210 protein-coding genes and 6 tRNA genes (2 of these 216 running past the window's edge) are annotated in these 225543 nt (G+C 66.0%); 101 read left to right on the top strand and 115 right to left on the bottom strand.

Translation table 11 applies throughout. The annotated features are described in order from the left end of the window. From ACZ1JS_RS06200 to cysS, 6 genes are all read right to left on the bottom strand, one after another. A protein-coding gene (locus tag ACZ1JS_RS06200; protein WP_465168185.1) for an Nramp family divalent metal transporter crosses the window boundary here: on the bottom strand, nt 1-870 show its 5' portion. It extends 465 nt beyond the left edge of the window; the window shows 870 of its 1335 coding nt (coding positions 1-870); it begins with the start codon at nt 868-870; its stop codon lies beyond the left edge, outside the window. A gap of 26 nt (nt 871-896) precedes the next feature. Further along, nucleotides 897-1898, bottom strand: coding sequence for a ferritin-like domain-containing protein (locus tag ACZ1JS_RS06195; RefSeq protein ID WP_465168184.1), 1002 nt, complete (start codon nt 1896-1898; stop codon nt 897-899). A 20-nt stretch (nt 1899-1918) separates the two neighbouring features. After that, nucleotides 1919-2947 (bottom strand): ferritin-like domain-containing protein, encoded by a 1029-nt coding sequence (locus ACZ1JS_RS06190; RefSeq protein ID WP_465168183.1) that lies wholly within the window; start codon nt 2945-2947, stop codon nt 1919-1921. A 289-nt stretch (nt 2948-3236) separates the two neighbouring features. Then, the gene (locus ACZ1JS_RS06185) at nt 3237-4610 is read right to left on the bottom strand and encodes a class II 3-deoxy-7-phosphoheptulonate synthase (RefSeq protein WP_465168182.1); all 1374 of its coding nucleotides are present in this window, start codon (nt 4608-4610) and stop codon (nt 3237-3239) included. Between the two features lie 98 nt (nt 4611-4708). After that, nucleotides 4709-5149 (bottom strand): TM2 domain-containing protein, encoded by a 441-nt coding sequence (locus tag ACZ1JS_RS06180; protein WP_465168181.1) that lies wholly within the window; start codon nt 5147-5149, stop codon nt 4709-4711. A 71-nt stretch (nt 5150-5220) separates the two neighbouring features. After that, nucleotides 5221-6660, bottom strand: a complete 1440-nt coding sequence (gene cysS, locus ACZ1JS_RS06175; RefSeq protein WP_465168180.1) for a cysteine--tRNA ligase — start codon at nt 6658-6660, stop codon at nt 5221-5223. Between the two features lie 190 nt (nt 6661-6850). Between cysS and ACZ1JS_RS06170 the strand changes: the two genes are divergently transcribed. The 3 genes from ACZ1JS_RS06170 to ACZ1JS_RS06160 are packed head-to-tail and all read left to right on the top strand — an operon-like array spanning nt 6851 to nt 9409. After that, on the top strand, nt 6851-7423 hold the full coding sequence (locus ACZ1JS_RS06170) for an SRPBCC family protein (protein ID WP_465168179.1): 573 nt from the start codon (nt 6851-6853) through the stop codon (nt 7421-7423). 13 nt (nt 7424-7436) lie between these two features. After that, on the top strand, nt 7437-8639 hold the full coding sequence (locus ACZ1JS_RS06165) for a zinc-dependent alcohol dehydrogenase (RefSeq protein ID WP_465168178.1): 1203 nt from the start codon (nt 7437-7439) through the stop codon (nt 8637-8639). Next, complete coding sequence (locus ACZ1JS_RS06160; protein ID WP_465168177.1) at nt 8639-9409, top strand: SDR family NAD(P)-dependent oxidoreductase; 771 nt, start codon at nt 8639-8641, stop codon at nt 9407-9409. The genes ACZ1JS_RS06165 and ACZ1JS_RS06160 overlap by 1 nt, the downstream gene beginning before the upstream one ends. 206 nt (nt 9410-9615) lie before the next feature. On the opposite strand, the gene purU is transcribed toward ACZ1JS_RS06160, so the two are convergent. From purU to ACZ1JS_RS06125, 7 genes are all read right to left on the bottom strand, one after another. Next, nucleotides 9616-10497, bottom strand: a complete 882-nt coding sequence (purU, locus tag ACZ1JS_RS06155) for a formyltetrahydrofolate deformylase (protein WP_465168176.1) — start codon at nt 10495-10497, stop codon at nt 9616-9618. Nucleotides 10498-10545: 48 nt separating this feature from the next. Continuing rightward, nucleotides 10546-11454 carry a copper resistance protein B gene (locus tag ACZ1JS_RS06150; protein ID WP_465168175.1) on the bottom strand — a complete coding sequence of 303 codons (909 nt, stop codon included), beginning with the start codon at nt 11452-11454 and terminating at the stop codon, nt 10546-10548. Then, nucleotides 11451-13265 carry a copper resistance system multicopper oxidase gene (locus ACZ1JS_RS06145; protein WP_465168174.1) on the bottom strand — a complete coding sequence of 605 codons (1815 nt, stop codon included), beginning with the start codon at nt 13263-13265 and terminating at the stop codon, nt 11451-11453. Before ACZ1JS_RS06145 ends, ACZ1JS_RS06150 begins: the two co-directional genes overlap by 4 nt. 45 nt (nt 13266-13310) lie before the next feature. Next, nucleotides 13311-13877, bottom strand: a complete 567-nt coding sequence (locus ACZ1JS_RS06140) for an RNA polymerase sigma factor (protein WP_465168173.1) — start codon at nt 13875-13877, stop codon at nt 13311-13313. Further along, complete coding sequence (locus ACZ1JS_RS06135; protein WP_465168172.1) at nt 13874-14317, bottom strand: periplasmic heavy metal sensor; 444 nt, start codon at nt 14315-14317, stop codon at nt 13874-13876. The genes ACZ1JS_RS06140 and ACZ1JS_RS06135 overlap by 4 nt, the downstream gene beginning before the upstream one ends. Continuing rightward, nucleotides 14314-14580 carry a hypothetical protein gene (locus tag ACZ1JS_RS06130; protein WP_465168171.1) on the bottom strand — a complete coding sequence of 89 codons (267 nt, stop codon included), beginning with the start codon at nt 14578-14580 and terminating at the stop codon, nt 14314-14316. Before ACZ1JS_RS06130 ends, ACZ1JS_RS06135 begins: the two co-directional genes overlap by 4 nt. Before the next feature lie 119 nt (nt 14581-14699). Further along, a tRNA-Cys gene (locus ACZ1JS_RS06125) sits at nt 14700-14773 on the bottom strand. A gap of 175 nt (nt 14774-14948) precedes the next feature. Between ACZ1JS_RS06125 and ACZ1JS_RS06120 the strand changes: the two genes are divergently transcribed. The 5 genes from ACZ1JS_RS06120 to ACZ1JS_RS06100 all read left to right on the top strand — a co-directional run bounded on the left by ACZ1JS_RS06120 (nt 14949) and on the right by ACZ1JS_RS06100 (nt 20943). Beyond that, on the top strand, nt 14949-15263 hold the full coding sequence (locus ACZ1JS_RS06120; protein ID WP_465168170.1) for a hypothetical protein: 315 nt from the start codon (nt 14949-14951) through the stop codon (nt 15261-15263). Between the two features lie 142 nt (nt 15264-15405). Then, nucleotides 15406-16077: a protein-L-isoaspartate O-methyltransferase family protein gene (locus ACZ1JS_RS06115; RefSeq protein ID WP_465168169.1), complete on the top strand. Its 672-nt coding sequence runs from the start codon at nt 15406-15408 to the stop codon at nt 16075-16077. Nucleotides 16078-16084: 7 nt separating this feature from the next. Further along, nucleotides 16085-17656 (top strand): TolC family outer membrane protein, encoded by a 1572-nt coding sequence (locus ACZ1JS_RS06110; protein WP_465168168.1) that lies wholly within the window; start codon nt 16085-16087, stop codon nt 17654-17656. Between the two features lie 20 nt (nt 17657-17676). Next, nucleotides 17677-18225, top strand: a complete 549-nt coding sequence (locus ACZ1JS_RS06105) for a DUF2497 domain-containing protein (RefSeq protein ID WP_465168167.1) — start codon at nt 17677-17679, stop codon at nt 18223-18225. 42 nt (nt 18226-18267) lie between these two features. Further along, the gene (locus ACZ1JS_RS06100) at nt 18268-20943 is read left to right on the top strand and encodes a valine--tRNA ligase (protein ID WP_465168166.1); all 2676 of its coding nucleotides are present in this window, start codon (nt 18268-18270) and stop codon (nt 20941-20943) included. A gap of 82 nt (nt 20944-21025) precedes the next feature. Here ACZ1JS_RS06100 and ACZ1JS_RS06095 read toward each other — a convergent pair whose 3' ends face one another. Continuing rightward, entirely contained in the window at nt 21026-21910 is an 885-nt protein-coding gene (locus ACZ1JS_RS06095) for a diacylglycerol/lipid kinase family protein (RefSeq protein WP_465168165.1), read from the bottom strand. A gap of 83 nt (nt 21911-21993) precedes the next feature. Here ACZ1JS_RS06095 and hemB point away from each other — a divergent pair, with 83 nt between their 5' ends. Genes hemB through ACZ1JS_RS06080 form a run of 3 tightly spaced genes read left to right on the top strand, consistent with a single transcriptional unit; the run spans nt 21994 to nt 25699 of the window. Next, nucleotides 21994-22980: a porphobilinogen synthase gene (gene hemB / locus ACZ1JS_RS06090; RefSeq protein WP_465168164.1), complete on the top strand. Its 987-nt coding sequence runs from the start codon at nt 21994-21996 to the stop codon at nt 22978-22980. Further along, a complete protein-coding gene (locus ACZ1JS_RS06085) occupies nt 22977-23507 on the top strand; it encodes a GNAT family N-acetyltransferase (protein WP_465168163.1) in 531 nt (176 codons plus the stop codon). The genes hemB and ACZ1JS_RS06085 overlap by 4 nt, the downstream gene beginning before the upstream one ends. Then, nucleotides 23504-25699, top strand: a complete 2196-nt coding sequence (locus ACZ1JS_RS06080; RefSeq protein WP_465168162.1) for a spermidine synthase — start codon at nt 23504-23506, stop codon at nt 25697-25699. Before ACZ1JS_RS06085 ends, ACZ1JS_RS06080 begins: the two co-directional genes overlap by 4 nt. A gap of 182 nt (nt 25700-25881) precedes the next feature. Here the strand turns inward: ACZ1JS_RS06080 and ACZ1JS_RS06075 are convergent, their stop codons facing one another. Next, complete coding sequence (locus tag ACZ1JS_RS06075) at nt 25882-26376, bottom strand: hypothetical protein (protein ID WP_465168161.1); 495 nt, start codon at nt 26374-26376, stop codon at nt 25882-25884. 83 nt (nt 26377-26459) lie between these two features. Between ACZ1JS_RS06075 and ACZ1JS_RS06070 the strand changes: the two genes are divergently transcribed. Then, a tRNA-Arg gene (locus ACZ1JS_RS06070) sits at nt 26460-26536 on the top strand. 158 nt (nt 26537-26694) lie between these two features. Further along, nucleotides 26695-26771, top strand: a tRNA-Arg gene (locus tag ACZ1JS_RS06065). Nucleotides 26772-26880: 109 nt separating this feature from the next. On the opposite strand, the gene ACZ1JS_RS06060 is transcribed toward ACZ1JS_RS06065, so the two are convergent. From ACZ1JS_RS06060 to ACZ1JS_RS06045, 4 genes are read right to left on the bottom strand one after another with little or no spacing between them, the layout of a single operon-like run. Beyond that, nucleotides 26881-28521, bottom strand: a complete 1641-nt coding sequence (locus tag ACZ1JS_RS06060) for a glycoside hydrolase family 43 protein (RefSeq protein ID WP_465168160.1) — start codon at nt 28519-28521, stop codon at nt 26881-26883. A gap of 28 nt (nt 28522-28549) precedes the next feature. Then, nucleotides 28550-29893 (bottom strand): glycoside hydrolase family 27 protein, encoded by a 1344-nt coding sequence (locus ACZ1JS_RS06055; RefSeq protein WP_465168159.1) that lies wholly within the window; start codon nt 29891-29893, stop codon nt 28550-28552. A 15-nt stretch (nt 29894-29908) separates the two neighbouring features. After that, on the bottom strand, nt 29909-31795 hold the full coding sequence (locus ACZ1JS_RS06050) for an NPCBM/NEW2 domain-containing protein (protein WP_465168158.1): 1887 nt from the start codon (nt 31793-31795) through the stop codon (nt 29909-29911). Further along, nucleotides 31792-33351, bottom strand: a complete 1560-nt coding sequence (locus ACZ1JS_RS06045; protein ID WP_465168157.1) for a glycoside hydrolase family 43 protein — start codon at nt 33349-33351, stop codon at nt 31792-31794. Before ACZ1JS_RS06045 ends, ACZ1JS_RS06050 begins: the two co-directional genes overlap by 4 nt. 299 nt (nt 33352-33650) lie before the next feature. Here ACZ1JS_RS06045 and ACZ1JS_RS06040 point away from each other — a divergent pair, with 299 nt between their 5' ends. Both ACZ1JS_RS06040 and ACZ1JS_RS06035 read left to right on the top strand, forming a co-directional pair. Next, nucleotides 33651-34406, top strand: coding sequence for a FadR/GntR family transcriptional regulator (locus ACZ1JS_RS06040; RefSeq protein ID WP_242115910.1), 756 nt, complete (start codon nt 33651-33653; stop codon nt 34404-34406). Nucleotides 34407-34487: 81 nt separating this feature from the next. Continuing rightward, nucleotides 34488-36443, top strand: coding sequence for a sialate O-acetylesterase (locus ACZ1JS_RS06035; RefSeq protein ID WP_465168156.1), 1956 nt, complete (start codon nt 34488-34490; stop codon nt 36441-36443). A gap of 41 nt (nt 36444-36484) precedes the next feature. Here ACZ1JS_RS06035 and ACZ1JS_RS06030 read toward each other — a convergent pair whose 3' ends face one another. Further along, nucleotides 36485-37111, bottom strand: a complete 627-nt coding sequence (locus ACZ1JS_RS06030) for a DUF4198 domain-containing protein (protein ID WP_465168155.1) — start codon at nt 37109-37111, stop codon at nt 36485-36487. Nucleotides 37112-37251: 140 nt separating this feature from the next. Here ACZ1JS_RS06030 and ACZ1JS_RS06025 point away from each other — a divergent pair, with 140 nt between their 5' ends. Genes ACZ1JS_RS06025 through ACZ1JS_RS06010 form a run of 4 tightly spaced genes read left to right on the top strand, consistent with a single transcriptional unit; the run spans nt 37252 to nt 41622 of the window. Then, nucleotides 37252-39486, top strand: coding sequence for a TonB-dependent siderophore receptor (locus ACZ1JS_RS06025; protein ID WP_465168154.1), 2235 nt, complete (start codon nt 37252-37254; stop codon nt 39484-39486). Further along, nucleotides 39483-39791, top strand: coding sequence for a hypothetical protein (locus ACZ1JS_RS06020; RefSeq protein WP_465168153.1), 309 nt, complete (start codon nt 39483-39485; stop codon nt 39789-39791). The genes ACZ1JS_RS06025 and ACZ1JS_RS06020 overlap by 4 nt, the downstream gene beginning before the upstream one ends. Then, the gene (locus ACZ1JS_RS06015; RefSeq protein WP_465168152.1) at nt 39788-41374 is read left to right on the top strand and encodes a PepSY-associated TM helix domain-containing protein; all 1587 of its coding nucleotides are present in this window, start codon (nt 39788-39790) and stop codon (nt 41372-41374) included. The genes ACZ1JS_RS06020 and ACZ1JS_RS06015 overlap by 4 nt, the downstream gene beginning before the upstream one ends. After that, nucleotides 41371-41622, top strand: coding sequence for a DUF3325 family protein (locus tag ACZ1JS_RS06010; protein ID WP_465168151.1), 252 nt, complete (start codon nt 41371-41373; stop codon nt 41620-41622). Before ACZ1JS_RS06015 ends, ACZ1JS_RS06010 begins: the two co-directional genes overlap by 4 nt. Here ACZ1JS_RS06010 and trmFO read toward each other — a convergent pair. Beyond that, a complete protein-coding gene (gene trmFO, locus ACZ1JS_RS06005; RefSeq protein WP_465168150.1) occupies nt 41609-42934 on the bottom strand; it encodes a methylenetetrahydrofolate--tRNA-(uracil(54)-C(5))-methyltransferase (FADH(2)-oxidizing) TrmFO in 1326 nt (441 codons plus the stop codon). The genes ACZ1JS_RS06010 and trmFO overlap by 14 nt on opposite strands. Nucleotides 42935-43038: 104 nt before the next feature. Here trmFO and ACZ1JS_RS06000 point away from each other — a divergent pair, with 104 nt between their 5' ends. Continuing rightward, a complete protein-coding gene (locus ACZ1JS_RS06000) occupies nt 43039-43470 on the top strand; it encodes a DUF488 domain-containing protein (protein WP_465168149.1) in 432 nt (143 codons plus the stop codon). A gap of 103 nt (nt 43471-43573) precedes the next feature. Here ACZ1JS_RS06000 and ACZ1JS_RS05995 read toward each other — a convergent pair whose 3' ends face one another. After that, nucleotides 43574-43918 carry a DUF952 domain-containing protein gene (locus tag ACZ1JS_RS05995; protein WP_465168148.1) on the bottom strand — a complete coding sequence of 115 codons (345 nt, stop codon included), beginning with the start codon at nt 43916-43918 and terminating at the stop codon, nt 43574-43576. Beyond that, a complete protein-coding gene (gene gyrA, locus ACZ1JS_RS05990) occupies nt 43915-46698 on the bottom strand; it encodes a DNA gyrase subunit A (RefSeq protein ID WP_465168147.1) in 2784 nt (927 codons plus the stop codon). The genes ACZ1JS_RS05995 and gyrA overlap by 4 nt, the downstream gene beginning before the upstream one ends. A gap of 128 nt (nt 46699-46826) precedes the next feature. Between gyrA and ACZ1JS_RS05985 the strand changes: the two genes are divergently transcribed. Continuing rightward, nucleotides 46827-47915 carry a mechanosensitive ion channel family protein gene (locus ACZ1JS_RS05985; protein ID WP_465168146.1) on the top strand — a complete coding sequence of 363 codons (1089 nt, stop codon included), beginning with the start codon at nt 46827-46829 and terminating at the stop codon, nt 47913-47915. A 297-nt stretch (nt 47916-48212) separates the two neighbouring features. On the opposite strand, the gene ACZ1JS_RS05980 is transcribed toward ACZ1JS_RS05985, so the two are convergent. From ACZ1JS_RS05980 to ACZ1JS_RS05970, 3 genes are read right to left on the bottom strand one after another with little or no spacing between them, the layout of a single operon-like run. Next, on the bottom strand, nt 48213-50048 hold the full coding sequence (locus ACZ1JS_RS05980) for a DUF885 domain-containing protein (RefSeq protein WP_465168145.1): 1836 nt from the start codon (nt 50046-50048) through the stop codon (nt 48213-48215). A gap of 55 nt (nt 50049-50103) precedes the next feature. Further along, the gene (locus tag ACZ1JS_RS05975) at nt 50104-50538 is read right to left on the bottom strand and encodes an NfeD family protein (protein WP_465168144.1); all 435 of its coding nucleotides are present in this window, start codon (nt 50536-50538) and stop codon (nt 50104-50106) included. After that, the gene (locus ACZ1JS_RS05970; RefSeq protein WP_465168143.1) at nt 50535-51524 is read right to left on the bottom strand and encodes an SPFH domain-containing protein; all 990 of its coding nucleotides are present in this window, start codon (nt 51522-51524) and stop codon (nt 50535-50537) included. The genes ACZ1JS_RS05975 and ACZ1JS_RS05970 overlap by 4 nt, the downstream gene beginning before the upstream one ends. 49 nt (nt 51525-51573) lie before the next feature. Between ACZ1JS_RS05970 and ACZ1JS_RS05965 the strand changes: the two genes are divergently transcribed. The 5 genes from ACZ1JS_RS05965 (at nt 51574) to ACZ1JS_RS05945 (ending at nt 57192) form a co-directional block, all read left to right on the top strand. Beyond that, a complete protein-coding gene (locus ACZ1JS_RS05965; RefSeq protein ID WP_465168142.1) occupies nt 51574-52365 on the top strand; it encodes an HpcH/HpaI aldolase/citrate lyase family protein in 792 nt (263 codons plus the stop codon). Between the two features lie 37 nt (nt 52366-52402). Continuing rightward, on the top strand, nt 52403-53827 hold the full coding sequence (locus tag ACZ1JS_RS05960; protein WP_465168141.1) for a M20/M25/M40 family metallo-hydrolase: 1425 nt from the start codon (nt 52403-52405) through the stop codon (nt 53825-53827). A gap of 18 nt (nt 53828-53845) precedes the next feature. Then, nucleotides 53846-55303 carry an IMP dehydrogenase gene (gene guaB, locus ACZ1JS_RS05955; protein WP_465168140.1) on the top strand — a complete coding sequence of 486 codons (1458 nt, stop codon included), beginning with the start codon at nt 53846-53848 and terminating at the stop codon, nt 55301-55303. A 166-nt stretch (nt 55304-55469) separates the two neighbouring features. Beyond that, nucleotides 55470-56648, top strand: a complete 1179-nt coding sequence (locus tag ACZ1JS_RS05950) for an RsmB/NOP family class I SAM-dependent RNA methyltransferase (protein WP_465168139.1) — start codon at nt 55470-55472, stop codon at nt 56646-56648. A 25-nt stretch (nt 56649-56673) separates the two neighbouring features. After that, nucleotides 56674-57192, top strand: a complete 519-nt coding sequence (locus ACZ1JS_RS05945; RefSeq protein WP_465168138.1) for a tetratricopeptide repeat protein — start codon at nt 56674-56676, stop codon at nt 57190-57192. Between the two features lie 6 nt (nt 57193-57198). Here ACZ1JS_RS05945 and rsmA read toward each other — a convergent pair whose 3' ends face one another. The 4 genes from rsmA to ACZ1JS_RS05925 form a co-directional block, all read right to left on the bottom strand. Further along, nucleotides 57199-58035: a 16S rRNA (adenine(1518)-N(6)/adenine(1519)-N(6))-dimethyltransferase RsmA gene (gene rsmA / locus ACZ1JS_RS05940; RefSeq protein ID WP_465168137.1), complete on the bottom strand. Its 837-nt coding sequence runs from the start codon at nt 58033-58035 to the stop codon at nt 57199-57201. After that, nucleotides 58032-59027 carry a 4-hydroxythreonine-4-phosphate dehydrogenase PdxA gene (gene pdxA / locus ACZ1JS_RS05935; protein ID WP_465168136.1) on the bottom strand — a complete coding sequence of 332 codons (996 nt, stop codon included), beginning with the start codon at nt 59025-59027 and terminating at the stop codon, nt 58032-58034. The genes rsmA and pdxA overlap by 4 nt, the downstream gene beginning before the upstream one ends. Nucleotides 59028-59040: 13 nt before the next feature. Beyond that, nucleotides 59041-60402 (bottom strand): peptidylprolyl isomerase, encoded by a 1362-nt coding sequence (locus tag ACZ1JS_RS05930; RefSeq protein ID WP_465168135.1) that lies wholly within the window; start codon nt 60400-60402, stop codon nt 59041-59043. A gap of 86 nt (nt 60403-60488) precedes the next feature. Then, the gene (locus tag ACZ1JS_RS05925; RefSeq protein ID WP_465168639.1) at nt 60489-62723 is read right to left on the bottom strand and encodes an LPS-assembly protein LptD; all 2235 of its coding nucleotides are present in this window, start codon (nt 62721-62723) and stop codon (nt 60489-60491) included. A gap of 168 nt (nt 62724-62891) precedes the next feature. Here ACZ1JS_RS05925 and ACZ1JS_RS05920 point away from each other — a divergent pair, with 168 nt between their 5' ends. The 3 genes from ACZ1JS_RS05920 to ndk all read left to right on the top strand — a co-directional run bounded on the left by ACZ1JS_RS05920 (nt 62892) and on the right by ndk (nt 65424). Continuing rightward, the gene (locus ACZ1JS_RS05920; protein WP_465168638.1) at nt 62892-64361 is read left to right on the top strand and encodes a leucyl aminopeptidase; all 1470 of its coding nucleotides are present in this window, start codon (nt 62892-62894) and stop codon (nt 64359-64361) included. A gap of 128 nt (nt 64362-64489) precedes the next feature. Next, nucleotides 64490-64927 (top strand): DNA polymerase III subunit chi, encoded by a 438-nt coding sequence (locus tag ACZ1JS_RS05915; RefSeq protein ID WP_465168134.1) that lies wholly within the window; start codon nt 64490-64492, stop codon nt 64925-64927. A gap of 74 nt (nt 64928-65001) precedes the next feature. Further along, on the top strand, nt 65002-65424 hold the full coding sequence (gene ndk / locus ACZ1JS_RS05910) for a nucleoside-diphosphate kinase (protein ID WP_242115458.1): 423 nt from the start codon (nt 65002-65004) through the stop codon (nt 65422-65424). Nucleotides 65425-65805: 381 nt separating this feature from the next. Here ndk and ACZ1JS_RS05905 read toward each other — a convergent pair whose 3' ends face one another. The 4 genes from ACZ1JS_RS05905 to purM all read right to left on the bottom strand — a co-directional run bounded on the left by ACZ1JS_RS05905 (nt 65806) and on the right by purM (nt 68441). Continuing rightward, a complete protein-coding gene (locus tag ACZ1JS_RS05905) occupies nt 65806-66369 on the bottom strand; it encodes a hypothetical protein (RefSeq protein WP_465168133.1) in 564 nt (187 codons plus the stop codon). Between the two features lie 152 nt (nt 66370-66521). Next, a complete protein-coding gene (locus ACZ1JS_RS05900; protein WP_465168132.1) occupies nt 66522-66776 on the bottom strand; it encodes a hypothetical protein in 255 nt (84 codons plus the stop codon). Next, the gene (gene purN, locus ACZ1JS_RS05895) at nt 66773-67294 is read right to left on the bottom strand and encodes a phosphoribosylglycinamide formyltransferase (protein ID WP_465168637.1); all 522 of its coding nucleotides are present in this window, start codon (nt 67292-67294) and stop codon (nt 66773-66775) included. The genes ACZ1JS_RS05900 and purN overlap by 4 nt, the downstream gene beginning before the upstream one ends. 40 nt (nt 67295-67334) lie before the next feature. After that, on the bottom strand, nt 67335-68441 hold the full coding sequence (gene purM, locus ACZ1JS_RS05890) for a phosphoribosylformylglycinamidine cyclo-ligase (protein WP_465168131.1): 1107 nt from the start codon (nt 68439-68441) through the stop codon (nt 67335-67337). Between the two features lie 59 nt (nt 68442-68500). Here purM and ACZ1JS_RS05885 point away from each other — a divergent pair, with 59 nt between their 5' ends. The 4 genes from ACZ1JS_RS05885 to ACZ1JS_RS05870 are packed head-to-tail and all read left to right on the top strand — an operon-like array spanning nt 68501 to nt 74035. Then, nucleotides 68501-69742 (top strand): heavy-metal-associated domain-containing protein, encoded by a 1242-nt coding sequence (locus ACZ1JS_RS05885; RefSeq protein WP_465168130.1) that lies wholly within the window; start codon nt 68501-68503, stop codon nt 69740-69742. Further along, complete coding sequence (locus ACZ1JS_RS05880) at nt 69739-70377, top strand: P-loop NTPase family protein (protein ID WP_242115463.1); 639 nt, start codon at nt 69739-69741, stop codon at nt 70375-70377. The genes ACZ1JS_RS05885 and ACZ1JS_RS05880 overlap by 4 nt, the downstream gene beginning before the upstream one ends. Next, nucleotides 70374-72548 carry an RNA degradosome polyphosphate kinase gene (locus ACZ1JS_RS05875; protein ID WP_465168129.1) on the top strand — a complete coding sequence of 725 codons (2175 nt, stop codon included), beginning with the start codon at nt 70374-70376 and terminating at the stop codon, nt 72546-72548. Before ACZ1JS_RS05880 ends, ACZ1JS_RS05875 begins: the two co-directional genes overlap by 4 nt. Then, nucleotides 72545-74035, top strand: a complete 1491-nt coding sequence (locus ACZ1JS_RS05870) for a Ppx/GppA phosphatase family protein (RefSeq protein ID WP_465168128.1) — start codon at nt 72545-72547, stop codon at nt 74033-74035. Before ACZ1JS_RS05875 ends, ACZ1JS_RS05870 begins: the two co-directional genes overlap by 4 nt. 201 nt (nt 74036-74236) lie before the next feature. Here ACZ1JS_RS05870 and ACZ1JS_RS05865 read toward each other — a convergent pair whose 3' ends face one another. After that, the gene (locus tag ACZ1JS_RS05865; protein WP_465168127.1) at nt 74237-74569 is read right to left on the bottom strand and encodes an I78 family peptidase inhibitor; all 333 of its coding nucleotides are present in this window, start codon (nt 74567-74569) and stop codon (nt 74237-74239) included. Next, the gene (gene rnd, locus ACZ1JS_RS05860; protein WP_465168126.1) at nt 74566-75741 is read right to left on the bottom strand and encodes a ribonuclease D; all 1176 of its coding nucleotides are present in this window, start codon (nt 75739-75741) and stop codon (nt 74566-74568) included. The genes ACZ1JS_RS05865 and rnd overlap by 4 nt, the downstream gene beginning before the upstream one ends. 108 nt (nt 75742-75849) lie before the next feature. Between rnd and aspS the strand changes: the two genes are divergently transcribed. Continuing rightward, the gene (aspS, locus tag ACZ1JS_RS05855; protein WP_465168125.1) at nt 75850-77646 is read left to right on the top strand and encodes an aspartate--tRNA ligase; all 1797 of its coding nucleotides are present in this window, start codon (nt 75850-75852) and stop codon (nt 77644-77646) included. A gap of 42 nt (nt 77647-77688) precedes the next feature. Here aspS and ACZ1JS_RS05850 read toward each other — a convergent pair whose 3' ends face one another. Then, nucleotides 77689-78315: a carbonic anhydrase gene (locus ACZ1JS_RS05850; RefSeq protein ID WP_345875796.1), complete on the bottom strand. Its 627-nt coding sequence runs from the start codon at nt 78313-78315 to the stop codon at nt 77689-77691. 107 nt (nt 78316-78422) lie between these two features. Between ACZ1JS_RS05850 and lipA the strand changes: the two genes are divergently transcribed. Then, on the top strand, nt 78423-79349 hold the full coding sequence (gene lipA / locus ACZ1JS_RS05845) for a lipoyl synthase (RefSeq protein WP_440491797.1): 927 nt from the start codon (nt 78423-78425) through the stop codon (nt 79347-79349). Next, complete coding sequence (locus ACZ1JS_RS05840; RefSeq protein WP_465168124.1) at nt 79349-79849, top strand: type II toxin-antitoxin system RatA family toxin; 501 nt, start codon at nt 79349-79351, stop codon at nt 79847-79849. Before lipA ends, ACZ1JS_RS05840 begins: the two co-directional genes overlap by 1 nt. On the opposite strand, the gene ACZ1JS_RS05835 is transcribed toward ACZ1JS_RS05840, so the two are convergent. Genes ACZ1JS_RS05835 through ACZ1JS_RS05825 form a run of 3 tightly spaced genes read right to left on the bottom strand, consistent with a single transcriptional unit; the run spans nt 79771 to nt 81969 of the window. Further along, entirely contained in the window at nt 79771-80310 is a 540-nt protein-coding gene (locus ACZ1JS_RS05835) for a CinA family protein (RefSeq protein ID WP_242115472.1), read from the bottom strand. The genes ACZ1JS_RS05840 and ACZ1JS_RS05835 overlap by 79 nt on opposite strands. Before the next feature lie 4 nt (nt 80311-80314). Further along, nucleotides 80315-80830, bottom strand: coding sequence for a hypothetical protein (locus ACZ1JS_RS05830; RefSeq protein WP_465168123.1), 516 nt, complete (start codon nt 80828-80830; stop codon nt 80315-80317). Continuing rightward, complete coding sequence (locus ACZ1JS_RS05825; protein ID WP_465168122.1) at nt 80827-81969, bottom strand: bifunctional 2-C-methyl-D-erythritol 4-phosphate cytidylyltransferase/2-C-methyl-D-erythritol 2,4-cyclodiphosphate synthase; 1143 nt, start codon at nt 81967-81969, stop codon at nt 80827-80829. The genes ACZ1JS_RS05830 and ACZ1JS_RS05825 overlap by 4 nt, the downstream gene beginning before the upstream one ends. Before the next feature lie 92 nt (nt 81970-82061). On the opposite strand from ACZ1JS_RS05825, the gene dusB reads away from it, so the two are divergent. From dusB to hflX, 7 genes are all read left to right on the top strand, one after another. Then, on the top strand, nt 82062-83057 hold the full coding sequence (gene dusB, locus ACZ1JS_RS05820) for a tRNA dihydrouridine synthase DusB (protein WP_465168121.1): 996 nt from the start codon (nt 82062-82064) through the stop codon (nt 83055-83057). Beyond that, on the top strand, nt 83033-84100 hold the full coding sequence (locus tag ACZ1JS_RS05815) for a two-component system sensor histidine kinase NtrB (protein WP_465168120.1): 1068 nt from the start codon (nt 83033-83035) through the stop codon (nt 84098-84100). The genes dusB and ACZ1JS_RS05815 overlap by 25 nt, the downstream gene beginning before the upstream one ends. Continuing rightward, nucleotides 84097-85551, top strand: a complete 1455-nt coding sequence (ntrC, locus tag ACZ1JS_RS05810; protein WP_465168119.1) for a nitrogen regulation protein NR(I) — start codon at nt 84097-84099, stop codon at nt 85549-85551. Before ACZ1JS_RS05815 ends, ntrC begins: the two co-directional genes overlap by 4 nt. Before the next feature lie 79 nt (nt 85552-85630). Next, entirely contained in the window at nt 85631-87886 is a 2256-nt protein-coding gene (locus ACZ1JS_RS05805) for a sensor histidine kinase NtrY-like (protein WP_465168118.1), read from the top strand. Then, entirely contained in the window at nt 87883-89265 is a 1383-nt protein-coding gene (gene ntrX, locus ACZ1JS_RS05800) for a nitrogen assimilation response regulator NtrX (RefSeq protein ID WP_465168117.1), read from the top strand. The genes ACZ1JS_RS05805 and ntrX overlap by 4 nt, the downstream gene beginning before the upstream one ends. Nucleotides 89266-89367: 102 nt before the next feature. Then, nucleotides 89368-89889: an RNA chaperone Hfq gene (hfq, locus tag ACZ1JS_RS05795; protein ID WP_345876323.1), complete on the top strand. Its 522-nt coding sequence runs from the start codon at nt 89368-89370 to the stop codon at nt 89887-89889. Continuing rightward, complete coding sequence (hflX, locus tag ACZ1JS_RS05790; protein ID WP_465168116.1) at nt 89886-91172, top strand: GTPase HflX; 1287 nt, start codon at nt 89886-89888, stop codon at nt 91170-91172. The genes hfq and hflX overlap by 4 nt, the downstream gene beginning before the upstream one ends. A 53-nt stretch (nt 91173-91225) precedes the next feature. On the opposite strand, the gene mazG is transcribed toward hflX, so the two are convergent. The 10 genes from mazG to ACZ1JS_RS05740 all read right to left on the bottom strand — a co-directional run bounded on the left by mazG (nt 91226) and on the right by ACZ1JS_RS05740 (nt 100329). Then, nucleotides 91226-91972: a nucleoside triphosphate pyrophosphohydrolase gene (gene mazG, locus ACZ1JS_RS05785; protein ID WP_465168636.1), complete on the bottom strand. Its 747-nt coding sequence runs from the start codon at nt 91970-91972 to the stop codon at nt 91226-91228. A gap of 73 nt (nt 91973-92045) precedes the next feature. Further along, nucleotides 92046-92651, bottom strand: a complete 606-nt coding sequence (locus tag ACZ1JS_RS05780) for a retropepsin-like aspartic protease family protein (protein WP_465168115.1) — start codon at nt 92649-92651, stop codon at nt 92046-92048. After that, a complete protein-coding gene (locus ACZ1JS_RS05775) occupies nt 92648-93412 on the bottom strand; it encodes an MBL fold metallo-hydrolase (protein ID WP_465168114.1) in 765 nt (254 codons plus the stop codon). Before ACZ1JS_RS05775 ends, ACZ1JS_RS05780 begins: the two co-directional genes overlap by 4 nt. After that, on the bottom strand, nt 93409-94188 hold the full coding sequence (locus ACZ1JS_RS05770; RefSeq protein ID WP_465168113.1) for a TatD family hydrolase: 780 nt from the start codon (nt 94186-94188) through the stop codon (nt 93409-93411). Before ACZ1JS_RS05770 ends, ACZ1JS_RS05775 begins: the two co-directional genes overlap by 4 nt. Continuing rightward, nucleotides 94185-95732 (bottom strand): methionine--tRNA ligase, encoded by a 1548-nt coding sequence (gene metG, locus ACZ1JS_RS05765; RefSeq protein WP_465168112.1) that lies wholly within the window; start codon nt 95730-95732, stop codon nt 94185-94187. The genes ACZ1JS_RS05770 and metG overlap by 4 nt, the downstream gene beginning before the upstream one ends. A gap of 11 nt (nt 95733-95743) precedes the next feature. Beyond that, nucleotides 95744-96730 (bottom strand): DNA polymerase III subunit delta', encoded by a 987-nt coding sequence (locus tag ACZ1JS_RS05760; protein WP_465168111.1) that lies wholly within the window; start codon nt 96728-96730, stop codon nt 95744-95746. Further along, nucleotides 96727-97353 carry a dTMP kinase gene (gene tmk, locus ACZ1JS_RS05755; RefSeq protein WP_465168110.1) on the bottom strand — a complete coding sequence of 209 codons (627 nt, stop codon included), beginning with the start codon at nt 97351-97353 and terminating at the stop codon, nt 96727-96729. The genes ACZ1JS_RS05760 and tmk overlap by 4 nt, the downstream gene beginning before the upstream one ends. After that, nucleotides 97350-98516, bottom strand: a complete 1167-nt coding sequence (locus ACZ1JS_RS05750) for a D-alanyl-D-alanine carboxypeptidase family protein (protein WP_465168109.1) — start codon at nt 98514-98516, stop codon at nt 97350-97352. The genes tmk and ACZ1JS_RS05750 overlap by 4 nt, the downstream gene beginning before the upstream one ends. Nucleotides 98517-98533: 17 nt before the next feature. Next, a complete protein-coding gene (locus ACZ1JS_RS05745) occupies nt 98534-99310 on the bottom strand; it encodes an SPOR domain-containing protein (RefSeq protein ID WP_465168108.1) in 777 nt (258 codons plus the stop codon). Then, nucleotides 99307-100329 carry a lytic murein transglycosylase gene (locus ACZ1JS_RS05740; RefSeq protein WP_465168107.1) on the bottom strand — a complete coding sequence of 341 codons (1023 nt, stop codon included), beginning with the start codon at nt 100327-100329 and terminating at the stop codon, nt 99307-99309. The genes ACZ1JS_RS05745 and ACZ1JS_RS05740 overlap by 4 nt, the downstream gene beginning before the upstream one ends. A gap of 113 nt (nt 100330-100442) precedes the next feature. Between ACZ1JS_RS05740 and ACZ1JS_RS05735 the strand changes: the two genes are divergently transcribed. Together ACZ1JS_RS05735 and ACZ1JS_RS05730 are read left to right on the top strand one after the other, a co-directional pair. Further along, nucleotides 100443-100532, top strand: a tRNA-Ser gene (locus ACZ1JS_RS05735). After that, a complete protein-coding gene (locus ACZ1JS_RS05730; RefSeq protein ID WP_465168106.1) occupies nt 100505-101158 on the top strand; it encodes a hypothetical protein in 654 nt (217 codons plus the stop codon). Before ACZ1JS_RS05735 ends, ACZ1JS_RS05730 begins: the two co-directional genes overlap by 28 nt. Nucleotides 101159-101176: 18 nt before the next feature. On the opposite strand, the gene ACZ1JS_RS05725 is transcribed toward ACZ1JS_RS05730, so the two are convergent. From ACZ1JS_RS05725 to ACZ1JS_RS05695, 7 genes are all read right to left on the bottom strand, one after another. Further along, the gene (locus ACZ1JS_RS05725) at nt 101177-103525 is read right to left on the bottom strand and encodes a glycoside hydrolase family 3 N-terminal domain-containing protein (RefSeq protein WP_465168105.1); all 2349 of its coding nucleotides are present in this window, start codon (nt 103523-103525) and stop codon (nt 101177-101179) included. 25 nt (nt 103526-103550) lie between these two features. After that, on the bottom strand, nt 103551-105215 hold the full coding sequence (locus ACZ1JS_RS05720) for a carboxylesterase/lipase family protein (protein WP_465168104.1): 1665 nt from the start codon (nt 105213-105215) through the stop codon (nt 103551-103553). Nucleotides 105216-105779: 564 nt separating this feature from the next. Beyond that, complete coding sequence (locus tag ACZ1JS_RS05715) at nt 105780-110786, bottom strand: multicopper oxidase domain-containing protein (RefSeq protein WP_465168103.1); 5007 nt, start codon at nt 110784-110786, stop codon at nt 105780-105782. Nucleotides 110787-110805: 19 nt separating this feature from the next. Then, nucleotides 110806-111627 (bottom strand): DUF2182 domain-containing protein, encoded by an 822-nt coding sequence (locus tag ACZ1JS_RS05710; RefSeq protein ID WP_465168102.1) that lies wholly within the window; start codon nt 111625-111627, stop codon nt 110806-110808. 2 nt (nt 111628-111629) lie between these two features. Next, complete coding sequence (locus ACZ1JS_RS05705; protein WP_465168101.1) at nt 111630-112286, bottom strand: DUF1326 domain-containing protein; 657 nt, start codon at nt 112284-112286, stop codon at nt 111630-111632. 12 nt (nt 112287-112298) lie between these two features. Continuing rightward, nucleotides 112299-113351, bottom strand: a complete 1053-nt coding sequence (locus tag ACZ1JS_RS05700) for a hypothetical protein (RefSeq protein WP_465168100.1) — start codon at nt 113349-113351, stop codon at nt 112299-112301. Between the two features lie 330 nt (nt 113352-113681). Continuing rightward, nucleotides 113682-114242, bottom strand: coding sequence for a YkgJ family cysteine cluster protein (locus tag ACZ1JS_RS05695; RefSeq protein ID WP_465168099.1), 561 nt, complete (start codon nt 114240-114242; stop codon nt 113682-113684). 146 nt (nt 114243-114388) lie between these two features. On the opposite strand from ACZ1JS_RS05695, the gene ACZ1JS_RS05690 reads away from it, so the two are divergent. From ACZ1JS_RS05690 to ACZ1JS_RS05680, 3 genes are read left to right on the top strand one after another with little or no spacing between them, the layout of a single operon-like run. Further along, nucleotides 114389-115963 carry a DUF4153 domain-containing protein gene (locus ACZ1JS_RS05690; protein WP_465168098.1) on the top strand — a complete coding sequence of 525 codons (1575 nt, stop codon included), beginning with the start codon at nt 114389-114391 and terminating at the stop codon, nt 115961-115963. Beyond that, a complete protein-coding gene (locus ACZ1JS_RS05685) occupies nt 115960-116685 on the top strand; it encodes a response regulator transcription factor (protein WP_465168097.1) in 726 nt (241 codons plus the stop codon). The genes ACZ1JS_RS05690 and ACZ1JS_RS05685 overlap by 4 nt, the downstream gene beginning before the upstream one ends. After that, nucleotides 116658-118313, top strand: coding sequence for a sensor histidine kinase (locus ACZ1JS_RS05680; RefSeq protein WP_465168096.1), 1656 nt, complete (start codon nt 116658-116660; stop codon nt 118311-118313). Before ACZ1JS_RS05685 ends, ACZ1JS_RS05680 begins: the two co-directional genes overlap by 28 nt. A 96-nt stretch (nt 118314-118409) precedes the next feature. On the opposite strand, the gene ACZ1JS_RS05675 is transcribed toward ACZ1JS_RS05680, so the two are convergent. The 3 genes from ACZ1JS_RS05675 to mutL form a co-directional block, all read right to left on the bottom strand. Further along, nucleotides 118410-119123, bottom strand: a complete 714-nt coding sequence (locus tag ACZ1JS_RS05675; RefSeq protein WP_465168095.1) for a hypothetical protein — start codon at nt 119121-119123, stop codon at nt 118410-118412. 327 nt (nt 119124-119450) lie between these two features. Then, nucleotides 119451-121619: a molybdopterin cofactor-binding domain-containing protein gene (locus ACZ1JS_RS05670; RefSeq protein WP_465168094.1), complete on the bottom strand. Its 2169-nt coding sequence runs from the start codon at nt 121617-121619 to the stop codon at nt 119451-119453. Between the two features lie 10 nt (nt 121620-121629). Continuing rightward, the gene (gene mutL, locus ACZ1JS_RS05665; protein ID WP_465168093.1) at nt 121630-123405 is read right to left on the bottom strand and encodes a DNA mismatch repair endonuclease MutL; all 1776 of its coding nucleotides are present in this window, start codon (nt 123403-123405) and stop codon (nt 121630-121632) included. A gap of 155 nt (nt 123406-123560) precedes the next feature. On the opposite strand from mutL, the gene ACZ1JS_RS05660 reads away from it, so the two are divergent. The 7 genes from ACZ1JS_RS05660 (at nt 123561) to ACZ1JS_RS05630 (ending at nt 129458) form a co-directional block, all read left to right on the top strand. Beyond that, on the top strand, nt 123561-124601 hold the full coding sequence (locus ACZ1JS_RS05660; protein ID WP_056451917.1) for a rod shape-determining protein: 1041 nt from the start codon (nt 123561-123563) through the stop codon (nt 124599-124601). 17 nt (nt 124602-124618) lie between these two features. Then, a complete protein-coding gene (gene mreC, locus ACZ1JS_RS05655) occupies nt 124619-125518 on the top strand; it encodes a rod shape-determining protein MreC (RefSeq protein ID WP_465168092.1) in 900 nt (299 codons plus the stop codon). Next, a complete protein-coding gene (gene mreD / locus ACZ1JS_RS05650) occupies nt 125515-126015 on the top strand; it encodes a rod shape-determining protein MreD (protein WP_465168091.1) in 501 nt (166 codons plus the stop codon). Before mreC ends, mreD begins: the two co-directional genes overlap by 4 nt. Beyond that, a complete protein-coding gene (mrdA, locus tag ACZ1JS_RS05645; RefSeq protein WP_465168090.1) occupies nt 126012-128048 on the top strand; it encodes a penicillin-binding protein 2 in 2037 nt (678 codons plus the stop codon). Before mreD ends, mrdA begins: the two co-directional genes overlap by 4 nt. Beyond that, the gene (gene rodA, locus ACZ1JS_RS05640) at nt 128045-129181 is read left to right on the top strand and encodes a rod shape-determining protein RodA (RefSeq protein ID WP_465168089.1); all 1137 of its coding nucleotides are present in this window, start codon (nt 128045-128047) and stop codon (nt 129179-129181) included. Before mrdA ends, rodA begins: the two co-directional genes overlap by 4 nt. 114 nt (nt 129182-129295) lie before the next feature. Beyond that, nucleotides 129296-129371, top strand: a tRNA-Lys gene (locus ACZ1JS_RS05635). 11 nt (nt 129372-129382) lie between these two features. Beyond that, nucleotides 129383-129458: transfer RNA gene (locus ACZ1JS_RS05630), tRNA-Lys, on the top strand. Nucleotides 129459-129591: 133 nt separating this feature from the next. Here ACZ1JS_RS05630 and ACZ1JS_RS05625 read toward each other — a convergent pair. Continuing rightward, nucleotides 129592-129783 carry a hypothetical protein gene (locus ACZ1JS_RS05625; protein ID WP_465168088.1) on the bottom strand — a complete coding sequence of 64 codons (192 nt, stop codon included), beginning with the start codon at nt 129781-129783 and terminating at the stop codon, nt 129592-129594. Between the two features lie 90 nt (nt 129784-129873). Then, nucleotides 129874-130995: an HNH endonuclease gene (locus ACZ1JS_RS05620; protein ID WP_465168087.1), complete on the bottom strand. Its 1122-nt coding sequence runs from the start codon at nt 130993-130995 to the stop codon at nt 129874-129876. Nucleotides 130996-131143: 148 nt separating this feature from the next. Between ACZ1JS_RS05620 and ACZ1JS_RS05615 the strand changes: the two genes are divergently transcribed. The 4 genes from ACZ1JS_RS05615 to ACZ1JS_RS05600 all read left to right on the top strand — a co-directional run bounded on the left by ACZ1JS_RS05615 (nt 131144) and on the right by ACZ1JS_RS05600 (nt 134128). Then, entirely contained in the window at nt 131144-132106 is a 963-nt protein-coding gene (locus ACZ1JS_RS05615) for a DNA cytosine methyltransferase (protein WP_465168086.1), read from the top strand. Between the two features lie 81 nt (nt 132107-132187). Continuing rightward, nucleotides 132188-132769, top strand: coding sequence for a hypothetical protein (locus tag ACZ1JS_RS05610; RefSeq protein ID WP_465168085.1), 582 nt, complete (start codon nt 132188-132190; stop codon nt 132767-132769). A 70-nt stretch (nt 132770-132839) separates the two neighbouring features. After that, nucleotides 132840-133466 carry a MucR family transcriptional regulator gene (locus ACZ1JS_RS05605; protein WP_465168084.1) on the top strand — a complete coding sequence of 209 codons (627 nt, stop codon included), beginning with the start codon at nt 132840-132842 and terminating at the stop codon, nt 133464-133466. A gap of 35 nt (nt 133467-133501) precedes the next feature. Next, nucleotides 133502-134128, top strand: coding sequence for a hypothetical protein (locus ACZ1JS_RS05600; protein WP_465168083.1), 627 nt, complete (start codon nt 133502-133504; stop codon nt 134126-134128). 27 nt (nt 134129-134155) lie between these two features. Here ACZ1JS_RS05600 and ACZ1JS_RS05595 read toward each other — a convergent pair whose 3' ends face one another. The 6 genes from ACZ1JS_RS05595 to ACZ1JS_RS05570 form a co-directional block, all read right to left on the bottom strand. Continuing rightward, nucleotides 134156-135400, bottom strand: a complete 1245-nt coding sequence (locus ACZ1JS_RS05595) for a plasmid recombination protein (RefSeq protein ID WP_465168082.1) — start codon at nt 135398-135400, stop codon at nt 134156-134158. 82 nt (nt 135401-135482) lie between these two features. Beyond that, on the bottom strand, nt 135483-135944 hold the full coding sequence (locus ACZ1JS_RS05590) for a RusA family crossover junction endodeoxyribonuclease (RefSeq protein ID WP_465168081.1): 462 nt from the start codon (nt 135942-135944) through the stop codon (nt 135483-135485). Between the two features lie 97 nt (nt 135945-136041). Continuing rightward, complete coding sequence (locus ACZ1JS_RS05585; protein ID WP_465168080.1) at nt 136042-136215, bottom strand: hypothetical protein; 174 nt, start codon at nt 136213-136215, stop codon at nt 136042-136044. Between the two features lie 11 nt (nt 136216-136226). Then, nucleotides 136227-136451, bottom strand: a complete 225-nt coding sequence (locus ACZ1JS_RS05580) for a hypothetical protein (protein ID WP_465168079.1) — start codon at nt 136449-136451, stop codon at nt 136227-136229. Between the two features lie 27 nt (nt 136452-136478). Continuing rightward, the gene (locus ACZ1JS_RS05575; protein WP_465168078.1) at nt 136479-136877 is read right to left on the bottom strand and encodes a hypothetical protein; all 399 of its coding nucleotides are present in this window, start codon (nt 136875-136877) and stop codon (nt 136479-136481) included. Between the two features lie 55 nt (nt 136878-136932). Continuing rightward, nucleotides 136933-137340: a hypothetical protein gene (locus tag ACZ1JS_RS05570; RefSeq protein WP_465168077.1), complete on the bottom strand. Its 408-nt coding sequence runs from the start codon at nt 137338-137340 to the stop codon at nt 136933-136935. A gap of 239 nt (nt 137341-137579) precedes the next feature. Between ACZ1JS_RS05570 and ACZ1JS_RS05565 the strand changes: the two genes are divergently transcribed. From ACZ1JS_RS05565 to ACZ1JS_RS05550, 4 genes are all read left to right on the top strand, one after another. Continuing rightward, entirely contained in the window at nt 137580-138056 is a 477-nt protein-coding gene (locus tag ACZ1JS_RS05565; protein WP_465168076.1) for a hypothetical protein, read from the top strand. Then, nucleotides 138053-138598 carry a DUF3780 domain-containing protein gene (locus ACZ1JS_RS05560; protein WP_261268005.1) on the top strand — a complete coding sequence of 182 codons (546 nt, stop codon included), beginning with the start codon at nt 138053-138055 and terminating at the stop codon, nt 138596-138598. The genes ACZ1JS_RS05565 and ACZ1JS_RS05560 overlap by 4 nt, the downstream gene beginning before the upstream one ends. A 199-nt stretch (nt 138599-138797) precedes the next feature. Continuing rightward, nucleotides 138798-139073 carry a hypothetical protein gene (locus tag ACZ1JS_RS05555; protein WP_465168075.1) on the top strand — a complete coding sequence of 92 codons (276 nt, stop codon included), beginning with the start codon at nt 138798-138800 and terminating at the stop codon, nt 139071-139073. Beyond that, the gene (locus ACZ1JS_RS05550) at nt 139073-139300 is read left to right on the top strand and encodes a hypothetical protein (RefSeq protein ID WP_465168074.1); all 228 of its coding nucleotides are present in this window, start codon (nt 139073-139075) and stop codon (nt 139298-139300) included. Before ACZ1JS_RS05555 ends, ACZ1JS_RS05550 begins: the two co-directional genes overlap by 1 nt. On the opposite strand, the gene ACZ1JS_RS05545 is transcribed toward ACZ1JS_RS05550, so the two are convergent. The 7 genes from ACZ1JS_RS05545 to ACZ1JS_RS05515 all read right to left on the bottom strand — a co-directional run bounded on the left by ACZ1JS_RS05545 (nt 139297) and on the right by ACZ1JS_RS05515 (nt 141892). Beyond that, nucleotides 139297-139449 (bottom strand): hypothetical protein, encoded by a 153-nt coding sequence (locus tag ACZ1JS_RS05545; RefSeq protein WP_465168073.1) that lies wholly within the window; start codon nt 139447-139449, stop codon nt 139297-139299. The genes ACZ1JS_RS05550 and ACZ1JS_RS05545 overlap by 4 nt on opposite strands. Nucleotides 139450-139501: 52 nt before the next feature. Beyond that, nucleotides 139502-139897: a hypothetical protein gene (locus ACZ1JS_RS05540; protein ID WP_465168072.1), complete on the bottom strand. Its 396-nt coding sequence runs from the start codon at nt 139895-139897 to the stop codon at nt 139502-139504. Nucleotides 139898-139991: 94 nt separating this feature from the next. Beyond that, on the bottom strand, nt 139992-140234 hold the full coding sequence (locus tag ACZ1JS_RS05535; protein WP_465168071.1) for a hypothetical protein: 243 nt from the start codon (nt 140232-140234) through the stop codon (nt 139992-139994). Continuing rightward, nucleotides 140231-140767 (bottom strand): TIGR02594 family protein, encoded by a 537-nt coding sequence (locus ACZ1JS_RS05530; RefSeq protein WP_465168070.1) that lies wholly within the window; start codon nt 140765-140767, stop codon nt 140231-140233. Before ACZ1JS_RS05530 ends, ACZ1JS_RS05535 begins: the two co-directional genes overlap by 4 nt. Before the next feature lie 42 nt (nt 140768-140809). Continuing rightward, nucleotides 140810-141475 (bottom strand): ERF family protein, encoded by a 666-nt coding sequence (locus ACZ1JS_RS05525; protein ID WP_465168069.1) that lies wholly within the window; start codon nt 141473-141475, stop codon nt 140810-140812. 13 nt (nt 141476-141488) lie between these two features. After that, nucleotides 141489-141689 (bottom strand): hypothetical protein, encoded by a 201-nt coding sequence (locus tag ACZ1JS_RS05520; RefSeq protein WP_465168068.1) that lies wholly within the window; start codon nt 141687-141689, stop codon nt 141489-141491. Beyond that, nucleotides 141689-141892, bottom strand: a complete 204-nt coding sequence (locus ACZ1JS_RS05515; protein ID WP_465168067.1) for a hypothetical protein — start codon at nt 141890-141892, stop codon at nt 141689-141691. Before ACZ1JS_RS05515 ends, ACZ1JS_RS05520 begins: the two co-directional genes overlap by 1 nt. A 65-nt stretch (nt 141893-141957) precedes the next feature. Between ACZ1JS_RS05515 and ACZ1JS_RS05510 the strand changes: the two genes are divergently transcribed. Beyond that, nucleotides 141958-142260 carry a hypothetical protein gene (locus tag ACZ1JS_RS05510; protein WP_465168066.1) on the top strand — a complete coding sequence of 101 codons (303 nt, stop codon included), beginning with the start codon at nt 141958-141960 and terminating at the stop codon, nt 142258-142260. Beyond that, the gene (locus ACZ1JS_RS05505; RefSeq protein WP_465168065.1) at nt 142260-142559 is read left to right on the top strand and encodes a hypothetical protein; all 300 of its coding nucleotides are present in this window, start codon (nt 142260-142262) and stop codon (nt 142557-142559) included. Before ACZ1JS_RS05510 ends, ACZ1JS_RS05505 begins: the two co-directional genes overlap by 1 nt. On the opposite strand, the gene ACZ1JS_RS05500 is transcribed toward ACZ1JS_RS05505, so the two are convergent. The 20 genes from ACZ1JS_RS05500 to ACZ1JS_RS05405 form a co-directional block, all read right to left on the bottom strand. Next, on the bottom strand, nt 142560-142811 hold the full coding sequence (locus ACZ1JS_RS05500; protein ID WP_465168064.1) for a hypothetical protein: 252 nt from the start codon (nt 142809-142811) through the stop codon (nt 142560-142562). 39 nt (nt 142812-142850) lie between these two features. Beyond that, nucleotides 142851-143444, bottom strand: coding sequence for a hypothetical protein (locus ACZ1JS_RS05495; RefSeq protein ID WP_465168063.1), 594 nt, complete (start codon nt 143442-143444; stop codon nt 142851-142853). Continuing rightward, nucleotides 143441-145390, bottom strand: a complete 1950-nt coding sequence (locus ACZ1JS_RS05490; protein ID WP_465168062.1) for a hypothetical protein — start codon at nt 145388-145390, stop codon at nt 143441-143443. Before ACZ1JS_RS05490 ends, ACZ1JS_RS05495 begins: the two co-directional genes overlap by 4 nt. Continuing rightward, the gene (locus tag ACZ1JS_RS05485; protein WP_465168061.1) at nt 145390-145989 is read right to left on the bottom strand and encodes a hypothetical protein; all 600 of its coding nucleotides are present in this window, start codon (nt 145987-145989) and stop codon (nt 145390-145392) included. The genes ACZ1JS_RS05490 and ACZ1JS_RS05485 overlap by 1 nt, the downstream gene beginning before the upstream one ends. Beyond that, nucleotides 145986-147842, bottom strand: a complete 1857-nt coding sequence (locus tag ACZ1JS_RS05480; RefSeq protein ID WP_465168060.1) for a hypothetical protein — start codon at nt 147840-147842, stop codon at nt 145986-145988. The genes ACZ1JS_RS05485 and ACZ1JS_RS05480 overlap by 4 nt, the downstream gene beginning before the upstream one ends. Beyond that, complete coding sequence (locus ACZ1JS_RS05475) at nt 147839-148345, bottom strand: hypothetical protein (RefSeq protein ID WP_465168059.1); 507 nt, start codon at nt 148343-148345, stop codon at nt 147839-147841. The genes ACZ1JS_RS05480 and ACZ1JS_RS05475 overlap by 4 nt, the downstream gene beginning before the upstream one ends. Beyond that, nucleotides 148342-150675, bottom strand: a complete 2334-nt coding sequence (locus ACZ1JS_RS05470) for a tape measure protein (protein WP_465168058.1) — start codon at nt 150673-150675, stop codon at nt 148342-148344. The genes ACZ1JS_RS05475 and ACZ1JS_RS05470 overlap by 4 nt, the downstream gene beginning before the upstream one ends. 67 nt (nt 150676-150742) lie before the next feature. Beyond that, nucleotides 150743-150922 (bottom strand): hypothetical protein, encoded by a 180-nt coding sequence (locus tag ACZ1JS_RS05465; RefSeq protein WP_465168057.1) that lies wholly within the window; start codon nt 150920-150922, stop codon nt 150743-150745. A 95-nt stretch (nt 150923-151017) separates the two neighbouring features. Beyond that, nucleotides 151018-151422 carry a hypothetical protein gene (locus ACZ1JS_RS05460; protein ID WP_465168056.1) on the bottom strand — a complete coding sequence of 135 codons (405 nt, stop codon included), beginning with the start codon at nt 151420-151422 and terminating at the stop codon, nt 151018-151020. 68 nt (nt 151423-151490) lie between these two features. After that, complete coding sequence (locus ACZ1JS_RS05455) at nt 151491-152252, bottom strand: hypothetical protein (RefSeq protein WP_465168055.1); 762 nt, start codon at nt 152250-152252, stop codon at nt 151491-151493. Between the two features lie 14 nt (nt 152253-152266). Beyond that, nucleotides 152267-152725 carry a hypothetical protein gene (locus ACZ1JS_RS05450; protein ID WP_465168054.1) on the bottom strand — a complete coding sequence of 153 codons (459 nt, stop codon included), beginning with the start codon at nt 152723-152725 and terminating at the stop codon, nt 152267-152269. Nucleotides 152726-152781: 56 nt separating this feature from the next. After that, nucleotides 152782-153117 (bottom strand): hypothetical protein, encoded by a 336-nt coding sequence (locus ACZ1JS_RS05445; RefSeq protein WP_261268027.1) that lies wholly within the window; start codon nt 153115-153117, stop codon nt 152782-152784. 2 nt (nt 153118-153119) lie between these two features. Then, the gene (locus tag ACZ1JS_RS05440; protein ID WP_261268028.1) at nt 153120-153344 is read right to left on the bottom strand and encodes a hypothetical protein; all 225 of its coding nucleotides are present in this window, start codon (nt 153342-153344) and stop codon (nt 153120-153122) included. Then, nucleotides 153344-154477 (bottom strand): DUF2190 family protein, encoded by a 1134-nt coding sequence (locus ACZ1JS_RS05435; protein ID WP_465168053.1) that lies wholly within the window; start codon nt 154475-154477, stop codon nt 153344-153346. The genes ACZ1JS_RS05440 and ACZ1JS_RS05435 overlap by 1 nt, the downstream gene beginning before the upstream one ends. Nucleotides 154478-154531: 54 nt before the next feature. After that, entirely contained in the window at nt 154532-154876 is a 345-nt protein-coding gene (locus ACZ1JS_RS05430; protein ID WP_261268030.1) for a DUF2190 family protein, read from the bottom strand. Between the two features lie 85 nt (nt 154877-154961). Continuing rightward, on the bottom strand, nt 154962-157199 hold the full coding sequence (locus tag ACZ1JS_RS05425; RefSeq protein WP_465168052.1) for a phage major capsid protein: 2238 nt from the start codon (nt 157197-157199) through the stop codon (nt 154962-154964). After that, on the bottom strand, nt 157196-158740 hold the full coding sequence (locus tag ACZ1JS_RS05420) for a phage portal protein (protein ID WP_465168051.1): 1545 nt from the start codon (nt 158738-158740) through the stop codon (nt 157196-157198). The genes ACZ1JS_RS05425 and ACZ1JS_RS05420 overlap by 4 nt, the downstream gene beginning before the upstream one ends. A 122-nt stretch (nt 158741-158862) precedes the next feature. Then, a complete protein-coding gene (locus tag ACZ1JS_RS05415) occupies nt 158863-159075 on the bottom strand; it encodes a phage head-tail joining protein (RefSeq protein ID WP_261268033.1) in 213 nt (70 codons plus the stop codon). A gap of 5 nt (nt 159076-159080) precedes the next feature. Further along, complete coding sequence (locus ACZ1JS_RS05410) at nt 159081-161456, bottom strand: terminase gpA endonuclease subunit (RefSeq protein WP_465168050.1); 2376 nt, start codon at nt 161454-161456, stop codon at nt 159081-159083. A 68-nt stretch (nt 161457-161524) separates the two neighbouring features. Continuing rightward, nucleotides 161525-162166, bottom strand: a complete 642-nt coding sequence (locus tag ACZ1JS_RS05405) for a hypothetical protein (RefSeq protein ID WP_261268035.1) — start codon at nt 162164-162166, stop codon at nt 161525-161527. Nucleotides 162167-162626: 460 nt separating this feature from the next. Between ACZ1JS_RS05405 and ACZ1JS_RS05400 the strand changes: the two genes are divergently transcribed. From ACZ1JS_RS05400 to ACZ1JS_RS05390, 3 genes are all read left to right on the top strand, one after another. After that, on the top strand, nt 162627-163259 hold the full coding sequence (locus tag ACZ1JS_RS05400) for a hypothetical protein (RefSeq protein WP_465168049.1): 633 nt from the start codon (nt 162627-162629) through the stop codon (nt 163257-163259). A gap of 70 nt (nt 163260-163329) precedes the next feature. Beyond that, nucleotides 163330-163947: a ribosomal protein L7/L12 gene (locus ACZ1JS_RS05395; protein ID WP_465168048.1), complete on the top strand. Its 618-nt coding sequence runs from the start codon at nt 163330-163332 to the stop codon at nt 163945-163947. 3 nt (nt 163948-163950) lie between these two features. Then, nucleotides 163951-164760, top strand: a complete 810-nt coding sequence (locus ACZ1JS_RS05390) for an abortive infection family protein (RefSeq protein WP_465168047.1) — start codon at nt 163951-163953, stop codon at nt 164758-164760. A 263-nt stretch (nt 164761-165023) separates the two neighbouring features. Here ACZ1JS_RS05390 and ACZ1JS_RS05385 read toward each other — a convergent pair whose 3' ends face one another. The 5 genes from ACZ1JS_RS05385 to ACZ1JS_RS05365 are packed head-to-tail and all read right to left on the bottom strand — an operon-like array spanning nt 165024 to nt 167128. Continuing rightward, nucleotides 165024-165557, bottom strand: a complete 534-nt coding sequence (locus ACZ1JS_RS05385; RefSeq protein WP_465168046.1) for a hypothetical protein — start codon at nt 165555-165557, stop codon at nt 165024-165026. Continuing rightward, on the bottom strand, nt 165554-165823 hold the full coding sequence (locus ACZ1JS_RS05380) for a hypothetical protein (protein WP_465168045.1): 270 nt from the start codon (nt 165821-165823) through the stop codon (nt 165554-165556). Before ACZ1JS_RS05380 ends, ACZ1JS_RS05385 begins: the two co-directional genes overlap by 4 nt. After that, entirely contained in the window at nt 165820-166077 is a 258-nt protein-coding gene (locus ACZ1JS_RS05375; protein WP_465168044.1) for a hypothetical protein, read from the bottom strand. The genes ACZ1JS_RS05380 and ACZ1JS_RS05375 overlap by 4 nt, the downstream gene beginning before the upstream one ends. Continuing rightward, on the bottom strand, nt 166074-166508 hold the full coding sequence (locus tag ACZ1JS_RS05370; RefSeq protein WP_465168043.1) for a hypothetical protein: 435 nt from the start codon (nt 166506-166508) through the stop codon (nt 166074-166076). The genes ACZ1JS_RS05375 and ACZ1JS_RS05370 overlap by 4 nt, the downstream gene beginning before the upstream one ends. Continuing rightward, the gene (locus ACZ1JS_RS05365; RefSeq protein ID WP_465168042.1) at nt 166505-167128 is read right to left on the bottom strand and encodes a hypothetical protein; all 624 of its coding nucleotides are present in this window, start codon (nt 167126-167128) and stop codon (nt 166505-166507) included. Before ACZ1JS_RS05365 ends, ACZ1JS_RS05370 begins: the two co-directional genes overlap by 4 nt. Before the next feature lie 819 nt (nt 167129-167947). Between ACZ1JS_RS05365 and ACZ1JS_RS05360 the strand changes: the two genes are divergently transcribed. The 9 genes from ACZ1JS_RS05360 (at nt 167948) to ACZ1JS_RS05320 (ending at nt 174680) form a co-directional block, all read left to right on the top strand. Beyond that, complete coding sequence (locus ACZ1JS_RS05360) at nt 167948-168808, top strand: hypothetical protein (RefSeq protein WP_465168041.1); 861 nt, start codon at nt 167948-167950, stop codon at nt 168806-168808. Next, nucleotides 168727-170394, top strand: coding sequence for an AAA family ATPase (locus ACZ1JS_RS05355; RefSeq protein WP_465168040.1), 1668 nt, complete (start codon nt 168727-168729; stop codon nt 170392-170394). Before ACZ1JS_RS05360 ends, ACZ1JS_RS05355 begins: the two co-directional genes overlap by 82 nt. Next, nucleotides 170391-170633, top strand: coding sequence for a helix-turn-helix domain-containing protein (locus tag ACZ1JS_RS05350; RefSeq protein ID WP_465168039.1), 243 nt, complete (start codon nt 170391-170393; stop codon nt 170631-170633). The genes ACZ1JS_RS05355 and ACZ1JS_RS05350 overlap by 4 nt, the downstream gene beginning before the upstream one ends. 78 nt (nt 170634-170711) lie before the next feature. Continuing rightward, the gene (locus ACZ1JS_RS05345) at nt 170712-170957 is read left to right on the top strand and encodes a hypothetical protein (protein WP_465168038.1); all 246 of its coding nucleotides are present in this window, start codon (nt 170712-170714) and stop codon (nt 170955-170957) included. 342 nt (nt 170958-171299) lie between these two features. Continuing rightward, nucleotides 171300-171563 carry a helix-turn-helix transcriptional regulator gene (locus ACZ1JS_RS05340; protein ID WP_261268047.1) on the top strand — a complete coding sequence of 88 codons (264 nt, stop codon included), beginning with the start codon at nt 171300-171302 and terminating at the stop codon, nt 171561-171563. A 1-nt stretch (nt 171564) separates the two neighbouring features. Beyond that, entirely contained in the window at nt 171565-172806 is a 1242-nt protein-coding gene (locus ACZ1JS_RS05335) for a tyrosine-type recombinase/integrase (RefSeq protein ID WP_465168037.1), read from the top strand. Further along, nucleotides 172803-173150, top strand: a complete 348-nt coding sequence (locus ACZ1JS_RS05330) for a hypothetical protein (RefSeq protein ID WP_465168036.1) — start codon at nt 172803-172805, stop codon at nt 173148-173150. The genes ACZ1JS_RS05335 and ACZ1JS_RS05330 overlap by 4 nt, the downstream gene beginning before the upstream one ends. Continuing rightward, nucleotides 173147-173509, top strand: a complete 363-nt coding sequence (locus ACZ1JS_RS05325; protein ID WP_465168035.1) for a hypothetical protein — start codon at nt 173147-173149, stop codon at nt 173507-173509. The genes ACZ1JS_RS05330 and ACZ1JS_RS05325 overlap by 4 nt, the downstream gene beginning before the upstream one ends. Nucleotides 173510-173693: 184 nt before the next feature. Next, entirely contained in the window at nt 173694-174680 is a 987-nt protein-coding gene (locus tag ACZ1JS_RS05320) for a 2-hydroxyacid dehydrogenase (RefSeq protein WP_465168034.1), read from the top strand. Here the strand turns inward: ACZ1JS_RS05320 and asd are convergent. Then, entirely contained in the window at nt 174648-175499 is an 852-nt protein-coding gene (gene asd / locus ACZ1JS_RS05315; protein ID WP_465168033.1) for an archaetidylserine decarboxylase, read from the bottom strand. The genes ACZ1JS_RS05320 and asd overlap by 33 nt on opposite strands. A 139-nt stretch (nt 175500-175638) precedes the next feature. On the opposite strand from asd, the gene ACZ1JS_RS05310 reads away from it, so the two are divergent. Next, nucleotides 175639-176193, top strand: coding sequence for an FKBP-type peptidyl-prolyl cis-trans isomerase (locus tag ACZ1JS_RS05310; protein WP_465168032.1), 555 nt, complete (start codon nt 175639-175641; stop codon nt 176191-176193). 148 nt (nt 176194-176341) lie between these two features. Here ACZ1JS_RS05310 and ACZ1JS_RS05305 read toward each other — a convergent pair whose 3' ends face one another. Beyond that, nucleotides 176342-177304: a family 43 glycosylhydrolase gene (locus tag ACZ1JS_RS05305; protein WP_465168031.1), complete on the bottom strand. Its 963-nt coding sequence runs from the start codon at nt 177302-177304 to the stop codon at nt 176342-176344. Between the two features lie 298 nt (nt 177305-177602). Continuing rightward, nucleotides 177603-180440 carry a TonB-dependent receptor gene (locus ACZ1JS_RS05300; protein ID WP_465168030.1) on the bottom strand — a complete coding sequence of 946 codons (2838 nt, stop codon included), beginning with the start codon at nt 180438-180440 and terminating at the stop codon, nt 177603-177605. Nucleotides 180441-180621: 181 nt separating this feature from the next. On the opposite strand from ACZ1JS_RS05300, the gene ACZ1JS_RS05295 reads away from it, so the two are divergent. The 6 genes from ACZ1JS_RS05295 to paoC all read left to right on the top strand — a co-directional run bounded on the left by ACZ1JS_RS05295 (nt 180622) and on the right by paoC (nt 188385). Beyond that, on the top strand, nt 180622-181782 hold the full coding sequence (locus ACZ1JS_RS05295) for a glycoside hydrolase 5 family protein (RefSeq protein WP_465168029.1): 1161 nt from the start codon (nt 180622-180624) through the stop codon (nt 181780-181782). 104 nt (nt 181783-181886) lie between these two features. Further along, nucleotides 181887-183971, top strand: a complete 2085-nt coding sequence (locus tag ACZ1JS_RS05290) for a putative bifunctional diguanylate cyclase/phosphodiesterase (RefSeq protein WP_465168028.1) — start codon at nt 181887-181889, stop codon at nt 183969-183971. A 46-nt stretch (nt 183972-184017) separates the two neighbouring features. Continuing rightward, nucleotides 184018-184470, top strand: a complete 453-nt coding sequence (locus tag ACZ1JS_RS05285) for a tRNA (cytidine(34)-2'-O)-methyltransferase (RefSeq protein WP_465168027.1) — start codon at nt 184018-184020, stop codon at nt 184468-184470. A 109-nt stretch (nt 184471-184579) separates the two neighbouring features. Beyond that, entirely contained in the window at nt 184580-185218 is a 639-nt protein-coding gene (paoA, locus tag ACZ1JS_RS05280) for an aldehyde dehydrogenase iron-sulfur subunit PaoA (protein WP_465168026.1), read from the top strand. Next, entirely contained in the window at nt 185215-186165 is a 951-nt protein-coding gene (locus ACZ1JS_RS05275) for an FAD binding domain-containing protein (protein WP_465168025.1), read from the top strand. Before paoA ends, ACZ1JS_RS05275 begins: the two co-directional genes overlap by 4 nt. 3 nt (nt 186166-186168) lie before the next feature. Next, on the top strand, nt 186169-188385 hold the full coding sequence (gene paoC / locus ACZ1JS_RS05270; protein ID WP_465168024.1) for an aldehyde oxidoreductase molybdenum-binding subunit PaoC: 2217 nt from the start codon (nt 186169-186171) through the stop codon (nt 188383-188385). A 7-nt stretch (nt 188386-188392) separates the two neighbouring features. Here paoC and ACZ1JS_RS05265 read toward each other — a convergent pair whose 3' ends face one another. Beyond that, the gene (locus ACZ1JS_RS05265) at nt 188393-189721 is read right to left on the bottom strand and encodes an oligogalacturonate lyase family protein (RefSeq protein WP_465168023.1); all 1329 of its coding nucleotides are present in this window, start codon (nt 189719-189721) and stop codon (nt 188393-188395) included. Nucleotides 189722-189833: 112 nt separating this feature from the next. Between ACZ1JS_RS05265 and ACZ1JS_RS05260 the strand changes: the two genes are divergently transcribed. Next, nucleotides 189834-191339: an MFS transporter gene (locus ACZ1JS_RS05260; protein ID WP_465168022.1), complete on the top strand. Its 1506-nt coding sequence runs from the start codon at nt 189834-189836 to the stop codon at nt 191337-191339. Next, nucleotides 191336-192289: a glycoside hydrolase family 43 gene (locus ACZ1JS_RS05255; RefSeq protein ID WP_465168021.1), complete on the top strand. Its 954-nt coding sequence runs from the start codon at nt 191336-191338 to the stop codon at nt 192287-192289. Before ACZ1JS_RS05260 ends, ACZ1JS_RS05255 begins: the two co-directional genes overlap by 4 nt. A 1-nt stretch (nt 192290) precedes the next feature. On the opposite strand, the gene ACZ1JS_RS05250 is transcribed toward ACZ1JS_RS05255, so the two are convergent. The 4 genes from ACZ1JS_RS05250 to rhmD form a co-directional block, all read right to left on the bottom strand. After that, nucleotides 192291-193190: an amidohydrolase family protein gene (locus tag ACZ1JS_RS05250; protein WP_465168020.1), complete on the bottom strand. Its 900-nt coding sequence runs from the start codon at nt 193188-193190 to the stop codon at nt 192291-192293. 185 nt (nt 193191-193375) lie between these two features. Continuing rightward, entirely contained in the window at nt 193376-194119 is a 744-nt protein-coding gene (locus tag ACZ1JS_RS05245) for an SDR family NAD(P)-dependent oxidoreductase (protein WP_465168019.1), read from the bottom strand. After that, nucleotides 194116-194970, bottom strand: coding sequence for a 2,4-didehydro-3-deoxy-L-rhamnonate hydrolase (locus tag ACZ1JS_RS05240; protein WP_465168018.1), 855 nt, complete (start codon nt 194968-194970; stop codon nt 194116-194118). The genes ACZ1JS_RS05245 and ACZ1JS_RS05240 overlap by 4 nt, the downstream gene beginning before the upstream one ends. 11 nt (nt 194971-194981) lie before the next feature. Further along, the gene (gene rhmD / locus ACZ1JS_RS05235; protein WP_465168017.1) at nt 194982-196172 is read right to left on the bottom strand and encodes an L-rhamnonate dehydratase; all 1191 of its coding nucleotides are present in this window, start codon (nt 196170-196172) and stop codon (nt 194982-194984) included. 200 nt (nt 196173-196372) lie between these two features. Here rhmD and ACZ1JS_RS05230 point away from each other — a divergent pair, with 200 nt between their 5' ends. From ACZ1JS_RS05230 to glgX, 13 genes are all read left to right on the top strand, one after another. Continuing rightward, nucleotides 196373-197221, top strand: coding sequence for an IclR family transcriptional regulator (locus tag ACZ1JS_RS05230; RefSeq protein WP_465168016.1), 849 nt, complete (start codon nt 196373-196375; stop codon nt 197219-197221). A gap of 10 nt (nt 197222-197231) precedes the next feature. Beyond that, nucleotides 197232-197996, top strand: coding sequence for an SDR family NAD(P)-dependent oxidoreductase (locus ACZ1JS_RS05225; protein WP_465168015.1), 765 nt, complete (start codon nt 197232-197234; stop codon nt 197994-197996). Then, nucleotides 197993-198772, top strand: a complete 780-nt coding sequence (locus ACZ1JS_RS05220; protein WP_465168014.1) for a rhamnogalacturonan acetylesterase — start codon at nt 197993-197995, stop codon at nt 198770-198772. Before ACZ1JS_RS05225 ends, ACZ1JS_RS05220 begins: the two co-directional genes overlap by 4 nt. A gap of 113 nt (nt 198773-198885) precedes the next feature. Further along, nucleotides 198886-199665 (top strand): alpha/beta hydrolase, encoded by a 780-nt coding sequence (locus ACZ1JS_RS05215; RefSeq protein WP_465168013.1) that lies wholly within the window; start codon nt 198886-198888, stop codon nt 199663-199665. Then, on the top strand, nt 199662-199832 hold the full coding sequence (locus ACZ1JS_RS05210) for a hypothetical protein (protein ID WP_465168012.1): 171 nt from the start codon (nt 199662-199664) through the stop codon (nt 199830-199832). The genes ACZ1JS_RS05215 and ACZ1JS_RS05210 overlap by 4 nt, the downstream gene beginning before the upstream one ends. Continuing rightward, a complete protein-coding gene (locus tag ACZ1JS_RS05205; RefSeq protein ID WP_465168011.1) occupies nt 199829-200584 on the top strand; it encodes a (Fe-S)-binding protein in 756 nt (251 codons plus the stop codon). Before ACZ1JS_RS05210 ends, ACZ1JS_RS05205 begins: the two co-directional genes overlap by 4 nt. Then, entirely contained in the window at nt 200581-201975 is a 1395-nt protein-coding gene (locus ACZ1JS_RS05200; protein ID WP_465168010.1) for a lactate utilization protein B, read from the top strand. Before ACZ1JS_RS05205 ends, ACZ1JS_RS05200 begins: the two co-directional genes overlap by 4 nt. Beyond that, a complete protein-coding gene (locus ACZ1JS_RS05195) occupies nt 201972-202583 on the top strand; it encodes a LutC/YkgG family protein (RefSeq protein ID WP_465168009.1) in 612 nt (203 codons plus the stop codon). The genes ACZ1JS_RS05200 and ACZ1JS_RS05195 overlap by 4 nt, the downstream gene beginning before the upstream one ends. A gap of 184 nt (nt 202584-202767) precedes the next feature. After that, nucleotides 202768-205197 carry a glycogen/starch/alpha-glucan phosphorylase gene (locus ACZ1JS_RS05190; protein WP_465168008.1) on the top strand — a complete coding sequence of 810 codons (2430 nt, stop codon included), beginning with the start codon at nt 202768-202770 and terminating at the stop codon, nt 205195-205197. Next, nucleotides 205194-207344, top strand: coding sequence for a 1,4-alpha-glucan branching protein GlgB (gene glgB / locus ACZ1JS_RS05185; protein ID WP_465168007.1), 2151 nt, complete (start codon nt 205194-205196; stop codon nt 207342-207344). The genes ACZ1JS_RS05190 and glgB overlap by 4 nt, the downstream gene beginning before the upstream one ends. A 15-nt stretch (nt 207345-207359) precedes the next feature. After that, nucleotides 207360-208619, top strand: coding sequence for a glucose-1-phosphate adenylyltransferase (gene glgC, locus ACZ1JS_RS05180; RefSeq protein ID WP_465168006.1), 1260 nt, complete (start codon nt 207360-207362; stop codon nt 208617-208619). Nucleotides 208620-208773: 154 nt separating this feature from the next. Beyond that, the gene (gene glgA, locus ACZ1JS_RS05175; protein ID WP_465168005.1) at nt 208774-210189 is read left to right on the top strand and encodes a glycogen synthase GlgA; all 1416 of its coding nucleotides are present in this window, start codon (nt 208774-208776) and stop codon (nt 210187-210189) included. Further along, nucleotides 210186-211955, top strand: coding sequence for a glycogen debranching protein GlgX (glgX, locus tag ACZ1JS_RS05170; RefSeq protein WP_465168004.1), 1770 nt, complete (start codon nt 210186-210188; stop codon nt 211953-211955). The genes glgA and glgX overlap by 4 nt, the downstream gene beginning before the upstream one ends. On the opposite strand, the gene ACZ1JS_RS05165 is transcribed toward glgX, so the two are convergent. The 6 genes from ACZ1JS_RS05165 to ACZ1JS_RS05140 all read right to left on the bottom strand — a co-directional run bounded on the left by ACZ1JS_RS05165 (nt 211942) and on the right by ACZ1JS_RS05140 (nt 223372). Continuing rightward, complete coding sequence (locus ACZ1JS_RS05165) at nt 211942-213441, bottom strand: MFS transporter (RefSeq protein WP_465168003.1); 1500 nt, start codon at nt 213439-213441, stop codon at nt 211942-211944. The two genes, glgX and ACZ1JS_RS05165, sit on opposite strands and share 14 nt — an antisense overlap. A gap of 145 nt (nt 213442-213586) precedes the next feature. Continuing rightward, a complete protein-coding gene (locus ACZ1JS_RS05160) occupies nt 213587-215629 on the bottom strand; it encodes a glycoside hydrolase family 97 protein (protein WP_465168635.1) in 2043 nt (680 codons plus the stop codon). A 17-nt stretch (nt 215630-215646) separates the two neighbouring features. Beyond that, the gene (locus tag ACZ1JS_RS05155) at nt 215647-217251 is read right to left on the bottom strand and encodes an alpha-glucosidase family protein (protein ID WP_465168002.1); all 1605 of its coding nucleotides are present in this window, start codon (nt 217249-217251) and stop codon (nt 215647-215649) included. Continuing rightward, nucleotides 217251-219035 (bottom strand): alpha-amylase family glycosyl hydrolase, encoded by a 1785-nt coding sequence (locus ACZ1JS_RS05150; protein ID WP_465168001.1) that lies wholly within the window; start codon nt 219033-219035, stop codon nt 217251-217253. Before ACZ1JS_RS05150 ends, ACZ1JS_RS05155 begins: the two co-directional genes overlap by 1 nt. Further along, nucleotides 219032-220546 (bottom strand): tryptophan halogenase family protein, encoded by a 1515-nt coding sequence (locus ACZ1JS_RS05145; RefSeq protein ID WP_465168000.1) that lies wholly within the window; start codon nt 220544-220546, stop codon nt 219032-219034. The genes ACZ1JS_RS05150 and ACZ1JS_RS05145 overlap by 4 nt, the downstream gene beginning before the upstream one ends. A gap of 54 nt (nt 220547-220600) precedes the next feature. Further along, entirely contained in the window at nt 220601-223372 is a 2772-nt protein-coding gene (locus ACZ1JS_RS05140; RefSeq protein ID WP_465167999.1) for a TonB-dependent receptor, read from the bottom strand. A 200-nt stretch (nt 223373-223572) separates the two neighbouring features. Between ACZ1JS_RS05140 and ACZ1JS_RS05135 the strand changes: the two genes are divergently transcribed. Together ACZ1JS_RS05135 and ACZ1JS_RS05130 are read left to right on the top strand one after the other, a co-directional pair. After that, entirely contained in the window at nt 223573-224595 is a 1023-nt protein-coding gene (locus ACZ1JS_RS05135; protein ID WP_345875986.1) for a LacI family DNA-binding transcriptional regulator, read from the top strand. 41 nt (nt 224596-224636) lie between these two features. After that, on the top strand, nt 224637-225008 hold the full coding sequence (locus ACZ1JS_RS05130) for a MerC domain-containing protein (RefSeq protein ID WP_465167998.1): 372 nt from the start codon (nt 224637-224639) through the stop codon (nt 225006-225008). Between the two features lie 5 nt (nt 225009-225013). On the opposite strand, the gene ACZ1JS_RS05125 is transcribed toward ACZ1JS_RS05130, so the two are convergent. Continuing rightward, nucleotides 225014-225543, bottom strand: partial view of an SMP-30/gluconolactonase/LRE family protein gene (locus ACZ1JS_RS05125; protein WP_465167997.1) — the 3' portion only. It continues 361 nt past the right edge of the window; only the last 530 of its 891 coding nucleotides appear in the window; the start codon falls outside the window, past its right edge; the stop codon is at nt 225014-225016.

The raw sequence follows: 225543 nt of genomic DNA, 5'->3' as shown, positions 1-225543 counted from the left end.
GGCGGTGTGGAAGGTGGCGGCGGCAAGGATCAGGATCGATCCGTTGATGAACAGCGCGAGCATCAGCGCGATCGAACTGTCGATCGTGGCAAGCTTGACCGCCTCGCGCCGACCCTCGGGCGACCGGTCGAAGCTGCGCGTCTGCACGATCGAACTGTGGAGATAGAGGTTGTGCGGCATGACGGTCGCGCCGAGGATGCCGATCGCGATGTAGAGCATCGCCGGGTTGGTGACGATCTCCGCCCGCGGGATCAGGCCGCTTGCGATCGCGGCGATCGAGGGTTGCGCGAGGAACAGCTCGACCGCGAAACAGCCGGCGATCACGATCAGCAGCGCGACGATGAACGCTTCGAGCTTGCGGAAGCCATATTGCTGGAGCAGCAGGATCAGCATGACGTCGACGGCGGTGATGCACACGCCCCAGACCAGCGGGATGCCGAACAGCAATTGCAGCGCGATGGCGGTGCCGATCACCTCCGCCAGATCGCAGGCGATGATCGCCAGTTCGCACAGGCCCCACAGCACCCACCGGACCGGCGCGGGATAATATTCGCGGCACGCCTGCGCGAGATCAAGGCCGGTGACGATGCCGAGCTTTGCCGACAGCGATTGCAGCACCATCGCCATGACGTTCGACAACAGGATGACCGACAACAGCGTATAGCCGAACGCCGATCCGCCGGCGATGTCGGTCGCCCAGTTGCCGGGATCCATATAGCCGACCGCGACCATATAGCCGGGTCCGGCAAAGGCGCCGAGCTTGCGCCAGAACTGTCCCGCACCGGCCGGAACGGGCACGGTGCGGAACGATCCGGGAAGGCTCGGGCGACGGTCCGGGGACAGGTCGGCGGCAGACGGTGGTGGTACCATGGTCGGTCGCTATCCCCGGAGAAAGGTCAGATCGCGGCGCTGGTCTTCAGCAACCCGTTGACACCTGCCGGAAAGAACCCGCCGAGCGCAACCGAACTGCGCGTCTGGTACGCGACGTTCAGAACCTGCGCGGGCGCGCGGGCATAGGTGATGCCGCTGCCGTCGGTCGGCACGATGTTCGATGCGTTGTTGGCCGGCCGCACGCCCTGATCGATATCGGCCGCGCCGTCGAAATTGTCGCGCGCGGTCGACAATGCCTCGGTCGCGTCGATCAGCGTCGGGGTGGCGATGCCGCGCCGATAGAGCGCCTGGCGGATCAGGCCGGCATGATAGGCCTTGGCCCCCTGCATCCCCGCGGCAGCATCGAGGAACGCGGCCCCCGCCAGCGAGGCGATGATCCCGCGCCATGCGGTGACGACGACATCCTCGAACACGAACGCGCCGAGCAGGAAGCGGTCGTCGCTGTCATAGACATCGAACGTCGCCGATGCAGTGGTGATGAGCGCCGCGGTACGGGCAAGGGTCGAAAAGGCGCTGGTGGCGGTGACGCCGAGGTCGATGGCGGGCTGCGCGATCACCGTCGAACCGATCACGCCGCGCAGATAGGCGACGTGGGCACGCGTGTCGGCGGCGAGTTCGCGGGCATAGCGTCCGATCGTCGCGTCCTCGAACGTGCGCTGGCGCGCGCCGGTCGCGGCGCCGGGGGTGCCGCTGCCGCCCAACAGGCTGGCGTCGAGGCCCGCACCGGTCGTGGCATAGCTGTAATATTGCGCCTGGAGATAGGCGAAGTTCAACGTGAAGTTGAGGATGTCGGCGTCGGTTGCCGGGCTAGGCACGGGGGTCGGCGTGCCCGATGCGGTCGGCGTGGGGGTCGGCGTCGGCGTGGGGGCGGGGTTGGCGTTGTTGCCACCGCAGGCGGCGAGCAGTCCGGCCCCGGCGACGGCGGCGGACACGCCACCGGCAGCGCGCAGGAAGTCGCGGCGGCTGTCATTCTTGTCCAGCACGGGCAGCATCGATTCGTTGGTCATGTGTCTCGCTCCCGAAAGGCTCAGTTCGCCGCGCTGGTCTTGATGTTGCCGTTGACGCCGGCGGGGAAGAACCCGCCCGTGGCGACGGAATTGCGGTTCAGATAGGCGATGTTGAGCACCTGTCCGGTGGTGCGGCCATAGGGTAAGCCGGTATTCGGATCGAACGGGGTGATGTTCGACTGGTCGCCGATCGGGCGGACGCCCTGATCGAGATCGCTGCCGCCATCGAGGCTGTCGCGCGCGGCCGAGATCGATTCGGTCGCGTCGATCAGCGACGGGGTCGACAGGCCGCGGACATAGAGTGCCGAGCGGATCATCGAGGCATGATAGGCTTCGGCGGCAAGGATGCCGGCCGCCGCCTGTCGGATCAGCGTGTTGGCGATGCCGGGCAGCGCGCCGCGATAGGCGGTGACGCCGATATCCTCGAACAGATAGGCGGCGAGGAGGAAGTTGTCGTCGTTCGCGTACGGATCGAAGGTGTCGTTGGCACCAATCAGGCCGGCGGCGCGGGCAGCGACCGAAAAGGCACTGGTCGCGGTGGCGCTGATGTCGAGCGCGGGCATGGCGATGGCCGAACTGCCCAGCGCATTGCGGATGAATTCGACGTGCGCGACCTCGTCCTGCGCGATTTCGCGGGCGAAGTTGGCGACGACCGGATCGTTGAGCGTCGCCTTGCGCCCGCCGGTCACCGCGCCGGGGGTGGTGCCGCTGGGGCCGGTCAGCAGCGCTGCGGCGAGGCCGGTGCCGTTGGCGGCGAAGGCATAGAATTGCGCTTCGAGATATTCGAGGTTGAGCGCGAAGTTCAGCACGTCGACGTCGGACGTCCCGGTGGTGCCCGATGCGGTGGGGGTCGGGGTCGGCGTGGGGGTCGCGGTGCCGGTGCCGGTAGGGGTCGGAGTCGGCGAGGAATTGCCGTCGCCGCACGAGGTGAGCGCGAGACCGCCGCCGATCGCCGCTGCCGCACCGAAGGCGCGGAAAAAGTCGCGGCGTTCTTCGCGCCGACGCGCCCGTGCGTCCAGCGCCTCAACCATCTGTGTCTCGTCGGTCATCTACCGGTTCCCTTAACGCGTTCGGCCCCGCCCCGCGCATGGCGGAACGACCCGGGCCAGTCGTCTGACGTACGCGCCGTGGTAGCGCGCGTGCCCGATGTCGGTGTGCTGTATTGCGTGTGAGGGCAAGAGGCTAGGGGGTGGTTGTTGCGTAGAGGAGACTTCGTGTTCGGCTTCCGGATGTGCGTACCCCCGCGCAGGCGGGGGTCCAGAGCCGAGGAAAGCAGCGGTCGCGCCCTGGGCCCTGGACCCCCGCCTGCGCGGGGGTACGGTATTGGGAAAGCCAGCCTTACGCCGCGACGGCGCGGCGTTCGGCCATTTCCTCGTTGAGCATCTCGGCCAGCAGGAATGCCAGTTCGAGGCTCTGCCCCGCGTTGAGGCGCGGGTCGCAATGGGTGTGGTAGCGATCGGCAAGGCTCTGTTCGGTGACCGCGATCGCGCCGCCGGTGCATTCGGTGACGTTCTGCCCGGTCATTTCCGCATGGATGCCGCCGGCATGGCTGCCCTCCGCCCGGTGGACGGCGAAGAAGCCGCGCACTTCGGCGAGGATGCGGTCGAACGGCCGCGTCTTGTAGCCGGTGGTCGCCTTGACGGTGTTGCCGTGCATGGGGTCGCACGACCACACTACCGGATGGCCTTCGCGCTGGACGGCACGGATCAGCTTGGGCAGGCCCGCTTCGATCTTGTCATGGCCGTAGCGGGTAATCAGGGTCATCCGCCCCGCGATACGGTTCGGGTTCAGCGTGTCGAGCATGCGCAGCAGCGCGTCCGGCTCGAGCGTCGGGCCGCACTTGATGCCGATCGGGTTGCCGATGCCGCGCAGGAATTCGACATGCGCCGATCCGTCGAAGCGGGTGCGATCGCCGATCCACAGGAAATGCGCCGAGGTGTCGTACCAGTCGCCGGTCAGCGAATCTTGCCGGGTCAGCGCCTGCTCATAGGGGAGCAGCAATGCTTCGTGGCTGGTGTAGAAGCTGGTCGCCTTCAACTGCGGTACGCTGTCGGCGTCGATGCCGCAGGCGGCCATGAAGTCGAGCGCCTCGCCGATGCGGTCGGCGACGTCGGCATATTTCTTGGCCCAGGGGCTGCGGCCCATGAAGTCGTGCGTCCAGCGATGGACCTGATGCAGGTTCGCATAGCCGCCCGTCGCGAAGGCGCGCAGCAGGTTGAGCGTCGCCGCCGCCTGCGAATAGGCGCGGATCATCCGCTGCGGATCGGGGATGCGGCCTTCGGCGGTGAAGGCGATGTCGTTGATATTGTCGCCGCGATAGCTGGGCAGTTCGACGCCATCCACGGTTTCGGTATCGGCCGAGCGCGGTTTGGCGAATTGCCCGGCCATGCGACCGACCTTCACCGTCGGCAGCTTCGACGCGAAGGTCAGCACCACCGCCATCTGCAGGATGACGCGGAAGGTGTCGCGGATATAGTTGGGATGGAACTCGGCAAAGCTTTCCGCGCAATCGCCGCCCTGGAGCAGGAACGCGCGCCCCTCGGCCACTTCGGCCAGTTCGGCGGTCAGGCTGCGGGCTTCGCCGGCGAAGACCAGCGGCGGATAGCTGGCAAGCTGTGCCGTGGTCGCGTCGAGCGCGGCGCGATCGGGATAGGTGGGGAGCTGGCGCGCTTCGGCGGTGGTCCAGCTATCGGGGGCCCAGTTGGCGGCCATGGGAGAATTCCATCCAGTCGGTTCGGGCAATTCCCATGCGCGAAACCGGCTCGTGGCGCAATGAAGGAAAGGTTGGTCGTTCCGATCGACTGCTTCGATCAGCCGTAGCGGTGATGGAATTCGTCATTGTCCATGACGAGGTAGCGGATCGCGTCGATCAGCGCCCAGATGCCGGTCACCAGCAGGCCGATAACGGTGCAGGTCAGCAGCAGCATGACGATGCCCGATCCGGTCTTGCCGAGATAGAAACGATGGATGCCGAGCGTGCCGAGAAAGAAGGCGAACAGCACGGCGGCGATCTTGTCCTTGCGCCCGCGCGGGCGGCGGTCGTCGTTGGCGGGGCGGGGGGCAACGGTGCCGGGGACGTGGTAGATGCGCAACGCGCGACCGTTCGATACCTCGAAATCGACCTGCGCTCCGACCGACGGGCCGATACGGTCGCTCCAGTCGTCGGGCTGGAACCAGTAACGCTGGCCGTCGTCGCCGGCGATCCGCCCCTCGCGTCCATCCCGATCGACGCCCAGTACCTGTCCCCGCATATCGTCCCCCGATGATTCGCGGGGAAGGGTATGACGGGGAAGGCGGGCCGGGAGCAAGGGGTTAGCGTCACCTATCCCAGCGTAGGGCGCCAGTCCCAGCCGAGCGGATCGCCGTCCATGACCTCGACACCGGCGGCGGTCAGTTCGTCGCGGATCGCATCGCTCGCGGCGAAATCCTTGGCGGCGCGCGCTTCCTTGCGATCGGCCAGACGGGTTTCGATCGCTGCCGCATTGATCGTCGCATTGGCGGGGCGAACGCGCAGGTCGGCGCGTTCGATCGTGGCGAGGCCGAGGCCCAGCACCGCGTCGAAATCGGCGAGCGCGGCGAGGCGGTCGGCGGGCGTCAGCTTCTTGTCGGCCAGCAGTTCGTCGAGCACCGGCAGCGCGCGCGGTGTGTTCAGGTCGTCGGACACCGCCGCATCAAGGCGTTCGCGGTAGGTCGCCGCCTTGCCCGCGTCACCCTCGCCCGACGCACGGGCACGCAGGGCGACGACGGTCATCGCCAGCCGCTTCAGCCGGGTCAGCGCCGCGATCAGGTTCTCGGCCGAAAATTCCAGTTCGGAGCGATACTGGGCCGACAGGCACATCAGCCGGTAGGCGAGCGGATGCACGCCGCCGTCGATGAGCGTCTGGAGCGTGGTGAACACCCCCTTCGACTTCGACATCTTGCCCGAACGCTCGACGAGGAAGTTGTTGTGCATCCAGAAGGCGGCACCGCTGTCGGCGCACCCGCAATAGGCCTGATTCTGCGCGATCTCGTTCGGATGGTGGATCTCGCGGTGGTCGATGCCGCCGGTATGGATGTCGAACGGGGCGCCCAGATATTTCAGGCTCATCACCGAGCATTCGAGATGCCAACCCGGCGCGCCCTTTCCCCAGGGCGAGTCCCATTCCATCTGCCGCGTCTCGCCCGGCGGGGTCTTGCGCCAGATGGCGAAGTCCTGCGGATGGCGCTTGCCCGCGACCGGGTCGATACGGCCTTCGCCGGCATCATCCTGTCCGCCGGCCAGCGCACCATAGTTCGGCACGGAGCTGCTGTCGAAATAGAGGCCGCTGTCGAGTTCATAGCAATGGTCGGGGGCGATCTTCTCCGCAAAGGCGATCATTTCGGCGATGTGATCGGTCGCGACCGACCAGCGGGTCGGGTCGTCGATGTTGAGGTCGCGCAGATTGCCCTTGAACGCCGCGGTATAATGGGCGGCGATATCCCAGATCGACTGGGCGCGCGCCTTTGCCGCCGCCTCCATCTTGTCGTCGCCGGCATCGGCGTCGGAAGTGAGATGACCGACATCGGTGATGTTGATGACGTGGGTCAGCGTATAGCCCTTCCACCGCAGCACGCGGCTCAAGGTATCGGTGAAGACATAGGCGCGCAGATTGCCGATATGCGCGTAGTTGTAGACGGTCGGGCCGCAGGAATAGACGCGGACCCCCTTGGCCGGGTCGAGCGGTTCGAAACGCTGAAGGTTGCGGGTCAGCGAATTGTGAAGCGTGAGCGGGGCACCGTGCATGGTCGAGCGCATAGCGCGGCGCGACCCGTCTGCAAATCCGTACCGTTTACCGGCAAAAGCGTGCGGCCACCGGAACAGGCCGCGACGACGGCGGTTAGGGTTGGCGTGATCGAAAAACACCATTCGATCAATATCTTAATATGGATCAATCGGCCGAACCCCTTGGTTCGGCGGACGGGAGAGCATGGCCATGGCCGAAAGCGGACACCCCGGCGACATCACGCGCGACGACGCGCCAGCCTTTACGTCGAAGGACAGCAGTGAACGCGGCGAGGCCGCCCCGAACGGCGAATCATCGGTATCGGGCGTCGCGGTGACGATCAACCGGCCGGCCCACGAACTCTACGCCTATTGGCGCGATTTCGGAAACCTGGCGACCTTCATGCTGAATGTCGAGGCTATCGAGGTGCGCGATCGGGAGCGCTCGCACTGGCGCGTCAGCGGCCCGAACGGCAGCTATGAATGGGACGCGATCGTCACCGAAGATGTCGATGGCGAACGCATCGGCTGGCGCGCCGAGAATAGCGACGTGCCGAACAGCGGCTGGGTATCGTTCCACGAAGCGGCACCGGGGCGCGGCACGGTGGTGACCGCGATGATCGCCTATTCCCCGCCCGCCGGAATCCTCGGCAAGCTGGTCGCGAAGGTGACGCAGCAGGAGCCGGCGATCCAGGCGCGGCGCGACCTGCGCCGCTTCAAGCAACTGATGGAAACCGGCGAGATCGCAACGACCACGCCGCCCAACCGCGAACCCAAGTCTTAAGAAGGAGCCGGCGATGCGCGCACTTACCTGGCACGGCAAGCACGACGTCCGCGTCGATAGCGTTCCCGATCCCGAGATCATCAACCCGCGCGATGCGATCATCAAGATCACGTCGACCGCGATCTGCGGGTCCGACCTGCATCTCTATGACGGCTATATCCCGACGATGCAGGCGGGCGATATCCTCGGCCATGAATTCATGGGCGAAGTCGTGGAGACCGGCCCCAAATCGACGTTGCAGAAGGGGCAGCGCGTCGTCGTGCCCTTCGTCATCGCCTGTGGCAGCTGCTATCATTGTTCGAAGCAGCAATATTCGGGGTGCGACAATGGCAACCCCGCCGACAATCAGGACATCGCACAGGAATTATGGGGGCAGGTCGCCCCCGGGCTGTTCGGGTACAGCCATATGACCGGCGGCTATCCCGGCGGTCAGGCCGAATATGTTCGCGTGCCGTTCAGTGATGTCGGGCCGATCGTCATTCCCGACGGGATCGATGACGACAAGGTGCTGTTCCTGTCGGACATTCTGCCGACCGGATGGATGGCGGCGGAGAACGCCGATATCGAGGAAGGCGATATCGTCGCCGTCTGGGGCTGTGGCCCGGTCGGGCTGTTCGCGATCCAGTCGGCGTTGCTGATGGGCGCACACCGGGTGATCGCGATCGACCATTTCCCGCACCGGCTGGCGCTGGCGAAGGGACTGGGCGCGGAGGTGCTGAATTTCGAGGAAACCGACACCTATAACGCGCTGATGACGATGACCGGCGGGATCGGCCCCGATGCGGTGATCGACAGCGTCGGCCTCGAAAGCCATGGGCTGTTCGTCGACAATATCGTCGATCAGATCAAGGCATCGACCTTTCTCGGCACCGACCGGCCGCATGCGCTGCGGCAGGCGATCGTGGCATGTCGCAAGGGCGGCCGCGTGTCGGTGCCCGGCGTCTATGGCGGAATGATCGACAAATTCCCGTTCGGTGCGCTGATGGAGAAGGGGCTGACGCTCAAGACCGGACAGACCCATGTCCAGCGCTACCTGCCCGGGCTGTTGGCGGCGATCATGGAGGACAAGATCGATACGACCTTCCTGATTTCCGACCGGATGGCGCTGGAGGATGCGCCCAAGGGTTACAAGAAATTCCACGATGAACAGAATGTCTGTACCAAGGTCGTGCTGAAGCCCGATTGGGCGAAGGCCGCCGCGACGGGAGAAGCGTGATGGCGAACAAGCTGGCGGTGATTACCGGGGCGTCGACCGGGATCGGCTATGAACTGGCGAAGATTGCGGGAGCGGAAGGCTATGACCTGATCGTCGTCGCCGACGAGCCGCAGATCGCGGTGGCGGCGAACGACTTCGGCGCAGGTGCGGTCCGCGCAGTCGAAGCCGATCTGGCGACCTTCGAGGGCAATGACCGGTTGCTCGACGAGGTTGCCGGGCGGCCGATCGACCTGCTGATCGCCAATGCCGGGCGTGGGCTGGGGCATGCGTTCATCGAACAGGAGGTGTCGGCGTGGCGGCGGGTGATCGACACCAACGTCACCGGCACGACGTACCTGTTGCAGAAGGTCGCGCGCGACATGGCGGCACGGGGTGAGGGGCGCATTCTCATTACCGGATCGATCGCCGGACTGATCCCCGGCAGCTACCAGGCGGTGTACAACGCGACCAAGGCGTATCTCGACAGCTTCGCCTATGCGCTGCGCGAGGAGCTGAAGGACAGTGGCGTCATGATCACCGTCCTGATGCCGGGGCCGACCGACACCCCGTTCTTCGAACGCGCCGGCATGCTGGATACGCCGGTCGGCAAGGATGATTCGAAGGAGGATCCGGCGAAGACCGCGCGCAATGGCTGGGACGCGGTGATGGCTGGCTCCGCGCATGTCGTGTCGGGCGCGAAGAACAAGCTGCAGGCGGCGATAAGCCATGTCACGCCCGACAGCGTGCTGGCGAAGATGCATACCAATATGGCGAAGCCGGAAGGGGAGTGAGGCTGGCCCCTTCCCTCGGGGCAGCCTCTTCGAGGATCGCTACCGTCGACCCTTTTTCCGTACCCCCGCGTAGGCGGGGCCCAGAGTTGCAGTCATAAGTCTTTGCTTTGCTTGGCTCTGGACCCCCGCCTGCGCGGGGGTACGGCAAGTACCCGCCAGGGCACGCGGACTTTCGCGGGTGTTTCCTTCGACGGAAGGGGAGCAGGTCAGCGAAACACCACCGTCCGGTGCCCGTTTAGGAACACCCGCCGTTCCGCTGCCCAGCGGACGGCGCGGGCGAGGACTTGTGCCTCGATATCGCGGCCGATACGGATCAGGTCGGCTTCGGTGTCGCGGTGGTCGACGCGTTCGACCGCCTGTTCGATGATGGGGCCTTCGTCGAGATCGCCGGTGACGTAGTGGGCGGTCGCGCCGATCAGCTTGACGCCGCGATCATGGGCGCGGGCATAGGGGCGGGCGCCCTTGAAGCTTGGCAGGAAGCTGTGGTGGATGTTGATGCAGCGCCCGGCCAGCCGTTGCGACAGGTCGTTGCCGAGCACCTGCATGTAGCGCGCGAGCACCAGCAATTCCGCATCGGATTGTTCGAAGACGCGCAGCATCGCGGCTTCCTGCCCCAACCGGTCGCCATCGACGATCGGCAGATAGTGGAACGGCACGCCATGCCATTCGGTCAGCGCGCGCAACGATTGGTGGTTGGACACGACGCCGACGATTTCGACGGGCAGGTCGCCGGTCTTCCACCGGTGGAGCAGGTCGTTGAGGCAATGGCTGCCCTTCGACACCGCGATCAGCACCCGCATCCGTTCGGCGCGCGGCGCGATCGACCAGTCGAGGGCGAAGGCGTCGCCGATCGGGGCGAAACCCGCTTGCAAGCTGTTGTCATCGATGGGGAAGGCGGGACCGGCGCCGGCGAACTCGACGCGCATGAAGAAGCGCCCGGCCTCCAGATCGGCATATTGCTGGCTGTCGAGGATGAAGCCGTCGATCCGCGCCAGATGCCCGCTGACCGCCGCGACGATCCCGACGCGATCGGCGCAGGACAGCGTCAGCACATAAGCGGGCGACCCGGCGGCATCGGTAATCGGCATCGACTTTTCCCCTGTTGACGGGGCGGCCTTAGCGGCAAGCGCGCGCGTTTAGAACCATGCGCGAATACCCGCGACCAGACCGATGCCGCCGCTATCCTCGCCCGCCGCCCGGCCGAAGCGGCGCGTATCCCCGAAACGCCGTTCCCAGTTGACGCCGACATAGGGTGCGAATTCGCGCGCGATCTCATAGCGTAGCCGCAGGCCCATTTCGGCATTGGTCAGCCCCGATCCCGTGCCGGTCTCGCGGATATCCTGTGCCGACAGGTTCAGCTCGGCGCGCGGTTGCAGGATCAGGCGCTGGGTGATGCGCTGGTCGTAATAGCCCTCGATCCGGCCGAGCAATTCGCCCCCGGTCGACAGGAAGGCGGCGGCGTTGAGTTCGAACCAATAGGGGGCGAGGCCCTCGACGCCGACCGTCAGATAGGTCCGCGCCGGGGTCGGGCGGATATCCTGTCGGATGCCGGCCTGCAGGTTGAAGTAGGGGTCGATCGCCCGCGAATAGAGTGCCTGGACCTCGGCGGCCTCGACGCGGTCGCCGCCTTCGCCCTCGCTCTTGACGACGAGGCGGTGGATGTCGCCGCCAATCCAGCCTTCGCCTTCCCACGCATAGCCGCCGTCCTTCCACTCGACACGGTCGAGCAGGAGCTGGGCAAAGCGCTGGCCGCCGCCTTCCTCCGCCATCATCGCGTCGCGCGACCGGGCCATGACGTCGCCGCCCCAGACACGGTCGGCATAATGCGGCATCGGGACCGGTGGCGGCGGGGCGCTGCCGGGCGACTGGTCGGTGCCGGTCGGCTCGGCCGGTTCCGGGGCGGCGGCGGGTGCGGACGCGGCCGGGGCGGCGGACTGCGCCGGCGGTGCATGGCCCATTTGCGTATGGTCCATATGGCTATGGTCCTGCGCGACGGCGGGCGCGGCAATCGACAGCGCGAGCAGCGTGGCGAGGGTGCGGGTCATGCGGCGCCTCCCTGCGGACGGACCGAGACGACGCGCATCATCCCCGACAGCATATGGTAGAGCATGTGGCAGTGGAACGCCCAGTCGCCGACGGCATCGGCGGTCAGGTCGAGGCTGACGATGCCGCCCGGCTGCACCAGCACGGTGTGCTTGCGGGGGCTATGGTCGCCATGCCCGGTGACCAGTTCGAAGAAATGGCCGTGCAGATGGATCGGATGCGCCATCATCGTGTCGTTGATCAGGTTGATACGCACCCGCTCCCCTTCGGCAAAGGCGAAGGGTTCGTGGGTATCGACCATCCGCTTCCCGTCGAAGCCCCACATGAAGCGTTCCATGTTGCCGGTCAGGTGAATGTCGATCTGTCGTCCCGGTGCGCGGACATCGGGGTTGCGGTCGAGCGCGCGTAGCTGGCGATAGGTCAGCACGCGGTGACCGACATTCTCCAGCCCTTGACCGGGATAGTCGGTGCGATCGGCGGCCATCGGGGAAATGGTCTGGACGCCGGGCGTCCTCGCGACGCCGGGCGCGTTGGCGAAGTCGCGCATGCCGTGCTGCATCTCGCCCATGCCCTCCATGCCGCCCATCGCATCGCCATGGCCCATCGCCGCGTGATCCATCGTCGGTTGCGGCGGGGTAGCTGCGGTCGTGGCGAGCTTGCGCGATCCATTCTGTTCGGCGGTCGGATCGGGGCCGCCGGGTTGGCTTTCATGGCCCATGCCACCCATGCCCATGTCGGTCATCGTCGCCAGCGGACGCGGGCGAAGCGGCGGGACTGGGGCTATCAGGCCGGGGCGCGGTGACAGCGTCGCACGTGCCATGCCCGACCGGTCGACGCTCTCGCCGACCAGCGTATAGGCGGTGTCGGCAGGGGTGACGATCGCGTCATAGGTTTCGGCGACCCCGATCTGGAACTCGTCGACCGTTACCGGCTCTACGTTCAGCCCGTCGGCTTGTACGATCGTCAGCGGCAGTCCGGGGATACGCACGTTGAACGTCGTCATCGCCGACGCATTGACGATCCGCAGCCGCACCCGTTCGCCCGGCGTGAACGCGCCGGTCCAGTTGTCGACCGGGCCATGCCCGTTCACCAGATATGTGTAGGTCGCGCCCGTCGCGTCGGCGATGTCGGCGGGGTCCATCCGCATCTTGCCCCATTCGGCGCGGTCCTTCGCCTTCTGGTCGCGACCGGACAACAGGCCGACCAGCGTCTGCCGCTGGAAATTATAATAGCCCGGCTGCAGCTTCATCTTGCGGAAGATCGTCGCGGGACTGGAGCGGCTGTGATCGGACAGGACGATCACATGTTCCCGATCGAACGCGACGGGGTCCGGCACGGCGGGATCGATCACGATCGGGCCGTACAGCCCCTCCTGCTCCTGCCCGCCCGAATGGCTGTGATACCAATAGGTGCCGTTCTGCCGCACGGGGAAATCGTAGAGAAAGCTCTGCCCCGCCGGAATGCCGGGAAAGGAGATGCCGGGTACGCCGTCATATTGGAACGGCACCAGCAGCCCGTGCCAGTGCAGCGAGGTTTCGACGTCGAGGTCGTTGACGACGCGGATGCGCGCGCGCTGTCCTTCGCGCAGGCGGATGAGCGGGGCGGGCGACATGCCGTTGATGCCGATGCTGCGCGACGGCCGGCCGTCGACCATGCGGTTGATCCGGCCGATGCGCAACTCGATCAGCTCGCCCGACACCACCGGACCGTTCGTCGCCTGTCGCGCAGAGATCGGGGTCCACGCGCCGAGCGCCACGCCCCCCAGCGCCGCGCCCTGAAGCAACCGGCGGCGATCGATCGTCGTCATGCACATATCCTTGTCATCCGTCCGGTCATACGCAGCGCATCGCGCCTCCCCTCAACCGCCTAGCAATTCGGCGAGTTTGGCGCGGGCACGACGGATGCGGGTCTCGACCGCCTTGGTCGAGATGCCGAGCAACGCGGCGGCTTCGGACTGGCGCATCTCCTCGACCGTGCAGAGCAACAGCGGCTCGCGTAGCGTCGCCGGCAGCAGCGCAAGCGCGGCCCGCAGCCGGGCGGCCTCCTGCCTGTGCTCCGCCGTCCGCGCCTGATCCGGATCGCCGGCGGCGAGCGTATCGGCGACATCGTCGATCGTCCGCGCCCCGAAAAAGAAGCGCCGCAACGCCCGCCGCCGCGCATGATCGCGGCATTTGTTAAGCGCGATTGTCGCCAGCCACGCCGACATCGGCCGCGTCCCGTCATAGCGGCCGAGCGCGCGATAGGCCGACAGGAACGTCTCCTGCACCAGATCGAGCGCTTCGTCGGGATCGGCGACGCTGTTGAGGATCAGGCGATAGACCCGACTGCGGTGCCGCTGCATCAGCGTGGCAAAGGCGGCTTCGCTCCCGGCAAGCGCTTGTGCCGCCAGCGCGCCATCGTCGAAGCCGGGATCGGCGGGGGTCACTGGGCAGGGTGGGTGAGCGCGCGTGCCACCGCCCGGTCGAAGGCCGGGGTCTGATCGGGCCGAAGCAGCCGCCGCATCGCGAAGACATGCGCCAGCGTCGCCTTCTGCAAGTCGCCCATCGTGCGGTGCGAGGCATCGACGGCGGCGGCGACGCGCGGGCCGTCATCCTGCTCCGCCGCGATCGCCTGCGCCAGTCGGGCATTGTCGGCGCGCATCCGTGCCTGCAAAGCAGCGCGCCGCGTGGCATAGCCCGCCTCCAGCGCGTCGAGGCCGCGCATCTGTTCGGGGGTCAACTGCATGCGATCGTGCAGCAGCGCGTGGAGTTCGCTGCCATGCCCGGCGCTGTGGCCGCCGCCGATCGCCCGCCCGGCCAGCACCCCGGCGAATGCCGCGACGAAGGCGACGATGGCGACGAGGATCGTCCACCGGGTCCGGCTCATCGACCGACCAGCAGCGTCGAGGGGGCAAGCGCCAGATCGTCGGTAAAGGTCGCTGCCGGCTGTGGACGCGGGATCGGATCGGCGGCGATTAGCCCCATAGTGACCGCACCGACCGCAGCGAGGCCCGCCAGCCGGACTCCGGCGGCACGCGCGGCACCATCCGCCCGCACCCGCGCGAAGACCGCCGGCGCCAGCTCGTCAAGCCGGGGATCGTCGGTGACGTCGGACAGCAGGCGCAGCGATTGGTCGAGATCGTCGGTCATGGCATCCATTCCATGGTTACACTGGAATGCTACGCAGCATGTTTGGCTAACCCTCGACCGGGCGACGGATTATGCCGAATTTCGGGGCGAAACCGATTCGGGCGGCATATGCCGCCCCCTGGAGGCGCGACCGGGAATCGAACCCGGGTGCAAGGATTTGCAGTCCTCTGCGTCACCACTCCGCCATCGCGCCTCGATACGGTGGGAGGCGGGCATTTGCGTGCGTTTGCGCGCGGCGTCAAGCTGGCTTCGCAAAAAGTACGCAGTCGCTGGTCCCGAGTACGCAGTGTTCTTCATTGGGTCATGGTCATGCTGACGCCTCCAATTGGCGGTTGCGGCCATCTCGCGCAGGCGCTCCGACGCTGGCGGTGACCGTCATTGGCCCGACCGTCGAGTACAAGGCTGACATGCCGCGAATTCTGGCGCGCGTGATGTTGCGCGGCGATACGGAGGTCTTGGCCGGGCAATTGGCGTCGCAACGCATCGCCATTGACGGCAAGTTGCGGCCGCTGATCGAGCAGGCGGGCGGCAGATATGTGTCCGAGGTCGAAGTGGAATGCCCCGCGGGCAGGTGTCGGCTGTTCGACAGCGATCACGGACCCTATCATTTCGACTATGGGCATCTGACGTTCGCAGCCTCGCGCGAGGTCGTACAGCATTTGCCAGACGTCGCTAAGCAGTGATGCGAGGCATAGGCGGTGTTCAGGTAGCGTTCGAAATTATACACCGCCCCATCCTTGGCGCGGACCGCGCAGCGCGATAGACAGCGCGTCGCGATGCTATGTGTATTGCGTGGCTAAAACAGTTGTGCGACAGGATTGCACCATGACCGATTCGAACCAGACCCGACCCGATTTCGAAGCGATGCGCCACGCGATGGTCGTCAGCCAGCTTCGCACCAGCGCCGTCAGCGATCCGCGCGTCGTCGACGCGATGGGCGATGTGCCGCGCGAGGCGTTCGTGCCTTCGACTCAGGCAGCTTTGGCCTATCGCGACGCGCCGTTGCCGCTGGGGGGCGGCCGGGCGATAAATCCGCCGCTGATCACCGGCCGGCTGCTGGTCGCCGCCGACATCCGCCCGACCGACCGCGTGCTGCTGATCGGTGCGGCGATGGGCTATGCCGCGGCGGTGGCGGCGCGGCTGGCGGGGTCGGTCGTTGCGCTGGAGGAAGACGCCGAACTGGCCGGCGCGGCGCGCGATGCGATTGCCGATACGAAGGTGACGGTGGTCGAAGGGCCGCTGAAGGCCGGCTGGGCCGAGGGCGCGCCCTATGACGTCATCATCATCGACGGCGCGATCGAGGAAGTGCCCGACGCAGTCGCCGAGCAGCTCGCCCCCGGCGGGCGGCTGGCGACCGGACTGGTCGATCGCGGCGTGACCCGCCTGGCGCTCGGCCGCCGCAGCGAAGGCGGGTTCGGGGTGGTGGATTTCGCCGATCTCGAATGTGTCGTTCTACCGGGCTTCGCACGGCCCAAGACGTTTCAGTTCGCAAGGTAAGGAACATATGCGGGGGGGGAAGTTCATCGGTGGGGTCGCGGCGCTGGCGTTGCTGGCCTCTCCCGCGAATGCGGAGACGTTGCGCGAGGCTCTGGCACGCGCCTATGCGACCAATCCGCAGCTGACGCAGGCGCGCGCCAACCAGCGCGCCACCGACGAAACGGTGCCGATCGCGCGGTCGCAGGGGCTGCCTCAGATCACGACTCAGGGACAAGTGATCGAGAACGTCCTGACCCCGGCCAGTCGCGGTTTCACCCAGGCACCCCGCACCGGCAGCGCGCAGCTGAATCTCAGCCAGTCGCTCTATGCCGGCGGGGCGGTGCGTAACGGGGTCCACGCCGCCGATGCACGGGTCGATGCCGGTCGCGCCAATCTGCGCAGTACCGAGGCGAACGTCTTCACGCTGGTGGTCGCCGCCTATAACGACGTGATCCGCGACGAGGCGATCGTGCGGCTGAACCAGCAGAATGTCCGCGTGCTTGAGGTCAATCTGCAGGCATCGCAGGACCGGTTCCAGGTCGGCGACCTGACCCGCACCGACGTCGCCCAGTCGGAGGCGCGGCTGGCATCGGCGCAGGCACAGCTGCGCAACGCCGAAGCATCGCTGATCCGCAGCCGCGAAAATTACGTCGCGACGACGGGCGCGCCCGCGGGAACGCTCGACGCGCCGCCGGCGCTGCCGAACCTGCCCGCCGATCCCAATGGCGCAGTGGGCGTGGCGGTTTCGAACAATCCAGCGCTGATCGCGGCACGGCGCAGCAGCGATGCGGCCGGATTCGATGTGCGCGTCGCCCGCTCCAACCGGCTCCCGCAGGTCAGCGCGGTGGTGGGCGGCGGCTATACCAGCTTCCTCGGGTCGGCGCAGTCGGTGAACGGCATCGTGCTGCAACAGGATGGCGGGCAGGCGCAGGCCGGGTTCCAGTTCAGCCTGCCGCTGTTCCAGAGCGGTCGTCCTAGCGCGCAGATCCGTCGGGCGCAGGCTTTGGAAGGCGCCGCGATCGAGCAGGTGACCCAGGTCGAACGATCGGTGGTGTCGGACGCGCGTTCGGCGTTCGCCGCGTGGCAATCGGCATTGCGCGTGATCGAATCGTCGGAAGTGCAGGTGCAGGCAAACCGCCTGTCGCTGGAAGGGGTACGTGCCGAGAATAGCGTCGGCACGCGCACGATCCTCGACATCCTGAACGCCGAACAGGAATTGCTCAATTCGCAGGTGCAGTTGGTGTCGGCACGGCGCGACGCCTATGTCGCCGGGTTCGCCCTGCTCGCGGCGATGGGCCGGGCGGAGGCGCGCGACCTGGGGCTGGACGGCGGGGCGCTGTACGATCCGGTCGCGAATTACGAACGGGTGCGCAACCGCATCTGGGACTGGAGCGACGATCCCGCACCGGTGCCGGTCGCACCGAGCACGGTGAATACCCCGGCGCAGACGCCCGTGGTGACGCGGGAACTCGATCCCGCTTTGCAGCGGACCCCCAATCCCTATACCCCGACACAGGGGATCGACGCGCCAAATCGACAGGGCGGGGCACCGCGCGCGACGCAAGGCGTTGACACGCCGCGGACGAACCCCGAAGGCTAAGCGTTCAAGGGGCGGAAGAGATGAGGGTTGCGATGGGCGATATCAGCAACGAAACGTCGATGGAGGACATTCTGTCCTCGATCAAGCGGATCATCGCCGAAGAGGGCGAAGGATCGGCCCAGGCGTTGCGCGGGCGCAAGTCGATACGGACGGCGCAGCCACGTGACGTCGATGATCGCGACGAGGTCCTCGAGCTGAATCAGAGCGTTGCAGCGCCACCGCCACCGCCCCGCATGGAACAGCCCCGCGTCGAGGCGCCGCGGGTCGAGCGTCCGCGGCCGCCCGAGCCGCGGATGGACAACGAACCGGAGCCGATGCCGGCGGCCCCCGCACCGGGCAAGATCGATGCGTCGATCGTGTCGGACCGCGCCGCCGAGGCGAGTCGCGGTGCGCTGGACCAGTTGTCGCGGATGCTGGTGAAGCCCGAGACGCCGGGCGCCGATTCGCTCGAAGGGCTGGTCCGCGAAATGCTCCGTCCGATGCTGCGCGAATGGCTCGATGCGAAACTGCCGGGCATCGTCGAGTCGATGGTCGCGCGCGAGATCGCCCGGATCAGCGGCCGCGAATAACGCTCTCTTGCAACGCCGCCGCATCCGCGCCATGCGGCGGCGATGAGCGAACTGCCCAAGACTTTCGACCCCGCCGCCATCGAGGCGCGCTGGTATGCCCATTGGGAACAGGATGGCCTGTTCCGGCCCGAGCGTCCGAATGCGACGCCGTGGACGATCGTCAACCCGCCGCCCAATGTGACCGGCAGCCTGCATATCGGTCACGCGCTCGACAACACGCTGCAGGACATTCTGGTCCGCCATGCCCGGTTGCAGGGCAAGGACGCGCGCTGGGTCGTCGGCACCGACCATGCCGGCATCGCGACGCAGATGGTCGTCGAACGGCAGATGGCGCAGCAGCAGCAGAAGCGCACCGACTTCTCCCGCGACGATTTCGTGGCAAAAGTGTGGGAATGGAAGGCAGAAAGCGGCGGGCAGATCACTGGCCAGTTGCGCCGTCTGGGCTGTTCGATGGATTGGTCCAACGAACGCTTCACCATGGACGAAGGCTTTTCGGCCGCCGTCCTGAAGGTGTTCGTGCAGCTATATCGCGAAGGGCTGCTGTACCGCGACAAGCGGCTGGTGAACTGGGACCCGGGCCTCGGCACCGCGATCAGCGACCTTGAGGTCGAGACGCGTGAGGTAAAGGGCAGCTTCTGGCGGCTGCGCTACCCGTTGGCCGATGGGTCGGGCTTTATCGAGGTCGCGACGACGCGGCCGGAGACGATGCTGGCCGACATGGCGGTCGCGGTACATCCCGACGACGCGCGCTACACCGCGCTGATCGGCAAGCAGGTCCGCCTGCCGATCACCGGTCGCCTGATCCCGATCGTCGCGGACGAACATGCCGACCCGGCACTGGGTTCGGGTGCGGTCAAGATCACGCCCGGCCACGACTTCAACGATTTCGAGGTCGGCCGGCGGGCGGGCATCGAAGCGCGCGACATGCTGAACATGCTCGATGCCAAGGCGCGCATCGTGCAGACGGCGGACGGGCTGATTCCCGACGCGTTCCTCGGCCTGTCGAGCGGCGACGCGCGCAAAGCGGTCGTCGCGCGGCTGAAGGACGAAGGCGTCCTGATCCCGCATATCGACAAGGACGGCGCCGAGCATGACGCCGAACCGCGCACGATCCAGACGCCGTTCGGCGACCGGTCGGGCGTCGTGATCGAGCCGTGGCTGACCGACCAATGGTATGTGGATGCCAAGACGCTGGCCCAGCCGGCGATCGAGGCGGTGCGATCGGGTGCGATCAAGATCGTGCCCAAGTCGTGGGAAAAGACCTATTTCAACTGGATGGAGAATATCCAGCCATGGTGCGTGTCGCGCCAATTATGGTGGGGGCATCGCATCCCGGCATGGTTTGCGGACGACGGCCGGGTTTTCGTCGCCGAAACCTATGAAGAGGCACAGTCGGAAGCGGGCGAGGGCGTTGCGCTGAAACGCGACGAGGACGTGCTAGACACCTGGTTCTCCTCGGCGCTGTGGCCGTTCGCGACGCTCGGATGGCCGGAGAAGGGCGACCCGACGCTTGGCGGGCGCTACAGCAACGACGTGCTGATCTCGGGCTTCGACATCCTGTTCTTCTGGGACGCGCGGATGTTGATGCAGGGCATTCATTTCATGAAGGAGGTGCCGTTCAAGACGCTGTACCTCCACGGCCTGGTCCGTGCCGCCGATGGCGCGAAGATGTCGAAGTCGAAGGGCAATACCGTCGATCCGCTCGGGCTGATCGATCGTTATGGCGCCGACGCGCTGCGCTTCTTCATGGCGGCGATGGAAAGCCAGGGCCGCGACATCAAGATGGATGAGAAGCGGGTCGAGGGCTATCGCAACTTCGCGACCAAGCTGTGGAACGCCACCCGCTTTGCGCAGTCCAACGGGATCGGTGCGTCGACGACGATCGAACCGCCCCAGGCCGAACTGGCGGTCAATCGCTGGATCATTGCCGAGACGATCGAGACGGTGCAGGCATTGGACCTCGCGCTGGCCGATCTGCGCTTCGATGGCGCCGCAAACACCGTCTATCAATTCACGTGGAGCCGGTTCTGCGACTGGTATCTCGAACTGATCAAGCCGGTGTTGCAGGGCGGGTCCGAGGGCGGCGACGAAACGCGCGCCGTTGCGGGCTGGGTGCTCGACCAGATCCTCGTGATGCTGCACCCGTTCATGCCGTTCATCACCGAGGAGCTGTGGCATGCGCTTGGCGAGCGGTCGAACGACCTGATCGTGGCGCGCTGGCCGATGGCGGATGCGCGCGCGATCGATCCGGCGGCGCGGGCGGAGATTGACTGGCTGATCCGGCTGGTAAGCGAAATTCGCGCGGCGCGGACCGAGCTGAACGTACCGCCCGGTGCGCGGCTACCGCTGCATGTCCGTGATGCGTCGGGTGAGACGGCGGAACGTCTGACGCGTCAGGGGGCGGTGCTGGCGCGGCTCGCGCGCGTCGATGCGGTGGCCGGCGACGCGCCGGCCGGCGGGGCGTTGCAGATCGTGGTCGACGAGGCGACCTTCGTCCTGCCGCTGGGCGACGTCATCGACCTCGATGCCGAACGCGTCCGCCTGACCAAGGCGATCGCGGCGGCCGAGAAGGAGCGGGATGCGCTTGGCGGGCGCCTCGGCAATGCGAGCTTCATCGAGCGCGCGAAACCGGAGGCAGTCGAAAAGGCGCGGGCGGACCATGCCGACAAGATGGCCGAGGCGGCGCGGCTGCATGCGGCGCTGGGGCGGCTGGGGTAGCTGACGCCGTCATTCCGGGAGAGCTGGACTGGCGACGTCTTCCGGGCTCTCCCTTCGTTTTTCCGCCTGCGCAGGAACGACTTCAGGCCTCGACGGGTGCCATCACCTCGATGATGCCCGCCGCGACCTTCGCCATTACCGGGGTCTTGGCCAGTACCTCGCCGTCGATCGAGATCGGCAGCGGCGGGACGGTTTCGATGCGCAGCGACTTGCCGTGGAACGTGACGGTATCGACCCGGCGGGAGTCGAGACGGAAAAAGCCCGCGGCCCAGTTGCGGACCAAGCTGCGCTTGCCCTTGCCGCAAACGACCTGGATGATGATTTCGCCGCTGTCGAGCCGTGCTTCCTCGACCAGTTCGGTGCCGCCATGGAAACGGCCGTTCGAGATGCGGACTTCGGTGGCGGTCATCCGTTTGGCGTTCGTTCCTTCGCCGACGATCAGTTGAAAGGGGTGGAACTTGGCGAATTGCAGCGTCGCCCAGGCGAGATAGCCGGCGCGGCCGAACAGCTTCTTGACGCCGTGCGGCACGGTCTGCGCGATTTGCGGCGACAGGCCGATCGCGGCGCAATTGGCGAAATAGTCGCCATCGATCATGCCAAGGTCGATGCGACGTGGACGACCGGTCTTCAGCACCTCTACCGCGCCGGGAATGTCGAGCGGGATGCCGAGCGTGCGACAGAAGCTGTTGGCGGTGCCGAAGGGCAGAACGCCGAGGATCACGTCATGGCCCAGCAGATAGTCGACGAGGCTGCTGATCGTCCCGTCCCCGCCGCCCAGGATCACCAGGTCCGGTTTGCGTTCGAGCGCGCGTCGCAGCGTGGGTACGAGGTCGTCGGGGTTTTCGACGGCATGCGCGTCGACCTCGAACGGCATGCCCTGCATCGCGCTGCACGCCTGGGCGAACTGGTCCTGCCCGCTGCGCGACCGGGCATTGACGATCATGGCGGCGGAGCGGATCTGCGTCATGCGGTCGGTAACGCTCCGTAACGAAAATCGAGCCACGCGACTTTGGGTTGAACGTGTCGCTGGTCTGGCCCACAAGTCGCGCCATGTCCGCTGCTTATCCCGCGCTGCGTCTGCGCCGCACCCGTGCCTCCGGCTGGAGCCGCCGTCTCCATGCCGAGACGGTCCTGACCCCCGCCGACCTGATCTGGCCGCTGTTCGTGACCGAGGGAGACGGGGAGCCGATCGCGGCATTGCCGGGCGTATCTCGCTGGAATCTGGCAGGAATTGTCGATCGTGCACGTGAGGCCCGGGATCTTGGTATCCCGGTAGTAGCGTTGTTCCCGAACACGCCGCGCCATCTGCGCAGCGACGACGGGGCGGAGGCGTTCAATCCCGACAATCTGATGTGCCGCGCGATCCGGGCGATCAAGGATGCGGTGCCCGAGATCGGCGTGCTGACCGACGTCGCACTCGACCCCTATACTTCGCATGGCCATGATGGAATCGTCGATGCGAACGGCTATGTGCTGAACGACGTGACGTCTGACGCGCTGGTCCGGCAGGCGATCGTGCAGGCGGAGGCGGGTAGCGATATCGTGGCGCCGTCGGACATGATGGACGGTCGGGTCGGCGCGATCCGCGAGACGCTGGAAAGCGTGGGTCATATCAATGTGCAGATCATGGCCTATGCCGCCAAATATGCGAGCGCCTTCTACGGACCGTTCCGCGATGCGGTCGGCACGCATGGCCTGCTGAAGGGCGACAAGAAGACCTATCAGATGGACCCCGCGAACAGCGAGGAAGCGTTGCGCGAGGTGGCACTCGATATCGCCGAAGGTGCCGACAGCGTGATGATAAAGCCGGGGTTGCCCTATCTCGACATCATTACCCGGGTGAAGGCGGCGTTCGAGGTGCCGGTGTTCGCCTATCAGGTGTCGGGCGAATATGCGCTGATCGAGGCCGGCGTGGCGGCGGGCGTGGCGGATCGCGACGCGCTGGTGCTGGAGACGCTGCTGGCGTTCAAGCGGGCGGGGTGTTCGGGCGTGCTGACCTATCATGCGGCGCATGCGGCGCGGTTGCTGGGGGCATGATCGATACCGAACGGCTGGTGCTGCGGCGCTGGCAGGAGCGGGACCGCGCTACCTTCTACGCGCATTGTTCCGACCCGGAGGTCATGCGGTACTTTCCGGCGCTGCTGACCCGCGACGAGGTCGACGCGGCCATCGCCCGGCAGGACGGGTTCGCCGACCAGCATGGCTATTGCTTCTGGGTGGTCGAGGAGCGCGCGAGCCGACAGATGCTCGGCTTTTGCGGGTTGAAGCCGGGCGCCGAGGGTACGCCGCTGGAGGGCGGGGTCGAGATCGGCTGGCGCTTCGGCAAGGAACATTGGGGCAGGGGATTTGCGCGGGAAGCGGCACAGGCCAGCCTCGACTGGGGTTTCGCGAACCTGCCCGTCGATCGGATCGGCGCGATCACCGGTCCGGCCAATACGCGTAGCTGGGGGTTGATGGAGCGGCTGGGCATGGTCCGCGCGCTCGATCAGGATTTCGATCATCCCGCCGTGCCTGACGACAGCCCGCTCAAACGCCATATCACCTATTGGAAGCAGCGCCCGTGAGCGCACCCGAACGGACTGCCGGGTGGCCGATCCGGTGGATCTTCGTCGCGACGATCCTGACCGGATCGTTCCTGCTGTTCCTTGTCCAGCCGATGGTCGCGCGCATGGCGCTGCCGCAACTGGGCGGGGCGCCGGCGGTGTGGAATTCGGCGATGCTGGTCTATCAGGCGCTGCTGCTGGGCGGCTATGCCTATGCCCATCTCCTCGGCAAGCTGATGCCGAAGGCGCAGGCGGCGGTGCATCTGCTGGTGCTGCTATGCGCGGCGGTGTGGCTGCCGATCGGTGTCAATGCGACGCAGGTGCCCGCCGGGGTCGAGCCGGCGCTTTGGGCGCCGTGGCTGCTGACGGCATCGATCGGGCCCTTGTTCTTCGCGGTGTCGGCACAGGCGCCGCTGCTGCAACGCTGGTTCGCGTTTCTTTGCCCGGGGCGGGACCCCTATGCGCTCTATGCCGCGTCAAACGTCGGCAGTTTCGCCGGGCTGATCGCCTATCCGCTGCTCGTCGAGCCACTGCTGCCGCTGCGTTCGCAAAGCTGGGGGTGGAGTGCCGGCTATGCGCTGTTGACCGTCCTCGTCATCGGTTGCGGATGGCTGCTGCCGCATCGGCGCGAACAGGCGGTGAAGCTCGAGCCGGGCGAGGCACCGGGTCGGCTGCGGGTGCTGCACTGGATCGTGCTGGCCTTGGTGCCGTCGGGGCTGATGCTGGCAACCTCGACCTTCCTGACCACCGACATCGTCGCGGTGCCGCTGCTATGGGTGTTGCCGCTGGGGCTGTATCTGCTCAGCTTTACCGTCGCCTTTGCCGACCGGCGCGGGCTGGCGGATGCGATCACCCGCTATGCTCCGATTACCATTCTGGTGTTCGGCGGGATGATGATCGGCGGCCATCATGACTGGCCATTACTGAGCGCACTGGCGGCGCTGATGCTGTTGTTCGCCGTATCGGTGGCGCTTCATGCGAAGATGTATGCGCTGCGACCGGCGCCGGCGCGGCTGACCGGATTTTATCTGGCGATGTCGGTCGGCGGCGCGCTGGGCGGGGTGTTCGCCGGACTGGTCGCGCCGGTGCTGTTCGACTGGACCTATGAATATCCGCTGCTGATCCTCGCGGCCGGTATCCTTGCGCCGCTGCCGTTCCTGTTGCCGGTAACCGAGCGGCTGTGGCGCGCGGGTGGTACGCGGCTGACCATCGCGGCACTGGTCGTCATCAGCGGATTGATCATATTGGGCCTCGCCAATCCGGGGAAAGTGCTGGGTGCGGCACCCGAACCGATCGCGTTTCTAGCCATCACCATCGTCGGCGTCGTCGCGATCGGATCGCGCCTGCCCTATGTCTTTGCGCTGGCCGGCGCGCTGTTCCTGTTCGGCGGCTATCGCGCGATCCAGTTGTCGCTGGAGCCGGGGGCGCGGACGCGCAGCTATTTCGGCGTCTATACCATCACGCGCGGGCAGGCGGTGAACGAGTTGCAGCACGGCACCACGCTGCACGGCATCCAGTTGACCGGTAGTCCCGAGCGCGAACGGACCCCGACCACCTACTACGTCCCCAATTCCGGGGTGGGGGAGGCACTGCGGGCCGCGCCCGCGCTGTACGGCCGCAATGCGCGGATCGGCATCGTCGGCCTCGGCACCGGGACGCTCGCCTGTTACGCCAAGCCGGGGCAGCAATGGCGCTTCTACGAGATCGATCCGGTCGTGGTGCGGATCGCGCGCGATTCGGGTGCCTTCACCTTCCTGCGACGCTGTGCGCCCGATGCGCAGATCGTGCTGGGCGATGCCCGGCTGAGCATCGCGCAGGCGGCGGCGGGTAGTCTCGACCTGCTGGCGCTCGATGCCTTTTCATCGGACGCGGTGCCGATGCACCTGATGACGCGCGAGGCGTTCGACACCTATGGTCGGGTGCTCGGGCGGCGCGGGCTGTTGCTGGTGCATGTGTCGAACCGTTATCTCGATCTGGCGCCGGTCGTCGCGCGGACGGCGTCGGGATGGATGGCCGCACAACTTTCCTATCAGCCGGTCGGCGGCGCGGCAGGGGATAGCGGGTCGGTGTGGATCGCGCTGACCCGCGATCCCGAGGTGCTGGGCGAGTTGCTGGCGAGCGGTGGTTATTGGGAGCCGCTGCCGGTCACCGACACCGCGCCATGGACCGACGATTATGCATCGATCCTGCCAGTGCTGCGGGCGTTGCAATAGCACAGTTGGTGGCGTGCATCGCATGGCGGCGCGCGGCCTGCCCACCGTCCGTTGGTCCTGAGTAGCCATTGAGCATGTCGAAATGGCGTATCGAAGGACCGGTTGGGGCAGATGCTTCGATACGGGTCTTCGACTTCGCTCAGCGCCTACTCGGCACGAACGGCCCTGTTTTCTTTACCGGCCTATCGCAAACTGGTCCCCAGCGTCGCGATCGTCGCGCGTTGCGTATTGGCCGCATCGGTCGCCTTCGCCAGCGCGGCATCGAGCGTGGGATAGGGCGGGGCACCGGCGGCGGCGCGGTCGATCGCCAAGCGTTCGAGATCGGCGAGCGGCGGGTCGATCGTGGTACGCGCGACGTCGAGCTCGGCCAGCGCCACCTGCGCATTGAGCCATGGCTCGCTGCCCTCGGCCTTACCAGCCGCAGCGCGGACCAGCGGGAGCGCACGCGCGACGGCCGCATCGAACGATCGCGTCGCCGCGGCGACCGCCCCGCTCGCGGCGGCGATCTTCCCATCCAACGGGGCGTCGGGTTTTGCGACCGGCACCGGCCGTACCGGTTCGGCAAGGCTGATCTGCTCGATCGGTCGCGGCAGCAGCGACGGATAGTCCCCGCGCGGCGCGGCGCAGGCCGACAACAGGGCGGCGAACAGGACGGGCGGGAGCAGGGTGGCTTTCATCTGTCCCCGATATGCGTCCAAAAAAAATCGCACAACAGGCTTGCCAGACCAAAATGCCACGTCTAACAGGCTGCCTCCACCGGGCACCCGTAGCTCAGCTGGATAGAGCATCAGACTACGAATCTGAGGGTCGGACGTTCGAATCGTTCCGGGTGCGCCATGGAAAACCCCGCCAGACCATCGGTCCGGCGGGGTTTTCTTTGTTGGTCGTACAGATTGGTCGGCAATATTGGACGCGTCCGTAGCGGGTCGCCACGAACATTTGGTTCAGGGGCTTGCCAGACCAAAAAGCCGCGTCTAACAGGCTGCCTCCACCGGGCACCCGTAGCTCAGCTGGATAGAGCATCAGACTACGAATCTGAGGGTCGGACGTTCGAATCGTTCCGGGTGCGCCATGGAAAACCCCGCCAGACCATCGGTCCGGCGGGGTTTTCTTTGTGTTCGGTACCGAACCGTCCGTTCGAAAACGGGAGCGCCACCGCGACGCTCCCGCACTCAACCACGCTATTTCGCCTGCCAGACATAGGGGCCGACGACGGTGCCGACAAAGCCGCCCGCAACCTTCGTGCTGAGGAAGCGGACGTCGACGTCGGTCTTTAGCTTCCGCTTCGCGCCGCCCGTGGCGAAGTCGAACGCCATCGTGCCGCGATCGGCGCGGATGGTCAGCGTGACCGGTGCGTTGTCCGCGACCGGGGTAGAGGCGACCAGCGCCTCGGCCCCCTTGTTCCGGGTGTAGAGCGCGACGACGCGCTTGCCGGCCAGCCGGGTGACGCCAAAGAACAGATAGTTTTCGTCATTCTGCATCGCCGCCAGTCCGGCACGGTCACCGTCGCGTTGCGGCGTGAAGGCGACGGTCGTACCCATCGTCGCGATATGGTGCTGCTGCCGCCGACCGACAAAGCCCGGTACCCCGTTCAGGTCGCCGATCGGCGCACCGCCCTCGATCAGCAACTCCCCACCGGCCACGCGATAGACCGGCGCCTTGGGCGTACGCACGCCGATCCACTGCATGGCGAGCGTGTTGCCGTCGAATTCGTCGACATAGCGGAAATCGCCACTGGTCGGCAGCTTCGGGGCGGGCTGGCGCGGCAGCTTCGGATGGGTGGCGACGAACGGTACGCGCTGTCCGGCGGGCAGGATCGTCGGCCAGCCATCCTTCCACGTCACCGGCAAGAGGAACGTCTCGCGCCCGATATTGTAATAATCGTCGCCGTACGGGCGCACCGCGAGGAAGGTCGCCCACCAGTCGCCATTCTGCGTCTGCACCAGCTTGGCATGGCCCGCTGCCGACACCGGATCGGTGCGGTCATTAGGCAAGTCGCGCTGGGTCAGGATCGGGTTGCCGCTCCACGGGGTGAACGGCCCGCGCAGGCTCTTGGAACGGAAGGCGACCTGCGAATGGTTGACGCTGGTGCCGCCCTCGGCAGCGGTCAGATAGTACCAGCCGTCCTTGCGGAAGATGTGCGGCCCCTCGATCCATACCGGCTTCTTGCTGATGTCGACGCCGCCATTGATGAGCTGGGTCGATTCCCCGACCATCTTGCCGGCGCGCCAGTCATATTCCTGGACCCAGATCGCACGATGGCCGTCATAGCGCGGCGGCTCGTTCGGGGCGCGGTTGTTGACGATATAGGCCCGGTCTCCCTCCCAATAGATGGACGGGTCGATACCTTCGAACGGCAGCCAGATCGGGTCCGACCACGGCCCCTTCGGATCCTTGGCGGTGATGACGAAATTGCCTTTGCATGCGACGCAGGTGTTGACGATGTAGAAGGTGCCGTCGTGATAGGAGATGTCGGGCGCGAACACCGCCTCCGACACGCGCCGCCCGGTGAAGTCGAGCTGTTCGGGCCGACTGATCGCGTTGGCGATCTGAGTCCAGCTGACCAGATCCTTCGAATGGAAGATCGGCAGCCCCGGATAATGGGCGAAAGACGACAGCACGAGATAATAGTCGTCGCCGACGCGGGTCACCGACGGATCGGGATAATAGCCCGACAGGATCGGGTTGCGATATTGGTCGGGGCCGGGCGTCGCACGTTCGACGCTGCGGCCCTCATAGGTGAAGCGGCTGAACCGCGCCGGTTCGGCCAGCGCAATGGTGCTGGCGGCGAGTGCCAGTCCGGTCATCAAAGTGCGGAGCATCGGTCGTTCCTGTCGGAGAGGGATGGGATCAGGCGTCGAGACGGTAGAGGGCGGCCCCGTGCGGCGGCAGGTCGGCCTCGACCCGGGTCGCGGCGGTCCCGAGATCGCGGCGTGCCCACAGGTCGCGGACGCGCACCGGGCCGTTCAGCTTTAGCCAGCGCAGATCGACGCCGGGTTTCGACGGCTTGTCGCCGGGATTGAACAGCGCAAGGTAGGTGCCGCCATTCGCCGCCCTTGCCGTCCAGGCGCGCATCCCGTCCTGCACATGCAGCGGGCGGTTGGCGGTGCTGTCTTGGTTGACGGCGATGACTTCCGGGTTGGTCAGCAGCGCGAGCGTCGCCGCGTCGAGATGGCGCAGGTCGCCGCCCATGATGAGCGGCGACCGCGCGATCGACCACAGGGTCATCAACGTGCGCTGTTCGGCCGGGGTGAATTTGGTGTCGCGCTTGCCGAGTGCCAGTCGGCCGAGCGGCAGCATGTCGGCATCGGGCCAGCCGCCGGGTCCGGCGAAGCGCTGCCAATTTTCCAGCCGGACGAATTGTGCGTCGAGCAACGGCCATTCGTCCCAGAAATCGTCGCTGATCCGCCACATCTGCGCATGCGCCCGCACATGGTCGCCACTGGCGACGGGTGTTTCGCCGGGGGAAAGGCTCAGCAGGATCGGGCGGCCCGCGCGTTTGATCGCCGCACTCGCCGCTTCGATCTCCGGTGCGTGCGAGTCATAAGGGCGGCTCATATCGTCCATCTTGACCAGATCGACGCCCCAATCGGCATATTGGGCGAACACGCTGTCATAATAGGCCTGCGCGCCCGGGCGGCGCATGTTGACACCGTACATGTCGCCGTTCCACGAACAGATACTCGACGTGTCGGCAATATCCTGTGCCCGATACTTCGTGTCGAGCACGGGAAGGTTGCGCCGCACCGCCTCGCGGGGAATACCGCGCATCAGATGGATGCCGAATTGCAGGCCCATCGCATGCACCTGATCGGCGATAGCGCGAAACCCACGGCCATTGGCGGCAGAGGGGAAGCGTTTCGGATCGGGCTGCAACCGGCCGTAACCGTCGAGCACCGGCACCGCATCGGCGCGATATGCATAGCCGGTGGCTCCGGGCTCATACCACTGAATGTCGATGGTGAAGATCGAATAGCCGGCGGGCAGCAGCTTGTCGCGCATGATCCGCGCGGTTTCCAGCGCCTGCGCCTCGGTGATCGTGGTGGCGAAGCTGTTCCAGCTGTTCCAGCCCATGGGCGGCGTCTGGGCGAGCTTCGCCTTGGTCCGGGGCGCCGCCCGCGCCGCGCCGGCGACGACCGGAAGCGCGCCCGCCACGCCGATCAATCCGCGCCGTGTAATGCCGTCCGTCGTCATGCCCCGTTCCCTTGCTTATCTGTCGTGTAGCGCGGCGTCGCCCCACACCACCGGATCGTTGAACCGCGCGTCGCGCTCGCCCTCGGCAACCAGTTCGATCAGCTTTACGCCGGTTATGTCGGCAGTGATCGGAGCGGCTGCCTCACCGAAGCGCAGCGGCTTCGACGCACCGAGCAGCTTGCCGTCGCCGTATACGCGGAAGGTCACCGGATAGCGGCGGTCGCGTGCGCTGTCGTCGACGCCGACCGTCGCGGTGAAGCGCCGCGCAGTCGTGTTGCGGACCTCGATCCGGGAATTGGCAAGGACCCCGATGGCGGTGTGGAAGCGGCGTCCGGCGACGCCCGCCGTCTCGCCATAGGGCGTGCTGTCGACCTGCGCGCCGCCCCATCCGCCATAGCGCGGCCGCTCGCCATCGCCCCGCGAACTGCGCCACGGCAGCATGCCGCGGCGGATCAGCGGCTCGACCTCGGGCACGACGACGCCGTCGACCGCCGGGTTCACCCGGCCGGGCATTTCGGAGAGATAACGGCCATCGGCCAGCCGCCGCTTGCCACGCGCGACGAAGGCCAGCGTCTCGTGCGCCGCCAGTTGCAGCTTGCGTTCGTCGCGGAAGCGCATGGTGGCGCCACTCCACAAGTCGGTAAGATCGATATCGGCATCGTCCAGCAGCTTCAGATGATCGGCGGTCAGCACCGCTTCGACCGGCTGGTTCAGCCGGTTGAGGATCGCCACCGCCTTGTCGCCACTGGCCAGCGTCTTGACGAAAATCTGCACGTCGTCGCTGTCATGCGCCAGCACCGCCTGGTTCCCCGCCGCATCCTGATTGAGCGCGATGATCCGTTCGTTGCCGAGGATCGCGAGCAGTTCGGGCGTCGCCTTGCGCAGGTCGTAGCCGATCAGCAACGGCGCGTTGACCATCGCCCACAAGGTGAAGTGCGAGCGCGCTTCGGTCAGGTGACTGGCGTCGAATTCGCCGGTGCCGACGAACAGCATGTCGGGATCGTTCCACGACCCCGGATGGGCATAGAGCGGACGCCGCGCGGTGCTGTCGAGATTATGGAGCATCCGGCTCCAACTCGCTGAAATATCTTCGCTGGTCCGCGAGGTGCCCCCAAGATTGCGACCCCATGACCGGATATCGGCCGCACCCCACAGGCACAGCGACAGGATGTAATCGCCATCGGGATTGTACCGCCGCAGCGCGCTCGCGACGTCCTCGTACAGCTTGCGGGTGGCGGGAATATCGGTGCGGCCGAGCGAGTCGACATCGACCAGTGGCGGAAACACCCGGTGCCGCCCGGCGCGCACCGCCGGACTGTCGGGACCAAGCCCACGAATGCCGCAGCCATCGACCTTGATATAGTCGAAGCCCCATTCGGCGAAATAGGTTCGGATGTCGCCATCGACATGACCGAAAAGTCCGATTTCGCGTTCCAATACCGACCCTTGCGGCTGGTTCGGCATGTTCGACGTGAACACCTGACCACAGGAGTTGCGGCCGATATCCGAATAGATGCCGGCCTTCAGCCCCATGGCATGCAGCCGATCGGTCAGCGGGCGGAAACTGGTATTGCCGTCGGCCGTGCGCGCCGACGGGAAATTATCGGTGCGGATCAGCACCCGCCCGTCGGACTGACGCCGTTGCAGCCACCAGCCGTCATCAATGTTGACGTAGCGATAGCCCTTCCTGGCAAGCCCGGTGTCGATGATGATCCGCGCCGATGCCAGCAGCTTCTCCTCATCGATATCGGTTTGGAAGGCGTTCCAACTGTTCCAGCCCATCGGCGGCAATTGCGCGCGCCCTTCGACGTTCGCGCTCCACCGGCCAGTCGGGCGAAGGTCCTGTGCGGCGGCGGCCAGTGGCAGCAGCGCGGCGATACCGGCGAGCAGCCAGTGTTTCATTTCGCCGCCTTCAGCATGAAACTGTCGACATTTAAAAAGCCGGCGCCGGGCGACGGATTATAGCAGAAGATCGCCATCTGCTCGCCCTGGAAGGTGCCGGTCCGCCATGCGAACGCCAGCGGGAAGTCGCCGCCGATCGGCTGCCAGCGTTTGCCGTCAACGCTATAGGACAGGCTGCCCCGGTCGGCCTTGAAGTCGAGGTCCATCGCCATCCACAGATTGCGTCCGGCGACCGGCTGGGCCGCAACGCGCTGGTCGACTTTCGGGCCGGTCTCGGTGCTCTCGATCAGGTCCATCGCCAGCGACGCCGCGCCCCCGGCATTGCGGGTCACCGCCAGCGTCGCGCTATACTGGCCGAAGGTGCCGAAGCCGCAGCGGTCGCCGCTGCGGATATTGGCGATGTCGAGCTTCACCTCCGCCCGGCTGCGTGGCCCCTGCGCCTTCTGGACCAGTGTATTGCGGGCGGTCCAGAAGCCGTCGGCCCGTGTCGGGCGCAGGCGCAGGAAACCGGGGCGCTGCGTCAACGACCAGCGATCGTCGATCGGGTTGTGGTTCCATTGCCATTGCAGGCCGAGCTTCGATCCCGAAAAGGCGTCGGAGGTGGCAGGCTCGGCAAAAGGGAACCCCTCGATCGGTTTGGCCGCGCGTTCGGGCACGCGGTCGGGCGCATCGGGCGTCCCCCAGACCGGCCAGTCGTCACGCCAGAAAACGGGGCTTAGATTCGTCATCCGGCCGATCGAGCCGGAATCGATCATCACGAATCCGACCCAGTTGCCGTCGGGCGTATCGACCAGCGCTCCCTGATGCCCGCCGCTCTTGTCGTCGATCTGCGGCCGGGTTTCCCATGGTCCGTACAGGTTCTTCGCTCGCGATACCGTCAGGCCAAGGCGACGCGGGATCGCATTGAACATATAATAATAGTCGCCGCGGCGGATGATCTTCGATCCTTCCGCCCCTGCATTGTAATGGATCTTGCGATCGTCGACGACCTTGCGGAAATCGCGATCGAGCTTCAGCAGGCGGGTCGTGCCGTCGGATCCGATCGATGTAGCGATATAGCCGGTGCCGTCGGGTTCGATGAACAGACCGGGATCGAACGCCGCCCGGTCGAGCTCGTTCATCGTCCACACACCGCGCGGGTCGCGGGTGCGATAGATACGCGTATTTTGTCCGACCGGAGTGACGACGATGTAGAAGGTCCCGGCGTGGTGGCGCAGGCTGGCTGCGAACAGGCCGCGACGATAGGCGTCCTTGCCCCCGGTCAGATTATATTCCGGCCGATCGTCCAGCCGGGGCACGACATGGCTGATGATCTGCCAGTTGAGCAGATCCTTCGAATGGAGCAGCGTCAGGCCGGGCGCATTGGCGAACGTCGTGGTGACGAAATAATAATCGCTGCCGACGCGGATGATGTCGGGATCGGGATAATCGGCATAGAGGATCGGGTTGCGATAGCTGCCATCGCCCTGATCGGCGCGCCACACCTGTGCAGGCGCGCTACCGGCCAATGCGGCTATGGCGACGAACAACCCTGTCCGGATCGATTTGGTAGCCAAAATCGCTCTCCCATTTCGGCGACTTGCGGCCGTTTATTGTCTGGGTATTCGTCCCGGATCGATCGGTCAACGCTGTTCGTGGTAGCGGTAACGTGTTGACCGATTGGCCGCGGCGCGATGCGCATCACGGCAATTCCTGGCCGATTTGACGCCAGGGGTCCGGGTCCGTAGCATCGCGGCGAACAATCGATCCGATATCGAACTGCGGCCCATTACTTGTACATTGCGCTGGCGGCCGCCGCGTCGACGCTGATGGCGAGGGAAGCAGGGTGAGCACGAAACAGGGGCACGAGATCGACATGGCCGAAATCGACGAAGACGTCGCCGACGCGCTGTCGGACGAACCCGCCGCCCCGGCGCGTAAGGGGTCCGGCCGCCGGCTGCGGGGGGCGGTCGCCCATTATCTCGGCACCGCCATCGTGTCGGGCCGGATCGCACCGGGCGAGTTGCTGACCGGCGAAGTCGCCAATGCCGAGGCGCTCGACGTGTCGCGCAGCGCCTATCGCGAGGCGGTGCAGGTGCTGACCGCCAAGGGACTGGTCGAGAGTCGGCCAAAGATCGGGACGCGGGTGCTGCCCCGGCGGCGCTGGAACTTCCTCGACCCGATGGTCCTCGCCTGGGCGTTCGAAGGGGAACCGAACATCGCGTTCATCCGCGGCCTGTTCGAGTTGCGCGCGGTCGTCGAGCCGGCGGTGGCGCGGCTGGCGGCGGAGCGGCGCGACAAGGACGATATCAAGGCGTTGCGCGCCGCGCTGGGCGGGATGCGCCGCCACACGCTGGCGACCGAGGCGGGGCGCGCCGCCGACCGTGATTTCCACGACGCGCTGATCTATGCCACGCATAACGAGACGTTCGTCGCGCTGAGCGCCAGCATCGGCGCGGCAGTCAACTGGACGACACAGTTCAAGCAGCGTCAGCGTGCGCTGCCCCGCGATCCGGTGCCCGATCATACCCGCGTATTCGAAGCCGTGGTCGCGGGCGATGCGAAGGCGGCAGAGGAGGCGATGACCTCGCTCGTGTCGCTGGCGCTGGAGGATACGCGCACGGCGATGTGAAGGCCCGATGGTGCGAACGCGATGGTAGCGCCGCCCGCGCGGCTGTTGCATGGTAGCGCTCACAATAATCGGGGAGAGGTTATGCGTTCGATTCGGGCCTTGGCAGGCTGTGCGCTGTCGGCATCGCTGCTATGGGGCTTGGCGGCCCATGCACAATCGGCGGCGCCGGTGCTTGCCAATATCTTCGCCGACCATGCGGTGCTGCAACGCGACCGTCCGATCGCGATCTGGGGCAGCGGCGCGCCCGGCACCCCGGTCACCGTGAAACTCAGCGATCGCAGCGTCACCGCGCAGACGGGCAGCGACGGCAAGTGGCGCGCGACGCTGCCGGCGATGCCGGCGGGTGGCCCTTATGTGCTTGAGGTCAGCAGCGGGGCGACAGCGGCCCAGCGCCTGTCCGACATCATGGTCGGCGACGTGTTCCTGTGCGGTGGACAGTCGAACATGGAGTTTCAGGTCAAGCACGCCACCGGACTGGAAGTGATCCCGTCGGCGAACGACGCGTCGCTGCGCTTCACGACCATCGCCGACAGCAGCAAGACCGCGCCCGCCGCCGACCTCGCCAAGCGGGTCGACTGGCGTAGCGTCACGCCGGAGACGGTCGGCGACGCGTCGGCGGTCTGCTACTTCATGGCGCGCTCGCTGCGCGGGACGGAGAAAGTGCCGATGGGCATCATCGCCTCCGAATGGGGCGGGACGCGCATCGAAAGCTGGATCAGCGCGCCTGCGCTGGCGACGCAGCCGGGCTTTGCCGACGGGCTGAACGCGGTCGCGTTGTACGATCGCGATCCGGCGGCGGCAACGGCAGCGGACGGCGTGCGCCGGGAAAAGGCATGGGAAGCGATCGACCCGGCGGCCAAGGCCGAACGCGCGTTCCGCAACGAAAAGTACGACGATCGCAAATGGGCAGCGGTACCCGATCAGTATGAGCAATTGCCCGCCGCCGATCGCGACCGGCTCGGCGGCGTCGTCTGGCTGCGCACGACGGTCGACCTGACCCCTGCTCAGGTCGCGGCGGCGCAGACACTGCGGCTGGGACCGATCGGGCGCTATGACGAAACCTATGTCAACGGTCGCTTCGTCGGCGGCGGCAGCGTCGATTGGGCATGGCGCAATTACGGCATCCCGGCCGGTATGCTGCGCGCCGGGCGCAACGTCATCGCGATCCGCACGGTCGGCCCCAAACAGGACGGGCGCTTCACCGATATGGGCATCCGCACGATCGGCCTGGCCGATGGCAGCGCTGTGCCGCTCTCGGGGCCATGGCGCTACCGGATCGGATCGGCGCTGAAGGATGTGTCGGTCGGCCCGGCGCCGTGGGACGTACCCAACAGCCTGACCACGCTCTACAACGGCATGATCGCCCCGATCGCACCCTACGGCTTGAAGCTGGCAGCATGGTATCAGGGCGAATCGAATACCGGGCAGGCGGCGGCCTATCGCGGGTTGATGTCGACGCTGATGGCCGATTGGCGGCGCGCCTTCGCCGCGCCCGATCTGCCGTTCTTTGTCGTGCAACTGACCAGCTATGGCAAGCCCGCCACCGCGCCGCGGGACTCCGGCTGGGCGGCCGTGCGCCAGTCGCAGGCACAGGCGGTCGCGGCCGATGCGCATGCCGGCCTTGCCGTCACGATCGACGTCGGCGACCGGTTCGATATCCACCCGGCGCAGAAGACGGTCGTCGGTGAGCGGCTGGCACAGCTGGCACGGGTCGTCGCTTATGGTCAGCCCGGCCTGCGCAGCGGTCCCGAAGCCGCCGAAGCGGTGCGACAGGGGGCCGATATCGTCGTCCGCTTCCGCAACGTGACCGGCGGCCTGCAACGCTATGGCGGGGCAGGGGCGATCGGCTTCGAACGCTGCGCCGGCACCGTTTGCAGCTTCGTCGACGGCCGGGTCGAGGGCGATACGGTCGTCCTGCCCGGCGCCAACCGGCCGGCGGTGACGGCGGTGCGCTATGCCTGGGCCGATGCGCCGTTCGTCAACCTGTTCGACGGCGCCGACCTGCCGGCGGCACCGTTCGAACTGCCGCTACGCTGATCGCGGTCGGGCGGCGGGAGTGCACCCCGCCGCCCGGTCGATCAACCGACGACGAAGCTGGTCGTCGCGATATGGTGCAGCTTGTCGACCGGCCCGCCCGCGACGCGCAGCTTGCCCGTCTCGGCCTGCGCCGTGGTCAGCAGGTAGCGTCCCTTCGCCGCGACGGGCACGGTCACTGCGCCCTGCGCGTCGGCGGTAAGCTCGACGCTCTTGCGATCGGGATCAATGACCGTGATCTTGGCGGCGGGCACCGGCTTGCCACGCTGTAGCAACGCGAAGCGATTGCCGCCGGCCGTCAGTGGCGCGATCTCATAGGGCATGGCGGTCGCGGTATCGGCACGGCCGGCGCGCGCATAATAGATGACGCCTTCCTTGGCCCCGGCGTCGCCCCATGGTGCGAACACGGAATCGTCGGTCACGCGGACGTCGCCCACCGGCACTGCGGCTTCGAGATAGCCTGCCTTGCGCTGTAGCGGCGCACCGGCGTGCCCGACGATGCGCGGCGCGACCAGCCGCTTGAATTCGGGATCGCCGCCGGGCGGCAGCGCCTCGGCCGGTTCGCCCAGATAGATACGCGCCGGGCCGGTCCCGTCGCGCTCGACCCAGATTTCATGGGCATCGGCTGCCGCTGGCATTGCCAGCGCGAGAATGAGGGCAAGCGTTCGCATCGATCTCTCCTGTTCCGGCGGCGTCCGCCGCGCCATAGGGCCTCGATAGTTATAATGAGAGTAGGTCGCAATAGCGTTGCAATGTCCATTTTGTGCCGTTAGTGCGAGCCATATTGAAAGTGACTCGCAAAGGGGGAATGATGAAGCGTCTGGTACGCACGACGACGCTGGCGGGGTTGCTTGCGATGGTGGCAGCAGTTCCGGCACTGGCCGAACCGGTCGTTCCGGCGGACGAGGAAGCGGACGCGCAACGTGGCGAAGAGATCATCGTCGTCGGCAAAAGCTATGGGCAGGCGGTCGGCAAGACCGTCACCCCGCTGAAGGACGTGCCCAACACCATCACCGTAATCGACCAGGTGCAGTTGCAGCAGCGCAACCTCTTCACCCTCGAAGACGCATTGACCGTCACCAACGGCGTGACGGTGACCGGAATCAGCAGCGAGGATCCGTCCTATCTGTCGCGCGGCTTCACCATCAACAACTATCTGGTCGACGGCGTCCCCACCTTCGCCTTCGGCTTCCCGGCCGTCGTGCCCGACCTGTTCCTGTACGACCGGGTCGAGGTGCTGCGCGGGCCGGCCGGATTGTTCAGCGGTGCCGGCAACCCGGCGGGCAGCATCAATCTGGTGCGCAAGCGGCCGCTCGACAGCTTCGCCGTCAGCGCCCTGGCCGGCTATGGCAGTTTCCGGAATGTCCGGGGCGAGGTCGACGTGTCGACACCGCTCGACGATCGCTCCGGCTTGCGGCTCGGCGCGATGGCGCAGGATCAGGATCAGTTTTTCGACATCGCCCATCGCTATCGCTTCGCCGCGTTCGGCGTGGCCGATACCGAGATCGGTGATCGCACGACCCTGACCGTCGGCGGCAATTACGACCTGTTCAAGCCCGCGATCCAGTCGGGCCTGCCCGGAGTGGTCGGCGGTGCCGATGGCAGCGACGGGCGGCTGTTGAACGTCGATCGCTCGACCTATCTCGGCGCCGACTGGAACCGGTTCCGCTCGGAAAGCTGGTCGGGCTTTGTCGAGCTGGCGCACCGCGTCAGCGATCGCTGGACACTACGCGCGACGGGCCTGCTGGCGAACGTCGATCGCATCGACATCTACAGCTATATCGGCAACCAGCCGGTGACCCCCGCCAATGGCGGCACCACCAATCACATCGCCTATCGCGGCGACAGCGCGATGCAGACCCGGTCGTTCGATTTCAACGGCGTGGGAAGCTTCCCAGCCTTTGGCCGCGACCAGACGCTGATCGTCGGCGCCGATTATCAGGCAAGCTCGGCGACAGCGGACTTCACCCGCCTGTCCAACTATGCGCGGATCAACGTGTTCGATCCCGTCTCGCCCGCCGAACCGCCGCTCGATCCCTATGGCCCGCTGCCGGCATTTCAGGGACCAAATGGTCCGGTCACGCAAGTCTATGGCGGCTCGCGGACCGAGATCGAGCAATATGGTCTCTATGGCCAGATGCGGCTCAGTCCGCTCGCCGGGCTGACGCTGGTCGGAGGCGGACGCATGACGTGGTGGGACACGACCATCACCACCACCCGCGTCGCGACCGGGACGATCCCGCTGCCCGGTCGCTACGGCTTTGACGAACGCTTCACGCCCTATGCCGGCATCCTGTGGGACGTGACCGGCGATCTGAACCTCTATGCCAGCTATGCCGACAGCTTCACGCCGCAGGCCCCACCGGCCGGCCGCAGCCTGCCCGGCGGTGGCGCGGTCGAACCGTTGATCGGCGAACAATATGAGGTCGGCAGCAAGCTGTCGCTCATGGACAAGCGGTTGCTGCTCTCGGCGGCGCTCTATCAGATCACCCAGACCAACCGCCTGTTCAACGATCCCAACGAACCGACCCTCGCATATCAGACCGGCAAGGTCCGCGCGCGCGGGATCGAGGCGGAGGCGAGCGGCGAGATATTGCCCGGCTGGCGCATCAATGGCGGCTATACCTTTACCCGTACGAAATATCTGGAAGACGCCAATCCAGTGCTGGAGGGATTGAGCCTGTTGCCGGTAATACCGGAACACATGGTCAAGCTGTTCACCAATTACGAAAGCGGCGACGGCCCGCTGGCCGGCGCGAGTGTCGGCGCGGGAGTGACGTGGTTCGACGGTACGTGGAGCGGCAACCCACCGGCCTACAACGCCAACGGCACGCTGCGCACGCCGTCGACGATCGTGCGGCAGGGCAGCTATGCGGTCGCCGATCTGCGCGGCGGATACCGGATCACCGACAATCTGTCGCTGGCGCTGAACGTCAACAACCTGTTCGACCGAACCTATTATGCGCGCATCTCCTCGACCGGGCGCGGCAATTATTATGGAGCCCCGCGCACCGTGTTCGCCAGCGTGCGGGTGAATTTTCCGTGATCGCACAGGCCCGGCATATCCTGTGGCGGCGGCTGGCCGACAATGTGCTGCGGCTGATCGCGGCGATGCCGGTCGGCTATGCGGTCGCCAGTCTGTGGGCGATGGCGCTGGCGCGGATCCTGCCGGGCGATCCGGTGCAGACGACGATGGCGGCGGCGCTGATCGCGCTGCTGCTCTGCGCCCTCGCCGCGATGTGGGCCTATGCCGCACGTAGCGGCTGGCGGGCGCTATGGACCTTGGTCGTGGCGGGCGGGGTGGCCGGTGCGATCACCTGGGGATCGGTCGCCCTATGGGGGCGGATATGAGCAAGGGATTTCGCCAGTCGCAATCGACGCTGCACACCTGGTCGGGGTTGTTGCTCGGCTGGCTGTTGTTCGCGATGTTCGTCGCCGGTACCTCGGCCTATTGGCGCGAGGCGCTGAACCGCTGGGCGCGGCCCGAACTGGCGCCGGTCGCCAGTCGCGAGCGCGTGGTCGACGGCGCCGTCGCCTTTCTGGAGCAGCGCGCGCCCGATGCGCAAAGCTGGTTCATCACCGTACCCGGCGCCGAGAGTGCGGGCGGCGACGTCTTCTGGGTACCGCAGGCCAAGCCCGGCGAGGAACGTCGCCGCAGGCGCCACGATACCCGCGCCTTTATCGGTAGCGACGGGCAGGAGGGGACTGCGCGCGAAACCCGCGGCGGGGACTTCTTCTATCGCTTCCACTTCGACCTGCATTATATGCCCGTGTTCTGGGCGCGTTGGCTGGTCAGCATCGCCGCGATGTTCATGCTGGTCGCGATCTTCACCGGCATCGTCACTCACAAGAAGATTTTTCGCGACTTCTTCACGCTGCGCCGGGGCAAGGGACAAAGGTCGTGGCTCGACGGGCATAATGCCACGGCCGTGCTGGCGCTGCCGTTCCACCTGATGATTACCTATACCGGGCTGGTCACGCTGATCGCGATGCTGATGCCTTGGGCGATCGTCGCCAATTACGAGGATCCGGCAAAGCTTTACGCTGCGGTCTTTCCCGAGGCGCCGGCGGTCGAGCGGACCGAACGCCCGGCACCACTGACCCCGCTCGGCCCGGTGCTGCACGATGCCGAACGGCGGCTGGGCGGACAGATCGGCTATATCACCGTCTTCAACCCCGGTGACGCCGCCGCGCGGATTACCCTTACCCAATCGGGCACGTCGATGCTGTCGGCGCGAGCACCGGCAGTGGCCTATGACGGCGTGACCGGGCGGCTGCTGTGGCGCGCCCCGCCGCCCGGTGGCGCGGTCGAGACGCAGGGGGTGATGGTCGGGCTGCATGCCGGGCGGTTCGGCGATTATCCGATGCGGTGGCTGTATTTCCTGTGCGGCATCGCCGGCTCGCTGATGGTGGCCAGCGGACTGGTGCTGTGGACGGTCAAGCGGCGCGAGCGGCTGCCCGATCCGGCCCGCCCGCATGTCGGGTTTCGCGTCGTCGAGCGACTGAATGTCGGCTTCATCGCCGGCTTTCCGATCGCGATGACGCTGTATCTCTGGGCCAACCGGTTGCTGCCGGTCGACATGGCGGCACGCGCCGATGGCGAGATCAACGCGATGTTCGCCGGCTGGGGCGTGCTGTTCCTGTATGCCCTGCTGCGCAGACCGGCGCGAGCGTGGGTAGAGTTGCTGGCGGTGCAAGCGGCGCTGCTGATCGCGCTGCCAATCTATAATCTCATCGCGCTGCCGACCGGATTGGCAACGACGATCGCGCGCGGCGACTGGGTGCTGGCCGGGGCCGACCTGACCTTCCTCGCGCTCGGCACCGGCTTCGGCTTCGCGGCATGGCGGGTACATCGCTTCCGTCCGAAGGCGCGGCGGCGCACCGCTCGCGCTGCTTCGGCAGTCGACACTGCAAACTGGGCACCGGCCGAATGACTCTGCTCGCACTCTTATTGGCGCTTACAGCCTTTGCGCTGCTCGCCCTCGCCAGCGACCGCCATCGTAACCGGTGGCAAGGGATCGACCCTCGCTGGCGTCGCCGCGGTGGCTGGACGCTGGTCGTCGCGACCTTCGTCGCGGCCTTCGCCGCATGGGGACCGGTCTATGGCGCGATCGGCGGGACCGGGTTGCTGATGCTGGGGGCGGGCGCGAGTTTCCTCGCGCTCAACCTCACCCGGCCGTAAGCGCGCTCGCCCACGGTTCGAACGCATCGCGCGCGCGCGACGTGTACATCTTCTTGCGATCGGCCTTCTTCGTCCGGCCGGGGATCGGCGGCATCAGCCCGAAATTGACGTTCATCGGTTGATAGGTCTCGGCCACCGCCGCACCGGTGATGTGATGGAGCAGCGCGCCCATTGCCGTCTCGACCGGCGGTGGCGCGACATTGCGTCCCGCCAGTTCGGCTGCGGCGAAACGTCCCGCCAGCAGCCCGACCGCCGCGCTTTCGACATAGCCTTCGCACCCGGTCATCTGCCCGGCAAAGCGCAGGTGCGGCCGCGCCTTCAGCCGCAGCGTCGGGTCGAGCAGTTCGGGCGAGCGGATGAAGGTATTGCGATGCAGCCCGCCCAGCCGCGCGAACTCGGCATTCTCGAGGCCGGGGATGGTGCGGAACAGCCGGACCTGTTCGCCATGCTTCAGCTTGGTCTGGAACCCGACGATATTCCACAGCGTGCCGCTGGCATTGTCCTGCCGAAGTTGAACAACCGCATGCGGCCAACGCCCGGTACGCGGATCATCCAACCCGACCGGCTTCATCGGCCCGAAGCGCAACGTGTCCAGCCCGCGTTCGGCCATCACCTCGATCGGCATGCAGCCTTCGAAATAGGGGACGTTTTCCCATTCGCGGAACTCGGCTTTTTCCGCCGACATCAGCCCGGCATGGAAAGCCTCATATTGTTCGCGGTTCATCGCGCAGTTGATGTAATCCTTGCCGTCGCCCTTGTTCCACCGGCTCTGGAACCAGGCCTGCTCCATGTCGATCGAGTCGCGATGGACGATCGGTGCGATCGCGTCGAAAAAGGCGAGGGCCTCCGCGCCGGTCGCGCTGCCGATATCGCCCGCCAGACCGGGGGCGGTCAGCGGGCCGGTGGCAACGATCGTCAACCCTTGCTCGGGCAGGGTGTCGATCCGTTCGCGGACGATGGTGATGTTGGGATGCGACGCCAGCGCGGCAGTGACGGCGGCGGAAAAACCGTCGCGATCGACCGCCAGCGCCGATCCCGCCGGTACCTTGTGTTCATCACCCTTGGCCATGATGAGCGACCCGAGCGCACGCATCTCGGCATGCAGCAGGCCGACCGCATTCGATTCGGCGTCGTCCGACCGGAAGCTGTTCGAACAGACCAGTTCGGCCAGATCGTCGCCCTGATGCGCGGGCGTGCTGTCGCCGCCGCCACGCATTTCCGACAGGCGAACCTTCGCCCCGGCCTGTGCCAGTTGCCACGCGGCCTCGGACCCGGCGAGCCCGCCGCCGATGATATGAACGTCATACTGCATGTCCGGGCGTCTAGGCCCGTCGAACCAAACCGGCAATGAACGTACGAAACGGACCGCCAATTTATTGGGTTATGCGTTGGTCGCATGCGACGAAGGGAAGGCGGATGAAAATCTACACGATCGGATATGAGTCGGTAACCGTGGCGGAATTCGTCACGGCGTTGCAGGCGGCGGGCGTTCGGCGGGTCATCGACGTACGCGCGCTGCCCCTGTCGCGCCGACCGGGCTTCTCGAAATCGTCATTGGCGGCCGAACTGGCGACGCACGACATCGACTATGTGCATCTGAAGGCACTCGGCACACCCAAGCGCGGACGCGATGCAGCAAAGAAGGGCGACGTCGCGACACTGCGCGCGGTATATGACGAACAACTCGAACTGCCCGAGGCGCAGGCGCAAGCGGCGATCATGCTGGAACTGGCGGCGGAGATGCCCTCGGCGCTGCTATGCTTCGAACGCGAACCGGCGCATTGCCACCGGACGTTGCTGCTCGAAGCGGTGGGGCAGGGCGCGGAGATAGTGGAACTCTACGCCTAAATCCTCCCCGCTCGGCGGCGAAGGGGGATCGCCGCGAAGCGGTGGTGGAGGGGCGGCTGCCTCAAACGGTTCGCTCGCGCCCCCCAACAAATGGGAAGAATTTTCAGCCCGTAATCGGCCGCTTGACCTTGCCCGCGTCATCCCGATGCAACGGCCCATAGGCCACCACCACCTCCAGTGGCAGCGGCCCGTAGAGGTGCGGAAACATCTGCCCGCCGCGTGACGGTTCCCATTTCACCGCCTCGCCCAACGCCTCCAGATCGACCTCTGCCACATGCAGATCATCCTGCCCGCCGAAATGCTTGTCGACCGTTTCGGTCAACTGGTCGAAGGTCGACAGGTGGATATAGCCATCGGCGATATCCACCGGTGCCCCGTCGAAGCTGCCCGCCTCCAGCACCGCCATCTGCTCTGCGGTCAGCACCTTGAAGGCGGTGGCGGGCTTCATTCCTCGATATCCTTCTCGCTGATCGTATCGGGACCGGTCCCGTCGTCGAGCACGATATCGCCCTCGACCGGCGGCATTGCGGCGCGTTCCTCGGCGACGATCGCCTCGGCCTCGTTCTCGGGGGTCTCGTCCTCGTCGATCTTGGCGGCCGACACGACCTGCTCGCCCATGCCGACACGGAAGATGGTGATGCCTTGCGTATTGCGGCCCGCGACGCGAATGTCGCCGACGGTGGTGCGGATTAGCTTCGCCTGATCGGTAACCAGCATCAGCTGCTCACCATTATGCGCCGGGAAGCTCGCCACGACCGGTCCGTTGCGATCGGAAGTGACGATGTTGGTGATCCCCTGACCCCCGCGCCCGGTGCGGCGATATTCATAGGCCGAGGTGCGCTTGCCGAAACCGTTGGCGGTGACGGTCAGGATGAACTCCTCGGCCGCCTCGAACTCAGCCATGCGTTCCGCCGAGAGCGTGACTTCTCGATCACCTTCCTTCCACGGCGCGGCCTTCAGATATTGCTCGCGTTCCTCTGCGGTCGCGTCGAACCCGCCGAGGATCGACAGCGAGATGACCTCGTCGTCTTTGCCCAGCGAAATGCCGCGCACGCCGGTCGATGTCCGGCTCTGGAACTCACGGACATCGGTCGCGGCGAAGCGGATCGCCTTGCCCGCCTTGGTCGCGAGCAGCACGTCGTCGGTCTCGGTCAGCAGCGCCACGCCAATCAGGCGATCGTCGCTATCGTCGTCGAAGCGCATCGCGATCTTGCCGGCGGTCGGGATATTCGCAAAGGCATCCATCGAGTTGCGCCGCACCGTGCCATTTGCCGTCGCGAACATGACGTGCAGGTCGCTCCACCGCTCCTCGTCCTCGGGCAGCGGCAGCACGGTCGAGATCGTCTCGCCCGCCGCCAGCGGCAGCAGATTGACCATCGGCCGTCCGCGCGTCGCCGGCCCCCCTTCGGGCAGGCGCCACACCTTCATGCGGTACACCTTGCCGGCGGTCGAGAAGAACAGCACCGGGGTATGGGTGCTGGTCACGAACAGGTTCGTGATCGCATCCTCGTCCTTGGTCGCCATACCGGCGCGGCCCTTGCCGCCACGCTTCTGCGCGCGGAAGGCGTCGAGCGGCGTGCGCTTGATATAGCCCTGCACCGTGACGGTGACGACCATCTCCTCGCGCTCGATCAGATCCTCGTCGTCGATGCCGTCAGCGGCACCGGCGATCTCGGTACGCCTGGGCGTCGCGAATTCGGCGCGGACGTCGACCAGCTCCTGCCGCATCACCGCATACAGTTTGGCGCGGTTGCCGAGGATTTCGAGCAGATGGCTGATCGACCCGGCGAGCGTCTTCAGCTCCTCGCCAATCTCGTCGCGGCCGAGCGCGGTCAGGCGATGGAGGCGCAGGTCGAGGATCGCGCGGACCTGCAGGTCGGACAGGCGATAGACGTCGCCGGTCGTGTCGGATTCGACCGCCTCGACCAGTTTGAGATAGGGCGCGATCTCCGCCACCGGCCATTCGCGCGCCAGCAAGGCGGCGCGCGCAGCGGCGGGGCTTTCCGACCCGCGAATGATCCGCACCACCTCGTCGAGATTGGTGACCGCGATCACCAGCCCCAGCAACAGATGCGCCCGCTCGCGTGCCTTGGCCAGTTCGTACTTCGACCGGCGGGTGATGACTTCCTCGCGGAAGCCGACGAACGCGTCGATGATCTGGGCGAGGTTGAGCAGTTCGGGCCGCCCGCCACGGATCGCCAGCATGTTCGCGGCAAAGCTCGACTGCGCCGGGGTGTGCCGCCACAACTGGTTGAGCACCACGTCAGGGGTCGCATCGCGCTTCAGGTCGATGACGATCCGCACGCCTTCGCGGTTCGATTCGTCGCGAATGTCGCTGACGCCTTCGATCCTCTTGTCCTTGGCCGCCTCGGCGATCTTTTCGACCAGCCCCGACTTGCCGACCTGGAACGGGATTTCGGTCAGCACGATCGAGCGCCGCTCGCCGCGTGCCTCGACCGTGTGGCGCGAACGCAGGATGATCGACCCGCGCCCGCCAGCATAGGCGGCGCGCGCACCGGCGCGGCCGAGCATCAGCGCGCCGGTCGGAAAGTCCGGCCCCGGCACGATCTCGCACAGTTCGTCATGGGTCAGCGGCTCGCCGCCCTCGACCCGACGATCGATCGTGGCGAGGCACGCATCGACCACTTCGCCCAGATTGTGCGGCGGCACGTTGGTCGCCATGCCGACCGCGATGCCGCCCGCGCCGTTGACCAGCAGGTTCGGGAAGCGTGCCGGCAACACCGCCGGCTCGCGCTCCGATCCGTCGTAATTCGGCACGAAATCGACCGTATCCTTGTCGAGATCGTCGAGCAGCGCCATCGCCGACTTGGCGAGGCGCGCCTCGGTATAGCGCATCGCGGCGGGCGGATCGGGGTCCATCGACCCGAAGTTGCCCTGACCATCGATCAGCGGCAGCCGCATCGACCATGGCTGCGCCATGCGCGCCAATGCGTCGTAGATCGCGGTATCGCCATGCGGGTGGTATTTACCCATCACGTCGCCGACGATGCGCGCCGACTTGCGATACGCCTTGCCGGGAACGAAGCCGCTTTCCTGCGCCGAGAACAGGATGCGGCGATGCACCGGCTTCAACCCGTCGCGCACATCGGGCAGCGCGCGGGCGACGATGACGCTCATCGCATAGTCGAGATAGCTCGACCGCATCTCGTCCACGATCGAGATGGGGGCGATATCGGATGGGTCGGCGATCAGCGTCGCGTCTGTCAAAGTTCGATGCTTTCGGGGAATGTTTCGGTTGGGCGACAACCTAGCCGGTCGGGTCGCGAAAGCCAAGCGTTGCGGCTCGGTTCGACCGGCGCCCGGAACATGCTGCGGCGCAAAAAGTTGCTTCAGCCATGCGCGACATCCAACGTTTCCTGAACACGCTGCCCCCGACCGCCGCCGATCTCGCCACGGTCGGGATTTCGGTAGTGGCGGCGTTGCTTCTCCACGCCGTCCTTTTCCGGTTATTGCAACGCTTCGCGGCACGCACGCCGGGGTCGGTCGACGACGTCTATGTCGACCATGCGTGGCGGCCGATGCGGTGGATCCTGGTGGCGATGGCACTGGCCAGCGTCCGTCGGCCGCTACGCCTTCCCGAACGGTGGGACGATTTGTGGACGCAGGTCGCCGGGCTGGTGGTACCGCTGCTGATGGGGTGGTTCGCGATCGCCATGATCCGCGCGTCCGTAAAGGCGATCGAGGTCGCGACCGACATTACCGTCGCCGACAATCTGCGCGCGCGGCGGCGGCGGACGCGCAGTGCCATTTTGGGGCGGATCGCGATCATCGCCATCGGCTTCATCACCGTCTGCCTGATGCTGTTGTCGATCCCCAGCATCCGCTCGATCGGCGTCACGCTGATGGCGTCGGCGGGTCTCGCCGGCCTTGCGGTCGGTGCCGCCGCCCAGCCTGCGCTCAAGAACATCATCGCCGGCGTGCAGATGGCGTTCACCGAACCGATCCGCATCGACGACGTGGTCATCATCGAGAATGAATGGGGCCGGATCGAGGAAATCCGCCTGACCTATGTCGTCGTCCGCCTGTGGGATGAACGGCGGCTGGTCGTGCCGGTGTCGAAATTCCTCGAATCGAGCTTCCAGAACTGGACCCGCACGACCAGCGGGCTGCTGGGGTCGGCGTTCTTCTGGCTCGACCCGACGACCAACATCCCCCGCCTGCGCGCGAGGTTCGAAGAGTTGGTGAAGGACGATCCGCTCTGGGACGGGCGGGCTTATGTGCTGCAGGTGACCGACACCAAGCCAGATGCGATCGAGGTCCGCATCCTCGCCACCGCGTCTGACGCCGCCCGCGCGTTCGACCTGCGCTGCTCGCTGCGTGAAGGGATGCTGGCCTTTATCCGCGACGAAATGCCCGAGGCGCTGCCACGGCGGCGGGTAGCGGTGGACGACGTAAAGGTACCAAATCACAGTCAACCGACCTGACGGTCGCGAACCACCTTCAAGCTTCGACCTTCCCGCGAAGGCGGGACTTCTGCGAAAGCCCACTCCACCGTGTCCCCGCGAAGGCGCGGACCCAGAGCCACATACGCAAGTGTCGGTTTGCTTGGCTCTGGACCCCCGCCTCCGCGGGGGTACGGGGGAGGAGGCGGGACAGGTACCGGGTTTATTCACGTACACCGGCGTTCGCCGGGGTACGAGTAGCCCCTGGCAGCGCGCGCGACTTTCGCAGAGGTCCCGCCTTCGCGGAAGCGACAGCCGGGCGGCTGTCGCCCATAGCCTTCAGCCCTTCCGCCCCGCCACGAACGCATCCACGTTACGACCCAGCACCGTCATCGGCACCCCGCCGCCCTGCACGACCGCATCATTGAACGCCTTGAAATCATAGCGCGGCCCTAGCGCCGTCTTCGCCCGGTCGCGCAGGCGGTTGATCTCCGAATGCCCGACCTTGTAGCCGCATGCCTGTCCCGGCCACGAACAATAGCGGTCGACCTCGCCGGTCACTTCGTCGACGCTCGATCCGTTGGTGCTGGCGAACCAGTCGATCGCCTGTTGCCGGGTCCAACGTTTCGCGTGCAGCCCGGTGTCGACGACCATCCGGCAGGCGCGGAACGCGATCGACTGGAGATAGCCGAGCCGCCCGACCGGATCGCCGTCATACGCGCCCAATTCGTCGCCCAGTTGTTCGGCATAGAGCGCCCAGCCTTCGGAAAAGGCGTTGAACTGCAACAGCGACCGGATCAGCGGGAGGCGGAAGCTATATTCGCCCTGCCAGACATGGCCGGGGATCGCCTCGTGATAGGTCAGCGTCGGCAGCGAATAACGGGTCCAGATGCCGGTATTGCGCAGGTTGATCCACATCTTGCCCGGCACCTTGCCGTCGATCGACCCCGGCCCGCCATAGGCACCCGGCGCGCCGGCTTCCTCGACCACCGGGATGCGCTTCACCTCGACATTGCCGGGCGCCAGCGTGTTGAAGGCGCGCGGCATCCGGGCGCGGATGTCGCGCAGCCGGTTCTGGACCAGTTCCATGATTTGCGCCCGTCCGGCATCACCCTCTGGAAAGGTGAAGCGCGGGTCCTTGCCGAGCGCGGTCATCCGCTCGCCGACGCTGCCTTTGGTATAGCCGAGCGGCTTCAGGATCGCGTCCATCTGCGCCTGCAACCGGGCCAGTTCGTCGCGGCCCATCGCATGGACCTCGTCCGGGGTCATCGTCGTCGTGGTCGACGCACGCAATGCCCAGCGATACCAGCCATCGCCGTCGGGCCGCGCCCACATACCGGCGTCCGACGTCGCCTTCCTGCGATCGTCCTGCATCGCCGCCAACTGCCGCTCGAGCGCCGGTTTGACCCGATCGCGCGCGATTGCGGTCGCCCGCGCGCCCCAGTCGCCGGGAATGTCCTTCGTCCGACGCGTCAGCGACGTTACGATGTCCCAGCTTGCCGGCTCGCCCGCCAGCGATTGGTTCATTTGCTTCAGCGTCTTGTCGAGCAGGAAGTCGGGCGGCACCACCCCGCGCGCCGACGCCGCGCGCACCCGCGCCGTTTCGGCATCCAGTTGCGTCGCATAGCTGTCGAGCCGCGCCAGATAGGCATCGGCATCCGCCTTGGTCGCGATGCTGTGATCGCTGTCGAGGAAACGCGGTATGTCGAGATAGGCGCCGACATTCTGGATCACGACATAGGGGGTGTTGCGCCACCCGCCGACTGCGACGTCGCCATAGGGAAGCGCGAAGCCGTCAAGCGCGGTTTCGAACGCCGTCTTGACCACGTCGATATCGGTCCGCGTCGCCGGGGACAGCGGCGCGGTGTCGATGGCTTTCAGCGTTGCGACGTGCGCGCGCAGATGCTCGGCGATCGCCCGCTGCCCCGCCGCCGACCGATCGCCCAGCCGCGCCTTCAGCACCGCACGCGCGCCGGTGTCGATGCCGAGACCGCTCGCCGCCTCCGGTGCGTCGACCAGCATCGCCTCGGCAATCTTCGACAGCGTCGCTTCGGCGGCCTTGTCGGCGGCGGTCGCAGCAGACGCGGCTGCCGGGCCTTGCGCGCGGGCGGGCAGGGCGGCGGCCAATGTCGTCGCGGCGGCACCGGCGATCCAGTCGCGGCGGGTCAGTTCCATCGGCAATCCTTGTCAGCGAAGCGTTGCCGCCTTGTCCTGCGCGGCGTGCCCGGCGTCAATCGTCCGACGCGACGGTCAGCGTCGATCCGCTGACCCCGACGATCCGCACGCGGCGGCCGACGTCCAGATCGGGTCCGCGTGCAATCCAGTCGCTGTCGCCGACCCGCACCCGCCCGATCCCGCCGACGATCGCTTCGACGACGACCACGTCCTGCCCGATCAGCCGCGCCGCGCGATCGTTGAGCAGCGGATCGTCACTGTCGACCGGATAGTCGGCATACCAGCGCCGCCCGATCAGTACCGTGACCACGCTCCACGCGCCGAACACCGCCAGTTCGGCCGGCAGGGTCAGCGCAGGGAACAGCAGCGAGAGCAAACCGGTGATCGCCGCCGCGATCGCCACGAAGACGAGGAATACGCCCGGCACCGCCAGCTCGGCCGCGCCCAGCGCCGCCGCCAGCAACAGCCAGCCATAGCCGCCGTCGATCATCGCACGGGCGGCTCGAACGGACCGACCGGCCGTTCGCGCACCGCCGGGGTCGGGGCAGGGGCGGGCGCGGCGGCCTTGGTCTCGCCCAGCGCTTCCTTCGCCAGTTGTCCGATCCCGCCCAGTGTGCCGATCAACTGCGTCGCCTCGACCGGGAACAGGATCGTCTTGGCATTGGGGCTGGTCGCGAACTTGCCGACCGCCTCGACATATTTCTGCGCGATGAAATAGTTGATCGCCTGCGTACCGCCCGCTTCGATCGCGTCGCTGACGACCTGCGTCGCCTTCGCCTCGGCCTCGGCGGCGCGTTCGCGGGCTTCGGAATCACGGAACGCCGACTCACGCCGCCCTTCGGCTTCGAGGATGCGCGCCTGTTTCTGACCCTCGGCGCGCAGGATCTCGGAGGCACGCGCGCCTTCGGCCTCGAGGATGTTGGCGCGCTTCTCGCGCTCGGCCTTCATCTGCCGGCCCATCGCGTTGACGATATCGGCGGGTGGGCGGATGTCCTTGATCTCGACGCGGGTGATCTTCACGCCCCATGGATTGGTCGCATGGTCGACCACGCCCAGCAGCCGGGCATTGATCTCGTCGCGCTTCGACAGCGTCTCGTCGAGGTCCATCGACCCCATCACCGTGCGCAGATTTGTGGTCGTAATCTGCTGGAGCGCGACATACAGGTCGGACACCTCATAAGCCGCCTTCGCCGGGTCAAGCACTTGAAAGAACACGACTCCGTCGGTCGAAACCATCGCATTGTCGCGGGTGATTATTTCCTGTCCCGGTATATCGATCACCTGCTCCATCATATTAACCTTCCGGCCGACACGATAGAAAAAGGCGGGGTAGAAATTGAACCCCGGCCGCGCGACTGCGGTGAAGCGGCCGAAATGTTCGATCGTATATTGGTGGCCCTGGGTCACGATCTTCACGCTCATGAACAGGTAGAGCAGCACCAACAACACCAGCGCCGCGATCACGCCTACGATCATCGTCCATCCCCGCTTGCCTCGACCGGGACCGGTCTAGCATAGCGTCGGCATGGAACCCACCATAAGCCTTGCTCCGCGCAGCCTTTTGTTCGTGCCCGCCGCGCGGACGAACATGATTGCGAAAGCCGTCGGCCTGTCGGCCGATCTGATCGTCCTCGACCTAGAGGACTCGGTTCGTGCGGAGGAGAAGGCAGCGGCGCGCGACGCGTTGCCGGCGGCGATCGAACTGCTTGGCAGTCGTGGTGCGGTTCGCGTCAATGCCCCCGACAGCGACCAGTTCGCCGCCGACCTACTGGCGATCGTCGACGTGCCGCTGGTCGTCGTGCCGAAGGTCGAGCGCGCCGCCGACCTTGCGCCCCTGGCCGGGCGCAGGGTACTGGCGATGATCGAGACGCCGCGCGGCGTGCTGGCGGCGGCGGAGATCGCGGCGGTTCCCGGCGTCGTTGGATTGATGGTCGGAACCAACGACCTCGCCGCCGAACTGCGCCTGCCGCCCGGCGGTGGGCGGGGCGCGCTGGCGCTCGCGTTGCAAGGCGTCGTGCTGGCAGCGCGCGCGGCGGGCGGATGGGCGATCGACGGTGTCTTCAACGCGCTGGCCGATCCCGACGGGCTGGCGCGCGAATGCGCTGAAGGGCGGGCGATGGGCTTCGATGGCAAGTCGCTGATCCATCCCGGCCAGATCGCTGCCGCCAACGCCGCCTTCTCGCCCACCACCGCCGAACTGGAAGAGGCGGCCGCGCTGATTGCCGCTGCGACCGGCGGCGCGGAGCGGTTTCGCGACCGGATGATCGAGGCGATGCATGTCGAAACCGCGCGAAGGTTGCTCGAACGCGCGCGTTGACGCTTGCCCGTCACGTTTCGGATCGATAGTGGGGCGCATGTCGCTCCGCCCGATCCTCGGACTCGCCGCCCTGCTGTGCAGCGCCTCGGCGGCCCATGCCCAGCACATCACCCCGCAGATGCTGCGCGACCATGTCGCGATACTCGCCGGCGATGGCTATGAGGGCCGCGAACCCGGCACCCCCGGCGGCGATCGTGCCGAGGCCTATGTATTGCAGGCGTTCGCCGATGCCGGCCTCAAGCCCGGTGCGCCCGATGGCCGCTGGCGGCAGGACGTGACGCTGACCGCGATCGAGGGAAAGTCGGCGACCGCGTCGGTGAAGCGCGCCGGACGCACCGTCGCGTTGAACAGCGTGGTTGCGATCGGGGACCAGCCCGATACGCGCGTCGGCGATGCCGGCATCGTCTATGCTGGCGGGATCGAGGCCGATGCGATCGCCGCCGCGCCGGTTCGCGGCAAGGTCGTGGTGATGCCGCTGAGTGCCGGTCGTGCCGCAAAGGCGCGCGCGTTGGCGAAAGCAGGGGCCGTCGCCGCGATCTACCTGACGCCCGGCACCATTTCCGAAGCCGATGTGCGCGAGAATTTCGGCCGCTTGACCGTTCGCGACGGCGAAGCACTGCCGATACCGGTTGCCTATCTATCCGAAGCGCAGGCGGCGACGCTGCTCGGCGATCGGGCCGCGGCGCTGGCCAAGGCGGGGACCGCCAAGGATTTCCGCCCCGTCGACATTGACGGCACGTTCGACCTTACAGCGACGACCACCCGCCGCCGCTACACCACCGCCAACATCGTCGGCATGATCCCCGGCCGTACGCGTTCGAACGAAGCGGTGCTGTTGTCGGCGCATTGGGACCATATCGGCATCTGCCGGGCAGAAGGCGCGCCCGATCGCATCTGCAACGGTGCCGCCGACAACGCCAGCGGCACCGCCATTCTGATCGAGGTCGCGCGGGCGCTGGCCAAAGGACCGGCGCCGGAGCGCAGCATCTATTTCGTCGCGACGACGGCGGAGGAAAAGGGGCTGATCGGCGCCGATGCCTATGCCGCCGCGGTCGCCGAAACCCCGCTCAAGATCGTCGCGAACCTTAATATCGATACCGCCGCGATCGTGCCGACCGGCATGCCGGTGGCGATGGTCGGACGCGGCAACCATCCGAAGATCGACGCCATCGTCGACGCGACCGCCCGCGCGATCGGTCGCAAGGTCGATACCGATACCGAAGCGAACATCATGGTGCAGCGGCAGGACGGATGGGCGTTCGGCAAGCGCGGCATTCCCGCCGTCATGGCGACCGGATCGGTCAGCGATATGAAGCGCCTCTTCGCCTATCTCGACGGCCCCTACCACAAACCCAATGACGACCTCGCGCACATCGACCTGTCGGGTGCCGCCGAGGATGCCGACCTGCACGTCGCGCTCGCCCGCGCGCTTGCCGACCCCGCCCGCTACCCCGCCAACTGATACGAGACGACGCTTCCCATGGATATCACCCTCGGCCTGACCTTCGACGACGTGCTGCTGGTTCCGCAGGAATCGGACGTGCTCCCCAGCCAGGCCGACCCGCGCACCCGCGTCGCCCGCAATCTCGCGCTCAACATTCCGTTCCTGTCATCGGCGATGGACACGGTCACCGAAGCCGACATGGCGATCGTCATGGCGCAGTTGGGCGGGATCGGCGTGCTGCACCGTAACCTGACCGTCGAGGAACAATGCGCGGCGGTGCGAGCGGTCAAGCGGTTTGAAAGCGGCATGGTCGTCAACCCGATCACCATCACTGCCGACGCGCCGCTCTCCGCCGCCCGCGCGCTTATGGAGCGGCACCGGATCAGCGGCATTCCGGTCGTCGAGGCATCGGGCAAGCTGGTCGGCATCCTGACCAACCGCGACGTCCGCTTCGCCGAGAATCCGAACCAGCCCGTCGCCGAGCTGATGACCCGCGACAATCTCGCGACCGTCAGCATCGGCGTCTCGCAGGAAGAGGCCCGTCGCCAGCTACACCAGCGTCGCATCGAAAAGCTGCTGGTGGTCGATGATTCCTATCACTGCGTCGGCCTGATCACGGTCAAGGATATCGAGAAGGCGGTCACCTATCCCAACGCAACCAAGGACGGCGCGGGCCGTCTGTGCGTCGCCGCCGCCACCACGGTCGGAGAAAAGGGCTATGAGCGGACCGAGGCGCTGATCGAGGCCGAATGCGACCTGATCGTCATCGATACAGCGCACGGCCATAACCGGCAGGTCGCCGAGGCGGTGAAGCGCGTGAAGGCCATCGCCCCGCACGTTCAGGTGATCGCCGGCAATGTCGCGACCGGCGAGGCGACCCGGGCGCTGATCGATGCGGGTGCGGACGGCATCAAGGTCGGCATCGGACCGGGATCGATCTGCACCACCCGCGTCGTCGCCGGCGTCGGCGTGCCGCAGCTGACCGCGGTCATGGACGCGGCAAAGGCAGCGGCGGGGACCGGCGTGCCGGTGATCGCGGACGGCGGCATCCGCACGTCGGGCGATGTCGCCAAGGCGCTGGCCGCCGGCGCATCGGCGGTGATGATCGGATCGCTGCTGGCCGGTACCGAGGAGGCGCCGGGCGAAACCTTCCTGTACCAGGGCCGCGCCTATAAGAGCTATCGCGGCATGGGTTCGGTCGGGGCGATGGCCAAGGGCTCGGCCGACCGATATTTCCAGCAGGATATCAAGGACCAGCTCAAACTGGTGCCCGAAGGGATCGAGGGGCAGGTCGCGTTCAAGGGGCCGGCCAAGGACGTCATCCACCAGCTGGTCGGCGGGGTGAAGGCGGCGATGGGTTATACCGGGTCGCACAGCATCACCGATCTGCAGGAACGCGCACGCTTCGTTCGCATCACCAATGCAGGCTTGCGCGAGAGTCACGTCCATGACGTGACGATCACCCGCGAGGCGCCGAACTACCCGACGCGCTGAACCGCACCGGCTGCGGATCCTGCACGGCCCGCAGCCCGCTTCCTTAAATCGCCCGTTTTCCGTCATCGCGCGTTGACCGTACGGGACCGCGCTCTGCGCCCCCGCCTGGTGGATTGATGTAGGTTATGTTGCTAGTGTCGGGCATGGTGATTCAGGACGGTACCGCGTGACGCCGGCGGCACGGACCCAGGCGACGATCGATCTGGTCGACGCGATCCTCGATGCGGCGCGCACCGGCGGCGCGGCGGGCGATCAGGTCGCCAAGCGGTTCTTCGCCGCACGGCGCTATGCGGGGTCGAAGGACCGCCGTGCGATCCGTACCCTGGCCTATGATGCGGTCCGCCGCTTCGGTGCGGTCCCCATCAACGCCCGCGCCACGATCGTCGCACTGGCGGATGAGGATGCCGATCTGGCGGCGACCTTCGATGGGTCATCTTATGGCCCCGCACCGATCGCAGCGGACGAACCGCGTGCCGAAACCAGCTACGCACCGACATGGCTCGTCGATGCGCTGCGCGGTGCCGGGCTCGACGACACCGATCTTGCCGCGCTGCTCGAACGGGCTCCGCTCGACATCCGCGTCAACCGCTTGCGTACCGACCGCGACACGCTGCTCGCCGAACTGGGTGGCGAACCGGCCCTCGACCTGCCCGACGCGATCCGGCTGCCCGCCGATACGCTGCCCGATAGCGATGCGCTGCGCGACGGCCGTGCCGAGGTGCAGGATTTCGGCAGCCAGATCGTATCGCTCGCCGCCTGTGCCGAACCGGGCGGCTTCGCCATCGACCTGTGCGCCGGTGGTGGCGGCAAGACGCTGGCTATTGCGGCGCAGATGGCGGGGGAGGGACGCATCCTCGCCAGCGACACCGACCGCCCGCGCCTCTCGCGTCTTGCCCCGCGTGCGGCGCGCGCCGGCGTGACGATCGCCGAACCGCGTCTGCTCGATCCCGGCAAGGAAGCCGCGATGCTTGCCGATGTCGCCGGACAGGCCGACTGGGTGATCGTCGACGCACCCTGTTCGGGCACCGGCACGTGGCGGCGCAATCCCGAAGCACGGTGGCGGCTGACCCCCGACCGGCTCGGCCGCGTGGTCTCGACGCAGGCGCGCTTGCTCGACGTCGCCGCCGGCCTTGCCTCGCCGACCGGTACCATCACCTATGTCGTCTGTTCGTTGCTCGATGCCGAAGGGGCGGGACAGGTCGATGCGTTTCTCGCGCGCAACCCCGATTGGCGCGCGCTGCCGCTTGCATTGCCGCGCGGGCACGTCCACGGTTCGGGAATGCGCCTGACCCCGGCATCCGATTCAACCGACGGCTTTTTCGTCGCACGCCTCGGCCGGGCATAAGGCGGTGTCGCATTCGGAGAAATTGATGCGGTTCACCTCGGTTTCGGTCGCGGCCGCACTCGCTCTGGTCTGCGCGTCCACCTCGCTCAGCGGGCAGCGTCCCGATAATCAGATCGACCCGCGTTCGACCGCGCTGTTACAGCAGGGACGTGCCGCACAGGCCGCCGGCAATGTCGAAGGTGCGGTCGGCCTGATCGAAAGCGCGCTCGTCGTCGACCCGCGCAACCGTCCCGCTTACATCGCACTTGCCGATATCGCGCGCGGACAGGGCCTGCCCGGCAAGTCGATCCGCCTGTATCGCGAGGCGCTGAGCCTCGAACCCAATGACGTCGTCGCGCTGAAGGGCGAGGGCGAAGCGCTGGTCCAGAAGGGCGCCGTCACCAAGGCGCGCGAAACGCTGGCGAGGCTCAAGACCGTCTGCGGCGCATCCTGCCCCGCCGCCACCGAACTGGCGACAGTTATCGCCAAGGGGCCGCCGGTCACCGCGACCGCGCAGCAGACCCCGCCCGTCGTACCCGGGACGCCGACCACCACCCAGCAATAACCGGCGTCAACCCGCGTCCAGCCGCCGGGCAAGCGCCACGAACTCCGCGACGCCGACCGTCTCCGCGCGGCGTGTGGGATCGATGCCGATCGCCTCGGCCGCGTCGATTGCGCCGGGCACCGCCTTCAAACTCTGCCGCAGCATCTTGCGCCGCTGGCCGAAAGCGGCGGCGGTCAGCCGTTCGAGCGTTTTCAGCGAAACGCCTTCCGGCGCCTCGCCCGGCACGACATGCACCACTGCCGACATGACCTTGGGCGGCGGGGTGAAGGCACTGCGATGCACCGGCATCGCGATCCGCGCCGTGCTGCGCCACTGGGCCAGCACCGCCAATCGCCCATAGGCGTCGTCATTGGCGCCCGCGACGATCCGATCGGCGACCTCGCGCTGGAACATCAAGGTCAGACTGCGCCACCATGGCTGCCACCCGCTCGACAGCCAGCCGACGAACAGCGCGGTGCCGACATTATAGGGCAGGTTGGAGGCGATATGCGGCCGCCCCTCGAACAGCGACGGTGCGTCGATTTCCAGCGCATCGCCCTCGATCACGCGCAACCGCCCCGGAAACGCTGCACCCAGCTCTTCGAGTGCGGGAATACAGCGCCGGTCGCGTTCGATCGCGGTCACCTTCGCCCCGGCCAGCAGCAGCGCCCGGGTCAGTCCGCCCGGACCGGGACCGACTTCCAGCACTTCCTGATCGTGCAGGTCGCCGGGCACGCGCGCGATCCGGTCGAGCAATTGCTGGTCGAACAGGAAATTCTGCCCCAGCGCCTTGTTCGCCGACAGGTCGTGACGCTTGATGACGTCGCGCAGCGGCGGCAGGTCGCCGACCGGGGTGACGCTCACGCCGCGGCCCGGCGCGCGGCGGCGTCGCCCGCCATGCGGATCGCCGCGATCATCGCGCCCGGCTCCGCCCGGTCCTGTCCGGCAATGTCGAAAGCGGTGCCGTGGTCGGGCGAGGTCCGCACGATCGGCAGGCCGAGGGTGATGTTGACGCCATCATCGAAATGCAGCGTCTTGATCGGGATCAGCGCCTGATCGTGATAGGCACACAGCGCCGCATCGTATCGCGCGCGGGCGCGGGGATGGAACATCGTGTCGGCAGCCAGCGGCCCGACGATATCGATCCCCTCGGCGCGCAACAGTTCGACGGCGGGGATCATCACCTCGATTTCCTCGCGTCCGATCGCGCCGCCTTCCCCGGCATGGGGATTGAGCCCGGCGAGCGCGAGACGCGGCGCCGCGATCCCGAAGTCGCGGGTGAGGCCCCGCGCCGTCGCCCGCGCGCGGGCGACCAGCAGATCGATGGTCAGCACATGCGGTACCGCCGACAGCGGTTCGTGGATCGTCAGCGGCACGACCCGCAATGTCGGACCCGCCAGCATCATCACCGCATTCTCACGCGCGACGCCGCAACGTTCGGCAACGAATTCGGTCTGCCCCGGATAATCGAAGCCGATCCGGTACAGATCGGCCTTCGACACCGGCGCAGTGACCAGACCCGATGCCGCATCGGACCGCGCCAGACCCGCCGCCAGTTCCAGCGACTGCAACGCACAGCGCGCGCCACCGATATCGGGGTGCCCGGGGTTGATCGCGTCGCCATCGACCACCGACACGACCGGCAATGCCCGGCCGCAAACCAGCGCCGCGTCGCGTGGATCGTCGATCCGTTCGACCGGACCGTTCCACACCGCCGACACCGCCGCCACGTCGCCGACCGCGAAGAAGCAGGGGAGGCGTTCCGCGTCCCGCCGTTCCCAAGCCTTGGCGATCACTTCCGGACCGATTCCCGCCGGGTCGCCCATCGATACCGCTAACGGCGCGATCGCCGGCATCGTACCTGCTCCCTCAACGATATTCGATCACCGCGTCACGCCGCAGGTCGCGCATCATCCGCTGCGCCCGAAGGTTGACGCGTTCCTGCTCCAGCCCCTGCTGGATTTGCGCCGCGCTGGGCAGCGCGCCGTTACGCGGATCTTCGCGACCGCACACGACCAGCACGCGCACGCCGTCCTTGGGCGAACCGAAGGGCGGAGTCGCCTGTCCGACGTTCAGCTTCAGGATGATTTCCTGCAACGCCGGCGGCAGGCTGCGGACCGTGACCGCGTCATTGTCGACGATCTCGGCCTTCTGCGTCTGCGCGACCTTGGTCGCGTCGCCACATCCGCGGATCGCCTGCGTCGCTTCGGTGAAGGCCGCGACCTTCGCGCTCGCCTGCGCCTCGGTGGTGCCGGCGGGGAAGGGCAGGAACAACTGCCGCAACGCCAGCTTGGCGTCGCGCGGGTCGGCCGTCAGCACCTGCCGCTTGTCGGCCAGATACAGGATCGAATAGCCGCCCGGCACCTCGATCGGCCCGGCGATCTGCCCGACCTGCATCTGCTGCGCGGCGCGCTGCAACGGCTCGGGCAACATGTTAAGTCGCACGAAACCCAGATCACCGCCGACCGCACGGGTCGACGCTTCGGAGAAATTCCGCGCGAAATACTCGAACGGTGCACCCTGGCGGATCTGTTCGATCATCTTGGTCATGCCGCCCTGCACCTCGGCGGCGCGATCGGGCGTGGCGCTCATATAGATTTCGCGCAGGCTATACTCTTCGGCGCCCTTGGATTCCTCCAAGCGCTTGATGACCGCGGCGACCTCTTCTTCACCGACATTCACAAACGGCTCGACCTGCCGCCGCAGCAGCCGGCTCCATGCCAGTTCGCCCTCGATCTGCCGCCGCAGCGACCGATCCGACGATCCGACGGTGCGCAGATAGGCGCGCAGCTGCTCGGGCGTCTGGTTGAACCGCTGCTTGGCCAGCCGGTTGAAGCTCTGCTCCAGTTCGGCCGGCGTGACGGTGATGTCCTTTGCCTTGGCCTGCTGGATCTGCAGCGTTTCGTCGATCAGCTGGCGCACGACCTGCTGGCGCAATACCTCGCGGTCCTGCTCGCTCAACTTGAAATCGTTCAGCGCGACGATCAACGCCATGCGCTGGTCGACATCGGTGCCGGTCAGCACCGTGTCGTTCACGATCGCGGTCGGTTTGCGGATATTGGGGTCCAGCTTGCCGAAGATCGTCGGATTGCCCGGCAGGTTCAGATTGGCGCCGGGCACTTCCTGCCCGTCGCTCACGGTCTGCGCCGCCAGCGTGGCGGCGGCGGCGATCGCGACGAAACCGGCGATCGAACGGCCGATGCGGCCGACATTCACGATGTTGTTGGTCACTTGGTCGTCTTATCCCATGCGCGCGAATTCAGGGCGGTGCCGCACCATTCGGGCAAATTCATGACCCGCCGCGCCTGAACAGGGCCTTATCGTCCCAGATTCTTCAATGCCAGCGTTACCAGATAGCTGCTGCCGCTGCGCGCGTCGCCGATCCGCTGGTAATCCCGCTTCCACGTCAGGCCGAGCCGCAGGCAATCGTCCTCATACTGGACACCCAGCCGGTGGCGGATCGGATCATAACCATCGGACAGCGAAAGCGAATCCTCCGACTTGTCGGTCAGGTCGACCGTCGCCGAACCGAACGCCGACCAGAACGGACCATAGGCGATCCGCCCCGCGACGCGAATTTCCTCGCGGTCCTGCAGATCCTCCAGCTCGTCGATATCGCGGTTCAGCCGCAGATAGCCGACCTGCAGATAGGTCCGGCGACTGCCGACCGTCGCGTCGAGTTCGTTCCTGCGAATCTTCAACCCGTCCTTGTCGAGCCGGTAGCGATGGGTGAACGTCACCAGTTCGCGAAACCGAATATCGGTCCGCCCGACAAAGTCGGAGAAGCGATCGTCCAGACCAGTGCCGCTCGGCAGGATGCTGGCGCGCTGGCTGGCGCGGTAGCTTTGCCCGATCGTCGCCGCCACCGCCACGCCCGGCAGATCGATCGCATAGTCGAGGCCATAGGTGATGCGCGACGAATCCTCGAACCGGTCGTACCCCGCGAAGCGATTGAGCGCGAACAGGTTCGAATCCTCCAGATCGACGGCGCGCGCATCCTCGTTCGGGACCTGCAGGTTGGCGATCTTCGGCGACGCGACCAGTTGCACGCGCGGGCTGATCCGTTGCGTGCCGCCGCCGATCGCGCCGACGAACGGCCAGCGGATATCGACCGCCGCCGCGGCGATGCCGCGCGGGGTGAAGCCCTCGTCGCCGCGATAGCTCAGCACCGCGGTATCGATCGTGTCGTGCGCATTATAGACGTCGCCACGCGCATAGGCGGTGAACGTCACCTCCTGCCCCAGCGGCGTATAGCGCGTCAGGTCCCAGCGCGCGGCGGCAAAGGCACGCTGCGTATCCTGTCCCTCGCTCCGCCCGATCGCCAGCGTGTTGAGCTGCACCTGTGCGACGCCACCCAACAGGCCGTTGAACCGGCGTCGATAATCGAGTTCGGGGAGCGCCACCGGTTGCATCCCCTGATCGTCGCCGACCCGAAGCGTCTGCACCGCCCAGGCGCTGACAGTCAGCATCGAATCGCGGTCGATCCGCTCGACCGTCACATTGTTGCGCAGCCGGTCGTCGCGCGAAATGTCGTAGCGGCGCAGGAAGGTCTGGTCGGTGGTATAGCGCAGCGACCCCGACACCGCCCAGTTCGGGTCGAGCTGGAACCGCCCGACCGCATCGAGATAGCCACGGAACGACTGTTCGCTCCCCGTCGGCACGATACCGAGCACAAGGTCGTCGCTCCGCCGGCTGACCGTCGCATAGCCCTGTACCCGATACGCGCCCTTCGACGTCAGCGCACGGTAATCGCCCTGCAACATCGGCAGCACCGCGGTATAGACGTGCGGCGTGATCGTCACGTCGCGATTGGGCGCGAGGCTGAAATAATAGGGGACGGCGACCTCGACCCCGTTGACCCGGTCCAGCCGGATCGACGGCGCCAGCAGCCCCGAATCGCTGCCATCACCGATCGAATGCGAGAAGGAAGGTAAGGGAATCGTCGGCAGGCCGAAGATGGTCAGCCCCGCCCCGGTATAGCGGATGCGCTTGCGCGTCGGGTCGTAGCGAACCTTGATCGCCGTGATCTTCCACGACGGCTCTTTCGGACATCCTGCCGAATTCGTCACCGAACACGGCGTATAGGCGGCGCTCTCTACGGTCACAACGCCGTTTTCGGAACGGGTACCGCGCTTCGCCGCGATCCGCCCGCCTTCGTCGAGCACCACCAGCATATTGTCGACCACGCCGTCCTTCAGCGTGTCGGTCAATTCGATCCGGTCGCCGTAAGCAACGTCGCCCTGCGGGTTGGTCACCGCGATATTGCCGTCGGCGACGACCTGTCCGGTCTTGCGGTTCCACGTCACCCGGTCGGCACGCAACCGGTTGCCCTCGCGCAGCAGCCGCACCTCGCCGGTCGCTGTAACGATATCGGCATTGCTGTCATATTCCAGCAGGTCGGACGAGAAATCGATCTGATCTTCGGTCGGCGGGGTCGGCAGCGCTTGTTCGGGCGCGGGCGGCGGCGCTGGCCGATCCTGCAAATCCTGCGCAAGGGCCGGCCCGCCGAACGCCAACGTCAACCCAAGGGCAAGCGACCCGATCGAACGCACCACTAGTTCCGCTTCCCCTTGTCGCCGCCTGTTGGCGACCTTGTGGCCTGCCTATCGCATCGTGCAGCGTGAACCGCAATCGCTGTCCACCCGCTTTACCTCCCCGCGGCTGCGGGCCTAGAAGGCGGCAGCGCCCATGTGCGCCAGCGTAGAAGGAAGTGCATGTCGATCTCGATCCAGTTCGCCCCCGACCGGGGAACCGCCACCGCCCTTGTCCTGCCCGTCGCCAGCGGAGGACTCGACCGGATCGCCGCGGCCGGGCTCGAGGATGCCACCGCGACGCTGGTCGCCGCCGCCGCACGTGCGGGCCGGTTCGACGGTGAGGCCGGGTCGATGGCCGAAATCTTCGTGCCCGGCGACGGAGACAGCGCTAACCGCGTCATCCTGCTCGGCATCGGTGCCGGCGACGGCGCGGCGCTGGAAAAGGCGGGCGGCGCGCTGACCGGACGGTTCCTGTTGTCGGGTCTGACCGAACTGACCGTCGATTTCGCCGGTACGGACGTGTCGGCGGCATCGGTCGCACGGTTCGCAGCGACGGCGGCGCAGCGCGGTTGGCGGCAGGACGGCTATCGCACGAAGATGCCCGAAAAGTCGAAGCCGACGCTGACGACGATCACCATCGCCAATGCACCGGAAGGAATCGACGACGCATTCGTCGCCGCCGATGCGATCACCCAGGGGTTGGACCTGACCCGCACGCTGGTCACCGATCCGCCGAACATCCTCTACCCGGTCAGCTTCGTCGAGAAATGCCGCGAACTGACCGATCTCGGCATCGAACTGACCATCCTTGACGAACGGCAGATGGCCGAACTCGGCATGGGCGCGCTGCTCGGTGTCAGCTTGGGCTCGGAGAAGGAAGCGCGGCTGCTCGCCATGCGCTGGAACGGGAAGGGCGAGGGGGATGTCGACCTCGCCTTGGTCGGCAAGGGCGTGACCTTCGACACCGGCGGCATTTCGCTGAAGCCCGGACCCGGCATGGAAGACATGAAGTGGGACATGGGCGGCGCGGGCGCGGTCGCCGGCGCGATGAAGGCGCTGGCGTCGCGCAAGGCGAAGGCCAATGTCGTCGGCGTCGTCGGGCTGGTCGAGAACATGCCCGATGGCAAGGCCCAGCGACCCGGCGACGTCGTCACCAGCATGTCGGGCCAGACGATCGAAGTGCTCAACACCGATGCCGAGGGGCGTCTGGTGCTGTGCGACGTGCTGACCTGGGTCCAGAAGACGCATAAGCCGGGCACCATCGTCGATCTCGCCACGCTGACCGGCGCGATGATCATCTCTCTGGGAAGCGAACATGGCGGCCTGTTCGCCAATGACGATTCGCTCGCCGACCAGTTGCTGGCCGCGTCGCGCGAATCGGGGGACCTGTTGTGGCGCTTCCCGCTGTCGCCGGCCTATGACAAGCTGCTCGACAGCCCGATCGCCGATATGAAGAATATCGGCCCGCGCGGTGCCGGATCGATCACCGCTGCGCAGTTCCTGAAGCGCTATATCGAAGGAGGCGTGCGTTGGGCGCATCTCGATATCGCCGGCATGGTGTGGGCCGACAAACCCGGCAACCACCACGACAAGGGCGCGACCGGCTTCGGCGTGCGCCTGCTCGACCGGTTCGTCGCGGACAATTTCGAAGGTTGAGGCCCGACCGCCCAACACGTCATTCCATCGCAGTCTGGAATCTCCTGCGGAAAGCACGGCACACCCGCCGCAAGAGACCCCAGCCTTCGCTGGGGTGACGGGTGGGGGGAGGGCATACAAGCGAACCTATGAAAGTCGACTTCTACCACCTGACCCGCAGCCCGCTCGACCGCGTGCTCCCGCGCATCGCCGCGCGCGTGCATGGCGACGGCGAGCGGTTGCTCCTGTTGTCCGAAGATGCCGATCAGCGCCGCAATCTCGACATGCTGCTATGGACCTACGCTCCCGACAGTTTCCTGCCACACGCGCAGGCGGGGGCCGGGGAGGACAGCCTTCAAGCGGTGCTGATCGCTCCAGACGTCGTTGCGACCAATACCGCCCGCAACATCGCGATCGTCGACGGCCGGTGGCGCGAGGAGGCGCTGACCTTCGATCGCGCCTTCCACTTCTTTGGCGAGGACCATATCGCCGCTGCCCGTGCGGCGTGGAAGGGACTGGCCGACCGCGACGGTGTCGAACGCCGCTACTGGCGACAGAGCGACAATGGTTGGGAACAGGCGGCGTAACGCTTGCCTGTAACGCGGCGCCCGACTAGGGGGACCGTCCACTTCCAACCAGCAACGCAGGAGCTGCGACCGCCATGGCCGCCACCCGTACCTTTTCGATCATCAAGCCCGACGCGACCCGCCGCAACCTGACCGGCGCCGTCACCAAGATGCTGGAGGAAGCCGGCCTGCGCGTCGTCGCTTCGAAGCGCATCCAGATGACCCGCGAACAGGCCGAAGGTTTCTACGGCGTGCACCGCGAGCGTCCGTTCTTCAACGACCTGGTGTCGTTCATGATCTCGGGTCCGGTCGTCGTGCAGGTGCTGGAAGGCGAAAACGCCGTGCAGGCGAACCGCGACATCATGGGCGCGACCAACCCGGCGAACGCCGAACCGGGCACGATCCGCAAGGAACTGGCCGAATCGATCGAAGCCAATTCGGTCCATGGTTCGGATTCGGAAGAGAATGCGAAGATCGAGATCGACTTCTTCTTCAAGCCGGAAGAAATCGTCGGCTGATCGATCGGCCGATGAAATGAAAGGCCCGCTTCCGTGAAGGAGGCGGGCCTTTTTCGTTTCTGCGTTGGTCGGTTGCGAACTTGCTCCACCGTTCGTCTCGAGTAGCCGCTGAGCCTGTCGAAGCGGCGTATGAAGGACCGTTGGCGGCCAAGTCCTTCGATACGGGCCTTCAACTGCGCTCAGCCCCTACTCGGCACGAACGGAAGCGGAGAAAGCCACCCCATTCTCCCATCCCGCTTGGTTCGAGCAGCTTCGACCTTGTCGAGAAGCGCCCGTCGAGAACGGGCTGATTAGCCACCGCTTTTCGACTACGGTTCTCGACAGGCTCGAACCTCCGCTCGAAGCGAACGGATGGGAACGGGACAGAAGGGAGAACCCCCCTTACTTCACCCCGGCAGTCGCCGCGACCGCCACCACCGGCGTGCTTGCCGACACAGCGGCCGTTGCCGGCAACGTCACCGGCGTCGCCGACTCGGTGAACGCCTTCAGTTCGCGGCCCGCCGGAATGCGCGCGCTCTTGCCCGTGACGAACGGAGCCGCCGGCCAGAGCAGCGCGACCGATGCCACCGTCGCGACGGTGTTGCCTTCGCCTTCCTGACGATATTTGCCGGTCACCGGGATGCGGCGGCCGTTCAGTTCGATCGAACGGACCTGGATTTCCATCTTGCCCGACTTGCCGAACGCACCCTTGCCGGTCAGCCAGGTGACTTCGCCGATGGCCGGCGTACCCTTCGGAATCACGACATAATCGCCCAGCATCACGTCGGCGGCGACGGTCAGCCCGAACTTGTAGCCGACCTCGATGCGACCGCCCTTGGTCGTCAGGTCCTCGTTCATCGACAACAACACTTCGGTGTTCGCCGGCAGCTGCGCATTGGCGGTGGCGCCCCCACGCGCGACGGCGGTCACCGGAGCCGACTGGTCCTGCGCAACCGCAACGGTCATCGACGCGCCAGCAAAAGCGGCGACGCAAAGCATCTTCACGAACGTCATGGTCTTCCCCTCTACTTCCCCCCCATGGGAAGCCGGACCGGATCGTATCCGATCGCGACGTCGCTGGATAGGGGCCGGGGAAGCGTTACTGCACCGAAACGGGGTTAACGCCCGCCTGCCTCCAGCAGTCCGCGTGGCGCCGCCAGCTCCCATCCATGGGCGACCGCATCGTCGATCGCCGTCCCGTCGTCACCGGGCAGTGCTATCCAGCCATCGTCGCCGCGCACCGTCGCCGCGCCGTCCACCCGGACGAACGCTTCGCCCTCAACCAGAAAGACGGTCGCGCCGTCCTCCTGCCGTTCCTCGACCCCCGGCAATACCTTCACTGCTTCACGGATATGGTCGAGCATCTCGGTCATCGCGTCACAAACTCCGCCAGGGTTCGCGGGTAGAGGCGATGTTCCTCCACCAGCACCCGCGCCGCCAGCGTATCAGGCGTATCGTCGGGCAGGATCGGAACGCGCGCCTGCGCCAATACGCTCCCGGCGTCGAGTTCTTCGGTGACGACATGCACCGAACAGCCCGCCTCGGTATCGCCGGCGGCGATCGCACGGGCATGCGTATCCAGCCCCTTATAGGCCGGTAGCAACGAGGGATGGATGTTGACGATCCGGTCGCGCCACTGTCCGACGAACCAGTCCGACAGCAGGCGCATATAGCCGGCCAGCGCGATCGTCTCGACCCCTGCGTCCCGCAGCGCCCCGTCGATCGCCGCTTCATATTCCGCTTTCGGGATGCCGCGGGGCGACTGGGCGAAGGTCGCGATACCCTGTTCGGCGGCATGGGCCAGGCCGGCGGCATCGGGCTTGTCCGACGCCACCAGCACGATTTCATAGGGGCAGTCCGCCGCCTTGGCCGCTTCGATCAGCGCCGCCATGTTCGATCCCCGCCCCGAAATCAGGACCCCGACACGGTGTTTAGCCAAGATGCGTCGCGCTCCAGTCGGCACGGGCGCTCCACGTGCCCGCGCTGCCTTTGACGGTGCAGCCCTTGTCGCCCGCATCGACCGTGCCGATGCGCACGACGGTCTCTCCCGCTTGCTCCAGCGCCGTCGTGACCGCAGCGGCGTCTTCGGCAGCGACCAGCACCGCCATGCCGATGCCGCAGTTGAACGTCCGCGCCATCTCTTCTGGCTCGATATTGCCCTGTGCCTGCAGGAACGCCATCAGCCGCGACTGTTCCCACGCATCGGCATCGACCGTGGCATGCGCGCCTTGCGGAAGCACGCGCGGAATATTCTCCAGCAATCCGCCGCCGGTGATATGCGCCAGCCCGTGAATGCGCCCTTCGCGCAGCAGCGGCAGCAGCGACTTCACGTAGATCCTGGTCGGCGCCATCAGCGCGTCGATCAGCAGCACGTCCTGATCGAACAGGGCAGGGCGGTCGAGCTTCCACCCCTTGTCGACCGCCAGTCGCCGCACCAGCGAGAAGCCGTTCGAATGAACCCCAGACGACGCCAGCCCGAGGATGACGTCGCCGACCGCGACCTTGTCCCCGGTCAACAACTGCTCGCGCTCGACCGCGCCGACGCAGAAGCCGGCAAGGTCATAGTCGCCATCGGCATACATGCCCGGCATCTCGGCGGTCTCACCCCCGATCAGCGCGCAGCCGGCTTGCCGGCACCCCTCGGCGATCGAGGCGACGACCCGCTCGGCGGTATCGGCGACCAGCTTGCCGCTGGCATAATAGTCGAGGAAGAACAGCGGCTCGGCACCCTGCACGATCAGGTCGTTGGCGCACATCGCGACCAGATCGATACCGACCCCGTCATGCGCATTGTGTTCGATCGCCAGCTTCAGCTTGGTACCGACGCCGTCATTGGCGGCGACCAGCAACGGATCCTTGAACCCCGCCGCCTTCGGATCGAACACCCCGCCGAACCCGCCCAGTTCGGCATCGGCCCCCGGCCGCCGCGTCGACTTGGCCAGCGGTCCGATCGCGCGGACCAGGGCGTTGCCCGCCGCGATCGAGACGCCTGCCTGTGCGTAGGTATAGCCGCCGCCGCGGTCCGCTTCGTTGCTCATTGGGTCCGACTAGCCACATCGCGCTTGGATTTCCACGCCTGCTTCGTCAAAAGGCGCGCATGATTTTGGTTCAGCCCCGCCGCATCCTTGCCGCCCTCGCATTGGGCGTGGTCGCGACCGGGGCGGTCGTGGCCCAGCAAGGCGGGGTCGCGCCGGTCGACGGATCGGGCAGCTTCGAGGTGAACGGCGTGCGCGTCGACGTCGCCGGCCCGACGGCGGAGGCGGCGCGCACCACCGGTTGGCGCCTCGCCCAGCGCAAGGGCTGGCAGATGCTGTCGCAACGGCTGACGGGACAGGCGCGCTCGCTGCCCGACGGCACGCTCGATTCGCTGGTGACCAGCATCGTCGTCGAAAGCGAACAGATCGGCCCGAACCGCTACATCGCCCGGCTGGGCGTACTGTTCAATCGCGGTCGCGCCGCCTCGATCCTGGGCATCGCCGGCGTATCCGAACGTTCGCCCGCCATGCTGGTGGTGCCGCTGATCTGGGACGGCGGCACCGGCACCGTGTTCGAACGGGCGACGCCATGGCAGGCGGCATGGGCGCGCTTCCGCACCGGTGGCAGCGTCATGGACTATGTCCGCCCCAGCGGCACCGGCGCCGACGGGCTGCTGCTCAACGCCGGACAGGTGACGCGGCGCGGCCGGGGCTGGTGGCGCACCGTGCTCAACCAATATGGCGCATCCGACGTGCTCATCCCGCAGGTCCGCCTGTATCGCCAATGGCCCGGCGGCCCGGTGATCGGCACCTTCACCGCCGGCTACGGCCCCGACAACCGTCTGCTCGGCAGCTTCTCGCTCCGCGTCAATCAGGGGGATGCGGTCCCGGCGTTGCTCGACGAAGGCGTCCGCCGCCTCGACGCGCTGTATCAACAGGGGCTGCGCAGCGGTGCGCTCCGCCCCGACCTCGTCCTCGCCGCCCCGCCACCGGGCAGCGTGATCCTGCCCGACGAGGAGGAGATCGTCGACCCGACCAGCATCGACGCGGGCGCTACCCCGACCCCGGTTCCGACCGGCGACAGCGTCACCCTGTCGATCCAGGCCGACACCCCGACCGTCGCGGCGGTCGAATTGACCGAGGCCGCGTTGCGATCGGTCCCCGGCGTCCGCTCGGCGGCGACCTCCAGCCTCGCGCTCGGCGGCGTATCGGTGCTGCGGGTGACCTTCGATGGCGATATCGCCATCCTCAGCGCCGCGCTCGAATCGCGCGGGTGGCAGGTGCAACAGGGCGACGGCGTGCTCCGTATCCGTCGTCGCGCCGCCTCGACCCCGACCGCCCCTCCGAGTGCGCCGCAGGAATGACCAGTCTGCCTCGCGCTACGGTTCAGCTTACCCTGCCTCTCGAACTTCCCGCCGGCGCCCGGCAGGACCTGTTCCTCGTCGGGCCGTCGAACGAAGCCGCCGTCCACCATCTCGATCATTTCGCGACCTGGCCGGTCCAGGCGGCGTTGCTGGTCGGCCCGCGCAAATCGGGCCGTACGCTGCTGGCACGGCTGTTCGCGGCGAAGAGTGGCGGGACGATCGCCGACGATGCCGATCGCTGGAGCGAGACCGAACTGTTCCACGCATGGAACCGGGCACAGAGCGATGCCCGCCCGTTGCTGATCGTCGCCGATGCCGCCCCGCCGATCTGGCGGATCGGGCTGCCCGACCTGCGCTCGCGCATCAACGCGACGCCGGTGCTGCGCCTTGAAGCGCCCGACGATGTGCTGATCGAAACACTGCTGCAATATCTCTTCGACAGGAAGGAACTCGTCGCCGCGCCCGATCTGGTGCGCTGGCTTGCCCGCCGCGTCGAACGGAGCCACCTTGCGGTGCTTCGCATCGTCGAGGCTCTGGAGGAAGATGCCATGTTGCGCTCGACGCGCCGTCTCACCGTTCCCGCCGCGCGCGCCGCGCTGGCCGGCAATCCGTTGCTGCTGGACCGCCTGCTGTGAACGATCCCGTCCCCTCCGCCCGCACCACCGTCGCCGCCGCGCCCGAGGCACGCTATTTCAACCGCGAACTGTCGTGGCTGGCGTTCAACCGCCGCGTGCTCGACGAAGCGTGCAACCCCGACCACCCGCTGCTCGAACGGCTGCGCTTCCTGTCGATCTCGGCGACCAATATCGACGAATTCTTCATGGTTCGCGTCGCGGGTCTGAAGGGGCAGCAGATGCAGGAGGTCGGCCATGAATCGGTCGACGGCCTGACCCCGTCGCAGCAACTCGCCGCCATCACTGTCGACGCCGCCGGGTTGGTCGACAGCCAGCAGCGCATCTGGCGCGATATCGCCGCGCAACTGGCCGAGGCGGATATCAGCGTGCTCGGCGCCGATGCGCTGCATGGTGAGACCGAGGAATGGCTCGCCCGCTATTTCCGCGATCAGCTATTCCCGGTGCTCACCCCGCAGGCACTCGACCCGGCGCACCCGTTCCCGTTCATCCCGAATCTCGGTTCGGCGATGCTGTTCGACCTGATCCGCCGGTCGGACGAGGTCGAGGTGCGCGAGGTCGTGCTGCTGCCCTCGGCGATGCCGCGCTTCGTCCGCCTGCCGGGCAAGTCGGCGCGTTATGTCGCGATCGAGACCGTGCTGCGCCATTTCTCAGGCCAGCTCTTCCCCGGCTATACCGTGCGCGCCTCCGCCGCCTTCCGCGTCATCCGCGACAGCGATATCGAACTGGAGGAAGAGGCCGAGGATCTGGTCCTCTATTTCCGTACCGCGATCAAACGCCGCCGTCGCGGCCGGATCATCCGCCTCGAAATCGAATCGGGCATTTCCGACGAACTGGTCCAGCTGCTGCGCGACGAAATGGGCGGCAGCGATGCGCTGATCACCGAAACCGGCGGGTTCCTCGGCATCGGCGACCTGTCGATGCTGGTCGCGGAAGACCGGCCCGACCTGAAATTCCCGCCCTTTTCCCCGCGCTTCCCCGAACGCATCCGCGAATATGGCGGCGACTGTTTCGCGGCGATCCGGGCAAAGGACATCGTCGTCCACCACCCGTACGAAACCTTTGACGTCGTGCTCGCCTTCCTCAAGCAAGCCGCCGCCGATCCCGATGTCGTCGCGATCAAGCAGACGCTGTACCGCGCCGGCAAGCAATCCGCCGTCGTCGCCGCGCTGGTCGCCGCTGCCGAGGCCGGCAAGTCGGTGACCGCCGTCGTCGAACTAAAGGCCCGTTTCGACGAGGAACAGAATCTCAACCTCGCCTCGGTGCTCGAACGTGCCGGGGTGCAGGTCGTCTACGGCTTTATCGAGTGGAAGACCCACGCCAAGATTTCGATGGTCGTCCGCCGCGAGGAACAGGGCTATCGCACCTACTGTCACTTCGGCACCGGCAATTATCACCCGATCACCGCGCGCATCTACACCGACCTCAGCTTCTTCACCGCCGATCCGGTGATCGGGCGCGATGCGGCGCAGGTGTTCAACTACATCACCGGCTATGTCGAACCGCAGGCGCTGCAACAGCTCGCCATCAGCCCCCGCGACCTGCGCGACCGGTTGGAGGCGCTGATCGAGGGCGAGATTCAGACCGCCCGCGCCGGCGGCGAAGGCTCGATCTGGCTGAAGATGAACTCGCTGGTCGATCCGGCATTGATCGACAAGCTGTACGAAGCATCGGCGGCGGGCGTGCAGATCGACCTGATCGTGCGCGGCATCTGCTGCCTGCGGCCGGGCGTGCCGGGCATGTCCGACAACATCCGCGTCAAATCGGTCGTCGGCCGTTTCCTCGAACACAGCCGTATCTATTGCTTCGGCAACGGACAGGCGCTGCCGAACGATGAAGCGCTGGTCTATGTGTCGTCGGCCGACTGGATGCCGCGCAATTTCGACCGCCGCGTTGAATATCTGCTGCCGATCACCAACCCGACCGTTCACGACCAGGTGCTCGACCAGGTCATGGTCGCCAATCTGCTCGACACCGAACAGAGCTGGGACCTCGGCCCCGACGGCAGCTATCGCCGGATGGCGAAGGGTGACAAGCCGTTCAACCTGCACCGCTATTTCATGACCAACCCGTCGCTGTCCGGGCGCGGTGCGGCGATCGAGAGCGGGTCGGCGACGGTACCGCAGAAATTGTCGCTGCGTGCGTGGCGCGCCGCCCGGGAAGGAACGATGTGATCCGATTGCCGTGGAGCCGTCCCGCCACCATCGCCCATAGCGCGATCATCGACATCGGATCGAACTCGATCCGTCTGGTCGTCTATGGCGGGCCGGATCGCATCCCGGCGACGCTTTTCAACGAAAAGGTTCTGGCGGGCCTCGGCCGCTCGCTGGCGGCGACCGGCACGATCGACGCGGAGGCGTTTCGCGTTGCCGGCGCCGCGCTTGCCCGCTTCGCATGGCTGACGCGCGAGATGCAGGTCGATGTCGTCCGCACCGTCGCCACCGCCGCCGTCCGCGACGCCAGCAACGGCCGCGACCTGATTGCGCTCGCAGAAAGCTGCGGCCTGAGCGTGGAAACGCTGTCGGGCGAGGAGGAGGCGCAGGCTGCCGGCCACGGCGTGCTGTCGGCGATCCCCGATGCCGACGGCATCGTCGGCGACCTTGGCGGCGGCAGTCTCGAACTGGTCCGGGTAAGGGGCGGCAAGCTCGGCGAGCGTGTCTCCTTTCCGCTCGGTGTGCTGCGTATCGGCGCGATCCGCGAACGACGCGCGGGCGAACTCGACCGCACGGTACAGCGGATGGTGCGCGACGCCGGCTGGGCGGGGCAGGGACGGGGACTGCCCCTCTATCTCGTCGGCGGATCATGGCGCGCGCTTGCCCGGCTCGACATGCATCTGACCGGCTATCCGCTGCCGATCGCCCATGGCTATGCCATATCACTCAATCGAATCAATGCGTTGAGAAAGGTTCTTGCCGATCTTCCTCGCACCGATCTGAAGGCCGTGCCGAACCTGTCGGGCGGGCGCGTGCCGACGCTCGACAATGCGACGGCGGTGCTGGCGTCGATGACCAAGCATCTCGGTTCGGCGACGACTACGGTATCGGCCTATGGCCTGCGCGAAGGGCTGCTCTACGCCGCTTTGCCCGCCGATGTCCGCGCACAGGATCCGTTGCTGATCGCCGCCCATGACGAAGGGGCCCGGCAGGGCCGCTTCGCCGAACATGGCGACCTGCTACACAAATGGATCGCGCCGCTATTCCCGGATGACGATGCCGCGATGGTCCGGCTGCGCCATGCCGCCTGTCTGCTCGCCGATGTTGGCTGGCACGCCAATCCCGAATTCCGCGCCGAACGCGGCGTAGAGATCGCGCTGCACGGCAACTGGGTCGCGATCGACGCCGCCGGCCGCGCGATCGTCGCACAAGCGCTCTATAGCTGTCTCGGCGGCGGCGGCGACGTCCCCCCCGATCCGCTGCCCCGCCTCGCCCCGGCAGCGGCGCTTTCCGTCGCGCACCGCTGGGGCCTCGCCATGCGCCTGGGCCAGCGCCTCAGCGGCGGCGTTGCTGCTCCGCTCCAGCGCACCGATCTGCGCCGCGGTCGCGGTCAGGTCGAACTGGTCGTCCCCGGCCGCGATGCCGCGCTGTACGGGGAAGCTGTTCAGAAACGGCACAAGGCGCTGGCGACGGCGCTGGGCATGGAAACGGCACTGGTCACGTCCTGACGCCGCTTTCCTACACGCCCCCGATTTGCGACCGTCCGGCCGCTCTTTTCACCGTCGGGATCACGGAACGCGCCTCGCGAACGTCAAAATGGCAACGTGTCAACTTCCGCGCCCATCGCGCAACTCAACCCATTGCATTCATTGGCGTTTATAAGGCTTGAAAGATCGACGTACCGTAACCTTTGTCAACTTCCGCAAGCATCAACCGCAGCGCAAATTGGTCACCACGCCCTTGTCGTCGAGGTCGATGTTCAGCCGGTCGGGTCGGAAGTCCATCGTCACCATCATTCCCGGCCGGATCACTCGCACGGTCCGCGCACCCGACCGCTTGCGCGCATCCTCGGGCAGGGTTTCGGTCACCGCCTTGCCGACCACATCGGCGATCGAGCCCAGACCGCAGCTATCGATCTGCGGCGCACCGACCGGCCCGACCGGCCGCGACCCCATTGTCGGCGGCGAGGTCCGTACCGGCGGCGGCGTCTGCGGTTCGGCACAGCCGGCCACCGCTACTGCCATCAGCGCAAACTGCTTCATTCCACCACCTCCGCTCGGGTCATCTTCAATCGTCCACCCAGCACGGTGAACCCAAGCTGACCCTCGACCAGTGCCAGCGCATCGCGCCCGAACTGCTCGAACCGCCACCCGTTCAGGATCGACAGCCCGTCGCGCTGCCCGGCGGCCAGCGCCTCCAGATCGTCCGACCGCGCCAGCAGCCGCGCGGCGACCTTGATCTCGTTCGCGCGGATTTTCAGCAGCAGTTTCAGCAGGTCGGCGACCAGTGCCCCTTCCTTGCCCAATGCCGGCTTGCGCTCGTCGCGCCCCGGCATCTCATCGGCCGGCAACGGCCGCGCCTCGGCCAGCGCGCTCATCATGCGCGCCCCGATATCGTTGTGCGCCCATGCCGCCGACAGCCCGCGCACCTTGGCCAGATCGGCCTGCTTGCGCGGCGGATTGCCCGCCAGATCGGCGATCGTCTCATCCTTCACGATCCGCCCGCGCGGCAGATCCTTGCCCTGCGCCTCCAACTCGCGCCACTTGCCCAGCGCCTTCAGCCGGCCCAGCACCTCGGGCTTGCGGCTGTTGACGCGAATGCGCTGCCACACCGTCTCGGGATCGTTGAAATAATTGGATGGATCGCCGATCCGCTCCATTTCCTCGTCCAGCCACAGCCCGCGCCCGGTCTTGCGCAGCTTCGCCAGCATCTTGGGAAAGATCACCGACAGATGCGTCACGTCGGCGATCGCATAGTCGATCTGCCGGTCGTCGAGCGGCCGGCGCGACCAGTCGGTGAACCGTGCCCCCTTGTCGACCGTGATCCCCAGATAAGCGTCGACCAGGTTCGAATAGCCGACCTGCTCGCCCTGACCCAGCGCCATCGCCGCGACCTGCGTGTCGAACATGGGGAAGGGGGTCTTGCCGGTCAGGTTGTAGACGATCTCGATATCCTGCCCCCCCGCATGGAAGACCTTCAGCACGTCCTCGTTATCGGTCAGCAGGTGCAGCAGCGGCGTCAGGTCGATGCCCGGCGCCATCGGATCGATCGCCGCCGCTTCCTCGGTATTGGCGATCTGGATCAGGCACAGTTCGGGCCAATAGCTGTTCTCGCGCATGAACTCGGTGTCGACGGCAACGAAGTCGGACGTGGCGAGGCGGGTACAGAGGGCGGCGAGGGTCGCGCTGTCCTCGATCAACGGATGGATATGCATCACGCCCGCATAGCAAGGTTCCGCGCCTTGACAAAAGGGGGTGGGGGAGGGAAGCGGCGCACATCCAGAAATCACTATTTTAGTGAAACACCGCCAAGGGTCTTACCGATGCACGCCTATCGCACTCATAACTGCGGCCAGCTCACGGACGCGAACGACGGCGACACCGTCCGCCTGTCGGGCTGGGTGCATCGCAAGCGCGACCATGGCGGCGTGCTGTTCATCGACCTGCGCGACCATTACGGCATTACCCAGATCGTCGCCGACAGCGACTCGCCCGCGCTCGCGCTGCTCGAATCGGCGCGTACCGAATCGGTGCTGACCATCGATGGCAGCGTGAAGCTGCGCAGCGAGGCGACCAGGAACCCGAACCTCGCGACCGGCGCGATCGAAATCTATGCCCGCGCCGCGACGCTCCAGTCGGCGGCGCAGGAACTGCCGATGCCGGTCGCCGGAGAGGCCGAGTATCCGGAAGATATCCGCCTGCGCTATCGCTTCCTCGATCTGCGTCGCGAACGGCTCCACGCGAACATCCTGCTGCGCTCGAACGTCATCGCGTCGCTGCGCCGCCGGATGATCGATCAGGGCTTCACCGAATTCCAGACGCCGATCCTGACCGCGTCGTCGCCCGAAGGCGCGCGCGATTACCTGGTCCCCAGCCGCGTCCATCCGGGAAAGTTCTACGCGCTGCCGCAGGCGCCGCAGATGTTCAAACAGCTGCTGATGGTTGCCGGCTTCGACCGCTACTTCCAGATCGCGCCCTGCTTCCGCGACGAGGACGCCCGCGCCGATCGTTCGCCGGGCGAATTCTACCAGCTCGATTTCGAGATGAGCTTCGTCACGCAGGAAGACGTGTTCGCCGCGATCGAACCGGTGCTCCACGGCGTGTTCGAGGAATATGCGGACTGGCAGGGCAAGGGCCGCACCGTCTCGCCGCTGCCGTTCAAGCGCATCCCCTACCGCGAATCGATGCTGAAATACGGCAACGACAAGCCCGACCTGCGCAACCCGCTGCTCATCACCGACGTGTCCAATCTGTTCGTCGGCTCGGGCTTCGGCCGCTTCGCCTCGATCGTCGAGGCGGGCGATGTCGTCCGTGCGGTGCCGGCACCCAGGACCGCCGACAAGAGCCGTAAATTCTTCGACGACATGAACGCCTGGGCCCAGTCCGAAGGGTTTGCCGGCCTCGGTTACGCTACCCGCAAGGGCGGCGAATGGGGCGGCCCCATCGCCAAGAACCATGGCGAGGAAGGCATGGCGAAGATCGCCGAAGCGCTCGGTCTCGGTCCCGATGACGGCGTGTTCTTCGCCGCCGGCAAGGAAGCGCAGGCCGCCAAGCTTGCCGGCCTCGCCCGCACCCGCGTCGCCGAGACGCTGGGGCTGATCGACGACAAGCGGTTCGAATTTTGCTGGATCGTCGACTTCCCGATGTTCGAATATGACGAGGACGCGAAGAAGGTCGATTTCAGCCACAACCCCTTCTCGATGCCGCAGGGCGAGATGGAAGCGCTGGAGACGATGAACCCGCTCGACATCCTCGCCTATCAGTATGACATCGTCTGCAACGGCGTGGAGCTGTCGTCGGGCGCGATCCGGAATCACCGCCCGGAAATCATGTACAAGGCGTTCGAGATCGCCGGCTATACGCAGGAGGACGTCGACACGAACTTCGCGGGCATGATCAACGCCTTCAAGTTCGGCGCCCCGCCGCACGGCGGCTCGGCACCGGGCGTCGACCGTATCGTCATGCTGCTGGCCGACGAGCCGAACATCCGCGAAGTCATCACCTTCCCGATGACGCAGAAGGCCGAGGACCTGATGATGGGCGCGCCCAACTATGCGACGCCCACGCAGCTGCGCGAACTGAATATCCGCGTGACCGTCGACGGTCCGAAGGAAGGCTGAAGCGTTTCGCGGGGCGGGAATAGAACCCCGCCCCGCGTCGGATCACGCGTTTTCGAACGTTTCGCCTTCGAGCACGCGCAGACGGCCGTCCTCGATCGCAAACACCGCGCCGTGGAGCTTCAGCTTGCCGGCCTCGACCCGCTCCTTGACGAACGGGAAGGTCATCAGGTTCTGGAGCGAGACCTTCACGCCCTCCTGCTCCAGCGCCTTCTGTCCTTCCGGGCCGGTGCCATGCTCGGCCACGACCTTCTCGCGCGCTTCGTCCAGCAAGTCGATCCAGTGGGCGACGAAGCCGCCTTCACCCGGCTTGGTATTGGCCAATGACTGGGTAAGGCAGGCATTCACGCCGCCACACGCCCCGTGGCCCAGCACAAGAACTTCCTCGACTTCCAGCTTGGTCACCGCGAATTCGAGCGCCGCCGACACGCCGTGTCGACCGCCATCATCCTCGAACGGCGGGACGAGGTTGGCGACGTTGCGCACCACGAAGATCTCGCCCGGCCGTGCACCGAAGATCGTCGCCGGATCGACCCGGCTGTCCGAGCAGGCGATCACCATGACCTTCGGGCTCTGGCCCGTTGCCAGTTCGCTCCAGCGTTCGCGTTCCTGCTGCCACTCGGTGCCGCGGAAGCGATAATAGCCTTCCTTGAGGTCGCTGAAGTGCATCAAATATTCTCCGTCCGATGGTATAAATCTTCCCTCGGTCGCTAGACGCATGGGCGCCGCGAACGTTGCAGGCGGTTGTTCGTTTCCTCGCGCATCGCTATCTGACGCCCATGAACGAGATGACGCCGCTGCCCCGCCCCGAGCGCACCCGCAAGCCCGACTGGATTCGGGTCAAGGCTCCGACCGGCAAGGTTGTGCAGGAAACCCGCGCGCTGATGCGCTCGAAGAGCCTGACGACGGTGTGCGAGGAAGCGGCCTGTCCGAATATCGGCGAATGCTGGTCGAAAAAGCACGCGACCGTCATGATCCTCGGCGACACCTGCACCCGCGCCTGCGCCTTCTGCAACGTCAAGACCGGCATGCCGCGTGCGGTCGACCCGATGGAGCCGCAGCATGTTGCGGAAGCGGCAGCGGCGATGGGGCTGAACCATATCGTCATTACTTCGGTCGATCGCGACGATTTGCCCGATGGCGGTGCCAAGCAGTTCGTGAAGGTGATCGAGGCCATCCGCGCGGCGAACCCGACGACGACGATCGAGATCCTGACCCCCGATTTCCGCAACAAGCATGAGGCGGCGGTCGAGATGATCGTTGCGGCGCGCCCCGACGTCTACAACCACAATCTCGAAACCGTGCCGCGCCTCTACCCGACGATCCGCCCGGGCGCGCGTTACTACGCGTCGCTGCGGCTCCTCGAAAGCGTCAAGAAGCTCGATCCGTCGATCTTCACCAAATCGGGCATCATGCTCGGGCTGGGAGAAGAGCGTCTGGAGGTGCATCAGGTGATGGACGACATGCGATCGGCCGACATCGATTTCCTGACCATGGGCCAGTATCTGCAGCCGACGCCGAAACATGCCAAGGTCATCGACTTCGTCACGCCCAAGGCGTTCGACGGCTTCGCCGCCATCGCCCGGGCCAAAGGCTTCCTGCTGGTCGCGTCGTCGCCGCTCACCCGGTCGAGCTATCACGCGGGTGACGATTTCGAACGGATGCGGGCGAACCGCGATGCCAAGCTGGGCGTTGTCCGCGCCTGATGCCCAAGCATAGCGAAACCCGCCATCTGCCCTACAGCCCCGAGCAGATGTTCGACATGGTCGCCGATGTCGCGCGCTATGGCGAGTTCCTGCCATGGGTCAGCGCGATCCGGGTACGGTCGAGCACCGAGACCGAGATGGTCGCCGACATGATCGTCGGGTTCAAGGGGCTGCGCGAGAGCTTCACGTCGAAGGTGCAGAAGGAGCGGCCCGACCATATCCGCGTCGACTATCTCGACGGGCCGCTCAAATATCTGAACAACGACTGGCGCTTCCGGCCCGACGGGCAGGGCGGCTGCTATGTCGATTTCTGCGTCGACTTCCAGTTCAAGAGCCGCATGTTCGAAATGCTGGCGGGGCAGGTTTTCGATCGCGCACTGCGCAAGATGATCGGCGCGTTCGAGGATCGCGCCGCCGCCCTTTACGGGGATTCGGGTACCGGTTCCTCCGGCGCGACTTCCGGCGGCAGCAGCAGTTCGAGCGCACACAGCGCCGCCTGAAGCCGGATACCACCGCGACCCAGATCGCCAAACTGTCGCAGGTCGGCGACGACCTTCGCCGGATCGCCGCCTTTCTCGGCGCGGGCGAAGACGACCGTTCCGACCGGCTTTTTCTCGGAGCCGCCGCCCGGACCTGCGACGCCGGTAATCGCAACCGCGACATCGGCCTGCGTCACTTCCAGCGCGCCCTGCGCCATGCTCCAAGCGGTCGCGATCGATACCGCGCCGAAGGTTTCCAGCACGTCGGAACTGACCTTCACCAGGTCGACCTTGGCTTCGTTCGAATAGGTTACGAAGCCGGCACCGAAGACTTCCGAGCAACCGGGTATCTCGGTGATCGCTGCCGACACCAACCCGCCGGTGCAACTCTCCGCAAGCGTGATGCGCCGGCCCGCGGCGCGGTTCGCTTCGACGACCCGACGCGCGGCTTCGACCAGTTCGGGGGGCAAGATACTATCCATCACATCAATTCCGGGCGCGTTGTCCGCATAGCGGCAGGCGCATTTGGGGGTTGGGGCGGTCGGCATCGATCTGGGCGAACAGCACGACCAGCCCGGCGACGTTGCGCGGCGGCAAGGACTGGACAAGGTTTGCCGCGCGCTCGATTTGCGGACAATCGGCCGGATCGACATTGCCGACGACCATCGGTGCGATCAGCGAGGCGACGATCGGCGCGGCGAACGACGAATCGAGCAACTGGATTGCCTGCGGTGCGGTCAGCCGGCCGAGCGCCGCCTTCGCCTGCGGCCACGCCGCGTCGGTCTCGGCTTCATAGCGGGCCAGGAACGGACCGCCGGTGCGCCGGATCAGTGCGGTCGCGGGCAAAGCGTTGGCGCAACGTGCGCCTGTCTGGCGGATCAGTTCGGGTGCGACGAACAGGACCAGCGCCTCCGCCTCGGCGGGGGTTACGCAGGATTGGGGCGTCTGCGCCGAAGCCGAACCGCAGGCGAACAGCGCGAGGAGGGCGGCAAGACGTTTCATGCCGGCACCCGGATCGTTGCGATCGCCTGCGCGGCGATCCCTTCCTGCCGTCCGGTGAAGCCCAGCCGCTCGCTGGTCGTTGCCTTGATGCTCACCTGTCGCTCTTCGATCGAAAGGATATCCGCGATCCGGCTGCGCATCGCCGCCCGGTGCGGACCGATCTTGGGTGCTTCGCAGATCAACGTCAGATCGACGAAATCGATGATGCCGCCCTCGGCGCGCACCAGCTTGGCCGCGTGGGCAAGGAACTGCCCCAACTCGGCCCCGCGCCATTTTGCATCGCTCGGCGGAAAGTGGGTGCCGATGTCACCGGCGCCGATCGTACCGAGCAGCGCATCGGTGATGGCATGCAGCGCGACGTCAGCATCGCTATGCCCCGACAGGCCGCGATCATGCGGGATCAGCACCCCGCCCAGCCATAATTCCTCGCCGGCTTCGAGGCGATGGACGTCGTATCCGGTGGCGCTGCGCGACACGAGGGCGGGCAGGGCACGCTCCTCGGCCAGGGCGAAATCGGCCGGGTAGGTGATCTTGTCGAGCATAGGGTCTCCTTCGACCATCGCCACGTCGAGGCCGATCGCGCGCAGCATCTGCGCATCGTCGGTCGCTTCGGCGCTTGCGTCCCATGCGGCATGGGCTTCGCGGATCGCCGGCACCGCAAAGGCTTGCGGCGTCTGAACGCGGACCAGCGAGGCGCGTGGGACGACATCGCCCAGCGCCGCGCCGCCTTGGGCCAGCGTGTCGGCGACCGGTAGCACCGGCACCGCACCCGGTGCCTGGTCGAGTGCGGCGAGCAGGCGGTCAATCGTTTCGGCCGGTACGAATGGGCGAGCGGCGTCATGAATCAGCAACCGCGCCGCGTCGCCGATCGCGGCAAGACCGGCGGCGACGCTTTCGCGCCGGGTCGCGCCGCCGATGACGTACTCGATGTCACCGATCGCGGATCGGAGCGCATCGGCCTGCTCGGCACCGATCACCACGACGACCCGGTCGATCCCCGAATGAGCCGAGAGCGCAGCATAGGCATGAGCGACCATCGGCCGCCCGGCGACGATGGCGAATTGCTTCGGGGTGGCGCTGCCCGATCGCGTGCCGCTGCCCGCAGCGACGATCAGCGCGACTGTTGGTCCGGTCTGCATGGCCGCCCGCCTAGCGCAAGGCGCGCGCCCCCGCCAGCCTTGCCCTGCGCGACGCTTTGCGCTAGGGGCTGCCCAATTTTCAGGCACAATCCATGACCCTAGCTCCCATCCGTATCGGCGATGTCGTCATCGACACGCCGGTGATCCTCGCGCCGATGACCGGCGTCACCGACCTGCCGTTCCGCAAGATGGTGCGGCGGCACGGATCGGGGCTGAACGTCACCGAGATGATCGCCAGCCAAGCCGCGATCCGCGAAACGCGCCAGTCGATCCAGAAGGCGATGTGGGACCCGGTCGAGGAACCGGTATCGATGCAGCTCGTCGGCTGCACGCCCCTGGAGATGGGTGAGGCGGCGAAGCTGGCCGAAGACAAGGGCGCGGCGATCGTCGACATTAACATGGGCTGCCCCGTGCGCAAGGTGACGAACGGCGATGCCGGATCGGCGCTGATGCGCGACCTGCCGCTTGCCGCCGACCTGATCGCGGCGGTGGTGAAGGCGGTAAAGGTGCCGGTCACCGTCAAGATGCGAATGGGCTGGGACCATAGCAGCCTGAACGCCCCCGAACTGGCGCACATCGCCGAGGATCTGGGCGCGCAGATGGTCACCGTTCATGGTCGTACGCGCAACCAGATGTACCGCGACCATGCCGACTGGGCGTTCGTCCGCCGAGTGAAGGACGCGGTGAAGGTGCCGGTGATCGTCAATGGCGACATTTGTTCGGTCGACGACGCGCGGACCGCACTCGACCAGTCCGGCGCGGATGGCGTCATGATCGGTCGCGGCGCCTATGGTCGGCCGTGGTTGCTGGCGCAGGTGATGGCGGCGCTGTCGGGCGGCCATGTGCCCGACGATCCCTCGGTTGAGGAGCAATATCGCCTGATCCTCGAACATTATCATATGATGCTCGACCATTACGGTGCGGAAACCGGCGTCAACATGATGCGCAAGCATATTGGCTGGTACACCAAGGGGCTGCACGGCTCGGCCGATTTCCGGAACAAGGTCAATCAGGAAGCGAGCGCCAAGACCGTGCTCGCCATGCTCGACGAGTTCTACGCGCCTTGGTGCTCGCGCGCGGCGGCGTGACCCCGGCGACGGCGATGCCGGGCTTTGCGGACCTGTTCGCGGGCCTGCCGGTCGCGGCGCTCGTCCTCGACGAAGCCGGCTGCGTCACCCATGCCAATGGCGCGGCCGAACTGCTGCTGAACCTGTCCGACCGGGCGATGCGCGGCCTGTCGCTCGAACAGATCATATCGCTGCCGCCGGGTTATGCCGAGCAGCGCGACGGGCGTGCCTTTGCCAGCTATGACTGCGAACTGCAGCTGAAGCGCGGCGGGCGGCTGCGCGTCGACTTTCACGACAGCCCGGCCGCGCACGGGTCGGCTTGGCGGATCGTCATGCTGTACGGGTTGCGCAGCGGCCATGCCATGCCCCAGGCGGCCGGCGCGCGCGCGGCGATCGGCGCGGCGGCGATGCTCGGCCATGAGATCAAGAACCCGCTATCGGGCATTCGCGGCGCGGCGCAGCTCCTGTCGGGCGACGTCGACGACCGCCCGGTGCTGACCGACCTCATCATTGCCGAAGTCGACCGTATCGCCGCGCTGATCGACCGTATGCAGGACTTCACCGACGACCGGCCTCGTGACCTGGTGACGCAGAATATCTACCCGGTGCTGGCGCATGCGGTACAGCTCGCCTCCGCCGGTTTCGCGCGCGGCGTGACGATCGAGGAACGCTTCGACCCGTCGCTGCCGCCGGTCCGCATCGATCGCGACGCGTTCGTGCAGGTGATGGTGAACCTGCTCAAGAATGCGGCCGAAGCGCTCGACAAGGTAGAAACGCCCCGCATCATCCTCGGCACCGCCTATCGCCATGGCATGTCACATGCCATGGGCAGTGGGCGCCGTGCCGTACCGATCGAACTGACCGTCACCGACAATGGACCCGGCGCACCCGCCGATATCGCCGGCCACCTTTTCGAACCCTTCGTATCCGGCAAGCGCGAGGGGCGTGGATTCGGCCTGCCGATGGTCGAGAAGCTGGTCGGTGAGATGGGTGGTCTGGTCCGCTATGCCCGTGAAGGATATCCGCCGATGACCGTGTTCCGCATTCACCTGCCGCGCGCATGACCGGCGCGGCCCGTATTCTGGTCGTCGATGACGACGCCGCGATCCGTACCGTCGTCGCCCAGGCGCTGCGCCGCGAGGGCCATGACGTTCAAAGCGTCGGCACCTTGGGTCAGTTACGTGCCGAGTTGCGCGCCGGACTGCCGGCGGTTCTTGTTACCGACGTCGTCCTGCCCGATGGCGACGGCCTCGAGATGGCGGCGTCGCTCGCCACCGAATATCCGGACCTGCCGATCATCGTCCTGTCGGCACGCAATACCCTGACCACCGCGGTCCGCGCGACGGAGGCGGGGGCGTTCGATTATTTGCCCAAGCCGTTCGATCTCGACACCCTCGCCCTCGCGGTCCGCGGCGCGCTGGCAAGGCGAGCGGGGGTGGCTGACGAACAGCCGGTCGAAGCGCTAGATTCGTCGCTGCCCCTTATCGGGCGATCGCCGGCGATGCAGGACGTGTACCGCGTCATCGCTCGCGTCGTCGCCACGGACCTGACCGTTCTGGTCACCGGCGAGTCAGGCACCGGCAAGGAACTGGTCGCCCGCGCGATCCACGATCTCGGTCGTCGCCGCCGCGCGCCGTTCATCGCACTCAACATGGCGGCGATCCCGCGCGAACTGATCGAGGCCGAGCTGTTCGGCCATGAACGCGGGGCCTTCACCGGCGCGGCGCAGCGCTCGGCCGGCAAGTTCGAACAGGCGGCCGGCGGCACGCTGTTCCTCGACGAGATCGGCGACATGCCGATGGAGGCACAGACGCGGCTGCTCCGGGTTCTGCAATCGGGCGAATTCACCAGCGTCGGCGGTGCCCGTGTGATCCGCGCCGATGTCCGCATCGTCGCCGCCACCAACAAGACGCTGGCAGCACAGGTCCAATCAGGTCAGTTCCGCGAAGACCTGTTCTACCGTCTGAACGTCGTGCCGATTGCGCTGCCGCCTCTGCGCGAGCGTCGACAGGACATTTCCCTGCTCGCACGCCACTTTCTCGATCAGGCCGCCCGCGACGGCCTGCCGCGGAAGTCGCTGACCGCTGAAGCGCTGGCGCTGCTCGAGGGGCACGACTGGCCCGGCAACGTCCGCGAACTGGAAAATCTGATGCGCCGCGTCGCCGTCCTCGGCCGCGACGCGGTGATCGAGGCGGCCGAGTTGCGCGGCGGGCTGGGGGAGGCGACCGGTCGGCCCGCAGCGCCGCCCGATACCGATCTCGACGAAGCGGTCCGCGCTTGGGTGCGACGCATCGCCCGCGAGGAACCGGCCGCGCTCGACAATGGCACGCTCTACGATCGGCTGATTTCCGACGTGGAGCGACCGCTAATTGAAGCGATGCTAGATCGCCACGCCAACAACCAGTTGCGCGCGGCGAAGGCGATGGGGCTGAACCGCAACACGCTCCGCAAGCGGCTCGACGATCTCGGCATCGATCCGGCGCTGCGCCCCTATCATGCTGACAAGGAACGCTGATCGGTTCGGTTTTGACCATGTTGCGATTTGACGTGCGTTGCCGGCGGAATGTTGTAAAACGGCAACTATGGGTGCAGCGTTGACGGAACCGGCCCGGGCCACTTCGATCCCGGCGCGCTGGTTCCCGGCGATCGAGGTCGCGGTGCTGCTGCTGGCGATCGCGGTCGGCATTGGCAGCTATTTCCTGTTCGACGGCAGTCAGGCGGCGCGCGGGCGGTTGCCGTCGCCGTCGCTCATGGCCGTCGTGCTCGTCGCCAACCTGATCCCGGCGATGGCGCTGCTGGTGTTGATCGGCCGCCGTATCGCCAAGCGACGCGCGGCCCGTTCGGAAATAGGTGGCACCGGTACGCTGCACGTCCGGTTGGTCGCGCTGTTCTCGATCCTTGCCAGCGTACCCATGCTGCTGGTGACGGTGATCGCGTCGTTCCTGTTCCAATACGGCCTTGAATTCTGGTCGTCGACGCGCGCGCGCGGGATTTTCGAGAATGCGCAGTCGCTCGCCCAGTCGTCCTACAACGACTTTCTGGGCGCAGTGGATAGCCAGAACGTCGCCGTCGCCACGGATATCCAGCGGATGTTGCTGGTGAACCGCTACCCGGTCGACAGCGCTCCGTTCCAGGCGCTGTATCAGTCCAGCATCATCATGCGCAGCCTTGCCGACTCCGTTCTGTTCGAGATCCCGTCGGACGGGCGTCCCAAATCGCTGGCCTCGACCTCCATCTTCGAAGGTCCCTTGCGCTGGAGCATCGATCCGCGATCGATCGCCGCATTGCGTGCCGGCAAGCCGAGCTATGTCAGCGTCCGCGACGGACAGGTGCAATCGGTCACGCGGGTCACAGGGACGCCCTATTATCTGTACTCGGCGCGCGAGATCGATCTGGCGACCTATCAGGATCGCCTGAACCGGACGCGTCAGATCCTGTCCGATTACGACGCCTTGCTGTCGCGATCCCGCAGCGTGCAGCTGCGGCTCAACGTAGCGCTCTTCATCGTTTCACTGCTGATCGTCGGATTGGCAGTGTTCGTGGCGCTCGCCGTCGCCGATCGTCTGGTCCGGCCGGTGGGTGCGCTGGTGGGTGCCGCGCGGCGTATCGCCGATGGTGATCTATCGGCGCGCGTCCCCGAACCGACCCATAACCGGACGAAGGACGAAATCGGCACGCTGGCCAGCGCGTTCAACAGCATGACCGAACGGTTGCAGGAACAGACCGGCGAACTGGTTGCCGCCAACGCCCAGATCGATAGCCGTCGCGCGCTGATAGAGGCGGTGATGTCGGGTGTCAGCGCGGGCGTCATGTCGGTCGGACCCGACCGCATCATCCGGCTCGCCAACAGCTCCGCCACCGCCTTGCTCCGCACCGGGACGACTTCGCTGGTCGGGCGTCCGCTGGCGGAGGTCGCCCCCGAACTCGACGCGTTGATCGGTGGCGAGACGCAGGACGCGATCATCCAGCTCGCTGCGGGTGGCGAGGCCAAGACGCTGGCGGTGCGCATCACCCGCGACGATGGTCAGCACATCCTCACCTTCGACGACATCACGCAGCAGTTGCTGGACCAGCGCCGCGCGGCATGGTCCGACGTCGCGCGCCGCATCGCGCATGAGATCAAGAACCCGCTGACCCCGATCCAGCTCGCCGCCGAACGGCTGCAACGCCGCTATGGCAGCAAGCTGACCGAGGACGACGGCACGTTCGGCCGCCTGACCGAAACGATCGTGCGGCAGGTGGGCGACCTGCGCCGGATGGTCGATGAATTCTCGTCGTTCGCCCGGATGCCGAAACCGGTTTTCCGCCACGAATCGCTCGCCGAGCTGGCCCGGCAAAGCCTGTTCCTGCACGAAGTCGCGCATCCCGATATCGATTTCGTCCTCGAAACCGCCGGCCCCGCGCCGCTGGTCTGCGACCGTCGCCAGCTGGGCCAGGCGTTGACTAACATCGTCAAGAACGCGACCGAAGCCGTCGCCGCCCGACCGGAAGGCGCAGAACGCGGCCGGATTCAGATCGATGTCCGCTATGACGCGCAGGGGCGGATGCATATAGACACCAGCGACAACGGCATCGGCCTGCCGGTCGAGCGCGACCGCATCGCCGAACCCTATATGACGACACGCAAGGGTGGGACAGGCCTCGGCCTCGCCATCGTTCGCAAGATCGTCGAGGAACATTTCGGAACCATATCGTTCGCCGACCGTCCCGGAGGAGGGACGATCGTATCGATCCTGTTCGATCCGGCGATCCTTGCCGCACTTGCCGGCTCGGGAACCTCGGACGACGACGCACTACAGGAGGTTGAGACGCGCCATCCCATGCTTACCCGGACCGGAACATCCGCATGAAGCTCGACATTCTTGTCGTCGACGACGAAACCGACATCCGTGAACTGGTCGCCGGCGTTCTTGAGGACGAAGGGTATGAAACCCGTGGCGCCGCCGACAGCGATGCCGCGTTGGAAGCGGTGGCGCAACGTCGCCCATCGCTGGTGCTGCTCGACGTATGGTTGCAGGGGTCGCGCCTCGACGGCCTCGATCTGCTCGACGAACTGAAGGCGCGCGATCCGTCGCTACCGGTGCTGGTCATCTCCGGCCACGGCAATATCTACACCGCCGTCGCGGCAATACGCCGGGGTGCCGTCGACTTCATCGAGAAGCCCTTCGAGGCGGAACGACTGCTGTTCATGGTTCAGCGTGCGACCGAAACCGAGCGGCTTCGTCGTGAGGTCGCTTCGTTGCGGGTGTCGGCGGGGCGCGAGGACGACCTGACCGGCAGTTCGACAGCGATCAATAGCGTCCGGGCGACGCTGAAGCGTGTCGCCGGTACCGGCAGCCGCGTGCTCATCACCGGCGGGGCAGGGGTCGGCAAGGAAGTCGCCGCTCGCCTGCTGCATGGCTGGAGCCAGCGCGCACAGGCACCGTTCGTGATCGTCAGCGCGGCACGCATGACGCCCGAGCGGGTCGATGAAGAGCTGTTCGGCGTGGAGGAGAGCGGCAATCTGGTCCGCCCCGGTCTGCTCGAACAGGCGCATGGCGGCACGCTGTTCCTCGACGAGATCGCCGACATGCCGATCGCAACCCAAGCTCGCATCCTGCGCGTGCTGACCGATCAGAGCTTTACCCGTGTCGGCGGTACCAGGGTGGTCAAGGTCGACGTCCGTGTTGTTTCAGCAACCGCGCGTGACCTGCAACAGGAAATCCTCGACGGCAATTTCCGCGAGGACCTGTATTACCGGCTGAACGTCGTTCCGGTGCAGATCCCGTCTTTGGCCGAACGGCGCGAGGATATTCCGCCCCTCGTCGAGCATTTCGTCGCGCACTATGCCAATGAACGCCGGGTACCGACGCCCGAGGTGGCCGCCGATGCGATGATCGCGCTGCAAAGCTATGAATGGCCGGGCAATGTCCGCCAGTTGCGCAACGTCGTCGAACGCACCGTCATTCTGGCGCCCGGCAATCGTATCGCCCGCATCGATATCGACCTGTTGCCACCGGAGGTGCTGGGTTCGGCGGGCGAGGGGGGTGGCGGCGCCACTGCCAGCGCGATCATGGGGTCGCCGCTGCGCGAGGCACGCGAATCGTTCGAACGCGAATATCTGCGGGTACAGATCCGGCGTTTCTCCGGCAATATTTCGCGTACCGCGACCTTTATCGGGATGGAGCGCTCCGCGCTGCACCGCAAACTGAAGCTGCTGGGGATCACCGAGACGCGCGGCGACGAATAGCCGGAACGGACCATTGCGGGCGCGCCCGATGCGACCTAAATTGTAGGTCCGTGCCGCAGGGGCACGGCAACCGGGTGCCGGTCAAAGACACTCACGCGGGAAATTCCCCGCCAAGAACAAGGGCAAACCATGGCCGACAGGCACGGGTCGCTTCAGGACCTGTTTCTCAACTCGCTCCGCCGGTCGAAGACGCCGGTCACCATGTTTCTGGTCAAGGGCGTCAAGCTCCAGGGCATCGTAACGTGGTTCGACAACTTCTCGGTGTTGCTGCGCCGCGACGGACAATCGCAACTCATTTACAAACACGCCATTTCCACCATCATGCCCGCCGGTCCCGCCGACCTATCGTCGGTGATTCAGGCTGCATCGGAAAACACGTCCAAGAATGCGCCGTTGCAGGAAATCTTCCTGAACGCGGTTCGCAAGGCGCAGGAGAACGTCACCATGTTCCTGGTGAACGGCGTCATGCTGCAGGGGCAGATCGCGGCGTTCGACCTGTTCTGCATGCTGCTCCAGCGTGAGGGCATGTCGCAGCTTGTCTACAAGCATGCCGTTTCGACCATTCAGCCTGCCAATCCGCTGAATCTGGCGGAAGAACAGGCGTCGGGAGCGGACGAGGCTTGAGCACCGGTTTCGATCGCGACGCGCAGGAGTTCGCGCGCGGCGCAACGGCGATCGTCGTCCTGCCCGACATGGGCGGGTCGGCGCGCGATGCCGACGCCCGGCTGGAAGAGACAGCCGGGCTGGCACTGGCTATCGGCGTGGAGGTTCGCCACCGCGTGCCGTTCCGCGTCCGTGCGCCTAAGCCGGCGACGCTGCTCGGCAGTGGTCAGGTCGATCAATTGGCCGCGATCGTCCGCGACGAGGATATCCAGCTGGCGGTGTTCGACGCGGCATTGACGCCGGTGCAGCAGCGCAATCTGGAGACGGCGCTGGGTTGCAAGGTCATCGACCGGACCGGCCTGATCCTCGAAATCTTCGGCGAACGCGCCCGGACGGCCGAGGGGCGGTTGCAGGTCGAACTGGCGCATCTCGATTATCAGGCTGGTCGACTGGTCCGCAGCTGGACCCACCTTGAACGCCAGCGTGGCGGATTCGGCTTCCTCGGTGGGCCGGGCGAAACCCAGATCGAGGCTGACCGTCGCCTGATTCGCGATCGCATGGCGCGGCTGCGGCGTGAACTGGAGGGCGTATCGCGCACCCGGACGCTCCATCGCGACCGGCGACAGCGTGCGCCCTGGCCTGTCGTCGCGCTGGTCGGCTACACCAACGCCGGCAAGTCGACGCTGTTCAACCGGCTGACCGGTGCGGACGTCATGGCTGAAAACCTTTTGTTTGCGACCCTTGATCCGACGCTGCGCCAAGTGTCGTTGCCCGGCATCGACAAGGCGATCCTGTCGGACACGGTAGGCTTCGTGTCGGATCTACCGACGCAGCTGGTCGCGGCCTTCAAGGCGACGCTCGAGGAGGTCGTGTCCGCAGATCTGCTCGTGCATGTCCGCGACGTTGCACATCCCGATACCGAAGCGCAGGCAACCGACGTCGAAGCCGTGCTGACCGAGATCGGCGTCGACGAAACCACGCCCCGGATCGAGGCGTGGAACAAACTCGATCTATTGGGCGACGAAGACCGTACCGAGATGCTGGGCGAAGCGGCGCACCGTGGCGACGTTGTCGCACTCTCGGCGCTGACCGGGGAAGGGGTCGATCGGCTCGTTCGCACCATCGGCGATCGGTTGACGCAGGGACATCGCCGCTATCGCATCGCGCTGGCTCCCGAGGACGGCGCCAGCGCCGCTTGGCTGCATGCGCATGGCGAGGTTACCGATCATTGGATCGACGAGGATCGCGCTTTGTACGATGTCCGCATGGCACCGGCCGATTACGACCGGTTTCTGACGCGCTGATCGTCGATCGGTATCGTTAACCGGGGGTTAGCGATACCGTCTTACTCGGTAGGTCAGGCCTTGGCGCGCTTCCACGCCGCTTCCTTTTCGGCAAGGGTACGGTCGGCGAAACCAGAGTCCTCGGCTTCCATCATCTTGAAGCGGCGTTCGAACTTACCATTGGCGGCGCGCAGTGCCGCTTCGGGATCGACGCCCATATGCCGCGCCCAGTTGACGACCGAGAACAGCAGGTCGCCGATTTCCTCGAACTGCGCTTCGGTCGTTGCTGCCTGTTCGACTTCGGTCAATTCTTCGTCGATCTTTGCGCGCGGACCGCTCGCATCCGGCCAGTCGAACCCGACACGGGCGGCACGCTTTTGGAGCTTTTCGGCGCGAGCAAGGGCGGGCAGGCCGAGGGCAACCCCGGCCAGCGCACCATCCTGTCCCGGTTTTCGGAGGCGCTCGGCGGCCTTGACCTGTTCCCAGAGGTAATGTCCGCCGCTTTCGCTGTCACCGAAGATATGCGGATGGCGTCGCTCCATCTTGTCGCTGATCGCGTCGACGACATCGCGCAAGGCGAACTGGCCGGCTTCCTCGGCGATGCGGCTGTGGAAGACGACCTGAAGCAGCAGATCGCCCAATTCATCCTTCAGGTCCTCGATATCGCCACGTTCGATCGCGTCAGCGACTTCATAGGCTTCCTCGATCGTATAGGGCGCGATGGTCGCGAAGGTCTGCGCACAATCCCATTCGCAGCCGCGTTCGGGATCGCGCAGGCGCGCCATGATCGCGACGATGCGCCCGACCGTGTCGAACGGCATCTGCAGAGGGGCGGCGTCGAGCGGTTCCAAACCTACCTCCAAAACCAAGCAGCGGCAAAGCCGATAATAAACATTATGTAAAACTGTCGGCTTCGAGGATGAGGGTGCCGCGTTCAACACGCCAACTCCCTAGCCGCGACAGGAAGTTCATCCCGATGACGTCGAGGTTGCCGAATGCTGGTGCGATGACCACCGGCAGATCGCGCGTTTCCAGCGAGCCGATCCGAACGGTTTCGATACGTCCGCGTGCCGCTTCGACCATGCCGTTCGCGGTCGTAATGATTACCGGCGGCACACGGCGCGGTTTGACACCGATAGCTTGCGCGGTCGCTTCGGAAATTGCGGTCGTCGTCGCGCCACTGTCGATCAGCATGCGCCGCTCGACGCCGTTCAGGCGCGCAGTTGCGTAGAAATGCCCGTCAGGCGCCTGCCGGATCCGGACGGTATCGCCCTCGACCATCTGTTCGGTCAGGCCGAGTTGATTGCCGAGGCCGGTCGCGAGTTCCGACAAACGCGACCGGTTGCTGAAGGCAAGATACAGGACCGCAGCGATGCACGCCCAGCCGATGACGGCACGTAGCACGGCGCGTGCGGGCGGCCGCCGGACGAGCAAAGACGACAGCGGCAGGGTCAAGGCCAACAGCCCGAGCAGGACATAGATGCCGCGGTCGTCGCTCACAGCGTCAGCTCGAGGCCGTCATAGCCCGGTTCGACCCCAAGCGGCAGGCTTCCCGACAGCGTCATGTAATCCATCGAATGATCCATATGGATCAGGACCGTCCGCTTTGCCTCGCACTGTCGTGCGAAGGCCAATGCCTCATCGAGCGACGGATGCGTCGGATGCGGTGCGATCCGAAGGGCGTCGACCACCAGAATATCGACCCCGTGGTAGAGTTCGGCCATCGCGGGCGTAACTGCGCTGAAATCGGTCGCATAGCCGATCGCAGCGCCATCGGCGTCGAACCGTAGCCCGGCTGAAACGATCGACCCATGCGGTTGATCGGTGCAGGTCACCGCGATCGGACCGATCATCGTTCGATCGGGCAGCACGTCGGCGGTCACGGTCGCACGATACCCCTGCCGCCCGGCGAAAACATAGTCGAACCGGGCCTTCAGGCTGTTCAGGGTATCGGCACGGGCAAAGCCCCGGACCGGCGCGCGCTGATTATGGAAAAGCTGCCGCAAATCGTCGATGCCGTGGCAGTGATCTGCGTGATCGTGCGTCCACAGCACCGCATCGACCGTCGCGACGTTCGCCGCCAACAGTTGCTCGCGCATGTCCGGACCGGTGTCGATCAGGATGCGCGTTCCATCATGCTCGACCAGCGCCGACACCCGCGTACGGCGGTTGCGCGGTTCGTTCGGGTCGCAGGCGCCCCAATCATTGCCGATCCGCGGCACGCCGGACGACGTGCCCGAGCCGAGAATGCGAATCTTCACGCCCGCGTTTTCGCGAACAGCGTGTGGAAATTATCACGGGTCGCGTCGGCCAGTGCTTCCGGTTCGTCGCCTCGCAACTGCGCCAGGAAGCGGCAGGTGTCGGCGACGAAAGCCGGCTCCCCCTGCCTGCCCCGATGCGGCACGGGCGCCAGAAACGGCGCGTCGGTTTCGATCAGGAGCCGTTCCTTGGGCAGGTCCTTCGCGACCGCCTGCAACGCCTGCGCGTTTTTAAATGTCACGATACCCGATATCGAGATGTAGAAGCCAAGATCGAGCGCGATTCTCGCGAGTTGAGCCGACCCGGTGAAGCAGTGCAGGACGCCCGGAAAGACCCCCTTCCCCAGTTCATCACGCAGGATCGCTGCGGTGTCCTCTTCGGCATCGCGGGTGTGTACCACGATCGGCAGGCCGGTTTGGCGACAGGCAGCGAGATGCGATCGAAAGCTGGCCTGTTGCGCGTTGCGGTCGCTGTGGTCGTAATAATAATCCAGTCCGCTTTCGCCGATCCCGACGACGCGCGGATGGGCCGCTCGGGCGACGAGCCGCGCGGTGTCCACATCGGGGTGCTGGTCGGCTTCGTGCGGGTGGATGCCGACCGTCGCCCAGACATCGGGCTCGCGCTCGGCGGTGGCCACGACGGCATCCCATTCGCTTTCGCGCGTCGAGATGTTGAGCATGGCCACCACGCCGGTGTCGCGAGCGCGGGCCAGAACGTCGCCCTGCACTTCGGCTACGCCCTTGTAATTCAGGTGGCAGTGGCTGTCGGCCAGTTTCATGCCGGTTCGGTCTCCGCGATCGTCAGTCGGGGAAAGATGGGGGTAGGCGGTTCGATGCGGAAGCCCGCCGCGCGTGCGTCTTCGTACCAGCGATGATCGCCCAGCGCATCATGCCCCCGCCCTGCCTGATTCAGTAGCTCAAGCAAGGCGTTGGCGGACGTCGGAACGACCGGCACGATCGTGATCGCGAGGTCGCGGATCGCGCGGACCAGCGTTCCAAGGACCGCGTGCATGCGCTCCGGGTCGGTCTTGCGCAGCGACCAGGGCGCTTGCACGTCGATATATTGGTTGCAGGCGAAGACGCCGCGCATCCAAGCCTCAAGTGCCTGACTTAGCTGGAAGTTGGCGAAGTTGCCACGGAAGGCACTGGTTGCCTCGGCGATCTGGGACAGGAGTTCGGCGTCGGCGGGGTCGCCGCGGCCGGGTTCGGGAAGCGCGCCTTCCAGATTTTTCGCTATAAATGAGAGGGTTCGCTGGGCGAGGTTGCCGAAGCTGTTGGCGAGGTCGCTATTGGCCCGGGTAACGATCGCTTCGTCGGAAAAGGTGCCATCCTGACCGAAGCTGACATCGCGCAGCAGGAAATAGCGCAACTGGTCGACGCCGTAGAGGCGGGCAAGCGCCATCGGATCGACCACGTTACCGGTCGACTTGGACATTTTCTCGCCGCGGTTGAGCAGGAAGCCGTGACCGAACACCGTTTTGGGCAGTGCCAACTTCGCCGACATCAGGAAGGCGGGCCAATAGACCGCGTGGAAGCGGACGATATCCTTGCCGATCAGATGCAGCGCCGCCGGCCAGTAATGATTGGGCGTATCGGGGTAGCCGGCACCGGTCAGATAGTTGGTCAGCGCATCGACCCAGACATACATGACGTGGCCGGGGCTGTCGGGCACCGGCACCCCCCAATCGAAGCTGGTGCGCGATACCGACAAGTTGGTCAGACCGCCCTCGACGAAGCGCAGTACTTCGTTGCGGCGGCTTTCGGGCTGGATGAAATCGGGGTTGGCGGCGTAGAAATCGAGCAACGGCTGCTGATATTTGGAGAGGCGGAAGAACCACGTCTCCTCGGCCGTCCATTCGACCGGCGTACCCTGCGGCGACAGGCGCACCCCGCCCTCGCCATCGGTCAGTTCCTTTTCCTCGTAAAAGGCTTCGTCGCGGACCGAATACCAGCCTTCATAGCGGTCGAGATAAAGGTCGCCGGCATCGCGCATCGCGATCCAGATCGCCTGCGACGCGGCATAATGCTGCGGTTCGACGGTGCGAATGAACCGGTCGTACGAGATGTTCAATTCACCGGCCATGTCGTGGAAATAACCCGACATCTCATCGGCCAGCGCGCGCACCTCGACACCGCGGTCGCGCGCGGTCTTGACCATCTTCAGCCCGTGTTCGTCGGTGCCGGTCTGAAAGAACACGTCGCGCCCGGCCTGCCGTTGAAAGCGGGCGATGGCGTCGGCGGCGATCATTTCATAGGCGTGGCCGATATGCGGCCGGCCGTTCGGATAATGGATCGCGGTGGTGATGTAGAAGGGATCGGACATGGTCCGAGGCTCTAGGCGAAACGTTGGCCCTGCGCCAGTCGGGCAACGAGGCCCGCCATTTCGAACACCGTCGTTTCCGCCACCAGCGATAGCGCCGGTGCCATCGACGCCAGCGCGCGCGCCTTGTCGTACGTGTCGAGCGCGTCGCGCAGCGCCGGTCCTGTCCGGGTGCAGGCGGTAGCGGCAATGAATGCGGGCGCGCGGTCGAGGAAGACTGCGTAGCGCGGCTGCGCGGTCTTGCCGGCCAGCGACTTGGCAAGACGCGAGCGGATGCGGTTGTCGGGGTCGCCGGTTTCGGCAATCTCCGACAGGTCGCGGTCGAGCGCCGCCACCGAAAGTCCGGCATAGGCGAGCGCACGGCCGGGCGAGCCATCGGCGGCCGCGACCAGCGCCGCGATCTCGGCCGGTTCAGTTTCGGGCAGTTGCGTGGCGACGACCGCCGCGACCTGATCGTCGGTCAGCGGTTCGAAGCGCAATTGGCGGCAGCGCGAGCGAATCGTCGGCAGCAGCCGCCCGGGCGAATGGCTGACCAGCAGGAAGATCGTGCCGACCGGCGGTTCTTCGAGGTTCTTGAGCAGCGCGTTGGCGCCGGGGCGTTCGAGGTCGTCGATCGCGTCGATCACGATCACCCGCCGCGACGACAGCGCAGGCTTGGTCGCGAACAGCGGTTGCAGCGTGCGGACCTGATCGATCTTGATGCTACGGGCGATATCCTGATCGGGCTTGTCCGGGTCCTTGGGCAAACGGACCAGTTCGCGATAGTCGGGATGCGCGCCAGCGGCAATCAACGTCGCGACGCGGTGGTCATCGCCGATCTGCCCATGCATCCGACTGCGTCCATCGAGTGCGGTGGCAAGCAGGCGCAGCGCCATGTCGCGGGCGAAGCTGCCCTTCCCCACCCCTTCGGGGCCGCTCAGTAGCCAGGCATGGTGCAGCGATTCCCCTTCGGCAGCGGCGATGAACGCCTGCCGCGCGGCATCATTGCCGATCGGAGTCATGGCAGCAGGTCGGCGATCGCTTCGATCAGGCGCGCCGTGACCGCCGACACCTCGCCCGACGCATCGACACGGCGCACTCGGTCGCTTTCGGTCTCCGCGATCCGGTCGAAAGTCGCCGCGACCGAGCGATGGAATTCGTCGCCGCGCGCCGCGAACCGGTCGGCCGCCTCGCCATCGCGGGCGCGGGCACGCGCGTCCCCTTCCCCATCGGGCAGCGTCAGCAGCAGCGTGCGATCGGGCAGCAGCCCGCGCGACCCGAAGGCGTGGAGCGCGAGGATCGCGGCATCGTCGATCCCCTGCGCACCCTGATAGGCGCGTGTGCTGTCGATGAAGCGATCACAGATCACCCAGCTTCCCGCCGCGACCAGCGGGTTGATGTGCTTTTCGACATGATCGGCGCGGGCAGCGGCGAACAGCAATGCCTCGCTATGCGCGCTCCAGCGGCGCACCTCTCCCTGCATCAGCAGATCGCGGATCGCCTCTGCCCCTTCGCTGCCGCCGGGTTCGCGGGTCAGCACGGCGTGGATGCCGCGCGCCTCCAGCGCGGCAACCAGCGCGCGGGCCTGGGTCGATTTGCCGACCCCTTCCCCGCCCTCCAGCGTCAGGAACCGCCCCGCGCTCAAGCGAACAGCGAGGTCAGGCTTGCCCAGACGCGACCGAAGAAGCCCGCTTCGGCCACGTCCTTTTCGGCGACCAGCGGCATACGCTGTTCACCGGTATCGGGCGACGAGATCACCAGATCGGCGATATGCTGGCCCTTGGCGATCGGCGCCTTGATCGGGCCGGTATAGACGACCTTCGCAGTGATCGGGCTGTTGGTGCCGGCGGGCATGGTCACGGTCAGCGCCTTCGGCGCGACGAGGCCGACGGTCGAGGAATCTCCCAGCTGCACCTCGGCCGTCTCGACCTTCTTGCCCGCCGCGACGATCGGGCGAGCGCGCCATGCGCCGAAGCCCCAGTTCATGAACTTGACCGATTCGGCGATACGCTGGTTCGAGCTGGTCAGGCCGGCCAGCACCATCACCAGACGGCGGCCATCCTGTTCGGCCGAGCCGGTGAAGCCATAGCCGGCTTCCTCGGTATGGCCGGTCTTCAGGCCATCGGCGCCGCGCACCCGGCCGAGCAGCGGGTCACGGTTCGCCTGCGTGATCGCGGCACCCTCACCCAGCGTCTTGCCCCAGGTGAAATCGGTCTTCGAATAGAATTTCTTGTAGAGTTGCGGGTGGTTCTGAATCGTCGCGCTGGCGAGCTTGGCCAGGTCGCGTGCGGTCACATAGGTGCGCCCTTCGTCGGGCCAGCCGTTCGACGTGCCGAAATGGCTGTTGGTCAGGCCCAGTTCCTTGGCCCGCTGGTTCATCAGGTTGGTGAAGGCTTCTTCCGACCCGGCGATCTTTTCGGCGAGCACCACGCAGGCATCGTTCCCCGACAGCACGATGATGCCGTACAGCAGGTTTTCGACGCTGACATTCTCGTTCACCGACAGGAACATCGTCGATCCGGCCTGCGGACCGTGCCACTTCTTCCACGTCTCGGGCGACACGGTCGCCATGTCGTTGAGCTTCAGATCGCCCTTCTTGATCAGGTCGAATGCGACATAGGCGGTCATCATCTTCGCCATCGATGCCGGCGGCATCCGGCGATCGGCGTCCTTGGCATAGAGCGTCGCGCCCGACGACAGGTCGGTCATGAACGCGACCGGGGCCGGCGTGTCGAACGGCGGCGCGGCGGCGATACCGGGCGTGGCGATGGCGATGGCGGCGATGCTCGAAAGGGCGATCTTACGCATGGGGCACGTGGTTCCGTTCAGTCCTGGGCGATGATCCGGGCGTCGGCGAAGCCGCGACGTGCGATGGCGGCACGGGCGGTTTCGGCGGCGGCTCGGGTAGTGAATGGGCCTGCCTGCACCCGGTACAGCCTGCCCGCCGAACGTACAACGCCATCGACGGTTTTTGCGAGGGTTGCGGCACGGTTGGCGTCGGACAGGGCGGCGACCTGGACGAACCAATGGCCGGTGGCGGCAGGTTTCGTGGCGGCGACGGGGGACGTCGGGCGCGCCGTCGGTTTGGGGGGCGTGCTGACCGGGGTCGGCTCCGGCGTGGATCGAGGCGGAACCGGGCGCGGTGGCGCACCGGGCTGCATGGCGGGCGTTTGCGTCGTCGGCAGTCGTCGCCGTAGCGCCGCCAGCAACGACGGGGGCGCGGCGAGGCGCGATACTTCGGTGCCGGCGCGGATCGCCGCTTGTTCGGCAGGCGATGGCACGGCGGGGCGAATGCGGATCGTCGGCGCTGACTGATCGAAGACGCCCAGCGCCTTTGCCGCGGCGTTCGACAGCAGGGCTACGTTGCCGGCTGGCAGCGACGGATCCTGTTCGACCTGCAGCACGATGGTCCGGCCGTCGTCCAGCCTGGTCACTTCGGCATAGCTGCCGTCCGCCAGGCTGCGGTGCCGCACGGTCATGGCCGGGGCTGCGAAGGTGCCGGCCACCCCGACCTCGTCGAGCAATTGCGCATGGATTACCGGCGGTGCGTCGGGCGGCACGGCCTGTCCGGCGAGCATCAGCAGCAGCGCCGCGAGGCTCATTGCGCGACCGCGTCCGCCAGCAGCCCGACCGACAGCGCGTAATAATTCGAGCAGTTATAGTCGAGGATCACGCGGTAATTGCCCGTCAGCAGATAGGCGGTCGCACCGGGACCATCGGGTTCGATCAGCGTCGCCTGGATCGTCGGGTCGAGCCGCCGCCCGTCGCTCGGCACCACGCCCAGCGCCTGCCACTCGGCGAGCGTGCGCCACTGGCTGTGTCGTTCGAACACGCGGGGGCAGCGCGGCGACAGGGTGCGCGGGGTCAGGATCGACCGGTCGAACCCGGCGGGCACCTGCACCGCGAAGCCCCAGGGCTGGCCGGGCCGCCAGCCGGCATCGACGAAGTAATTGGCGATCGACGCCAACGTATCGGCCGGGTTCGACCAGATATTGGCGACGCCATCGCCATCGCCATCCCGCGCGAGGCGGAGATAGATCGACGGCAGGAATTGCGGATAGCCGAACGCGCCGGCCCAGCTTCCCTTCAGTCGTTCGCGCGGCACGCCGCGATCGATCATCTTCAGCGTGGCGATGAATTCGGGTTCGAACAGGCTGCGGCGGCGCCCTTCATAGGCGAGCGTGGCGAGGCTGCGCGGCAGGTCGAAATCGCCGGTATAGCTGCCGTAATTGGTTTCGTGCCCCCAGATGGCGACCATCACCGATTCCGGCACGCCTGTCTGTTGCTCGATCGCCGCCAGCCGCGTGCGCTGTGCCTGATAGGCGGCGCGGCCGCGATTGATCCGCGCGGCATCGACATGGCGGATACGGTACGGGGCGAAGCGCGAGACGGTGGTCGTCGTCGACGCACCGGGCTGTTGCCGGTCGAGCTCGACGACGCGGGGATTATAGGTGAGCGTCGGCAGGACGGAATCGATCGTCTCCTGCCGCACGCCCTGCGCGCGCGCGCGCAGCGCGACCTCGCGCATATAGGCGTCGAACCCGGCCGCATCCTGCGCGACCGCCGACCCTCCCGCCATCAGGGCAAGGACCGCCGCCAACCCCGCTTTCGCAATACGCATACACAGCCCTCCGCTACGCCGATCTTTTGGCACAGCAGTGCGGGCGGATGAACCCCCTCCTGCGACAAAGGCTTGCACAACGACGCCGACCCGCATTAGGCGCAGTCGGCCGAGGAAGAGTGTCCGAGTGGTTTAAGGAACCGGTCTTGAAAACCGGCGAGGGTGTAAGCTCTCCGTGGGTTCGAATCCCACCTCTTCCGCCAATGCCGCCTTCGGTACGGCGGTCGGGCGCAACGCGACGGCGGGATCGCACGTTCTGGCCGCCATGCCATTCGATCCCGATGCAACCGCAACCGTCATCACCAGCCGTGCGATCCGTGCCGGGCATGAGCAGGATTTCGAACGCTGGGTCGAGCGGCTGAACGATCTGGCGAGCGCCGCGCCGGGCTATCGCGCGGCGATCCGGCTGGGACAGACCGCCGGATTTCAGCATTTGCTGTTCCGCTTCGACGACGTCGCCGCTGCCGAAGCGTGGCAGCACAGCGATGCGGTGATGGCGCATGCTGCGGTCGCCGATGGTTTCTCGACCGCGCTGCGCCAGATCGACAGCGGCAACCGGGTGGTCTTCGAAGTGCCGAGCGATGCCAGTGCGAGCAAATGGAAGCGGTTCGTGACGACGTGGCTGGCGGTGTTCCCCGTGCTGCTGCTGGTCAGTACCGTCGTGCGGATGGTGCTGACCGACGTGCCGCTGCCGTTCCAGCTTGTGCCGTCGTCGCTGATCCTGACGGCGACGCTGCAATGGATCATCCTGCCGCGGCTGCAGCGCTATACCCGTTTCTGGTTGTTGCAGGACGGGTCCGGCCGGCTGCAGACGTCGCCGGCCGAATGATCCACGGGTCGGGTCGGGTCAGTCGGGCCGGAAGCCCTTGCCCGGGCGTGGTGCGCCGCCGATGCTGAAGGTGGCGTGGTTGCCGCCTTCCGAACTCGACCCGACCCAAAAGTCGAACGTGCCGGGATCGATCACCCAGCCTTTCGCAGCTTTACTCCAATATTGCAGGCTGCGTTCGTTCAGCTCGAAGCGGACCGTCCGCTGCTCGCCGGGGCGCAGCGACACGCGTTCGAACCCTTTCAACTCGCGCACGGGGCGCGATGCCCGGCCCGCCTGTTGGTGGATATAGAGCTGCACCACTTCGTCGCCGGGGCGGCTGCCGCGATTGGTCACCGGCACCGATACGACGACCCGCCCGCCGGGGGCCATGGTCGCGCTGTCGAGCATCGGCGCGCCGATCTCGAACGTCGTGTAGCTGAGGCCGTAGCCGAACGGGAATTGCGGCGTCGACGGAATGTCCCAATAGCGCTTGCCCTGATCCTTGGGCGCATGGGTCGTGTTGTGCGCATAATAGATCGGCACCTGCCCGACGCTGCGCGGCCAGGTCACCGGCAGCTTGCCGCCGGGATTGACGTCGCCGAACAGCGTGCGCGCGATCGCGGTGCCGCCGCGCGTACCGCCATACCAAGCGTGGAGGATTGCCGGCGCGCGCTCCAGCACCGTGCCCAGTTCGAGCGGACGGCCGCTGATCGTCACCACCCGCACCGGCTTGCCGGTCGCCAGCATTGCCTCGAACAGGCGCAACTGGTCGCCCGGCAGCTTCAGGTCGGAGCGCGACGCCCCCTCCCCGCTCATATCCTCCGCCTCGCCCAGCGTCAGGACGATCAGGTCGGAGCGCTTGGCCAGTGCCACCGCGCGGTCGAACTCGCTGGCGGCGCGCGCCGCGTCCCAGCGCGGTTCGGGCTTGGCCGCGCCCGAAATCGTGATCGCCTCGAACATCGACGGCACGTTGCGCTTGAGCTGGACGCCCGGCGCGGTCTCGACGGTCGCGGTTGACCCCAGCCGGTCGCGAACGCCCTCGAATACCGTTACCGTTTCGGGCAAGTCATACTGAAATGCCCAGGGGCCGAGCATGTCGCGCTTCGAATTGGCCATCGCGCCGATCACCGCGACCCGCTTATGCGCGCCCGCCACCAGCGGCAGGGCGTCGCCCTCGTTCTTCAGCAGCACGAACGACCGTTCGGCCGCCGTCTGCGCTTCGCGGCGATGAGCGGGGTCGGCGAGCGTCACCTTCGCCTGCGCCTCGTCGACATAGGGGCGCTCGAACAGCCCCATGCGGAATTTTCCGATCAGGATACGGCGGACCGCGCGGTCGAGTACCGCTTCCTTCAGCCGTCCCGCACGCACCGACGCCGCCAGCGTTTCGGCGGAGGCGGCGGGGCCGAACGACATTTCCATGTCGTTGCCGGCATCGATGCTGCGCACCGCCGCATCGGCCTCGTCGCGGGCGAAATGCTGGATCGCCTGATTCTTGGTGCCGTTGGCGTCGGACACGACCCAGCCGTCGAAACCCATCTGGTCGCGCAGCACGTCGGTCAGCAGCCATTTATTGCCGACGGCGGGCACGTCGTTCAGGTCCATATAGGCGCTCATGACGTTGCCCGCCCCCGCCTGCACCGCCGCCGCAAAGGGCGGCAGGATGACGTTATAGAGCTGCGATTCCGACAGATAGACGCTGTCGTAATCGCGTCCGCCCTCCGCCGCGGCATAGCCGGCAAAGTGCTTGGGGCCGGAGACGAGATGGCCGGGCGCACCGATCGCCGCCCCCTGAAACCCCTTTACCTGCGCGCGCGCCATCGCCGATCCGAGGAACGGGTCCTCGCCCGCCCCCTCGACGATCCGGCCCCAGCGGGGGTCGCGGGCAATATCGACCATCGGCGCGAACGCCCAGTGGATGCCGACCGCGCGTGCCTCGGCAGCGGCAACAGCCTGCGCCCGCTCGACACCCGCCGGGTCCCATGACGCGGCATTGGCGATCGGCACCGGGAAGATCGTGCGAAACCCGTGGATGACGTCGTATCCGAAGATCAACGGCACCTTCAGCCGGGTCTCCTCGACGGCCACGCGTTGCAGCCGGTTGATGACGGCGGGATCGGTGACGAACAGCAGCAACCCGACCTTGCCGCTCTTCACGATCGGCGCGAACTGTTCGAACGCGCCGAACATGAATTGCTGCGAGACCTGCCCGGCCTTTTCCTCCAGCGTCATCGCGCGCAGCAGCAGGTCGGCGCGCTGTTCGGCACGCAACCGCGCGTTCATCCACGGTTGCGCCGCCGTCCCCGCCTGTCGCGCGGCAAGCGGAGCGCTGGCCGCGCCTACCCCCGCCGCCAGTGCCAATGCCCCAGCGGCCACCATCATCCTGCGCATCGTGATCCTCCCCCCGTTCACCATCTTACTTCTTGACCGGAACGGTAGCGAGGTCGCGGTCGATCGTCGCGAGCAACGGGTCGGTGAACTGGTCCGGCAGATAGGTCTGCAAGCCGTACAGCGTCGTGCCACGCGCCATGTCGAGCTGCGGGTTCTTGAGGAAGGCTGGGACATGCCGTTCGAGCACCGCACGCGTCGCGGGATTGTCGAGCAGTTCGCCGATCGGCGTCGTCAGCGTGGTATAGCGCCCCGACGCCTTGGCCGCCGCCAATGCCTGCGACAGCCGGTCGATATCCGCGCCCCATGGATCGCGCGCGACCACGACCTTTCCGTCAGCGGCGAAGTCGGCGAGCGTGTCGTTGGCGCGGGTATAGCGCGGCCAGTTGGGCAGCGCGCCGCCGTTCGGATCGCCGCGCTTGACGAAATTGGCGAGATAGCTGCTCATCGCCTCGCCGACACCCTCGTCCTTCGCGGTCGTCTGCGCGCCATATTTGATGGCGGTGTTGTCGAAGAAATAAGGGATGTCGGTCGCGTGCTGCGCCCCGCCCTGCCCGATCGAGTCCGCGACATAGGAGAAGCGATAGCCCCAGACCGGCACGCCCTTGTCGGCGATCATCGCCGATGCCTCGCGCCCGCCGGCGATCATGAAACCGCTCTTGCCGCCGATATCGGCGCTGGTCGCCCCGATCATCATCGGCATCCGGGCGAAGCGGTCCTGTTCATATGCCTTGCGGACATCGACCACGACCTTGCCGTCGACGAACGGCCCCGAATTGGTCGGCGGTGCGCCGTTACGCCCGGACATCTGCGCCATGTTCAGCCCGTCGAGCACATCCTCCGCCGACAGCGCGCGCAACCGTTGCAGCGCGTCGGGCGCGGCGGGATCGATGCCCTTGGTCCGGGCGAAGTTGCCGCCGATTTTCTCGACATCCGCCAGCGTGTTGCCGGTGAACGCCTTGGCATCGCCGCCCGACATCACCACCGCCTTGTTGAACAACCCCTTCGCCTCGGGAGAGGTGACCAGCGCATGGACCGAGATGCCACCGGCACTCTCGCCCGAAATGGTCACGTTCGCCGGATCGCCGCCGAACGCCGCGATGTTGCGCTTGACCCATTGCAGCGCCGCGACCTGGTCCATGATCCCGTAATTGCCCAGCCGCCCGCCATCGGCGTTCGCCGCGGTCAGTTGCGGCAGCGCGAAGGTGCCGAAGCGGCCGACACGGTAGTTGAAGCTGACGAACACCACGCCCTTCTTGGCCATATTCGCCCCGGCATAGGTCGGCGGCGAGGCGCCGCCGTTCACGAAGCCGCCGCCATAGATCCAGACCAGCACCGGCAGCTTGCCCTTGGCGCCCGCCGGCCGCCACACATTGGCGTAGAGGCAGTCCTCGGCCGGCGTCGTGCCGAGCGGGGCGGCGTCGCTGGGGAAGGGTTTTTGCATGCAGTCGGAACTGTACTGCGTGGCGTCGCGCACGCCGGTCCATTTCGCCGCCGGTTGCGGCGCGCGCCAGCGCAGCGGGCCGACCGGCGGGGAGGCAAAGGGGATACCCTTCCAGCTTTCGATGCCATCGGCGATCTGTCCACGGACGGCGCCGTTATCGGTGCGGATCGTCGGGCGGCCGGGCTGGGCGCTGGCGGGAGTGGCGGTCAGCGCGGAGGCGATCAAAAGGGCGATGGTGGCGCGGTGCATCGGGGCGAATTCCTCAAGCTATGGGGGTACGGGAAGCAGCGTGAAGCCGCGGCACGATCGGGACTGTCGACGGCAAGCCCGTTCGCGACCAGGAGGCGAGCGGTAGAGACGGCGGTGAACCGGGTGCGCTGAAACCAGCCGCGGCGAAGTGCGCCTCGCCGATTCGGACGGGACCGATATCGGACGAGGTCAAGGCTGGCTCGTCGTTTCAGGCGATGTTGCGAGAACGGGCGACGCCAGCGCACGGGGCACAGGGCTGGCACGCGCGGAACGAGTCCGATGACCTGGCACGGCAACCTCCCCTGCAATGCTGGCCGACCGGTCGTCGGCTCGTGTCGATCGGGCCGGCCGCCTTCGCGCCCGGTCCGTCCGGTTCAGCAGCTATCAGGCATAGCATATGATGAGAAGGATGTATTTCTGGCGGCGATCAAACTCTTGGGACCGCCCATAATGTTTGTGGTCGAACTCGACCGGTTGAGGTTGCGCTCCCCCTTTCGCGGCTGCGTCGCTCCGTCCCCCTCCCGGAGGGAGAGGGATAAACTCAGCGAGGGTGGCGGATGACGCTTAGTCTTTCGACTTGGATTCTCGCGAGCGGATACGCGCCCACATGCCCTGCTGGGTCGCCCACAGGAAACTGCCGGGCCGGACGGGGTGGTCGCCGGCGGGTCCAAGAGTAAAGATGAGATTCTCCGCACGGCAGGGAGCGATGCCGGACAGCGCGCCGACCTGCGGACTGTTTAGCACCCACGGTGCCGGTCGGAGCATGGCGCCGTGGACGACGATACCATGCTGGCGCGGCTTGTCGTTCGCGCCGAGGACGCGCAGCACCACACGGTCGCCCGCATCGCCCGTGAGGATCGGGTGCGGCACCAACGGGCCCGATTGTGCGATCTTGCCCGAATGGACCGGATACGCCTGGTAATTGATCGCTTTCTGTCCGCAATCGACGGGGTCCAGCCCCGGTTCGACGTCGGGCATCGGCGCATGGTGGCTGCCGTTGACGAAGAAGCGCAATCCGTCCTGCATGAACCAAAAAGTTTCGCGTGCGAAAAGCGTGCCGTCCTTCGTGCGCAAGTCCGCCGCGAAGCTGGTCCAGCCGTCCGGCTCCGAACTTTGCGAGCCCGGTGCATAGGGATGTAGATCTGGGGGCAGCACGACAAGGGCGCCGATCAGTCCGTGATGGCGGTGGTGGCGAATGTCGGCCATGTCGTGGAGATAGCAGACCTGCCCGAGGTCGTGTTCGGTAGCTGCCTGCGGCGCGAGCTTGGCGTCGGCCCACCACCAATATTCGCGCCAATTGCGTCGCCCGGTGTGATCGGCACGGGTCACGACGCCGCCGGTCGCGAGGGTGTCGGCGTCGGGCGGCTGGAGATTGCCGCCGTGCATGCCGTGCGCATCGTCGCGCTGCCGCCGCGCTGCGACGGTGCTATCGGGATTGCGTCCGACATAGCTGCCATCGTTCGCCGTCACGTCGTACCGGACGAGCGCGGCGTGCAGCGAGGCCCGCGGGCTGACCGTCCGCCGGTCGGGATGGCCGAAGCGGTCGCGATGCTCGACTGGCACCCGCGCGGGCGATGCTTCGGTGCCGAAGGGTTGCTGGCCCCGGCGCCTGCGATTGCGATCGTCGTCGTCCGCTTCGAGAATGTCGTTGACCAGGATGACGCGGACCCATTCGCCGGCCAGCGCGCGCAGGACCAGCGGCTCCGTCGTCGTCGGCTGCTTCGCCAGCAACGCCTCGAAACCCTTTGGAGCGGGAGCGGCGCTGTCACCGGAAGCGACAGCCGCCTTGCTCCCCCTGTCCTGCTCGATCGTCAGTTCCTCGTCGATCGCCTGCTCCACCTCGGCGCGGCTGCACGGGATCGCGCGGTAGATCAGTCCCCATGGATCGGTCAGGACATCGCCGACATAGCGATGCTCGTGGCGCTGGGCCGCCACGACATAAACGCGCTCCGTGTCGCGGTCGGGGGCTAGCGGCGCCGTCGACGCGCGGCCATCGGGTGCGGGCAGCAGCGGGAAGGTGTCCTTATTGTCCGGCGTCGGCGGCAGGACGCGGACGAGGCCCCAATTGCCGAGCCAGATGTCGTCGAGCGTGCCGAAGTGCCAGAGATGATCCCCCGTGCCATAGGCCGACGCGTCGGCCGGGTTGATGTCGAGCGTGAACGCCTCCGAGATGCCGAGCGTCTGCTGGTTGACCAGCGGCGCCTTCCCATTGCCCCAGTCGCGCCGCCAGCGCAGGCCGTGGGCGGTGAAGCTGTGCTGTTCCTCGTGCGATCCCTGCAACAGCCGGATGCGCAGCCGTTCGCCGGGATAGGTAAGGATGATCGGCGTATCGGGATCGCCCTCGGCGCCGGCGAAATTCTGCTTGTCGCGTACGGCGGAACTGAACCACGCCGACGGGTCGTTGCCGCGAAAACGTAGCGGCGCGCAGCGATAATTGACTCCCATGACCCCCGGGTCGCTCATCCCCGACAGGATCGGCGGCGGGTTCAGCGCCTTGCCATGGCGATTGAGCAACGGGACATAGTCGGCGACGGCCAAGCACGCCTCGCGATAGGGCGGCAGGTTGCTCTTTTTGGGCGGCTCGATGACCGCCTGCGCCTCGCTCCAAGCCGTCTCTTTGCGGTCGCCGTGACGCCACCATTTCGACCCGTGCGGCTGTACCATCAGCGCCGAGAACAGCCCCCGCCGCTGCCGGAAATTGGCGAGCAGATGATCGTGGAAGAAACAGGGACCGAATTCCTCGTCCACCACCCAGCGATGCAGGCTGACGTTGCGCATCTTGCCCGGACCATTGGCGCCAACCGCCTGCGGCGCGCTGGCACCCGACAGATAGTTCCAGCCGGTCGAGGAACCGTCCGCCGCCAGCACGTCGAACTTCACGAGGTGGACGTGCAAGCCGCATTCGACCGGCAATTGCGCGAAATCATATTGATCCGCGTTGAAGGCGGGCAGGACGTTGTGCTGTCGCCATTCGACGATATCGCCGTGATTGGCGCGGGGGAATATGGGTTCGGGATTGGCTTTAGGATCGTGTCGGAAGGTTTCCGTTCGCTCGACCTTATACTTGCCCCCGACGACCTTTTCCTCGATCGTCGCCTGTATCAGCCGATAATGGTGGCCGCGCGGGTCATACCATCCGTCGACATTGTAGGCGGTACGGTCGTGGCGGACCTCGATATCGTACGTAATCTTTCGCTGTATTCCCCCATTGAGCTTCGCGTTCCACTTTTCGGCAAGGCCGTCCAGATCGACGAACAGCGCGCCGGGCGAACTGCCGTCGCGACAGTTCGGAGCCATCGCAGCCCGCTCCAGATCGGTGGCGTCGGGCATCTCCAGCAAGTCCCGGCGACCGTTGCGGTGTTCGGGTATCGCAGCCGGCGGCGGCGGCGACTTGGCCGGGTAGGTGCCGCCGACGAACCAGGGAAAGCCGGGTTGTTCGTCGGTGGAAACAGGCGGGGCCTCGCGGTCCGGCAAGGGGACTAGCGGCGGGCAATAGCTGCCGTCGGGATAGGCACGCCTGCCGTCGACCAACCGGTCGTAGCTGCGCCACAGGCCCCACATGCCGTGATGGAAATGCGGGTAGAGGTGGCAGTGCCAGACGATATCGCCGATCGCATGCTGGCGGCTGCCCGAGCCGAACAGGGGGTCGATCGTCATTGCCGTCTGCGGGCTGATCGTGATCGAATCGAGCAGTTGCGAACCCTTGCCGGTTGGCGCGCCGGTGCCCGGCGCATAGGCGTCGGCGACAGGCACCGACGGAGGTGCGGTGTCGTTGGCGACCGCGCGCCATTCATGCACGTGGAGGTGATAGACGTGCGTCTCCTTGACGCCGGCATGGATCAGCCGGACGCGGCAGGGATCGCCGGCATAGGCGCGCTGCACATGGGTGACCGGGTCGCCGAACAGCCAACTGCTGTGATGCTGCTCTTCACCCGCGATCTTTTCGAGCCATTTGCCGTCCTTCGTCCGCGCCGTCAGGAACACCTCGTCCAGTTCCTCGGACAACTCCCAGCCGAATGCCCTGAGATCGATTTTCGGCCCGAGTTCGTCCGGCTTGGCGGGCGTCTGGTGAACCAGTTCGCGCATCCGGTGCGGCAGGCGATTGTGCATCGGCGCGGCACGGTAGGACAGCGGCATCAGCGAATGGTCGCCGACCGTGTGCAGGCCCGAATGGATTTCGGGTTCGTCGTGAATAAAGACGCAGAACTCGCGGAAGCAGCGCTTTACGCCGTCCGGCCGTTCCCAACTATCGTCTTCCCGTTTCTCACCAACATTCTTTCGGTCGGTCTCAAGGTCGATATAGGGATGGTCGCCGATATTGGCAGTGCGCGTTTCTGGATCGATGATAACGTCGAGAAATGCGGCCCAAGGGCTATCGGTAATGGGTTCGCCGGTTTGCGGATCGAGCCATCGAGTTCCAGCCGGCTCGGCGATCAGCGCGCCGAACAGGCCATGGACGTTGGTGCCGTTTTCGTTGCCGCGGACATCGGCTATGTCGTTGATCGGCCACACGCCTTCGGCACCGAGCTTCAGCCCGATCGAAACTGACTGACCCGGGCCGGCGATTGCGGGACTGGTGGCATGACCCTGTATGAACAGGTCGATGGTACGGTAGCTCAGCTCGTTGTGAAGTTCGATGATGACAGGGTCGCCGACGCAACCGCGCAGCACCAACGGGCGCAACATTGGCAATGGTTTTAACGGGTTGAACCGGTCAAAAGGTTTGTTTGGCGGCGATGTAGCAGCGCCCGCCGACGATCCCGACCCGCCCGGTCCGGAGGGAAGATAGTCATTGAAGATCAACCGGGGGATCCAGACCGGGTCGACCCGGCCCTTCGCGGCAGCGTCCTGCAACGCCTGGCTGCCGGCGGAGGTGTCATGCCGGACGAACCAGGCATCGATCGCATCGTCGATGATCTTTTCCTGCACCAACCAGTGGTTGCGCAGGTCGTCGCGTTGTCGAGCGGTCAGGCTGGCGAGGCGCACCGGCCGGGGGACGGCCCGCTCCTCCGCATCGGCGAGCGCGCTTTGCACGCCGCGCCGCTCGACCGGATCGTAGCGTTCGTCGGTCGTATCCCATTGCGGCAGCCCGCCGGTACGTTGCAGGTCGGTCAGCGCGATCGTCAGTTCCGCCAGCGTCCGTTCGAAATTCATCCGGACGGCACGATCGCGGTCGGTGGCATGATAGCGGCGCTGGTCGTCGGGTTCGTGGTGCGGATCGCTCAGATAATGGTGGCAGCCGTCCCCCTCCCCCGACAATTCGCGCGCGATGGTCCGGGCAAGCAGCGCCTGATCCTCGGGCGTGCCGACTCGCAGCCGCTCGACCATATGGTTCAGGCGTTCGAGCAAATCGATGACCAGTCGTGCCCGCTGGCGGCGGTGATGCAGGCGCGGCAGTGTTTCCGGCCCCTCTTCCGCGCCCGGCTTGCCGTCATACCACAGGTCGCGGCACCATTTGAGCAGCGGCACCAGCGCCTGCGGCATGAAGACCATGCCGTTGGGATCATGGTCACCCTCCGGCGTATAGACCACCGGAACGGAGATTGCGGCGATGCGGAAGGTGCGCGCCATGATCGGTCTCCTCAAAGCATCAGAAAAAGGCGGGTGGAATGGCCCCCGTCAGCAGCAGCATGCCGATCGCGATGGCGAAGCCGGCCTGAATCGGGATCAGCCGCCGGGTCGATGGCAGCAACCGCTCGAGCGTCATGAACAGCGCCGCCGCCACCATGATCGGCAGCATCAACGCCCCGACCAGCACCGTCAGCAGCATCGTCGCCCAGCAACATCCGACGCAGATGACGCCGTAGCGGGCACCGACATCAAGCGAAGAGCGGAGCGGGCGCGCATCCCGCCAGCGCAGCATCATGAGCGCGGTCGGGCTGCGACATGCGTCCATGCACGCCATCTTGAGCGACGAGAATTGGAACAGACCCGCCGCGATCGCTGCCAGCCCGCTGGCAAGGTCGGCGCGCTGCATCCCGATCGGGAGCAACCGCAACCCGGCGCGCAGCAGCGTACCCCCGGCGAACAGCATGACACCCGCGGCGATCCAGATCGCGACGAAGGCGCCGAGCATCAGCAGCAGCGCCCGGCGCCCGTCGCCATGCCCTGCGAGTAACCGCAACCCTGCGCGCAGCAGCGGCAGCGCCGGCGGCAGCATCATCGCGATCACCATCAGCGCCCAGCCGAGCATCCAGTTGGCGAAACCGGTTCCGGCGAGATCGGGGGCGTGGCCGCAGAAACGCACCAGCCCGCGCAGTTCGACCGGCAGCGCGGCCAGCGTCGGTGAGATTGGCGCGGTCATGAGTGCGGCATGCAGCGCGATGACCCCGATCCAGCCGAGCACGGCCGCGCCCAATACCGACAACGCGAGGCGGATCGAGCCAATCGGGTCGCGGACGGTGTCGAGCATCGTCAGACCGATGCCGACACGGCTTGCGGCTTGTCCTCGCTGTCGGACGACGCCAGCTCGTAGCAGAATTTGCCGCGCATGCCCGAGCGTCCGCGAAGATAGAGCGGCCCTCCGGGCAGGGCCGCGACGTCGACCGTCAGGTCGCCCATCGTCTGGACCCGCACCTCGCCCGAGCCGATACCCAGTTGGTCGGTGAGGGCCGCGTTGCGTAGCGTCATCGGGGGGCGTGCCTCTGCGAACTTTTTGTCCTCTCCTTCGGCCTTGGCGATCCGTCGCTTCTCGACGATCACCTCGACAACGAAGTCCTTCTGATCGAACGTAGAGGAGATCGTTGCTTCCTGGACATCAAGGATATCTCCGAGGAGCTTGCCCAGCGCGTCCAAGCCCGAAAACGCCTTGCGCAGCGCTTCGAACGCGTCCGCGTTCTTACCTGCGTCGATGAAGAAGATCGCCTGCCCCCGGCTGCGGGCCGCGTGAAAGGCCGCTGCCGCGACGTGCATCCCGCCGACGGGAATATCGTCGATCTCGGAGCCCTCGGCGAACGACCAGAGATAGAGACCGCTGCAATGGTCCTCGTCGGGCACGTCGTTGACCCAGCAGGGGCAGACGGTGAAACAGTCGCAACATTCGACGAAATCGCCGGTCAGTTTATAAGACATGGTGGCTCCCGTTCATTTGCGGATGCGCAGCAGCGGATTGGCGGCCTTGCCCGACGCGGTCGTGATCTGCAGCCGCGACGCCGGCCCCGGGACCGGCTTGCCGGGACCGATCAGCGTCTTGCGGACCTCCCACGCCCCGGTCGCGTCAGGAAAGCCGCTGCCCAGCGGCTCCCCGGCAAAGGTCACGTCGACCCGGTCAGACTGGAACCCGCCCGCACCGTCCGCCATCGCCACCGGCACCAACTGTCCGCGCACCCGGAACTGCGCGCGCGAGGAACGATAGTCCGCCCCCAATATCTGGAACGCGACCGGTCCACCGGGCGGGGGCGGCGGCAGGCTGTCGCCGGTGCCGGCACGGCGGCCCTGGACGGTAAACAGCGCCTTCGCGACGCGATCGGGGCCGGCGGCGTCGGCGCTGCCCTGTTCGATGCCGGGGCCGTCGATCTCGACATGATTGCGGAACGGGCCGCCGACGACGGCATGTTCGGTAATGCCGTCGCCGATATGGTTCGGCGGCTGGGCGCCCGACCAGACGAGGAAGGGCGCGATCTCCCCGGAGGTCAGCACCCGCGCCGGGTCGTGCTCGCAGATGCCGAGGTCGCAGGTATAGGATACCCGCCCGCCTTCGTCCGCCTCCAGTTCTTTGGTCTCGCCATAGGGATGCCGCACGACATAGGTCGCGCCGGGGACCACATCGTCGATCCGGACGCGCAGGCGCGAGAAGACGACAGCCGGGTTGGCCACGCCGGGAACGGCCTCCTGCTCGCCATCGCCGCCGAACGCCGCCTCCAACGCCATGATGACGCGCGCGCGTCCGACCTCGCCATGCCCGCCGACCTCCAGTCGCGCCTCGGCCATGAAATAAAAGGCTTCCTCAGGGAAGTTGTGCGGAAAGGCGACGGGCGCGGCCGGCGTCTGCAATTCGCCGATCGCGGGGGCCATCGGGTCGGGCCGGGTGACCAGTTCCAGCCGGATCCCATTTCCGTCCTCGAACCATTCGGGAAACGCGCTCCCCGGAGCGATCGGCCCGGATTGCGACAGACGGTGCGGGTTTCGTGTTGCCATGGAGTTTCCCCCGACGACGATGCGACCAGACGCATCGCCGCGATACTTGCGGACGCGCAATTCTGCACAGGCTACGCAGTAAAAAATACTACTCCAAATGGCGTATGATTTGATGTCATCAGCCGATTCGAAGATTCGCTTATCTTGAATACTATGGTTTTACTGCGCCTGGACAGACCAATAGTCCAGCGGAAATGAGTTTGGCTGGCGATGCGGCCGGGGCAGCAGTCGATCGCGATGCCGGGGCTGGCGGAAAACGGCAGCGGGATCGACAACCGGAATCCAAACCCGACGCGCTACTCCAAAATCTAACGGTCGCCGTCGGCCCCGTCACCGGTCGGGCGCGAACATCCCATATTGTTCGCGCCACGCCGCGACTTCGTCGTGCAACGCGGTCGGGGCCGCCGCGCCCGACAGGACCAGTCGCGCGACGTCGGGGCTGGGGTGCATCAGCATCTTTTCGTCGCCGTCGCTGAACCAGACGGGGATCAGATATTCGCACAACACGTCCAGCACCTGCGCGACCATGCCGTTGGCGATCGCATTGCTGCCGGCGAGCAGGCGGACGTTGATCGACACGCCTTCGAAGCAATTTTGCGGTTCGGGCACGAAATTCATCGAAACCAGCAACCCCGAGCGATCCGGCCGCGCCGCTTCGGGCAGGTCCGCCTCGCGCCGCCACACGCAGAACCAGCTGCGGCAGATATGCGGCCGGATCGCATGGATGCCGCAACCCGCCGCGGTCAGATGCCTGCACGGCACGCCTGCCGGCTTGGCGAAATCGGGCGAAGCGACCTTCAACACCGTACAGCATGCGGTGCAATCGCCGCACGACCGATCGGCCAGTACCGGGCCGAGCATGTTCGTTTCGAGATCGGCGGCATCGTGCATCGGCCCCGGTTGCCGAGACGGAGGTGAAAAGGCAACCGCCGCCCTGCACGAAATCTGCACCGACTGAAGCCGGTATCCGCACCGTCCCGACCACGCGCCGTACAGCGGCAGCGTGCATCCCCGTCCCGGATCAACCGGAGACTGCCATGGATATCGCCCTTCCCCGCAAACGCCGCTTCGTCTTGAGCATTGGCGCCGCCATCGCTTCGGTGGCGGCGGGTGACGTCCTGTTCTACCAGCGCGGCGCCTATGGCGGGCAGACCGGGTTCGCGCTGGCGGCGCTGTTGCTGCTCGCCATCGCCTGTCGCCCGGCGATCTGGCGCGACCGGCGGGCATGGGGCGCGGCTGCCGCAGCGTTCGCGTTCGCTCTGCAGATGGTGCGCGATCCCGGGGCGTTGCCATGGACGCTTTACTGGGTCGCGGCGGGCGTGACGGTGTTGCTGCCTGCGACGGGCACGTTCGACGATGGCTGGCGCTGGTTCCAGCGCTTGCTTGCACATGCGCTGCGTTCGGTCGTCGCGCCGGTCCTCGACCTAGTCCGCTGGCGCAGGGTCCGGCGCGCGCGGTCGCGGTGGCGGTTCGACCTGTCGGACGGGCTGCGCGGTGTCGCCCTGCCCATCATCGGCAGCGGGGTCATCCTGCTGCTGTTCGTCGCTGCCAATCCGGTGTTGGCGCAATGGGTCGACCGGCTGGCCGGACCGGGCCTCTGGGAACTGGATGCCGTGCGCATCATGATCTGGATCGTCATACTGGTCGCGGCATGGAGCCTGCTCCACCCGCGGCCGATCCAGCCGATCATCGGCACGTTCGACGGTAGCGGGGAGTTGCCACTGCCCGGCGTGACGGTCGCGTCGGTGCGACGGTCGCTGATCGCGTTCAACCTGCTGTTCGCAGTGCAGAACGGGTTGGATATCGCCTATCTGAGCGGCAGCGTGCCGATGCCGGCGGGGATCACGCTGGCCGATTATGCGCATCGCGGTGCCTATCCGCTGATCGCGACCGCGCTGCTTGCCGCGCTGTTCGTGCTGGTGACGTTGCGACCGGGGTCGCAGACCGCCGCGATACCTGCAATTCGCCGGCTGGTCGGGCTGTGGATCGCGCAGAACCTGATCCTCGTCGCGTCGTCGATGCTCCGCACCATCGATTATGTCGAAGCCTATTCGCTGACCGGGCTACGACTGGCGGCGCTCGCGTGGATGGCGCTGGTCGGATACGGGCTGGTGGTCATCCTCTGGCGACTGCTCGGCGGGCGGAGCGCCGCGTGGCTTATCAACGCCAATCTCACCGCCGCCGGACTGGTGCTCAGCGGCTTCGCCTTGACCGACAGCGCCGCATTCGTCGCGTCGTGGAATGCGCGTCATGCCGCCGATGTCGGCGGTCGCGGTGCCGCGCTCGACCTCTGTTATCTCCACATGCTCGGCGACTCGTCGCTGCCCGCGCTGATCGAACTGGAGCAGCGGCCCGATATCGCGCCGGCACTGCGCGACCGGGTCCGCTACGTCCGTAACGCCGTGCTGTTCACGCTCGACCGTCGCATGCACGATGGCGGATGGACGTGGCAGGGCGAGCGACGGCTGGCAGCGGGGCGGGCGGCGTTTCCCGATCTTCCGGCAAAGCTGCCGATGCCAGCCGGCGACCGGATGTGCGACGGTCGGCTGAAACCGCCCCCTGCCCCGGCCGCTCCGGTCACCCCGTCGTTGACAGTCGAGGCGCGGCCATGATCCTGTGCCCCATGCCGCGCTCGATCCTGATCGTCGACGACGATCCCCACATCCGCCAGTTGCTGGCCTTCGCCTTCGGCAAGGCGGGGCTGAACACCCGCGAGGCGGGGGACGGCGAGGAGGCGCTGGCCAGCGTGACGCGCGAGCCGCCCGACCTGGTCGTCCTCGACATCAACATGCCGCGCATGGACGGGCTGGAGGTCTGTCGCCGGTTGCGTGCGGCAGGCGACCTGCCGATCCTGTTCCTGTCGTCGCGCGACGATGAGATCGACCGGGTGCTGGGCATCGAACTGGGCGGCGACGATTATGTCGTGAAGCCTTTTTCCCCCCGCGAGGTCGTGGCGCGGGCGATGGCGATCCTGCGCCGTACCGCCGGGCATCCGCCGCGCGCGGAGACGGTCGCGCGCTTTCGCCATGGCGGGCTGACCATCGACGGCGAAGGCTGGGCGGCGCACTGGATGGGCGAGGAAATCGCGCTGACCGTGACCGAATTCACCATCCTGCGCACGCTGGCATCGATGCCGTCGCGCATCTTTTCGCGCGACCAGATCATCGACCGGCTGCACGGTCCGGGCTTTGCGATCACCGACCGCACGATCGACAGCCATGTCCGCAATCTGCGCCGCAAATTTGCCGAGGCAGGCTGTGCCGACCTGATCGAGACCCGCGCCGGCGTCGGCTATCGGTTGGGCGGATGCCGGGAGCCGGTCGCCGCGACATGATCGCGCGGGCGAAGGCGGCGATCGCGCGGCACTGGCCGGTGCTGCGGCTGCGCACGATCCTGTTCGGCACGCTGCTGCTGGTCGCGGCGCTGCCCGGGTTCGGCGCGCTGTTCCTGCGCGTGTACGAAAATGCGCTGGTCCGGCGTACCGAGGGGGAACTAGTTGCCCAAAGCGCGGCACTGGCAGCAAGCGCCGCCGTGCTATGGCACGGTGCGCGCCTGGACCCGAACCGCGTCATCGCGCCGCCCAGTCCCTATGACCCGCAAAGCGAGGTCGACCTGCGCGCCTCACCGATCCTGCCGCCCCGCCCCGCCGCGCGCACGACGCCGATCCGGCCCCAACCCGATGCGGTCGCGACTGCGCGGCGACTGCTTCCCGCCATCGCGGAGACACAGCGAACGACGCTGTCCTCGATCCTGATGCTGGACGGCAACGGGACGTTGCTGAGCGGCGGCGAGGCGGGGCGTTCGCTGCAAGCGTTGTCAGAAATCCGGTCGGCGCTGGCCGGGCGACCAGCGACGGTGCTGCGCGAGAATGGCAGCTATGTTTCGCGCTATGCCTTTGAATGGCTCAGCCGCGCGTCGAACCTGCAGCTATACCATGCCCGGCCGATCATTGTCGGCGGGCAGGTGCGAGGCGTGTTGCTGGCGTCGCGTTCGCCCCGTCCGTTGTTCAAGGGGATGTACGAGGATCGCGGCAAGATCATGCTCGGCATCGTGCTGATCCTCAGCGCGTTGTTCGGGCTAACCGCGACGCTGTCGCGCGCGATCGTCCGGCCGATCGAACGGTTGAGCCGCGCGACGCGTGCGCTGGCGTCGGGGCGTCCGGCGGCGACCGACCTGCCCTCGCTACAGGTGGTCGAGATTCGCGACCTGTTTCGCGACTTCGCGGTAATGGCCGACAGCATCGACAAACGGTCACGTTACCTACGCGACTTCGCGTCGTCGGTAAGTCACGAATTCAAGACGCCGCTGGCCGGAATCAGCGGCGCGATCGAGCTGTTGCAGGATCATGAGCCGGAGATGCGCCCCGCCGATCGGCGACGGTTCCTGCGCAACATGGCGGACGATGCCGAACGGCTGTCGCGGTTGGTCCGACGCTTGATGGAACTAGCCAAGGCCGATCTTCATCGACCGGGATCGACGTCGGGCACGGCGTTGCCGCCAGTGCTGGCGATCGTCGCCTATGGCTTGGCGAGCGAAGGCTTTTCGGTGCGTTTTGCGTTTCCCGAACCGCTGCCACGACTAGCGGTCGATGCAAGAACACTGGAGGCGGTGCTGATGACGCTAATCGACAATGCGCGACAGGCGGGAGCATCGATCGTGACCGTTTCCGCGAGTGTCGACGATGGCGAGGTGGTCGTCGACGTGGCCGATAACGGGCGCGGCATAGCCCCCGCCGATCGCGACCGCATCTTCGAGGCGTTCTTCACGACCAAGCGCGAGGCGGGCGGCACCGGGCTGGGCCTGCCGATCGCGCGATCGCTGGTCGAGGCATATGGCGGGACGTTGACCTTGAGCCAAGCGGTACAGGGCGCCCGTTTCACCCTGACCCTGCCGATCGATATGGCGGGGGACGGAACTGGACCGAACCCCGCCAATCAACCTTCCAGATCACGACAGGGATGAAGCGGCATGCGCCGTCCGACAAAGACATCCACCTTGTCGGACGGCCCGAAAGTCGCGTCTGCATCCCCCGCGTAGCACTGAGAAGCCGATGTCGGATTAGCCGTCGATGCCGTAATGGTAGTAGGTCACGCCGTTGATCGTTTCCTTGTACAGGAAATCGATCGAGAGCATGTTGTGGCCGACTCCGTTCAGATCGATCTGGCCACCGGGATGGCGGTACGCGTCGCTCGACTTCGGACCGCCTTCGCCCGACAGGTCGAGCACCTGATTGCTGCCGAAGCCGATCGTGGCGTCGTCGTCATTGTCGAGGATCTGGCGCGTCGTGACGATGCGATCGTCGGCACCGAAGCCGTTGATCGTATCGAAGCCGAGGTTCAGACCCAGCGCATTGTCGTAGAAGAAGGTGAAGCTGCCCTTCGATGCGTCGAACGTATCGTTGGTGACCTTGCCCTCGGTGAACCCTTCCAGCCGCACCGACGCATCGGCATAGGCATGGCCGCCGTCCTTCGATCCCAGATAGCGCAGGTTGACGACCCCGCCATCGGCACCGACCAAGGTCAACTGGTCGCCGCCGCTGGTGCCGTCGACTGCGATCAGTCCGTTCTCGCCTGCATCGACGTTATCGCCGATCGAGCGATAGTTGATGAGCGAATCATTCTTGCGGAACGTAAGGATCGTGTCGTCACCGACATCGCCGTTGCTGACGACATAAGCGGTGGCGATGTCATAGCCGGTGATGACGTCGTTGGTACCGTTCGACACGAGAACGGAAGACGCGGCTGTGGTGATGAGTGTGTTGTTGCCTGGCATGATTTCCCCCTTGCGAATGCGGTCCGGCAATGCCCTGGTGGTCCCATGTGGCAGGCCGAACGATCGAAGCGGAAAACCGCGCATCCGCCAAGCGGTTCCAACAAAACAATATTTTTTCGGCAGACCGAAATATTAACGATATGTTAACGCCGAGAGCAGCGCGCGTTGCCGTAATTGAAAATGCCGGTTCACAAGTCAATTCGTCCCGTCCTCGCCATTATCGGCGGGACAGTTCCATGTTAGCCCAATATAGCTTTTGCCGGTCACGCGATCGTGAGACCCGTTACTGGTGACAGTAATGATCTGCTGGCGGATAGCGCGATATGGCTACATTCCGGCCAGCAACTTGTCGACGGTGATCGGATAGTCGCGTACCCGCACGCCGCACGCATTATAGACCGCGTTGGCGACCGCCGCACCGACACCGCAAATGCCCAGTTCGCCCACCCCCTTCGCCTTCATCGGCGACGACAGCGGGTCTTCCTCATCGAGGAAGACCACCTCTTGATGCGGAATGTCGGCATGGGTCGGCAGATGATATTCGGCCATGTCGTGATTGATGAACCCGCCGAGCCGCGGGTCGACCACCAGTTCCTCGGTCAGCGCGGCGCCAACGCCCATCGTCATCGCGCCGAGGATCTGGTTACGCGCCGATTTGGGGTTGAGGATACGTCCGGCGCCGAACACGCCCAGCATCCGCCGCACCCGGATCTCGGCAGTATCGGCATCGATGCCGACTTCGACGAAATGCGCGCCGAACGTCGCCTGCAAATATTTCCGCGTCAGATTGGCGAACTCGATCCGGTCCTCGACCTCGATCCCTTGTCCGCCCACGGCATCGCCCAAGGCGACCGATTTGTTGCCCGACCAGACCCGACCCTCGGCAAAACGTGCGGTGGCGGGTTCGAAGCCGGCCGCCTCGGCAATCTTGTCGCGCAACCCGACACAGGCGGCATAGACGCCGGCCGTCGAACTGTTCGCCCCGAACTGCCCGCCCGACCCGGCCGAAATCGGGAAGCTGGACTCGCCCAGGCGAACGGTCACCTGTTCCAGTTCAACGCCCAGCATCTCGGCGGCAGTCTGGGCGAGAATGGTGTAACTGCCCGTGCCGATATCGGTCATGTCGGTCGTGACGGTGACGCGGCCATCGCTGCCAACTCCGACACGCGCCGCCGATTTCAGCACGATGTTGCCGCGATAGGCCGCCGCCATGCCCATGCCGACCAGCCAGCGTCCATCGCGCCGCATGCCGGGCGTCGCCGCCCGCGCGCTCCAGCCGAAGCGTTCGGCGCCTTCGCGGAGGCAGCCGACCAGGTCGCGATGCGAGAAACGCCGTTCAGGCTTTTCGGGATCGACCTGGGTATCGTTGAGGATGCGCAACTCGACCGGATCGATGTCGAGCTTTTCAGCCAGTTCGTCCATCGCCGCCTCGATCGCCATCATGCCGACCGCCTCGCCCGGCGCGCGCATGGCGTTGGATTCAGGCAGGTTCAGCGTCGCGAGCCATTCGTCGACGCGGCGATGGGGCGCGGCATAAAGTTGCCGGGTCTGAGCGCCCGCCCCTTCGGGGCTGCCGCCCGCCACGTCGCCCGACCAGCTTTCGTGACCGATCGCGGTGAGCCGACCCTCCCGGGTCGCGCCCAGTCGCAGCCGCTGGATCGTCGCCGAGCGATGCGGCGTGTTGTTGAAGACCTGCGGCCGGCTTAGCACGACCTTGACCGGCCGTCCCACCTGTCGCGCCGCGACCGCCGCCAGCACCGCATCGGCGCGCACCCACAGCTTGCCGCCAAAGCCACCGCCAATATGGTGGGCGACGATCCGGACCTTTTCCTTCGGCATGCCCAGCACCTTCGCCATGTCGCGCGCGGCCCAGTCGACCATCTGGTTCGCGGTCCACAGCGTCAGTTCGTCGCCGTCCCACGATGCGATCGACGCGTGCGGTTCCATCATCGCATGCGCATGATCCGGCGTCGTATAGGTCGCGTCGACCTGCACCGGCGCATCGGCAAAGGCCCGGTCGAAGTCACCATGGACATGCGAGGAATTGCGCTCGGCCGCCTCCTTCGCGCTCGCCAGATCAAAGACGCCATCGTCGGCGGCATAGTCTATCCGCGCAAGTCGCGCGGCGGCGCGGGCCGCTTCGAAACTTTCGGCCACGACCAGCGCCGCCGCCTGCCCGAACTGATCCACCTGCGGACCGCCGAGCATCGGCAGCTTGTGATCGTCGCCCAGCGCGAGGGGGCCGGCATTCTCGTGCGTCACTACCGCCAACACGCCCGGCGCGGCAAGCGCATCGGCGGTGTCGATCGCGGCGATCCGGCCGCTGGCAATGGTCGTCGTGACGATCATACCATAGACCATGTCGGGCACCGCGAATTCGGCGGCATAGGTCGCGCGACCGGTCACCTTCAGCGGCCCCTCGATCCGGTCGGTCGGGCGGCCCAAAATCCGCATCGCATCGGTCGGGTTGGGTCCGGCAGCTTCGGTGAACTTCATGACTTGCTTCCTATTTCCGGCCGAACAGCTTTTCGATATCGCCATGGGCCAGCTTGATCCAGGTCGGGCGGCCATGGTTGCACTGGCCCGAATGTGGCGTGACTTCCATCTCGCGCAACAGCGCGTTCATTTCGGCCACCGACAGGATCCGCCCGGCGCGAACCGATCCGTGACAGGCCATGGTCGCGGCGACGTGGTCGATGCGTTCCTTGAGCGACAGCGCCGCGTCGTGCGCGCGAATCTCATCGGCCAGATCGGTCACGAGGCCGATGACGTCGCCCTGCCCCAGCACCGCCGGGACGGCACGCACCAGCATCGCGCGCGGGCCGAAGCGTTCCAGCTCCAGCCCGAATTCGGCTAGTTCCTCCGCCTTTTCCTCCAGCGCATCGCAGGCGACTTCGTCCAGTTCGACCACCTCGGGGATTAGTAGCGCCTGTCGCGCGATGCCGCCCTTGGCCATCGCCGCGCGCATCCGCTCCAGCACGAGCCGTTCATGCGCCGCATGCTGATCGACCAGAACCAATCCATCCTCGGCCTCGGCAACGATATAAGTGCGCGCGACCTGCCCACGCGCCGCGCCGAGCGGGAATTGCGTCGAGGCAGGCGGCGGCTCGACCGCGACCTCGGCCCGCGCCTGCGGCGGCGGCGCGAAGAAGGTCGGGCGACGTTCGTGGAAGGCGAAGCCCGACGACGCGGTCGTCTCCGCCAAGGGGGGCAGCGGCAGTGCGGACGGCGTGGGCGGCGAAATCGGCTCCGACGTCCATGCCGCCATCGCTTCCTCGGCGGGTCGCTGCACCGCGCGAAATCCTGCTTCATCGAGTGCCCGCCGCAAACCGCCGACGATCAGTCCGCGTGCTGCCGCGGGATCACGGAAGCGCACCTCGGTCTTTGCCGGATGAACGTTCACGTCGATCAGGTCGGGATCGACGTCGAGGAACAGTGCCACCACCGCGTGACGATCGCGCGCCAGCATCTCGGCATAGGCACCGCGCACTGCGCCCGACAGCAGCCGATCCTTCACCGGGCGGCCGTTGACGAACAGATATTGGTGATCGGCGACCCCGCGGTGAAAGGTCGGCAACCCGGCGACGCCGCCCAGCCGCATGCCTTCGCGCTCCCAGTCGAGCCCGACCGAATTGGCGGCCAGCGCGCGATCGGTCAGCGCCGCGACCCGTTCGGGACGCGACTCGCCAGCCTGCACCCCCAGAACGCGGCGCCCATCATGTTCGAGCGTGAAGGCAATATCGGGCCGCGCCATCGCCAGTCGCCGGACCTGATCGACGCAGGCGGCGAATTCGGAGCGCGCCGACCGGAGGAATTTGCGCCGCGCCGGCACGCGCGCGAACAGCCCTTCCACGCGGATGCGCGTGCCGGGCGGCAGGGCGGCCGGCCGATTCTCGACCACTTCGCCGTTATCGACGGTGCGCAGCCACCCCTCGGCGCCGGCCGGGCGACTTTCGATTGCCAGCCGCGCGACGCTGGCGATCGAGGGCAGCGCTTCCCCGCGAAAGCCGAGCGTGGTCACCGCGTCGATCCGATCATCAGGCAGCTTCGAGGTCGCATGCCGTTCGAGCGCGAGGGCCATATCGGCCGGTGACATGCCGCAGCCGTCGTCACTAACCTCAATCAAATCAATACCACCGGCAGCAATCCGGACGCCGATGCGGGTCGCCCCGGCATCGATCGCGTTCTCGACCAGTTCTTTCAGCGCGGAAGCAGGGCGTTCCACCACTTCCCCGGCAGCGATGCGGTTGACGAGATGCTCCGGGAGACGGCGTATTGACATGGGGGTCGCTCTAGCCCAAGCGGCGCCATCCCGCGACCCGCAACCGCCATTTGGCAACCGATCGGCCACCATCGCAACAAGGGGCCGATAGGACGGGTCGAGGTACAAGCTGCGAACCGCCGCGTCGGGACACGCGGACAAGGACGGAAGTATCGATGGCCTTCTCGCGTTTCTTCAAGTTCATGTCGCATGATATGGCGATCGACCTCGGCACCGCCAACACGGTGGTGTATCTGCGCGGTCGTGGTGTCGTGCTGAACGAACCGTCGGTGGTGGCGGTCGAGACGCTGAACGGGGTCAAGCGCGTCAAGGCGGTCGGCGACGACGCCAAGCTGATGATGGGCAAGACGCCGGGTTCGATCGAGGCGATTCGCCCGCTCCGCGATGGCGTGATCGCCGACATCGACGTCGCCGAACAGATGATCAAGCACTTCATCCAGAAGGTGCATGGCCAGCGTCGCTTCATCCGCTGGCCGCAGATCGTGATCTGCGTGCCGTCGGGTTCGACCAGCGTCGAACGCCGCGCGATCCGCGACGCGGCGTCGAACGCCGGTGCGTCGCAGGTGTGGCTGATCGAGGAGCCGATGGCCGCCGCGATCGGCGCTGACATGCCGGTGACCGAACCGATCGGGTCGATGGTCGTCGATATCGGCGGCGGCACGACCGAAGTCGCGGTGCTGTCGCTGCGCGGCCTCGCCTATTCGACGTCGGTCCGGGTCGGCGGCGACAAGATGGACGAAGCGATCGTCAGCTATGTCCGCCGCAACCACAATCTGCTGATCGGTGAAGCGACCGCGGAACGGATCAAGCAGGAAGTCGGCACCGCCAAGCCGCCGGCCGATGGCATCGGCACGCTCATCTACATCAAGGGCCGCGACCTGGTGAATGGCGTGCCCAAGGAAATCCAGATCAACCAGGGGCAGATCGCCGAGGCGCTGTCCGAACCGGTCGCCGCGATCGTCGAGGGCGTGCGTATCGCGCTCGAAAACACCGCGCCCGAACTCGCCGCCGACATCGTCGACCAGGGTATCGTGCTGACCGGCGGCGGCGCGCTGCTGCAGGGCATTGACGAGGTGCTGCGCGACGAAACCGGCCTGCCGGTGACGGTGGCCGAAGATCCGCTGACCTGCGTCGCGCTGGGCACCGGTCGCGCGCTAGAGGATCCGATCTACAAGGGCGTATTGCTCGCCGTCTGACATAGGGGTCCGGGGGCATGGCGCCGCCACGCAACCATCGTCCGGGCTTTTCGCGGCGGGCGCAATATACGGTGTTCGCCGGCTATGTGCTGGCGGCCAGCGGCGCGCTCGTCGGTGCGATCCTGTTGCTGATCTCCATCATCGATCCGCGGGCCTTCGCGGTGTTCCGCGGTGCGGTGCGCGAGGCGACGACGCCGGTTTCCGCCGGACTTGACTGGGCGTGGGACGGGGTGTCGGCGGTGCCGCGGGGCATCGGCGACTATTTCGGCGCGGTCGATGAGAACCGCCGGCTGCGTGCACGCGAGGCAGCGACCCGCCGCTATCTGATGCAGGCGCGGTTGCTCAACCGCGAGAATGCGCGGCTGCGGACGCTGCTCGCGTTGCGGGACCGTTCGGCCTCGCCGGTGGTCGCCGCACGTCTGGTCAACAGTTCGGCTAGCAGCACTAGGCGCTATGCGACGCTCAATGCCGGATCGTCGCAGGGCGTATTGCGTGGACAGCCGGTACGCGGTCCCGACGGCCTGATCGGCCGCGTGGTCGAAACCAGCCCGAATACTGCCAGCGTCCTGCTGATCCTCGACCCCGAAAGCATCGTGCCGGTCCGCCGGACGCGCGACGGACTGTCGGCGATCGTCGCGGGACTGGGCAACGGACAGGTCGAGGTCCGCACGGCGGGCATCGTCAATGCGCCGCTGCTGGCGGGCGACGTCTTCGTCACGTCGGGTACCGGCGGCATCTATCCACCCGGCATTCCCGTAGCCCGCGTGTCGCGCAGCCAGCGCGACGTGGCACCGGCACGGGTCTTTGCCGAGCCGGACGCACTGGACTTCGCGCTGGTCGAGCGGGCGTTCCTGCAACCACCCGTCCCCCGCCCGACCCCGACCACCACGCCCAGTCCCAAGCCCGCCGCCGAATGAAGCTGCTCGGGCCCGACGACGATCGCAACGATCGCGTCCTGACACGCAAGGCGGTGCTGAGCATTCTGACCGGATCGCTGATGACGCTGATCCCGGTGGTGGCGTCGGTGCCGTTCCTACCGCCATTCGGGTTGTTGATGTTCCTCGGTTGGCGGTTGTTCAAACCCGGCGCGCTGCCGGTCTGGGCAGCGGCACCGCTCGGCCTGTTCGACGATCTGGTGAGTGGACAACCGCTGGGCAGCGCGGCGCTGTTATGGCAAATATGTTCCCTGATGCTCGATCTTGTCGACACGCGTCTGGTCGCGCGCGATTTCTGGCAGGACTGGTTGCTCGCCGGAGGGTCGATCGCACTGTGCCTGACAGCGGGACGGGTTTTCGCGAGCAGCCTGTCGGCACATGTCGATACCGCGCTGCTGTTGCAGATCGTGGTATCGGTGGCGTTGTTTCCGTTGGCCACGCGGCTATGTACGGCACTTGCGGGCCGTGAGGATGAATGAGCAGGATCGTCACCGAAGCCGCACAGGCGTTCAGCTTTTCCCGGCGGGCGATGGTGCTGGGCGGCGCGCAGGCGGCGGTCGGCGTGGTGCTGGCCGCGCGCATGGCGTGGCTGTCGGTCGCGGAGAACGAACGCTATAATCTTCTCGCCGAAAGCAACCGCGTCAACCTGACCATGATCCCGCCGCGCCGCGGGTGGATCATCGACCGGCACGGCGCCCCGATCGCCAACAACCGCACCGATTTTCGCGTCGACCTGATCCCCGACCGGATGGAGGATGGCGCACGGGTGCTGGGCGAGTTGCAGCAATTGCTGGCGCTGACCGCCGAAGACATGGCGCGTATCCAGACCGACTTGAAGCGCGCCGGCAATTTCACGCCGGTACAGGTGGCCGAGAATCTCGACTGGGAGCGCTTCGCCGCAGTCAGCGTCCGCCTTCCCGAACTGCCGGGCGTGCAGCCGACCCGCGGCTTTTCGCGCAGCTACCCGCCGGGCGCGGCGGTCGCGCATCTGACCGGTTATGTCGGTGCTGCCACCGCCGAGCAGTTCAAGGAAACCCGCGATCCGTTGATGGTGACGCCGGGTTTCAAGCTCGGCAAGGACGGTCTCGAAAAGACGCTGGAATCCGACCTGCGCGGCACGGCGGGCGCCAAGCGGGTCGAGGTCACCGCGCGCGGGCAGATCGTCCGCGAACTTGAAACCCGACCCGACAAGCAGGGCAAGAACGTCCGTCTGACCATCGACCTCGGCCTTCAGGAGTTCGCGGCACGGCGCCTTGGCCCCAATTCGGGGTCGGCAGTGGTGATGGATGCGGTAACCGGCGACGTGCTGGCGATGGTGTCGATGCCGGCCTACGACCCCAATAGCTTTTCCGACGGCATCGGCCGACTCGAATGGAAGATGCTGTCGGACGACGACCATATTCCGCTGATGAACAAGACGTTGCAGGGGCTGTATCCGCCGGGATCGACGGTCAAGCCGATGCACGCGCTGGCGATCCTTCAGGCCGGCATCGACCCGCACCGTCGCGTCAACTGCACCGGGGTGCTGCAAGTCGGCACCGGCCGCTTTCACTGCCACAAGCGCGGTGGCCATGGTCCGCTCGATATGGTCGGTGCCGTAGCGCAAAGCTGCGATATCTACTTCTACACCATGGCACGCGAACTGGGCTATGACCGCTTCGCCCCCGTCGCCCGCGCGATGGGGCTGGGGCAGGAGTATGAACTTCCCTTCCAGTCGCAACGCTATGGCACGGTACCCGATAGCGCGTGGAAGCTGCGTAAGTACAAGCAGAAATGGACCGTTGCCGATTCGGTCAACGCGTCGATCGGGCAAGGCTATGTGCTGACCAACCCGCTGCAACTGGCGGTGATGGCCGCCCGTATCGCCCAGGGGCGACGGGTCGTGCCACGGCTCCTGCTCGACACGCAGCACCGCCCTGCACCCTCGATGAACATCGATCCGGAGATGCTCGACACGGTACACAAGGCGACCTGGGCGGTCATCAACGGCGGCGGTACCGGCGGGCGTTCGCGGTTCCAGGGACTGCCGGGGATCGAATTAGCAGGCAAGACCGGCACGGCGCAGGTTCGCCGCATTACCATGGCCGAACGCCGCACCGGCGTGCTGGGCGATGGCGCGTTACCGTTCAAGATGCGCGATCATTCGCTGTTCATCGGCTATGCCCCCGCCGCCGCGCCGCGCTATGCGGTATCGGTCGTGCTCGAACATTCGGGCCATATCTATACCGCCGCGCCGATCGCCAGCGACATATTGTCGTGGCTGTTCGATCGCGACAAAGCGATGGCCCGGCTCGAACCGCTCGAACGCGAATGGGGCGGCGACATCAATACCCGCATGGCGGCGCAGTGGCGGAGCTTTCAGGCCGCGCAACAGGCGCCGGTGCTGAGCGTGCCCGCGACGCCCGCCGATGTCGAGGGAGCGACGACCAACGTCGTCGACTCGGCCGTCGCCAACCAGATCGAACCCGATCCCGCCGTCGCCCAATCGAACGAAACCCAGCGCACCGAATGAAACGCATCAACCAGACGACCTCGCATGGACTGGGCTTCGTCCCCGCCCCGCTCGCACAACTGCCGTGGCGGGTGTTGTTCCTGCTGCTGGCGATCGGCGGGTTCGGGTTGGTCGTGCTGTTTTCGGCGGCCGGCGGCAGCCTTCAGCCATGGGCGTCGCGGCAGGGCATCGCCTTCGCAATCTTTCTGCTCGCCGCGATCGGTATCTCGCGCATCCGACTGAGCTTCTGGCGCGATCTGGCACTGCCCGCCTATGCGGTCATCACGATCATGCTGATTCTGGTGGAGCTTGCCGGCGCCGTGCGCGGGGGGTCGCAGCGATGGCTCGACCTCGGCTTCATCCGCGTCCAGCCGTCCGAATTCATGAAGCCGGCGATCGTGCTCGCGCTGGCTCGCTTCTACGAACTGCTACCGGCGGGCGAGATACGCCGGTTCGGTGCAGTGTGGCCGGCAGCGGTGATGCTGGGCGTCCCGGTGGTGCTGGTCATGCTGCAACCCGATCTCGGCACCGCGCTGATGATTACCGCCGGCGGCCTGACGGTCATGTTCCTTGCCGGGCTGCCGATCCGGTTGTTCGCCGGCGGGGCGCTGGCAGTGGCGATCGCCGCCCCGCTCGCCTTCAATTTCCTGCTGCACGATTATCAGCGCAACCGGGTGCTGATTTTCTTGAACCCCGAGAGCGACCCGCTCGGCACCGGCTATCATATCAGCCAGTCCAAGATCGCGATCGGATCGGGCGGAATCTTCGGCAAGGGCTTCCTGAACGGTACGCAGAGCCATCTCGACTATTTGCCCGAGGGCCATACCGATTTCGTGTTCGCGACGATGGCGGAGGAATGGGGACTGGTCGGCGGCGTGCTCCTCATCACCGCTTTCATCCTGCTGGTCCGCTGGGGCGTAGGCGTCGGCGTGCGGGCCGAGGGGCGGTTTTCGAAGCTGGTCGCGGGCGGGTTGGCGACGACGATCTTCTTCTATGTCGCGATCAATCTGATGATGGTGATGGGGCTGGCGCCGGTGGTCGGCATCCCGCTGCCGCTGGTCAGCTATGGCGGGTCGGCACAGATGACGGTGCTGGGCTGTATCGGCATCCTGATGGCGATCGATCGCGAGAACCGCGAGCGGGTGCGCTTCTGACGGTTATTTTCGGCCCGGGTAAAAATAGGGTTTGCTTCGTCGCCAAGGTTCGCTAAAGGCGCCGCTCCAACGGCGGAACGGCCCCAAACCGATCCGCCCCATCGCGCAGGCGACGGACGCATAGCTCAGTTGGTAGAGCAGCTGACTCTTAATCAGCGGGTCCTTGGTTCGAGCCCAAGTGCGTCCACCACCTGTCCGAATGGACGCATAGCTCAGTTGGTAGAGCAGCTGACTCTTAATCAGCATGTCCTTGGTTCGAGCCCAAGTGCGTCCACCATCCCCTTTTCGTTTGCACTCCCCAGCCCCGTTCGGATCGATGCGGCACGAGGGGCAGGTACGTAGAGTGCAAACGGTTTGAGTCGGATGGCGGACCTGCCGAACGAACGACTCCGATCCGCCATCTTCTTCCGTCAGGGCCGGTCGTTGATGTGTGGGACCGGCTTCCAATCGGCCTCGCCGACCTTGCGTTCCCAGCTTTCGCCGTCGGCGTGGACGAAGTCCCTGTCCTCACCCTTGCCGTCCTGGACCACGTGGCCCGTATCAAGGCCGTGGCCTGCTTTGTACTGATCCCAGATGTCCTGGGGGGTCTTCTTCGTGTTCATGTCATTCCTCCTGGGCACGGGGATCGCGCCGGAGGCAATCAGATATCAGCATTGAAGCGGCGAGGCGTATATTCCATTTCGCCTCGCCGTTCATTTCCTGTGTTTGGCAAGCAGGTCGCGGACGTCCTGCACGCTGATCCACGGCCGGCGCGCGTGGATGATGTCGTGACAGGACGGGCAGACCATCGCCAGATCCTCCCAGCGTGTGACGGCGCCCGGCATCATCTCCTCGATGGGCGTACGGTGGTGCGCCTGCAGCCGATCCTCGCCACGGGGTCCATAGACCGTCCTGGGATCGATCTCGCACGCTTCGCAGTACAGATGACCGTGCTTGGCCTTGAACGCCGCCTTCGCACTCCGGACCAGCGTACGGTCGCGCTCGCGGTACGCGTGCCACCGGGTCAGCAGTCTGCCCTCCCTTCCCTCGGTCTTGGACGGCGCGGACGGAATCGCGGACGCCTTCTTCGGCGACGACGCCTTCGCCTTCTTCTTCGCCTTGGCCGGCATCGACGGCGGCGGCACGATGGGATCCGCCGGCGCTTCCTCGAGATCGGTCTCGGGCAGCGACTCGAGCTCCTCGAGTGCCTTGGTCGATCCGGCGTTGGATGGGCCGAAGATCTCGGTCTGCAGATCGATCACGGCATCTGCGGCCTGGCGCAAGTCGCGGCTGTTGGTCGCCCGGTCGATCTCCGCCTTGAACGCCACCATGGCGAGGTTGAGCGCCGGATGCTTCGGATAGTCGGTGTCCAGTTCGGACGCGACATACGCGAATCGCTCGGCGAGATTGATCGACTGGTCCGAGCCCAGCACGTCCAGCCGCCTCGGGATCAGCGTGACCGTGGTGGCGTCCTCGTCCGCGATCTCGCAGAGGATGCCGTCGACGACGTACCCCTTGCCCTCCAACGGCCACGTCGGTCCGTCCTGCACCGATCGCGAGGACTCCGGCAGCTTGGCCAGCGACGTCACCAGCGCGTCGATGTGCAGCTTGCGGCGATTGTTCGGCTCGTCCTTGCGCAGACGGGGTTTGCCGTCCGCCCGCTTGCCGTAAACCTCGGCCGGAACGTCGAGATCGAACGCCGGCACGCGGATGACGATGTGCTTGTTCATCAGCGCGGGCGACGGCGTCCACTCGAATTCGCCACGTCCCGTCGCCCCCGTGCTCATGGGGTTCGTCGCCCCTGACGGCCGATACCTGATCAACACCTCGGCCACGCGAATCCCTCCGTTCATCAACTTCACAGTGACATAGCCCAGCGGGTGTGAGAGAGAAAAGGAGAACGGCGCGGCCCGAGGGCCGCGCATTGGTGTACGTCCACGGGGCAACGGGTCCGCGAGGGGCAGGAAACATGCAGGATAGGCAGTGGGATATCGAGTAGCTTCGTTCTTCTCGGGCATTGGTGGAATCGAACTGGGGTTCGAGGAAGCTGGCTTCGAGACCGTTTTCCAATGTGAAGTTAAACCGTTCTGCTCGCACGTATTGGAACGTCACTGGCCCGAGGTTCCGCGCAAGTCAGACATCAGGACCGTTCAGAATGAAGAAATTCCAGACGCAGATATTTGGACAGCAGGATTCCCCTGCCAGGATCTCAGTCTTGCGCGAATGGGGCCGAGATCTGGGCTTCGAGGGAGTCAGTCTGGACTCTTTCACGAGTTTATGCGGCTCGTTCGAGGAGGGATGCCACGAGGAATTATCCTCGAAAACGTGCACGGCCTTCTCACTAGCCACGGAGGACGCGACTTCGCCATCGTACTCAAGGCGCTGGATGAGCTCGGGTATGGTGTCGCGTGGCGTGTGCTTAACAGTAAAGATTTCGGAGTCCCCCAACAACGCCGTCGAGTCTTCGTTGTTGCCATGCATCGAGACGCAGCAAGTGCCGCAGAAGTACTTCTTGAGTCCGAACGCGGCAGTGGGAATCCTGCGCCGGGTCGACCAGATGGGCCGAAATCTCCCTCCCTCTTTCAGACAATCGTTGGAAATCCTCGCAAAGGGCCCCTCGTCAAAGCCCTAGCGCACTGCATCTATGCCGAGAGCGCCAGACACACCGGCACCGACTGGAGCCGCAACTACGTCTGGTACCCGGATGGCCGCGTGCGTCGCTTCACGACCCACGAGGTCGAGCGCGTGCAGGGTTTCCCGGTCGACTGGACGCAGCCGAAGACCGGTTCGAAGTTCGACACCGATCGGCAGGACAGCCTGCGCTACCACGCCGTCGGCAATTCGGTGACGCCGCAGGTCGCCGAGTGGGTCGGCCGTCGCCTGCACGCCGTCCTGCAGCGGCGGGATCTCGAACTGCTCAACACGCCGCGCTTGGCCATGGCGTGACGAAAGGACGGGGATGTGCCGGGTACCTCCCCGCCGGACAGTGGGATGTCGCCACCTTCGGTTAGCAACTGGAGGAATGAAATGGGTGATATCGACCACACGGTGAGATGGCGCGTGCCGCTCGGCCACGCGGACGGCGCCGGATACGAGATGTCCGGCTGGAGCTGGCGATGGCCGATGGACGGCAGGGTCTGGGGCTTCGACAATCTCTCGACCCAGGACTACTTCCGCATCAGACAGGCGGGCAAGCGGACATGGCTGTTCGTCGCGCCGGATGGTACCGAGTACGACACGATGCGCGATCTGTTCGCCCAGTTCCGGTTGCGCCTGTGCGACTGCGAACGGCGGACCGATCAGGTCGAGCAGATGCGTCTCGTGCTGGGTCTGATGAACAACGAGATCCACCGCAACGACACAGACGCGTTCGTGGATCTCGGCTTCGGCGGCGTCTGGTCGTATATGGAATCGTACGTGCACTGGATGGAGCAGGAGCGCATCCTGAAGTGCCATCACGGCCCGGTCCGCGATGCCACGCTTTCGATGGAGGGCCGCGCGATCCGGCGCATGCTGGACATGACCGCACCGGGCAGCAACATCGATACGTCGCCCCAGGCGATCATCGCCCGCTACGATAGCCTGTACCCGGGCCAGCGCGCCAAGTGACCGCCACCCGCCCCGGCTCGACAGCCGGGGCGGGACCACGCTACGACAACGGAGAACACGAGGGGGACCGATGCGCATAGACGACAGCTTGAAGATCGCGACGGCACTGCTCGCAGGCCACATGGAAACGACAGCCGTACCGACCGCCAAGGTCATGCGTCTGCTGCACGAGTGGCATCGGTCCATCATGCGGATGCAGTCCGGCACCTACACGGCATGGGTCGACGAGCTGCCTGCAATGGACCTGCTCGATCAGGCCGCAGCGGACGCCGCCGCGGCCGAAGCGCCAGCCGCGCCGGCATATGTCGAGCCGAAGATCTATCCGCCACCCCTGCACCCGCTGGCCGCGCCGGAGGTCTCCGTCGAGGACAAGGTAGCCGGGACCGTGCACACCGACGCCATCGAGTGCTTGGAATGCGGGAAATCGGTTAAGCTGATGAAGTCGCACCTGCTGACGTCGCACAACAAGATGACCTGGGGCGAGTATCTCGATCGCCACGGCTTGGCCGAGGACTATCCGGCGACGACGCAGGCGCACCGCGACCGCCAACGGGCCGACCAGCAACGCATCAAGGGCGTGACGCCTGGCGACGGCGACCAAAAAAAATACGAACCGGTGAGCGCCGACTTCGGCCGGCGTCGAGCTGAAGTCACCGACGACCGGGACGGCGACGATGAACTGGGCAAGACGGGATAGGTGGGACGGCTCCGGCAAACGGCTGGAGCGATGAAATGAAGATCAGCATATTGGACGCCATGGTGCTGGTCAGCCGCGCAGTCGGCGCGGAACTGGCGGAGGCTGGACTGGGTGGCCTGCTCGTCGATCACGGCGAGATTCGGATATCGCGCGCGGTCGACGGATGGCCGGTGCGGACGGTTTGGGCCGAGATGAGCGTACAGGCCCTCGGCGTCGTCCAGCCCATGCGGGTACAGATCGACGTCGAGTACGGCAGGATGATCGGCGATCACAACGCCGCGATCCGCGCGTTCGTGCAGGGGGCCCTCGACTTCGCCACCAGGCACGAGATCCTCGCCGCCGAGCATCGTCGTCTCCGAGACAAGGCAGAGACCGTCGCCAACGAGTGCTGGCTCGAGGAGCTGGACGTGTCCGTGATGTCGGTCCGCCGTCAGTCCCGCGATCTACTCGACCAGTTCGACCCGGCCGACACGGATCACTGGATCGTCGAGATGCTGATGCTCGCCCGGTATGACAACGAGATCGTGCAGGAACCAGTCGCGATCCCGGTCCGGTCAGCCGACATCGCCGATTTCGGCAACACTCTGCGGAATTCATGGATCCCTGAACAGCGCGCGCTTACCCTCCAGCGCGCGCTGCCCCGGGGAGGTGCCGCCGCCTGACCTCCCCTCCGGGCGGCGGCACCACGATCAGACCGGCCGGCTGGCGCTGATCGGCGTTCGAGACACGAGGCGCGCGTTCGGATCGACGCGCGCCGCCTCGTGCAGCGCGAGGCCGAAATCGTTGGCCACCGCGTATATGCGCGGACGGAGGTCGGCCGGCAGCCAGGCGGTATCGATGTGCGCCAGCGCCAGCCGAGCCGCATCCGCGAGATCCGCGATGACGGTCGCGCGTTCGTCCAGCTTGGCCCGGTCCTCCTCGACGCGTGCTTCGCGCTTGGCGATGGCGCGCTCCTGAAGCTCGAGGCCGTTCAACTCCTTCGCCCGCTGACGCGCCCGCAGCTGCCACGCCCTCGCCTTCTCGGCGCGTTCATCCAGCTTGACGCGATCTGCGTCGATCGCAACACGCAGCGCCGCCAGATCGGCCTGCTCGGCCGCGACCCTCAGGGCGTGGGCCGACCGCTCGGCGTCGAGCTCCGCCCGCTTCTCGGCGAGTGCGGCGGCATCGTCGCGCTGACGGGTCGCCTCCTCGGCCACCGCACTGCGCTCGCGCACCAGCCCGTCGCGCTCGACACCGGCGGCGGCGATAGCCGCGTCGAGATCGGCGGCATGCTCCTTGTTGGTCTTGTGGACCGCGCCGCTGCGATGACGACCGCGACGCAGGCCGAGATGCTCGACCATCTTCGCCCACTGATCCTGATGGATCGACAGCTGCGCCTTGCCACCCATGTCGCGATCGGCGGACAGCATCCATTCCGGTTCACGGCTCTCCGGACTCTTCACGCGCCAACGCCGCTTGCCTTCATCGTCCCGGTAGTATTCGCGCTCGCCGGTCCGACCGTCGACGCGCAGGTGGACGGGCAGGACGACGGCGTGGCCGTGGAAGACGCGTTCGTCCAGATGCATGACCAGCGACGTGATCTGACCGTCATGCGGATACCGCTCCTCGAGATACTCGCGCGCGAGGTTGGCCATCTGGAATGCCACGCCGACACGGCTGGACGGGGAGAGCCGATCGAAGAACTCCTGGCTGGCGGTGAAGATGAATTCGAGGCCCAGCACCGCATCGGCGGTCATCTTCGGCTTGAACCGCTCGTGTGCCGCCTGCAGATCCGCACGGGCGTCGCCGGTGCCGATCAGATGATGTGGCGGCATCGCGCTCGGGTCCGCGTTGGGCGTATCCATGTCGCGACTGTTGTGCTGGCCGACCCAGTACGCGTGCGACCATGACGTGATGCGGTGCGTCCGCATGATGGTGTAGGGCTGATCGGTCATGGCATGATTGTCCCATGCCGGAGGGTGGATGTGAATCACCCCCTCGGATGGGCAGAGTAATATCCCTCACTTACTAGAGATGTTACCCGCCGGCGGTCGCATCCCGCAGCAGGATCCGCACCCCGCCCGGGCGTGGCGACCATCGCTTCGTGCCCCGCACCGATACGATCTGGGCGTCATCGGCGATCACGCCGCCATAGCCTCGTGCCTTCGTCCCCAGTCCGGCGACCGCCTTCGCGAAGTCCCGCCCACCCGGTTCCATCAACGCATCGGCGACGGCCTTGATCAGATTGTCGAGATCCGGACGGCCGATCGCGGACATGCCCTCTCGCTTCGCCTGCGCCGTCGGCATCGCCAGTTCGACGACCAACTCCAGCGGCGCGTCCGCCGGCGGCGACGTCCAACCGGCTTCGATGATCGCGGCGACGATGGTCGCCTTCCATGCGGCCGACGCGGCGCTGTCGGTCAGGACCGCGCGACCGACGACGCGGGGGCGCGGCTGAGCTCGGGGATGACCGATGGCGATGGCGTCGAGATAGACCACGGCGACGATTGTCGCGGTCGTCCGCCTTCCCGGGCGGCGGACAAAGAGAAGGGGCCGGCGGATCGCTCCACCGGCCCCTTCCATTTCTTTGCGGGTTTCAGAACAGGCAGCCTTGCGCGGGCTTGGCCTCCATCGCCCTCCTTCTCGCTCGTGCCGCCCATGTCATCAGCGTCACCGAGAAGCCGGGCTGCGTCTTCCGCCGCGCCCTCGCCTCGCGGAGGTGGATGCGCGCCAGACGGATCTGGAAGTCGCGGTCGTCGTCGTTCTTCATGGTGTGCCCCCTCAAGCGTCTTCGAGCCACGCCTGAAACCGTCCGTCGGTTGCGATATCGACGAAGAGATCGGTCTTGTCGTCGATCTGGCGCGCATACGTCTGCGTATCGAAGAGGTCGTTCAGGCGATCGCCGCCGAGTTCCTCACCGGCTACGGCACGGTCGAAGCACGTCTGCACGATCGCCTCGTGCTCGGGGTTGATGACCGGGGTGGTGTGGGTTTCTTCGTTGCGCATGGTGTTCTCCATCGTAGCGCGTGTGGATCAGTATGCGATGTCGGCGAGGAAGGCCTCGTCGGCTTCGATCTCGAGCAGCGTCGGACGCTTGTCGTAGCCGGGGGTGGCGCGCTCGGCGGTGACGACGGACCAGAGGCGATCGGCCTCGGCGGCGGCGGGCGACGGCGTCGTGCTGCCGGTCAGGTGATCGCGGAAGTGCGCGTCCAGCCAAGAGTGAGCGGTGGAGAGCAGCGTCTCGAGCGCGTCGCGCTCCCGCTCGGTGCGCGCGCCGTCCAGGTCGTCGACCAGGTCGCCGCAGACGTCGCCGGCGGCATCGCCGACCATGGTCGCGATCTCGTGCTCGAGGATCTCGGACGCGAGCAGGGCATCGGCCTCGGCTTCGAGGTCGGCGTACTGCGCAGCGTCGTGGTGGTGTGCGGTGTTCATGGTGTTCCCCGTTCGTGGTGGTAGTCGGCAGGTTGGTTCGGTTTTCCGGGACCGGTCAGGCGACAGCGGTGTCGAGAGCGTCGCGATCGGGCAGCACGTCGCGCCAGTCGTGGCGTACCAGGTCCATGACCTCGGCCATGGCGATGCGGGCCGGCGTCATGCCGTATTCGGCGCATTCCGCGTGGACGAGCCAGTGCCACGCATAGTCGGTGTGGACGACGCAGGCGGCGTCCATCCGGTGCATGCCCATGCGAGCGGACACCTCGCCGCTCGCGATGCGGGTGTAGATCGATCCCTCGACCTCGTCCGGCGTCCGGGCGTCCAGCGGCATCAGCGCCAGCACGTCTTGATCGGTGCTGCCCAGCAGCCGTTCGACGGATCCGCCGCGCGTCTGCTCGATGCGGGCGCGCCGCGTCAGCATGGTCACGTCCAGTTCGGCCTGCGCATTCATCTTGTCGGTCATCGTCGTCATCCCTCGTGGTCCAGCACAGCGCTGGGCGTAGGAGGACAATGAACCTGATGATATAGACCTGTCCATACCCCCCTCGTGCACGTCATGCGCTTTTCTGGATACCTTCACCTCCTAGATGAGTGGCTGGGTACGTGAATATCAGGGTCCTGTTCGGAGAGGGTATGGACAAGGACCATAAGATGACCCCATGATTCGTGCAGCGGTAATGAGGACCGTGCGGGAGACAGGCCATGGGAACGCCGAGGACGGCAGCGCAGCGGGTGAGCTACGCGGAGATGGACAGGGAAGCGGGGATTGGGACGGCGCACATCGCCTTCGTCAACGAACACCGCGACGAGGTGCGTCAGTGGGCGCGGCGCTCGCATGCAGCCGCCCGTGTTCACGAGCGCTTCGGCGTCGTGGTCGACACCGCGCACCTGCTGAACCTCGGCAAGCGGATCGAAACCGGGGTCGTTGTCCAGCCGGGTCTGATGCTGATCGGCCATGCCTCGGACGATCGTCGCGGCCGTCGCACCTCGCTCTGGCTGGCGTGGATCGGTGATGCCGAGATCCCGTTCGTCTATGATCACGACGCCCGTTCCGTCGTCACGGTCCTGCCGTGGACGGCGAACCAGCTGCGCTATGACCGTCGCCGCGGCGGCTTTCCGAATCTGGCCCGGGGCGGCACGAAGGCCGCGCGAACGTACTGGGCGGAGGTGCGGTCGTGAGCGCCGCAACCATCGGCTTCGGGGCGCCGACTTGGGACGGAGCACATCGCTGGCTCATCCGCACCCCGCGTCAGCGTGATGCTGCCGTCACTCTTCTCGAGGATTACGGCCGCAACGGCTGGCCATCGGGTATCTACGAACCAGTCGTCCGCGCCATCGTGCCGAGGACGACGTGGTCCGCTGTCGCACCCGCCCTGCAGATTCACCTCAATGGTCGCCTGAAGGATGCCGGCTTTCCTCGCGGCAAGCTCATCATCGGCGACGTTCCCGTCGAGCGGCTGCTCGGCACCGAGGCGTGTCTGCTCGCCTGGGCCATCGATGACGCCACGCCGGATCAGGCGCGTGAGGCCTTCGATTCGCTGCGCACCTACATGCCGTGCGAGGTCCGCTGCCTCTACCAGTACGCCGCTCGTGACCGCGACCTATCCCGTCCGGCCTATGGCTGGCGCAAGGCGATCAAGTTCGCGCTGATCGCGTCGCTGTCGAAGGAACCGGCTGTCGGCACACAACTCGAATTGCTCGATAGGACGGGAGGCAAGTGATGCACGGATTCAAGACGTACCCCCCGTTCTCGGTGCGCCGCCGCCCTGCCCCCTGCACCCGTGCCCGCGACGCCGAGGAGTTGTGGATGCGCATCGACGGCCGGCTGCCTCGGTCGGAAACCTCGACCGAGGAGGATCGCCAGCTCGCAACCGAGCTGTGGGCGAGGATCGACGGGAGCTATAGGGCATGAGCAGGTCCATGACCGATGAGGTCGCTGAGCGCATCGCCGACGCGAACCGCCGGCTCGGCGCCATCGTCCCGGCGGCCATCGTCCGCACCGTGTATGCCTACGACACCATAAAAAGCGTACGCATGATGGAGGACTGGATGATCGGCACCCCGTCAGAAGGCACCGTGCCGGCGCAGCTTGAGGACGGAATCCGCAAGGCAATCGCGTGGGGTCGCGTCAACCGCCCACTCGAGATGCTTAGGCTGGCGGCGGACTGGCCGCACGCCGAATGGATGCCAATCTGATGGCACGCATCGCAAAGTCGCGCGAGCTGCGGATCCACCAACGCGCGAACCGCGAGGGTGGCGCGACGGCCGTCCGTCTTCTCGCAGGCCGGTCCTCCTACAACGGCGCGCCATTCTGGCAGGTCCGGGTCGGGTCGGCGGACCCCCTCACCTTCACGACGCTGTCCGAGGCCGAGCAGGCGTTCGCGATCGTTGCTGACGGCGGCAGTCTCGGTCGGCGCGGCTAGCGGACCGTGCAGGTCGATGCCGGCGGCTTCGACCCCGCCTGCAACGCCCGGATCGCGGCGAGCTTGTCGCGACAGTCGCATCCGGTGGCGATCAGATCCAGCTGCCAACGAGCGAGATCCACGTCGGTCGACGTGTCCGGGTTTGGCACGTCCGGCTCACCCTTGCAGTGCAGGAGCGTGGGCGGGACGATGATGCCGACGCTAGCTGGCGGGGCGCTGCGCGGCGCGCAGGCGGCGGAGATGCTCGCGAGTGAGATCGCTGACAGCAGTCGCACCATACCGTTGTTCGAGGGCATCGATCATTCCCTTTTGCTGCGAGACGGCCATCTCGAGGACGGTCGCGCGTGTGATTGCCGCCTCGGCGGCGGTGTCGGCGGTGCGGCGCGCATCGCGGGCGGCGAGCTCGCGACGGAGCGCGTCCCGTTCGGCGTGGCGCGAGATCGCGACCTGCTTCGCCATCGCGTCCCGCTCGGACGCGATCCGCTGCGACTGGAACGCGAACCAGACCGCGATGCCGACCAGCGCGGCGACGATGGCGGGGATGCCCCAGCGACGGATGGCGGCGATCGCGCGCGCCCAGGTGAATGCGGTCAGCATCGTCAGTCTCCCTTGCGGATCATGGACAGGCCGAGCAGCGCCATGCCGATGACGCCGGCCTCGACGCCGGCGATGAAAATCAGGGCCATCGCGCTCATTCGCCCTCTCCCGGCGGCGCGGCGGAGAGCTCGGACGGTCCGCTTGCCTTCGGCCTGAAAGTGCCGATCACGCCGATCAGGCCTGTCACCGCTGCCGCGACGAAACCGAGCGCCGCCTCGACGTTCTTCAAGGACTCAGTGGGTACCAGGACGACCACCACCGCTGCGGTGATCGTCAGGACGACGATCGAGGCTAGCGTCGCCAGGTAAGCAACGACGGGCTGAATCGACGGCTTCATGCCTCGTCCCTCGACAACGGCATGCCGGCGATGTTCGTCATGCGGACCGGACCGCCGACCACGGGTAAGCCCTTCGGCCAGCGACTGGCGATCAGCCGATCTTTGGCGATGCGGGTGATCGTCACGTTGTCGCTCTGGTTGCCGCCAAGGACGTGGTACGCGGTCGCGTCCTCGCCGTAGTAGAAGCCGACGTGGCCACCGCCGGGACGCTCGAACACCAAGATCGCTCCGGGCGCGAGGTGGGTGGTGCGCAGGTTCGCGCCCCAGGTCGCCCACGCCTTGGCCCGCACCGCGACGCGCATGCGGTTGAATCCTTCCGCCGCGAGATCGATGCCGCCGGCCGAGAGGCACTGCGCGACGAACAGACCGCACCAGGGCGTAGAATCGGCGTTGTAGACCATGCCGAGCACCTTCACGCCGAGGCGCTTACCCCAGCCGATGATGGTGCTGTTGTTCGCGGGACCGGCAGCCTCGCGGGTGCCGAGAAGAGCGGTGGCGGCAAGCAGCCAGGCGGGGCGGGGCGAGATCGTCATGGCCACAGTGTGAGCCGTGCCGACCTTCCCGCGCGGCGAGGCTCAGGCGGCGAGTTCGCGCCAGCGACGGCGGGAGAGTTCGACCAGTGCCGCAGGCCAGCCGTTCGGGACGCCGACGCCCTTCACGAAGCCGGTCCATTCGTCCGAGGCCCGCAGGTCGTCGATGGCGCCCGTGGTGGTCGCCGCCAACAGCTTCGCCTTCAACGCGTCCTTCGTCGGCTCCCAAGGGTTGGTCACGCCGGACAGGTCGATCGGCTTTGCCCGCGGTCGGACGTCCTCGGGCGAGTGCGCGTCGGCGTCCTGCATATCCTCGGTCGGGATCATGAAGGCCTGCATCAGCGCGTACTTCAGCGCAGCCGACATGGCCTTGTTGGTCGACTTGTCGGCGCTGTCCATCGCCTCGCCCTCGGTCGCCACGGTGTGCTTAGAACCGTCGGCCACCGCCACGAAGTCGAACTCGACGTGCAGGTGCGTGTAGAACATGACGCCGCCCTTGGTCGTCTGGCGTTCGTCCTGCCTCTTCGACATGACGCGCGGCAGGACGACCAAGCCATTGCGCGCGATGACCGGCGCGACGGCGTTCATGAACTGGTCGATGCCGCGGAAGTTGAACCCCTGCCCGCTGTTGCGGCGGTCCTTGGCGACGCCGCCCAGGAGATCGGCGGTGCAGGCGGAGATGGCGGCGTATACGCCGATGCCGGTGGTCATGAAGGTCGCCTCCTCAGGCGTGGTCGCGTTTCAGGCGGTGAAGGTCGGACAGACGCAGCCATTCGGCTGTGCGGACGTGGCGCAGGTTCTCGCGCGCCCGGGCGAGCGCATCCTCGGCGGCATGGACCGCGCGTTCAGCTTCGTTGGTGCGGAAGCGCGCCTGCTCGAGATCGTCCTCGGCAAGCGCGATCTTCAGGCGTGCGACGCAGCTCATCAGCCGGTGATGATGCCGACGTGGCCGGCGGTCCCGTAAAACGTCGGCGCGGCACGGTGTTCGACGGTGCGCTTCGCGGCTTCGCGGCGCTCCATCACGGCGATGGCACGCCGCTCGTGGCGGTTGAGGGTGACGGGCGCGTTGCGCGCTTCGTGTTCCTGGCGGAGCTGGGTCTCGAGGACCGCGCGATCGATCGGCTGCATGGCGACCATTATGGCCGTTGCGCACCTTCCCGTGCGGAGGCAGGATGCGACGATAGGAGGACCGGATGCACAAGGTATTCGCACAGATCATCGGCGAGCCAGAGGAATGGTCGGCGACGTGCCACATTCAAGGCAGCGTGGATTTCGAGCAGGCGGCGGAGTCGCAGGTCGTCGAGTTCATCCAGAACACGGGCGGCGATACGAAGCGCGGTGCCGTGCTCGTCTGGACGGGTGAAGGTCAGAGCAAGGTCGAGAAGATTTTCGACTGGCAGGCCGAGTTCACGATGCCAGACCTTACGACGGTCGATGTCGACGAGGACGAGGAGTTCGAGGTTGATGGCGGGATCGAGCTGACCGAGCGCACCTGATGGGCAAGGGCGGCTACAACGGCGGGTCGTCGATCATCCGCGCGGCGATTGGCTTCATCGGTGGCCGCTCCAAGCCTGCGGCCATGTCGGTCGACGCGAAGAGCGAAGACCGACCCAGCGCCAAGGTGCCGAAGGGCCGTAAGCTGCCGAAGACCGAGAAGCAGAAGGCTGCGGATGCCGAGTGGAACAGGAAGATGACGCTCGCGCATCAGGCGCGGCGCAAGGGCGATCCGATGGAAGGGGTCGTGGTGAAGCGCATCACGAAGAACACCCTCCGGCTGCGCAAGCGCGATCCGTGATCAGTACCAGGGATCGTCGCGACGCTTCGCCTGCTCGGGCGTGTCGCGGCCGGTGTAGCCGAAGGCGTGAAGCACGATGCCGACGGTTCCGATGAAGACGATCCAGTACAGCGTCGCACCGAGACCGGTGAAGCTGCCGTCGTAGTCGGTGATCCAGCGCGTCGGCAGCACGGCACCCACGCCCTTGCACATCAGATAGCCGGCGACGAGCGCCGCCGGTCCCGCCCACAATGATCGTTTTCCGTCCGCCATGCGACAGGAGTAGCGGCTATCGCAATTGAGGCAAGCCGGTCACTGGGTCGGCGTATGCGTCGTCGCTTCGGCCGGGCGATGCTCGATGACCGCCGGCGCGACGACCGGCGCCGGTACGCTGGTCTTCCCCTCTATGACCCGGAAGCCGACGGCGGCGAGAAGCGCGCCGAGGGCGATCGGAACGATCCAGCGGATGAACGTCTCGCGCAGGGTGTTGCCGTCGCGCTCCTTCCGCCGACGCTGTTCACGCACCCAGGTCCGGTCGTCGGGATCGAAATCGCGCACCATCTCGTCGAGGACGGTCATGCGCCGGTGATGAAGGTCCTGATTGGCGATGCAGTCGTCGGTGAACTGATTACGCCGGTGCTGCCTGGCGATCGCCTCGGCGCTCCCGGTCTCGATGCCGAGCACCCTGAACTGCGTCGTCATGGCCTCGGCGAAGCCGCGCGAAATCTCGGTCGACAGCGTCCGCGTCACCTCGGTGACGACCGCCTTGGCCGTTTCGGTGGCGACGGCCTTCGCAGTCTCGCTGGCGATCGGGGGCACGAGCTGACGAACGAGGCGTTCGACGTCGTGCTTCGAGAAGGCATGGTCGGCGGGAGCGGTCATGCCGCTCATGCTACCCCCGCTCATGCTTCCCGCGCCTTCGCGCCGTCCGGTTCGGTCAGGGTCGCCGCCACGGAGATCGTACCCTGCGCCGGACCCAGGCTGCCGATCGCCGACCATGCCCGGCCGTTGGCGGCATAGGCCCACGAGCCGTCCTGCAGCATGCGCAACGCGTTCGGTCGCCCCGGCCAGCGCAGCAGACGCATGACGGGATTGCGACCGTCCCGCTCGGCATGCGGATTGAGCGCACCACCGGGACCGGACTGGATCCCCGGCACGATGCGGCCGGCCTCGTGCGTGGAGAGCGTTCCGTCCTGATGGCGGGCCACGACGAAGTCGCCGCGACCGTACCACTGACCGACGCCGTCGCGGGCGTACGGCCCCCTCGGGTAGAGCGGGTTCACCTTACGGACGTAACCGAGACGGCCGGAGTCCGCGTAGGTGTCGTTCTGACGGTCCTGCCAGTGCCACTCGCGTTCGTTCGGCCACCAGTACCGCATGCCCCGCCAGGCGAGCCGCTCGTCGACGTCGTACGGCGGCTCGACCCATGGCCCCTGCTCCTTTTCGTCCCAGTCGTCGGGTTTCGGCGGCGGCATCGATCCCAGGGTCGGACTGTCCGAATAGAACCAGACGGGCATGTAGTGATCGACCAGCACCTCGTCGTTCACGCTGCCGCTGGCGCTGTACGCCGGCCAGATGATCGCGGTGCGCCAGCCGTTGGGGCTAAATACGAACTCGGTGGGGAACGTGCCGCCCCGATACCGGAACTGCCGGTACTGCGGGTGCCCCTCCCACACGATGTCGTACGATCCGTCGCGGCGGCGATAGACGTCGAACGAAAGCGGCTCGCCGGTGCTTGGGCTCGCCGTCGCGTCGACACGCGTGGACCGTGCGACCGAGCTGCCGGTCACGCCGACCTGCGCGATCCCGCCCGCGCGGATCAGGACCGTCACGAACAGATAGGTGGCGCGTCGTTCCGTGACCGTGATCGGCGGCATGTTCGCGGCATGGTACCAGTTCAGCGTACCCTCGAGCGGCGCGGCCATGTGGTTCGTGCCGTAACCGGGGCGACCGACGGTGTAGTACGTCCGCTCATCGGTCGTGGCGCGACGGACGTAGCTCTCCTCATATCGCAGGCAGCCGGTCGCCAGCACGGCGTCAAGGCCGACAGGCGAGATCGGTCGCAGGAATTCCCAGCCGTACGACTGGTCGCGCTCCTCGATCACGGCATCGCTCGGCGGCACGAAGCCGTTGTCGCGTCCGAGCTGCCGGGCCTGCGCCGGCGTGAGGTCGGCGATGCGGCGCACGGTGCCGGCGGCGTCCACGGTCCAGCCGAGCCATGGCCGACCGCTCGGATCGGTGGACTTGTCCCCGGTGATCGCGGTCGCGGCCAAGCGCAGGACGACACCCAGGTCGCGCGCGACGCAGACCCCCTCGCCGTACGCCATGTTGGGGATGTAGCTGCTCTGGATGACGATGATGTGGTCGGGCTTCGTGCTCTGCCCGCTGCTGGTGCCGTTGCTCTGCAGCTCCCACGGCCAATCCGCCGTCGCGCCGGTGTCCGTGCTGCCGTTCCGGCCGGACAGCGACCAGCTGGGGCGCGAATAGCCGAACGGGTTGCCGGAGTCGCCGATGCCGGTCGAGGACATGCCGATCGCGACGTTCTCGGAAGCCCAGCCCCGGTATGGACCGAGCGAGCGCGGAGCCTGCCGGTCGCTGCCCTTGTCGCGCAGCCGGATCGTGCGCGCCTCGCCGACGCCGCCGCCATGGTTGAGCTGCTCGTACGTGCCGTATCGTCCCTCGGCATCACGGAAGGGATCGCCGGCATCGCTCCACTGCGGCCAGCCGTCGGCCGGATCGACCGTGATCAGCGTGCCGTCCTTCAGCGTCAGGATGCGACCGCCGGGGATGATCCAGTGCGTCGACACGGCCGGAGCGGAGACGCCGGCCATCAGCAGCTTGCGCCAGAGCATCAGCCGGCCTCGTAGCCGGACGCGACCAGCTGCAGTTCCCAGTTGCTGCCGAGATCCGGACCGCCCCACCAGTCGGCCACCCACTTGTCGCGGTTGGCGTCGGCCCGCGTGCGGTCCTTGGTACCGAGCGGCACCTCGACACCGGAGAAGGCGTAATCGTTGCCGTTGCGGATGACGCGCAGCACGATGCCGGAGACGCGGTTGCGATCGCGGCCCGCATCGATCTGATCCTGAGGGATCACCGCCGGCGGTGCGAACGAGATCGTTGCCGTCCCCGCCAGGCTGATGTTCCAGACGTTCGCGATCTTGGGATCCACGACGATCGAACCGCTGGCGTTGATGACGTACGCCTGCTCGTTGAAGGTGCCGATCTCCATCTCGAGCTGCGGCGTATGGTGCCAGACATTGCCGGTCTCGGTGTGCGCAGATCCTGACGTGGTCAGCAGCCGCGCCTCGATCCGCTGCCTGCGCACGGGTGCGGGTGCGTCCCGGCCCATGGTGGCGACGGACGGCGCGGCGCGCGACGGTGCGGGCGTCGGCACCTGCGCACCCGCTTGGCGCGGCGGTTCCTGGAACTGACGGATTGCGTCGTCGATCATCTGGTCGAGATCCCGCGGAAGCCCTGGTAGGGCGAGACGGCGATCATGATAGGCATGACGGTCTCTCCGCCGCCGGTCGGCAGCACGGTCACGCGGATCGAGGTCGGCACCTCGTCCAGCGCATCTCCGAGATCGCGCCCGTCCGCCGCCGCCTGCTGGAGGTGTGCGATCTGCGCAGGTGCGTCGTTGGTGACGGTCACCTTGGCGATGCCCATCTGCGGAGCGTACGGTGCGACATAGGCCGGAGCGGCGTAGGCGACGCGCGACCAGTTCGGCCCCCACGCCACGACGCGCCCGCCGGTTCCGCCGGCGCGTCCGGAGCCGCTGCTGACGGCGAGGGAGACGGTGCACGTCGCCTGGTTGGCCGACAGCTTCAGGCTGTAGCTCTTCACCTTGCCGACGACCTCGCCGCCCTCCCCGGGGATGATGCCGGGGGCGACGACGCGCATGGTGTCGCGCGTCGAGATACCGAGCACGTCCAGCGGCTCGACCTCGATCTCCACCTCCCAGTTGCGTTGGCTGTAGGCGAGCCGCTGAGCCGCAGCGGCCGCAGCGTGATCGATGGACAGCCAGCCACGTACGGTGTTGAAGAACGACACGGCCATCGGTGAGCCGAGCGGCGAACCGTCGGCGATCACCAGCTCCCAGCGGTACACCCTGCGACCGAGATCGTCCTCATAGACGCGGTCGATCCAGAGAGACTCCGTCGCGTCGTGCGGCTTGAGCGAGCGCCAGATGAAGCCGGCGAAGCGCACGATCGCCCCCTGGGCGTAGTGGATGTTCGGCTGCCAGTCGGGCACGGCCAGGTCGAGCTGCAGCCGGTCCAGCTTAATCTCGATCGTCTCGCTGTCGGTCGATGCGCCCTGCCCTGCGTTGTACACGCTGAACCGCACCTCCTCGCGCCGCTTCGTCTCGCTGGTCGCGCCGAGGGACAGGACCGGCTTGAGCCAGTACCGGCGAAGCCGCACGGCCTGAGGCTGCGTCGCACCGGGCCGGAACGTGCGCGCGGCCGCTGCCGCCTGTGCGAACTCGACGACCTCGTTCGCACCCTGGGGCGGGTCAAGCATCTCGAGATCGGCGTCGGCCACGATGTATCCGCCGCTGAAGTCGCTGCCCGGCTTCGCCCAGTCCTTCGCCAGATCCTCGGGCGCGAGGGTGGACAGCTCGCCGCCGGCCGCTGCCACAATCATCTCGCCGACGTCGAAATCCTTGATGCGGCGCTCGGTCCATTCGGCCGACAGCACCACGTCGACGCGGCCGAGCGGCTTGCCGTTGCGGCGGACGCGACACGCGCCCTGCACATGACGGGTACCGATGTCGTGGTGCGTACCACCACCGCCGACGATCGCCGAGGACAGGACCGGTCGACGCGTGGTTCTCGACCAGCACACCAGCGACGGGATGGCGTCCAGCCGCTCGACCGGATCGGACAGATCGCCCGCGCACGGATCCGCGAACGGCAGGGCGATGGTAGCGAGTACGGCGTCACGCAGCGCCTGCCAGTCGTCCCGCCGGGCTTCGTAGCGCAGGGTCACGTCCTCGCCGCCCATCTCCACGTCGCCGGCATCGTCGAGCGTACCGTCGAACAGCAGCACGGTGTCGACGCGCTTCAGGTCGGAATCGAGCCTGTCGACCGACAGCAGGATGCGCGGGCGACCGCCGACCAGCGTGTCGATACCGACGCCACGGTTCTCGAACGCGATCTCCAGCACGGGGAACTCGCCCTCGTCCTCGGAGATGGTCACGTCGTAGGTCGGCAGATCGAAGACGCGGTCCGCCTCCGCCGACCAGTTGCGGCTCTCGTCGCACAGGCGCGCCCAGATGCGACCGAGCTGGACGGGCGCGCCGGTCATGGCGTCGCCTCCGCCTCGACCTCTTCGAGGCTGTACGACCAGGTGGATTCCGCCGCGAGGGGATTGCCGCTGTAGCTGAAGTCGACCACCATCATGGTCAGGCGCGGACACCAGCGCGTCTCGTACGCCTGCGGCCAGTCGGCGGCGAGCGGGATCACCCTGCCCTCGGCGGTCAGGTACTCAACGCTACGAGGCACCGGCGTCCGGCGCAGGGCGGCAGCGGCGACGAAGCCGGTCTCCACCAGCGGCAGAGTGCAGTCGAGCGTGATGATGTCGCCCTCCACGAGCGACAGCGGCTGGACGGCGAAGCCGCCGGACAGATCGACCGCGAACATGCGTGACGGCAGGCGACCGCGCGACGACGCGCGAAGCGTCCAGTTCACGTCGCGGCGCGGCTTCGGCACGCCGTCGATCGAGCTGTAGCTCATCGTCACGCCGCGATGCGCGGCGAGGGAGATGATCCGCCCGTTGATGCTCGGGACGACGCGCGACAGATCCATCACCTATGCCCCCTCGGCTTTGCCTGCCGGGCACGTCCGGCGGTGGCGCGATCGAACACACGCTTCATGCCGTCCGCGAATTCGTCGTCGACGCGGCCGCTGGCGACGCCGACGCCCGGCATGACGAAGCTCATCGGGCGACCCGTGCCGCTGGATTGTACCTCGATGACCTCTGCCCCGGTGCCGACACGCGGCAGCGACATGGTGTTGAGACCGTCGATGAACGCCTTGCCCCCGTAGTGGTCGGTCGCCCTGGCGTTGATCACACCCTCGTTGCGCGAAAGCATCGCGGGGATGCTGTCCGACGTAGTGGTACCAGGGCCACGTCCCAGGTAGCCGCCCGTCGCCAGTCCGATGGCCTTCTTCGCGCTGGAGATGACGATCTCGCCGCCCTTGAGGAGGTTCGACCAGCTAGCGCTGTTCCACAGCTTGCGGATCTTCTCGAAAATGCCGCTGATGAACTCCCACGCCTGCACGAACGGCCACTTCAGCCAGTCGAGGATCGCGCCACCGACCGACTTGAAAGTGTCGATCAGGCTGGCGAACTTCTCGCCGATCCAAGCGACTGCGGCAGCCAGGTAGACCTTGATCGTGTCCCAGTTGGCATAGATCGCATAGACCAGCGCAGCGAGTGCCGCGATCACGAGCACGATGACGCCGGCCGGTAGCGAGAAGATCAGAAGCGCAACGCGGAGATACCGCAGCACGATCAACAGGACGCGCACCGCTTGAGCGACCGCACCGGCCCCCGCTGCGACGCCGTTCAACGCCGCCATCATCCTGCTGACGACGACCGCGATCGCGAGCAGGCGGATGCCGGCGAACACGATGCTGAGCGCACCCCCCAGCAGGTTGAGAAGGCCGACGATCTTGGCGATGACGAGGAAGGCGATGATCTTCCGCCCGGTCTCGTTTCCGAACACGGTCATGATGATGCCGTGGATCGACTCCATGATGCTCATCACGGTCTTGCCCGCCGCCATGAACGCCGGACCCCACTCGCGAATGAACTGCGGCACCTTCTGCAACGCCGGGATGATCTGGTTCATGATCAGGTCGCGGATCGGCAGAATCCAGGCGTAGCGCTGGGCGACGTTCTCGTCCTGGCCGGAGAACGCCATGCGGAGCGCGTAGATGATCCCGGGGATGTCGAACGCCAGCTGCTTCACGACATCGAGCACGGTGCTCAGGCTGCCGGCGGTCCTATCGCCCCAGCCGGTCATGTCCATGCCGATGGCGACGCCCATCTGCCGCCACCACTCGCGGGCGTAGCGACCGAGCAGCATCAACCGCTCGCCGACGTCCATCAGGATGCCGGGGAGTCTTTCAAGCGCCGCACCGATCTGCGCACCGATCCTGGCAAGCTGCCCTGACTGCGCCATGCGATCGACCATCACGGTGGCGTTTTGCGCGATGCGTGCCAGGCTTTGCGAAAGACCGCCGTTCGCGATCTCGGAACGGGCGAGGAAGATGCTGTTCTTCAGCCGGTTGAAGGAAGCCTGCGGACGCGTCGCAGCCCTCTCCGCCTCGGGAGCGAACTCCTTCTCGAGCTGGCGCGAAAAATTGTCGAGGAAGATGGACGCGTCCAGACCCTTGGCGACCATCGTTTCCAGGCCTGCCGGATCGGTGCCCATCGCGCGCGCGGCGATGTTCATGGCGCCGGGCAGCCGTTCGCCAAGCTGACCGCGCAGCTCCTCCATGCTGACCTTACCCTTGCCGGCAATCTGCTGGAGCGCGAGCAGCGAGCCCTCGACCTCCTCGTTCGATCTGCCCAGCGCGGCACCGGCCATGATCATGCCGCGGAACGTCCGCTTGGTCGTCTCGCCGGCGGCGGCGGTGCCCTTTGTCGCGTTGGCCAAACCGACGAAGGCGGGACCGATGCTGGCCACCTCGACGCCAAGCCTGTTCGCCGTAGTGACGAGCTCCTGCCATTGCTTCTGCACGACCTTGTCGACGTCGCGACCTGCGGCGAGCTGGTCCTCCAGCTGCCACATGCGTGCGCGAATCACGCCGAACTGGTCGCTGTTCGCCGGCAGCGTCTTCAACTGTTCGCGAAGCTCGGCGACCTTGTCGGTCAGCTCGGCCGTCTGATCGACGGCGACCTTAAGCCCCGCCTTCATCGAATTCACGGCCGCGCCGGCGTCGAGATCCTTCGATCCCTCGATGCCGGCCAACGCCGCCGCCAGCGTCGCCAGGCCGACGGCGGTACGCGTGACATCGCGAAGGCCGCGCACGGTGATGCGGATCGGTTTGGAAAGCGTGTCGAGCGAAGACTGAGCCGTTTCCGCCGCCTTGCCGATCAACGCCAGCGAACGGGCGACGGTCGCCTGCATCGCCTTGAACGTGGCGATGGTGCGCGTGACGCCGTCGGCGCGGACCTTGACCGCGATGTCTGGCGTCCTAGCCATGCCCCATCTCCTTCTGGAACTTGCCGAACATTTTCCCATCGGCTTGGGCGAGGCGACCGCTCAGCGCGTCGGCGTACGTCCGCTGCGCATCGATGCCCCGCAGTGCGCGCCAGTGGGTCCAGATCTCGGCGAAGCTCATGTCCATCGGATCAGGCGACTGGAGGCCACGCATGCGCAATTCGACCGCCCACCCGATAGCAATCGCCAGCGGAGTCGGTGGCTCGACCGAACGGCCCTTGCCCTTGGCGCGCCCGGCCGTGGGCAGCTTCAGGCCGAGCGCGTCGAAAAACCCTCGTCTGCCTTCCCAGTCGCGAGTTCTTGCGCAGCCGTGATGATGCGGATCTTCTCGTCGTCGGTGAACTGCTCGTCCACCATCGCCTCAATCTCGGCATCGTTGAGGTGGCCGAGCGCTGCGGCGCACATGGCGTTGTTGAACTCCACCAGCCGGCCCAGCTTCTCCAGCTTGTCGGCATCGAGATCGGCGAGGTCGATGTCGCCGTCGGCGGCGAACTGCAGCTGTTCGATCTGGCGCATCTCGGGGAAGCGCTTGAGCAGCGGCACCATCTTCGACGGGCCCAGCTTGACGATGCGGATCGTCTTGCCCTGAACCTCAACACCGTGATCGGGCGCGGCCAGGTCGTAGATGGAGGCGTAGGTGGTGGTGGCGGGCATGATCGTCGTGTCCTGTCAGAGCGCGATGGCCCGGCCGACCGAAGCCGACCGGGCGCTCGGTCGCGGGGTTATGCCTGGGGCTTGGCCGGGTAGACGGTGAGCTTGCCGAAGCTGCCGGTCTGGTCTGCGAGCAGCTCGACCTCGATCTCGGCCTCGATTGCGTCGTTCTCGCCGATCAGACCGAACTCGCCCGACATCCGTTGGAGTCCGAGCGGCATATCGATGCGATACGGACGCTTATCCGTCTCGAACGAGCGCAGCACCATCGACACCTTACGGGTCGGCGACCGACCCATGTCGGCGACGATCGCGCCGGGGATGGCGGCGGCGGTGCCGGTGATCTTGATCTTGGCCGGGGTGGCAGCGGGAACGACCTTGAACAGGATGACCTCGTCGTTCTCGATCAGGTCGTAGTTTTCGCCCTTTGCCATGTTCGGCACGGCAGCGTCAGGGATCGGACGACCGAGGTCGATGCGACGGCCGGGGACCGGCTTGTCGATCTCCTTCTCCCAGTTCGGGATAGCCGGCAGCCCGCCGTCGCGCTTTAGGCCCATTGCCGCCAGAACGCGGACGTCTGGCGTGATCGACTGGGTGGTGTAGCCGAAGGTGAAGGACCGCTCGCCGGGGAGCTGGCCGACCTTGACGCGGGACTCGCCGTTCGGCGACCAGACGTCGGTCGGCTCGTCCTCGCCGGAAATGTTCGCCACGGTGACGATGCCAGCGTGAACCTCCTCCTCCTGCGGCGTACCGACATTGAACTTGAACGCCAGAACGGCGCGACCCTGGACGACTTCGTCCATCGTCTTGGGGTCAAGGTTGAACGTGCTCATGGTCGTGGCTCCTTTCAGCCCTTGCGGTCCGGCACGCCCTCGACCATCGGGACGACCAGTTCGAAGATGTACGGAAGAGCGACAGCCGGGTGCTTGCCGCCGAAGATGTCGATCTCGCCGCCGGCCAGCTTCACGTCGCGGGTGGCGATGCGGCGGACCGGGGATTCATCGGAAAGCAGTACGCGTTCGACCTCGACGCTGACGTCGTCCAACACGCCATCCTCGGCGGCGGTGTCGTTCACGATCAGGGCGACGCCGAAGGCGAAACCGCGATGGGTCGGCCGGGCACCCTGGATCGCGGCGTTTAGGCGCTGCGGCTCGAGATCGGCGACATGGTACACCATGATGACGCGCTCGCCGCCGGCGGCGAACTCGGCCGCGACCTCGAGGCGGTGCGTGGTCAGCACGCGCGTCCCCGTGATCCCGTCCAGGGTGGTGACGATCGCCTCGCGCAGTTGCCGCCTGATGTGCATGCGGTGATTGTACGGGCACCGATCCTTCCCGTGCGGCGGCGGTCAGCGTGCGAGGATCAGACGATCAGCTCGATGACGTACACGTCGTTGCGCTCGGTCCGCAGCTTCCGGACGCGGTACGTTGCACCCTCGTGCAGGATGGTGTCGACCGGGTTGCCGTTGCGATCGACCCCCGGCCCGGTCCAGCCGGCGGGCATCTGGTCGCCGTGAACACGCGCGAGGATCCGCGACGTGTCGCCCTCGACGCCGCCCTTGCGGAACTGGTGCGTCTCGGCTTCGTCGATCGGGATGATGGCGACGTCGCGCACCTCCCCGGTCGCCGCGATCGTGTAGCGCGCGGGATCTGAGAGGTGCCGGAAACCGACGGCCACCATGCGGTCCCAGATCGACATGGTCAGGCCTCGTCGGCCGGCCAGGATTCGACCTTCAGCTCGGCACCGACGCGGTACTTGCCTGGGCAGGCCGGCTCGACGCGGAAGCCCTTGTCGATCCAGAACTGCGGATCGGCATCGGCCTCGAGGGTGGTCTGCAGCTTGCCGCCCACCTTCGTGAAGACGATGAAGAGCGCGGGGTTCTCGCTGACGTTCGGCAGCGTCGCGGTGTCGTCGGCGGTAGGCATCAGACCCTCCGGATCATGATCGAGGAACGGTACGAATTCTGCCACGCGTTCTCGCCGTCGTAGCCGAAGGTCTGGAGCAGCACGGCGGAGTCGCCGTTGTACGCAGGACCCTTGTACGTTGCCCCAGACAGGGCGATGGTGAACCCGGGAGAGAGGTAGATCAGACCCCGCGCAGACACATAGCCGCCCGGCATGGCGAGCAGTCGCATGATCGACAGTTCGCGGAAGCCGTTGCTGGGACCCATGGTGCCATAGCCGTCCGCGTACGGACCGACGCCGATGCTGATCGGAATGTTGTCGGCCTGCGACGCACCAGCGGCGTTCCAGATGGAGTATCGAAACTCGAGGCCGACGTTCGGCGGGAAGTCGATCTCCTGAGGCATTCTGGCCGAGATGAAGATCTCGTACACGCCACCCTTCACGGCCTTGATGTAGCTCTTACTGGCCGGCTCGACGCCATCGCGCGACGCGGGCCACACGAACTCGTCCGCGTTGTTCGAGACTAGCTTGTTACCCCGGATCGGCTGGCCGGTGACACCGTAGCTGGTGACGAAACGCGCCTGCCCATCGGTGTAGCTCGGCCCGCAGGTCCAGCCACCGATGGCGAGCATCTTCGACTGGGACGAGCCGCCACCACCGCCACCGGCCTGCAACGCGGCGATCTTTGCGTCCGCGCCGTCGGCACGCTCGTCGAGCACCAGGATCGCGTCCTCGGCGGCACCGACGCGGGTGATCAGCGCGGGATCGGTCCCGCCACCACCGCCGGCGGACGCGGATGCGACCGGCATCAATTTGACCTGCACGACGCGGCGGCGGGTCATGCGCTCGGTCACGATGCCGAACGATACGTGCGCGGCGGTGTCGGTCAGACCGGCGACCAGCGTCCAGGTGCCGTCCGTCGCCATGTGGACGGGGGATCCGGCCTCGACGGCGGCGACACCCGGCGCGAGATCGACCATCTGGTCGTACATGCCCTCGACGCACAAGTTCAGGTCGGCATCGACCGCAGCACCATGCTGGGTGATGCCGATCAGGCTGCCGAGGCGGTACGGCTGATCGCGGCGCACCTCGACGGCACCGGGACCGGCGTTGACGATGGTGATGACGCGTCCGGGGCTGGCGTAGCTCTGCATGGTCGATCTCGCGCGGGAGGATGGAGGGGCCGGCAGTGACCGGCCCCAGGTTGCTCAGCCGAGCAGCCTGACGCGGACGTCGGCGGTCTTGCCGGCCGCGATAGCGTCGAGCGTGTGGCCGAAGTGCGGGCCATCGGCCTGCGTGGTCGTCAGCGTACCGTCGGCCTTCAGATAGACCTTGGCACCCGCCGTCACGGCGTTGGCGCTGGTGACCGAGCGGTTGTACACCTCGGACACGCAGACGTTGAGCAGACCGCCATCGATCGTGTTGACCGGCCCCTGCGTCACGCCGGCGAGGTCGCCGATCTGCACGTTGAGGTCGCCGACCGGATACTTGACCCAGTCCGCTTCGGGAATGAGCACGGTGATGACCGTGCCGGGGGAGTCGTAGCTGCGCATGGTGGTCGTTCCCTCGCTGGATTTCGCCCGTCCGATCGGATCATCGGGCGTCTACGGGGGCCGGTGAACCGGCCCCCTGGGTTGATCAGACGGTGGCCTTCAGCCCGGCGTCCTCGGCGCTCGCCTTCACCAGGCCAGCGGCCTTGTAGGCGTCGGCATCGACGTAACCGGCGATGGCGTACGTGCTGCAAGCAGCGCCGTAGAAATCCATCTTGGCTTCCATCTCGACGCCGTCGAAGCCGCTCACCTGCGCCCACGGCTTGATCATGGGGCCGGTGTTACCGATCAGGCTGCCGTGCTGCAGGGCGGGCGTGCCCTCCTCCTTGTCAGCCAGAAGGAACCAGCTGTCGCCCTTGATCGACTTGTCGACCACGGTCGTCAGCTCGGTGTTGGTGTTCACCTTGCCCAGGGCCGCGAGGTTGGCGGTCGTGATGTTGACCGCCAGAGACTCGTTCTTCGGTCCGACGACCAGGAAGCGGGCGGTGATGCCCGGATCGGTGCCGTCGCGGAGCGTACGCTCGCCCATCAACACCTTGGCCTTGTCGACGTTCTCGGCCGACAGCGTGGAACCGGCGGGCAGCAGGTTCTTGCCGGGGATCAGCGCCTTGGACACCTTGCCCGTCGCGACCTTATAGGCCTCGATGAAGAGCGCGTGGTACACGATCGCGTTCTTCTGAATTGGAATGCGGCGCGAGAGCGAGCGGACCACGCCGGGGAACAGGCCCAGGCCGTCGTTCACGAACGCCTGGCGGGTGATCCGCAGGCCCAGCGCGAACGTCTTCAGCAGCACGTCGAACTCGCCGGTGCCAACGGTGCCGTACTGGATCTCGCCACCCTCGTTGACCAGCTTCAGCACCGGGAAGGTGTCGACGTCGATCGCCTTGTTCGGCAGGAAGTTCGGCAGGTCGCGGCTTTCGGACAGCTTCTCGTAGGTCGGCGTCCGGCTGCCGCCGATGGTAATCAGCGTACGGCCGATGGCACCTCGCAGCGCCTCGCCGAAGTCAGACGTGACGTGGAAGGTGCGGGTGAAGACCTCGTTCGGGTCGTTACGGGCGATCACATGACCGGCAGCGGTCAGGCTCTCCTCCGCCATGTCGCGGATCGAGTGACGCATGTACTCGGTCGCCAGTCCGGTGGGAGCAGTGTTGTTCATGCGGCAGACGATCGACTCGATCATCGCACCGACGCGGTCGCCACGAGTAGCAACATCGTTGCCGGCAGTGGTACCCGGGGTCTGACGACCACGAACTGCGGCGAGGGCCTGCAGCTTGAAGGCGTCGAGCGTCATGCTGACGTCGCCGATCGCGCGGGTCACGACAGCCGGGTCGAGCTGCAGCTCCTGACCGATGGTGTAGATCTCGGCCGAGCGCGCAGCGAAGGCGGTCGGATCGAACGTCACGACGTTCGTCTGCGTGATGCCGGGCTGCTGCTGGACAATCGGCTGATCGCTGCGGGTGATCACGGGCGCATCGGCGACCGGGTTCTGGGGAGCACCCGTCTGGGCGCCGGAGGCAGTCGTGGTCATGTTCTGGGTCTCCAGGGTGTTGTCCGCGCGGTTGGCGGTGATGCCGGCGGCGTCGGCCGCGCGGGTTCCGGTGATCGCCGCGTCCGGCACGTCGTCGGACGCGCTGCGGATGCTGGCCTCGATGATGCCGCAGAGGATGTCGGCCGGCATGTCCGTCGCCGACAGCTCCACGGGGATGATCTCGTGCACGATGCACGTCGGGTAAAGCTCGTTCTCGCCCGCCTCGATCAGCTCGGACCGCTTGTGTCGGTAGCCGAGGGACACGCCGCCGGTGATCCGGTCGGCCACGTCCATGCGATAGCCCTTGACGTCATCGCGCTTGGACAGGCGGATGCTGCGCGCGACCACCTCGCCATCGGTCACCTCGAGCCGGTCAACGCGGCCGAGCAGCGCGCCGGACCAGTGACAGTGGTCACGGTAGAACGGGATGCCGTTTTGCGCATCGACGACGCTGGTGTCGACGCTGTCCGGGGTGATGGTCAGCACCTCCCAGACGATGCGGCGATAGGCCGGATGCCACATGAGGCGCTTCGTGCCGCGCGAGGCCACGGCGTCGAAGCTGAACGCCTCACCGTCCTTGATCTCGACGTTCTCGGGCTCGCCGCCCGTCGCGCCCTCGGCGGCGTCGCCCTCGGCCCGCACGTGCACCGCGCGAGTGAAGACCGGATCGGTCGAGATGAAGCGGTTCACGGCGCGCGTGAACTCCGCCGAACCCGGCTCGATGCCGGACACGCCCATGGCACCGATGATGCCGATGGCGGTCGTCGCCAGCTGCTGGGATCGGGTGATCGTGGTCACTTCGGATGCCTCTTCTTCGCCTGGCGGGCCTGGCGCGGCGTCTGCTCGCCCCCGGTTCCGTCCGTTGCATCCGATTGTACCGTGGCCGAATCTTCCCGTGCGGCGGGCGACTTCGCGGCCGCTTCCGCCTCGGCGAGCGCTCCGCCGAAGCCCTCCGGCAGGAAGCCCTCCAGGCCGAGCGACTTGGCGTAGGCGCGAATTTCGGCGATCGTATCGAGCGTCTTCCGCCAATCCTCGCCACGGTCCGACTTCACCTGGGCGAGGTCGGTCACGCCGGCCTTGAGCTCGATCAGCAGCGCCATGGCGTCCTTGACCGGATCGACGGACGCCGCCTTGGGCAGGCCCCAGTCCATCTTCTCCGGCGCCATCTCAGCCCAGCGGCCCTTCAGATAGCCGAGGAAGGAGAAGAACATCACGACCGGCAGGCACAGCTGTGGGATCAGCACCAGCCACTGGTGCATCTCGACCTGGTCGCGGAACTGGATCGTTCCGGCGCGGAAGCTGGTGTAGCTGACGTCTGACAGGTCGCCGGTCATAAGCTCGTACGGCACGCCGATGCCGGTCGCGATGTCGTGCAGCGTCTGCCGCGCGAACACCTCCAGCCCGCCGCTGGCGATCGGAGACGCGAACGTCGCCTTCTCGCCCGGGTTGAGCCGCTGGACGATGCCGGGCTTGAGGTGCAGCACGGGAGGCGCGCCGGGGCGATCAGGCGCGGACGTCTGTCCCAGCGCCGGGTCGATCGGCATGCCGCCGTTGGCGGGGACGCTGGTCGCCGCGGTCTCGATGAAGCCGGAGAAGCAGGCCTCGACCTGGGCGCGGGTCAGCAGAGCGCGCTCGTAGATGTCCAGCGCTTCCATCCTTGTCCCGGCGATGGCGAGGCCGGGTTCGCCGCGCAGATTGCCGCGCATCGGGTTGGCGATGTGCAGGATCTCGCCGGAACGGCCGTCGAAGATCGGCAGGCGGATCTTCTCGCGCACGCCGACGTCCATCGGGTCCTCGGCGTTCTTCGCGTACGCCCAGACGGCCACCTTGCGACCGCGCTTGTTCACCTCGATGCCGGCGATCACCCGGTTGCCGTTCGGCGCGGTCCAACTCTCGGTCGCAACCTGCTCGGATTCGATCAACTCGAGCTGCAGCGGGATGTCGAGACCGAGCGCGTTCGCCTCGGCGTCGTCGAGGACGTGGAAGCGCAGGAAGCATTCGCCGGCTTCCCAGAACTGCCAATCGACCCGGTGCATCAGGCCGTACCAGTCATGGGTCCCGGTCACGTCGGCCTTGGCGATCCATTTGCGCCATGCCTTCTCCATCGCCTCCTGCGTCCGCTTGTTGTCGGACGAGAAGATCGGCGTGATGCCGTAGCGGACGCTGGCAGCGGCCAGAACGCGCACCGCCGCGCGGGCGTGTGGGTTGTTGCGGACGAGATCACGGCAACTGGCGACCAGCCGCTGGTGCGACGGCGCAAGCAGCGACGTGCCGGAGCCAGCGGTGTGGAAGCGACCGGATCCGCCGAACGGATCGTCGAAGTCGTACGCGCCGCGCAACCGGCCACGACGGTCGTCGACGCCGCGCGTCATCACGTCGCTGCCGACGTCGCCAGGCACGCCCAGCAACGCCGTCTTCGTCGCGGCCCAAGCGCGGGAGAAGAAGCCGGTCTGCGCAGCCATCAGAGATCGACCACGATCTGGACGGCCGAAGGACCGCGATGCACGGGCGCAGCAGTAGCAGCGAGCTCCGCCGAAATGGCCTGATCCAGAGCCAGCATGTCGGCGATCGAGTGGAATACCATCCGACGACCGCCCATGCTGGTTTCACGCACACCCTCCAGCATGCAAGCTCGGAGCTTGGCGCGGTCAGCTTCGGTGTAGCCCATGCTCATCGTGGTCAGTCCCAGGGCATGACTGGCGCGTGCCAGCCGGTTTCGGCGATCCACGGCTCATCCAGCTCGACCTCGACGGGTGCGGGCTTGGGGACCGTGGGTGTCGGTGACGATTGTGACGCAGCGGATCCTTCCCGTGCCGCGAGCGCGGTCAGGGCGCCGTGAAGACGGACTGCCGCGTCGGCGATCGCCGATCCTGGGGCGTTGGCGTCTTCACCTTCGACCGACCGGATGGCGGGAGTGATCGCGCCAACCTGCGCAGCCTGCCAAGCCAGCGACCAGTTGGGGTACATCGACTGGATCGCGCGAAGACCGGCGAGGTTATAGACGAACGTGTCCAAAGGCTCGTTCTTCACGCTCTTGCGGAGATGTTCCCAGACGAGACGCCCCCCCTTCTCGACCTGATCTTCGGCGAGAACGCCGTCGATCCAGTGTCGTCCGATGCCCCGGGGATAGTGGACCGTGCCGGGGCCGGCCTCGGTGCGCAGGTAGGAGGAGATGGTGTCCTTGGCCTCGCGCGTACCGACGTTCCACAGCCGCACATTGGCATCGTTGAACTTCTCAAACGCCTTGGCCGACTGCGCTGCTCCCGCCCACGTGCGCCAGCTCTGGGCCCCGGTTTCGCGCAGGCCCTTCACGGCGAACAGGTGGATCCCGCGAGCGAACAAACGTGCACGATGTCGAGCGACGAACTCGGAAGCCTGGTCCGGGTTGTTGCCGGCATCGATGCAGACGTACATAGGCATGAACGGACGCTTGTCGGCGCGCTGCATCGCATGCTCGATGTAGGGGAGGATGACCCGCTCCCATTCCGACACGTCGCGGGTGTTTGCGGTCGTCTCGCGATAATCGAGGACGTAGACCTCCTCGCCTGCGCCCCAGCCTTTACGGTTCAGGGCGAAGCGCGATCCGGTCCCATCCGCCGAACCGAGCTGCACGTCGATGCCGACGCCCATCATGGCGACGCCCCAAGGCACAACGTATTCCCACTCGCCCGTCTGGTCGTCGATTATCCGGGTTTCCCAGATCTCGCCACGGGCATCGAGGTTGTCCGACGACAGTGCCTGCGACTTCGAATCCGCGTAGGGCAGACCGAGGATCGTGTTCCAGTACGCCCGCCGCTTCGACGGATCGCGGATGACTTCGACGAATTCGTGCGCCATCTCGGCAAGGCTGAACTGCGGACGATAGTACCGTCCGTAGTGCCCTGTCGCGATCCGGTTGGGGACCGGCATCTTCGTGCAAACCTGGCACCGCGCCCGGTCCACACCCCGGTCGCCATATCCGATAGACGGAACCCCCAAGGGCTCACCCCACGGCTGCCACTGGGCAGCGTAATCGCCCGGCGTCTGGTCGCAGGCCTCCCACCGCTCGCGCGGATCCTGCCAAACACCACAGCACTTGAACTTCTTCGTCGCCCGCCAGTGGATCGCGCCGGTACGCAGCATCCGCAGGCGCTCGGTGTTCGTGTGAACGTGCCGGCACTTCGGGCAGACGTAGCCCGCACCGTCGGGCATGAAGTCGCCGCGGGCATCGTCATCGCGCTTGGGGATATGCAGCGACGGCTCACCCGTCCTCTCCGGCTGCCACTCCATAAAGTGGTCATGCCGACATTCGGGATTCTGGCACTGGACGAAAGGCAACCGCTGGTCGCCGGACTTGTAGATCTTGTTGATCGACGGCAGGCCCTTGCCCCGGTCCTCGACCGTCGGCGACGAAACAGCCAGCAGCTTGTAGCTGTGTGCGAATTCGGGCGTCCTGCCCTTCGCGAGCAGGTACGTGTCGCCGTCGCCACCGGCGTTCCCGTGGCCATCGATCTCGTCGAGCAGCAGGTACTGATCGGCCACCATGGTAAAGCCGCCGCGCGCTTCCGTACCGACGGCGCGCATGCGGCCACCGGGGAAGCGCTTGCGGACGTTCGTGTTTCCGCTGGTCCGCGAGGTGTTGATCTTCGGCTTCAGGACGGGCGTCGCCTCGACCATCTGCATGAACTTCTCATCGGTGAACTGGACCGCGTCGGCGATCGTCGGACCGACGTAGAGGATAGGCCCCGGCGCGATGTGCATGACCCAGCCGGCGACCGACTCCATTAGGAACGTCTTGCCGGACTGGGTACAAGCCTGGATGCCGATCTCGCGAACGCCGGGCTCGGTGAACCACAGGAACGGTCCACGCGTAACCTCGAGATCTGCGATGCGGACCTTCGAACCGGGCGACTTCGAAAAGCGACCGTGGCGGCGTTTGCGCTCGGTCCATTCAACGAGGTTCAGCCGTTCCTCGCGGTGAAGCGCCTTACGGGCCGACTTGCGGAACGACAGGCGTGCGCGTTCGGCGCGACGGTCGTACCCCTCGCGGGGATGACGCGCCGACGTCGCGGCCATGATCTCGATGTTCCGCACCGCTTGGGCAACGCGAGGACCGAGGGCGGCGTACGAGGTGACGGTCGCGATCAGGCCCTCCCCTCGATCTCGACACCGCCCAGATACGGATGGCAGTCCTCGCAATTTGGATCGACGTGCTCGGCATTCAAATGCTCGAGCATCTTCTCGACCTCTTCGTCGATGCGGTCGCAGATCGCGTCAGGATCATCGACTATGGCTAGATCTTGCATCAGTTTCGCGCCAAGTCCGCGCAGATGGACCGCGACGTGCGTCGCGTCGTCCTCGTAGACGGCGACCGCCAGTTCGACCTCGATCAGCTTGCGGCGCTTCTCGTCGCGCGAATCCTCGATGATGTCGTTCTTCGCCCGCTCACCACGGATCTTCTCGAACTCGAGCTCACCTTTCGGGTCTGACGCTTCTTCGCGACCGGCGGCCCGCTCACGCGCCTTCACGAAACGGAACACGTCGGGCAGCGTGAAACCCTTGCCATCAACGCTGCGGGTCAGTCCCTCGCGCTCCATGTCGTACACCGTGTCACGATGTACATCGAGCAACTCAGCCAGAGCGGTCGGCGTATGGATGGGCGCAGATCTACGGCGTGAAGTGTCGGAAGGGGGTCGCCCGCGTTCCGACACTTTCACTTTGCGCGGCTTCGGCGCGGGCTTGGCCTTCGCCGCCTTTGCGATCGCGTCTTGCAGGTCGTTCGACACCAATGAAACCCTCGGGATTCTGCGGTTCCGGCTGGATGCACGGGGCCCATGGGGATTGTCGCAGGTGTCGTCCTTCCCGTGCGGCTTTAGGAAGGATCAGGACGCCGAAAGTGTCGGAATGCATTCTTGCGTCGAATTTCGCAGCTTTGGGTCGGGCTAGCGAACACCCCCGCATGTCATAGGTATACCCCCCTGGAAGGACCCGCTCGGCCTGCCTCCCTGTCGGCGTATCAGCAGCGGACAGAGCGCCATCCCCTCCCCACAGGGACGGACGCCCAAGACGGCACGCTCCCTGTCGGATCGATCATCATTTCTGTCGTCACCGCGTCACGCGGTCTGCGCCTGTCGGCACGCGCCTGCTCGCAGTCGCAAGGTGGAGGACTGCACGGTCGAGCCGTGCGTATTGTGGAAATGACAGGGGTTCAGGCAGGCGCGCGGTGGCCGGCCCCGGAGACTGACGATGAAGACGAAGATACAGAAGCAGCAGCGCCGCATCGATACGATGGAAGGTTGGACGCAGGCGGTGCCGCCCCGGGCGGGAGCACCGTTCGTCGCCGTGGACGCTGGTCCCGGTGTGCGGTGGGGAGTGCTGCGCCGACAGCTGGGCGACGGCATCCGCAACGACCTGACTGACTTCACGTTCAACAAGTTGCACCCGGTCGCGGCCGCGCGCGTCGGTGGCGCTGCCGATCCCTGGTCACCGACAGCGACGTACGAGGTCATGCTGCCCCAGGGCGCGCCGTCCGACCTGCTCGACGCCCGCCGCCTGGTCGAGCGGTACGAAGCGGAGTCGTTCCCCGGGATCAAGGATCTGGCAGTCGTCTGCAACTTCACGATCCATCGAACGGACGAGATCCTGACGGCGTGGTCGCGGGTACGGGCATTCGCGCGCAAGGCGTTCTGCGAGGATCGGTCGATGGCGGTGATCGCGGCACTGCACGTCCCTGCCCGCTCGGGCGTCCGACGGGATGCGCACGTACATCTGGTTGCGCCGGCGAGGGAGCTAGGCAGCGGAGGCTACGGCGCCTTCCTGCGCCCGTTCTGCAGCGACGCCGGAGCGGCGATCATCCGGGCGGAATGGGCAGCCTGGTGACGATATGAAGACGGGCGGGGTTGTCTCTCCGCCCGTCTTGTCCATGATGCTGTCGAATCCGAGGGCAGCTATGACACGACAGATCGATGATATGAGATGCCCGTTCTGCGGCAAAAGGGACGTCGAGTACGGACTTGCTCTATGCTCAGGCTGCCATGCCGACATCAGATACGATATGGTGGAGCGTGACAGCGGTAGCCCAGAGGATCTCCAAAAGATCGAGCGCTTCGAGGCGCAGGCTGCGAAGGCGCAACGTGACTTCGACAACACCAGTTGGCCTTTCAACATCTTTGCGCATAAGCGCTTGAGCAAGATCGCTGATGAGATGGAGGGGTTCGCCAAGGAGCTTTCCCGCCGAACGAATGACGGCGTTGATCGCCGACTTCAGCGTGGTGGTACGCCGTCAACCGCAACGTTCACGCGAGGAGATCGATCGATTGACGTCACGGTCGACATACCGTTGAATCCTGACGTGAAGGTCGACTTCGATGTCATCTTGGTCGCTCACAACGGCAAGAAGATGAAAGTCACCGAGGCGGTTAAGAAAGTTACGAAGCTGGGGATGGGAGCGTCGATACGGACCGTGGATTCGGTACCAGCGACGCTGCTGAACGCCGTGTCCATCACCGATGCCGAAGACGCTCGAGCCGTGCTGGAAGCGGCTGGTGCAACCGTTGAGGTTCGCTGAGCAATGTCCAGCTACTTTGCCGACAAGCTGGTCAATGATCCGGACGAACCCACGCTCGACATGTGGTTGGTCGACCAAGCCCTAGTGATGACGTCGGGATACGTGCTCGACTTCTCGGACGCCACGCTCAACGACTTTGTCAGACGCAAGTTCGGCGTCGATCTAACCGCACCGATGTACACACGCGACGGATCCTCCAAGGCAAAGCGACTCCGCGCGTTCCTGCGCTCGCTGGTGCCAGGGGCTCAGGCCGAGGCGCTGCGCGTTTTCTGGAATTATCGGCAGCGCATCACCAATAACGGCATGAACAGCGACCTCGAGCTGCACGTTGAGGACGATTTCCTCGCAATGCTGGATCGTTTGGAAGGCCATGAACCACGCATCGACATGGACGTGGTCGAGGCGTTCAGTGACGATCCCACACTAGCCGAGCTGGTCATGGCCATCCAGCGCGAGATCAAGGCGGATGCGCCACACGCCGCCCTCGATCGTCTGCACACCTACTCAATGAAGAAGTTCGCGGATCTGCTCGCCCGCGATGGCGAGACGGTCAATCACGGAGACGCGCTGCACTCCCGCGCGGGACGGTACATCAACAACTTGCGGCGGGCGGGCCAACTAGGTCAGTATTCCGAGAAGATCGCCAAGTCGGCCGTCCAAGTGATGGAGCAGTTCAACGGCATCAGGAACAACGAGAGCCTCGCGCACGACAACACGATCCTCAGCGTCGACGAGGGCCGCTACGTGTTCGAGTCGGTGACCAGCTTGCTACGCTTCATCAAGTCGCTGGATGGGTCGAAGTTCGGCCGCTGACCGTTAGACGCCGAACATGAAGTGGGCGAACCTGCCGACACGGCCTCGTGCTCGAATGCGTCGGACCCGTTCCGCCTTTGCTGCCAGGCCCTCGCGGTACGCGATCTGGTCAGGTCGAGGCGGATCTCCCACAATCGACACCCTCGGGCCGTGGAGACCGGCACGCACCTCGGCGTGAAAGGCAGTCAGCTCGGCATGCTGTTCGCGCTTCATGTCCGCCGCAGCAAGGAGCCGCTTTCGCCGAAAATCGACATGCACAACGATCACGCTCGTGCCTCCGCCCATCGCGCCGCCAGCCGCAGCTTCGTCATCGCATCCACGTCTGGACAGCTCAGCACGTAGCGCAGCAGGTGCTGGCTCCACTCACAGGCCAATCCTAGACGCAGGGCGACTGCCACGAAATCGTCGAGCCCAAGTGTGCCGCTAAACAACACATCCGGCGTGGCGAATCCGTTGCGACTGCGCTCATCACCATCCCACCATAGAAGGGACGGTGTGTTGGAAGCGCCGTCATAGGAAGGCACAACGATCAACTCGCCGTTGTTGAGCGGGTGGGTAATCCTCACCGCTTCTGGCGGGAATGTCTCGAACGCCAACGACCTCAGCGCCTTTTTGGCTCGCTCGCCGATTATGGAGCCGGCGGAGGATCCCATTCCGACGCGCTCAACCACCTCGAACGACACCAGTCGCTCATGTCCGAACGTGCGGATCGGCCAAGCAACTTTCACTCGATGACACAGGGGTCGGTCTTTCGGCGCCGGACGAAGCGCGATTAACGCGCTCAGTGTCGTAATCACGCCTTCGCCTCCGCCCATCGCGCCGCGAGGCGCAGCTTCGTCATCGCGTCGACGCGATCGCTGGCGAGCAACAGCGGCCTGATGCGGGCGCACCACTCCGCGAGCGTGGTCTCTGCCTCCGCCAAGCCGACAAGGTCGAAGCTGAAGGCACCGTTGAGGATCGTCACGCCGTCCCACGAAACGAAGATCGAGCCTGGTGTGTCAAGGAACATCCAGCGGATGGAGGGCCGATCATACATCATGAGCGCCGTCACCGAATGCATCACGCCGCCCTCCGCAGCTGCTCGCCCGGCTGCCACGTCCGCCGTCCCGGCACGTGCCGCGGCGCGTCGCCGGCGATGCACTCCACCAGAACCAGCGCGCCGGTCGCGTCGCCGTCGTTCACCTCGTACGGGCACACGACCATGAACCGGCCGGTGCGGCTGGTGACGAGCGCGCCGGGGAGAAGCGGGCGGTTGTAGACCGGCGAACCGCCGATCGTATCGACGATGGCGAGGTTCTCATCGACAAAGATGATCATGCGTGGCCCTTCCAGAACCGTGAATTTGGATACGCTGCAGCGAGACGCATTTGCACCATGCCGTCGAGTTGCGACCTCATGATTGTGTGCGCCCGGCGAGTGATCTCGGCCCATACGTGGCGGCGGTTGATGACCAGATCGCCCTCCCACCACAGCTTCATCTGGATCTCGGTCGTCAACTCGCCAAGGATCCGGCTGATGACAGACATTCCCAGCGCCTCGACGATCATGGGGAACTCGCTCGGATCGAGCTCATCCGCTAACGACTCCTCGACCCAGGTGATCTCCGGTTCGCGCACGCGACGCATGCGGGGCATGCCATTCAAGACGCGACGTGCCTTGCTGAACGCGCCATTCTCCCTCGCGCGCGCCTTCTTGTCGGAGGCGCGCCGCTGCGTACGGTTGACCACCTGCGGCTGTGTGTAGTTCACGACCGCACCGCCCGCGACAGCTCGCGATCCACGCGCATCGCCACCGCCGCCCGGATGCGCGGCTGGGCGAACCCGCCGACGTCGTCGCGGAAGTGGAGGTTCTCGCCGAAGCGGACGCGCTGGAGGAACAGCAGCAACGGCGTACCGAGGCGTCCGGATCCGTTGCGCTGAAAAACGCCCGCACTGGTCAGGTAGGTGCGGGGCAGCTTCAGCACGCGGCGGACGGCGTTGCGGCCGGCACCGCCCAGCTGGTCGCGTACCTTCTCGGCGACCGGCACGACGATGGCGTTGCTGCCGGATCCACGCGATGCGCCGGCATTGCCCTTGTTCAGCTCGCCGCCGTACTCCTGCGCGGCGAGATACTTCGCGCGCTGGTCGCTGATCTTCACGACAGCCTCGGGCGTCGCCTGCGTCGCGGCGGCACGGTCGACCTGGACGCCGCGCGCGGTGAAGGTGCTCGGCCGGTCGAGGCGGCGGGGCAGCTGGCCCTTCTCGAAGCGCATCGCGCCGAACGCGAGGTCGTTGAGCCCGCGCCCCGTGCCGCGATGGAGCGCGGGGCCGACGCGTCCGAGGCTGCGCAATGCGCGGCGGGCGTCGATCTGGATCAGCGGTGCGGCCATTGCATGGTCCTTGCGTTAACTTATTGTCCTGATGTTATAGCCCGGCGGCGTTGCGGTAAATCCCCCCCTCGAACATGTCGCGCACTTTTCTGGACGACGGCAACGAGGTCGCGACACTTCGCCGAAGACGCGATCCGCAAAGACCGGTGCCTCAGCGGATTGACGAGGTGGCTGTAGCACCCCACGGTCGTCCTCTACGAAATCGCAGCGTAGCGGACGTTTCCGATGTTGACGGACCGGGACGGGCTCAGCACACTGCACTGTACCGATCATCAGCTGACCTTACACGTCACTGAGCCCGTCCCGGTCCTGATCTTCCAGACCGACACCGCTTCGTATATGTACCCATACACAGGCAGGAGGCGTCAGCCTCTCCTGCCTGTGTATGTATATACATACGGAAAACACTAGACACTAAACACCGCCGTAATCATCCCGCCAAGACGGCAAAAACTCCGACGGCGCTTGGCTTTTTAGCGAGTTCCCCGGCCTGTTGTGACCGTCTAGTGAAGCACGGCACTAAGGTTAGTTTCACTAGACCGCGCTGAGCTGGCGTGACGCCAGAATCTCATACTTTGCGGGCGTTTCGAGCGGTCATCGAGGTCAACATCAAAAACTAAGGTTAGCGTCTAGTGCGCTAGACTGCTCGCGGACCCGTCGAAACGCTAGACATCCTACCCCCATCCATTGGCTACGGTCCTCCGTATTTGATGTTGTCCTGATATGGTCGTCAATGGAGGGGCTTGTCATCAGCCCGGATCCGATCCACCATGGTTCCACAAACGTTCCGCACGAGGCGGCGCGTCGGGGACCGACTGCTTGTATCAGCGCATCAACAAGATGGGCGCGACGCCCGCCACCGCCGACGACGGCGCACCGACGGCCGAAGAACTGATCGCCGCCTACGACGTGCCCGCGCACCGACACGCCGCTGTGAGACGGGAACTCGCGGCCTATGGTCGCCGACGCGATCTGACCGGCGGGATCCTGGGCTCGATCAAAGTCAGCGCCTCTCGTGAAGGCGGACGCGGCTTGAAGGATCGCCTGCGCCGCATGGCCGGGCCGGTCGGCGTCGCCAGCCTGATCGACAGTGGTCGCGCGATGCTGGTCGTCAACGAAGCCGGCGTGCCAGGCGCGCTCGCAATCGGCGCCATGCTGATGACGGCCAGTACGTCGCGAAAGCTCGACGGCTATGACACGGTCTCGCTACGGTGCCTGGGGCAGCAGGTGATAGACAGCTGCCTAGCAGGAACGGAGGAGGCCGAAGTTGATCGTGACGCGGCGCACACCTACGCGACGCTGATCGACTGCCTGCTGCGCGACGGGTCCGGTGACGACGAGGATCGCGAGACGCTGGCCTCTTTCGAGGCGATGACCCACTTGGCGTCCATCGATCACCGCATGGCCGCGCATTTTCTGCTCAAGGTCGTCGAACGCGTCGAGGCGGATGGCCCTTGGGTCGACACCGCGCCTGACGCCGAGACCGACATCGTCGATCGCATTTTCCTCCAGCTCGAACTGAGCGGCCTGCTCGACCAGCTAGCCGCCGATCCTGTCGTCCTCGCCTCGATCAACCAGCGTCGGGAGGATCAGCGCGCTTGGCGCGCCGCCAAGCGCCTCGCCGACCGCGATGCCGCTGCGGCCCTCGAGCCGTCGCCGCTCCTTCCCGGACTCTGCTGAAGAAAACGACGATCCTGTTCGAAGGGGTTGTTGCCTACAGGCAACATTGTGCCTATATTGATGGGACGGGGAACGAGGGCGCGACGATGACTTTTCATGACAAGGATCTGCAGGCCAAGGCGGACGAGGCGAGCGGCCCCAAGCCGCCGCAGGGTGTGACGTTCGCCTTTCACAGCCCGGACGACGAAGACGGGCCGATCGCGATGCCGGAGGAGCGCGAAGAGCGCATGACGGTGGCGGGCTTGCTGTGCCGCACCGGACTGACGATCATCTTCGGCAAGGGCAGCTCGCTGAAGACGTGGTTCGCCCTTTCCACCGCCGTTCACGTCGCGGCGGTGGGACCCAAGGCCCCCTCCCATATATACGACCCGCGCACCGGACTCGAGATCACCCGGCGCGGCCGCGTGACGATCTACACGGCCGAGGACACCTACGAGCGCGTCGACCGGCGCATCTGGTCGATCATCGTCAACGACCTCGGCATGGATCCGGACGGTGAGGACGCGAAGGCGACACGCAAGCGCATCCGCGTCATCGCGCCGTTGAGCATGACGCTGGCACAGTTCCCCTTCCGCAACGCCTATCTATTCGATGACGAGGGCGAGAGCCGCAAGTTCGACGTGAACCAAAAGGGTGCGGCGATCGTCGCCGACATCGAGCGCCACAATTCCGGTCGCGCAGCCGACGATCCGGAGCGCCACGTTCTGCTGATCGTGGATTCGATCACGACCACCGGCGGCATGGAGCTGACCGACAACCTGCTCTCCACCGTCTATGCCTGGTTCTTCAACCAGCGCTCGATCGCAGGCGATTTCGCCGTCCTCGCCATCGCGCACTCGGTGAAGTCGGCCAAGCCGGACAAGCTGGATCCGGAAGAAGCACGCGCTGAGCGCCTCGCCGGTGGCTTCGCATGGTCGACCAACGTCCGCGCCACCATCGAGGTGCGCAGACCGATGCAGCAGAGCTACGTCAAGGTCCGCAGCAAGATCGTAGCGGACGAGTGGTGGGAGTCGCAGGGCCTTCCGGAAGAGCATTCGCGCGCGATCGTAGTGCAGGTCGCCAAGGAGAACGTCGGCGGCATGCCGGACACCAAGATGTGGTTCTCGCCCCGTCGTGTCGGTGCGGGCGCGTTCCACGACGTCACCAGTCTGATGCGGCACAAGCCGCGCAGCTTCGTCCAGTACCTCGAATGGAGCGCTCAGGCTTCAGCGGCAGTCTCGAACGGAGCGATCAGCGACGCACCTGTCGCAGCGCCTTCGAACGTCGATAGGTCACTCGCCTTGGCACTCGTGCTCAAGATTGCGACGCACATCACCACGGTCGAGAAGAAGCCGATCACGGCGAACATGGTACAGAACCGCCTGAAGGACGAATTTTGGAAGAAGGACACGCCGGCGCTGGTCGGGCTGAAGCCGGCGAAGGGCGGCATCGCCGATAACGGTACCAGGGGTGGGAAGGAAATCGAGGGCACGTCCCGCTGGCTGCTCGATCGCCTTGTCGCTGACGGGGTGATGATCAGCGTCGGCCGATCGGAATACGCGATCAACCCCGCGTTCGGTGCCGAAGACGAGGAGGACGGGCAGTGAACAGCATCGATCCGCAGGCCCACGAGGCGGCCGACCTGATGGCCCGCGTCCGCAGCGCCATGAAGGATCAGAACGTCAACCAGTCTGAACTGGCACGCCGCTGCGGCTTCTCGCGCGCTTACATTTCGCGGCTGTTCAGCAGCGGCGATGACCGCCGCGAAGCGACGCTTCCGACGGCACTGCTCCTCGCCCATAAGTTGGGCGTGGTGAGGATCATCGGCGAGGAAGGCGGACGATAGCCGTCCCGCGATCAAGCTACACCCGTCCGGCGTGAAGAGGGTCGGAATCCTCCCCTGACATCAGTCGGAGGATGAAAGATGGACGAAGGCAAGCCGATCGCGATCGCGGCGATCGAGGAGACGGTGGACGGGCTGTACGGAGCGGCCGACATGGGTGGCGGCGTGACGATGTGGTGCCGCCGCAAGGAGGTTCTGGAACGGCACGAGCGGCGCGCGGACGGTCATTGGCGACCGATGCTTTTCGAGGACGTGCAGCGGCTTCACGCCGTCGGCGCCATCGACCGGGGCGTGATGGACTGGATGGAGGTCCGGCTGCTGAGATGATGCGCTGGCAGGGGCCGCGCTCGGTCCTCGTCCCCTCGGCCATCGTCCTGATCGCCGCCGCCGCGACCGGCGTGACGATCCGCACACGATATCCGACCAGCACGTCCGTCGCAGCCGAGATAGACCGGCAGGCATGGGCTCGGATCAGGACCTCGGTGTCGGATAGTCCCGTAAGCGGGGTCACTTCCTTCCATATGGTTGCCGATAAGCAACAGGTCGTGAACGGAAGAACGAAGCGCGAATCTCCTGTCGACAGATCTCGAAAAATGGACCCATCATCTTCGAGAGGTCCTGCCGCGAGGTCGGTCCGCCGGATGCCAACGCCAGAGTAGAATCGAAGCCATGTCGTACCATTTCCCGCCCCGTCAGATGCGCGCTCCGGCTGCCGCCTACTACTGCGGCGTGAGCGAGAACGCCTTCCTCGATCGCGTGAAGGCCGGCATCTATCCGGCCGGAATCCGCGATGGTGGCTGCCGCGTCTGGCTTCGCGACGACCTCGACGCGATGATCGACCGTCAGCACGGCGTCGTCGACGGCGATGCGGCCAACGATCGCGATCGTGATGCTGCGGATCCGTTCGCGGCCCGGTTCAGCAAGGCGAGCTGACGTGGCGGACGCCACCCTTCCGTACACCATGACGATCCGGAAGACCGGTGGGCGCAAAGGCACCCGCGAGCTTTGGTATTTCCGTCACGCCAGCCTTCCCGGCCCACCTACTCGCCTGCCCGGTTTGCCGGGTGAGCCGGCGTTCAATCGCCTGTACGAGCAGCTCAAGGCCCAGGTCGAGAAGACGACCATCGCGGCGAAGCAGGCTGCCGACGAAACCTCGATCCGGTCCCTGGTCAATCTGTACCGCGCGTCGGACGAATGGACGCAGCTGAGCGCGAAGACACGCACCGACTATGGCCGCGAACTCGACCGGCTGTGTGACATGGTCGGCGATCTCCCATATTCCCGCCTAACCTCCGCAGGCGTCCGCGCGCTCCGCAAGCAGGTCAAGGCCGCGACCGTCGCGTCACGACAGGCGGCGATCGATGCCCGTGCCGCGCGCGATGCCGCCGCCGACGACGCCTGGGAAGCGCGTGTGGCTCGTCTGCGCGCCAAGGACAAACCGATCCCGGAAAGGCCCAAGAACAAGCGCAAGCCACCCGCACCGATCACCGAGACCACGGGCGCGCGAACCGCCGATTATTTCAAGTCGGTCGTATCCACGCTCATGGAATGGTCGATCAATCAGGAACTGGTGACGGTCAACGCCGCTTTCGGCGTGAAGAAGCTGCATCGGAAGAAGAACGTCGACGGCCGCAAGCCGTGGACCGAGCATCAGATCCAGCATGCGATCGATCACGGACCCCGCCACATCCGCGATGGCGTGATCCTCGGCGCGTACACCGGCCAGCGACTGCGTACCTGCTGCAACATGACGAAGGCGCAGTGTGTCGGCCCCATGGTGCGGATCCGACAGGAGAAGACCGGCAACCTGGTCGACGTCGTCGCCACCGGTCCCCTGGTCAACTTGGTCGCGCGTCGCCGGGGATCCAACGACGATGACGACGCCGCGCAGCTGCTCCTGCAGGACGACGGCAGCCCCTACTCCGAACGTCTCTACAGCGACCATCTACGGAGCTGGCTGGACGATCAGGGCTGGACCGATGTGAGCTTCCACGGCCTGCGCTACAGCGCCGCCGGTACGCTCAACGAGGCGGGAGCGACGGTGGCGACGATCACGTCGATCATCGGTCACAGCACCTACCAGATGGCGCTCAAGTACCTGTCGGCGCGGGAGGAGCAGCAGAGAGCGGCGGCGCTGATGGGGGAAGCGGCCAAGCGAAGGGAAAGCGAAGAATGAGCGACGACATGGTCTGGCATCCGTGGGCCACGCTGGTCGACGATCTCGATATCTTCTCACCGAATCTCTGCAAGCAGAGCAACGCCGTCGACGTCACCGGGCTCGGAACCTGGGTGAGGCTGAACAGCGCAAGCAATCAGGCGTTCGCGCTCGTGGTCCAGCGACGTGACGACGGCTCGCATTGGCGCAGCTGGTGTACACTGGATCAGGCCCTGCCCTACATCGCCAGAATCCTGCGGGCGCATCCATCCGGGCGCGAGCAGGTCCTTTCAGACATGTCGCGCCTCCTCGGGCCGCTGACGGTGATGCGGTTCTCGGCCAGCATGCGAGCGGGTGACGTATGATCGAGGAGGATCGCTGGGAGGAGAACAATCTGTTCGGTGGCCATTCGTTCGAGGGCGTCGACATGGAGGCCTTGCGCATGGGCCACTCAGGCTACACCTACTTCGCAGGCGGAGACGTCATCGCGATTATCATCGAACCGGTGCCGTTCGACGAGAGCGGTCCCAAAGCAAAGGTCATCGAGCGCCGATCACCCACTTCGCACTGGCAAGCATGGTGTTCGATTAGCGAAGCACTGCCCTTCATCGCGCGTGCGCTCGGCTCCTCGGCGAACGAAGAATCGAAGCGGACCACGATCGATGCCCTCTCCAGGTACTTGGATACGCTGGCTTTGCTGAGGTTCGCCGCAACCCTCGGCTGAGAGTGAGTGCAAACGGTTTGGCCGAGGTGCAAACGGTCGTTGCAAAAGCCAATGGATGCAGGCATGTTAACACGCTGTTGGACGTGGCCCGCCTGACTCTTAATCAGCGGGTCCTTGGTTCGAGCCCAAGTGCGTCCACCAGTTTTCGCATCGGCACCGTCCTCTGCCATGCTATCACCGCTTTATGCCCAAACCACAGATATTGATGCTCGCGCCGCTTTCCGACGGCGTCGTCTCGGCGCTCGACGAACGGTTCACGTTGCACCGGTTGTGGGAGCAGGACGATCGTGATTCGTTTCTGGCGAAGGTCGGGCCGGATGTCGTTGGGCTTGCCGCGACGACGCTGGCAGGTACGATCGACGCGACATGGCTCGACCGGCTGCCCGCGCTCGAGATCATCGCCAGCTTCGGCGTCGGCTACGATAATGTCGACGCAAAAGCAGCCGCCGCGCGGGGCGTCGTCGTCACGAACACGCCGGGCGTGCTCGACGACGAGGTAGCCGATCTGACCGTCGGATTGCTGCTTGCCACACTGCGGCGCATTCCGCAGGCGGACGCCTTCGTCCGGGCTGGGCGGTGGCCATCCGGCCCCTTCCCGCTTTCGCCGACGTTGCGCGGGCGGCGGGTCGGGATCGTCGGGCTGGGCGCGATCGGCAAGGCGATTGCGCGGCGGCTGGAGGCGTTCGACGTGGCAATCGCCTATCATGGACGTTCGCGACAGGACGGGGTTGCCTATCCCTATCACGAGACGCCCGTCGCGCTTGCGGCGGCATCGGACCTGATGATCGCGATCGTCCCCGGCAATAGCGGCACACGGCATCTGATCGACGCAGCGGTCCTTGCGGCGCTTGGGCCTGAAGGCGTGCTGATCAACGTGGCTCGGGGCAGCGTGGTCGATGAAGCTGCGCTGGTGGCGGCGTTGCAGGACGGCACGATCGGCGGCGCCGGGCTGGACGTGTTCGAGGACGAGCCGCGCGTGCCGCCAGCGCTGCTGGCCATGCCGAACGTCGTGCTGCTGCCGCATATCGGATCGGCATCGGTCGCGACGCGGGCGGCGATGGGGCAGTTGGTGGTCGACAATCTGGTCGCGTGGTTCGACGGTCGTCCGGCGCTGACGCCGGTGGCGGAGACGCAGTCCCTAAACCGGGCGGGTGCCCATCGCTTCGCCTAGGCGGACCGGGCGTTCCGGTGCCCAGTCGGGATTGAAGGCGATCCGGCCGGGTTCGAACAGCATCACGATGGTCGAGCCGAGCAAGAAACGGCCCATTTCTTCGCCCTGTTTCAGCGAGACTTCGCCCGGCGCGTAGGTCCATTCGGCGATCCGGCCGGAGCGTTTCGGATTGACGACGCCGTGCCAGACGGTGGCCATGCTGCCGACGATCGTCGCGCCGACCAACACCATGACGAAACGGCCGTTTTCCGGTGAGTCGAAGAAGCAGACGACGCGTTCGTTGCGGGCGAACAGGTTCGGCACGCCGCGCGCGGTGACCGGGTTCACCGAATAGAGCGAGCCGGGCACATAGATCATGCGCGAGAGCGTGCCGTCGCAGGGCATGTGCAGGCGGTGATAGTCGCGGGGCGAGAGATATAAGTTGGCGAAGTTGCCACGTTGGAACGGTTCGGCGAGGGTGGCGTCGCCGCCAATCAATTCGACCGTATTGAACCAATGCCCCTTGGCCTGGACAATGCGGCCGTCGTCGATCGGCCCGAACTGGCTGATCGCGCCGTCGACCGGACAGACGAAGTTGACACCGGCGAGCGGGCGGACGCCGTCGCGCAAGGGGCGGGTGAAGAATTCGTTGAACGATTTGTAGCTGCTGAGGTCCGGATTGACCGCCTCAGCCATATCGACACCATAGCGCCGGGCGAACCAGCGGATCAGGCGCGGCGTCACCAGCGCCGATTCCGCACGCGCCACCCGGCCCGCAAAGCCGGTCAGGTGGCGTTTGGGCAGGAGGTGCTGGAACAGGATCTTCAGACGGTCGGACATGGGGCCTCGGGAAGCGACGCGCGGATAGCGATGACGTCGCGACCGGCTTTGGCAGGGCGCCCGACGCTAGGCGGGCGGCGCGAGATGTCCAGCGGAAACGCGTGGCGCCGCTGCGCGGTCCGCCCTATAGCCGCGCCCCATGACCATCCTGTCCCGCGTCGCGCGCATCGTCGCCCTTCCGCTGCTGGCGGTTTCGCCCATCGCCCATGCCCAGACCCAGCCGGCGGCGGTGAAGCCGAACAACGCCATCATCCCGCTGCCGCTCAACCCGATCGTCCCGGCCGCGCAGCGGCTGTGTGCGGCGAAGACCGCGTCGGGGCTGGGCTATACCGTGCTGCGTCCCGGCACCGGGGCGAAGCCGGCCGCAAGCGATATCGTGCTGGTCAATTATCTGGGCTATCTGGCGGCGACCGGTGCGGTGTTCGACCAGAATATGCAGTCGCCGCTGCCGATCGATCAGGTCATTCCCGGCTTTTCGCAAGCGTTGCAGACGATGAACCGTACGGCGGTGGTGCGGTTCTGCATCCCCGCCGCGCTCGGCTATGGCGCGCGGGAGGCCGGGTCGATCCCCGCCAATTCCGATCTGGTGTTCCAGGTCGAACTGCTGGATTTCAAGACCGCCGCCGAAGTGCAGGCGATGAACAATCCCCCTGCCCCGGCCGAAGCGCAGCCGGCCACATCGGCCAAGCCGTAAGGCCTGCCTAACCCGTTCGTCCTGAGTAGCCATTGAGCTTGTCGAAATGGCGTATCGAAGGACTGTTTGGGGCAGGTGCTTCGATACGGGTCTTCGTCAGGCTCAGCCCCTACTCAGCACGAACGAGTCAGGGTTTTGTCATCCCACCCTACCGGGCTGCCAGCGTCGGTGCGGCGGCCCCATCGGTCATCCGGATCGGCAGGATGCGACCATCGCGGGCATAGCGGACCCGGTCGACCGCGACCTGCCGTTCGCCGCGATAGGGTTCGGCGCCCTGCGGGTTTTCCCAGCGGTGATAGACGATCAGCCATTCACCGTTCGGCGCCTTGACGAAGCTGTGATGCCCCGGCCCCTTGTGCGTCGCATCGCTGGTCAGGATGGCGCCGCGATATTTCCATGGGCCGACCGGCGAGGGCGCGGTGGCATAATGGACCGAATAGCTGGGGCCGTTGAAGCGGCCATGGCTGTACGACAGGTAATAGGTGCCGCCGCGTTCATGCAGGAACGCGCCCTCGGTAAATTGCGGCGGGTTGGCGACAGGTACCTCGCGCGCGATCGTCACCATGTCGGGTTTGAGTTCCCAGACGCGCAGCCTCGAACCGGCGCTGCCGCCCGCGTAGAGATAGCTTTTCCCCGAACGGGCGTCGTTGAAGACCATCGGGTCGATCGCCTCGAACCCCTGCCCCCCGGTCACCAGCGGACGGCCGCTGTCGCGATACGGCCCCTCCGGCCGGTCGGCGACGGCGACGCCGATCCGGCTGGGGGTGGGGTTCTGGGGGCCGACCGAGAAATAGAGATAATATTTGCCGTTGCGCGTGGCCACGCCCGGCGCCCATAGGAAATGTTCGGGTGCGCCGTCATCCTTGATCCAGCCGATCTGATCGCGGCGGATCAGTTCGCCACGCGGGCGCCAGTTCTTCAGGTCGCGCGTCGAGAAGGCGCCGAACCGGTCGGCGGCCCAGCTACCGCCGGGGCCGCCGGTCGGGAAGACCCAGAGTTCGTTGCCGATGAACATCGCATGCGGATCGGCGCCCTCGAATTGCGGATTGCCGGCTGGGGCGGCGGCGACGCTGGTGAGGAGGATGAGCGGCAGGAACAGATGTTTGCGCATGAGAAGGTTTCCGTGGGTTCGGAGGGTCAACGGACGCGGATTATGTCGCTGGCGGGGCGTTCCAGGCCGTACCCCGGCGGAGGCCGGGGTCCAGTCGGGGAACGTCGATTTACTATCGAGAAGCCTTTCCAACTGGACCCCGGCCTTCGCCGGGGTACGTGGTGCTTCGGGTTAGGTACCCGATCTTGCCAAAAATGTTCTCGAATGGGCGGGCTGGCAAGTCCGGGCGGCCGTGACGCTCGATCACCGACCACCCGTCCCCGCCCTGCCCCCCACGATCAGGAGAACAGGAGACCCGTCAGAAGCGGAAGCGGACGCCGAGCGAATAAACGCGTTCGAGATACTGAATCTGGCGGGTATAGACGTCGCCGGCATCGTTGAACTGGCGGGTCCGCTTTATCGGGTTGCCGAGCAGGTTGACGATATCGAACGCCAGCGTGACGTTCGGCACTGGCGTCAGCGTCGTCGAGAAATCGAGCTGGCCCCGCCCCTTTTCAATCACGGCGCGGGTGCGTGGCGACAAACGGTCCGGCCCAACGTCAAGCGGTTCGATGCTGTAATAGCTGACGAAGTCCGACCGGTAGTTGTACGCCAACCGCGCCGAGAAGAACGAGCGTTCATAAAGGCCGACAAGGTTGCCGGACCATTCCGACACGCCGGTGAACGGCACCCGCGTGCCGGCCACATTGGGCGAAGCGCTTAAGCCCGTGGCGAGGTCGCCGCGCGCGTCAATATAGGTCGCGTTGGCCTGTACGCCGAAGCCGCGCATCCATTCGGGCAGGCTGTCGAAGTCGAGGAAGCTGGTGAAGGCGACCTCCGCCCCGTTGAACCGGGTCTTGCCGGTATTTTCCGGCCGGTCGAAGCGCGACGGGCCATAGCCCAAATCGACCGGGGCGATGGCGACGCGCGAGATGAAGCCCTGCGCATCGCGGCGGAACAGCGCGCCGGTGAGCGAGCCTGTGCGCGAGAAATACCATTCGAGACTGATATCGTAATTGTCCGAGGTCAGCGGGTTCAGATCGGGATTGCCACCCGAAATGGCGCGCAGTCTGCTGTTCGGGTCGTTCGGATTGGGCGGGTTGTTGGGATCGATCACGATCGGCGGTCCAACGGTCAGCGTCGGGTTCAGGTCGAAGAAGTTCGGGCGTGTGCGCGTCTGGGTATAGGCGAGGCGCATCTGCAATTCCTCGTTGAAGCGGACCCGCGCGCTGACGTTGGGCAGGTAATCGGAATATTCGTTTTCGGCGGTAACAGGGCTGAAGGTCGGGTTGACCGGATCGATTTCGACGCGGGCGAAGCCACCGATACGCGTTTTCGTCTTGATCGCGCGCAGGCCGACCAGGCCGTCGACGCTCATCGTCGAGCCGAGGTCGAAGCCGTATTTGATCTGCGCATAGGTCGCGAACGCTTTTTCATTGGCACGGAAATTCTCGGTCGGGTTGAACGCCGGATTGCCCTCCGGCGCGCCGAAGAAGGAACGTAGTTCGGCGATGTTTGCGCGGATGCTCGGTTCGGTAATCGAGGCGAATGTCTTTACCGGGAAAGCATTGTCGAATTTGAACGCCGGGCGGGTCGATCCGACGTCGATGGGTAGCGCAGAGATCGGAATGCGGAGGTTGCGGTAAAATTCCTCGCCGCGCTTCTCGATATAAGGCGCGCCGCGATCGCGATTGGCGTCGCGGTCGTTGTAGCGGAAGCCGACCTTAAATTCCTTGAGGAAGCCGTCGCCCAGATCATATTGCGCGTCGAAGCGGGTCTGAATGTCCTTGCCGCCGACCTTCAGGAATTCCTGGAAGAAGCCGCGGGTCAGGAAATTGGCCGGATCGGTCACGTCGAAATCGACGAAGTTGAAGCTCGGCCCGCCATAATTGCCGCTCGGCGTTTCGAACACGACGTTGCGGGTCGGCGAACTGGCGAACAGATAGTCAATATTGTTCAGATTGAAGGTGTAGGCGCTGTCGGTATAGGCGACATCCGCAGACAGGCGCAGCCGGTCGCGGGTCCAGGTCGCGCCGCCGCCGACCTGATAGGTATCGGTGCGGCCGTTGGCGGAGGTGAAATAGCCGTCGGGCGTGTTGGCGCCGACCACGGTCGCGCTCTGGGCGATGGTCGGGTTGCCGTCGCGGGTGGTCAGGTTGTTGAGGCGGAACGCGTCGCCGCCGAAGATCGGCACGAACATCCACTGGTTGGAATCATGGCCGCGATAGCCCTGATACAGGCCGTCGACATAAATTTCGAGTTCGTTGCTCGGCCGCCACTGGAAGGCGGCATTGGCCGAGGGACGCCAGCGCTTGCCGTTGCTGGTGAAGCGACCCTGCGCGTCGGGATAGCGGACGCCGGCCGTACCGGCATTGGCGGCGCTGGTGGTGCCGATCACCAGCGACTGTTCGCGCGTCGCGTCGAGATAGTTCAGGCCGACATAGGAGGCGTTGACGAGCAGCCCCATCTCGCCGATGCCGGTGTTCCACCGCCCGCTGACCAGGAGGTTGCCGTTCCACGTCAACCCGCCCGATTGCTCCCAATTGACGCCGTTGAGCGAGCCGGAGATTTCGAGGCCCTTGAAGTCGAACGGCCGACGGCCGCGAACGTTGACCTGTCCGCCGATGCCGCCCTCGATCAGGTTCGCGGTGCTCGACTTGTAGACTTCCAGCGCGGCGACGGTGCCGGCCGGGAAATCCTGAATCGCGACGAAGCGCCCTTCGGCGGTGAAGATCTCACGGCCATTATAGGTGGTGCTGATATCGGGCAGGCCGCGAATCTGGACCCCGGCCGCCTCGCCCGCGCCACGCGTCACCTGTACGCCGGTCACGCGCGCAAGGGCGGCGGAGGCGAAGGTGTCGGGGAGCTTGCCGATATCCTCGGCGACGATCGCATCGACGATGCCGTCCGAATTCTGCTTTAACTGCTGCGCCGATTGCAGACTGCGGCGCAGGCCGGTGACGACGATATCGCCATCGTCGGTCGCGCTGTCCTGTTCATAGGGCGCGGGTGCGGTCGGGCTGACCGACTGGTCGGACGGCGTGGTCGGCTTCGGCGTCTCCTGCGCGCCGGTCTGTGCGAGCGCGGTCAGCGGCAACGTGCCGGCGGTGGCGGCCAGCAGCGACGCGGATGCGCGCCAGAAATGCTTGCGGTGCATATTTCCTCCCCAGTTCAAAGCGATGCGGTCTGTCGCCGCCGATTTGTCCGACCTAACAGCGCCGGAAGACGTTCACAATACGAATATATGTGATAATTGGAAACGGTTACGAAAGAAGCGTTTTCGCTCGCTGGCGGCTTCGCGCCGTCGGTCGGGGGAAACGTAAAACGGGAGAGAATGGATGAAGGGATTTGTCGTCGCGCTGCTGGGTGCGACCATGCTGACCATGGCGCCGGCCGAGGCGCGCGATCGCTGGAGCGAGGCGCAGGCCGGGGCTTGGTATGCGAAACAGCCATGGCTGGTCGGCGCGAACTTCACGCCCGCCAGCGCGATCAACCAGCTGGAGATGTGGCAGGCCGAGACATGGGATCCGCAGCGGATCGATTACGAGCTGAACCTCGCGCAGGGCATTGGCATGAACACGATGCGCGTGTTCCTGCACGACCAGCTGTGGACGCAGGATGCGGAGGGCTTCAGGCGGCGGATCGACGAGTTTCTGCAGATCGCGGCGCGGCACAGGATCAAGCCGCTGTTCGTGCTGTTCGACAGCTGCTGGGACCCGAACCCGAAGCTGGGGCCGCAGCATCCGCCGATCCCCGGCGTGCATAATTCGGGCTGGGTGCAGGGGCCGGGCATGGCGGGCCTGCGCGACCGCAGCCGCTATCCGGCGTACAAGGCCTATGTGCAGGGCGTGATCGGCGCGTTCGGGCGCGACGAGCGCGTGCTCGGCTGGGACGTCTGGAACGAACCCGACAATGGCGCCGACCAGTATAAGGGTCAGGAGGGCAAGGAGCCGATGGTCCGCGCGCTGCTGGCGCAGGTGTTCGACTGGGCACGCGATGCCGATCCGATGCAGCCGATCACCTCGGGCGTGTGGATCGGCGACGACTGGACGCCGGGGGGCAAGGCATCGGCGATGGCGAAGCTGCAACTGGCGCAGTCGGACGTCATCACCTTCCACGACTATAGCTGGCCCGAGACGTTCGAAGGGCGCATCCGCCAGTTGCTGCCCTATAACCGGCCGATCATCTGCACCGAATATATGGCGCGCGGGAACGGATCGACGTTCGACGGGTCGCTGCCGATCGCCAAACGCTACAATGTCGGCATGATGAACTGGGGGTTCGTCGACGGGAAGACGCAGACGCGGCTGCCATGGGATAGCTGGCAGAAACCCTATGTGATGGCCGAGCCGACCATCTGGTTCCACGAGGTGTTCCGCGCCGATGGCACCCCCTATCGCACCGCCGAGACCGATCTGATCCGCCGGCTGGCCACGGCGCCCAAGGGGGTGGTGCCGGTTACCCCCGTGGCAGCGCCGGTGCCGCGTCGCCGCCGCTGACGTCCGTCCCGCCCGCCGCCATGAGGGTGTCGGCGGCGGGCGGCTTCTCTAACCTCTTGGTAATTCTTTAACCGTAACCTGCGGCCTTCCACGGGGAGTCGCCGGTGCATCTCTCGATCTCGACCAAGGTAACCGTCGCCTGCGCAACCGTGCTGCTGCCGTCGCTGCTGCTGCTGGCGAGCTGGCTGCACATCGGCGCGGAGGTCGGGTCGTCGGCAGGGCATATCGGCCATCTGACCGAATTGCTGCGCGGGCAGGACCGGCAGGACGCGGCGCAGCGTGCGCTGAGGCTGTCGATCGGTGACGCGACCCGGCTGGCCGAACGGCACGGCACCGTGCCCGAGGCGCAGTGGCAAGCGCTGTCCGCCGAGCTGCGGGCGTTCCGCGCGCTGTCCAACGTCACCGCGACCGATCCGGACCGGTTGCTGCCGGCCGAATTGCGGGCCGCGCTGGCACAGACCCGCAGCGCGACTATGGCGTTCGTGCCGATCGGACAGGCGCTGATCGACACCGCCCGGCGCGATCCCGACGCCATCAAACCGGCGATGCCGCAGTTCCTCGACGCGCTCAAGCGGCTGGAAAGCGAGCGGACCAAGGCGCGCGACGTGCTGGGCCGCGCGATCGGCGATGCCGCCGACGATGCCATCGCGCTCAACCATCGCGGCACGTTCCGCGCGCTGTTGAGTGCCGGGGCCGTGATCCTGACGCTGCTGGTCATGGCGTTGTGGCTGCACCTGCGCGTCATCGAACCGATCACCGCGATCGCCAGCATCCTGCGCGCGTTCCGGGCGGACCGGCCGGTCGGACAGAGCGTGCCCTGTCTGGACCGGCGCGACGAGGTCGGCGACCTGGCGCGGGGCGTTTCCGAATATCACAAGGCGATGGAGGCCCAGCGCAGCGCGCAACGCCGCGTCGATTTCCTCGCCCATCACGACGCGCTGACCGGCCTGCCCAACCGGCTGCTGTTCGAAAACCGGCTGGCCCATGAACTGATCCGCGCGCGACGGACCGGGGAGAAGGTCACGCTGTTCGCGATCGACCTGGACGAATTCAAGAGCATCAACGACCGCTGCGGCCATGCCGGCGGCGACGACGCATTGCGGCGTGCCGCGAAGCTGTTGTCGGGATGCGTGCGCGCCAGCGATCTCGTCGCGCGGATCGGCGGTGACGAATTCGCCATCATCCAGGTCGCGCCGGCGCAGCCCGCCGCCGCCGAGGCGCTGTTGCGGCGCATCTCCCGCGCGACCGAAGCGACGCTGAGCGCCGACGTGCCGATCCAGATGAGCATCGGCGTCGCGATCTCCTCGCCCGATCAGGGCGGCGACGACCTGCACAACCTTGCCGACATGGCGCTGTACCGGGCGAAGTCGGACGGGCGCAACACCGCGCGATTCTTCGATACCGGGCTGTTGGAGGAGGTCAGCCTGCGCAACCGGCTGGGCCGCGATCTGGAACGTGCGATCGATGCGAACCAGCTCTATCTCGCCTATCAGCCGATCGCGACCCCCGAGGGGCGGATCACCGGGTTCGAGGCGCTGTTGCGCTGGACGCATACCGATCTGGGCGACATCCGCCCCGACATCTTCATCCCCATCGCCGAAGCGACCGGGCAGATCGGACGGATCGGGCATTGGGTCGCCGATACGGCGATGGCCGCTGCTGCGCAGTGGCCCGAGTCGATAAAGCTGGCGCTGAACCTGTCCCCGCTCCAGTTCCGCGATGCCGAACTGGCGGGCAGCCTGCTCGATCTCGCCACCAAGCACGGCATCACGACCGACCGGCTGGAACTGGAAGTGACCGAGAGCGCGACGCTGCTCGACCAGCATCGCCACGCCGTGCAGACGACGCTGCGCCGGTTGCAGGCGGCGGGCGCGATCCTGGCGATGGACGATTTCGGCACCGGCCATTCGTCGCTGAGCAACCTGAAGGAATTCACCTTCGACAAGCTGAAGATCGATCGCAGCTTCGTCGCGACGATGCTGTCCGACGATGCGTCCGCGGTGATCGTCAAGGCGACGATCGGTCTCGGCAAGAGCCTGGGCATGTCGATCGTCGCCGAAGGGGTCGAGACCGCCGAGCAACTGGCGCAGCTGCGCGAATGGGGCTGCGACCAGTTGCAGGGATATCATATCGGTCGGCCGATGCGCGTCGTCGATCACCTGCTGGCGCCCGCCGAACTGGCGATCTGACCGACGCGGCCTTGCGCGCCGATCGTTCAGCCGCCAAGCAGCGGCGATGCGCATCGCCCTGTACGAACCCGAAATCGCCGGCAATGTCGGAGCCGTCATGCGGCTGGGCGCCTGCCTGGGCGTCGCGGTCGACCTGATCGAGCCACTGGGATTCGCATGGGACGACCGGCGGGTGCGGCGGACGGCGATGGACTATATCGACCATGTCGCGGTCACCCGACATGCCGGCTTCGATGCGTTCCGATCGGCGGTGGCACCGCCCCGGCTGGTGCTGTTCACGACCAAGAGCGATCGGTCGGCCTATGATTTCGCGTTCCGGGCGGACGACGTGCTGCTGTTCGGCAAGGAAAGCGCCGGGGTTCCGACCGAGATTGCCGGAGCATGCGACGAACGGCTGCGCCTGCCGATCCGGGCCGAGGTGCGGTCGATGAACCTTGCCACCGCCGCGGCGCTGGCGCTGGGCGAGGCGCTGCGCCAGACCGGCGGCCTGCCCAGCTGATGGCGTCGGTTCGCCCGATAGCGTACGTTCGTCGTGCGCGCGGGTCGATCCACGCGTTTGTGCGTTGTCCCGGTATCCGGGATGTTCCCCGACAAGGATGATCGATCGAATGGCGGACAGGCCTGAACTGGAAATCACGCGCCGCGGCGTGTTGGCGAGCGGTGCGATGGGTGCCGCCATTGCGGTGGCACCGGGTGCGGCGGTCGCGCAGAACGCGCCCCAACCACAGGCACCACCGACCATGCCGGTCCGGTTCAAGGTCAATGGCAGGCCGCAAGAGCTGACGCTCGACACGCGGACGACGCTGCTCGATGCGTTGCGCGAGCATCTGCACCTGACCGGCACCAAGAAGGGCTGCGACCATGGCCAATGCGGAGCCTGTACAGTGCTGGTCGGCGGCAAGCGGATCAATTCCTGCCTGACGCTGGCCGTGATGCACGAAGGCGACGAGATCGTGACGATCGAGGGGCTGGGGACGCCCGACAAGCTGCACCCGATGCAGGCGGCGTTCGTCAAGCATGACGGATATCAGTGCGGCTATTGCACGCCCGGCCAGATATGTTCCGCGGTCGCCGTGCTCGACGAGATACGGCGCGGTGTGCCGAGCCATGTGCAGGCGGACCTGGCGAAGCGCCCCGCCGCCAGCAACATGGAAATGCGCGAACGGATGAGCGGCAATATCTGCCGCTGCGGAGCCTATTCCAACATCGCCGATGCGATGGCGGACGTAGCGGGGGCAAAGGCATGAGGGCGTTCACCTATGAACGGGCGAAGGACGCGGTCGAGGCCGCCCGGATCGTCGCCGGTCGTCCCGACGCCAAATTCATTGCCGGCGGCACCAACCTGCTCGACCTGATGAAGCTGGAGATCGAGACGCCGACGCATCTGGTCGACGTACAGGACCTCGGCTTCGACAAGATCGAGAAGACCCGTGACGGCGGCCTGCGGATCGGCGCGCTGGTGACCAACACCGATCTGGCCGCCGACGAGCGGGTGCGGCGCGATTACGGCGTGCTGACGCGGGCGATCGTCGCCGGTGCGTCGGGCCAGTTGCGCAACAAGGCGTCGACCGCCGGCAATCTGCTGCAGCGGACGCGTTGCCCCTATTTCTACGACACCAATATGGCGTGCAACAAGCGCAAGCCGGGGTCGGGATGCGCGGCGATCGGCGGCTATTCGCGGCAATTGGGGGTGATCGGCGTCAGCAACGCCTGTATCGCGACCTTTCCCGGCGACATGGCGGTGGCGATGCGCGTGCTGGATGCCGCGATCGAGACGGTCGATGGCGGCGGACAGCGGCGCACCATCCCAATTGCCGACTTCCATCGGCTGTGGGGCGACCGGCCCGAGATCGACACGGTGCTGAAGCCCGGCGAGCTGATCACTGCCGTCACCCTGCCCCGCCCGATCGGCGGCCGGCATTTCTATGAGAAGGTCCGCGACCGGGCATCCTATGCCTATGCATTGGTGTCGGTCGCGGCGGTCATCCAGCGGGACGGCACCGGGCGCGTCGCGTTCGGCGGGGTCGCCCCCCGGCCGTGGCGGGTCGAAGCGGCCGACGCGCTGCTGCCGCAAGGGGCCGCCGCCGTTACCGCCCGCGCCTTCCAGGGCGCGACCCCGACCAAGGACAATGCGTTCAAGCTGCCGCTCGCGACCCGCGCGCTGGCATCGGTCATCGCGCAAGCCAAGGCGTAATCCATGCAGTTCGACACCCCCGCGACGACCAATCCCATTGACCGGATGAAGGTGGTCGGCCGCCCGCACGAGCGGATCGACGGTCCGCTCAAGACGACCGGTCAGGCACCCTATGCCTATGAACACCGCGCGATCGCGAACCCCGCCTATGGCTATATCGTCGGATCGGCCGTCGCCAAGGGCACGATCCGTTCGATCAATCTGGACGAGGCGCGTGGCGCGCCGGGCGTGCTGACGATCGTGACCGCCCAGAATGCCGGCAAGCTCGGCAAGGGGCAGATGAACACCGTCAAGCTGCTCGCCGGGCCGCAGGTCGATCATTATCATCAGGCAGTGGCGTTGGTTGTCGCCGAGACGTTCGAACAGGCACGCGCTGCTGCCGCACTGGTGCGGGTCGATTATGCGCGCGCAACCGGCAGCTATGATCTGGACGAAGCGCTGAAGTCGGCACCGCTGACCGGTGGCGACAGCGGCGAGGGCAGCGGCGCGCCACCCGTCGACCGTACGGGCAAGTTCGAGGACGCCTTCGCCGCCGCGCCGGTCAAGATCGACGCCGAATATACGACCCCCGACCACAGCCATGCGATGATGGAGCCGTTCGCGTCGATCGCGGCATGGACTGGCGACGAACTGACGCTGTGGACGTCGAACCAGATGATCGACTGGGGACGCGGCGATCTGGCGAGGACGCTCGGCATACCGAAGGACAAGATCACGCTGATGTCGCCCTATGTCGGCGGTGGTTTCGGCGGGAAACTGTTCCTGCGCGCCGATGCGGTGCTGGCGGCACTGGGGGCAAAGGCGGCGAAGCGACCGGTCAAGCTCGCCATGCAACGGCCGATGATGGTCAACAATGCGACCCATCGTCCGGCGACGCGCCAGCGCATCCGGCTGGGCGCGCAGGCCGATGGCACGATCACCGCGATCGCGCACGAAAGCGGGTCGGGCGACCAGCCGAACGGTGGCCCGGAAACGGCGGTCAATCAGACGAAGCTGCTTTATGCCGGGGCGAACCGGCTGACGTCGATGCGGCTGGCGGTGCTCAACCTGCCCGAGGGCAATGCAATGCGCGCACCCGGCGAGGCGCCGGGGATGATGGCGCTCGAAATCGCGATGGACGAAATGGCCGAAAAGCTGCGGATGGACCCCGTCGCGCTGCGCGTCAAGAACGATACGCAGGTCGATCCGGAAAAGCCCGAACGTCGCTTCTCGCAGCGGCAATTGGTGCGGTGCCTGACCGAAGGGGCGCAGCGCTTCGGCTGGTCGCGGCGCAGCGCCACGCCGGGGCAGGTGCGCGACGGCAAATGGCTGGTCGGCATGGGCGTCGCTGCCGCGTTCCGCAATCACGTCAACCGCACGTCGGGCGCCCGGGTGCGGCTGGGTCGCGACGGGGTGGTGACGGTCGAGACCGACATGACCGATATCGGCACCGGCAGCTACACGATCATCGCGCAGACGGCGGGTGAAATGCTGGGCGTACCGGCCGAGGCGGTGGTGGTGAAGCTGGGTAGTTCGGCCTTCCCGGTGTCCGCAGGATCGGGCGGGCAATGGGGCGCGGCCAATGCCACCGCCGGCGTCTATGCCGCCTGCGTCAAACTGCGCGAACAGGCGGCGCAGCGGCTGGGCATCGATCCCGCGACCGCGGACTTCGCCGATGGTAAGGTCAGCGGCGGCGGGAAGAGCGGCGACCTGCGCGCGGCGGCGGCGGGCGGCGAGCTGGTCGGCGAGGACAAGATCGAGTTCGACAAGCTCGACAAGACCTATCAGTTCGCGACCTTCGGCGCTCATTTCGTCGAGGTCGGGGTCGACGCCTATACCGGCATCACCCGCATCCGCCGGATGCTGGCGGTATGCGCGGCGGGGCGGATCATCAATCCCGTATCGGCGCGCAGCCAGGTGATCGGCGCGATGACGATGGGCGCGGGATCGGCGCTGATGGAGGAACTGGCGGTCGACAAGCGCTTCGGCATGTTCGTCAACCACGACCTCGCCAGCTACGAGGTGCCGGTCCATGCCGACATCCCGCATCAGGAAGTCGTGTTCCTCGACGAAGCCGATGAGAAGGCCAATCCGATGAAGGCGAAGGGCGTCGGCGAATTGGGCATGTGCGGGGTCGCGGGCGCGATCGCGAACGCCGTCTATAATGCGACGGGCGTGCGCATCCGCGACTATCCGCTAACGCTGGAAAAGCATCTGGAGCGGTTGCCGCCGATCGTCTGACGGCGGATCAGGGGGTGGCGGCTTTCGCCACCTCCACCGCGTAGATGTGCGTGGCGCCTTCGAAATTGCCGCGGAACACCACCCATTTGGCGTCGGGGGTGAAGGTCATGTTCGGCTCCAACCGGTAGTCGTGTTGGCGCATGTCGACCAGTTTCTCGACCGCCAGCGTGCCGGGAACGATCAGCGCATCGGCATTGGCGGCATGGATGTCGGCGACGTCGGGAATCGCCTGCGGCGTGAATAGATAAAGATATTTGCCGTCGGGGGCATGGGCGACCATCTCGCTGTCGCCGCCGTCCCCCGAAAAGCGTTTGCCGCCCGGCATCTGGTTGTAATGGACCGACCATTGGTTGCGATCGACCTTGTACCAGTGCCGCTTCCCGGTGGTCAGGTCGTAGCCGGCGAGCCAGAACACCTCACCGCGCGGCGTCTGCAGATCGTACCAGATCGTCCGGCCATCGACCGAGAAGAACTCATGGCCGGCAATCTCCATGTTCATCGTGCGCTTGTGAACCAGCGTCTTGCCCGTGCCGTCTGCACGGATGGTCCAGATGCGGTCGACCTTGTGCCACGGTCCTTCGTGGCAATACATGATCTGTCGCGGGTCGGTCGGCGAGAACTGGATATGGTTCAGCCAGTCGGTCGAGGCGGTGACGACGCGGCGCTGCCCGGTGCGCAGATCGATGGTGAAGATTTCCATCGGAATGCCCGCCTCCAGCCGTTCGTTCAGGCGGCGCTCCTTGGCTTCGGCAAAGCTGTAGGGCGTACCGTCGGCGCGAGTGGCGCGATAGTCGGCCTCGCCCGGTCCCACCACGCGGCCGGGCGCATGGCGGTCGTCCTGCCGGGTACCGTCGGGGCGTAATGCGCCTTCGCCCAATGCGACCTGTCCCAGCAGCAGCGTTTCGTCGGCGTTGATCGAGCCGATCGAACCACCGGGCACGTCGGCGACCTTGCGGCTCCGACCGGTATCGATGTCGACCGCATAGATCGACGATGGGCCGCTGGCATCGTTGCGGAGTTGTCGCGCATAATAAGCGGTGCGCGTCCGCCGGCCGGTGAACAGCAGCGTCACGCCCTTTTCGCGGACCAGCGGTTTCATTTCCCACGTCTTGAGGTCCACAGTCGCGATGCCGTCGGGGACGCTGACGACCATTAAGTCGCCCTGCGGCGTGTAGCTGTTCTGGTGGAAATACAGGCTGGTGCTGTCAGGCACCCGACTGATGCGGACGACGCGGTGGCCGGTCAGCCGATCGACCCATTCGGCCGCAGGCTTGGCGAACGCAGGTGCGGCGCTCATCAGCATCGCCGCAAGGCCGAGCAATATCGGGGTCCGCATCGCACTCTCCAAACGCGCTTGTGGATGTTCCACATAGTATGATAGCTCTTCATATGTTGAGCATGATGAAACGGGCGACGCAAGCCCGGACCATGCGAAGGAGAGAGCGCGCGTGATATCCGCCCCACCTGCCAAGCGTCCGGTCCGGCTCATCAACTACCTCGCCTATGGTTCGAACGACGTGCTGGGCGCGGGGTCGATGGCGGTCATTTCCGGCTGGGTGCTGATCTTCTATACCCAGTTTTGCGGGCTGAGCGCGGGACAGGCGGCGCTGATCTTCGCGGTCGCGCGCATCCTCGACGCGATCGCGTCGCCGGTGATCGGCTATCTCTCCGACCATTTCGGCACGACCGCGCTGGGGAGCCGGTTCGGGCGGCGGCGCTTCTTCATCCTGGCCGCCATCCCGCTATTGCCGAGCTTCGCGCTGATGTGGCTGCCGGGCATGACCTTCTGGTATTATCTGGTCAGCTATGTCGGGTTCGAGCTGGTCTATGCGATGGTCATCATCCCGTACGAGACGCTGGCGGCAGAAATGTCGACCGACTATAAGACCAAGGCGAAGTTCGCCGGCTTCCGCATCCTGTTCGGACAAACCGCCGCTATCCTCGCCGGGTTCCTGCCATTGTGGCTCATCAACTATCTCGGCCGGGACAGCGCGCAGACTTTCTTCTACATGGGGCTGATCTTCGCGGCGCTTTTCATGGCGACCGCCGCCTTCCTCTATCGGTTCAGCTGGGAACGCCCCCTGCCCCCGCAAGCCGCCGGACGGCAGAGCGCCGGCGTCGGATCGGCGTTCAAGGCGCTGTACCGCAACCTGTTCTCGACGATGCGGATCCGCGCGTTCCGGCTGCACCTCGGCATGTATCTGGGCGGTTATATCAGCCAGGATATCTTCAACGCCGCCTTCACCTTCTTCGTCATCTTCGCACTGGCCGGTACGACCGCGATGGCCTCGGGGCTGCTCGGCACGATGTATATCGTCCAGTTCGTGGCGGTGGTGATCGCGATCAACCTCGCGCTACGCGCCTCGCCGGCGTTCGCCTATCGGCTGGCGGCAGTGACGTTCGGTTTGGGGGTGATCGTGCTGCTGTCGCTATGGGCAGGCGGAACGACCGCCACCAGCCCGCTAATCTATCTGGCGATCGGCCTTGCCGGGCTGGGCCGCGGGGCGCTGAACTACATCCCCTGGGCGACGTACAACTATATGGCCGATGTCGACGAAATCGTGACCGGGCAGCGGCGCGAGGGCAGCTTCGCCGGGGTCATGACCTTCGTGCGCAAGGCGACGCAGGCAGCGGCGGTGGCGGGCGTCGGCCTCATCATCCAGGCAGGCGGATTCGTATCGGGCGCACAGACCCAGACGCCGCAGGCCATCAATACCATCGCGCTGCTGCTGGGCGTGGGTACGCTCGGCGTGCTGGCGGCGGGCATCCTCGTATCGCTGCGCTTCCGGCTCGATCCGAAGACGCATGCGATCCTGATGGAAGAGATCGAACGGCTGCGCGCCGGCGATACCGCGCCGCCCGATCCGCAGCACAAGGCGGTGGTCGAGGACTTGTCGGGATGGCCGCACGACCGGCTCTGGGGCAATAATCCGGTCGCGGCGAAGCCCGCATGATCTGGGCGGGGCTGCTCGCCCAGGCGGCGGCTACCGCGCCCGTTCCGCTGTGGCGCGACCCGGTGCATGACGGCGCAGCCGATGCATCGACGGTGCACGATCCGGCGACGCGCGAGTGGGTGATGTTCTACACCAACCGGCGTGCGAACCTGGCCGGGGCGGACGAAAAGGACGTGTCATGGGTACATGGCACCGCGATCGGCATCGCTAGGTCGAGCGACGGGGTTCGCTGGCGCTATGGCGGGACGGCGGCGATCCCGGAAAGCTGTACCGGTGCGACGTTATGGGCGCCGGAAGTACAGCGGATCGATGGCCGCTGGCATATGTGGCTGACCGTCGTGCCGGGCGTGTTTCGCGACTGGAACGCGCCGCGCTTCATCGTGCATCTGACCAGCCGCGACCTGAAGCGCTGGGACTGCGGTGAGCGGCTCGATCTGGGGTCGGACCGGGTGATCGACGCCAGCGTCGCGGTGCTCGGGCCGAACCGATATCGGCTGTGGTTCAACGACGAACGCACCGGCAAGTCGATCCGCTATGCCGACAGCAGCGACCTGAAGCATTGGACGGTCAAGGGGACCGTCACCGATACGCCGGGCGAAGGGCCGAAGGCGGTTCGCTGGCGTGGTGCGTGGTGGCTGGTGAGCGATGCGTGGAAAGGGTTGCTGGTCCAGCGATCGGACGACGCGACCCACTGGACGCGGCAACCGGGCTATCTGCTGGCCGAACCGGGCAAGCGACCGACCGACCGGGCGAAAGGGCAGCATCCCGATATCGTCGTGGTCGGCGACCGGGCGTGGATCATCTATTTCGTCCACCAATCGGGCGAGCCGGAAGCGGAAAGCGACCCGCGCTGGCACCGGCGCACGGTGTTGCAGATCGCCGAATTGCGGGAAAAGGATGGCGTTTTGACGATCGATCGCGACGCACCGGTGATGCGGCCGTTGCGATAGGTCAGAGTGCCAACCCCAAATGATACAAGCGGTTGGCGTTGCCAGCGAACATGGCACGGCGTTCGGCGCCGGTGAAGTCGGCGGTGATCGCATCATATGCGCCCAGGGTCGCGGCGAAGCTGCCGAACAATTTGTCGGTCGGGAAATCGCTGGCGACCATCGCGCGGCCGACGCCGAACAGGTCGATCGCGGTCAGCACCAGCGCGCGCGCCTGTTCGAGTGTCCACGGGCGGTGGGTGAAGCCGATGCCCGACAGCTTGATCGCGACCTGTGGCAGGCGGGCCAACGCGCGCAGACCCTCGCGCCATTCGCCTTCCTCGCCGGGCACGCACATGCCCATATGGTTTATCATCACCGGCGTTTCGGGATGGCGTTCGATCAGACGGGCTAGGCCGGAAAACTGGCCGGGATAGGCTTGCAGATCGAAACTCAACCCATGCGCGGCGAGGCGGGCATAGCCCCTGCCCCATGCATCGTCCTGCGTAACGTCGCGGGGGGTGTAGGTCCGACGCGGGTCGGGATGCCAGTTGACGATATGGCGGATGCCGCGGACATTGGGGTGCGCGGCATGCCGGGCCAGCAGCGTATCGACGTCCGGGTCGGACAGATCGGCAAAGGCGACGATCGCGTTCGGCATGGCTTCGCGATCGGCCATCGCCTGTAGCCAGCGCGTTTCCTTCAGCGCGTCGGCGGTGGCGGCACCGGCATCGACATGGACGATGCCGCGCACGTCCCAGTCACCTGCATCGGCGCGATAGTCGTCGAGGAGATATGTCTTCGCGATCGGTTCGACCGAGCCGTTGGGACCGTCATCGGCGAAGGGCGGCGTCAACAACGGGTAGCGGATATGGTCGGGGTCCCAGAGATGGACATGGGCATCGACGAAGGGGAGTTTGTTCATGGTTTATGCTCCCGGTTGATCGTTCATCCCCCGTTACCCTACCCCCCCGTTTGCTTCGAGCGGAGGTTCGAGCCTGTCGAGAACCGTAGTCGAGAAGGCGGTTCCCCAAAGCGGGCCGTTCTCGACAGACGCTTCTCGACAGGCTCGAAGCTGCTCGAACCCAACGGGACTGCGGATAACGGGTCCTAGTAGGTCGTCCGCCCACCCGACGTGTCGAACACCGATCCGGTCGTGAAGCTGCATTCCTCGCTGGCCATGAAGCAGACCATCGCCGCGCTTTCGTCGACTTCGCCCAGCCGTCCCATCGGGATTTTCGAGCGCATGTAATCGACCTGACTCTGCGGCAACTGAGCGAGGATCGGGCTTTCGAACGTCGCCGGGGTCAGCGCGTTGGCGATGACGCCCTTGCCCGCCAGTTCCTTGCCGAGCGACTTGGTGAAGCCGATCACCCCCGCCTTGGTCGCCGAATAGGCGCTGGCATTGGGGTTGCCTTCCTTGCCCGCGACCGATGCGACGTTGACGATCCGGCCATAGCCATTCGCCAGCAGGTGCGGCACGACTGCGCGGTTGCAGTAGAACAGGCCGTTCAGGTTGACGTTCACGACCTGCAGCCAGCTGTCGATCGGAAATTCGTGGACCGGCACCGTCGCGCCGGTGATGCCTGCCGAGCAGATCAGGATATCGACCTTGCCCAGCGCGGCCATGCTTTCCGACGCAGCGGCGGCGACCGCCGCTGCGTCGGAAACATCGAGACGGACGCCGTGCAGGCCGGCACGTTCACAGGTCTCCTCCAGCGCAGGGTTCATGTCCCACACCGACACTTGACCGCCTTCCGCGACAATCCGCTCGGCAACGGCAAGGCCAAGCCCCGATGCGCCGCCGGTGATGATCGCGTTCCGCCCGGCGAACCGCCCCGAATAGGTCGTCATCCGAACACCGCATCGCCAAGGTTGCGCCATTCGACGACCTGCTGATTCTGTTCGCCGAGACCGGCGATGCCCAGCTTCATCGTGTCGCCGGCCTTCAGATAGATGGCGTTCGGCTTCTTGCCCTCGCCCACGCCCGGCGGGGTACCGGTGATCATCACGTCGCCCGGATAGAGGGTGATATACTCGCTGACGTACGAGATGAGTTCGGCGACGTCGAAGATCATCGTCTTCGTGTTGCCGGTCTGCATCCGCTCGCCATTGACGTCGAGGAACATGTCGAGATTCTGATGGTCGCCCGCCTCGTCCGGGGTCACCAGCCACGGACCGAGCGGACAGAAGCTGTCATGGCCCTTGCCCTTCGACCATTGGCTGCCGCGCTGCTTCTGATTGAAGCGTTCGGACACGTCGTTGGCGATGGCGAAGCCGGCGACATGCGACAGCGCTTCTTCCTTCGCCACGTAGCGCGCGGTCTTGCCGATCACGACGGCCAGTTCGACTTCCCAGTCGGTGTGGGTCGAGCCCCGGGGGATCATCACTTCATCGTTCGGCCCGGTCAACGACGACAGCGCCTTCATGAACATCATCGGCTCGGCCGGGACCGGCAGGTTCGATTCGGCGGCGTGGTCGGCGTAGTTCAGCCCGATCGCGACGATCTTGCCAATGCCGGCGACCGGCACGCCGTAACGCGGCGCGCCATTGACGACCGGCAGTGCGTCGACATCGACCTTCAGCCCGGCGATGCTGGCGACGGTGATATCGTCGACCACGCCCGACAAGTCGCGGATCTGGCCGTTCGCATCGACGATGCCGGGCTTTTCATTGCCCTGGGTTCCATAGCGGCAGAATTTCATGGGTAGCTCTCTCAGTGTTCGAAGGGACGGTGCATGGTCAGGTCGCGGTTCAGTTCGACGCCGAAGCCCGGGGCATCGAGCCGCGAAGTCCGCATCCGTCCGTTCTCCGGAATCGGTTCGCCGATCAACTGTGGATGGAACATCGGCTGCACGTGATCGGCCTCGGGTGCCATCATCAGATATTCGGCGAAGGGCGAATTGTGGCGCGTGACCACGAAATGATAGCTGTAGACCGACGATCCGTGCGGCACGACCAGCTTGCCGCGCGCATCGGCCAGCGCCGAAATCTTGAGCAATTCGGTCACGCCGCCGCACCAGCCGACATCGGGCTGGATAATGTCGCAACAGTCCATATCCATCAGCATGCGGAAGCCCCAGCGGGTCGCCTCATGTTCGCCTGTGGTGACCAGCATGCCGCGCGGCACGTTGCGCTTCAGTTCGGCATAGCCCCAATAATCGTCGGGGCTGATCGCCTCCTCGATCCATTTCAGGCCGTGCTCGTGCGCGGCATGGGCAAGGCGCGTCGCATAATCGACGTCCAATGCCATCCAGCAATCCCACATCAGCCAGAAATCCGGCCCGACGCGCGACCGCATCTCGGCCAGTTCGGCGATGTTCTTCTTCAATCCCTCGACACCCTCGGCCGGGCCGTGGTGCAGCGGCATCTTGCCGCCGATGAAGCCCATCTCCTTGGCAAGATCGGGGCGGGCGCCGGTCGCATAGAATCGCAGTTCATCGCGGACCGCGCCGCCCAGCATCTGATAGACCGGTTCGTCGCGCAGCTTGCCGAGCAGGTCCCATAGCGCGAGGTCGACGCCCGAAATGGCGTTCACGACCAGTCCCTTGCGCCCATAATATTGGGTCGAGAAATACATCTGGTCCCAGATCTTCTCATATTCGGTGGGCGAGCGCCCTTCGAGGAAGCGGGCGAGATGCTTCTCGACGATGAAGCAGGCGGGCTCGCCGCCGGTCGTCACCGCGAACCCGATCGTGCCGTCCTCCGCCTCGATCTCGACGATCAGCGTGCCGAGCACGTTGATGCCGAAGCTTTGCCGCGACTGGCGATATTCGGGATAGCGGCTCATCGGGGTCGCGATGTGATCGTCGATCCAGTGATAGCCCTGCTGATCGTGATAATCCGCCCCGCCGCCGCGCACGGTGAACGCGCGGACTTGTTTGATCCTGGGAAGCGCCGCCTTCATTGCCACCACCTTCGTTGGGCGAACGGCCACCACGGGCCCACCGCCGACTGATCCGAAATCCGCACACGCCAAATACCATCATGTGGTATGAAGCCGACGCCATGCGGTCTGAAATGTTGGAAACCCCCGCTGCGGGAAATCCCGCAAACATCCGCTCCGACTGGTTTACTTTCTCACTTTATGGGATAGGATGCTACTAGATGAGACAGAAACCGTCAAACGAAGAATCGTCGATTACCGCCGACGGCGATGCCGAGCCGAAGGGTGCGGGCAAGGCGCAGGGCAGCCAGACACTCGTGCGCGGCCTGGACCTGCTCGATCAGGTAATTGACGGACCCGTGAAGCTCGCTGAACTGTCGCAACGCATGGGGCTGACGCGATCTACGACGCACCGGCTGGCCAATGCGTTGATCGACCGCGGTTTTCTGACTTTCCTGCCGCGCGAAGGCTATCTGCTGGGGCCGAAGCTGTTGCAGCTCGGCTTCCTTGCGCAGGGGCAGGCCGATATCGTCCAGATCGCCCGGCCGCGGATCGAGGAACTCGCCAGCCAGACCGAGGACACCGTCCATTTCGGTCGCCTTGACAGCGACCTGGCGCTGTATCTCGACAAAATTCCTGGCCGTCGCCGCGTCGACATCTCCAGCCGGATCGGCGATCGCCAGCCGCTATCGTCGACCGGTCTGGGCAAGGCGCTGCTGCTCGACGATTCGGAGGCGCGCTGGACCGCGATTTTCGAGGCGGAGCATCCGCCTAGCACCCGCCGCCCTGACTTCGACGTCTGGATGGAACGGATGCGCGGCTATGTCGCCAGCGGCCATGCCTATGACCTTGAGGAAAACGAGGATCTGATCCGCTGCGTCGCCGCCCCGGTGCGCGATGCGTCGGGCAGGATTGTCGGCGCGATCAGCGTATCGAGTGCCGCGCAATATATGGACGACGACCGCATGCAGACGCTGAGCGTCGACGTGCGCGGCACCGCCGAACGGATCAGCCGCGATCTGGGCTGGTCCCCCGATACACAGGCGCTGCAAAAGCGTCGCAAGCGATGAGAGGATTGGCATGAAGCTGTTGGAAGGCAAGACGGTATTGGTGACCGGCGCATCGACCGGTATCGGTCGCGCGGCGGCGATCGGCGCGGCACAGCATGGTGCGAACGTCGTCATCAACTATCACAGCCGCGACGACGATGCCGAAGCCTGCATCGCCGCGATCGAGGCGACCGGGCAACGCGGGCTGGCGATCAAGGGTGACGTCGCCGAGGCGGCAACCGCGACCGATTTCGTGGGGAAGGCCGTTGCCGAGTTCGGCCGGGTCGACGTGATGGTGTCGAACGCCGGCATCTGCCCGTTCCACAGCTTCCTCGACATGCCGGCCGAGACGCTCGAGCGGACGCTGCGCGTCAACCTGCACGGGGCCTATTATATGTGTCAGGCAGCGGCGAAGCGCATGGTCGATCAGGGCGATGGCGGCGCGATCGTCGCGGTGTCGTCGATCTCCGCGCTGGTCGGCGGCGAGTATCAGACGCACTACACCCCGACCAAGGCGGGCGTGCATTCATTGATGCAGTCGACCGCGATCGCGCTGGGGCGGCATGGCATCCGCTGCAATTCGGTGCTGCCGGGCACGATCCTGACCGAGATCAACAAGGACGACCTCGCCGACGAAGCCAAGCGCAAGTACATGGAACAGCGCGTGCCGCTCGGCCGCCTTGGCCAGCCCGAGGATATGGTCGGGCCGATCGTGTTCCTTGCCTCCGACATGGCGGCCTATGTCACCGGCGCGGCGCTGCTGGTCGATGGCGGCATGTTCGTGAACCTGCAATGAGGTCGCTCGCGCTCGCCCTCTCCTTACTGACGGCCTGTCCGGCAGCGGCGGAAACGATCTTCATCGCCGGCGACTCGACCGCGCAGACCTATAAGGACGATCGGTATCCGCAGACCGGATGGGGACAGATGCTGCCCTGCGGCCTAACCGGCGACGTGCAGGTCGAGAACCGGGCGATGGGCGGCCGTTCAACCAAAAGCTTCATCGCCGAGGGGCGGTGGGACAAGATCATGGCCGATGTGAAGCCCGGCGATGTCGTGCTGATTCAGTTCGGTCATAACGACGCCAGCCAGAACAAGCCGGAACGCTACGCCCCTGCCGCGACATTGTACCGCGACAATCTGTTGCGGATGGTGTGGGAGACGAAGGGGCATGGCGCGACGCCGATCCTGATCACGCCGGTCACCCGGCGGTCATTCGGCGTTGACGGCAAGACCAAGGCGGACTTTGCGGCCTGGTCGGCGGTGGTGCGCGATATCGCCGCGACGACGGGGACGCAGTTGATCGACCTCGAAGCGTCGTCGCGCGACTGGGTCGATGGCAAGGGGGTCGAGGGGTCTAAGGCGCTGTTCCTCCATTACCCCGCCGGACGCTGGCCGGGGTTCAAGGACGGGATCGACGACGATACCCATTTCAGCGAACTGGGTGCGCGCGGTGTGGCCAATCTCATTGCGGGCGATCTGGCGCGGACCGGACTGCCGGTCGCGGCGAAGGTCGCGAAAGATCGTCCCGACCTGTCGCGGACGACGCCGTTGGGTAAGATGGGATGTCGGTGATGCGCTCCAAACCATCGTCACCCCAGCGCAGGCTGGGGTCTCCCGGTGGCGGAGCGGGCGCTCCGATCGAGCAAGACCCCAGCCTGCGCTGGGGTGACGTTACTGGCTGGGGGTTGGCACGGCGCGCTCTCCTCGTCGGCGGTCTGTCGCTCGGCATCGCCACCGCCCTGCCCGCCTTCGGCCAGCCGGGTTCGCCTCCCCTGACCTACCGCCCGATCTGGCCGGGTGTCGCGCCGGGCGGCGAGAAAGTCACCGAAGCCGAACAGGAAATCCCGCGTTCGCCGACCGGGCCGAAGGACGACACCGCCTTCCTGCACGTCCGCACGCCGACGATCGCGCATATTGCGCCGGCCAAGCCGAATGGCGCGGCGATCCTGCTGATCCCGGGCGGCGGTTACCTGCGCGTGGCGATCGGCAATGGCGGGCGGGCGCTGCTGCAATTCTTCGCCGATCGCGGCTATCATGCCTATCTACTCAAATATCGTCTGCCCGGCGATCCATGGGCAGCGGGACCGGACGCGCCGTTGCAGGATGCCCAGCGCGCGTTGCGGCTCATCAAGGCGGAGGCCAAGGGCAATGGCGTCGCAGTCGATCGTATCGGCGTGATGGGCTTCTCGGCCGGCGGGCATCTGGCGGCAATGCTCGCCTATCGGACCGACACGACCTACCAGCCGGTCGACGCGGCCGATGCCCTGCCGCTGGGCGTTCGCGCGGCGGGTCTGCTCTATCCGGTGGCGCTGATGGGTACGCCGGGCGCGCACAAAGGGTCGCAGGACCAGTTGCTCGGTAAGGCGCCCACCGCGGAACAGGCGTTGCGTGCCCGCACCGATGCCCGATCGGAGCCAACAGCCCGCCGACCTTCGTCGCGCACGCGATCGACGACAAGGTCGTGAGCGTCGATAACGGCCTTGCACTTCTGGCGGCACTTCGGTGGTCGAAACGCCCGGCCGAAGCCTATTTCCCCGAAATCGGCGGCCATGGGTTCGGCGTCATGCTCGACGGACAGCCCGCGCCATGGACGAACCTGTTCTTCGCCTTCGCCAGACGGCACGGGCTATGAGCCGGCCGTCGGTCGCATTGTTCGTCACCTGTCTGGTCGATGCGATGCGGCCGGCGATCGGCTTTGCCAGCCTGAAGGTGTTAGAGGAAGCAGGCTTCGACGTGGTCGTCCCGCCGGGCCAGACCTGTTGCGGGCAGCCGGCGCTCAATTCGGGCGATCATGACGGCGCGGTCGCGATCGCCAAGGCGACCATCGCCTGCCTCGAACCCTATGGCGCGATCGTGGTGCCCAGCGGATCGTGCGGCGGTACGATCAAGGTCCATTATCCCGAACTCTTCGCCGACGATGTGGCATGGCTGGCTCGGGCGGAGGCACTGGCGGCGAAGACGCACGAGATATTGTCGTTCCTCGATGCGCAGGGCTGGCGACCCGACCGCGTGCGCCTGCCGACGACCGCCGCCTATCACGACAGTTGTTCGGGCCTGCGTGAACTGGGCATCAAGCGTCAGCCGCGCGCGCTGCTGTCGGCCGTCGCCGGTCTTGACCAGTTGCCGCTGAAAGGGGCGGAGACCTGTTGCGGCTTCGGCGGCACCTTCTGCGTAAAATATCCGGCGATCTCGAACGCGGTGGTCGAGGAAAAGGCGCAGGCGATCGAGGATAGCGGCGCGGCGCTGTTGCTCGCCGGGGACCTCGGCTGCCTGATGAACATGGCCGGCAAGCTGCATCGGCGTGGCAGCAGCGTCCGCGCTTTCCACACCGTCGAAATCCTTGCCGGCATGGGCGACGGACCCGCGATCGGCGAAGCATCATGAGCTTCGGGCAACGCGTCGAGCTGGCACTGGCCGATAAGGTGCTGAAGGTAGCGGTCGAGCGCACCGCAGGCACCGCCGAGGCCAAGCGCGCGCTGGCGGTCGAGGCGTTTCCGGCGTTCGAGGACGCCCGGACGCGGGCCGCGGCAATCAAGGACCATGTGATCGCGCATCTCGGCCATTATCTGGAGATGTTCGAGGCGAATGCGATCGCCGCCGGCGCACAGGTCCATTGGGCGCAGACCGCCGACGAGGCCGCGACGATCGTCGTCGACATTTGCCGCAAGGCCGGCGCCAAATCGGTCGCGCGATCGAAATCGATGCTCGGCGAGGAAATCGGCCTGCCCCACGCCTTGGCGGAGGCGGGGATCGAGCGGATCGAGACCGACCTTGCCGAACATATCATTCAACTGGCGGGCGAGCGGCCGTCGCATATCGTCTGGCCGGCGATGCACAAGACCCGCGAGCAGGTGTCCGCCTTGTTCCGTGCCAAACACCGCGACCCGCATGTCGAGGAGACGATCGCGGCGATGGCGGAGAGCGCCAGGCGGCACCTGCGCAGCGAAATGCTGGGCGCCGATGTCGGCATTTCCGGCGCGAACTTCCTGATCGCCGATACGGGAAGCATCTGCACCGTCACCAACGAGGGCAATGCCGAACTGTCAGTGGTACCGCCGCGCGTCCATATCGTGACGGCGGGGATCGAGAAGATCGTGCCGTCACTACCCCATGCGATCCACATGCTCAGGATGCTGGCGCGATCGGCAACCGGCGCGGCGCTGACCCAATATACGACCTTCTATACCGGGCCGAAGCGCGACGGCGACCGCGACGGGCCGGAGGAGATGCACATCGTACTGGTCGACAACGGCCGCAGTGCGATGGCGGCCGATGCGGCGCTCAAGGAGATGCTGCGTTGTATCCGCTGCGGGGCGTGCATGAACCACTGCGTCGTGTTCCGACAGGTCGGCGGTCACGCCTATGGCGGAACCTATCCGGGACCGATGGGCGCGGTGCTGACCCCGGCGCTGGACGGGCTGTCGGCCAATCGCGATCTGGCGCATGCCTGCACGATGAACGGCCGGTGTCAGGAAGTTTGCCCGGTCAAGATCCCGCTTCCGACGCTGCTGCGCGGATGGCGCGAGAAGAGTTGGCGTGAGGGGCTGGAGCCGGTGTCGATGCGGCAGGGGCTTGGGCTATGGCGGCAGGCGGTGTTGCGCCCCCGCCTCTACCGGATGGCGAGCGGCGCGGCGGTGCGGGCGATGCGACTGCTGGCGCGACAGGGCTGGATCGCGCGGCTCCCCTTTGCCGGTGCATGGACCAAATATCGGGACATGCCCGCCCCCGAAGGGGGTACGTTCATGGCGCAATATGCGAAGGGACGACGGCGGTGAGTGCGCGCGATGCGATCCTCGGCAAGCTGCGTGCGCCGGTGCCGCTCGATCTGGCGGCGCAGGCGGCGGCGCTGGTGGCGGGCAGCGAGCGCCCGCCCGAGCCGGCCGGTTCGCTGGTCGAACGCTTCGCCGCGCGGCTGGCGGGTCCGAGCGTGTCGGCAACATTGGACCGGATCGACGATGCGCGCGACCTGCCCGATGCGGTGCGGCGCTACCTCGCGCACCATGCCCTGCCCGCCGCACTGTATCTGCCGCCCGATGCGCGCCTGACATCGCTCGATTGGCCCGGCTTCCGGATCGACGAAACCGTCGCCGCCGATCAGGTCGCGGCGCTGGCGGTGGCGAAGGCCGGCGTAGCCGAAAGCGGGTCGCTGGTGTTCGAAACCGATGCTAGTGCGCCGATGCTGCCGAATTTCCTGACGCTGCATCATATCGTGCTGCTGGCGACAGTCGATCTGATCGATACGCTGGAGGATGTTCCCGTCAATCTCGCCGGACACCGCGCACATTACTGGGTGACCGGCGTATCGGGCACGACCGACATCGAGGGACAATATGTGCGCGGGGCGCATGGTCCGCGGTATCTGCATGTCGTGATGGTTGGGTAGCGTTCATTCTTTCCATTCCGTTCGCTCTGGACGGCAGGCATGACGTCCCCGAACAAAGTCGTTCGACATTAATGACCTGCTAACCCGATGGTAACCGGAACGACGCATCGCACGCATACGTATTGCGCGTGACAAGCGTTCGACAATCGATACTGTCGTCCCGACCCTGTTCAGAGGAACCTGCGTGACCCAGCCTGCCCTCACCGCCGTTTCCCCTCCGTCCCCGCCCCTCGCCGAAGCGATCCTCGAAACGTTGGTTCACCGGATCGGCAAGGATGCGCAGGCCGCGTTGCCTCATGACTGGCTGGCTGCGACGATCCTAACGGTGCGCAACGACGTCATCGAACGCTGGATGGCGTCGAGCAAGCAGGCCCATGCCGCCGGTGCCAAGAAGGTCTATTATCTCAGCCTCGAATTCCTGATCGGGCGCCTGCTGCGCGACGCGATCGCCAATTTGTCGCGGACCGACGAGGTTCGCGAAGCGCTGGATTCATTAGGCGTGAAGCTGGCCGATCTCGAGGGGGAGGAGCCCGACGCCGCGCTCGGCAATGGCGGTCTCGGGCGGCTCGCGGCATGTTTCATGGAGAGCCTCGCAAGTCTCGACCTCCCCGCCTATGGTTATGGCATCCGCTATGTGAACGGCATGTTCCGCCAGCGGATCGACAATGGCTGGCAGGTCGAGCTTCCCGAAACCTGGCTGCGCCATGGCAATCCGTGGGAATTCGAACGGCGCGAGAGCAATTATCGCATCGGCTTCGGCGGTGAGGTGATCGGCGACGAGAATGGCGATTGCCACTGGATGCCGAGTGAAAGCGTCGAGGCGGTTGCGGTCGATACGCCGGTGATCGGTTGGCGCGGGGCGCGGGTCAATACACTGCGGCTGTGGACGGCGCGGGCGCGCGATCCGATCCGGCTCGACCGGTTCAACGCCGGCGATCATGAAGGCGCGCTGGCCGCGTCGGTACGTGCGGATACGCTGGTCCGCGTCCTGTATCCGGCGGATTCGACGCCGGCCGGACAGGAATTGCGACTGCGGCAGGAATATTTCTTCTCCTCGGCATCGATCCAGGACATCGTTCGCCGCCACGTTCAGTATTTTGGCGATATCCGCACCCTGCCCGACAAGGCGGCAATCCAGCTGAACGACACCCATCCGGCGGTGTCGGTCGCCGAATTGATGCGCATCCTGATCGACGATCATTCGCTCGATTTCGAAAGCGCATGGGACATCACCAAGGCGACGTTCGGCTATACCAACCATACGCTGCTACCCGAAGCGCTGGAAAGCTGGCCGCTGCCGCTGTTCGAACGGTTGCTGCCGCGCCACATGCAGCTGGTCTATGCGATCAATGCGAAGGTGCTGCGCGAGGCGCGGGCACAGGGACAGGACGATCGCGCCATCGCCGCGATCAGCCTGATCGACGAAGGTGGCGAACGGCGGGTACGCATGGCGAACCTGGCGTTCACCGGCAGCCATAGCGTCAACGGCGTCGCGGCGCTGCACACCGACCTGATGAAGCAGACGGTGTTCGCCGATCTTCACCGCCTCTATCCCGACCGGATCAACAACAAGACCAACGGCATCACCCCGCGCCGCTGGCTGTTCGAGAGCAATCCGGGACTGACGTCGTTGATCCGCGAGGCGATCGGCGATGCGTTCCTCGACGACGCGACGAAGCTCGCCGACCTCAAGCCCTTCGCCGCCGACGCCGCGTTCCGCGAAAAGTTCGAAGCGGTGAAGCGTGCCAACAAGGTACGCCTGTCGCAGCATCTGCGCGAGGTGATGGGCGTCCGGCTCGATCCCGATGCGATGTTCGACGTGCAGGTGAAGCGCATCCACGAATATAAGCGCCAGTTGCTCAATATCCTCGAGACGGTGGCGCTGTACGATCAGATCCGCAGCCATCCCGACAAGGACTGGACGCCGCGCGTGAAGCTGTTCGCGGGCAAGGCGGCATCAAGCTATCACAACGCCAAGCTCATCATCAAACTCGCCAACGACGTGGCGCGGCGGGTCAATGCCGATCCGGCGGTACGCGGGCTGCTGCGTGTGGCGTTCGTGCCGAACTATAACGTGTCGCTGGCCGAACTCATCATGCCCGCCGCCGACCTGTCCGAACAGATCAGCACGGCGGGGATGGAGGCGTCGGGCACCGGCAATATGAAGCTGGCGCTGAACGGCGCGCTGACCATCGGCACTCTCGACGGCGCCAATGTAGAGATCCGCGACCATGTCGGGGCCGAGGACATCATCATCTTCGGCCTCACCGCCGATGAAGTCGCCGAGAAGCGCGCCAATGGCTACAACCCCCGCGAGGCGATCGCCGCGTCGCGCGAGTTGCAGCAGGCGCTGTCCGCCATCAAGGGTGGCGTCTTCAGCCATGACGATCCGGGCCGCTATGCGGGCCTGATCGACGGGATCGAAAATAGCGACTGGTTCCTGTGTGCCGCCGATTTCGACAGCTATGCGCAGGCGCAGCGCGACGTCGACGCGCGCTGGGCCGATCGGGCAGGATGGAATGCCAGTGCGATCCGCAATGTCGGCGGGGTCGGCTGGTTCTCCTCCGATCGCACCATCGGCGAATATGCTCGCGATATCTGGAACGTGATGTGAGGCCGCCGGCCGACGCCATCGCGGCGCTGCTCGCGGGGCGTCATGCCGATCCTTTTGCGCTGTTGGGACCACATGCAGGTCCCGAAGGCACGTTCGTCCGCGCCTGGCTGCCGAATGCGCAAAAGGTGCTGGCGCACGACCTGTCGGGCAAGCTGCTGGGCGAGTTGCGTCCGGTCGGCGACGGCATCGTCGAGGGCGTGATCGACGGCCCGCCCCGGCCGCTGCTCTATTATGCGCGGGGCGGTGGTGGCGAATGGTGGGTAAAGGACCCGTATAGCTTCGGGCCGGTGCTGGGGCCGACCGACGATTTCCTGATTGCCGAGGGCACGCATCTGCGTCTTTACGACAAGCTCGGCGCGCATCCGATCCGGCATGAGGGTGCCGATGGCATGCATTTCGCGGTCTGGGCGCCCAATGCGCAGGTCGTCAGCGTCGTCGGCGACTGGAACCATTGGGACGCCAAACGCCATCCGATGCGGCGGCGCAACGACGTCGGCCTGTGGGAAATCTTCCTGCCCGATGTCGGGGCGGGGCAGGCGTACAAGTTCGCGATTATCGGGCCGACCGGCGAACGCCTGCCGCACAAGGCCGACCCCTTTGCCTTTGCCAGCGAATTGCGCCCGGCAACCGCCTCACGCACCGCCGCGCCGCTCGACCATGACTGGCGCGACGCCGCGCATCGCGACCATTGGGCCTCGGTCGATCCGCGCCGCGTGCCGATCTCGATCTACGAAGTCCATGCCGGCAGTTGGCAGCGCGGGGACGATGGCTGGTTCCTGCCATGGGACCAGCTGGCTGACCGGCTGATCCCCTATGTCGTCGATATGGGCTTCACCCATATCGAATTCCTGCCGATCAGCGAACATCCCTACGACCCGTCATGGGGCTATCAGACCACCGGCCTCTATGCCCCGTCGGCGCGGTTCGGCGATCCGGCCGGGTTCGCGCGGTTCGTCGACGGTGCGCACAAGGCGGGTATCGGCGTATTGCTCGACTGGGTGCCCGCCCATTTCCCGACCGACGCGCATGGCCTCGCGCGGTTCGACGGCACCGCGCTTTACGAACATGACGATCCGCGGCTCGGGTTTCACCCGGACTGGAATACGGCCATCTATAATTTCGGGAGGCGCGAAGTCTCGCAATTCCTGGTCAACAACGCGCTGTTCTGGGCCGAGCGCTATCATGTCGACGGGCTGCGCGTCGATGCGGTGGCGTCGATGCTGTACCGCGACTATTCGCGCAAGGACGGCGAATGGATTCCCAACGAAGCGGGCGGGCGCGAGAATTGGGAGGCGGTCGAGTTCCTGCGCGCAACGAACCGCGCCGTCTATCGCGAGCATCCGGGCTTCTTCACGGTCGCCGAGGAATCGACGTCGTGGCCGGGCGTGTCGAAGCCGGCGCATGAAGGCGGGCTGGGCTTCGGCTTCAAATGGAATATGGGCTTCATGCACGACACGCTCGCCTATATGGCGCGCGAGCCGGTGCACCGCTCGCATCATCACAATGAAATCACCTTCGGCCTGACCTACGCGTTCAGTGAGAATTTCGTCCTGCCGCTCAGCCATGACGAAGTCGTGCACGGCAAGGGGTCGTTGCTGACGAAGATGGCGGGCGACGATTGGCAGAAATTCGCCAATCTGCGTGCTTACTATGCGTTGATGTGGGGCTATCCCGGCAAGAAGCTGCTGTTCATGGGCCAAGAACTCGCGCAGCGCCGCGAATGGTCGGAAGAACGCGCGCTCGACTGGGAATTGATGGACGCCCCTGCGCATCGCGGCGTGGCGATGCTGGTCCGCGACTTGAACCGGCTGTATCGCGAGACGCCGGCGCTGCACGCGCGCGATTGCGAAGGTGACGGATTCCATTGGGCGGTCGTCGACGATGCGGCCAATTCGGTATTCGCATGGGAACGCCACGCACCAGGCGAACCGCCGGTACTGATCGTCAGCAACCTGACGCCGGTACCGCGTGCCGGATACCGTGTTCCGGTATCGCAGGACGGACGCTGGCGCGAGGTGCTGAACAGCGACGCTTCCGACTATGGCGGCAGCGGAATCGGCAATCTGGGCGTTGTCGACAGCGAGGATCGTACGCTGAGCGTGACGCTACCGCCACTGGCCACGATCTGGTTCGAATACGAAAACTAAAACGGGGAGAGATGCATGGAACGGCGGGGACAACCATTGGCGCGCGACGCAATGGCCTATGTTCTAGCGGGCGGACGCGGCAGCCGGTTGTTCGAGATGACCGACACCCGCGCCAAGCCGGCGGTCTATTTCGGCGGCAAGAGCCGGATCATCGATTTCGCACTGTCGAACGCGATCAATTCGGGCATCCGCCGGATCGGCGTGGCGACGCAGTACAAGGCACATAGCCTGATCCGCCACCTCCAGCGCGGCTGGAACTTCCTGCGCCCCGAACGCAACGAAAGCTTCGACATCCTGCCCGCCAGCCAGCGGATCAGCGAGTTTCAATGGTATGAGGGGACCGCCGACGCGGTGTTCCAGAATATCGATATCATCCAGAGCTATAGTCCCGAATATATGGTCATCCTGGCGGGCGACCATATCTACAAGATGGACTATGAGTTGATGCTGCAGCAGCATGTCGACACCGGTGCCGACGTGACCGTAGCCTGCATGGAAGTGCCGCGGATGGAGGCGGTCGGGTTCGGCGTGATGCACGTCGACGCGACCGACCGGATCATCGACTTCGTCGAAAAGCCCAAGGACCCGCCCGCAATCCCCGGCCAGCCGGACCGGGCGCTGGCCAGCCTGGGAATCTATGTGTTCCGGACGAAATTGTTGTTCGAAGAGTTGCGGCGCGATGCCGATACGAAGGATTCGAGCCGAGACTTCGGCAAGGATCTGATCCCGTGGCTCGTGAAACACGGCCATGCGCAGGCGCACCGCTTTTCCGCATCCTGCGTGCGCAGTCCGGAGGAACCGCGCGCCTATTGGCGCGACGTCGGGACGGTCGATGCCTATTGGGAAGCGAATATCGATCTGACCGACGTGGTGCCCGAACTCGACCTCTACGATCGTAGCTGGCCGCTCTGGACCTATTCGGAAATCACCCCGCCGGCGAAGTTCGTGCATGACGTCGACGGCCGGCGCGGGTGCGCGGTTTCGAGCCTGGTGTCGGGCGATTGCATCGTTTCGGGATCGAGCATCCATCGCAGCCTGCTCAGCACCGGGGTACGCGCGCATAGCTACAGCAACATCGATGAGTCGGTGATCCTCCCGATGACGCATATCGGGCGCGGCGCGCGGCTGACGCGGTGCGTGGTCGATGCCGGCGTGACCATTCCCGACGGGCTGATCGTCGGCGAGGATCCTGTGATCGACGGCCACCGCTTCCGCCGGACGGAGCGGGGCGTCTGCCTGATCACGCAACCGATGATCGACCGGTTGGAGGCTTGATGCAGTCGCAGCCAGTTCCTCCCCGCGTCGCGGGGAGGGGGACCGTCCGCAGGACGGTGGAGGGGGGGCGCCTGCTCCACCACGCCTGCCATATGCGGCTCGCCCCCTCCCCCATGTTTCGCATGGTCCCCCTCCCCGTGCCGGAGAGGAATTGATGCGCGTTCTTTCGGTTGCCTCCGAAGCCTATCCACTGATCAAGACCGGCGGTCTTGCCGATGTCGTCGGCGCCCTGCCCGCCGCGCTGGCACCGCATGGCGTCGAGACTTCGACGCTGTTGCCCGGCTATGCGTCTGTCCTGAAACATCTTGGCAAGGCCAAGCCGGTCCATCGCTGGGCCGACCTGCTCGGCACGCCCGCTGCATTGATCGAGGGAAAGATCGACGGCCATCCATTGCTGATCCTCGATGCGCCCGAACTGTTCGCGCGAGATGGCGGCCCCTATGCCGATGCGACCGGTCGCGACTGGACTGACAATTGGCGGCGTTTCGCCGCGCTGGGCCGGGCGGCGGCAGATCTGGCGCCACGCTTCGACCTGCTGCATGCGCATGACTGGCAGGGGGCGATGGCGCCCGCCTATCTCCGCTATGACGGCACCCATGTGCCGAGCGTCCTGACGATCCACAACATCGCCTTTCAGGGCCGCTACGACGCGGACATTTTCGCCTCTCTCGACTTGCCCGAAGCGGCGTTCGCGTTGGACGGGGTCGAATATTATGGCGGGGTCGGGCTGCTGAAGGCCGGGCTTGCCTCGGCCGATGCGATTACCACCGTGTCGCCCAGCTATGCGGAAGAAATTCGACGCGCCGAGTTCGGCATGGGGTTGGAGGGGTTGATCGAGGCACGGCGCGACCGGGTCAGCGGCATCGTAAACGGCATCGACCCGGCAGTGTGGTCGCCCGAGAACGACACCGCCCTGCCCGCCTGCTACGCCGCCCGCAACCTATCGCGCCGCCGGACCAACAAACGCGCTGTCGAAGCGGCGTTCGATCTCGATCGTGGCGACGGGCCGATCTTCATCGTGGTCAGTCGGCTGACATGGCAAAAGGGCATGGACGTGCTTGCCGATTGCGTCGACGCATTGGTCGGCATGGGCGGGCGCCTCGCCCTGCTGGGATCGGGTGACGCGGCGCTGGAAGGCGCGTTCATGGCGGCGCGCAGTCGGCACGCTGGACGGGTCGGGGTGCGGATTGGCTATGACGAGGCGCTGTCGCATCTGCTGCAGGGCGGCGGCGACGCGATCCTGATCCCGTCGCGCTTCGAACCGTGCGGGCTGACGCAGCTTTACGGTTTGGCCTATGGCTGCGTACCGGTGGTGGCGCGGACGGGCGGACTGGCCGACACGGTCATCGACGCCAACGAGGCGGCGGTGGCCGCCGGCGTCGCGACCGGTATTCAGTTCGGATCGGTCACCGCCGATGGTCTGCTTCACGCGCTGCGTCGGACGATGGCGCTCCATGCCCGGCCCGAACTGTGGACGACGATGCAGAAACAGGGGATGCGCGCGGACTTTTCGTGGACGCGCAGCGGCGCGCGCTATGCCAATCTCTATCGCGGCCTGATCGCGCAGTGACACCCGGCGCCTGTCCGTTCGATGGCGGCACTCGCTTCGCCGTGCGCGCGCGCGATGCCGCGACAGTCTGGCTGTGTCTGTTCGATGGCGAGGCCGAACGCCGGGTGGCGATGACCCACGACGGCGACTGGTTCGTTGCCGAGGTCGCGGACGTCGGTCCCGGTCAGCTTTATGGCTACCGCGCCGATGGCGAATGGGACCCGGATCTGGGGCGCTGGTTCGATCCGGCGAAGCTGCTCGTCGATCCTTACGCGACCGAACTCGATCGACGCTTCGCCTATGATCCGGCGCTATCGACCTTCGGTATCGACACTGCCGCGATCGTGCCGCGCGCGATCGTGCCCGCGCTGGTCCAGCCGGTCGCGTTCGAAGGTCCGCGCATCGATCCGGCGCGACCGATTTACGAGCTGAACGTGCGCGGCTTTACCATGCTGCATCCCGATGTCCCGGAGGCGCAGCGGGGGACGATCGCCGCGCTCGCCCACCCGTCCGTCATCGCGCATCTTCGCAAGATCGGGGTCGGCACTGTCGAGCTCATGCCGATCGTCGCGTGGATCGACGAACGGCATCTGCCGCCGCTCGGTCTCTCCAACGCATGGGGCTATAACCCGGTCGCGATGATGGCGATCGATCCCGGCCTCGTACCCGGCGGGGTCGCCGAATTGCGCGACACGGTTGCGGCGCTGCATGCGGCGGATATCGGCGTGATCCTCGATGTCGTGTTCAATCACAGTGGTGAAAGCGACGTGCATGGGCCGATCCTGTCACTGCGCGGTCTCGACGACCGCAGCTATGCCCATGCACCCGATGGCAGCCTTATCAACGATACCGGCACCGGCAACACGCTGGACGCCGGCGATCCCAGGGTCCGCGACCTGATCCTCGCATCGCTTCGCCACTTCGCATCGCTGGGCGTCGACGGGTTCCGCTTCGATCTGGCGCCGGTCATCGCACGCTCGCCGGGGTTCGACGCGCAGGCCCCGATCTTCGCCGCGATCGCCGCCGACCCGGTGCTCGCCGACCGGGTCATGATTGCCGAGCCATGGGATATCGGCCCGGGCGGATATCAGTTGGGAAATTTCCCGGCCGACTGGCTGGAATGGAACGACCGGTATCGCGACGATGTCCGCCGGTTCTGGCGGGGGGATGGCGGTGTCGGTCCGCTTGCGACCCGGATCATGGGATCGTCCGATATCTTCGGGTCGCTCACACGCAGCGTCAACTTCCTCGCGGCGCATGACGGTTTCACGCTTGCCGACCTTGTCGCGCATGTCGATCGCCACAATCACGCCAATGGCGAGAACAATCGCGACGGCCATGGCGATAATCTGTCGTGGAACCATGGAGTGGAAGGGCCGACCGATGACCCTGCCATCGGAGCCGCACGAACGGCCGATCTGCGCGCGCTGCTGGCAACTTTGTTCGCGACACGAGGGCATATCCAATTGACCGCAGGCGACGAATTCGGCCGCAGTCAGCGAGGTAACAACAATGCCTATGCGCAGGACAATGCGATCACGTGGATCGACTGGACGATGCGTAACGCCGAGCTGGAAGACTATGTCGCCGGGCTTGCACAATGGCGGCGGGAGCGGCCGGCGGTGTTCGATCGAAACGTGCCCGATCAGGCGTCGTGGCTGACCCTCGACGGCGCAGCGATGACGCCGATGCATTGGGAAGCGGCCGACTGTCCCGGCTTCGAACTCCGCCTGCCCGGCGCATCAATCCGCATCGATCGCGCCGGACGGACGGTCACGCTGCGGTAGGCTCGCCCACCCGCAGCATCGCGACGGCTGCCAGCGCCATCACGGTCGCCGCCACCAGCATCGTATAGGCCGGGTTGGTCGGAAACCATGTCTTGATGACCCCGCCCATCACCGTCGCGACGATCAATTGCGGCAGGACGATGAAGAAGTTGAAGATGCCCATATACACGCCCAGCTTGCGCTGCGGCAGCGCGTTGGCGAGCAGCACATAGGGCATGGTAAGTACCGAAGCCCAGGCGATGCCGATCCCGATCATCGGCAGGATCATCGCCGTCCGATCGTGCGTCACGAAGATGCCGATATAGGCTACCGCCCCGATGGCGAGGCACAGCAAATGGGTCCGTGCCGCACCGATGCGGCGCGCCAGCACCGGCAGCGCGAACGCCGCCACAGCGGCGACACCCGAATAGATGGCGAAGAGGACACCGACCCAGCTACCCGCCTGGTTATAGCCGTCCGAGGTCGGATCGATCGTACCCCAGACCTGCTGCGCGATCACCGGAGTCGTATAGACCCACATGATGATGAGCGCCCCCCAGGTAAAGAACTGGACCAGCGCCAGCCGCCGCATCGTATCCGGCATCGTCGCCAGATCGCCGATGATGTGGCTGAGCACATTGTCGCCGCGCCCGCTGCGTACCAGTGCGCCCGACACGAGTTGCGCCACGCCGTAGAGCGCGATGCCGGCCGCGACGAAATAGGCCTCGCGCCCGCTCTCCAGCGCGCCGCTGCGTTCGGCCCAGGCGATCAGCAGCGCGACGACGATGCCACCCGCGATCCACAATGGACCACGTTGCGGCACGACAGGGGGCAACCGGTCAGCAGCTTCCACAGCCTCTTCCCCGAACGCCGCCAGTTCGGCGGGGCTATATTCGCGAACGGTCAGTACCGTCCACAGCACCGCGGCTAGCAACATCGTGCCGCCGAAGTAGAAGCCGTAGCGGACTGCGTCCGGCACTTGGTCTCCTGTCGCGGTGTTGCTGACGCCGAAGCCGTGTTCGAGGACATAGGGCGCAATGCTGGCGACGACCGCGCCGGCACCGATGAACCATGTCTGGAACGCATAGCCCGCGGGGCGCTGTTGCGGCGCCAGCATGTCGCCGACAAAGGCACGAAACGGCTCCATCGACACGTTCAGCGACGCATCGAGTATCCACAACGTCATTGCCGCAGCAAGGATACTTGGCGAGTTCGGCATGAAGAACAGCGCGCAGGTGCAGAGGATCGCGCCGATCAGGAAATAGGGTCGCCGGCGTCCCAGCCGCCCCCAGGTCCTGTCGGAATAATGGCCGATCAACGGCTGGACCAGCAACCCGGTCAACGGTGCTGCGATCCACATCAGCCCCAACTGGTCGATCGGCGTGCCGAGCGACTGGAAAATCCGGCTGGCATTCGCATTCTGCAGCGCGAAGCCGATCTGGATGCCGAAAAAGCCGAACGAGATGTTCCAGAGCTGGGCGAAACCAAGCGTCGGGCGGGTCTGCATCTAAATCCTCCCCATTCATGGGTAGGGGGACCGTTCGCAGAACGGTGGCGGGGGCGTGCCCCAAATGCCACCGTTGCGTTCGGGCTATTCCCCCTCCACCACCGCCTTTGGCGGCGACCCCCTCCCCGCGCGCGGGGAGGATTTGTTATCGTTTCTTCGCTGCCACGAAACGGATCGCTTCGCCACCGCCGGGTGCCAGCGCGATCGTCATCGTGTCGCCCTTCTTCACCTGCCGCTGTTCGATCGTGATCGAATGGCGCGCATCGGTGCGGTAATCGGCGCGCGGACCGTCGCGATAGATTTCGGCGGTATAAGTCTTGCCGGCGTCGAGGAAGTCGAGCTTCACCGTCGAACTGCGCGCCTCTTCATCGCCGATCGCGCCCAGATACCAGTCGTTGCTGCCGGCCGCCTTGCGCGCGATCGTCGCATAGTCGCCGACCTCGCCATTCAGCACGCGCGTGTCGGACCAGTCGGTCGGCACGTCGCGGATGAACTTGAACGCCTGCGGGTAGCGGGCGTAGTTTTCCGGCGTATCGGCGGCCATCACGACCGGCGAATACAGCACGACGTACAACGCCAATTGCTTGGCGATCGTCGACTGTATGGCGCTGCCATTGCTGCCGGTCAGGCTGAGCACGCCCGGCGTGAAGTCCATCGGTCCGCCCAGAAACTGGGTAAAGACCATGTTCGCCTCATGCTCGGGCGGGTTCTTGCCGCCCTCCCACGCATTATACTCCATGCCGCGGCCGCCTTCACGGCTCAGCCAGTTGGGATAGGTGCGGCGCAGGCCGGTGTCCTTGACCGGTTCGTGGCTGTCGATCGACACCTTGTAACGTGCGGCGGCGTCCAGAACACGCTGGTGGTGGTTCACCATCCATTGCCCTTCATGCCATTCGCGATGCTTCGACCCGTCGGCATCGACACGCTCGATCTGGCCGGCGTCGGTGACATAGCCGGTCTTGACCACCCGCTCGCCATGGTCGGCCGCCCATTTGAACGCGCTGTCGAGCTGCGCGTCGTAATGGCTGACCGAACCGCCGGTTTCGTGGTGGCCGATCAGCCGAACGCCTCGCGCCTTGGCATAAGCGGCCAGCCCCGCCGCATCGAAATCGGCGGTCGGCCCGCTGAAGTTCATGTCGTTGCCGTTGCCGAGCCAATCGCCGTCCCAGCCGACATTCCATCCCTCGACCAGCACGCCCTGAATGCCGTTGGCGGCGGCGAAGTCGATATAGCGGCGGACATTGGCGGTGGTCGCGCCATGTTTCGGCCCGCGCGCCCAGGTCCAGTCGCCCTTGATCATGTTCCACCACACGCCGACGAACTTGCCGGGCTGAATCCAGCTTGTGGTGTCGCCCAGCTTGTTGGGTTCGTTGAGGTTCAGCCCGATCCGGCTGGCATTGTAGAGGCCGGCGGCATCATCGGCGATCGCGATCGTGCGCCACGGCGTCGAGAAGCCGGCGGCGCGCGTCACCTTCGGACCGTTCGATCCCGGCGTCAGCACCGCGCGGAACGTCGTGCCCTCCGAACGGGCGAGGTTCATCGCGGAATAGTCGGTCAACGCCGCTTCGTGGATCGCAACGTGGCGACCGCTGGCCAGCTTGACCGTCATCACCGTCTGCGCGGTGCCAACTGCGTCGAGCGGCGTCTTGTTGTACAGATATTCCTCGCGGTTCCATTCGAACGCCGGCTTCCACCATGCGGTACCGGGTTCGGCAAAGGCGAACTGGGTCAGTTCGTCGGCGATGTTGGCCGTCGTCAGGTTCGGCTGTTTCGGCAGCGTGTAGCGGAAACCGACCCCGTCATCGAACAGGCGAAAGGTCACCGCCATCTCGCGCTTCAGGTTCTTCGCCTCGCGAAAGGTGACCGTCAGTTCGGTATGGTTGTCGCGGATGGTCTTCCATTCACCGAACGGCTGCGTCCAGCTGCTGTCCGACCGGTCGCGCTTCGTCCCGGACAGCGTCAACCCGCGTTCGATCTTCGGCGCGTCGGTGAACAGGAAGCCCAGCTTGCTGTCGTTCAGCACGGCCTTACCATCCTTGGCGATCGAATAGCTCGGGCGGCCTTCGTTATCGAGGCTGACCGCAAGCGTCAGCTTGCCGTCGGGCGAGGCGGCACGCGCGACGACCTCCGCAAAGGCGGGCGATGCCATCGCGGTCATGCCGGCAAGCGCCAGCGCCAGTTTCATCATCCTCAACAGTCTGTTCCTTATGCTTCGACGCAGATTGCGACGCACGCCGCGAACGGGCCGAACCGGTCCCCATCCACGTCGCCAATGGTTTCGATTGCGCGCCAGCCAGCGCCGGTGGAAAACTGCGCCGGTGCATTCGACAGATTGAACACGCACAGCATGCGCTGCCCATCGAGTTCACGCTCGAAGGCGAGGATCGCATCGGAAGCCTCGACGATCGTCATGCTGCCCGAACGCAGCGCCGGATGGGCGTTGCGCAAGCGCAGGACATGACGGGTGAAGTTGAGCAGCGAATGCGCGTCGACTTCCTGTCGGTCGACGGCGAGCGGCCGATGTGAAGCGCCCGCAGGCAACCACGGCTTGCCCGCGCCGAAGCCGAGATTTTCGGCATCGGCGACCCACGGCATCGGCGTGCGGGCACCGTCGCGCGACAGCGTCAGCGGCCAGTTGGCGATCGCCTCCGGATCCTGCAGATCCTCGAACGCGATGTCGACCTGTGGCAGCCCCAGTTCCTCGCCATTGTACAGGAAAATGTTGCCGCGGAGACAGGCGAGCAGCAGCATCTTGACCCGCCCGAACGCATCGGCATCGGCACCTTCGGGCAGCCAGCGCGATACGGCACGCGGCGCGTCATGGTTTTCGAACGCCCAGCTCGGCCATGGCGAGCCTTCGTCCCACGGCTCGATCGCGTCGCGCAGAATGCGCGGGCTAAGTTCGGGAGCGTAGAGAAAGTCGAAGCCATAGGCAGTGTTCAGCCTGTTGCCGCCGCCGCAGAACAGCTTCATCTCGCGCGTAGCGTCGTCGCCACCGATCTCGGCAACGGTGAACCGGTCGCCATCATAGCCGTCGAGCAGCACCCGCACCCGTTCGAGGAACGCCGGAATATCGGGATGGCTTTGATTATACAGCTTGCGCTGAAAATCGAACGGGCGGGTGCGCGTCTTGCCGTTGCTCGGCATCGGCGGATTGTCGCGCAGTTCCGGGTCGTGCATCGCGAAATTGATCGCATCGAGCCGGAACCCGTCGACGCCACGGTCGAGCCAGAAGCGCGCGGTATCGAGCAACGCTTCCTGCAGCTCCGCATTATGGCCGTGGAGTTGCGGCTGTTCCTTCAGGAAATTGTGCAGATAATATTGCCCGCGCCGCGCATCCCACGTCCATGCCGGTCCGCCGAACACCGACTGCCAGTTGCTGGGTGGCGAACCATCGGGCTTGGCATCGGCCCAGACATACCAGTCGGCCTTCGGATTGGTGCGGCTCGACCGGCTTTCGACGAACCACGGATGTTCGTCGCTGGTATGCGACCACACCTGATCGATGATAATCTTCACGCCTAGCGAATGTGCCTTCGCAATCAGTGCGTCGAAGTCGGCGAGCGTGCCGAAGATCGGGTCGACATCGCAATAATTCGCAACGTCATAGCCGAAATCCTTCATCGGTGACGTGAAGAAGGGCGACAGCCAGATGGCATCGACGCCGAGCGACGCGACATGATCGAGATGCGCGGTGATGCCGGGCAAATCGCCAATTCCGTCGCCATTGCTGTCGGCGAAGCTGCGCGGGTAGATTTGGTAGATCGTCGCGCCGTGCCACCAGCGGCGCGTATTCGCAGTCTCGGTCATCAGCGGGTCTCCGCGGCGCATACCGCATAGCCAAGGGCGGGAAGGTCGACGCGCACAGCGCCGGGCGCGGTCACGCTGCCGCAACGTCCGGCGAGTGCGCGGAAGCCGGTCGACGCGGTCTCGACCTGCACATTGCGGGTAATCGGCGCGGTCGAGGTGTTGAAGAGCAACAGCACTTCGGCGTTGCTGGTCGGATCGAAGCGCGAGATCGCGAGCAGGCCGGGCGTTTCCTCCCGCGCGCGCAACACCTGCCGCCCCCGGGTCAGCGCCGGGGTGGTGGTGCGCAGCTTCGCCAGTTCGGCGATCTGGCGATAGAGCGGATGCGTCGGCGTAAAGTTCGCGGTCGCGGTAGTCGCCGTCGTGCCGACCAGCTTGTTGTCGTTGTACGACGCGACCTGCGACGCGAACATGTCCTCGCGCGCGTCCTGATCATTGCCGTCGCCGGCAAATCCCTGTTCGTCGCCCGAATAGATGGTCGGCACACCGCGCAGCGTCAGCAGCATCGCGTTCGACAGCATGACGCGTGACAGGATTTCGGCATCGCTCGCTTCGGGCCGGGCTTGCCGGAGGTAGAAGGCGAAGCGGCCATTGTCGTGATTGCCGGTGAAGGTCGGCAATTGCCGTGCCGTCGCCTCGCCCCCCGCATAGAGCACATCGCCGTCGAACACGGTTTCGAAGGCATCGGTGCCCTTCTTGCCCGCGACGGTCTGCACGACGCCCTCCCGGAACGAGAAGTCGAGGACGGCGGGGAATTTGCCCGTCTTGGTCCATGCGGCGAGGCCGCCCGCGTCGAGCGACGACAGCGCGACTTCGCCGAAAATGTGGAAGTTCGGTATCCCCTTCGCCTTGGCGCGCTCCAGCATCGCCGGCACGAACGCCGCCCAGAACTCCGGGTTCACATGGCGCGCGGTGTCGATGCGATAGCCGTCGATGCCGAACCGGTCGATCCATCCACCGAAGATATCGATCATGCCCGCGACCACGCGCGGATTCTCGGTCATCAGATCGTCCAGCCCGACGAAATCGCCCATTTGCGAGCTTTCGTTGGTGAAGGTCGTGTTGCCGCGATTATGATAATAGATCGGATCGTTGAGCCACGCCGGCACCTTCACCGCCTTTTCCGGGGCGGGGACATAGGGCGTGTAGGCGAAGGACGGGTCGGTCAGCTTCGCGAAATTCTCCGCCGTCTGCACATTGTCCCCCGCGAAACCGGGGTTCTTGCCCTTGGCCGCATAGGGATAGTCGGCGCGGCTGCGATAGACGCAGGCGCTCTTACCGGCACATTCGCGATACTGGATCACGTCGGCGGTGTGGTTGGCGATGATGTCCATATAGACCTTCATCCCCCGCGCATGCGCCGCATCGACCAGCGCCTTGAAATCGGCATTGGTGCCGAGATGCGGGTCGACCTGGGTGAAGTCGGTGATCCAATAGCCGTGATAGCCGGCCGATTCCTGCCCCGGACCGCCCTGCACCGGCTTGTTCTTGAAGATCGGGCCGACCCAGATCGCGGTGGCGCCGAGCGACTGGATATAAGGCAGCCGCGCGGTCAGCCCCTTCAGGTCGCCGCCATGGTAAAAGCCCTTGGCGGTCGGATCATAGCCATGGACCATGCGGTCGCCGCGAAGGCCACCGCGATCGTTCGACCGGTCGCCATTTTCGAACCGGTCCGGCAGGACGAAATAGATCACTTCGTCCTCGGGCGCGCGGGCGCGAAAATCCTGCGCGGCGGCAGGCAGGACGCTGGAGCCGAGGGTAAGGGCCAGAAGCAGGGATCGGATCACGCGGCAACCTTTGCATCGGGCGCCGGACAATGGGCGCGCAGGAACTGGTCATGGGTCGGCATCCGCGCGACCGTGGCGGCAACATGTTTAGAATGCATGTCGAGAAACTGGTGGAGGCGGTCGGCGGGTAGCGCGTCGGCAAGCGGGTGATAGCCTTCCGCCCGCACCCCCTGCCCGACCAGCAATTGCAGCCACGCGACCTCGGCGAACAATTCATGCTCGTCGCGGACGATGCGGCCCGATTCGCGGAACAGCGCGATACGCTCGGCGAGGCTGTCGGGCAGCGGCGTCGCGCGGCGTTCCTGCCAAAAGGGCTCGTCGCGACCGTTCAATGCATAATGTGCGATCAGGAAGTCGCGCACGCCGAACCATTCGCGTTCGGACTGGCGGTTGAACTCGGCGATATCGGCCGGACGCGGTCGGGCTGCCGGCCATAGCGACAGCAGCCGGGCGATCCCCGATTGCACCAGATGGATCGACGTCGATTCCAGCGGCTCGAGAAACCCGGCGGCCAGCCCGAGCGCTACACAGTTACCGATCCAAGGCGCATGGCGACGCCCAGTGGTGAAGCGCAGCGGCTTCGGATCGGCCAGCGCCGCCCCATCGAGAGTGCCGAGCAACGTCGCCGCCGCCTCGTCGTCGGACATATGCGTACTGGCATAGACCAGCCCGTTGCCGGTCCGCGCCTGCAACGGAATGCGCCATTGCCACCCCGCCGAGCGCGCGGTGGCGCGAGTGTACGGCGTGATCGGCTGCGTCGCGACGCAGGGCACGGCCAGTGCCCGGTCGCACGGCAGCAGCGACGACCAGTCGTCCCAGCGATCGCCCGGCATCCGCCCGATCAACAGTGCGGCAAAACCCGAACAGTCGATGAAGAAATCGGCATCGATAACGCGGCCATCGTCAAGCGTAACCGCGGCGATGCCGGCATCGTTCTGGTCGATCGCGACCACCCGCCCCTCGACCCGCTCGACGCCCCCCGCCTCGGCGCGTTTGCGCAGATAGGCGGCGTAACGCGCGGCATCAAAATGATATGCCCAGGCGATCCCGGACGGTGCCTGCGGATTGCCCGGATCGCGATCGAACCGGTTCGCCGCCGCCGCCCCGGCGCAAGCGCTGTGCGACCATAAGGACGCGGGTGCGTCACCCCCACCGGCCGCCAGCCAGTAATGATGGAACGGCACCAGACCCAGCGACCGGCCGATCGTGCCGAATGCGTGAATGTAACGGCTGTCCGCCCCGTTCCAGCCGGCGAATTCGATGCCGAGCTTGAAGCTGCCACCGGTACGGGCGACGAAATCATCCTCGTCGATGCCCAGATGCTGATTGAACAGACGCAGTTGCGGGATCGTCGCCTCGCCCACGCCGACCGTTCCGATCGCATCGGATTCGATCAGCGTAACCTGCGTACCGCCGGGAAGGAACCGGGCCAGTGCCGCCGCCGTCATCCAGCCGGCGGAACCGCCGCCGACGATCGCGACGCTGCGGACGGGGTTCTGATCGATCGCCATCAACGCCTCCCGTCACCGCTGCCCGTCCGACATGCGGACGGGCGGGCTGTGGCATCAGAACCGGAACGATGCCCCGGCAAGGAAGCGCCGGCCATAGCTCTGATAATCGATCACCGCGAGGTCGTACGCCGGATCGACGGTCGCAAAGCGTTCGTCGGTCAGATTCTGCCCCTGCACGAACAGCGACAATCCTTCGAGCGTGGTGCCCTTCGGGAATTCATAGCCGATCTGCGCATCGATGATCGTTTCGTCCAGCGCGCGGCGGCGCTGGCGATTGCCGCCGAAGCCCGACAGTTCGCCGACGAAGCTCGACCGGTACCGTGCCGAACCACGCGCGCTGAACCCCCATTTCTCGAAATAGGCGGTGCCGTTGACGACCCACTTCGAATAGCCGGGAATGTCTTCGGCGGGCGAGGTCGGGGTCGGCTTGATCTGCGTCTTGGTCCAAGAACCGCCGCCGGTCACACCGAAGCCGTCGAGGAACGACACGAAGGTGTTGAGCGGCAGCGTCGCCGCCAGTTCGACACCATAGATGCTGCCGCCTTCCCCGTTGATCGGCACGTCCGACCGACCCAGCGTCGGGGTACCCGGCGGGGTACCGGTCGGGGTCGGGAACCCGCCGTAATCGAACGGGATCGTCTGATTATACACGAACGACTTCAGGTCCTTGTAGAAGCCCTGTGCCGCAATGTAGCCAGCGCGTCCGAAATATTTCTCGACCGTAAGATCGAACGAGTTCGATCGGATCGGCCGCAGGAACGGGTTGCCGCCGCCGCCGGTAATGATCTGCTCCGCAGGATTATAGCCATAGCCCTGCGAAACGCGCATATCGTCGAGGCGCGGACGCTGTACCTGCCGCGCAGCACCGGCGCGGATCACCCAGTCGCCCGGCATGCGCAACGACAGGTTGAGGCTGGGCAGCAAATCCCAGTAATCGGTACCGCGGATCGTCGGAACGAGCGTCCCGTTCGCCGCGACCAGACCCGACGACTTCTGCTCGGTCGCAACCGCCTGTACGCCGACATTCCCGGTCAGGACCGATGCGCCGATGTCCTGGTTGATGTCCGCCTGGACATACATGGTCATCAGGTCCTCGGCGATGCGGAACGCCTTGGCCGGGACGTCGAGGCTGGTATTCGGGTTCAACTGGTAGACACCACCCGCCAAAAGGTCGCGCGGATCGTAGCTGAGCATCGGACCGAGACCGAGATAATTGAGGCTGGTCGGCTCCTTCACATATTGGTCGGGAATGCGCAGCGAGCGCAGCCCGCCACTCAGCGCAAGCAGCGCCTCGACCGGATCGAGCGACTTGTCGCGATCGGTATAGTTCAGCCCCGCCTTCACCGCGCCGAAGAAGCCGTCCAGCTCCTTCTCGACCTCGAACCGATATTGCGCGATCCGGTCCTGCACCTTGCGGTCGTTATAGTAACCGGCCTGCAGGTTCGATCCGCCCCAGCCGAGCGGATCGGTCAGCAGGATCAGGTTCGGGTCGGAATAGTTGAGCGTCGGGCTGAAGCGCGTGCCGGTCCTGCCGCTGGTGAAGGCGATGGTGTCCTTCGCGCCGACATTCTGGCCGTAGCCGGTACCGGCATAGCTTTCGAGGATGATCTCCTCGCGGTCGGTGCGCGAATAGCTCGCGTCGAGCGTCGCGTTCCAGCCATCGTCGCCGCGCCACGCCATATTGTAGCCGAAGGCGTAGAGCTTTGCCTTGCGCTCGAACGCGTCGTTGCGGACGACGCCTTCGACATTGCCGAACGTGCCCGAGGTGATGAAACCGTCGCTGTTCGCGGTCGTGCCGGTCAGCTTGACGCCCTGCGGCTGGGTCGGGTCGTTGAACGCCTGTCCATAGCCGAGCGGCAGTTCGATGCCGCGCTTCAGCTGGTCGTCGTTGAAGTCCGAATAGAAGCCGTCGACCGTCACCGTCAGGTTATCGACCGGCTTGTATTGCAGCGTGCCCGACAGGCCGAGCCGCTTCAGACGGGTCGAGGTAACATAGGATTTCGATCCGCCGATCACCCCCTGCCCGTTGAAGCCGGCATAGCCCCAGGCGTTGAATTCCTGGATCTGATAGGGTTCGTCGAGATAGTTGGCCGACAGGGCGATGCCGATCGTGTCGTCGGCGAACTGGTCGATATAGGTGCCGCTGACGCGGTAGCCCTTGTCGCGCGACCCGGCGTTGAGCTTACCGAGATCGGCATAGGTGCCGCGCGCGCCGATCGAGATCGCCTGCCGGCCATATTCGAGCGGACGGACGGTGCGCAGGTCGACGGTACCCGACAGGCCCTGCCCGACCAGGTTCGCCTGACCGGTCTTGTACACCACGACCTGGCTCATGATTTCGGCCGGATACTGGTCATATTCGACGGCGCGATTGTCGCCGGTCGAGGTCTGTTCGCGGCCGTTGAGCAGCGTGGTCGAGAAGTCGGGGGCGAAGCCGCGGATCGAGATCGAATTCGACCGACCCGACACGCGCTGCGACGTCAGACCCGGCAGGCGGGCGATCGACTCGGCGATCGACGCGTCGGGCAGCTTGCCGATATCCTCGGCGCTGATCGATTCGACGACCTGATCGCGGTTCTTCTTTTCGGCGACCGCATTTTCGAGGCTGGCGCGAAAGCCGGTGACGACGATATCGACGTCTTCGTTCGCGGTGGGATCGGTCGGGTCGGTGCCGTCGGTCTGGGCCGTGGTCGGCTCCGGGGTGGTCGACGCCGTCTGTGCGAACGCGCTGCCGGCTCCTGCCAGCGCACCGGCCGCGATCAATGCCGTGATGCTGGCACCGCGCGCCAGCCGGGCGCACGACCGCGCCTGCGATGAATACCGCATTTCCCAAACCTCCCCAGAAATGGTTGATTCCCCGGTTCTTTCGCCCGGTTCGTCCGTACCCTCCTATTGAAACCATCCGGGCCGGTTGAGAAGCGGACAGCATACGTATTCAGTCGGCGCTTGCCGGTGACCGGGTGCGACCGCTACACCGGCCGTTCACTGATACGGATCAGGCCCAATGCGGCCATAAAGGACCAGGCATGGCGTCGGGCGACAAGCCGACCTCCTTCGATATCGCGGCGCTGGCCGGCGTATCGCAACCGACCGTCAGCCGGGCGCTGCGCGGCGACCGGACGGTCAGCGCCGCCACGCGGCTGCGGATCGAGGCGATCGCCGCGCAGCTTAATTACAAAGTCGACAAGAACGCGTCGGCGCTGCGGCGGGGCAGCACTTCGACACTGGCGCTGCTGTTCTTCGAAGACCCCGCGCCCGACGGTTCGCGGATCAATCCGTTCTTCCTGTCGATGCTGGGGTCGATCCTGCATACGTGCGGCGCGCGCGGCTATGACCTGCTGACCTCGTTCCAGCAGCTCTCCGCCGACTGGCATGTCGATTACGAGGACAGCCGCAAGGCGGACGGGCTGATCCTGCTCGGCTATGGCGATTTCGACGCCTATTCGCGGCGGCTCGACCAGTTGGTGGCGCAGGGGACGCATTTCGTCCGCTGGGGATCGCCCGATCCGGCGCATCCGGGCACCGTCATCGGCTGTGACAATTTTGCGGGCGGCCATGACGCCGGGCGGCATCTAATCGGACGCGGGCGACGCGCGATCGCGTTTCTCGGCGACGCGTCGAGCCAATATCCCGAATCGCGCGACCGGTATCGCGGGCTGGCGGCGGCGTTGCAGGCGGACGGGCTGCCGGTCGATCCGGGGTTGCAGGTCGACGCGTTGTCGAGCGAAGCATCGGGCTATGACGCCGCCAGTCGCCTAATCGCGCGCGGGATCGCCTTCGACGCGATCTTTGCGGCGTCCGACATGATCGCACTGGGTGCGGTGCGCGCATTGGTCGAGGCGGGGCGGCGCGTGCCCGAAGACGTCGCGCTGGTCGGGTTCGACGATATTCCCGCCGCCTCGCTGGCGCAGCCGCCGCTCACCACCATCCGACAGGATTATGCGCGGGCCGGCGAGTTGCTGGTCGACATGCTCATCCGCCGGATCGACCGTCGCGAAACCGCACCGACGCTGCTACCGCCCGAACTGGTCGTCCGAAAATCGAGCTGAGCCTCTTGCGCCAGATGATATAAAGTCACATCTGCGCGGCTATGCAACGTTCCACCCTTCTCGACGGTGCCGCGATCGGCGCGTCGCTGCTCTGCCTGATCCATTGCATCGGGCTGCCGATCCTGTTCGCGCTGCTGCCCGCGCTGGCGAGCATCGGCCTGCCGTCGTCGGAATGGCTGCATCTGCTGCTGTTGCTGACCGCAATACCGGTCAGCGCGCTGGCGCTGGTCGGCGGATGGCGCGCACATGGCTGGGTCGTGCCGATGCTGCTCGGCGCGCTGGGGCTGTCCGGACTGGCAGCGGGGCTGGCGTTCGACAGCGTACCCGGCGCGGAAACCGCGCTGACCGTCGCCGGCAGCCTCGCGCTCGCCATGGCGCATCTCGGCAACTGGCGACGGCTGCGGACCGCCTGATCCGGTCAGATGCCGATCGACACTTCCGGTCCGGCCACGCCCGGCACGTCGACCTCGAAGCGGAACAGATTGCCCGCCAGCGGCTGCGCCGCAGCCTGATCGGCATCGTGATGCTTGTTCGCGGTGGTCGCGAACACCGTCTTGCGATCGGGACCGCCGAACGCGATCTTGGTGATCGCATCGACCGGCATCTTGATCGTCTCCAGCAACTCGCCCTTGGGCGAATAGCGGCGGATGCCCCAGCCGGCGTAAAGGCTGATCCACACGCAACCCTCGGCGTCGACTGCCGGGCCGTCGGGAAAGCCTTCGGCATTCGGGATCGTCACGAACAGCCGCCGGTCGGTCAGCGATCCGTCGGCGGCGATGGTGCAGGCATAGATATGCCCGCCCAGCGTATCGACATGGTAGAGCGTCCGGCCATCGGGGCTGACCGCCGGTCCGTTGGTGATCGCAACCTGCGGACTCGACGCAATGGCCGAGCCATCGGCGGCAAGGCGATAGATCGCGCCGGTCGCCGCGCGCTCGCCATCGTCCA

This window comes from Sphingomonas sp. BL-S-05 (assembly GCF_055521695.1).
The sequence above is the reverse complement of the archived record's forward strand: the minus strand, read 5'-3'. Positions and strand labels throughout refer to the sequence as shown.

What these genes read in the sequence shown, in the direction of transcription:
- ACZ1JS_RS06195 (WP_465168184.1), bottom strand. Translation starts at nt 1,898, where the DNA reads ATGACCAACGAATCGATGCTGCCCGTGCTGGACAAGAATGACAGCCGC.
- ACZ1JS_RS06190 (WP_465168183.1), bottom strand. Translation starts at nt 2,947, where the DNA reads ATGACCGACGAGACACAGATGGTTGAGGCGCTGGACGCACGGGCGCGT.
- ACZ1JS_RS06185 (WP_465168182.1), bottom strand. Translation starts at nt 4,610, where the DNA reads ATGGCCGCCAACTGGGCCCCCGATAGCTGGACCACCGCCGAAGCGCGC.
- ACZ1JS_RS06180 (WP_465168181.1), bottom strand. Translation starts at nt 5,149, where the DNA reads ATGCGGGGACAGGTACTGGGCGTCGATCGGGATGGACGCGAGGGGCGG.
- cysS (WP_465168180.1), bottom strand. Translation starts at nt 6,660, where the DNA reads ATGCACGGTGCCCCGCTCACGCTTCACAATTCGCTGACCCGCAACCTT.
- ACZ1JS_RS06170 (WP_465168179.1), top strand. Translation starts at nt 6,851, where the DNA reads ATGGCCGAAAGCGGACACCCCGGCGACATCACGCGCGACGACGCGCCA.
- ACZ1JS_RS06165 (WP_465168178.1), top strand. Translation starts at nt 7,437, where the DNA reads ATGCGCGCACTTACCTGGCACGGCAAGCACGACGTCCGCGTCGATAGC.
- ACZ1JS_RS06160 (WP_465168177.1), top strand. Translation starts at nt 8,639, where the DNA reads ATGGCGAACAAGCTGGCGGTGATTACCGGGGCGTCGACCGGGATCGGC.
- purU (WP_465168176.1), bottom strand. Translation starts at nt 10,497, where the DNA reads ATGCCGATTACCGATGCCGCCGGGTCGCCCGCTTATGTGCTGACGCTG.
- ACZ1JS_RS06150 (WP_465168175.1), bottom strand. Translation starts at nt 11,454, where the DNA reads ATGACCCGCACCCTCGCCACGCTGCTCGCGCTGTCGATTGCCGCGCCC.
- ACZ1JS_RS06145 (WP_465168174.1), bottom strand. Translation starts at nt 13,265, where the DNA reads ATGTGCATGACGACGATCGATCGCCGCCGGTTGCTTCAGGGCGCGGCG.
- ACZ1JS_RS06135 (WP_465168172.1), bottom strand. Translation starts at nt 14,317, where the DNA reads ATGAGCCGGACCCGGTGGACGATCCTCGTCGCCATCGTCGCCTTCGTC.
- ACZ1JS_RS06130 (WP_465168171.1), bottom strand. Translation starts at nt 14,580, where the DNA reads ATGACCGACGATCTCGACCAATCGCTGCGCCTGCTGTCCGACGTCACC.
- ACZ1JS_RS06115 (WP_465168169.1), top strand. Translation starts at nt 15,406, where the DNA reads ATGACCGATTCGAACCAGACCCGACCCGATTTCGAAGCGATGCGCCAC.
- ACZ1JS_RS06110 (WP_465168168.1), top strand. Translation starts at nt 16,085, where the DNA reads ATGCGGGGGGGGAAGTTCATCGGTGGGGTCGCGGCGCTGGCGTTGCTG.
- ACZ1JS_RS06105 (WP_465168167.1), top strand. Translation starts at nt 17,677, where the DNA reads ATGAGGGTTGCGATGGGCGATATCAGCAACGAAACGTCGATGGAGGAC.
- ACZ1JS_RS06100 (WP_465168166.1), top strand. Translation starts at nt 18,268, where the DNA reads ATGAGCGAACTGCCCAAGACTTTCGACCCCGCCGCCATCGAGGCGCGC.
- ACZ1JS_RS06095 (WP_465168165.1), bottom strand. Translation starts at nt 21,910, where the DNA reads ATGACGCAGATCCGCTCCGCCGCCATGATCGTCAATGCCCGGTCGCGC.
- hemB (WP_465168164.1), top strand. Translation starts at nt 21,994, where the DNA reads ATGTCCGCTGCTTATCCCGCGCTGCGTCTGCGCCGCACCCGTGCCTCC.
- ACZ1JS_RS06085 (WP_465168163.1), top strand. Translation starts at nt 22,977, where the DNA reads ATGATCGATACCGAACGGCTGGTGCTGCGGCGCTGGCAGGAGCGGGAC.
- ACZ1JS_RS06075 (WP_465168161.1), bottom strand. Translation starts at nt 26,376, where the DNA reads ATGAAAGCCACCCTGCTCCCGCCCGTCCTGTTCGCCGCCCTGTTGTCG.
- ACZ1JS_RS06060 (WP_465168160.1), bottom strand. Translation starts at nt 28,521, where the DNA reads ATGCTCCGCACTTTGATGACCGGACTGGCACTCGCCGCCAGCACCATT.
- ACZ1JS_RS06055 (WP_465168159.1), bottom strand. Translation starts at nt 29,893, where the DNA reads ATGACGACGGACGGCATTACACGGCGCGGATTGATCGGCGTGGCGGGC.
- ACZ1JS_RS06050 (WP_465168158.1), bottom strand. Translation starts at nt 31,795, where the DNA reads ATGAAACACTGGCTGCTCGCCGGTATCGCCGCGCTGCTGCCACTGGCC.
- ACZ1JS_RS06040 (WP_242115910.1), top strand. Translation starts at nt 33,651, where the DNA reads ATGGCCGAAATCGACGAAGACGTCGCCGACGCGCTGTCGGACGAACCC.
- ACZ1JS_RS06035 (WP_465168156.1), top strand. Translation starts at nt 34,488, where the DNA reads ATGCGTTCGATTCGGGCCTTGGCAGGCTGTGCGCTGTCGGCATCGCTG.
- ACZ1JS_RS06030 (WP_465168155.1), bottom strand. Translation starts at nt 37,111, where the DNA reads ATGCGAACGCTTGCCCTCATTCTCGCGCTGGCAATGCCAGCGGCAGCC.
- ACZ1JS_RS06025 (WP_465168154.1), top strand. Translation starts at nt 37,252, where the DNA reads ATGAAGCGTCTGGTACGCACGACGACGCTGGCGGGGTTGCTTGCGATG.
- ACZ1JS_RS06015 (WP_465168152.1), top strand. Translation starts at nt 39,788, where the DNA reads ATGAGCAAGGGATTTCGCCAGTCGCAATCGACGCTGCACACCTGGTCG.
- ACZ1JS_RS06010 (WP_465168151.1), top strand. Translation starts at nt 41,371, where the DNA reads ATGACTCTGCTCGCACTCTTATTGGCGCTTACAGCCTTTGCGCTGCTC.
- trmFO (WP_465168150.1), bottom strand. Translation starts at nt 42,934, where the DNA reads ATGCAGTATGACGTTCATATCATCGGCGGCGGGCTCGCCGGGTCCGAG.
- ACZ1JS_RS06000 (WP_465168149.1), top strand. Translation starts at nt 43,039, where the DNA reads ATGAAAATCTACACGATCGGATATGAGTCGGTAACCGTGGCGGAATTC.
- ACZ1JS_RS05995 (WP_465168148.1), bottom strand. Translation starts at nt 43,918, where the DNA reads ATGAAGCCCGCCACCGCCTTCAAGGTGCTGACCGCAGAGCAGATGGCG.
- ACZ1JS_RS05985 (WP_465168146.1), top strand. Translation starts at nt 46,827, where the DNA reads ATGCGCGACATCCAACGTTTCCTGAACACGCTGCCCCCGACCGCCGCC.
- ACZ1JS_RS05980 (WP_465168145.1), bottom strand. Translation starts at nt 50,048, where the DNA reads ATGGAACTGACCCGCCGCGACTGGATCGCCGGTGCCGCCGCGACGACA.
- ACZ1JS_RS05975 (WP_465168144.1), bottom strand. Translation starts at nt 50,538, where the DNA reads ATGATCGACGGCGGCTATGGCTGGCTGTTGCTGGCGGCGGCGCTGGGC.
- ACZ1JS_RS05970 (WP_465168143.1), bottom strand. Translation starts at nt 51,524, where the DNA reads ATGATCGTAGGCGTGATCGCGGCGCTGGTGTTGTTGGTGCTGCTCTAC.
- ACZ1JS_RS05965 (WP_465168142.1), top strand. Translation starts at nt 51,574, where the DNA reads ATGGAACCCACCATAAGCCTTGCTCCGCGCAGCCTTTTGTTCGTGCCC.
- ACZ1JS_RS05960 (WP_465168141.1), top strand. Translation starts at nt 52,403, where the DNA reads ATGTCGCTCCGCCCGATCCTCGGACTCGCCGCCCTGCTGTGCAGCGCC.
- guaB (WP_465168140.1), top strand. Translation starts at nt 53,846, where the DNA reads ATGGATATCACCCTCGGCCTGACCTTCGACGACGTGCTGCTGGTTCCG.
- ACZ1JS_RS05945 (WP_465168138.1), top strand. Translation starts at nt 56,674, where the DNA reads ATGCGGTTCACCTCGGTTTCGGTCGCGGCCGCACTCGCTCTGGTCTGC.
- pdxA (WP_465168136.1), bottom strand. Translation starts at nt 59,027, where the DNA reads ATGCCGGCGATCGCGCCGTTAGCGGTATCGATGGGCGACCCGGCGGGA.
- ACZ1JS_RS05915 (WP_465168134.1), top strand. Translation starts at nt 64,490, where the DNA reads ATGAAAGTCGACTTCTACCACCTGACCCGCAGCCCGCTCGACCGCGTG.
- ndk (WP_242115458.1), top strand. Translation starts at nt 65,002, where the DNA reads ATGGCCGCCACCCGTACCTTTTCGATCATCAAGCCCGACGCGACCCGC.
- ACZ1JS_RS05905 (WP_465168133.1), bottom strand. Translation starts at nt 66,369, where the DNA reads ATGACCGTTGCGGTTGCGCAGGACCAGTCGGCTCCGGTGACCGCCGTC.
- ACZ1JS_RS05900 (WP_465168132.1), bottom strand. Translation starts at nt 66,776, where the DNA reads ATGACCGAGATGCTCGACCATATCCGTGAAGCAGTGAAGGTATTGCCG.
- purN (WP_465168637.1), bottom strand. Translation starts at nt 67,294, where the DNA reads ATGGCGGCGCTGATCGAAGCGGCCAAGGCGGCGGACTGCCCCTATGAA.
- purM (WP_465168131.1), bottom strand. Translation starts at nt 68,441, where the DNA reads ATGAGCAACGAAGCGGACCGCGGCGGCGGCTATACCTACGCACAGGCA.
- ACZ1JS_RS05885 (WP_465168130.1), top strand. Translation starts at nt 68,501, where the DNA reads ATGATTTTGGTTCAGCCCCGCCGCATCCTTGCCGCCCTCGCATTGGGC.
- ACZ1JS_RS05880 (WP_242115463.1), top strand. Translation starts at nt 69,739, where the DNA reads ATGACCAGTCTGCCTCGCGCTACGGTTCAGCTTACCCTGCCTCTCGAA.
- ACZ1JS_RS05865 (WP_465168127.1), bottom strand. Translation starts at nt 74,569, where the DNA reads ATGAAGCAGTTTGCGCTGATGGCAGTAGCGGTGGCCGGCTGTGCCGAA.
- rnd (WP_465168126.1), bottom strand. Translation starts at nt 75,741, where the DNA reads ATGCATATCCATCCGTTGATCGAGGACAGCGCGACCCTCGCCGCCCTC.
- aspS (WP_465168125.1), top strand. Translation starts at nt 75,850, where the DNA reads ATGCACGCCTATCGCACTCATAACTGCGGCCAGCTCACGGACGCGAAC.
- lipA (WP_440491797.1), top strand. Translation starts at nt 78,423, where the DNA reads ATGAACGAGATGACGCCGCTGCCCCGCCCCGAGCGCACCCGCAAGCCC.
- ACZ1JS_RS05840 (WP_465168124.1), top strand. Translation starts at nt 79,349, where the DNA reads ATGCCCAAGCATAGCGAAACCCGCCATCTGCCCTACAGCCCCGAGCAG.
- ACZ1JS_RS05835 (WP_242115472.1), bottom strand. Translation starts at nt 80,310, where the DNA reads ATGGATAGTATCTTGCCCCCCGAACTGGTCGAAGCCGCGCGTCGGGTC.
- ACZ1JS_RS05830 (WP_465168123.1), bottom strand. Translation starts at nt 80,830, where the DNA reads ATGAAACGTCTTGCCGCCCTCCTCGCGCTGTTCGCCTGCGGTTCGGCT.
- ACZ1JS_RS05825 (WP_465168122.1), bottom strand. Translation starts at nt 81,969, where the DNA reads ATGCAGACCGGACCAACAGTCGCGCTGATCGTCGCTGCGGGCAGCGGC.
- dusB (WP_465168121.1), top strand. Translation starts at nt 82,062, where the DNA reads ATGACCCTAGCTCCCATCCGTATCGGCGATGTCGTCATCGACACGCCG.
- ntrC (WP_465168119.1), top strand. Translation starts at nt 84,097, where the DNA reads ATGACCGGCGCGGCCCGTATTCTGGTCGTCGATGACGACGCCGCGATC.
- ntrX (WP_465168117.1), top strand. Translation starts at nt 87,883, where the DNA reads ATGAAGCTCGACATTCTTGTCGTCGACGACGAAACCGACATCCGTGAA.
- mazG (WP_465168636.1), bottom strand. Translation starts at nt 91,972, where the DNA reads ATGCCGTTCGACACGGTCGGGCGCATCGTCGCGATCATGGCGCGCCTG.
- ACZ1JS_RS05770 (WP_465168113.1), bottom strand. Translation starts at nt 94,188, where the DNA reads ATGAAACTGGCCGACAGCCACTGCCACCTGAATTACAAGGGCGTAGCC.
- metG (WP_465168112.1), bottom strand. Translation starts at nt 95,732, where the DNA reads ATGTCCGATCCCTTCTACATCACCACCGCGATCCATTATCCGAACGGC.
- ACZ1JS_RS05760 (WP_465168111.1), bottom strand. Translation starts at nt 96,730, where the DNA reads ATGACTCCGATCGGCAATGATGCCGCGCGGCAGGCGTTCATCGCCGCT.
- ACZ1JS_RS05750 (WP_465168109.1), bottom strand. Translation starts at nt 98,516, where the DNA reads ATGCGTAAGATCGCCCTTTCGAGCATCGCCGCCATCGCCATCGCCACG.
- ACZ1JS_RS05745 (WP_465168108.1), bottom strand. Translation starts at nt 99,310, where the DNA reads ATGAGCCTCGCGGCGCTGCTGCTGATGCTCGCCGGACAGGCCGTGCCG.
- ACZ1JS_RS05740 (WP_465168107.1), bottom strand. Translation starts at nt 100,329, where the DNA reads ATGCGTATTGCGAAAGCGGGGTTGGCGGCGGTCCTTGCCCTGATGGCG.
- ACZ1JS_RS05725 (WP_465168105.1), bottom strand. Translation starts at nt 103,525, where the DNA reads ATGCGCAGGATGATGGTGGCCGCTGGGGCATTGGCACTGGCGGCGGGG.
- ACZ1JS_RS05720 (WP_465168104.1), bottom strand. Translation starts at nt 105,215, where the DNA reads ATGCACCGCGCCACCATCGCCCTTTTGATCGCCTCCGCGCTGACCGCC.
- ACZ1JS_RS05715 (WP_465168103.1), bottom strand. Translation starts at nt 110,786, where the DNA reads ATGGCGCGCACCTTCCGCATCGCCGCAATCTCCGTTCCGGTGGTCTAT.
- ACZ1JS_RS05710 (WP_465168102.1), bottom strand. Translation starts at nt 111,627, where the DNA reads ATGCTCGACACCGTCCGCGACCCGATTGGCTCGATCCGCCTCGCGTTG.
- ACZ1JS_RS05705 (WP_465168101.1), bottom strand. Translation starts at nt 112,286, where the DNA reads ATGTCTTATAAACTGACCGGCGATTTCGTCGAATGTTGCGACTGTTTC.
- ACZ1JS_RS05700 (WP_465168100.1), bottom strand. Translation starts at nt 113,351, where the DNA reads ATGGCAACACGAAACCCGCACCGTCTGTCGCAATCCGGGCCGATCGCT.
- ACZ1JS_RS05695 (WP_465168099.1), bottom strand. Translation starts at nt 114,242, where the DNA reads ATGCACGATGCCGCCGATCTCGAAACGAACATGCTCGGCCCGGTACTG.
- ACZ1JS_RS05690 (WP_465168098.1), top strand. Translation starts at nt 114,389, where the DNA reads ATGGATATCGCCCTTCCCCGCAAACGCCGCTTCGTCTTGAGCATTGGC.
- ACZ1JS_RS05685 (WP_465168097.1), top strand. Translation starts at nt 115,960, where the DNA reads ATGATCCTGTGCCCCATGCCGCGCTCGATCCTGATCGTCGACGACGAT.
- ACZ1JS_RS05680 (WP_465168096.1), top strand. Translation starts at nt 116,658, where the DNA reads ATGCCGGGAGCCGGTCGCCGCGACATGATCGCGCGGGCGAAGGCGGCG.
- ACZ1JS_RS05675 (WP_465168095.1), bottom strand. Translation starts at nt 119,123, where the DNA reads ATGCCAGGCAACAACACACTCATCACCACAGCCGCGTCTTCCGTTCTC.
- ACZ1JS_RS05670 (WP_465168094.1), bottom strand. Translation starts at nt 121,619, where the DNA reads ATGAAGTTCACCGAAGCTGCCGGACCCAACCCGACCGATGCGATGCGG.
- mutL (WP_465168093.1), bottom strand. Translation starts at nt 123,405, where the DNA reads ATGTCAATACGCCGTCTCCCGGAGCATCTCGTCAACCGCATCGCTGCC.
- ACZ1JS_RS05660 (WP_056451917.1), top strand. Translation starts at nt 123,561, where the DNA reads ATGGCCTTCTCGCGTTTCTTCAAGTTCATGTCGCATGATATGGCGATC.
- mreC (WP_465168092.1), top strand. Translation starts at nt 124,619, where the DNA reads ATGGCGCCGCCACGCAACCATCGTCCGGGCTTTTCGCGGCGGGCGCAA.
- mreD (WP_465168091.1), top strand. Translation starts at nt 125,515, where the DNA reads ATGAAGCTGCTCGGGCCCGACGACGATCGCAACGATCGCGTCCTGACA.
- mrdA (WP_465168090.1), top strand. Translation starts at nt 126,012, where the DNA reads ATGAGCAGGATCGTCACCGAAGCCGCACAGGCGTTCAGCTTTTCCCGG.
- rodA (WP_465168089.1), top strand. Translation starts at nt 128,045, where the DNA reads ATGAAACGCATCAACCAGACGACCTCGCATGGACTGGGCTTCGTCCCC.
- ACZ1JS_RS05625 (WP_465168088.1), bottom strand. Translation starts at nt 129,783, where the DNA reads ATGAACACGAAGAAGACCCCCCAGGACATCTGGGATCAGTACAAAGCA.
- ACZ1JS_RS05610 (WP_465168085.1), top strand. Translation starts at nt 132,188, where the DNA reads ATGGGTGATATCGACCACACGGTGAGATGGCGCGTGCCGCTCGGCCAC.
- ACZ1JS_RS05605 (WP_465168084.1), top strand. Translation starts at nt 132,840, where the DNA reads ATGCGCATAGACGACAGCTTGAAGATCGCGACGGCACTGCTCGCAGGC.
- ACZ1JS_RS05600 (WP_465168083.1), top strand. Translation starts at nt 133,502, where the DNA reads ATGAAGATCAGCATATTGGACGCCATGGTGCTGGTCAGCCGCGCAGTC.
- ACZ1JS_RS05595 (WP_465168082.1), bottom strand. Translation starts at nt 135,400, where the DNA reads ATGACCGATCAGCCCTACACCATCATGCGGACGCACCGCATCACGTCA.
- ACZ1JS_RS05585 (WP_465168080.1), bottom strand. Translation starts at nt 136,215, where the DNA reads ATGAAGAACGACGACGACCGCGACTTCCAGATCCGTCTGGCGCGCATC.
- ACZ1JS_RS05580 (WP_465168079.1), bottom strand. Translation starts at nt 136,451, where the DNA reads ATGCGCAACGAAGAAACCCACACCACCCCGGTCATCAACCCCGAGCAC.
- ACZ1JS_RS05575 (WP_465168078.1), bottom strand. Translation starts at nt 136,877, where the DNA reads ATGAACACCGCACACCACCACGACGCTGCGCAGTACGCCGACCTCGAA.
- ACZ1JS_RS05570 (WP_465168077.1), bottom strand. Translation starts at nt 137,340, where the DNA reads ATGACCGACAAGATGAATGCGCAGGCCGAACTGGACGTGACCATGCTG.
- ACZ1JS_RS05565 (WP_465168076.1), top strand. Translation starts at nt 137,580, where the DNA reads ATGGGAACGCCGAGGACGGCAGCGCAGCGGGTGAGCTACGCGGAGATG.
- ACZ1JS_RS05555 (WP_465168075.1), top strand. Translation starts at nt 138,798, where the DNA reads ATGACCGATGAGGTCGCTGAGCGCATCGCCGACGCGAACCGCCGGCTC.
- ACZ1JS_RS05550 (WP_465168074.1), top strand. Translation starts at nt 139,073, where the DNA reads ATGGCACGCATCGCAAAGTCGCGCGAGCTGCGGATCCACCAACGCGCG.
- ACZ1JS_RS05540 (WP_465168072.1), bottom strand. Translation starts at nt 139,897, where the DNA reads ATGCTGACCGCATTCACCTGGGCGCGCGCGATCGCCGCCATCCGTCGC.
- ACZ1JS_RS05535 (WP_465168071.1), bottom strand. Translation starts at nt 140,234, where the DNA reads ATGAAGCCGTCGATTCAGCCCGTCGTTGCTTACCTGGCGACGCTAGCC.
- ACZ1JS_RS05530 (WP_465168070.1), bottom strand. Translation starts at nt 140,767, where the DNA reads ATGACGATCTCGCCCCGCCCCGCCTGGCTGCTTGCCGCCACCGCTCTT.
- ACZ1JS_RS05525 (WP_465168069.1), bottom strand. Translation starts at nt 141,475, where the DNA reads ATGACCACCGGCATCGGCGTATACGCCGCCATCTCCGCCTGCACCGCC.
- ACZ1JS_RS05520 (WP_465168068.1), bottom strand. Translation starts at nt 141,689, where the DNA reads ATGAGCTGCGTCGCACGCCTGAAGATCGCGCTTGCCGAGGACGATCTC.
- ACZ1JS_RS05515 (WP_465168067.1), bottom strand. Translation starts at nt 141,892, where the DNA reads ATGCAGCCGATCGATCGCGCGGTCCTCGAGACCCAGCTCCGCCAGGAA.
- ACZ1JS_RS05510 (WP_465168066.1), top strand. Translation starts at nt 141,958, where the DNA reads ATGCACAAGGTATTCGCACAGATCATCGGCGAGCCAGAGGAATGGTCG.
- ACZ1JS_RS05505 (WP_465168065.1), top strand. Translation starts at nt 142,260, where the DNA reads ATGGGCAAGGGCGGCTACAACGGCGGGTCGTCGATCATCCGCGCGGCG.
- ACZ1JS_RS05500 (WP_465168064.1), bottom strand. Translation starts at nt 142,811, where the DNA reads ATGGCGGACGGAAAACGATCATTGTGGGCGGGACCGGCGGCGCTCGTC.
- ACZ1JS_RS05495 (WP_465168063.1), bottom strand. Translation starts at nt 143,444, where the DNA reads ATGAGCGGGGGTAGCATGAGCGGCATGACCGCTCCCGCCGACCATGCC.
- ACZ1JS_RS05490 (WP_465168062.1), bottom strand. Translation starts at nt 145,390, where the DNA reads ATGCTCTGGCGCAAGCTGCTGATGGCCGGCGTCTCCGCTCCGGCCGTG.
- ACZ1JS_RS05485 (WP_465168061.1), bottom strand. Translation starts at nt 145,989, where the DNA reads ATGATCGACGACGCAATCCGTCAGTTCCAGGAACCGCCGCGCCAAGCG.
- ACZ1JS_RS05480 (WP_465168060.1), bottom strand. Translation starts at nt 147,842, where the DNA reads ATGACCGGCGCGCCCGTCCAGCTCGGTCGCATCTGGGCGCGCCTGTGC.
- ACZ1JS_RS05470 (WP_465168058.1), bottom strand. Translation starts at nt 150,675, where the DNA reads ATGCAGGCGACCGTCGCCCGTTCGCTGGCGTTGATCGGCAAGGCGGCG.
- ACZ1JS_RS05465 (WP_465168057.1), bottom strand. Translation starts at nt 150,922, where the DNA reads ATGCGTGGCCTCCAGTCGCCTGATCCGATGGACATGAGCTTCGCCGAG.
- ACZ1JS_RS05460 (WP_465168056.1), bottom strand. Translation starts at nt 151,422, where the DNA reads ATGCCCGCCACCACCACCTACGCCTCCATCTACGACCTGGCCGCGCCC.
- ACZ1JS_RS05455 (WP_465168055.1), bottom strand. Translation starts at nt 152,252, where the DNA reads ATGAGCACGTTCAACCTTGACCCCAAGACGATGGACGAAGTCGTCCAG.
- ACZ1JS_RS05450 (WP_465168054.1), bottom strand. Translation starts at nt 152,725, where the DNA reads ATGCACATCAGGCGGCAACTGCGCGAGGCGATCGTCACCACCCTGGAC.
- ACZ1JS_RS05445 (WP_261268027.1), bottom strand. Translation starts at nt 153,117, where the DNA reads ATGTCGATCTGGGACCGCATGGTGGCCGTCGGTTTCCGGCACCTCTCA.
- ACZ1JS_RS05440 (WP_261268028.1), bottom strand. Translation starts at nt 153,344, where the DNA reads ATGCCTACCGCCGACGACACCGCGACGCTGCCGAACGTCAGCGAGAAC.
- ACZ1JS_RS05435 (WP_465168053.1), bottom strand. Translation starts at nt 154,477, where the DNA reads ATGCAGAGCTACGCCAGCCCCGGACGCGTCATCACCATCGTCAACGCC.
- ACZ1JS_RS05430 (WP_261268030.1), bottom strand. Translation starts at nt 154,876, where the DNA reads ATGCGCAGCTACGACTCCCCCGGCACGGTCATCACCGTGCTCATTCCC.
- ACZ1JS_RS05415 (WP_261268033.1), bottom strand. Translation starts at nt 159,075, where the DNA reads ATGAGCATGGGCTACACCGAAGCTGACCGCGCCAAGCTCCGAGCTTGC.
- ACZ1JS_RS05410 (WP_465168050.1), bottom strand. Translation starts at nt 161,456, where the DNA reads ATGGCCGCGACGTCGGCGCGTCATCCCCGCGAGGGGTACGACCGTCGC.
- ACZ1JS_RS05400 (WP_465168049.1), top strand. Translation starts at nt 162,627, where the DNA reads ATGAAGACGAAGATACAGAAGCAGCAGCGCCGCATCGATACGATGGAA.
- ACZ1JS_RS05395 (WP_465168048.1), top strand. Translation starts at nt 163,330, where the DNA reads ATGACACGACAGATCGATGATATGAGATGCCCGTTCTGCGGCAAAAGG.
- ACZ1JS_RS05390 (WP_465168047.1), top strand. Translation starts at nt 163,951, where the DNA reads ATGTCCAGCTACTTTGCCGACAAGCTGGTCAATGATCCGGACGAACCC.
- ACZ1JS_RS05375 (WP_465168044.1), bottom strand. Translation starts at nt 166,077, where the DNA reads ATGATCATCTTTGTCGATGAGAACCTCGCCATCGTCGATACGATCGGC.
- ACZ1JS_RS05365 (WP_465168042.1), bottom strand. Translation starts at nt 167,128, where the DNA reads ATGGCCGCACCGCTGATCCAGATCGACGCCCGCCGCGCATTGCGCAGC.
- ACZ1JS_RS05345 (WP_465168038.1), top strand. Translation starts at nt 170,712, where the DNA reads ATGGACGAAGGCAAGCCGATCGCGATCGCGGCGATCGAGGAGACGGTG.
- ACZ1JS_RS05340 (WP_261268047.1), top strand. Translation starts at nt 171,300, where the DNA reads ATGTCGTACCATTTCCCGCCCCGTCAGATGCGCGCTCCGGCTGCCGCC.
- ACZ1JS_RS05330 (WP_465168036.1), top strand. Translation starts at nt 172,803, where the DNA reads ATGAGCGACGACATGGTCTGGCATCCGTGGGCCACGCTGGTCGACGAT.
- ACZ1JS_RS05325 (WP_465168035.1), top strand. Translation starts at nt 173,147, where the DNA reads ATGATCGAGGAGGATCGCTGGGAGGAGAACAATCTGTTCGGTGGCCAT.
- ACZ1JS_RS05320 (WP_465168034.1), top strand. Translation starts at nt 173,694, where the DNA reads ATGCCCAAACCACAGATATTGATGCTCGCGCCGCTTTCCGACGGCGTC.
- asd (WP_465168033.1), bottom strand. Translation starts at nt 175,499, where the DNA reads ATGTCCGACCGTCTGAAGATCCTGTTCCAGCACCTCCTGCCCAAACGC.
- ACZ1JS_RS05310 (WP_465168032.1), top strand. Translation starts at nt 175,639, where the DNA reads ATGACCATCCTGTCCCGCGTCGCGCGCATCGTCGCCCTTCCGCTGCTG.
- ACZ1JS_RS05305 (WP_465168031.1), bottom strand. Translation starts at nt 177,304, where the DNA reads ATGCGCAAACATCTGTTCCTGCCGCTCATCCTCCTCACCAGCGTCGCC.
- ACZ1JS_RS05300 (WP_465168030.1), bottom strand. Translation starts at nt 180,440, where the DNA reads ATGCACCGCAAGCATTTCTGGCGCGCATCCGCGTCGCTGCTGGCCGCC.
- ACZ1JS_RS05295 (WP_465168029.1), top strand. Translation starts at nt 180,622, where the DNA reads ATGAAGGGATTTGTCGTCGCGCTGCTGGGTGCGACCATGCTGACCATG.
- ACZ1JS_RS05285 (WP_465168027.1), top strand. Translation starts at nt 184,018, where the DNA reads ATGCGCATCGCCCTGTACGAACCCGAAATCGCCGGCAATGTCGGAGCC.
- paoA (WP_465168026.1), top strand. Translation starts at nt 184,580, where the DNA reads ATGGCGGACAGGCCTGAACTGGAAATCACGCGCCGCGGCGTGTTGGCG.
- ACZ1JS_RS05275 (WP_465168025.1), top strand. Translation starts at nt 185,215, where the DNA reads ATGAGGGCGTTCACCTATGAACGGGCGAAGGACGCGGTCGAGGCCGCC.
- paoC (WP_465168024.1), top strand. Translation starts at nt 186,169, where the DNA reads ATGCAGTTCGACACCCCCGCGACGACCAATCCCATTGACCGGATGAAG.
- ACZ1JS_RS05265 (WP_465168023.1), bottom strand. Translation starts at nt 189,721, where the DNA reads ATGCGGACCCCGATATTGCTCGGCCTTGCGGCGATGCTGATGAGCGCC.
- ACZ1JS_RS05255 (WP_465168021.1), top strand. Translation starts at nt 191,336, where the DNA reads ATGATCTGGGCGGGGCTGCTCGCCCAGGCGGCGGCTACCGCGCCCGTT.
- ACZ1JS_RS05250 (WP_465168020.1), bottom strand. Translation starts at nt 193,190, where the DNA reads ATGAACAAACTCCCCTTCGTCGATGCCCATGTCCATCTCTGGGACCCC.
- ACZ1JS_RS05245 (WP_465168019.1), bottom strand. Translation starts at nt 194,119, where the DNA reads ATGACGACCTATTCGGGGCGGTTCGCCGGGCGGAACGCGATCATCACC.
- ACZ1JS_RS05240 (WP_465168018.1), bottom strand. Translation starts at nt 194,970, where the DNA reads ATGAAATTCTGCCGCTATGGAACCCAGGGCAATGAAAAGCCCGGCATC.
- rhmD (WP_465168017.1), bottom strand. Translation starts at nt 196,172, where the DNA reads ATGAAGGCGGCGCTTCCCAGGATCAAACAAGTCCGCGCGTTCACCGTG.
- ACZ1JS_RS05230 (WP_465168016.1), top strand. Translation starts at nt 196,373, where the DNA reads ATGAGACAGAAACCGTCAAACGAAGAATCGTCGATTACCGCCGACGGC.
- ACZ1JS_RS05225 (WP_465168015.1), top strand. Translation starts at nt 197,232, where the DNA reads ATGAAGCTGTTGGAAGGCAAGACGGTATTGGTGACCGGCGCATCGACC.
- ACZ1JS_RS05220 (WP_465168014.1), top strand. Translation starts at nt 197,993, where the DNA reads ATGAGGTCGCTCGCGCTCGCCCTCTCCTTACTGACGGCCTGTCCGGCA.
- ACZ1JS_RS05205 (WP_465168011.1), top strand. Translation starts at nt 199,829, where the DNA reads ATGAGCCGGCCGTCGGTCGCATTGTTCGTCACCTGTCTGGTCGATGCG.
- ACZ1JS_RS05200 (WP_465168010.1), top strand. Translation starts at nt 200,581, where the DNA reads ATGAGCTTCGGGCAACGCGTCGAGCTGGCACTGGCCGATAAGGTGCTG.
- glgC (WP_465168006.1), top strand. Translation starts at nt 207,360, where the DNA reads ATGGAACGGCGGGGACAACCATTGGCGCGCGACGCAATGGCCTATGTT.
- glgA (WP_465168005.1), top strand. Translation starts at nt 208,774, where the DNA reads ATGCGCGTTCTTTCGGTTGCCTCCGAAGCCTATCCACTGATCAAGACC.
- ACZ1JS_RS05165 (WP_465168003.1), bottom strand. Translation starts at nt 213,441, where the DNA reads ATGCAGACCCGCCCGACGCTTGGTTTCGCCCAGCTCTGGAACATCTCG.
- ACZ1JS_RS05160 (WP_465168635.1), bottom strand. Translation starts at nt 215,629, where the DNA reads ATGATGAAACTGGCGCTGGCGCTTGCCGGCATGACCGCGATGGCATCG.
- ACZ1JS_RS05155 (WP_465168002.1), bottom strand. Translation starts at nt 217,251, where the DNA reads ATGACCGAGACTGCGAATACGCGCCGCTGGTGGCACGGCGCGACGATC.
- ACZ1JS_RS05145 (WP_465168000.1), bottom strand. Translation starts at nt 220,546, where the DNA reads ATGGCGATCGATCAGAACCCCGTCCGCAGCGTCGCGATCGTCGGCGGC.
- ACZ1JS_RS05140 (WP_465167999.1), bottom strand. Translation starts at nt 223,372, where the DNA reads ATGCGGTATTCATCGCAGGCGCGGTCGTGCGCCCGGCTGGCGCGCGGT.
- ACZ1JS_RS05135 (WP_345875986.1), top strand. Translation starts at nt 223,573, where the DNA reads ATGGCGTCGGGCGACAAGCCGACCTCCTTCGATATCGCGGCGCTGGCC.
- ACZ1JS_RS05130 (WP_465167998.1), top strand. Translation starts at nt 224,637, where the DNA reads ATGCAACGTTCCACCCTTCTCGACGGTGCCGCGATCGGCGCGTCGCTG.